Source organism: Microbacterium kyungheense (assembly GCF_006783905.1).
Classification (GTDB): Bacteria; Actinomycetota; Actinomycetes; order Actinomycetales; family Microbacteriaceae; genus Microbacterium; species Microbacterium kyungheense.
Genome location: NZ_VFPE01000004.1, coordinates 115,343 through 280,012, shown reverse-complemented (window position 1 = coordinate 280,012; position 164,670 = coordinate 115,343). Strand labels below are relative to the sequence as shown.

The following is a 164,670-nucleotide window of genomic DNA, read 5'->3' as shown; positions in this document are numbered from 1 at the left end:
CGAACGCGGCGTCGCCGACGCGCTCCATCGACAGCTTCTCGGGGTGGTACGACAGGCGGGGGCCGTCGGTGTCGAGGATCGTGTAGTCCTCGCCGCGGCGCAGGCGCAGCGTGACGGAGCCGGTGATGGTCGAACCCACCCACTTCTGGATCGACTCGCGCAGCATGAGCGACTGCGGCTCGAGCCAGCGGCCCTCGTACATGAGGCGGCCCAGGCGCCGGCCCTGCTCGTGGTAGGTCGCGAGGGTGTCCTCGTTGAGGATGCCGTTGACGAGGCGCTCGTACGCCGTGAACAGCAGGGCCATGCCGGGCGCCTCGTAGATGCCGCGCGACTTCGCCTCGATGATGCGATTCTCGATCTGGTCGCTCATGCCGAGGCCGTGGCGGCCGCCGATGCGGTTCGCCTCGAAGACGAGCTCGACCGGGTCGGTGAACTCGACGCCGTTGAGGGCGACGGGGCGGCCGGCCTCGAACGTGACGGTGACGTCCTCGGTCTCGATCTCGACCGACGGGTCCCAGAAGCGCACGCCCATGATGGGCTCGACGGTCTCGAGCGAGACGTCCAGGTGCTCCAGGGTCTTCGCCTCGTGCGTGGCACCCCAGATGTTCGCGTCGGTGGAGTAGGCCTTCTCAGCCGAGTCACGGTACGGGAAGCCGTGCTCGACGAGCCACTCGCTCATCTCTTTGCGGCCACCCAGCTGCGTGACGAAGTCGGCGTCGAGCCACGGCTTGTAGATGCGCAGCGCCGGGTTGGCGAGCAGGCCGTAGCGGTAGAACCGCTCGATGTCGTTGCCCTTGTAGGTGGAGCCGTCGCCCCAGATGTCGACGCCGTCCTCTTTCATGGCGCGCACGAGCAGCGTGCCGGTGACGGCGCGGCCGATGGGCGTCGTGTTGAAGTAGGTGCGGCCGCCCGAGCGGATGTGGAACGCGCCGCAGGCGAGGGCGCCGAAGCCCTCCTCGACGAGCGCGGGCTTGCAGTCCACGAGCCGCGACAGCTCGGCACCGTACTCGAGCGCCCGGTTCGGGATCGCGTCGATGTCGTCCTCGTCCGGCTGGCCCAGGTCGCCGGTGTACGTGCAGGGGATCGCGCCCTTGTCGCGCATCCACGCGACGGCCACGGAGGTGTCAAGGCCCCCCGAGAAGGCGATGCCGACGCGCTCGCCGACGGGCAGGGACTGGAGGACCTTCGACATAGTCCCCCAGCTTACCGAGGGGCGAGTGGATGCCGTGGGCCGAGGCATCCGGTCGGTCACAGCAATCACTCCTTTCACTCGCGAAGCCTAGAAATGGCCTGTGAACAGGTCCTAGGCTGAGGCCCGTTACGTGCGGAATCGGGGGGTCGACGAGTATGGGACGCCGGAGAGGCTTCATCGCAGGGCTGACAGCGGTGGTGCTGGCGGCGGCCACCGTCTTCGTCGGAGCAGCACCCGCGGCCTTCGCCGTGGCGGCGTTCTCGATCCAGAAATCCGTCGTGGAGCCGGGACCGTTCAGCCCCGGCGACACGGTCACCTACCAGATCGTGGTCAACTGCTCGTCGACGAACGACGCCGGATGCTTCAACACGGTGCTCACCGACACCCTGCCTGAACCGCTCGAGCTGAACCCGTCCAACCCTGACCCCGTGACCGTCGTGCTCACCGCTCCCGGCGGTGCCGACCCCGGTGTGTTCGACCTTCAGGTCGACCCGGCGACGAACAGCTTCACGGTCGAGCCGGGCAACGACCTCACGGCGGATCCGGTGCTCTGGCCGGCCGGCAACAGCATGACGATCACCGTCAATGCGATCGTCAGCCCGGATGCGCCGGGCACGTGGGACGGCCAGACGGTGACCAACACCGCCACCGTGGCCGCCGACAACGCGACCACGGCGAACGGCACGGCCGACGTCACGCTCTCGGTGGACACGACGCTGCTGCCCGGTATCGACAAGTCCGTCACGCCGACGACCACGATTCCCGCCGTGCCCGGCCAGCCCGTGGACTGGACCGTGACACCCGGGAACGGATCGAACCAGAACGTCGACACGATCGTCGTCCAGGACCCGATCGAGCCGCCCGCCGACTACGGCTACCTCGACGTGACGGGATACGACGTCACCGCTCCACCCGGGACGACCGGCACCACGACCGAGTACTACGTCGACGGCGACTGGACCACGGTCGCGCCCGATCCGATCAGCGAGTCCGGTGGCATCCGCGTCACCTTCGCCGGGACGTTCGCGCCCGGTGCGACAGGCAACGTCGTCGTGCACACCGTCACGAACGACACCGTGACGACCATTCCCGACCAGACGGACGTTACCGTCACGAACGACGCGTCGTCCACCGTCACCAAGGGCACGGACACCAGCGACCCCGTCACCGACGACGCGAGCATCACGATCGCCCAGCGCGATCCCGACGTCTCGGTCGAGAAGACGTTCGGCGACGACACCCTCGTGAGCGGCCAGAGCACGACGGCGAACATCACGGCCACCGTCGGCCAGCAGAACGTCCAGACGCTCACCATCACCGAGCCCTCGGCAGGGACCTCCACGTTCACCGAGCAGGGCCTGACCTTCGACGGCTTCGCAGACGGCGTCGCATGGCCGATCGCGGCGACCGCCGCCGAGATCACCTACACCTACAGCGACTGCGCCGACAGCACGGCGTCGACGACAACGATCGACACGCTTCCCGATCCCACCGCGGGCTGCACCGTCGAAGGCTTCACCGTGGTGTTCTCCGCGGACGGCGACGACATCGTGTCGGGCGCCTACGCGACGCTGCCCCTCGATGTCACGGCGATCTCGACCGACACCGCCGTGTCGAGCACGAACGCCGTCGACACCCAGGTCGAGAACAGCAACGGCCAGACCGGTCAGGACGACGCCGAGGCGCCGTTCACGATCGACCCGCTGCTGCTGGACACGACGGTGACCAAGGCCATCAGCCCCGACACGATCTGGGGCGTGCCCGGCACCTCGGCCAACGTGACGCTCACCGGCAACGTCACGCCCGAGTCCAACACCGGCTCCGACAGGCTTGTCATCTCGGACCCGCAGTTCCCCGGTGTCCAGACCGAGTTCTGGGACAGCTTCACCGCCACCGAGATCAACAACACCGACATTCCCGAGTGCACGACACTCACCGTCCGGTACTGGCCGAAGTCCACCAACGGCGACTGGACCGACCTGCCCGGCGCGACCGGCATCGCGGGCCCGCAGGAGCTGTGGTCCTACCAGATCCCGGCGGATCTGCAGGACGACATCGGCGGCATCCAGCTGGAGTACGACCCCACCGACGCGGCAGGGTGCCCCGGCCAGCTGCAGCCCGGATTCACGGTGGCGACCAACATCGCCGTCGAGCTGACGGACGAGCAGGACGAACCCGTCACGTTCACCAACTTCGCCGAATCGCTCGTCGACAACCCCGACGCGGGCGGCGAGCACACCGACGACACGTCCGACACGATCGACGTCAACCCGATCGACGGCGGCGAAGGCGCGGACTTCCTGGACAAGACATGGCTGCAGGACACCGTGCCCGCCATGTCGGGTGAGACCCGCACCGCGCGCCCTGCTGTGGTCGACGGACGGGCTCAACATCAGCCAGATGACGCTCACCGACATCTCCGAGACGGCAGACCCGGCCGACACCGCGGCCTCGGTGTACGACGCGTGGGACCTCGTGCGCATCGACCCGATCACGACCGCGACCGATCCGCTCATCTCCGACGCCGTGATCACCGAGGTGTCGCTCTACTCCGACGACGCCGACGACTGGGTCGACATCACCGCCCAGGCGTGCGCGAGCGGCTGCGACGGCCAGTTCGGCGGATACACCCTGACGGACGAGCAGGCATCCGACACCCTGTCGGTGCGCGTCGTGCTCACTGAACGCGTGGCGGGCGCCGGCATCGGCAACTCGTACGAGCGCCGGCCGTTCGACCTCGACTTCCAGGTGCGCGACACCCTGCGCAGCAACCCCGGGCAGTACGTGCTCGGCAACTTCCACACCTACACCTACAACACGGACGAACCGGGCCTGGTCGACAACACCGCCAGTGCGCACGGCGTCAACACCACCACGGGCGTCGACAGCACGGACGTCGCCGACGACACGATCCTCATCGTCGACCAGCCGATCAACGCCGACATCACCAAGACGTTCGATCAGGATGCGCTCGGCCTGCCCGACCCGACCCTCGGCGTCGATCCGGCCGACTACCCGCTGATCAGCGCGACCATCGTGGCGACGAACCTCTCGGCGGCCCGCGTGACCGGCATGGTGATCGATGATCCGACCGATGGCGAAGCCCTGCCCGACACCGTGTTCGACTCGCTCAACCTGTACGACATCGACGCGATCCAGGTGCCCCAGGGCATCACCACCGACGAGGTGGCGGTCACGCTGACCGTGGGCGGCGGCCCGGTCGCGTACACGTACGACGAGGCGCTGGCCCTCGGACCGGACGACCTGATCGCGGCGACCGGCATCGAGGTCGCCTTCCGCTCTGCGGACGGCAGCGCCGTGATCCCCTCGCAGGCGCAGGGCGGGGTGACCCTCACGTGGCAGCTGCGCGAGACGCTCCGGTCGGACGAGAGCCCCGTCACGGTCACCCCCGCAGGGGAGTCTCTGGTCAACGACACGCACGTCCAGCTCGAGAGCCCCGTCCTCGTCGAGTGCGCCGACAACCAGTGCGGCACCGGCGCCGACGACGCGAACGACAGCTTCGTGATCGTGGCCGCGAACTACGCGATCACGACGACCAAGTCGATCACGCCTGAATCGGTCTACGAGGACCAGTCCAACAGCTACGTCACCCAGCTCGGCGGCCGGCCCAACGGCACGGCCCGCACGACGTTCTTCAGCCTGACCGACACGACGCCCACGTTCTGGAACACCATGGACTACCTCGGGGCGCAGATCAACGTCCCCGCGCCGGTCAACCAGGTCGCGATGGACGTGCTGGTCGATGACGACGCCGGCAGCGACGTCGAGTACACCGTCAACGGAGGCGTGCTCGAGGCCACGTGCAACGGCGCACCGATCACCGACACCTCGCCCTGCTGGGTCGACGGCGAGTGGGAGGATGCGCCCGCCGGCGGCATCCACAGCTTCACGCTGCCCGCGGGCGTCCCCGCGGAGACGGTGGTCGGCGTGCGTTTCCGCGCGCAGGAGGTCGACGGCGACGGGAACGTGCTGCAGTGGGAGCGTCCCTACAACCCGCAGCTGACGTTCTCGATGACCACAGAACGCCGCGACTACCTGCGCAGCGACCCGACGGTGCTGGTCGGCACGACCCGGCCGGATCTGCAGCCGAACCCGGGCGAGACCGACCTCGGCGTGATCAGCGACGACGTGCAGTCCTACAGCACCGCCCAGTTCGGCGCCCAGACGTTCGAACAGTCGGGCTCCGCCGCCGACACCACCATCGTGCTGCACCGGCCCAACTCGGTGAAGGTCACCAAGACCCGCGGCACTGCGGCTCTCATCGGGCAGACCGCGACCATCCCGTACGTGATCACCGCGACCAACACCGGCCAGTGGAACATGACCGGGTTCACGATCGTCGACCAGGTGGCGACCGACGCGAACGGCTCGCTGCTGGTCGAGCCCACTCCACCCGCCTACACCTTCGAGTTGAGCGGCAGCGGGGGCCAGACGGGCGACCCGGGTTTCTCGGCATCCCTCGATCCGGCGACAGGGCTGCTCACGATCACTCCGCCGGACGGCTTCGTCTTCAATGCGGGATCCATCCTCACCGTGCACGCCCCGCTGAAGTTCCGCAGCGACGTGACCCCCGACACGATCGTCACCAACGAGGTGACGGTGAGCTCGGACCGCCTGTTCGAGACGTGCGAGGGCACCACGACCGACCTCGTGCCCAAGCCGGTCGAGAACACTCCACCCGGCGTGCCCGACTGCTCGGCCGACACGTCGATCGCTCCGCTCGCGATCGCCACCATCGCCTCCAAGAAGTACGTGAAGGGCACCGAGGCCGGTGACCCCAACGTCGCGGGAGACGACGACCTCGGCGTGCTCAACGTCGACGGCGATGCCGCCGGATGCGACCCGAGTGTGCCGGGGGTGACGAACAACGGGTTCTACTCCTACCCCTGCACCCCGATCACGCGTCCGGGCGGTCTCGAGACGTGGCGCGTGGACTTCACCAACACCGGGAACACCAGCGCGCGTGTCGTCGCGTCCCTCGACACCCTTCCGACGGTCGGCGATCAGGGCGTCATCGTCGAGGGTGACCGCGACTCTCAGTTCCCGGTCACGCTCATCGGCAATCTGACGGCGAACTTCGGCGAGCTCACCTCCGGTGAAGCCGGCGCCAGCTACGGCATCTACCTTTCGAAGGTCCAGCTGAGCCAGTCCTGCAACACCAACGCGATCAAGGTCTGGACCGAGGGTGAGACGCCCGATCCGAGCTGCCCCTTCGACTGGCAGCTCGTGGATGCATCGACGACGCAGGCCGACCGGGAGGCGGCGCGCAGCATCCTGCTGGCCCTGCAGTACGGAGCGGGCGACGGTGAAGGCCCCGCGCCCGGCCTGGAGCCCGGCGAGACGCTGACGATGACGTACGACACGCAGACGCCGTACATCCTGCCGGCCAACTCCGCCGTGCCGGACGGACTGCCGGTCGCGTGGAACTCGTTCGCGACGGCATCCCGCTCCGCTGCGACCGTGACGCAGCCGGAGCGCGCCTCTCTCGTCGTCGAGCCGCAGAAGGTCGGCGTCGCCGGCGCGACCGGTCAGCTCGAGATGCAGAAGGAGGTCACCGCGCCCGACTTCGCGGTGCCGATCGACCTGCCCGACAGCTATCCGCTGCTGGTGACCTGCTTCTCGGGCGACGAGCAGAGCACGCTGCTGCATGCCGACGGCTCCGACGCGAGCCGGCCGTCGGTGCCCGCCGACGGCACGGTGTTCGTCTACGACAGCGCCACCGGCCCGGTGAACCTGCCGCTGTTCTCGGACTGCTCGGTCATCGAAGACCCGGTGACGCCGGGCGTCGAGTGGAGCGTCGATCCCGAGTCGGTGATCGCGGATCGCGACTACAGCGAGGACCCGCGGGTGTGGGATCCGTACTCGGGCGACACCGCGAGCACGCTCTTCCAGATCTCGAACGAGTACTTCGCCGGCGGCTTCACGGTTGAGAAGTCCGTCGACAACGGCGGGGCAGTGGATCAGGACGGCGGCGACATCGTCTACGACCGGACCTACTCGTTCACCGCGAGCTGCATCTACCTCGAGCAGGAGACGATCCCCGAGGCCGACCGCACCTTCACGCTCGCGGACGGCGAGTCGAAGACGTTCGACAGCATCCCCGCCGGCGCCGAGTGCACCGTGACCGAGACGGACTCCGGTGGTGCCGCGAGCACCGACATCACCCTCACCGAGGGCGATGCCGATCCGGTGACCGTGGACGAGGCATCCTTCACGATCCTCCCGTACGCCGACGGAACAACCACCGCCCTGACGACCGTCGCGTTCGAGAACGTCTACACGGTGGGCTCGGTGTCGGTTGTGAAGACGATCGTCGATCCCGGCGGGTGGGCGACCGCCCCGTTCACGGTCGAGATGACCTGCACACTCGAGGGCGCGACCCCCGACCCGGTGTTCCAGGACACGCACACGCTGACGCCGCCCGACGACCTGACCTGGACGGTCGATGACCTGCCGACCGGCGCGTCGTGCACCGTGACCGAGCCCGACACGGGCGGCGCGAACGACTCGACGCCCAGCGTGACCGTGACGGTCGGCGACGACCCCGAGGTGCCGGTCGAGGCCGACATCACGAACACCTTCACGGTCGGCGCGCTCGAGGTGCAGAAGGAGCTCGACGGCACCCCGGCGAACGCGCTCGACCCGGCGACCACCGATACCTACACCGTGAGCCTGGCGTGCACGCGCGAGGTCAACGGCGAGACGGTCGACGTGACGATCCCCGGCGGCGCGACCCGCACGATCACGGGTGCGGGCACGGCGCTCTATCAAGGCCTGCCCACGGGCGCCGAGTGCACCGTGACCGAGACCGATCAGGGCTTCGCGACGGGCACGCCGGTGATCACCCCCACCCCCGTGACGGTCGGCGAGGGCGATACACCGGTCGTCGTGACGGTGACCAACGTGTTCGAGAACGGCTTGATCTCGGTCGAGAAGACCGTGGACGCCCCCGAGGGCTTCCCGGTGCCGGAGTCGTTCACCGCCACCGTTTCGTGCACCTGGCAGGGCGCCGACGTGCCGCTCGCGGACGGCGGCGTCGTGACGATCGTCCCGGGTGAGGATCCGGTCGTGATCCCCGACGTGCCGGTCGGCTCCATCTGCACCGTCGCGGAGGACGACGCGGGCCAGACCGGCACCACGGTATCGCCGGAGTCGATCACGGTCACGGATGCCGACCAGACGTTCGGGTTCGAGGTGGAGAACACGTATGAGTGGGCCTCGCTCCAGGTCGGCAAGCTCGTCGAGTCCGAGAGCCCGAACGTTCCGACGCAGTTCGAGTTCCACGTCGTCTGCACGTACCAGGGTGCGACCGTCGTCGATGAGACCTTCACGCTGGATGCGGGAGAGACCGAGACGATCACCGAGATTCCCGCACGGTCCGAGTGCACCGTGACCGAGACGGACGACCGTGAGGCCGACAGCACGATCACCGAGGCGGATGTGCCGGGCGCCGAGGGCGATCTCGCCCCGGTCATCGATCAGGACACCCGCACGGTGGTCATCCCCGAGCTGCAGCCCGACAGCACCGCGGTGGTGAACACCGTGACCTACACGAACCTGTATGACGCGACCGCCATGGTGCTCGTGAAGGAGTTCGAGGGTGCAGGCGCCGACCAGTTCGGCCTCGACCAGACGTTCACCTTCACCGTCACCTGCACGTTCGCGGGCGAGACCGTGCTCGACACGCAGGTGGAGCTGAACGCCGAGAACGGCTTCACCACGTCGATCCACCAGGTCGTTCCCGGTTCGGTCTGCACGGTGGTGGAGGACGACCTCAACGGCGCCGACGCCGTCGTCATCACCCCGAACGACGGCGAGGACACCTCCATCGGCACCGGGACGGTCCCCGAACAGGGCGGCCTCGTCACGGTGACCGCCACGAACTGGTACCTCACCGGCTCACTCGAGGTGACCAAGACGTTCGCGGGCGACGGCGCCGAGAAGTTCGGCACCTCCGCCTACGAGTTGAGCCTCACCTGTGTGCGCGACGGAGAGATCGTCGACATCCCCGAGGGCCGCATCCGCGTCGTGAGCGCCGATTCGCCCACCGCGCTGTGGGAGAACCTGCCGACCGGCGCGGAGTGCCGTCTCATCGAGGTGGATGCCGGCGGCGCGAACTCGACCGAGATCCTCGACGCCGACGGCAACGTGGTCGCGGGCGACGGTGAGGGCTACACGTTCACGGTCGAGACCGACCCGACGATCCTGAGCGTGGACGATCAGCCGCAGCCGTCGTTGACGGTGCAGAACACGTTCAACCTCGCGCAGGTGTCTGTGACCAAGACCGTCGACAACGGCGGCGCCATCGACATCAACGGCGATCCCGTCGAGTACGGTCCGTTCGAGGTGCAGCTCGCCTGCATCTGGGACGAGCAGCAGGTCACTGCGGCCGAGCCCATGACGCAGACGATCGCCGACGGCGAGACCTTCACGTGGACGGAGCTGCCCGAGGGCGCCGAATGCACCATCACCGAGACCGACACCATGGATGCGCTTGCCACGACGGTGACGATCACCGAGGGCGGCACGACCGGCGATCCGGTCGCCGGACCTGTCGCCGAGCTTCAACCGCTGCCGAACGTGGACGCCGAGGATCAGACGTCGGTGGCGCTGTTCAACCAGTACGGCGATCCGCCGATCACCGTGAGGAAGGTCGTCGACGGCGGGGCGGCCGCCGACTTCGCGGGCCGCTCGTTCAGCTTCGCGGTGCGGTGCGTGCTCATCGACGCGTCGCATCCCGCACCGGGTCTGCTGCTGCGTGACGCGACGTACCAGGTCGGCGGTCCGATCGGTCCGCTCGTGACGACCCTGCCCACGGGTGCGCAGTGCTCGATCACCGAGGTCGACACGGGCGGCGCCGATCAGACGACGATCACGATCGACGGCGTCCCGCTGACCGGCACCACCACCGTCGCGGTCATCGGCACGGTCGCCATGGACATCGTCGTCACGAACACGTTCAACCCGCCGTTGCCGGCAACCGGCCTGGACGGCCGTGCGACGGTGCTCGCGCTGTTGGCCGGGTTCGCCGTCCTGGCCGGGGGCGTGGCGCTCATACTGGTCGCCCGCCGCCGCCGCCGTCAGCTGAGCTGAGCTGAGCCGCACGACAGAGAGGGGACGGGATGCCGAGCCACCGGCATCCCGTCCCCTCGCGGTCGCTCAAGGCGGCACTGCTCAGACCGGCAGGGCGCCGCGGGCAGCCGGCGAGCCGTGGCGGGTCGCGCGGCGGTCGCGGTAGCGCCCGATGATGATGATCATCGTGCCGATCGCCAGGAACGCCGCCATGATCGCGCCGATGTAGACGAATGCCGCGCTGTACCCGCCCGCACCGTGCGGGTCGAGGAAGGGGTACGGGTACCACCACGGCGTCGTCCCGTCGGGGTTCGCGACGCGCTCGCCGCGGACCATCGTGTAGCCCGTCCAGGCCAGCGGGTAGCCGACGAACACGGCGAGCGACCACCACGGCAGTCCGCGACGTCGCGGGGCCAGCAGCAGGTCGAGGATGAAGTACAGCGGCAGCGCGACATGCAGCACCTCGACCGCGTACTGGTCGAGCATCGCGATGCCCGCCGTGTCGCCGAGCGCGACGGGCGAGGGGAGGTCGCGCAGCAGCGCGTTGTAGACGACCCCCAGCAGCAGCACCGGTCCGGTGACCGCTCCCATGGCGAGCGCGATGCCGAGCGGCTCGCGCGTGGAACCCGGGTGCCGCATCGTCCATGACGCGGCCGCGACCAGGGTGCCGATGCTCAGGAGCGTCGACACGATCGTGAAGAGGCTGAAGTAGTTGGCGAGCACGTCGCCCAGCCCCTGGCCCTGCCGTGCGGCGCGATCGACGTTCACGATGAAGCCGGCGACGACTCCCGAGAACCCGGCGATCGCGGCCGCGATCCGAAACCATGCCCAGTACATGACACCACCCCCAGATATGCGGCGACCCGCGGAGTGCGAGTCGGTGTTCACGAGGTCGAGGGTGCTCTCGGCAATACGCGGTGATGCGAAAAGTTGGCACGCGACGGATCGGAAAGCGCGCGTCGGATGCCGCACCTTGTGTGTGATCTACAACGTGTCGGCCGTTTGGGGGACAGATGCCACAACCGCTCGATCGGCGGTGCGACGACCCCACCAGACGACGAAGGAACCGACGGCGATGATGGCGATGGCGATGCCGACGACGTAGAGGATGACCGACGGCCACCCGCCCGGGTTGTTCGGGTTCATGAACGGATACGGGTACCAGAACGGGTCGCCGCTGACCGGGTTGATCACGAGCGGACCGCGCACCATCGTGTACACGACCCACACGATCGGGAACGCCACGATCGTCCAGAGCGATCGCCACGACAGCGCGCGGCGCAGCGGCGCGAAGAGCACGTCCGCGAGGAGGAAGAGCGGGCCCACGAGGTGCAGCACCTCGTTCGACCACCACACCGGCTCGCTGCCCTGGGGAAGCTCGATGCCCCGCAGCAGGGTGTTGTAGACGATGCCGGTGATGATCATGTACGTGCTGACGGACGCCAGCGCGACGGCGAGACCGGCCGGTTCGACGTCGGCGCGGCGGCCGCGTGTCCAGAACCACACCGCAGCCCACAGCAGCACCACGGCCGCCGCCGCGTTGGAGAGGATCGTGAAGAAGCTGAAGAAGTTCGCGACCGTCGTGGCGACGTCGCGTCCGAGCTCGATCGACGTCCCGACCGACTTCACGAGTTGCGCGACGATCGCCGCCACCGTCAGTGCGGCCATGGCCGCCCGCGCGATCGTCCAGCCCTGTGCCCACCCCGGCGTACGCGTCATGGCCACACGATATCGGCCGGTCACGGGTCCCTTGGATAGGATGGGGTGTAACCGTCCAATAAACGGGGGAGTAGCCCATGCCAGGCATCGTGATCGTCGGAGTCCAGTGGGGGGACGAGGGCAAGGGCAAGGCCACCGACCTCCTCGGTGAGCGCACCGACTGGGTGGTCAAGTTCAACGGCGGCAACAACGCCGGTCACACGGTCGTGATCGGCGACGAGAAGTACGCCCTGCACCTGCTGCCCTCGGGCATCCTGTCTCCGGGCGTCAACCCCGTGATCGGCAACGGCGTCGTCGTCGACCTGGAGGTGCTCTTCGCAGAGCTCGAGGCGCTGAAGTCCCGCGGTGTCGACACGTCGCGTCTGAAGGTGAGCGCCAACGCGCACATCATCACGCAGTACCACCGGACGCTCGACAAGGTCACCGAGCGGTTCCTCGGCAAGCGCATGATCGGCACGACCGGCCGGGGCATCGGTCCCGCGTACGCCGACAAGATCAACCGCGTCGGCATCCGCGTGCAGGACCTGTTCGACGAGAACATCCTGCGTCAGAAGGTCGAGGGCGCCCTCGACCAGAAGAACCACCTGCTGGTCAAGGTCTTCAACCGCCGCGCCATCACGTGCGACGAGATCGTCGACGACCTGCTGTCGTACGCCGACCGGCTGCGGCCCATGGTCGACGACACCGCGCTGCTGCTGAACCAGGCGCTCGACGCCGGCGACGTCGTGGTGTTCGAAGGCGGCCAGGCGACGATGCTCGACGTCGACCACGGCACCTACCCGTTCGTGACGTCCTCGTCGGCGACGGCGGGCGGCGCGGCGACCGGCTCAGGCGTCGGACCCAACCGGCTGGACCGCATCGTGGGCATCGTGAAGGCGTACACGACGCGCGTCGGCTCGGGCCCGTTCCCGACCGAGCTGTTCGACGAGAGTGGCGACTTCCTCCGCTCGCGCGGCTTCGAGTTCGGCACCACGACCGGGCGTCCGCGCCGCGTGGGCTGGTACGACGCGCCCATCACCCGGTACGCCACGCGCATCAACGGCATCACAGACCTCGTGCTCACCAAGCTCGACATCCTCACGGGGCTCGACGAGATCCCGGTGTGCGTCGCCTACGACGTCGACGGCACCCGTTTCGAAGAGGTGCCGGTGAACCAGTCCGACTTCCACCACGCGAAGCCGATCTTCGAGTACTTCCCGGGCTGGAAGGATGACATCTCGGGGGCCCGCACCTTCGACGACCTCCCGGTCCAGGCGCAGGAGTACGTCCTCGCGCTCGAGGCGATGAGCGGCACCCGCATCTCGGTGATCGGCGTGGGCCCCGCCCGCGACGCCGTGATCGTCCGCCACGACCTCGTCGACTGACGCCGCAGAGGCGCGACCGCGCGGGCCGGTCGCGTCCGTTCGCCAGAACAGGTGTTCTGGCGAGGACAGGACGGTTTCGGTCCAGAACGCCCTGCATGTGCCGAAACACCTGTTTTGGAGAAGGGGACACCATGAAGTTCTGGCTGGGCGGGTACACCGCCGACATGGGCGGCAATGCGACCGGGATCGGGATGCTGCTCGCCGGCGCCGCCGATGACGCCTCGGCCGGTGGCCCGCTGGCGTACACGGGCGACGTGGCCGCGGCCGACTCCCCCTCGTGGCTCGCACCGCACCCCGGGTCGCCGAGCCTGTCGAGAGGCGACGTGGTGTACGCGGCGCTGGAGGACCGGCAGCAGGTGCAGGCCTTCCGCCGCACGGGCGAGACCACCTTCGCGCCGCTCGGCGACCCCGTCGCCGCCGGCGAGGCCGTGTGCCACGTGGCCGTCGCGCCCGACGGCGGTTCTCTGATCGCGAGCTGCTGGGGCGATGGCCGGGTGGTCCGGATGTCGCTGGATGCCGCGGGCCGGCCTTCCTCGCCGGTCCTGGCGCCGGCGGCCGTGGACCCCTACGGTCCGGAAGCGCCGGCCGCCGAGGCGGGTGACCTCGACCTGGCCGCCGCCGCACGCGCCCTGCGCGAGGCCGCCGGCGACGAGTACGCGCACCTGGTGCCCGACCACGACCGCCCCGACGCCGAGCCCGCCGCGGCCGAGGACGCGGCATCCGCTCGTCCCTCTCGCGCGCACGAGGCGGTGTTCCTGCCCGGCGGTCTGGTCGCGACGACCGATCTCGGGTACGACGTGGTGCGCTTCTGGCGTGCCGGCCAGAGCGGGCTGCGCCCGCTGCAGCAGGTGACGCTGCCGAAGGGCAGCGGGCCGCGGCACATGGTGTGGCATCCGAGCGGGCATCTGTACGTCGTGACCGAGCTGTCGTGCGAGCTGTTCGTGCTCGCGCCTGCAGCCCCTTCGAGAGGCTCGGGGCCCGAGGTGTGGCACGTGGTGGGCGGTTCGCCGCTCGGCGCGGGCACGCTGCCGGGTGACAGCACCGCCGAGCTCGCCGCCTCGCGCGACGGCGAGTTCCTGTACGCCGGAGTGCGCGGCAGCAACACGATCGCGACCCTGCGGGTGCGCGGCGCGGGCGAGTCGGTCGCGCCGGTCGCGCTGGTGGATGCCGGAGTGGATTGGCCGCGCCATCATGTCGTCGTGCGCGACACGCTGCTGGTGGCCGGTCAGTTCTCGGACGAGGTCGCCTCGCTGACGCTGGACCTGCGGACCGGCGTGCCCGGTCGCGTGCGTCACCGCACCCCGGTGCCGTCGCCGACCTGCCTGCTGCCCGTCCTCTGATCCACAGCCGGTCGGGCCGGTGCGCCGGCCCTTGTTAGCCTGGTCGACGGACGAAAGGCGGCGATGAGCGCGAACACGACGCTGAGCGGTGCAGCGCGCAACCGCCTGTTCGCGTTCAACGGGACGGCGTGGATCGCCGGCCTCATCCTCATCGCCGTCATCTCGGTCTTCCTGATCTCGGACGCCGTCGGCGAGACCGCCTCATCGGGCGACGACTATTACGGCGAGCCGTGGATGAACCCCGATCCGCCGATCGCCACGGATGAGGGCGACGGCGTCTTCAACGGAGCGGACGGCGCGAAGATCGAGCTCCACGGCCTCGACCCCTCACAGCCGCTGCTGATCACCGAGGTCGACGACACGTACGTCAGCGGCGTGTGGGTGACCGGCCCGGACGGCGAGATCCTCACCCCCGGCGAGTACGGCGATGCTCCCTCGTTCGACGCGTACAGCCTGTCGGGCGAGCAGTGGGTCCTGGTGCCGCAGGCCGACGTCGCGCTGTGGGTGGACGGCTTCAGCGACGAGCGGTTCCGGCTGAAGATCACCACGCCCGCGCTCGAGAAGCGCACGGGCGTGGTCAGCGGGGTCGGCGGCAGCACCTTCTTCGTGGACGAGGGCGTCACGACGGCGCGCGTGAGCATGCGCGGCGAGGGCTACATGTACGTCACGGCGGTCACCGTCTCGGGTCAGGAGGAGGTGTTCTCGTCGAACGACGCCACCGACAAGTCGATCGCGTGGGCCGACAGCGACATCGCGCTATTCGTGGTCGACGCATCCGACGGCACCGCCTGGACCATCGACTTCCCCACGCCGGCGGCCGCACCGACGCCGACCCCCACGGCGAGCGAAGGGAGCGGGGAGTGAACGGCTTCCGGAGGATCCGCCTGTTCTCGGCGGCGGCGTGGGCGGTGGGCACCGTGGTGGTCGTGGCTCTGGCGTTCCTCACCTTCCCCTCGATGGCGATCAACCCCCGCACCGGCGAACTGCTCGTCGGTGAGGACGCCGACGGGGAGGACTACGACTACCCCTGGGACACCGCCGGCGCACCCGAGCTCGAGATCGTCGACGGAGTCGTGCACGGCACCCGGGCGGGCGGATACCTGCGCCTGCCCGGAGGGTCACCGCTGCTGACGCTCACCCCGGCGACGGGGAACGATCAGGACGAATGGGTGCGCGTCTACCAGCAGAAGGGCACCGAGCTCGACACCGAGGCGAGCAACTGGGAGTGGCCCGGTTACCTCGGCGCCCTGTACCCCGACAGCGACGTCGTCATCCTCCCCGGCAGCGAGGACGGCCTGCTGTGGTTCGGGGAGTCGCTCGGCGACTGGACGGCCACGGTCACCTACCCCGAGGCGACGCCGATGACCGACTCGGCCTCCGGCAAGGGCAACGCACTGCTGCTGTACGAGGGAGATGCGCTCAGCGGTCGGTTCCAGCACACCGGCACCGGCATCTTCCTGGTCGGCGCCGTCACCGTGGGCGACTGGAACAGCCTCGTCAACGAGGTGGACGAGGTCGACGCGCGCGCCTCATGGGAGCCGACCGACCGGGTCGTGTTCCAGGTCGAGTCCGACACCGGCGACGGAAGCTGGACCATCACGCTCGACACCCCGGCCGGGACCGCCCCCGATCCTGCGCCGACGCCGGCACCGTGACCTCCGGCATCCTTTCGATCACCCACCCACCGAGGAGCTGACGTGACCTTCGCCGACACTCTCACCGAGGCGTTCAAGGCGCGCCTGCCGCTGCTGTACATCGAGACCGGCGAAGAGGTGCGCGCCATCGCCGCGATCTCGGACGCCGCCGAGACCCAGCGCCACCCGCGCGCCCTGTGGACGTGGAGCGCCGCGCTCGGTCTCGTCGGCCCCGACGGCAAGTCGGTGGGCAACACCGTCAACCCCGCTCGCGCGCTGCAGCACATCGCCGGCGTCGACACGCCGAGCGTCTTCGTGTTCTGCGACCTGCACGCCTACCTCGGCGGCGAGCACCGCCCGGGCGACCCGGTGCTGGTGCGCACGGTGCGCGAGACGGCGCTGGAGTTCCGCCACGGCGACGTGTCGCGCACGCTCGTCATCACCGCGCCGGTGCGCATCATCCCGCCCGAGCTCGAAGAGGTCACGCACCTGCTGGACTTCCCGCTGCCGACGGCGGCCGAGATCCGCGACCTGCTCGAGACGATGATCGAGAACAACGCGTCGGGTGACGGCCGGATCCGGGTGGATGCCGACGACGCGGCGCGTGAGCAGCTCGTGCATGCCGCACTCGGCCTGTCGATGGCCGAGGCCGAGAACGCCTTCGCGCGCGCCATGGTCAACGACGGCAGCCTGTCGGCGCAGGACGTGCCGATCGTGCTCGACGAGAAGCGCCAGGTGGTGCGCAAGTCGGGCGTGCTGGAGTTCGTGCAGGCCGACATCGACCTCGACGACGTCGGCGGCCTCAACAACCTCAAGCGCTGGCTGTCGCGCCGCGACGGCTCGTGGCTGGGCAGCGCCCGCGACTACGGGCTGCCGGCGCCGAAGGGCGTGCTCATCACCGGCATCCCGGGCTGTGGAAAGTCGCTCACGGCCAAGGCCACGGCGGCGTCGTGGGGGCTGCCGCTGCTGCGCCTCGACATCGGCCGCATCTTCTCGGGCCTCGTCGGGTCCAGTGAGCAGAACCTGCGCACGGCGATCGCGACGGCCGAGGCCGTGGCTCCGTGCGTGCTGTGGGTCGACGAGATCGAGAAGGGCTTTTCGAACACGACGGGCCAGGGGGACTCCGGCACCACCGCCCGAGTGTTCGGCACGTTCCTGACGTGGATGCAGGAGAAGCGGCATCCCGTGTTCGTCGTCGCCACGGCGAACAACATCGACTCGCTGCCGCCCGAGTTCCTGCGCAAGGGCCGCTTCGATGAGATCTTCTTCGTCGACCTGCCGACCGCCCACGAGCGCGAGGCGATCTGGCGTCTGCAGCTGCGCTCGCGCGCGTCCGAGGCCAACGGCCTCGAGGCGATCGCGTCGGACGACGCCGCGCTGGCCGAGCTCGCCCTGGCCAGCGAGAACCACTCCGGCGCCGAGATCGAGCAGTCGGTCGTCTCGGCGCTGTACGAGGGCTTCGGCGGGCGCTCGAAGATCGGGCTCGACACCGTGCGCGAGGTCGTCGACACGATGATCCCGCTCGCGGTGACGCAGGCCGAGCAGGTGCAGCGCATCCGCGCCTGGGCGACCGAGCGGGCGGTCCGTGCGACCGGGACCGAAGACCTGGATGCCGCCGAACTGACCGGCGCCGGCACCGAGGGCGCGCTGTCGTCGCGTCGCGGCGGCCGCACCGTGGACTACTGAGGACGGGAACATGGCCAAGCAGCTCGTGGTGAGACTCCGCGCCGACGGAACAGTGGATGCCGAGACGATCGGCATGAAGGGGCCGGAATGCCTCGACCACATCGAGGCGCTCGAGGCGCTGCTCGACGCCGAGACGGTGTCGTCGAGCTTCACCGAGGACTACACGACGGCCTCGACCGCGGCGGTCTCGTCCATCGACGACGAGCAGCGGGACGCGACGAGATGACCGCCGTCACCGCCCAGTCGCCCGGCCGAGGAGGGCACGGGTCCCTCCTCGGCACGGTCCCGCCCGCCGCGGGACCGGCCGACGCCGTGCGCTGGTCGCGGTTCCTGCCCGCGACCGCGGCCGAGGGCCCGGGCGTGCGCGCTGCGGTGTGGCTGCAGGGATGCGCGGTCCACTGCCCCGAGTGCTTCAACCCGCAGCTGTGGGCGCCCCGCGGCGGCGTCCTCTCATCCCCCGACGAACTCGCGCGCGCGTGGGTCGCCGAGGCCGTCGCCGCCGGTGCCGAAGGCCTGACGCTCCTCGGCGGCGAGCCGTTCGAGCAGGCGCGGGGTGCGGCATCCCTCGCCCGCGCGTTCCAGGACGCGGGCCTCGGCGTCATGACGTTCAGCGGCCACCCGCTCGGGCTGCTGCAGGAGTGGGCCGCGGGCGGCCGTGACGACATCGCGGAGCTGCTCGACGCGACCGACCTGCTGTGCGACGGGCCGTACCTGCGCGAGCTGCCCGACACCGAGCGGCCGTGGGTCGGGTCGCGCAACCAGGGCATCCGGGCGCTGACCGAGCGGTACGCCGCCGAGGTCCGCGCGATCGACGCCGACGGCGGCCGCGATCGCGTCGAGGTGCGCATCGCCAGAGACGGGACGATCGGCGTCAACGGCTGGGCGACGGATGCCGCCCTCGCGGCGCTCTTCGACGACCTCGGCGTGCGCGCCGACAGCCCCGCGCAGATGGCCGCGGCAGCAAGACGAACACGAGTGGAGGCCGTGCGATGAGCGTGACCCTGATCCTGATCCCCGCGGCGCTCGCCGCCGCCACCGCGATCTCCGCCGCCGGCGGCATCGGCGCGCTCAGCCAGCTCGGGCGTGAGCAGGAGGCCGACGAGACCGCCGGTGCCCTGACCGAGAGCGGCCCGCGCCCCATCGAGGTGCGCACGCGCATGAAGGACCCCGACTTGCTCGGCGACGCCCTCCGCGACATCGGCGCGACCGGTGTGACGTACGCCGGCGATGAGCTCAGCGCGTCGATCGAGGGCGTCGAACTCGCGATGACGCGGTCCGAGGACGGCGTGTGGGCGGCGCACTTCCAGCGTGCCGACGGACGCGAGCTCGCCGAGGCCGAGGCCGCGGAGCTCGTCGCGCGCCTCGACGCGGCCTACGCGCTGCGGGTGCAGCAGGCCGTGGCGGCACGGATCCGCGACCGTGCGGCATCCGCCGGCTTCGAACTGGTCTCGGAGTCGCGCGACGACGACGACACCGTCACGATGGTGCTCGACGTGAAGGATTACGCATGAGCACGGCGCGCGCCACACCGGCCAACGACGTCCCGAGCATCGGATGGCTGCTCGGGATGAGCTCGTGGATGCTGCTCACCCTGGTTCCCGGCCCCCTGTTCGCGTGGCTCGGCTTCGGCATCATCGGCGTCGTCTCGCGCAGCAGGCGGCTCATCATCATCGGCGTGGTGTGGGCGGCCGTGGCCATCCTCGTGAACCTGGAGCTGTGGGGTCAGGCGCAGCCGATCGTCCGCGCGGTCGCGTACCTCGCCGGGATGGTGTGCGCGCTCGCGGTGAATCCCGGGTGGCTGCGCACGATGTGGCAGCGGCGCCTCGACAAGTCGGGCATGGGCGTGACGTCGGCGCGCGCCGCGGCGACGGGCACCGCTGCGGGTGGTGCGGCGGCCTCCGGCGGCAACCGGGCCAGTCGCCGCGCCGCGGCCAGGCGCAAGCGGGCGGCCCAGCAGCAGGCGAAGGCGGCGACCCTCAGCAAGGCCTCTGCGGCCGAGACGGCGCCGAAGCCCGCGTCTGACGCTGCCGCCGAGCTCGCGTCGGAGGTCGGCGCGTCCGCGGACGACCTGCTCGAGCCCCGGGCATCCGCGGTGACGTCGGCGGCTCCTGCCGCACCGGACGCGCCTGCCGAGCCCGTCGATGTCAACACCGCCACGGCGAAGGAGCTCGAGGGGCTTCCCGGGGTGAGCCGCGCCCGCGCCCGCAAGGCGGTCGCCGAGCGCGACGAGCAGGGCGGGTTCAGCTCGCTCGAGGACTTCGGCGAGACGCTCGGCCTGCAGCCGCACGAGATCGTGCGGCTGCGCAAGGTCGCGGTGTGCTCCCCGCGCCCACGAGGCGAACGCCGCTTCGGCCGTCGCGTCGACTTCTGATCCGGAGGATCCGGGTGCGGCGGCGCCAGGTCACGCCGCTCGCACCGACGCCGCGGGCTGCGGCGTGACCGCCGCGTACAGCCGATCGACCACGTACTCGGCATCGCGGCCCATCCCCATGAGGGTGGGTGAGGCGACGGAGTACTGGAACGGCAGCCCCATGAACGCCAGCCCGGGCACGCGCGACGCGATGCCGCGCACGTGATCGGGCCACCGGTCGGGTCCGAACGCGTCGGGGATGTCGACGAAGGCCAGGTCGGGCCGCGAGCCGGTGCACCAGACGACGGTGGCGGCATCCATCACCTCCCCGTCGACGACGGGGCGTCCGCCGGTCACGCCGGTGACGCGCCCGGCGCGGCGCACGCCGGCACGGTCGAGGTCCGACAGGTGGTTGCGCACGAGGTTGACGCCATGACCGCGGTTCTCGGCCATGAAGCGCCGGCCGCGTTCGGTGTCGAGCGTGAGGCCGCGCAGCCGGCGGATCGCGATGCCCGCGATGAGGTTGCCGAGCGGCGTGTCGATGCGTCCCGGCACCTGGCCCGGATGCCGACCGGCGAGCGTCGTGGCGTGGCCGGCGGCGGCGGCCTCCAGGGCGATGTCGGTGCCGGAGTTGCCGGCGCCCACAACCAGCACCGGGCCGCGCGCGAAGTCCTCGGGGCCCTGGTAGTCGAGCGAGTGCACGGTGCGGATCGCCGGATCGAGATCGCGGGCGGCCGCCGGCACGATCGGCACGTGGTGCGCGCCGGCGGCGACCACCACGCGCGCCGCGACCAGCTCCTGGCCCGTCGACAGCGCGAGCCGGAAGCGCCCGTCGTCGCGCGACAGCCGCGACACCCGGGTCGACAGCCGCAGCGGCGAGCCGATGGCGGTCGCGCAGCGTTCCAGGTAGTCGCCGAACTCGGCGCCGGTCGGGTAGGCGAAGTACCCGATGCCGAGCCGCACGCCCGGCAGCTCGGCCCACCGTCGCGGCGTGAACAGCCGCAGCGAGCGGTACCGGTGACGCCAGGTGTCGCCCACGCGGGCGTCCGCGTCGATGAGCAGGTGGTTGATGCCGCGCTCGGCGAGCAGGCGTGCGGTGTGAAGGCCGGCGGCGCCCGCGCCGATGACGACGGTGTCGAGTTCTGTCGTGTCCATGTCGTCCTCCTGCGCTCACGGTAGGCGGGCGGCGCGGGCCGCGGCATCGGCAGAAATGACCAATTCGCGGGCGTGGACGGCGCCTCGATCGAGGGCAGGTGCCCAGCTGCGGAGGTTCTGCGCCGATCCCGTCCGCATCCTGGCCCTGGTCCTCAGTTGAGGAACGGGATGCCGCCGGCCCGTGCCGCTACGCGGTCAGCGCGAGGCCGTGCTCGAACGCGTACGCGGTGGCGGCGGACCGGCTCGGCACGGCCAGCTTCGCGAGGATGCTGCCCACATGACGGGCGACCGTGCGCTCGCTGAGGAACAGGTGCTCGGCGATACGCCGGTTCGACCAGCCGCGAGCCACCAGGGCCAGCACCTCGCGTTCACGGCGGCTGAGCCCGGGATCGGATGCCGCCGCCTCTGCGGTGGCCGCGCGCTCCAGGCGCGCGAGATCGGGGATGGCGCCGAGGCCCTCCAGCACGCCGCGGGCGGCGTCGAACTCCAGCTCAGCGCCTTCGGCGTCCCCCAGCGCCCGCACCGCCTGGCCGATCGACACGCGGGTGAGGGCGGCGTCGTAGGGCGCGTCCAGCCGGCGCCATGCCGCCCACGCGGCGCGCAGCTGCGGCAGTGCCTCGAGCGGGCGTCCGGCCGACACCGCCACCTCGCCGTCGGCGCGCGCCGACAGGGCCCGCAGGTACAGCGTGTCGAAGGCCTCGGCGCAGGCGGTCAGCTCGGCCGCGGCATCCTTCGCCTCGCCGACGTGCCCGCGGTCGAGCGCGATGCGCACCGCCGCGGCGAGCACCTCGCCGCGCGTGGCGGGGTCGACGGCCGTCGCGCGCGCCGTCGCCAGTCCCGCCCAGGCGCCCGCGAGATCGCCGGAGTCCCGGTGCAGCAGCGCCAGCGCGGGCTGCACATCGCGTCCGAGCGCGGCGGCCCGGCGCAGGGCGTCGCGGCTCGCGTCGGCACGCCCCGCCATGCGGTGCAGGTCGGCCGCGCGGTACCAGGCGTTGGCGAGCGTCTCGGTGCGCTTCTCGGTCTCGCACACCTGCGCGGCCGCTGCGGCGGCGCCCGACCACTCGCCGCCGAGCTGCATGACGCTCGCGCGGTGGAGCGTGCACTCGCCGCGGAACGGCTCGAGGCCGCGCTGTGCGTCGCACCAGTCGCCGAGCTCGCGGGTCCACACGCGGGCACGTTCGATGTCGCCGCGCGCGAGCAGACTGGCGATGACCGCGCAGTACGCCGGCCCCGCCGCGCGGTCGCTGACGCGGCCGTCGGCGATCCGCAGCATCACACCGTCGAACGTCTCGAACGCCTCCGTGACGCGGCCGTCGGCCAGCAGGGCCCTGCCGAGCCCCATCGTCGCCAGCGTCGCCGTGTCGGCGTCCTCCGCGACATCCGCTCGGTCGATCGCTTCGCGGTACAGCGGGACGGATGCCGCAGCCTCGCCGTGCGCGAACGCTCCGAACGCGGCGCAGAGGGCGCGCACACCGTCGACCTGCGTCGTCGCTGCGGGTCGCGCGCAGAGCTCCATGAGCCGGCCCATCCATGCGCCGGCGCGCACGCCGTCGCCGTGCTCGCTCAGCGTGAAGCCGAGCCAGAACACGCAGCGGACCGCCGCCGCGAGGTCGCCGTCGTCGAGGTAGCGCAGGTGTGCGCGTTCCCACGCGCGCTGCGACACGTCGTCGCGTCCGACGAACCACGCCGCCTGGCCGAGCTCGTCCAGCTCGTCGCCGGCCAGCGTGGCCTCGTGAGCGGCGAGCTGCTCGAACCGTCCGGTCCAGTCCACGACGGCGGCGCCCCGGATCGCCATGCGCAAAGTATGGGCGCGCGGCGACCCGCGGGCAAGGCCGCGGCCGTCAGATCTTGGCGTCCTGCTTCGGGATGAAGACCTGCTTGATGATGAGCAGGATCGACGCCGTCACGGGGATCGCGACGAGCGCGCCGAGCAGGCCGAGCAGCGTGCCGCCGACCATCGCGCCGATGACGACGAGCGCTCCCGGTACCGAGATCGCCTTGTTCATCACCTTGGGCGTCAGCACGTACGCCTCGATCTGCATGTAGACGAGGTAGATGATCGCGAAGATCAGGGCCGGGAGCCAGCCGGTGAACAGGGCGATGACGGTCGCCGTGATCCAGTACAGCACCGAGCCGACGAGCGGGATGAGCGTGATCGCGAACGCCAGCACGGCCATCAGCGCCGGGAAGGGCAGCCCCAGGAACAGGTGCAGGAAGAACGCGACGACCGAGTTGCAGAACGCCAGGACCACCATGCCCATGAGGTAGCTGCCGATCGAGTCGGTGATCTGCTCGGTGAGGGCGGTGGCCTTCGGACGGTTGCGGGCCGGCGCGAAGCGCATGAAGGCCACCTTCATCGCCGGCAGGCCGGCGAGGAAGTACAGGCTGAGCACCAGCACGATGATGAGCCCCGAGATCGTGGTGCCGACGTTGATCGCGAAGTTGAGCACGCCGCCGCCGATCGCCGCGATGTTCTTCGGGTCGGTGAGGAAGCTCTCGATCTGGTCGGTGATCGCCCCCACCTGCGAACCGAACGTGTCGCGCAGCCACCCGTAGAAGTCGGACTTCTGGAAGTCGTCGATCGTCTGCGGCAGATCCTTGAAGAATTGGCTGATCTGCGTCACCAGCGCGGGCACCACCAGCAGCAGGATGCCCGCCAGCACGATCGCGAACGCGGTGTAGACGATGACGATGCCCCACGGCCGCGTGACGCGATGCCGCTCGAACCACCGGACGACGGGGTCGAGACCCAGGGCTGCGAACAGCGCGAACACGACGTAGATGATGATGGTCGACAGATTCCAGAACGCCAGGCCCAGCGCGAGCGCGACGAGCCCGCCGAGGGTGACGAACAGGCCGACGCCGAACGGCTGGTTGAGGTTGGCCCAGAAGGTGCGCGACGCCGGCGCTTCGCCGGAACGGGCCGCGACGCCGTCGGGGACCGCCGTGCCCTCCGCGTGGGCGGCGTCCGTCCCGGCGGCGGCGTCGACGGATAGGGGCTCTGCAACCTCAGCGCCGGTGGCGCCGATCGCGGGCGAGGGATCGGTCATGCGACACACTCTAGGGGTGCGCTCCGCAGCGCACGAGAGAACGGCCGCAACATCACCCGGATGACATGACGTCGTCGCACCCGCCCTCCGCGCGACGGCCCGCGACGCTCGGCGACGGTCCGCCACACCCGCTCGGGTAGGGTCGAGGGGCGAAGGAGGCCCCCATGACCGAAGACCCCACGGCGACGCTCACCCGGCTGCGCAGCAGCATCGACAACATCGACGCCGCCCTGGTGTATCTGCTCGCCGAGCGCTTCAAGGCGACCAAGCAGGTGGGTCACCTCAAGGCCGACCACGGCATGCCGGCGTCCGACCCCGCGCGCGAGGAGCAGCAGGTCGCCCGGCTGCGCAGCCTCGCCGAGCAGGCCGACCTCGACCCGGCCTTCGCCGAGAAGTGGTTCAACTTCGTGGTGGCCGAGGTCATCCGCCACCACACCGAGGCCGCCGACTCCCGCTGAGCGTCGTTCCCCTGGAACGTGGATGCCGCCACCCCGCGCATGCGCCGGGTGGCGGCATCCTTCTCTGCCCGGGATCAGGGCACGGTGCGCCGCAGCGTCAGATACGACACCGCGCCGAGCACGACCGTCAGGACGAGACCCCATGCGGCGAGCCCCACCGCGCCGAGCTGCACCAGCGCCGTGATCACGTCGCCCCACACCTCGAAGCGGGTGATCGCCCAGATCGCGATGAGGAGGATCACGCCGACCCCGACCCAGATCAGGGTGAGCAGCAGGGCGCCGAAGCGCTTGTAGACCGTGGCCGACCAGAACCCCAGCATGAAGATGAGCATCGCCATCACGAAGTAGAAGAACGCCGCGCCGAGCGCCCCGTCCTCGACGACCCAGTCCAGCGCGAAGAAGTAGCCGTTGATGCCCCAGCCGTTCGTCGCATCCTCGATGAGCCCGCCGATCGCGAACACCGCGGCGAGCAGCACCGCGCACATCGCCGCGGCGAGCATCGTGCCCAGGAAGAACTCCCGGCGGGTCACGCTCATCGCTTGCGAGAACGGGAAGGTCAGGGTCAGCGACGAGATGCCGACGAACATCAGCACCCACAGCGGAGCCTGCGAGCCGCCGCCGTAGAACGGGCCGGGAACCCCTGACGAGTTGAGGATCGCGTAGATCGCGAGCGACATGGCGAATGAGGCGCCGAGCACGAGCAGCGGAACCCAGACGAAGGTCTGCTTGTTGATCAGCTGCATGCGGACGACGTTGACGGTGCGGTTCATCGCAGTGCTCCTTCCTCGGCGGTGGCGGCTTCGGCCGCGGCTCGCTGCGTGGTGCGGACGATCAGCTGCTGCAGCGAGACGGGGGTGACATCCAGACCCGCCGCGGCGAGCTCGGCGCGGTCGGGCGCCGTCAGGTGCCCGAGCACCGTCACTGACGCGACGCGGCCCAGGGACTCGCGGTGGATGACCTCGCGGCCGGCGACGAAGGCGTCGACCGCCGCGACGTCGCCGACGATGTTCGCGGCGCGGTCGCGGATGGCGTCGGTGGCCTCGTCGATCAGGATGCGCCCGCGGTCGATGACCAGCACGCGCTCGATGAGGTTCGAGACCTCGTCGATCAGGTGGCTCGACAGGATGATCGTGCGCGGATGGGTGACGTAGTCCTCGAGCAGCCGGTCGTAGAAGATCTGCCGCGCGACAGCGTCGAGACCGAGATAGGGCTCGTCGAAGAAGGTGATCTCGGCCCGCGAGGCGATGCCGATGATCACGCCGACGGCCGACAGCTGACCTCGCGACATCTTCTTGATGCGCGTCTTCATGGGCAACTGGAAGTCCTCGATGAGCTGCGCGGCGAGTTCGTCGTCCCAGTGGGGGAAGAAGAGCTTCGCGGTCGCGAACGCGTGCCTCGGCAGGGCGTCGTCGGGATACTTCTGGCTCTCGCGCACGAAGCACATGCGTGAGAGCACCTTGGCGTTCTCGTACGGCTGCATGCCGAACACGCGCACGTCCCCCGACGTCGCGAAGTTCTGCGCCGTCAGGATCGACATGACCGTCGTCTTGCCGGCGCCGTTGCGGCCGAGCAGGCCGTAGATGGTGTCTTTCTCGATGGTGAAGCTCACGTCGTCTACCGCGACGATGTCGCGGTAGCGCTTGGTGAGATTGTTCACCTCGATGACGTGCGTCCCGGTCGTCATCGTGCCTTCCCTTCCGTGATGGCGGCCGACGCCGAGGCGCGGTCGCGGATGAGCTGTTCCAGGTCTTCGGGCCCGAGCCCGAGCTTGCGGGCCTCGACGAGCAGCGGCTCGACGAAGCGGTCGGCGAAGGCGTTCCGCCGTTCGGCGAGCAGCAGCTCGCGCGCCCCCGCGGCGACGAACATGCCGATGCCGCGGCGCTTGTGGAGCACGCCCTTGTCGGCGAGCATGGCCACTCCCTTCGCGGCAGTGGCAGGGTTGATCCGGTAGAAGGCGGCGAGCTCGTTGGTGGACGGCGCCTGCGCCTCTTCGGCGAGGCTGCCCTCGATGATCGCGTCCTCCACGTTCTCGGCGATCTGGAGGAACAGCGCCCGGCCTTCTTCGATCACATCCCACTCCGCTTGGTTGGTTACTTACTTGACCAACTAACCATGCAACGAGGATCGCGTCGATGTCAACACCCCGCTGAACCCTGAGGCAGGCTGGAAGACGTCGGAAGGGATGACATGCCACGCAGATTCAGACAGGTCGACGTCTTCGGAGCCGCGGCGTGCACGGGCAATCCGGTCGCGGTCGTCCTCGACGCCGAAGGCCTGAGCGAAGAGGAGCTGGTCGCCTTCTCGGTGTGGACGAACCTCTCGGAGTGCACGTTCGTGCTCCCGCCCACGACGCCGGAGGCGGACTACCGGGTGCGGATCTTCAGCCTGCGCACCGAGCTCCCGTTCGCGGGGCACCCGACGCTCGGCACCGCCCACGCCTGGCTCGACGCCGGTGGCACACCCGTATCGCCAGGGGTGGTCGTCCAGGAGTGCGCGGCCGGCCTCGTGCGCGTGCGCCAGGAAGAGGGCCGGCTCGCGTTCGCCGCCCCCGCGCTGCTCCGCTCCGGCGACGTCGACCCGGCGCTCGTCGACGAGCTTGTGGACATCCTCGGCGTCCCGCGTGAGCAGGTCGTCGACACCGCATGGCTCGACAACGGCCCCGGGTGGGTGGGGCTGCTGCTGGACTCCGCCGCGTCGGTGCTCGCTCTGCATCCCGACGCGACCGACCACCCCGGACGGTGGGACATCGGTGTCATCGGCCCGCACCCGTCCGGCGCCGAGGCCGCCTTCGAGCTCCGCGCGTTCTTCACCGAAGGCGGCGAACCGCTCCGCGAGGACCCGGTGACGGGCAGCCTGAACGCCGCGGCGGCCGGATGGCTGATCGACTCCGGTCGCGCCGCCGCGCCGTTCGTCGCCGCGCAGGGCACCGCGATGGGGCGTCAGGGGCGCATCCACATCTCGGTCGACCCCGAGGGCACGCTCTGGGTCGGGGGCAACGCGCGGACCGTCGTCTCGGGCGAAGCGGCCCTCTGAGCCCCAGGGCGTCCGGGGCCTCCGCGCCACCTGCGCGGGGTCGTGGTATCGCGCGTGCGCGGAGTAGCGAAACGGCCGATCGGTGTCGAATTTGCGACCCATGCGGCCGCATGAAACGGTGGTTGAGGTCCTTCACGGGCCCACACCGACCAGTCCGCGGTCTCTGGTGACGTTCACCCGAGCGTCAGACCGGTGAGCGTATGGTCGGCGGCCGCGGCGCGGATCCGACATCCGCAGCGTGAGCGGCCGCCACCCGGGCGCGACCGATGCAGCTCCTGCACCGGAGCTGCCGAGGTGCACAGTGACGCTTCCGCCTGCCATCGAGGCGAAGAACCTGTTCAAGGTCTTCGGACGCAATCCCAAGGACGCCGTCAAGCGGCTCCGCACCGGCGCGACGCGCGCCGACGTCGCCGACGCCGGCTCCGCCGCCGTCATCGACGCGAGCTTCACCGTCCAGCCCGGCGAGATCTTCGTCATCATGGGCCTGTCCGGCTCCGGCAAATCGACGGTGCTGCGCATGCTCAACGGCCTGCTCCCGCCCACCGCGGGCGACGTGCGCGTGCAGGGGAAGAGCGTGGTGGATGCCTCGCCCAAGGCCCTGCGCGGCATCCGGCGTCGTTCGATCTCGATGGTGTTCCAGCACTTCGCACTGCTGCCGCACCTCTCGGTGCTCGACAACGCGGCGTACGCGCTCGAGATCCAGGGTGTCGGACGCGACGAGCGCCGGGAGCGCGCGCGAGAGATCCTCGACAAGGTCGGACTGGGCGACCGCGCCGACGCGATGCCCGATGAGCTGTCGGGCGGCATGCGCCAGCGGGTCGGCCTGGCCAGGGCGCTGACGGCAGGCACCGACATCCTGCTGATGGACGAGGCCTTCTCGGCGCTGGATCCGCTCATCCGCCGCGAAATGCAGGAGCAGCTCATCGAGCTGCAGCGCGAGCTGGGCCGCACCATCGTGTTCATCACCCACGACCTGAACGAGGCGATGTTCCTCGGCGATCGCATCGCGGTGATGCGCGACGGGCGCATCGTGCAGACGGGCACGCCCGAAGAGATCCTGACCGACCCGGCCAACGACTACGTCGCGCAGTTCGTGCAGGACGTCGACCGCGCCCGCGTGCTGACGGCGGGCTCGGTCATGGCGCCGCCCGCGGCGACCACGCCCGTGAGCGCAGGGGTGCGCGGCGCGCTGCGCGTGATGCGCGACCTGCAGGTCGGCTCGGTGTCGGTGATCGAGAACCGGCGGTTCGTCGGAACCGTCTCGGACCGCGCCGTCATCCGCGCCGTCAAGGCCGGCAACACCGACCTGCGCTCGCTCGTGCGCAGCGGCAGGCCTGCCGTCCACGTCGACGACCCGCTCACCGATGTGGTCGAGCGCGCGGTCGAGAGCCCCGTGCCGGTGGCCGTGATCGACGACGCCGGCCGTCTGGTCGGCACCATCCCGCGTGTCACGCTGCTCGCGGCGCTCGGCGACGTGCCGGCGATCACACGTGAGAACCCCGTCATCGAGGTGCCGGCCAGTGTTCCCGCGAGCGAGATCACGCAGACACTGGCGGTCGTCGAGGCCCCGTCGGCCGCGGGCACGCTCGGCGGGCGCGCGGCGCCGCCCACGACGGTCGGCGCTCCGAGGATCGCCGACGATGCACAAGCCACGACGAAGGGAGCTGCACGATGAACGAGTTCTTCCGCCTTCCGCTCGGCGACGTCGTCGAGGCGGCCGTGCGCTGGGTCATCGACGCGCTCGGGGGCTTCTTCGACGTGGTCGCCGTCATCTTCGGCGGCCTGTACGACTGGCTCGACGCGTCGCTGTCGACGCCGCCCTTCTGGGCGGTGATCCTCGTGATCGCCGCGTTCGCCTACTGGTCGAGGGGACTCGTGCTGGCCGTCGGCAGTGCCCTCGGTCTGCTCGTGATCGTCGCGGTCGGCCAGTGGTCGAACGCGATGGACTCGCTGGCCCTCGTGATCCTCGCCGCCGTCGTGGCCATCGCGATCGCCGTGCCGTTGGGCATCTGGGCCGCGCGCAGCGACCGGGTGTCGGCGGTGCTGCGTCCGGTGCTGGACTTCCTGCAGACGATGCCCGCGTTCGTGTACCTCATCCCCGCGATGCTGATCTTCGGGGTGGGTCCGGTGCCCGGCATGGTCGCGACGATCGTGTTCGCGCTCGCCCCCGGCGTGCGCCTCACCGAGCTCGGCATCCGCGGCGTCGACGCCGAGATCGTCGAGGCGGGGCACGCGTTCGGCGCGTCGCCCGGACGCATCCTGCGTCAGATCCAGCTGCCGCTCGCGATGCCCAGCATCATGGCCGGCGTCAACCAGGTGATCATGCTGAGCCTGTCGATGGTCGTCATCGCCGGCATGGTCGGCGCCGGCGGCCTGGGCGGGGCCGTCGTGCAGAGCCTCAGCCGCATCGACATCGCCCTGGGCGTCGAGGCGGGCCTGTCGGTCGTCATCCTCGCGATGATCCTCGACCGCGTGACGTCGGGATTCGCGGTGCCGCGCGAGCGCAGGCCGCAGACCTCGCGGGATGCCGCCACCGCCGAGTCCCCGGCCGTCGAGCAGCCGCAGCCGGCGGCATCCATCCCCGACCTCGCCGACGACCGCCAGCCGGTCACCGTCTGAACCGAGAGGACACGCACATGACGAAGCGACGCATGATCGCCGCCGGCCTCGCCCTCGCGGGGACCGCCGCGCTGCTCGTGAACGGCGCCGGCGCCCAGACCGGAGTCGGCGGCGACGACACGAAGGGCCGCATCACCGTGGCCGTCTTCAACGGCTGGGACGAGGGCATCGCCGCGTCCGAGCTGTGGAAGGCGGTGCTCGAGGACGAGGGATACGCCGTCGACCTCGTGTACGCCGACCCGGCTGCCGCCTACACCGGCATCGCCAAGGGCGACTACGACCTGACGCTCGACACGTGGCTGCCGCTGACGCACGCCGAGTACATGGAGACGTACGGCGACGACCTCGTCGACCTCGGGGCGTGGAACGACGAGGCCAAGCTCACCATCGCGGTGAACGAGGACGCCCCCATCGACTCGCTCACCGAGCTGGCCGCCAACGCCGACCTGTTCGGCAACCGCCTGGTGGGCATCGAGTCGGGCTCGGGCCTGGTGACCGTCACGCAGAACGACGTGATCCCCGGCTACGGGCTGGAGGGCATGCAGTTCGTGACCTCGTCGACGCCGGCGATGCTCACCGAGCTGCAGGCGGCGATGGATGCCGGGCGCGACGTCGCGGTGACGCTGTGGCGCCCGCACTGGGCGTACAACGCGTTCCCGATCAAGGACCTCGAAGACCCCGACGGTCTGCTCGGCGACGCCGAGGGGATCCACACGGTGACCTCGACGGGCTTCGCGGACGAGTTCCCCGAGGTCGCGGCGTGGCTGGAGGCGTTCCGGATGGACAACGAGCTGCTGTACTCGCTCGAGGACGCCATGTTCGGCGCCTACGACGGCGACGACTACGGCCCCGTCGTCGCCGAGTGGGTCGCCGACAACCAGGACTACGTCGACAGCCTCACACGCTGACACGATCGACTGCCGCGGCCGTCGTGCCCCCGCCCCGTAGGGTGTGGGCATGACGGTCGCGTTCGTGCTGGGCGGCGGCGGTGTCCGCGGCGCAGTGGAGATCGGGATGCTGCGCGCCCTGCTCGAACGCGGCATCCGCCCCGACCTCGTGGTGGGCACGTCGATCGGCGCGATCAACGGCGCGCTCGTCGCCTCCGATCCGACACCCGCCGTCATCGACCGGCTGCTCGACGCCTGGACGTCACCGGAGGCGAACGCCGTCTACGGCGAGTCGCTGTTCACCCAGTTCGGGCGGCTGATCAAGACCCGCACGCACCTCAACTCGCCGGCGCCGCTGCGGCACCTGCTCGAACGTGCGCTCGGCGCCGGCACCCGGTTCGAGGACCTCGCGGTGCCGCTGCGCGTCGTCGCCGCCAGCATCGAGCGGGCCGCCGAGCACGTGTTCGACTCGGGGCCGCTCATCGACGCAGTGCTGGCGTCGGCCTCGGTCCCGGGGCTGCTGCCGCCCACGCGCATCGGCGACGAGCACTTCATCGACGGCGGGATCGTCAACTCCATCCCCATCGCACAGGCGGTGGCTGCCGGAGCGCGCACGGTGTTCGTGCTGCAGGTGGGGCGCATCGAGACGCCGCTCGAGGCGCCCCGGTCAGCGGTCGACACGGCGCGCGTCGCGTTCGAGATCGCCCGGCGCCACCGCTACGCGCACGACATGGCGAACCTGCCCGCGGGCGTCGCCATCCACGTGCTTCCCTCCGGCGGGGCGCTCGACGGCGACGACTCGCTGATGTCGTACCGGCGCATGACCACGGTGCGGCGCCGCATCGACGCCGCCTACGACGCGAGCCGGCACTTCCTCGACGAGCGGGGCGTCGGGCGGGGCGAGGGCGGATGACCTGGCTGCCGCCCACGTGGCTGCGCCGCCTCGTGCTCGCCCCGCTGGTGATCGTGGCCGCCATCGTGATGTTCGACCTCACGCCGCTGTGGCTGCTGATCGCGCTGGCGCTGACCTCTCTCGTGCCCGGACGGTTCCGGCTCGTCCGCGTCCTGTGGCTCGTCACGGTCTACCTGCTGTGGGACGCGATGCTGGTGATCGCGATGTTCGGCCTCTGGATCGGCTCGGGCTTCGGGTACGCGCTCCGGCGTCCGGCGTTCGTCGCCGCGCACTACCGGCTGGGCGGATGGGCTCTGCGGGTGCTGTTCCGCATCTTCGGCAGCGTGCTGCGCCTGACGATCACGACATCGGGATCGGACTCCCGGGATGCCGCGACCGCCCGCGCGGCCTTCGACGGCCTGTTCGCCGCCGACGAGCCTCTCATCGTCGCGAGTCGCCACGGTGGTCCCGGAGACTCGTTCATCCTGATCCACACGCTCTGGAACGAAGCCGCCCGCCGCCCGCGCATCGTGCTGAAGTACACGCTGCAGTGGGATCCCGCGATCGACATCCTGCTGCACCGCATTCCGGCCGAGTTCATCGTGCCGTCGGGGTTCGGCCGCGTGCCGAGGGGCGGCGGAGTGCGCGTCGAAGAGGCGCTCGCGGGGCTCGCGACGGGTCTCGGCCCCGAGGACGCGTTCGTCATCTTCCCCGAGGGCGGCAACGTGAGCGTCGCCCGCCGTGCGTCACGCATCAGACGGCTGCGCGACGCCGGGCGCGAGGACATGGCGAAGCGCGCTGAGGCGATGCGGCACGTCATGGCGCCGCAGCCGGGCGGCATGCATGCCGCGCTGAACGCCGCGCCGGATGCCGACGTCGTGTTCATCGCCCACACCGGGCTGGACCGCCTGCAGACCCTGCGCGACATCTGGCGCGAGCTGCCGATGGACAAGGGGATCACGATGCGGGCGTGGCGGGTGCCGCGATCCGAGATCCCGGCCGGCGCCGAGGCGCAGGCGCGGTGGCTGTTCGACTGGTTCGCGCGCATCGACGCCTGGATCGACGCCCGCGCCGACGATCCCGCTCGCTGAGCGCAGCAGAAGGTCAGCGCGGAGGCTTGGGGTGGATCACGCGGCCCGGAGCGTCGCCGTTGCCCCGCGCCGGAATCGGCCATTGAGCGGGCGGCGGTGTCGTGGCCGGACGCGTGGGAGCGTGCAGCGGCTCGGGCGCGGGAGCCGCGGCGGACGGCTCCGCGGGGGCGGCGGCATCCACCGACGGAGCCGTGGTCGGACCGAGCTCGAGCATCACCTTGTTCTCGAGCACCTCGATGGCCTCGTCCGAGATCGAGATGAGCCCGTCGAGCTCCTCGCGCACCCGCCGGTAGGCGAGCTGTCGCTCCGCCGGCGTCGCCGCTTCGTCGATCGCGACGGTGAGCAGCTTCTTGGCGGTGTCGAGGCGCTTGCGCTCGACTTCGGTGAACCCGGAGTCGCGCAGGCGCCGCGCATCGCGCTCGGCGACGTCGAAGGCGACTTCGAAGTCGGCGACCGCGTTGCGGTACTCGGCGAGCTGCTCCTTGGTGAGCTTGGCCTTCGATGACGCGGGCCGCAGCCCGTCGGCGACGCGCTTGGCGCGCAGGAACGCCGCCGTCAGCGGCTGCCGCCCATCGCTCATGGCGGGGAACGCGATGATCTTGGCGACGTCGAGCTCGTACTCCAGCCAGCGGGCGGTCACGGCGTCGTGAGTGGCGAACAGCCGCTCCAGCTGCGTGGCCTGCGTCTCGCGGGCCGGCGCCTCCGGCGTGCCCACTGTCGCGGTGGGTGACGTGAAGGCGGGGAGGGATGCCGCCGGCACCGCCTTGCCGCGGGCCGCCGCCTGCGCGGACTTGAGCTCGGCCTTGGCATGGAGCACCTCGAGGCGACGCTGGTGACGGCGCCGCGCACCGATCTCCCAGCGTCGGCCGATCGTCCCGACCACACCCAAGGCCACGAAGCCGACCCACCAGTTGTTGCCGATCCATGTGAAGACCGACTGGAGGACCTCATCCACCCTGTCATGCTAACGGCCGACACCGGCCCTGTGTCGGGTCCGGAGCAGGCTGTCAGGTGGGCGGCGTCTGGCGCGACGGCGGCATCCGCGGGATCATCGACGGCAGTCGGTCGGCCAGTTCGGCGATCATCGCCGCCGCCGCGCCGATGGTGGCGGCGGTCGTGGCCGCCGCGCTTGGCGGTGCCGCGCCGGGCACACCCGCCTGGCGCTCCGCTTCGGCGAGGGCCGCCTGCATCACGCGGACGGCGTCGCGGTACTCGACGTACTGCGCGGGCGTGACCCGGTCGCGCAGCGTGGGTCGCTTGGCGAGAGCCTCGCGCTGCGCGCGGAGGAAGACGACGGTCGACGGATGCCGTGAGTCGGTCACCTGCGAGTACTTCAGAGCCTTGTCGACGTCGGTCTCGTACGACAGCCAGCGCGTGTTGAGCGCGTCGTGCTCCGCCCACAGCCGCTCGATCGGCAGCGGATCGGCTGCGGACGCGGTGCGGTACTGCGAGTACCCGGCCTTCACACGGGAGCGGCTCGCACGCAGGGCGAGCGAGGCGGACTTCTCGGACTGCCGGGCGATCTGCAGCTCGCGCCGGGCCTCGGCCGCCTGCGGCGCCGCGGCCCGTGCCTTCGCGGTCATGGCGTCGGCCTGCGCGATGCGCACCTGTGCCTTGGCGGCGACGAGCGCGCGGTACGCCTGGGATTCCTCATGGCGGGCAGCATCGAGCTCGAGTCGCCGCGCACGGCGCCCGCGTGTCGTCAGGCCGACGTAGGTCGCCGTTCCGGCGCCGGCGGCGGCCGGAACGATCCACCACCAGCCCGCCACGATGAGGAGGATCGGCTCCACAGTGTCATGCTACCCGCGGTGCGCGACGGCGCGGCCGGGAGTGTGCTGAGCAGTGGGTCAGTGGCCGCCGAGCTGCATGGTGCCGCCGTGACGGCGCCCGTCGGTCGCCTCGTACACCGGGCTGTCGGGCCCCGCCCCGGGCTCGCCCGGACGCGCGGTCCGCGTGTCGTAGCTCTCGCGCGGCGGCGAGACGAAGTTGCGGATGCGGGTCCACAAGGACGGTGTGCCGGTCATGGATGACCTCCTTGCGTGGAGGCTACCGGCTCACCGGCGTCCGCGAAAGCCGCAGTCGCCTGGGGTTTCCGGCTTCGACAGGCTCAGGCTTCGACCGGCTCAGCCGAACAGGAGGGCGAACACCGTCGCCCCGCCGCCGACGAGGATGAGGGCGACGATCGTCACCCACGCGACGATCTTGACGCGCCGCTGCCGGGCGTCGTTGTAGTCGCTGTACTCGTCGTCGTCCGCCGCCATGGCTCAATCCTAGTGTTCGGGTATGGGGCGCGTTTCGCGCGTTTGGGGCGCGCCACGTGCGCCCCAAACGGAACGAATCCGCCCCAAACCGAGAAGACGAGGGATGCCGGCGGCCGCGGCACCCGCAGGCTCAGGCCGCGGGCTCGACGACCGTCGCGCCGAAGGCGTCCGGCAGCGTCGACGTCGACAAGCCGCGCAGCTCGGCGAGCGGCACGGTGAACAGGCCCTGCACCTCGAGCGCCGGCTCGTCGCCGTCCGCCGCGGGGTCGGTCACGCCGATGCGCAGCACCGGGTAGCCCCGGCCCTCGCACAGGCCGCGGAACTTGACGTCGTCCTCACGGGGCACGCTCACGATGACGCGGCCGGTGGACTCCGAGAACAGGGCGGTGGCGGCATCCACTCCGTCGCGCTCCTGGATCTCGTCGAGCCAGACGCGCGCGCCGATGCCGAAGCGCATGACCGACTCGGCGAGGGCCTGCGCGAGACCGCCCGACGAGAGGTCGTGCGCGGACGACACGAGTGACTGCTGGCCGGCGGCATGCAGCAGCTCGGCGAGCTTCTTCTCGTTCGAGAGGTCCACCGCCGGCGGACGACCGCCGAGGTGGCCGTGGATCGTGCCGGCCCACTGCGAGCCCGACAACTCGGTCGAGGTGACGCCGAGCAGGTAGATGTTCTCGCCGGCGTCCTGCCAGCCCGACGGGATGCGGCGGGCGACGTCGTCGATGATGCCGAGGACGCCCACGACCGGGGTCGGGAAGATCGGCTGGTCGCCGGTCTGGTTGTAGAACGAGACGTTCCCGCCGGTGACGGGCACGCCGAGTTCGAGGCATCCGTCCGACAGGCCGTCGACGGCCTGTGAGAACTGCCACATGACCTCGGGGTTCTCGGGCGAGCCGAAGTTGAGGCAGTCGGTGACGGCGGTGGGCACCGCGCCCGAGACGGCGACGTTGCGGTACGCCTCGGCCAGCGCCAGCTTCGCGCCCTGGTACGGGTCGAGCTGGCAGTAGCGGCCGTTGCAGTCCGTCGCGATCGAGAAGCCCAGACCGGAGTGCTCGTCGACGCGGATCATGCCGGCGTCGTCCGGGAACGACAGCGCCGTGTTGCCCATGACGTAGTAGTCGTACTGGTTGGTGATCCACGACGTGTCGGCGAGGTTCGGGCTCGCGACCAGCCGGGTGAACTGCTCGCGCAGGGTTTCGGCGTCGGTGGCGCGGGGGAGCGCCGAGGCCGAGTCGTCGCGCAGTGCGTCGATCCAGGCCGGGTACGCCACCGGGCGCTCGTAGACCGGGCCGTCGACGGCGACCGTGGACGGGTCGACGTTTACGATCTCTTCGCCGTGCCAGAAGATCTGCAGGCGGCCGTCGCCGGTCACCTCGCCGAGCACGCTCGTCTCGACGTCCCACTTGTTCACGACGGCCAGGAACGCGTCGAGCTTCTCGGGCGCGACGATCGCCATCATGCGCTCCTGGCTCTCGCTCATGAGGATCTCCTCCGGCGTGAGCGTGGGGTCGCGCAGCAGCACGTTCTCGAGGTCGACGCGCATGCCCGAGCCGCCGTTGGCGGCCAGCTCGCTCGTCGCGCACGAGATGCCTGCGGCGCCGAGGTCCTGGATGGCCTCGACGAGCTCGTCCTTGTACAGCTCGAGGCAGCACTCGATGAGCACCTTCTCGGCGAACGGGTCGCCGACCTGCACGGCGGGGCGCTTGGTGGGACCGCCCTCCGAGAACGTGTCGGACGCGAGAATGGATGCGCCGCCGATGCCGTCGCCGCCGGTGCGGGCGCCGAACAGCACGACCTTGTTGCCGGCGCCGGTGGCGTTGGCGAGCTTGAGGTCCTCATGGCGCAGAACGCCCACGGCGAGGGCGTTGACGAGCGGATTGCCCTGGTAGACCGCGTCGAACACCGTCTCGCCGCCGATGTTGGGCAGGCCCAGGCAGTTGCCGTAGAAGCTGATGCCGCTCACGACGCCGTGCACGACGCGGGCGGTGTCGGGGTCGGCGATGTCGCCGAAGCGCAGCTGGTCCATGACGGCCACCGGACGCGCGCCCATCGAGATGATGTCGCGCACGATGCCGCCGACGCCGGTCGCGGCGCCCTGGAACGGCTCGATGTAGCTGGGGTGGTTGTGCGACTCGACCTTGAAGGTGACGGCCCAGCCCTCGCCGATGTCGACGACGCCGGCGTTCTGGCCCATGCCGACCATGAGCCGTTCCTTCATCTCGTCCGAGACCTTCTCGCCGAACTTGCGGAGATAGATCTTCGACGACTTGTACGAGCAGTGCTCCGACCACATGACGGAGTACATCGCCAGCTCGCCGGACGTGGGGCGGCGGCCGAGGATCTCGCGGATCTTCGCGTACTCGTCGTCCTTGAGACCGAGCGCCGCGTACGGCTGCTCCTTGTCGGGGGTGGCGACGGCGTTCTCGACGGTATCGGCGACTGAGGTGGGAGCGGGAGTGGTCACGCGGCTGAACTCCATGAATCGAGGGGCGCCGGACGCCTTCCATTCTAGGCGGGTGTATCGCGCGGTCGGTCCCCGGCCTCCTGTCCATCAGCGCGCACCGCGCGAAGGCGAAGGAGAGATCATGGCCGGGGAACGCAGTCCGCACCAGAACAGCCGACGCACCGGAGCGAGGCACCGCGCGCCGATCATCGCCGCGACCGTCGCGGGGCTCGCGATCGCGGGGGCGGTGGCCGCGCCCGCACGCGCCGAGGACGGCGAGAAGCTGGTGCTGCACCCGATGGTGTGCACGAGCGAGGGCGTCTGTCTCGCCTACACGGCGCTGCTGGCGGACAGCGACGGCGACGGCATCGCCGACATCGACGAGGAGGTCGCCGGCACGAGTCCGCAGGAGTGGTCGAGCGCCCCCGCGGTCGACGAGCTGACCGCGGTCATCGGCAAGGGCGCGCTCCCGAGCTTCGAGCTCGGGTTCTCGGAGGTGATCGTGCTGCCCGAGACGCTGCCCGACGGGACGCCGCTGATCCGGGATGCCGCAAGCGCCCTCGCGGGACGCACGTCGGCGCTCGAGCGCATGGGCGTGGCGGGCACGCTGCTCGAGCAGTACGGGCTCGACCTCGGCACGGGCGTCGTGCTCGACCAGGCCGCCGGCGCGGTGGGCATGCACCTCGACAAGGACGGCAGGCCGGTGCGCGACGGCGACCAGCCCGTGCAGAAGCGTGTCGGGGGCATCGCGCTGGGGTGGATCAGCGCGGGCGCCGACGGTGGGGTCGGCGAAGACGACGGCAAGCCCGTCGACACCCCCGCGTTCGGCACGGACCGCAACGGCGGCGCCGACACCATGAAGGCGCTGTGGCAGGGCGTGAAGGACATGTTCTCGCCCGAGAAGAAGCCCGATAAGCCCGACGGCGGCACGCCCACCTCGCTCACCACGGGAGACGAGGGGAGTGTCGTGGTGCCCCTCACGGCCGAGGACATGGAGCGCGTCATCGTCAGGCTGAACACGACGACGAAGCCCGTGAGCGGCGATCCCAAGGTCGGCCCCGATCTGACCGGAGTGGACCTCAACCCCCGCCGCACGATCATCCTCACCGACGACCCCGCCGGCAATCGGCTCACCGCGGAGATCCTCAAGATCGTGCTCACCGAGCCGGATCCGAAGGACCCGTCGGTCCGCGACACGAACTTCGGGCCGAACGGCGGCATCGTTCCGGCGGTCGAGGCCGGTTCGGGGTGGCCTCAGCCCTGAGCCGGCCCAGGGGGCGGCATCCATCAGTCCCTGAGAAGTGTCGGGAACGCGGTCAGATGACACTGAATGTCGCGAGGTTCGCCAAATCTCGCGGGAACGGCGCAACTTTGTCGTGACACTTTCCCGAGGCCTGTCGGACTCTTTGTCCACGTTGCGCTCGAGCGAGCAGGCAGCAGCTATCGCGATCGGGAATCGACGAGCGCTGTTTCTCTAGAGGTACCTTCATCGGGCGTCGGCACCATCGATGTCGCGATCCCGAAGCTCCGCCAGGGGACCTACTTCCCGGAATGGCTGCTCGAGCGCCGCAAACGGGCCGAGTCCGCGCTGATCACTGTGGTCGCGGACTGCTACCTCGCCGGCGTCTCCACCCGGCGCATGGACAAGCTCGTCAAGACCCTCGGGATCCATTCGTTGTCCAAGTCCCAGGTGTCGCGGATGGCGGCGGACCTCGACGAGCCCGTCGAACAGTTCCGGCACCGTCCGCTCGGTGACGCCGGCCCGTTCACGTTCGTCGCCGCCGACGCCTTGACGATCGGCATGGGTCTGGAACGCGCTGATGCTGCGCAAGGGCATCCCCGACATCCGCTACCTCCGCGCCGAGGATCCGCGCATCGCCTCGCAGATGCTCACCCTGGATCCGTGGCAGCACGTCTCTCCTCTGCCGGCCACCCGACGCGACATCTCCGTCGTGCTCGACGCCGCCGAAGACGAGGAGACTCTGGGCGACCGCATCCGCACCGCCCTCGGCGACGAGGCCGACGTCATCGAGTCGGTCGAGATGCTCGGCCGCACCGCTCACGAGGACCTTCCCGATGCCGCCAGGGCGAGGCTCGGAACACAGGAGGGCCAGGTCAATCTGCTGCTGCGGATCGTTCTGCGGCCGATCGATCGCACCCTCACGTCCGACCAGGCGAACGGCATCCGCAATGCGATCTACCGCGCGGTTCATGAAGGACCGGTAATGACGCCGCGGATCGGAGTATGCAGCATCAGCCGCGTAGCGCGGCGATGGCGTGCTCGATGCGTCGCCGCCGAGTCTCTGGTCTCTTCGCGCTCTCGACGGAGCGCACGACCTCGCGCCTGCGGCTGGACGTGAGAGCGTCGTAGGCCGCGCGGGCATCCTGATCGACATCGAGGGCGGCTGCGAGATCGTCCGGTTCAACGACGATGCGCGGTTCGGTGTCGAGCGTCAGTTCGACCTCGACCTGGTCGCCTATCGCCACGCCGACGGCCCGGCGGTTGGCGTTGCTGAGCCCGATCAGATGGCGGCCGCGCATGATCGCGACCCGGCTCCGCCACGAATGATCGTTGATCCTGATCGTCACGGCGGGGCGAGCTCCCCCGCCGAGCGCTTCGACCACACCGGGCGGCACCTCCAGTCCGCGCATGGGCTCGGGCGGCTCGACCACGGCCAGGAACTTCATGATCTCTCCCTGCTCGCGACCGGCATCCGGGGCGATGCCGCTGGCACGGTCTCGGATGCCGGTGCGCTGTCACTCGGCGTATGGCTGGTCCGGCGCGTGGTCGCTGTAACCCAGGCTCCAGATGTAGCCGTCCGGATCGGCGAATGTGGCGCCGTATCCGCCCCACGGCAGGGCGCCGGCGGGTGTCAGAACGGTCGCGCCTGCCGCCTGCGCCTCTGCCAGGATCTCATCGACGCGGTTCTGGCTGCGGACGACGTAGGTCAGTACGACGCCGCTGAATCCGCTGCCTTCCGGGCTCGTGCCCACCTGTGCGGCGAGTCCGTCGCGTCCGTAGAAGCCGACCGGTGAGGCGCCGTCGGATTCGAAGAACACCGAGATGCCGAAGTCGCTCTGGATCTTCCAGCCGAGTCCTTCGGTGTAGAACTTCTTGGCCCGATCCATGTCCTGGACGCCGAGAAGAATCGAGCTGACGTGTGCTTTCATGCTGTACTCCCTGTTTGTGTGAGGTGATCGATTCCAGCCTGCGAGAGCCGCGGCGCCTCATCAACGGGAGATGTCCCGACCGATCCATCAGTCATGCTTATGACAGGAGGGATAGGATCGGACGGCCAGCACGGAGGCAACGCAGTGGAGCTTCGAGACATCGAGATCTTCCTCACCCTCGCCGAGGAATTGCACTTCGGCCGCACCGCGGAGCGACTGCACGTCTCGCAGGCGCGGGTCAGTCAGGTGATCGCCCAGCTCGAGATGCAGATCGGCGGAAGCCTGTTCGATCGCTCGAACCGCCGAGATGTCCGCCTCACGCCCGTCGGCGCCCGGCTGCGTGACGACCTCATCCCTGTTCATGACGCGCTGCAGAACAGCCTGGAACGCGCGAAGCTGTCTGCTCGCGGCATCGACGCCCGACTGCGAGTCGGGCTGATGCCGTACAACATTCCCGCCCTGCACGGCTACTGGGACGAGTTCGCCCGGCGCCACCCGCGATACGACCTGCAGGTGCGTCACGCGTCGTTCAACGACCCGTTCGGCAGCCTTCGCAGAGGCGAGATCGACGTGCTGGTCACCTGGCTCCCCGTCGAAGAGGCCGATCTGACGATCGGTCCCGCCCTGTTCACCGACTCCCGGGTTCTCGCGGTGTCCGTCGACCACGAGCTTGCCGGCAGGCCGTCGGTTTCCGTCGAGGAGCTGGCGGACTTCGCCCATATCAAGGTGCCCGGCATGCCGGAGGCGTGGGAGAACGGCTACCTGCCCTTCCACACGCCGAGCGGAAGAGCGATAGAACGCGTCGAGTCCGTCACCAACGCTGACGAGCTGCTGCAACTCGTCAGCACGGGCGAGATCATCCATCCGTTCCCGGCTCACGTCGCCCACTACTGGTCCCTGCCCCAGATCCGATGGGTGCCGATCCCGGACCTGCCCCGGCTCACCTACGCGCTCGTCTGGCGCACAGCCGCCGAGAACAGCCTGATCCGCGCTTTCGCCCGGACTGTCGCAGATCTTGGGCCCACCCCCGAGGGGCGAGAACGACGTTGATTCAGCTCATGAGCTCGAGACGGCGCAACCACCACGCGTCGAGCTCGAGCTCGAGCGAGAGCTGGATGGGGCCGATCTCGCGCGCGATGCCGACGAGCTCGCGGGTCCAGCGGCCAGCCGGTCCGACACGTTGCACCATTCCCCATCTCAGCACGGGGCGCTCTTCGATCGGGATGTAGACGGCCGCGCCGCGGTCGTAGTACTTGAGTCCCTGACCGCAAGCAAAAGCCACGGCGCCGTCGTCCTCGGCGATGGACCAGAGAACCTCCTCACGAGTGCGCACTCGGCGCTTCGTCTGCGACGACGCATGACCGCCCGGAGACACGGCAGCCTCCCAATAGTCCGGCACGGGCAGACCGGAGGGCAGAACGTCGTACGCCGACAGCTCAGCCAGAGACACAGGCGCTCGGGCGGCGAGCTCGTGCGCCGGCGCGACCATCGCGACGACGGGTTCGATGAACGCCTCCACGGCGACCTCGAGGTCGGGCTCGTGGACCGGAAGCCACAGGAGTGCGATGTCCACATCGCCGTTCCGTATCGGTGTGAACGGATCGTCGATCCGGATCTCACGGAGGCGTATGTCGACGTGTGGGAAGCGACTTCGGAAGAGGGCGGTGATCGGTGCCAGATCCTGCCACATCGGCCCCATCACCCCGAACGTGAGCGCATCTGGCCCGCCGAGCGCGGAGCTCTTCGCCGCTTCAACACCGTCGAGGATGCGTCGATAGCCGGCTTCGAGGTCGTCCCGCAGCTGCACACCGAGTGGGGTCAGGGCCACCTTGCGGCTGGTGCGTTCGAACAGCGGAGCACCGATCCGCTTCTCCTGCTTCGCGATCGACTGGCTGACCCGCGGCGGCGAGATGAACAGCCTCTCCGCTGTGCGACCGAAATGCAGCTCCTCGGCGAGGGTCAGAAAGATCTCGATGTCGCGCAGCTCCATCCACAGCATCCTTCCGATCGTTAACTCCGGGCGCAAGGGGCGTTTCGCGCCTGGACATTGTTCGCGTTCGGGCGAATCGCGAGGCTGGGCACATGGAGAACAACCCCACCGCAAGGAGAGAAGAAATGACCACGACGACACTCCCGACGAGCCCGCGGATGACCAATCCGGTCGCCCTCCTCGACGGCGCCTCAGGTGCGATCTTCGCGCTCATGAAGGCCTCACGGCAGACGGACCTGGCGCACTCGACGCTCGAGCTGGTACACCTGCGGGTGAGCCAGATCAACGGCTGCAGCCCCTGCGTCGACTCCGGCGTGAAGTCGGCCAAGCAGGCAGGCGAGACCGACGAGCGCCTGCATGCGGTGGTCGCCTGGCGCGAGACACCGTACTTCACCGACGAGGAGCGCGCCGCACTGGCACTGGCCGAGAGCGCCACCCGGTTGGCCGATCGACCGGATGCCGTGTCCGACGAGGTCTGGAACGATGCAGCGAGTTTCTTCGACGAGCGTCAGCTGGCCGCATTGATCCTGTACATCGCGACGACCAACCTCTTCAACCGCCTCAACGCGACCACGCGCCAGCTGGCCGGCCGCTCCTGGAACTGAAAGGCACGACCATGGCAACTGTACGAACTCACCGATACACCGTCGAGACGGGCAGCCTGGCCACGATGCTCGAACACCGCACGAACCTGATCGACGGCATCCGGTCCGCGAATCCCACCTTCGCTGAGGCGACGCTGATCAAGCTGGACGACGGCTCCTACCTCGACATCTGGCGTTGGGAATCGGCGGAAGACATGCAGCGCGCCTCGCAGGTCGCAGCAAGCATCCCTCTGGTCGGAGCAACCCTGAGCCTGACCGCGGATCACTCTGTGCTCGACGGAGAGGTTCTCGACCGGCGGTGACGCGACACACCCGCGCCGGTGCCCCGAGCTGATCGGGGCATCGACGCGTTGTCGCGGATGCGGAAAGTACTTGAATGTTCGTCAAGTACATGCTTTGCTTGCAAGCAACAACATCGTCCGCAGACACCGTTCCCGATTAGGAGGCAACATGTCGACATCCGAAGACAACACCGGGCCCTCGCCATCGGCTGCGGCCGAGGCCCTCAGTTCAGCGGATGCGGCGGCCCGTCGCATCCGCTCGCGTCGCGGGTGGTACATCGCCGGCACGCTCGTGATGGCGGTGGCGCTGGCCGCATTCAGCATCGCCCTGGCTTCGTGGCCAGACCGCCTCGCCGACCTGATCATCCCGGGCCTCCTAGTTGTGGGCGCGATCCTCGCCCTCCTTGCGTGGAGCGGGCGCACCATCCCGACGGCGGCTGTCGCGGTGTCGAACCGCGTGGTGTTCATCAGCGCCGCACTCATGGTCGTGACTCTGTTGCTGAACCGCCTGCTTCCCGCGGGATTCTCTGGCTGGGTCGTGCTCACCGGGCTCCTGCCGGCGCTGCCCTTCCTGTACCTCGCGTGGCGGGTGGCCCGCGCATGACGCATCCGCGTCACCGCCTCGACGACCTGATCCACTCGCCGGTGCGCCTCTCGGTCATGTCGGCGCTGCGCCACGCGGATGCCGTCCACTTCGGGCTGCTGCGCGACACCGTGGAGGTTAGCGATTCCCTCCTGTCCAAACACCTCGCCGCGTTGGAGGCGGCCGGGTATGTGGAGGTGACGAAGGGGTATGCCGGACGTCGCCCCCGCACCTGGTACTCGCTCACGGAGGAGGGACGGGCAGCGTTCGACGCCTACATCGCGGCGCTGCGTGAGATCGTGGACGCGCCCGTGCTCCCGCTGGACTCTGGCGAATAGTCAGCGCTCGACCCGCGAGGCGCGCGACCCCGGCGGAGACCAGGTGCGCAGCGGCCGCCACGACCAGAGGCGCGGTCAGTCCGTCGTGCGAGAGCGGGCCCGCGGCCAGCGCGCCGAGTCCGGATGCGGTGATCTTCAGGCTGGCCCCGGTGGTGAAGATCTGCGTGCGCAGCCCGGCGGGCGCTTCGAGGTGGCGGATGTGCAGCAGAGCCGCGAGCTGCGGTCCGTCCCCCGCTCCGATGACCGCCGCCGCGAGCAGAGCTGCCACCGGGGACGGGATGAGGATCAGGAGGATGCCTGCGCCGACCGTCGCGGTGGCGCGCGTCAGCGCGGTGCCGGGGCGCTCGAGGCCCCGGCCGCGAGCCAGCACCGCGTTCGCGATGAGCGCGAATCCCGTAAGCACCGCGAGGATCGCACCGGCCGCCGCGGGTGTGCCGAACCGGGCGGTGCTGATCGCGGGGACCAGGACGAGGAACATCCCGAAGCCGAAGAAGGCGATGCACGACGACGCGGTGGCCCAGCGCAGGCGGGGTCGCTGCGTGATCGCGCCGAACCCACTCCGAAGGTCAGCCAGCGGACTGACGCGGATGCTTACGCCGCCACGACGCGGGGTGCGTGCCGGTGCCGGGCCGCGAGTCCAGGGTGCGCACGCACTGCCGACCAGAAGCAGGCCGACCGTGACGATCAGGGGGGCGGCCGGCCCGCCTGCAACGTAGGCCAGTCCTGCCAGGAGCGGACCTAGGAGTCCAGCGATGCTGTACGAGCTCGCGTCGAACAGCGCCAGCCTTCGTCGGCGCGTCGGGTCATCCGTGGTCAGCGATGCGGACCATCCGCCCGCCACGGCAGGAGCGAACAAACCGGCGAGCACCGCGATCACCATGGCCAGTGGGCCGCGCCCATGGAGCAGACAGAAGCCGATCGCCACCAGGCCGCCGGTGAACGCGATCAGCGACAGCGTCAGGGGCGCCGGCGAGTGGGCCCGGTCCATCCAGACGCCGAACACGGGACCGCCCACAGCGGCGGCGACGGAAAGCAAGCCGAACACGGTCGCACTGTCGCCCTGGGCCGAGCCGGCGTAAGCGAAGAGCAGGATCGCAGTGCCTGCCATGTCGTCGCCCACGCGCGACACGAGTGCCCCCACGGGAACCAGGATGGCGGAGTAACGGTATAGCATGTCTAATACGTTACTTAGGATGGTGGCTGTGCAGGGATTCAAGGCGGGAGCAGCGCATGCGGTGCGGCGTTGCGCGGCCGTGCTCAATGCGGTCGACGGCGGCCCGTCGGCGATCCGTGCCACGCTCGCCCAGTACGGAGAACGGACCGAGGAACTCTCGGAAGATCAGGTCGCGGCGCTGAGCCAGGCTGCGCAACGGCTGCGCGCCATCGCAGCGGAAGAATCGCTCGACCGGGTGTGCGACGTGCTGAACGACATCCTCGCGACATGCCGCCCTCCACGGCTCACCGCCCACGACGGCAGCCCGTGGCACCTGCACATCGATGCCGACGACGACGCCGACTGGGGTGAATGGTTCCTCGCCTCGTCGGCGATGGCGTTGGCCATCACCGTCTCCGACGCGCAGCAGCCGCCCCTGGGCGTCTGCCGCGCCCCGGGCTGCGCGAACGTGTATCCGGTTAGCAGTCCCGGCCGCCCTCGCAGGTACTGCTCGACGACGTGCTCCACACGAGCCCGCGTGCACGCGCATCGCACTCGCAGCTGATGCCTGTCCAGAGCGCAGATCATCGATGGCACAATGAGGTCGTGATCGCAGGCCTTCCCCCGGACCTGACCGCCCGCCACCCCGTGCCGGAGGATCACCCGCGGGTGCTGGCAGTTCTGGACAAGTGGTGGGCGAACCTCAAGGGCGACGACGGAGCGCGGGAGCGCGCGCTGCTCCTCCCACGGCTCTACTTCCAGCACTTCACGACCACCAGTTTCGTGGTCGAGGACGGGAAGGGGGAACTCGCCGCCTTCCTCGTGGGATTCCTGTCGCAGACCGATCCGCATGCCGCGTACATCCACTTCGTCGGCGTCGACCCCGTCCGGCAGGGGCAGGGTGTGGGGCGTGCGCTCTACCGTGCATTCCTCGACGTGGCCACGGCGAACGGGCGACACGTCGTGCGCAGCGTGACCAGCCCCGAGAACACCGGGTCGCAGGCGTTCCATCAGCGTCTCGGATTCTCCGCGAGCGAGGTCATTCACGACTACGACGGCCCGGGCCTTGCGCGGGTGGCGTTCAGCGCGACGACGACCGCAGCCCGCGTGCGAGGAGCGCGGCAGTTGCGGGTGCTCGACGGCGCACTGGTGCTGGAGCAGCACGCCGACGCCGACGTTCCCGGCGGGGATTGGGTCGCGCTCGTCCGTGCACCAGATGGACTCACTGCCATTCTCCCGGCACCGGACTCCGGGTCGAAGGAGCGGTGGATCGCACTGTACGACGCAGACCCGGATCACGGCCTGGACGAGCCGGGACTGCTCGTCGCCGCGCTGGCTCCACTGGCGCGAGCGGGCGTACCCGTCTTCGTCGCCTCGACCTACCTCGCCGACCTGGTTCTCGTCCCCGAGGAGCGAGTGCAGACCGCTCTCGCGGCGCTGCAATCGTCGGGGTTCGGGATCTCGCCGTGAACCGACCGCATCGTCGGCCGTCCGCAGAGGATCAGAGCTGAAGCTTCTCCAGGCACTCTGCCCCGACGGGGGTGATCCGTAGCGACCGGTCCTCGGATCGGCGCGTCACCCAGCCTGCGGTCAGCATCGACTCGAGCAGCGCCGCACCCAGGCGACCCGCGACATGCGGTCGGCGGGCCGTCCAGTCCAGGCACCCGCGAACAAGCGGGCGCGACGAATCCGCGACAGCGAGGGGCAGGCCGATGCCCGCCGCGATGTCATCGACCGTGCCGCGTGCCGAGCCGAGGCCCTCATCGAGCAGTCCCTGCTCCACCAGCCGGTCGGCGACGGCGATGCCGAGGTCGCCTGCCAGGTGGTCGTAACAGGAGCGGGCGCGGCGCATCGCCGCGCGGCGATCACTCGCCGCCCACGACGACACCGGCGGTTCGCCGGTCAGACGCAGAATGGCCTCCACCGCCTCTGCCACCGCCGGGTCGGCGATGCGGACCAGGCGCGTGCGCCCCTGCTGCTCGACCGCAAGCAGTTCCGCCTCGAGCAGCCTGGCCACGTGTGCGGTCGTCGTCGACGGGGCGATCCCGAGGCGAGCAGCGAGAGCGCCGACGGGGAGCGGGACGCCGCCGAGCAGCTCCTGCAGGATCTGCAACCGGCGGGGTTCTGCGAGCGCCTGCGCCAGCTGCTCGAGCGACGGGGCGCTCATCGCAGCACAGTCCGCGCCCGCTCGATGTCGTCGACCACGAACACCTTGCGATTGTCGTGATCGCTGTACTGCGCCTCGACGTGGATGCCGGCAGCCTGCAGCGCCGACATCATGCGTCCCATCTCTCCCGGTACGTCCGCGCGCAGCGGCACCACGAGCGCGGGTGCCGTTGTCGCATTGATGCCTGCGGCCTCCAGTGCGGCGACCGCGACGGCGCCCTCGGCGACAAGATAGTGAGCCTGACCGGCCCAGACGCCCCCACCTTCGAGGCCCACGCCGGCCGCTCCCAGAACAGCGCCGATCCGGCTGACGTCGCCGGCGACATCGCTGACGGTGATGGCGAGATCGTTCACGACAGCACCTCCACGGTCGGCGCGATGGTCCCCTCCGCTGTCAGCGAGTTGGCGATGTAGCACCCGGCGTGCGCCTCATGGAGCAGCTTGACCACGCGCGTCGCTTCGGCACCGCGCACCGTGATCTTCGGTGCCAGCTCGACGCGCGTGATGCGCGCGGGCTGCTCGTCCATCGGCATGAACGCGGTTGCGGCGTCGTCGTAGCGAACCACGTCGACGCCGGCCTGGGCTGCGACCGCGAGGAACGAGAGCAGCAGACACGAGCTCGCCGCAGCGAGCAGCAGCTGCTCGGGGTTGGGCAGTGATGCGTCGCCGCGGAACGCTGGGTCGGCGCTGAGCGTCAAGATCTCGTCGGCGACCTGCATGTCGTGCGCTCGCCCATATGCGCGGTACCCCGCGCCTGTGCTGCCCTCCCACGAGAGAGCGGTGCTGTACTGGTGAACGGTCATGCAGCCAGGCTAAAGGCGGAACGTTTCGGTCGGGGACGAAACATGCGGCATGATGCGACAGCTGGTCACGTGGACCCGGCGCCGACCCCAGGGCTTCTGAAGGCTGATGAGTTCAGCGGATGCCGCGCAGTACTGCGTCGACCGCGCAGGCGGGAACGATCGATGTGCTCGTCAACTGCGCCGGCTACGGCGAATTCGGCAGCGTCGAGGAGACGACGCTCGCCGAGGCGCGACAGCAGCTGGAGGTCAACGTGCTGGGCGCCGTCGGGCTCATCCAAGCCGTGCTCCCCGGCATGCGCGAAGCGCGATCCGGGCGCATCGTGAACGTGTCATCCTTGGCTGGCGAGTTCGCGTCGCCGCTGGGTGGCTGGTATCACGCCTCGAAGTTCGCGCTCGAGGCGATCTCGGACTCGCTGCGCGGCGAGGTCGGGCAGTTCGGCATCGACGTGACGCTCGTCCAGCCCACTTACGTGGCTACGGACTGGCACGAGACGGCGGTGGGACACCTGGAGGCGTCGTCGGCCACAGGACCGTACTCGGGGATGGCCGCCGCCATGCGTGCATACTTCGCCAGTCCCGCGCTGGCGCGACAGATGGCGTCTGTGGATGCTGTGGCCGCTTAGATCGTCAAGGCGGCGCTGACGCGTAAGCCCAGGACGCGGTATCGCATCGGCCCCGGTGCGAACGTCGCCGTGGCCCTGGCCACGCTCCTTCCCGATCGCGCTCTCGACGCGCTGACCCGCAAGCAGTTCGGCTATGCCGCGGTGGAGCTTGCGCAGGCTCGATGAGCGACTCCCCTCGCGACCCTTCTGCGCTCGCGCATCCGGCTTCGATTCGGGTGGGTGCCGTGGTGTCGACGCGCGTCGCCAAGTTCCGAATGTGAAGGTGAGGATATGACTGACGAGACCGGCCGTGCAGTGATCGCAGACCTCTGCCGCATCCCCAATCCCGAAGCGATCGATCGCACGGCGTTCGTCGAGTTGGGCGGCGTGGAGCAGTTCGTCTCGATTCGCGGGCGGAACGCGGACAATCCGATCCTCATCGTCTGCCACGGAGGCCCTGCGCTCCCCTCCCTGCCCTCATCGTGGATCTGGCAGCGAGGCGTCGAAGACTATTTCACTGTCGTCAACTACGACCAGCGTGCGAGCGGAAAGTCGGCGCGCACAGCATCCGACGATCTCGACCTCACGATCGACCGCTACGTCGACGACCTCGTCGAGCTGATCGAGTGGCTGCAGAAAGAGCTCGGCGTGGCGAAGGTCGGCGTGCTCGGCCACAGCTGGGGGACGATCATCGGGGTGACGCTGGCGCACCGCCGCCCGGACCTGCTCTGGGCCTATGCCGCCGCGAGTCAGGTGATCTGCGGGCGGAGAACGAGGTCGAGAGCTTTCAGTTCGCGCTGCGCAGCGCCTTGGCCGACGAGAACGAGGAGGCCATCGCGCAGCTGCGCGCGCTCGGCGACTACCCGGGTCCGAACCCGCTCACCATCGACCGGATCGTGACCTGCCGAAGGTGGGCGCAGTATTACGGCGGGCTGTCTGCGCACCGCTCCGACTTCGCGTACTTCACCGAATCGCAGGAACTCTCTCCCTATTACACGGCTGACGAGCTGCAGCTGATCGTCACGGGGCAGCAGGTGACCATGCCCCAGGTCGTTCCGCAGTTGCTCGGTTTCGACGGGCGCGAGATGACCTCGTTCGACGTGCCCATCGTGCAGTTCCTCGGCCGTCACGACTACACGACGCCCACAGCTCCGGTTGCGCGATGGATCGAGAGCGTGACTGCGCCGTCGAAGGATGTCGTGTGGTTCGAGAACTCCGCTCATCTGTGCATGTTCGAGGAGCAGGGCAAGTTCGTCGTGAGTCTTGCGGCCCTCCTGCTGCCGCACTCCGGGGCGTGAATCTGAGGGCGACCGCATGCTCTTGTGTGCAACGTAAAGAGCGTCGATGCAGCGACTAACCGTTCCCGACAAGAAGAGGAGGGGTTGACGGATGCCGCGCGCCGTCGTAACGTACAACCAAATGGTTGTACGAAATGAGCTCAGCGATGACGAGATCGACCGCGTGTTCCACGCGCTCGCCGCAGCGACCCGGCGCGACATCCTGCGACGGACCATCGCCGGCGAGCACTCGGTCTCGGCGCTCGCCCGCGACTACGACATGTCGTTTGCGGCCGTCCAGAAGCATGTCACCGTGCTCGAGGCCGCGGGGCTCATCATCAAGCGCGCCGAAGGACGCGAACGGCTCGTCCGGGCGGATCCGACGATGATCGCGCGCGCCCGCGCGCTGCTCTCGCGCTACGAGGAGCTGTGGCGCGCCCGCATCGACCGGCTCGATGCGCTGCTTTCCGAGCCGGCTCAGGATGCCGGCATCCACGACGACGACAACATCAGGAACGAAGGAGATTGAGATGCCCGTCACGGACGTCACCACCGACCCCGAAGCGCTCACCATGACGCTGACCGCCGACTTCGCCGCACCCGTGGAACGGCTGTGGCAGGCGTTCACAGATCCGCGCCAGCTGGAGCAGTTCTGGGGCCCTCCCGGCTGGCCCGCGACCTTCACGTCGTTCGACCTGGAACCGGGTGGCCGTGCGGTCTACCGCATGACCGGACCGCGGGGCGAGCGCTCGTACGGCTCGTGGGAGTTCCTCGGCGTCGACGCGCCGCGCAGCTTCGAGGTCCTCGACGCCTTCGCCGACGAGGACGGCACGCCGTTGGCCGACATGCCGCAGTCGCGCATGGTGTTCGGCTTCGAGACGACCGACGGCGGATCGCGACTGCGCAACGTCACGCACTTCGCGTCGGCCGAGGCGCTCGAGCAGGTCGTGGCGATGGGCGCGGTGCAGGGCGCCACCATGGCGATGAACCAGCTCGACCGCGTCCTGGAGGGGCTGCGCGCCTACGCGCAGGGCAAGGGCACGCGGACCGAGATCCTCGACGACCAGCACGTGCGCATCACGCGCCTCATCGAGGGTCCGATCGACCTCGTGTGGCGGGCTCACCACGAGTCCGAGCTGCTGCAGCAGTGGCTGCTCGGACCCGACGGCTGGCGCATGTCGGTGTGCGAGGTCGACCCCCGCGTCGGCGGGCATTACCGCTACCAGTGGCAGCCGCTGGAGGGCACCGAGGACGAGACGTTCGGCTTCGACGGCGAGACGCTCGTCATCGACGCCCCGCACCGGGCGGTGACCACCGAGCACATGACCGGCACCGACTACCCGGCGACGCTCAACGATCTGAGCCTCTACGAAGAGGACGGCGCCACGCTCATCACGCTCCTGATCGAGTACCCCGACGCGCAGACCCGCGACATCGTGCTCGCCACCGGCATGACCGACGGCATGGAGGCCAGCTACGCGCGCCTGGAGGGCGCGCTCGCCGGTGTCTGACCGGAGAGACGAAGACGACATGACCGAGAACATCACAGAACGCACCGTCACCCGCCATGTCGTGGGTGCCGACGACGACGCCATCGTCTACGACGTCCACGGCGACCTCGCCACGGCGACCGAGAACCGGCCCGCGCTGTTCCTCTTCGCCGCACCCATGGACGCCACCGGGCTGGCCCAGCTCGCCGGGTACTTCACGGATCGCCCCGTCGTGACCTACGACCCGCGCGGAGCCGGCCGCAACCCGGTCGGCACGAGCGACATCAGCGTCGAGCAGCACGCCGCCGACCTGCATCGTGTCATCGAGGCACTGGGCACCGGCCCGGTCGATGCCTTCGGCACGAGCGGCGGCGCCGTGAACCTGCTCGCGCTGCTCGCCACGCACCCGGAGGACGTGCGGATCGCCGTGGCGCACGAGCCGCCGCTCGCGGCCGGGCTGCCCGACCGCGAGGAGGTCATGGCGGTCGTGACCGACATGAAGCGCACCTACGCCGAAGAGGGCGACGGCGCCGCGATGGCGAAGTTCATCATGTTCGTGATGTTCGACGGGCCGGTGCCCGACGACTACCTCCAGCGGCCCGCTCCCGACCCCGCGATGTTCGGCATGTCGGCCGTCGACGACGGCAGCCGGACGAACCCGCTGCTGCGGAACATGCCGGCGACGATCGACTACCGGATCGACGTCGACGCGCTGCGCGCCTTCGGGGACCGCCTGGTCATCGCGGCCGGCGTCGAGTCCGGCGACACGTTCGCGGCACGGGGAGCCCGCTCGGTCGCCGCGGCGCTCGGCGTGCCGACGGCGGACTTCCCCAGCCATCACGGCGGATTCACCGAGCAGCCGGGGAGCCCCGGCGACCCGGCGGGGTTCGCCGCCCGGCTCCGCGACGTGCTGGGCTGAGACGCCGCACGACAGCACCACGAACGCCCCTTCGCTCCGCCGCCCGCGGGGTGGAGGGGCGTTCGTGCGCGTCGGCGCGTCGCACCCCGTCGCAGCGGGGGAGAGCCGGAGCCCGCCGCCTACGATGGCGGCGTGGACTTCTCCTTCGCTTTCACGCCCGATCTGATCGCCGTGTTCCTGACGCTGTTCGTGCTCGAGGTCGTGCTCGGCGTCGACAACGTCATCTTCATCTCGATCCTCGCGTCCAAGCTGCCCAAGGAGCAGCAGGCCAAAGCCCGCAACCTCGGCCTCACCCTGGCGATGCTGATGCGCGTCGTCCTCGTGCTCTTCGCGGGCTGGATCGTCACGCTGAAGGAGGACGTCTTCTTCATCGGGGAGATGGGCTTCTCATGGAAGGACATCATCCTCATCGCGGGCGGCCTGTTCCTCGTCTACAAGGCTGTGACCGAGATCCACCACAAGCTCGAGGGCTCCGAAGAGGAGCACGGCGGCGGCCGCAAGGCGGTGACGTTCGGCTCGGTGATCGCGCAGATCCTGGTGCTCGACCTGGTGTTCTCGCTCGACTCCGTCATCACTGCCGTCGGCATGACCGAGAACCTCGTCGTGATCATCACGGTCGTCGTGCTCTCGTTCGGGATCATGCTCTTCGCGTCGCGCTACATCTTCGCGTTCGTCAACAAGCACCCCACGGTGAAGATGCTGGCGCTGTCGTTCCTCCTGCTGATCGGCGTGTTCCTCATCGCCGAGGGCTTCGGCTTCCACATCGACAAGGCCTTCATCTACGGCCCGATGGCGTTCGCGATCTTCGTCGAGGCGCTGAACCTGTGGGCGGCGGCGGCGAAGGCGAAGCGCGAGCAGCGCCGCCGCAGCCCCGTCCAGCTGCGCCCGCAGTACCCGGGCGTGGACGAGTCGGTCGCGGTCACCGCCGCGCTGTCGAACGACCCGCACTCCGGTTCGGTCGGCCTGTCGTCGCGGCCTGTCGACGGGGATGCTGCACCCGCCACCGACGAGCGCCACGGCCTGGGCTGAGCATCCGGCGGGCGGATCCCGCGGCGACGCGGCGTCCGATTCCCGCCGGACCGGACGCGGGGTGCGTTCGAGACTGACAGGGAACCACGAAAGGCGGCTCCCATGGGCACTGTCACTCCGCTCGATCCCCACGTCGCGATCTCGCCCGCGATCCTGTACTTCGGCACGCCGGTGTCGCTGCTGTCGACGGTCGACGAGGACGGGCACCCGAACCTCGCGCCCAACTCGTCGGTGTGGTGGCTCGGCCAGACGGCGGTCATCGGCGTCGGCGCGCGGAGCCAGACCGGCCGCAACCTGATCGCGACCGGCGAGGTCGTGATCAACCTGCCTTCTGCCGCCGAAGTCGACATCGTCGACCGGCTCGCGCTCACGACGGGCAGGTCACCGGTGTCGCCGCGAAAGGCCGCCGCGGGCTACCGCCACGTCGCCGACAAGTTCGCCGAGGCGGGTGTGCGCCCGGCCGCCTCCGAGACCGTGACGCCGCCGCGCATCGCCGAGCTTCCGGTGCATCTGGAGGGCCGCGTCACGGCGCTTCACCCCCTGGGCGGCGCGCCGTCGGTGGCCGACGCGAGCATCCTCGCCGTCGAGGTGGGCATCACGCGCGTGCACGTGCGCGAGTCGCTGCGGCTCGCCGGTCACGCGAACCGGATCGACCCGCGGCGCTGGCGGCCGCTGCTGCTGAGCTTCCAGCGCTTCTTCGGGCTGGGCGATGAGGCCCACCCGTCGCGGCTGTCGACCATCGACGAGGAGTGGTACCGAGGGTGACGGGGATGCCGGGCATCGGCGAGACGCCGCGTCAGGCGCTCTCGGCACCGGCCCGGCGCGCCCGCCGGGCCTCCAGCCCGGATCCGATGTGGCGGCCGAGGTGCAGCTGCACGAACAGCGTGTCGATGCCGGCGACGAACAGGCCGGCGAGGTTGACGAGCAGCTGCAGCAGTGCGCTGTACGCCTCGTCCCATGCGCCGACGGCGAGCGTGAGGCCGATCGTCCCGACGGCGGGCACCGTCGTGATGGAGATGAACACGCCGACCAGCGCCGACGACTTCGAGGTCGTGAGCGACAGCACGCCGGCGATGCCGGCCAGCAGCGCGATCACGAACGACCACACGTCGGGCGCGATGATGAACTCGGTGAACGGGCCCGTCGTCGCCTGCTCGAACGTGAAGAGCCCGAACGCGTACACGATCGTCCAGACGCCCCACGCGATCGCCGCGCACAGCGCGAAGCCGCCGAAGAGCGTCACGGACGCCATACCCGCGATGCCGTGCTTGCGCCGCACCACGGCGTAGCAGATGGCGGCGAGAGGGGCGAACTCGGGGCCCACCACCATCGCCCCGATGATGAGGATCGGCTGGTCGAGCAGGCGTCCGATGCCCGCGATGAGCGTCGCCAGCAGCAGGAACGCGAAGAAGCTCCACGACGGTCTCGCGTCCTCGCGCGAGCGGTCGGCGAGCTGCGCCCACAGCACGCCGTCGGCGGGATGACCCGGTGCCGCCCGTTCGGCGGCGGCCGCGGCATCCGACACCACCGCGATCGGCTCGCTCACCACGATCGATCCGTGCGCGGGCACGCCCGCGTGCCGAAGCATGCGCATGACGTTGTTGGCGTTCTCGCGTGCGAGCTCGAACAGGATGACGTCGCCCTGGCCGCCGCCCGCGCCGGCCGTGGGCAGGTGGACGACATCGCTGACGGTGGGCTCGTCGCGGAGGCGCTCGCACAGCTGCGTGGCCAGTTCATGCGGCGCGGTGACGCGGACGGTGAGCATCAGGCGTCGACGACCAGGCGGTAGCCCATGCCCGACTCGGTCAGCAGATGCACGGGATGCCCGGGGTCGGCCTCGAGCTTCTTGCGCAGCTGCGACATGTACAGGCGCAGATACCCGGTGTCGGCGACCTGCTCGGTGCCCCAGATGTCTTTCAGCAGCGCCTGGCGGGTGACGAGCGACCCGGGGTTGCGTGCGAGGAACTCCAGGATGCGCCACTCGGTCGGCGTCAGGTGCACGCGGTCGCCGGCGCGCGTGACCGTCTTGGTCGACAGGTCGATCACGACGTCTGCGAAGCGCACCACGGGAGCGGTGGATGCCGCGCCCGTGCGCCGCGACAGCGCCCGCAGCCGCGCGAGCAGCTCGTCGATCTGGAACGGCTTGCTGACGTAGTCGTCGGCGCCGGCATCCAGCGCCTCGACCTTGTCGGCCGAGCCGGTGCGACCTGACACGACGATGATCGGCGCCGCGCTCCAGCCGCGGAGCGCCTCGATGACCTGGATGCCGTCGAGCCGCGGCATCCCGAGGTCGACCATCACGATGTCGGGGCTCTCTTTCGCCGCGAGGGCGACCGCGGCGACGCCGTCGGGGGCGGCGATCACCTCGTAGCCGTGCGCCGCGAGGGTGATGCGCAGCGCGCGGACCAGTTGGGGGTCGTCGTCGGCGATCAGGATCTTCACGCGACCGCCCCACCCGGAGGGGCGGACTCGGCCACCGGCAGCGCGACCACCATCGTGAGCCCTCCTCCAGGCGTGTCCTCGGGGGTGAGCGTACCGCCCATGCCCTCGGTGAACCCCTTCGACAACGCGAGTCCCAGCCCGAGCCCCGCGGTGTTGTCGGTGTCGCCCAGCCGCTGGAACGGCGTGAACATGTCATCGCGGCGCTCGGGCGAGACGCCTGCACCGTGATCGACCACGCGGATCTCGGCGGTGCGGCCGAGCCGGCTCGTCGACACCCGGACGCGCGCGCCGGCAGGGGAGTGGCGTGCGGCGTTGGCCATGACGTTGACCAGCACCCGCTGCAGCAGCACGGGGTCTGCGCGCAGCGGGGGCAGGTCGGGGTCGAGAGCCAGTTCGAACCGGTCGGGCCCGCCGCCGAGCTCGTCGAGGGCCGACAGCACGATGCCGGCGCCGTCGACGTCGGCGAGCGAGACGGCGAGAACTCCCGCCTCGACCCGGCTCACGTCGAGCAGGTCGGTGACGAGCGCCGACAGCGTCGTGAGGGACTCGTCGGCGGTCGTCACCAGCTCGGCGCGGTCCGCATCAGACAGCTGCGGGCCCGCCGCGCGCAGGCCGCCCACGGCCGCGACGGCCGCCGCGAGCGGGCGGCGCAGGTCGTGGCTCACCGCCGAAAGCAGGGCGCTGCGCACCTGATCGGTCTCGGCCAGCACCCCCGCGGTGCGCGCGGTCGCCGCGAGATCGGTGTGCTCCAGGGCAGCCGCGAGCTGGGCGGCCACGGCGTCGACGAGACGACGCTCGGAGGCATCCAGCGGGTGCCCGTGCAGTTCGAGCGTCGCCCGCGGGCTCCCGTCGATCGTGCGGCCGATCGCGACGGTCTCGTGCCGGCCGTCGCGCACCGGCTCGCCGTCCGTCGAGATCACGCCGCCGTCGGGAGCAATCAGGCGCACCCCGGCCAGGCCCAGCGACTCGCGGGTGCGGCTGACCATCGCGGGCACGGCCGACTCGCCGCGCAGAACGCTGCCGGCGACGTTCGCCAGCAGTTCTGCCTCGGCCTCGGAGCGCCGGGCGGCGCGTGCCGCCCGGGCGGCACGGTCGACGACGAAGCTCACCAGCACCGCGATGAGCACGTAGAGGATCAGCGCCCACACGTTGCGCGGGTCGGCGACCGAGACCGTGTAGTACGGGGCGACGAAGAAGTAGTTGAGCGTGAACGCCGACATCACGGCGGCGAACACCGCCGGCCAGATGCCGCCCACGAGCGCCACCAGCACCACGAGCAGCTGGTAGGCGAGCACGTCGCTGGTGATCGTCTCGTCGCTGCGCAGCGACACGAGCATCCACGTCAGCAGCGGACCGCCGACGAGGGCGAGCACGAAGCCCAGCACCCGGCGCTTGACGCTCAGCGCACCGCCGCTCACGCGCGGCAGCGTGAAGCGGTCGCCGGCCTCGGAGTGCGTCACGATGTGCACGTCGATGTCGCCCGATTCGCGCACCACCGTCGAGCCGATCCCGGGCCCCGTGAGCGCGGTCGCCAGCCGGCCGCGGCGGCTGACGCCGATGACGAGCTGGGTCGCGTTCGCCGACCGCGCGAACTCGACGAGCGCCCGGGGAACGTCGTCGCCGACGACCTGGTGGTAGGTGCCGCCCAGCGACTCGACGAGCGCCCGCTGGGCCGCCAGCGCGCTCGGGTTGCCCGAGCGCAGACCGTCCTGCGTCGACACATGCACGGCGAGCAGCTCGCCGCCGGCCGAGCGCGCGGCGATGCGCGCACCGCGGCGCAGCAGCGTCTCGCCCTCGGATCCGCCGGTGAGGGCGACCACGACGCGCTCGCGCGCCTGCCACGTGCCCTCGATGCCGTGCTCGGCGCGGTACGACTTCAGGGCGCTGTCGACCTCGTCGGCCAGCCACAGCAGGGCGAGCTCGCGCAGAGCCGTCAGGTTGCCGAGCCGGAAGTAGTTCGACAGCGCCGCGTCGATCCGCTCGGCCGGGTACACGAGCCCTGCGGACAGGCGGTCGCGCAGCGACTGCGGCGACAGGTCGACGACCTCGACCTGGTCGGCGGTCCGGACGACGGCATCCGGAACCGTCTCGCGCTGCGCGACGCCCGTGATCTGCTCGACCACCCCGCCCAGCGACTCGATGTGCTGGACGTTGACGGTCGTGATGACGTCGATGCCCGCCTCGAGCAGCGACTCCACGTCCTGCCAGCGCTTGGCGTGCCGCATGCCGGGCGCATTGGTGTGCGCGAGCTCGTCGACGAGCGCGATCTCGGGCGCGCGCTCGAGCACGGCGTCCAGGTCCATGTCGGTCAGCTCGACGCCGCGGTGGCTGACGGTCCTGCGCGGCACCACGGCGAGTCCCTCGGTGAGGGCGGCGGTGGCGGCGCGCCCGTGGGTCTCGACGACGGCGATCACCACGTCGCGTCCGTCCTCGACCAGGCGACGGCCCTCTTCGAGCATCTCGTACGTCTTCCCGACGCCTGGCGCGGCGCCCAGCAGCACCCGCAGCCTGCCGCGCTTCATGTGGTCACCTTAGTTCCTCGCCGTCGCCGCGCTCGCCTGTCACATCTGGTGCCCGACGGCCGCCATTCGCGACAGCGGAGCATGCTCCCCCGCCGCTCGCCTGTCACGATGCGTGCGATGGGCGCGTCGATCGTGACAGGGGAGCGGCGAAGAAGGGATGCCGCGACGTCGACCACTCTCATCGGCCGAGCTCGTCCAGCGCGAGGTTGAGCTTCAGCACGTTCACCCGGGGCTCGCCGAGGAAGCCGAGGTCGCGCTGCTGGATGTGCTCCTCGACGAGCGTCCGCACCGTGGATGCGTCGAGTCCGCGCGCCTCGGCGACCCGAGCGACCTGCAGCAGGGCGTAGGCGGGGCTGATGTGAGGGTCGAGGCCGGAGCCCGACGCCGTGACAGCGTCGGCGGGCACCTGCGACGGGTCGACGCCCTCGCGCTCGGCGATCGCCGCCCGGCGCTCTTCGATCGCCGACACGAGGTCGGGGTTCTCGGGTCCGAGGTTCGATCCGCTGGAGGCGCCCGCGTCGTAGCCGGCACCGGCGGCCGACGGGCGCGGCTGGAAGTAGTCGGGCAGCGCGTTGCCCTCTGCGTCCGCGAACGACTGCCCGATGAGGGCCGAGCCGACGGTGTCGCCGGCGCTGTCGTGAACGGCCGAGCCGTTGGCCTGCCACGGAAGCGCCAGCTGGCCGATGCCGGTGACGACCAGCGTGTAGCCGACGCCGAGCACGAGGGTGAAGACGATCATCGCGCGCAGGGCGACGCCGGCGGTGCGGACGGTGGTGCGGGTGGACGTGGACATTCTTGTCTCCTGTCGGGGTCGCTCAGAAGCCCGGGATGAGGCTCACGACGAGGTCGATGAGCTTGATGCCGATGAACGGCGCGATCACACCGCCCAGTCCGTAGACGAGCAGGTTGCGGCTGAGGATCTGCGACGCGCTCGCCGGGCGGTACTTGACGCCTCGCAGCGACAGCGGGATGAGCGCCACGATGATGATCGCGTTGAAGATGATCGCGCTGGTGACCGCGGATGCCGGCGAGCTGAGCTGCATGACGTTCAGCGCCGCGAGGCCCGGGAAGACACCCATGAACATCGCCGGGATGATCGCGAAGTACTTGGCGATGTCGTTCGCGAGCGAGAACGTCGTGAGCGCGCCGCGCGTGATGAGCAGCTGCTTGCCGATGCGGACGATGTCGATGAGCTTCGTCGGGTCCGAGTCGAGGTCGACCATGTTGCCCGCCTCTTTCGCCGCCGACGTGCCCGTGTTCATCGCCACGCCGACGTCGGCCTGCGCGAGCGCGGGGGCGTCGTTGGTGCCGTCGCCGGTCATCGCGACGAGGTTGCCGCCGTGCTGCTCGCGTCTGATGAGCGCCAGCTTGTCTTCGGGCGTGGCTTCGGCGAGGTATTCGTCGACTCCCGCCTCCTTCGCGATCGCGGCGGCCGTGAGCGGGTTGTCGCCGGTGATCATGACGGTGCGGATGCCCATCGCGCGCAGCTCGTCGAACCGCTCGCGCAGGCCGTCCTTCACGATGTCCTTGAGGTGCACGACGCCGAGGACGGCGCCGGCACCGTCGGCGGCGAGGGTCGCGACCACCAGCGGGGTGCCGCCGGACTGCGCGATGGCGTCGGTCTCGCTCGTCAGCAGCGCGCGCGTCGAGGTCGGGACGGGGGAGCCGGATGCCTCCAGCCAGGCCAGCACGGCCGACCCCGCGCCCTTGCGCACCTGGGTGCCGTCCGCGAGGTCGACGCCGCTCATGCGGGTCTGCGCGGTGAACGGGACGACCGCCGACCCCTGGGGCGCGTCGACCCGGATGCCGCGCACGGCGGCCAGCTCCACGACCGACACACCCTCGGGCGTGGGGTCGGCGAGCGATGAGAGCGCCGCCGCGTGAGCCAGTTCGGCGTCGTCGACACCGGGCATGGTCACGAAGTCGGACGCGCGCCGGTTGCCGTACGTGATGGTGCCGGTCTTGTCGAGGAGCAGCGTGGTCACGTCGCCCGCGGCCTCGACCGCGCGCCCCGACATCGCCAGCACGTTGCGCTGCACGAGGCGGTCCATGCCGGCGATGCCGATCGCCGACAGCAGGGCGCCGATCGTCGTCGGGATGAGGCACACCAGCAGCGCCACGAGCACGGGGATGCTCACCGTGGCCGCTGCGTACGACGCGATGGGGTTGAGTGTCAGCACGACCACGACGAACACGATCGACAGGCTCGCCAGCAGGATGCCGAGCGCGATCTCGTTCGGAGTCTTCTGCCGGCTCGCTCCCTCGACGAGCGCGATCATCCGGTCGACGAAGGTCTCGCCGGGCTTCGAGGTGATGCGCACCACTATGCGGTCCGACAGCACGCGCGTGCCGCCGGTGACCGCGGAGCGGTCGCCGCCGGACTCCCGTACGACGGGGGCGGACTCACCGGTGATGGCCGACTCGTCGACGGTCGCGATGCCGTTCACGATGTCGCCGTCGCCGGGGATCAGCTCGCCCGCCGTGACGACGACGACGTCGCCGAGCTTCAGGTCGGCGGAGGCGACGTCGACGGTCTCGGCGTGCTCGGCCGCGGCATCCCGATCCCGGTCGTAGGCGGTGACGCGGCGGGCCGTCGTCGAGGTCCGGGTCTTGCGCAGCGTCGCCGCCTGGGCCTTTCCGCGGCCTTCGGCGACCGACTCGGCGAGGTTCGCGAAGAGGACCGTCAGCCACAGCCAGATCGCGATGCCCCACGTGAATCCGAACGGCACGGCGGTGCCGCCGGAGGCCTCGGGGCCGCCGAGGAACGGCTCGGCGATCGCGATGACGGTGGTGAGCGCCGCGCCCACCCACACCAGGAACATGACGGGGTTGCGCCACAGCGCGGCCGGGTCGAGCTTGCGCAGCGCTCCGGGGAGCGCCGCCCACAGCTGCGCGGCGCTGAAGGCGCGGGGCGATCTCGGGGCCTTCGGGGGAACGCTGCCTGCGACGGGGCGGGCGTCCTCCTCGGTCGTTGAGCGCCCTTCGACGGGCTCAGGGACCGGGCGTGATGTGACAGTGGACATTTCAGACGAGACCTTCCGCCAGGGGACCCAGCGTGAGAACGGGGAAGTAGGTGAGGGCGGTGATGACCACGGCGACGACGGCGAGCAGGCCGACGAACTGCGGTCGGTGCGTGGGCAGCGTGCCGGCGGTCGACGGCACGGAGTCCTGTGCGGCCAGCGAGCCGGCGAGGGCCAGCACGAGCACGATCGGGATGAAGCGGCCGAGCAGCATCGCGACGCCGAGCGCCGTGTTGAGCCAGGGGGTGTTCGCGGTGAGTCCCGCGAACGCGGAGCCGTTGTTGTTGGCCGCCGAGGTGAAGGCGTAGAGCACCTCGCTCAGGCCGTGCACACCGGGATTCCAGATCGACGTCGACTCCATGTCGGACCGGATGGGCGGGATGGCGAAGCTCAGCGCGGTTCCCACGAGCACCAGCGTGGGCGTGACGAGGATGTACAGGCTCGCGAGCTTGATCTGCGTCGGTCCGATCTTCTTGCCCAGGTACTCGGGTGTGCGTCCGACGAGGAGTCCACCGACGAACACGGCGATGATCGCGAGCACGAGCATGCCGTACAGGCCCGATCCGACGCCGCCGGGCGCGATCTCGCCGAGCATCATGTTGACCATCGGGATCATGCCGCCCAGCGCCGTGTACGAGTCGTGCATCGAGTTCACCGCGCCCGTGCTCGTGAGCGTCGTGGCGCCGGCGAACAGCGTCGAGCCGAAGATGCCGAACCGGGCCTCTTTGCCCTCCATGGCCGAGCCGGCCAGCTGCGGCGCCGTGCCGAGCCCCAGCGACTCCAGCCACGTGACGGCGGTGATCGACACGATCGCGATGGAGCCCATCACGGCGAGGATCGCATAGCCCTGGCGATCGTCGCCGACCATGCGGCCGAAGGCCCGCGGCAGCGCGACCGGGATCGCGAGGATCAGGAGGATCTCGAACACGTTCGACCAGGGCGTGGGGTTCTCGAACGGGTGCGCCGAGTTGGCGTTGAAGAACCCGCCGCCGTTCGTGCCGAGCTCCTTGATCGCCTCCTGGCTCGCGACCGGGCCCCCCGGGATCGACTGGGTGCCGCCCGCGATCGTGCCGACGTCGACGAACCCGGTGAAGTTCTGCACGACGCCCGCGGCGATCAGCGCCACCGCCGCGACGAGGGCCAGCGGCAGCAGCAGGCGCGTGAGCCCTCGTGTCAGATCGACCCAGAAGTTGCCGATGGTCGAGGCGCCCCGCCGCGTGAAGCCGCGCACGAGCGCGACGGCCACGGCGATGCCGACGGCGGCCGAGACGAAGTTCTGCACGGCCAGGCCCGCGAGCTGGACGGTGTAGCCCATCGTCACCTCGGGCGAGTACGACTGCCAGTTCGTGTTGGCGACGAACGAGGCCGCCGTGTTGAAGGCCAGCCCCTCGGGAACCGCCGGAAGCCCCAGGGAGTACGGGAGCACGGCCTGGAACCGCTGCAGCGCGTAGACGAACAGCACGCCCATGAGCGAGAAGACGAGCACGCCGCGCGCGTACGCCTGCCAGGTCTGCTGCGAGCGGGGGTCCACGCCGACGAGGCGGTACATGCCGCGTTCGACGCGCCAGTCCTTCTCGGACGTGAAGACCCGGGCGATCCAGTCCCCGAGCGGCCGGTACAGCACCGCGAGGATCAGCAGGACGGTGAGGATCTGAAGGATGCCGGTGGTCACGGCCGCGGCATCCATCAGAACTTCTCCGGCTTCACGAGCGCCATCACGAGGTAGACGACAGCGGCGAGGCCGAGCGCGGCGGCGAGCAGCGAGAGAACCGTCACAGCTTCTCCGCCCCCTTCGCGATCAGCCCGACGAGCGCGAACAGGGCGAGTGTCAGGGCGAGGTAGATGACATCGAGCACGGATCCGATGCAACCGTCGCGCGGACGCCGCAGCTCACGTCCTCACGGAATCCGAACGCCCCGCGCGCCCATGCTCACGCGACGCTGACGGGCGACGGGGCCGTGCGCGGGCTCAGGCGCGGGCGAGAGCGTCCTCGAAGGCGACCCACGCGAGCATCGCGCACTTCACCCGCGCGGTGTACTTCGATACGCCGGAGAGGGCGGCGGCATCGCCGAACACCTCTTCGTCCAGCGGCAGCTCGCCGCGGGAGCGCAGCGCTTCGCGGAACCCGTCGACGAGAGTGGATGCCTCGGCGCGCGGCATCCCGTCCTCTTCTTCGATCAGCGCGGCGAGCATCGACGCGGACGCCTGCGAGATCGAGCAGCCGGCGCCGTCCCACGTGACCTCCGCCACCTCGGAGCCGTCGTCCGACACGCGCACGCGCACCGTGATCTCGTCGCCGCAGATGGGGTTGCGCTGGTACGACGAGGCGGTGTGCGGCGCCTCGTCGGCGAGCCCCTTGCCGTGGGGGCGCTTGGAATGGTCGAGGATGAGCTCCTGGTAGAGCGCGTCGAGGCCGCTCATGCGCTGGCTCCGAAGAACGAGCGGACGCCCGACAGCGCGTCGAGGAACACGTCGACGTCGTCCGCGGTGTTGTAGACCGACGTGGAGGCCCGCACCGTGGCGGTCAGACCGAACCGGCGGTGCAGCGGCTGGGCGCAGTGGTGCCCGACGCGGACCGCGACACCGCGCGCGTCGAGGAACTGTCCCACATCATGGGCGTGCACGCCGTCGACGTCGAACGCCCACAGGCCGACGCGGTCGGCGCCGGGCGCATCGCCGAGCAGCCGGATCCCGGGCAGGGCGCGCAGGCCCTCGCCCAGGCGCGCTTCGAGGGCCTTCTCGTGCGCGTGGACGGCCTCCATCCCGAGGCCGTCGAGATACCGGACGGCGGCCGCCAGCGCGATCGCCTGCGACACCGGCTGCGTGCCGGCCTCGAACCGCTGCGGCGGCGCCAGGTACTGCGCCTCGTCCAGCGTGACGGTGGTGATCATCGAGCCGCCGGTCAGGAACGGCGGCAGCGCCTCGAGCACGTCGGCGCGTCCGTACAGGCCGCCGACGCCGTACGGGCCGAGCATCTTGTGACCCGAGAACACCGCGAGATCGACGCCGAGTGCCGGCAGATCGAGGGGCAGATGGGGTGCGGACTGGCACGCGTCGAGCACGGTCACCGCTCCCACGGCCTGAGCGAGGGCCACGAGCTCGGACACCGGGTTCACGATGCCGAGCACGTTCGACACGTGCGTGAACGCGACGACGCGGGTGCGCTCGCCGATGAGGGCTGTCGCCGCCTCGAGGTCGAGGGTGCCGTCGTCACGGACCGGGATGTGGCGCAGCACGGCGCCGGTGCGCGCCGCGAGCTCCTGCCAGGGGATGAGGTTGGCGTGGTGCTCGGTCTCGGTCACCACGATCTCGTCACCGGGGCGCAGGGCGAAGCGGGCGCTGGCGGGCGCTCCGCGTCCGACGCTCGCGTTGCCGATCGCATACGCGACGAGGTTGATTCCCGCCGTCGCGCCGCTCGTCCACACCAGCTGTTCGGGCCGGGCGCCGACGAAGCCCGCAACGGTGGTGCGGGCGTCCTCGAACAGCTCTGTGGCCTCGGCCGCGAGCGTGTGGGCGCCGCGGTGGACCGCCGAGTTCGCCCGGGTCAGGAACGCCACCTCGGCGTCGATGACCGCCTGCGGCTTCTGGCTCGTCGCGCCCGAGTCGAGGTAGACCAGGCGTTCGCCGTTCACGCGCTCGCCGAGGATCGGGAAGTCGGCGCGCAGGGCCTCCGCGTCGAGCGCGGCCGGCGCGGTGGGAGGAACGGGTGCAGAGGTCACCCCTTAAGGCTACGCGGGATGCCGCCGCCCTGGGTCGGCCGTCGGCCGCGGCATCCCTCCACCGCCGGCATCCCTCCCCGCCGGCATCCCTCGACGCCGAAGGCGGGTCAGCCCTGGCGCGAGACCTCGGCGCTCTCGCTGGGCGCCGGAGGACCGGCAGGGCGCACGACGCGTCGGCCCCGTCGTTCGACGGCCGGCACGGCGTGCTGACCGGCGCGGCCGGCGCGCTCGTCGCCGGGCAGCACGCGGGAGCGGCGTCCGTAGATGAGCTCGGACGAGTCGAGCAGCCAGGGCACGAGCGTGATCGAGACGCCGTGCACCAGCATCAGCTGCTGCGCGATGCGGCGGGCGCGACGGTTGTGCAGCAGCCCCTCCCACCAGTGGCCGACGATGTACTGCGGCAGGTAGACGGTGACCACCGACGAGCCGTGCTCCTCACGGTACTTGCGCACCCACTCGGCGATGGGCCCCGCGTAGGTCCGGTACGGCGACTCGATGATCTTGAGCGGGATCGGCATGCGGTGGCGGCGCCATTCCGCCTCGATCGCCTCGGTGTCGTCCTTCGAGACGGCGATATGCACCGCGAAGGTCTTGTCGTGCTTGGCGGCGAGGGCGTAGTCGACGGCCTTGACCACCGGCTTCTGCAGCTTGTTGACGAGGATGATCGCCACGTCGCCCGACGAGCCGAAGTGCGTCTGGTCGTCCATCTCGATCTCATGCTCGACGTCGCGGTAGTACCGGTGCACGCCCACCATGAGGAACGACAGGATGGGGATCGCGAGGAACACGAGCCACGCGCCGTGCGTGAACTTCGTGATCGTCACGATCACGAGCACCGACGCCGTCATGGTGGCGCCGAGCGAGTTGATGAACAGGCCCTTGCGCAGGCCGAACAGCTCGCCGCGCACGCTCTGCGAGCTGCGCTGGTCCGTGGGCAGCCGGCCGATCTCGCGGATGCCGCGCGTCCAGTGCCGGATCATGCCGATCTGGCCGATCGTGAACGACACGAAGACGCCGATGATGTACAGCTGGATCAGGTTCGTGAGGTTGGCCTGGTAGACGATCAGCACCCCGATGGCGATGAGGCCGAGGATGATCATGCCGTTCGAGTACACGAGACGGTCGCCGCGGGTGTTGAGGGCCTTCGGCGCGTAGCCGTCGCGGGCGAGCACCGACCCGAGCAGCGGGAAGCCGTTGAACGCCGTGTTCGCCGCCAGCAGCAGCACGACCGCCGTCGCCGCCTGGATGATGAAGAACGGGATCGAGTTCATGCCGAACACGGCCGACGAGACCTGCGCCATGAGGCTCGGCTGCGGGTTGGAGCAGTCGAAGCCGATGAGGTCGCAGGGGTTCTCGGCGTAGTGGACGCCCGACACGAGGGCGATCGCGGTCAGGCCGGTGAACAGCAGGATCGCGATGCCACCCATCATGGCGAGCGTCGTCTGCGCGTTCTTGACCTTGGGGCGGCGGAACGCCTGTACGCCGTTCGAGACCGCCTCGACGCCCGTCAGGGCCGAACAGCCGCTGGAGAACGCGCGCAGCACGAGCAGGATGACGGCCGCTTGCGTGATGTCCTGCGTCTCGACCGCGTACTGGGCGCTCGAGGCGACGGGGGCGTTGCCCGTCGCGATCTCGATGAGGCCGACGACGATCATGACGCCCACCGACCCGATGAAGACGTAGGTCGGGATCGCGAACGCGCGGGATGCCTCCCGCACGCCGCGCAGGTTGATCACGACGATGAGGATGACGAACCCGACCGCCAGCTCCACGCGCCACGGGTTGAGGCCCGGGAGCGCCGAGATGATGTTGTCGACGCCCGACGCGACCGACACCGCCACCGTGAGGACGTAGTCCACGAGCAGGGCCGAGGCCACGATCACCCCGGGGATCTCGCCGAGGTTCTTGCGGGCGACCTCGTAGTCGCCGCCGCCCGAGGGGTAGGCCTTGATGAGCTGACGGTAGCTGATCACCACGACGACGAGCAGCACGACGACGGCGGCCGCGATCCACGGCGCGAAGGCGAGGAACGCCAGGCCACCCGTCATGAGGATGAGCAGCAGCTCCTGCGGCGCGTAGGCGACCGACGACAGCGCGTCGGACGCGAAGATCGGCAGCGCCAGTTTCTTCGGGAGCAGGTGCTCGTCGGAGTCCGTGGAGGCGAGCGGATCCCCCAGGATGAGGCGCTTGGCCATCGGCGCCTCATCGACCGACTGCTCGCGGCTTTCGTTCGTCACGGCGGGCGATATTACGCGCATGGATTCCGTGAGGACGCATCCGGACAGGCATCCTCACGGAATCCATACGGCGTGCTCCTCTGAGAGACTCAAACGGTGGATGAACAGGTGATTCTGGGGGTGCTCGCCATCGCCGCCGGCCTCGTCGTCGGCGTCTTCCTGTTCGTCCCGTTCGTGGCGCTCAGCTACCGCCGGCGCGGAGGATTCGGGATCGGCCGGTTCGTGCTGTGGGGCGCCGCACTGGTGTATCTCATGGCGATCTGGACGTACACCCTGCTGCCCCTTCCCGACCCCGGCACGATCCGGTGCGCGGGGGTCAACCTCGACGTGCTGGCCTTCGTCGGCGACATCCGCGGGGCGTTCGCCCGCCCCGGCCGCACCCTCACCGACCCGGCCGTGCTGCAGCTGCTGCTGAACGTGCTGCTGTTCGTGCCGCTCGGCTTCTTCGTGCGCGTGCTCGGCGGTCGTGGCATCCCCACCGCCCTTCTCGTGGGCCTCGGCGTCTCGGCCTTCATCGAGACCACGCAGCTCACCGGGGTGTGGGGCCTCTACCCGTGCGCGTACCGCGTGTTCGACGTCGACGACCTGCTGAGCAACACGCTCGGCGCGCTGATCGGCTCGGTGCTCGCGCTGGCGGTGCCGCGCCGCCACTGGGGAACGCCGAAGTTCCCGGACGCCGAGTCGCCGCGTCCGATCACGCGCCGCCGCCGGTTCCTCGCGATGCTGTGCGACGTGCTCGCGGCATGGGTGCTCGGCGTCGCCGTCGCCGTCGGCTTCCAGCTGCTGCTGTATGCGCTCGGCGCCGACCGGGCCGTGCGCGAGGGCACCGCGGCGAACGCCGTGGCCGGCGCCGTGCCGATCGCCCTGTGGCTCACGGTGACGCTCGCCACCGGACGCACGATCGGCGACCACGCCGTGCAGCTGCGCTACACCGGCGGCCAGCTGCCGCCGGCGCTCGCGCGGCCGCTGCGGTTTCTCGGCGGCATCGGCGGCTACCTGCTGCTGAGCGCCCTTCCCGGCGCCTGGGGCGTCGTGACCGGCGCCTTCGCGCTCGTCTCGGCGGTGCTCGTCCTCACCACCGATGACCGCCGCGGCCTGCCCGGCATCGTCTCGGGCCAGCGCCTGGTGGACGCCCGCGAGCCTGTCGAGCCCGTCGAGCGCTGACGCGGAAGGATGCCGGAACCCCCGGCTGCCGGCAGCCCCGGCCAGGGTTGCGTCTCGCCCCCGCGTCTCGCCTCCGCGTCTCGCCGCCGTCGGCTCACGCGGATCCGCTCACGCGGATCCGGCGCCCGACACGCGGGCGCGTGAGCCCCGTGCCCCGGCGTGTTGCGGGCGAGGTCCGCTCAAGCGGATCCGATTCTGCGAACACAGCGGCGGCGCGACTGGTGCCCGAACGTCGAGCCCGTCGAGCGCTGACGCGGAAGGATGCCGGCGGCCGGGGCCGCCGGCATCCACTCGACTACGCCGCCGGCGCGCCCAGGAACTCGCGCGCGGCGACCACGAGCGCGTCGACGCCGCGGCTGAGCGTCGGCTGGATCACCGGCGCGAAGAACGGCGAGTGGTTCGTGGGGATGTCGTGCTCGACCGTGCCCGCGGCGAACGCCTTCGCGAACGCCTCGGGATCGACGCCGCCCCAGAACCAGTAGACGAGCGGCACGCCCGCCTCGCGGGCGAACCACGACACGTCCTCGCTGCCGGTGAACATCCCGGGGTCGATGACGGTGCCCTCGCCGAACGCGGTGTCGAACGCAGCCGTCAGCCGCGTCGTCGCCGCGACGTCGTTGATCGTCGGGGGCAGCGTGTGGTCGGTGACGATGACCGGCGGCTCCTCGGCGCCCGACGCCTGCGCCTCGGCGCGCACGATGCGCTCGACCTTCTCGAGCACCGCCGCGCGGGCCTCGTCGTCGGGGTAGCGCAGGCTCAGCTCGAGCTTCGCCTCGGCGGGGATGATGTTGTTCTTGAGGCCGGCGTGGATGGAGCCGACCGTGACGACCGCGACGTCGCGCGGGTCGATCTCGCGCGACACGATCGTCTGCAGGCGCATGACGGTGGCCGCCGCCATGACGACGGGGTCGATCGTCGCCTGCGGCCGCGAGCCGTGCCCGCCGCGGCCCAGCAGGGTGACGGTGAGCCCGTCGGATGCCGCCATCTGGGTACCGCCGCGCACGCCGATCGTGCCCGCGGGCAGGGGGGTGACGTGCTGGCCGAGCACGATGTCGGGCTTCGGGAACCGGTCGAGCACGCCGTCGGCGATCATCGCCTGCGCGCCCGAGCCGTACTCCTCGGCGGGCTGGAACACGACGACCACGGTGCCCGACCACTCGTCGGTCGAGGCGACCAAGCGCTCCAGTGCGCCCAGCATCGCGGTGACGTGCATGTCGTGGCCGCACGCGTGCATGACGGGCACGTCATTGCCGGCCGGGTCGGTGCCGCGTGCGGTGCTGGCGTACTCGAGGCCCGTCTGCTCGGGCACCGGCAGGGCGTCCATGTCGGCGCGCAGCCACACGACGGGTCCGTCGCCGTTGCGGATCACGCCGGCGACGCCGGTCTTGCCGATCCCCTCCTCGAACTCGATGCCGAGGTCGGTGAGATGCTGCGCGATCACCCCCGCCGTCCGCGTTTCTTGGAACGACAGCTCCGGATGCCGGTGCAGATCGATGTACAGAGCTTCGAGGTCGATCGTCATGACCTGAGCCTAGCCGCGGGCGCGGCGGCGTCGTCAGCCGGGAAGGCGGGCCGTCGAGCCGCGCACGATGAGCTCGAACGGCAGCTCGCCGGGGCGGTGCGTGGGCGCCTCGTCGTCCGGTGCCTCCAGCGCGCCGAGGATCGCCTCGGCCGCCCGCTCGCCCTGGCCCATCGGGAACTGGTCCACCGTCGTCAGCCGGAAGAACTCGCCCAGCTCGTGGCCGTCGATGCCGATCACCGAGAGGTCCTCGGGCACGCGGTAGCCGAGGTCGCGGGCGGCCAGCAGCGCGCCGATCGCCATCTCGTCGGATGCCGCGAAGATCGCCGTGGGGCGGCCGCCGGGCTTCCCGAGCAGCTGCTTGGCGGCGCGGAAGCCGCCCTCGATCGTGAAGTCGGCCGGCTCGAACAGCGACGGGATGACCTCGATGCCCGCGTCGGCCAGCGCCTGCTCGAAGCCCTGGCGCCGCTGGGTGGGGATGTGGAAGTCGATGTCGAACTCGGGGCTGGCGCCGATGTGCGCGATCTCGCGGTGCCCGAGCGCCAAGAGATGCTCGGTGGCCAGGCGCGCGACTGCGACATCGTCGACGGTCAGCGTCGTCAGGCGCGGGTTCGGGCCGCCGATCGCGATCACCGGCAGGTCGAGCTCGACGAGCCGCTCGGTCTCTTCGTCGCCGAGCTCGAGCGAGATCGCTATCACGCCGTCGACGCGGCCGCGTCGCAGGAACGTGTCGAACACGTCGTGACGCTCGCCGCGGTCGGCGGTGAGGCTGTACAGCGTGATGTCGTAGCCGCGGCGCATGAGCGCGGAGGCGATGCCGCTCAGCACCGTCGAGAAGAACCAGCGGTCGAGGAACGGCACCAGCACGCCGATGTTGCGCGTGCGGCCCGAGGCGAGGCTCGACGCCGACGCCGACACCACGTATCCGAGGCTCTTCGCCGCCTCTTCGACCTTCGCCTTCGCGCCGGCCGAGACGTGGCCGCGCCCGCTCAGCGCGCGTGAGACGGTCGCCGTCGAGACGCCCGCCGCGCGGGCGACCTCGTCGATGCTGACCACGTCGTCTCCCTGTCCCCTTCGTTGACTTGGCTCATATGTACAACACGCCAGGCGTGTCGCGTGCATCTACGCCCACTCATCGTGTGTGTGTGTCTGTGTCGATGAGTGGATGCCGCACGCCGGCCGGGCGGGTCAGACCTGGTCGACCACCCAGACGGCCGTGTCGGCGGGGACCACGTCGGTGACGGGACCGCTCGATGCGATCACGATACCGCTCGGCAGCGCGGCAGGCTCGGAGCCGGTGTTCGCGACGACCGTGACATTCCCGTTGCGGAATGCGACGGCATCCACTCCGTACCCGTCGAGCCACTCGAGCGAGCCCGCCCCGAGACCACGGGCGCGCCGCTCGGCGAGGAGCGTCCGGTACAGCTCGAGCGTCGAGCCGGGGACGCCCGCCTGGGCGTCGCGAGCGAGCCGCGCCCACTCGGCCGGCTGCGGCAGCCACGAGGCGCCGGAGTCGTTGAAGCCGTAGGCGGGGGCATCCGCGTTCCAGGGGAGCGGGACGCGGCAGCCGTCGCGGCCGTAGCGCTCGCCGTTCGTGCGGAACCACGTCGGGTCCTGGCGTGCCTCGCCGGGGATGTCGATGACCTCGGGAAGCCCGAGCTCCTCGCCCTGGTACAGGTACGCCGAGCCGGGGAGCGCGAGCATGAGCGTCGTCGCCGCGCGGGCGCGGGCCAGGCCCACCTCGGGGATCGGCTGGCCGGGGGAGTCCGGGCCGATGCCGTGGCCCTGCGGGTTCTCAGCCGTCAGCGCGAGACGCGTCGCGTGCCGTACGACGTCGTGGTTCGACAGCACCCACGTCGACGGCGCGCCGACGCCGGGGAAGGCGCGCAGCGACAGGTCGATCACCGCGCGCAGGTCGGCGGCATCCCATTCGGTCTGCAGGTAGGGGAAGTTGAACGCCTGGTGCATCTCGTCCGGGCGGACCCATTCGGCGGTGCGCTCCGCCGTCGGCAGCCACGCCTCGGCGGCGAGGGCACGGTCGCCCGGGTACTCCTCGAGGATCTTGCGCCAGTCGCGGTACACCTCGTGCACGGCGTCCTGGCCCCAATAGGGCACGTTCTCGTCTTCGCCGCCCATCGAACCCGCCTCGGGGTTCGGGATGTAGTCGGGCAGGCCCTCGGCCTTCACGAGACCGTGGGCGACGTCGACGCGGAAGCCGTCCACACCGCGGTCGAGCCAGAAGCGCAGCACGCGGCGGAACTCCTCGCGCACCTCCTCGTTCGACCAGTCGAAGTCCGGCTGCGACGAGTCGAACAGGTGCAGGTACCACTGGCCCGACGTGCCGTCGGCCTCGACCACGCGGGTCCACGCCGGTCCGCCGAACACCGACTCCCAGTTGTTCGGGGGCAGTTCGCCGTGCTCGCCCTTGCCGTCGCGGAACATGTAGCGCGCGCGCTCGGCGCTGCCGGGGGCGGAGGCGAGAGCCTGCTGGAACCACTCGTGCTGGTCGGACGAGTGGTTCGGGACCAGGTCGACGATGACGCGGATGCCGCGAGCGTGCGCGGCGGCCAGCATGTCGTCGAAGTCGCCCAGCGTGCCGAACAGCGGGTCGACGTCGCAGTAGTCGCTGACGTCATAGCCGGCGTCCTTCTGCGGGGAGCGCTGGAACGGGCTCAGCCAGATCGCGTCGATGCCGAGGCTCTGCAGGTCGTCGAGGTGGGCGGTGATCCCCGGCAGGTCGCCGATGCCGTCGCCCGACGCGTCGGCGAACGAGCGCGGGTAGATCTGGTAGATCACAGCGGTGCGCCACCACTCGGAGCCGGCGGGCGTGGGCTCTGCGGACGGGAAGGGCGCAGCGGTGCGCTCGGCGGTCTCTGCGGAAGTCATTCGGCCAGTGTACTGCAAGCGCTTACACTCCCCGCTCGCGCGCGGGTGACGCGCCCGCAGGCGCGCGCGAGCCAGGCGGACGACGCCGGGACCGGCGTTCAGGACGCGGGCGTAGGGTGAAGCGCGTGTCCGAAGCCCTCACCCGCGCTGAATCGCTCATCCGCACCATCCCCGACTACCCCGAGCCCGGGGTGCTGTTCCGCGACATCACACCGCTGCTGGCCGATCCGCGGGCGCTGCGCACCGTGATCCACGCGATGATCGCGCCGTTCGAGGGCTCGTTCGACGTGGTCGCCGGCGTCGAGGCGCGCGGCTTCCTGCTGGCCGGCGCTGCCGCGATGGAAGCGGGCGCGGGACTGGTGCCGATCCGCAAGGCCGGCAAGCTCCCGCTGCCGGCGGCATCCGTCACATACGCCCTCGAGTACGGCACCGCGACCATCGAGGCGCACGACGACATCACGCCGGGCATGCGCGTCCTGCTCGTCGACGACGTGCTGGCCACCGGCGGCACGCTGGTCGCCGCGCACGAACTCGTCACCACGCTCGGCGGCACCGTCGTGGGCACCGCCGTGCTCATGGAGCTGACCGCGCTCGGCGGCCGCGGTGTCGTCGGCGACGTCCACACCGTCTTCACGGCCTGACGCCGCCGCCGCGTTCCGCGGGCCGGGCCGGCGTCATCGGGGCGACTCGTCCTCCGGCAGGACCGGGGTGGTCCCGGTCGGCGGCCCGAAATGCGGGATCGGCTCCGGTCGCTCGCCCCGCGAACGCGGCCGAGGCTCCGGGTCGGCGGGGGCCGCGGCATCCTCTTCGAAGGGGATGAGCCGATCGATGTGCGCCGCGTCACGGCGGAACCGGCGCCCGGTCACCGCGCTCGCGGTGACCTTCATCGCGAACAGCTTCGTCGTCGGGCTCGACGACGCGAGCTCGCGGACCCCGCTGTCGCGGATCTCGTCGTCGCGCGCCACCCGCTCGGCTCGGCCGCGCACGACGACGCTCCACCGCACATCGTCCGTCACGCCGTCTATCTCGTAGGCGACGAGGGGATGGTGCGCGATGTGCATCAGCTTCGGGTCGCGTGCCGTCCGGACGAACAGCGACCCCTCGTACGCGAGGTGGTTGACCGGAAAGATGTCAGGTGCGCCGTCGACGTGGATCACGGCGAGGCGTCCGAAGTCGGCCTGCTGCAGATAGTCCCAGCACTCGGCGGTCGAGAGCCGCTCGACCCCGGGTGTGCGTGCTTCGCGTGGATCCTTCATCGATCGGCCTCCGTCTCCTTCCCTTCCGTCCTACCTCAGCGTCATGGCGAAGAGAAGGGGTGTGGATGCCGGCGGCCCGGCGCCGCGCGGGGGCCGGTCAGATCACGAGCGTGACGATCAGCACGCCGGCGCCGAGGAAGGCGCACCAGCCGCGGATGTGGTTGCCCACGGTCCACTGGCGGCTGATCGCGCGCCACGCCTGCTGATCTGCGGCGGCATCGGGCGCGAGCCTGTCGACCACGGTGTTGCGGGGGATGTGGAACGCACCGGTGATGAAGAAGTGGGCGACGATCAGCACATCGCCGACGAGGCGCCACGCCGAGACCGCACCCTGCCAGGCGATGAGCTCGGCGACCGCGGAGGCCGCCGCCACGAGCGCCGAGCCGAGGAACAGCAGCAGGAACACCGGGCGGATGGACCGGTTGATCTGCTGCATCGCCCGCACGGCCGCGTCGGCGGGCGTCCGAGAGAGGCCCGGCATGACCAGCAGCGAGAAGCCGAAGTACAGGCCTCCCATCGCCGCACCGAGCAGCGCGGCCGCCGCCGCGAGGGTGTCCTGCACGTCCATGTGCGCTCCTTGTGGGGGTGGGGCGTCAGTCGCCGAGCACGACGTTGAGGGGCGGCTCACCCGCGGCGAGGCGCTCGATCTGCGTGCGCACGAGCTTGGCCACCCGTGGGCGCATGGCGCTGGACGCACCGCCGACGTGCGGCGTGATGAGCACGCCGGGCAGGCTCCACAGGGGGTGCCCTTCGGGCAGCGGCTCGGGCGCCGTGACGTCGAGCGCGGCCCGGATGCGGCCGCGACCGACGTGGTCCACGAGCGCGTCGGTGTCGACGAGCGAGCCGCGGCCCACGTTGATGACCAGCGCGCCGTCGGGCAGTGCGGCCAGGAAGGCGTCGTCGACGAGGTTCTGGGTGGCCGCGCCGCCGGGCAGTGTCAGGATCACGATCTCGGCGCGGGGGAGGAGGTCGGGCAGCTCGTCCACCCCGTGCACGGCGACGCCGTCCTCGTCGCGCGCGTGCGAGGCGACGGCGGTGAGCTCGACCTCGAACGGCGCGAGGCGCGCGGCGACGGCCTTGCCGACGCCCCCGTACCCGAGCAGCAGCACGCGGCGGTCGGCCAGGCTCTGCGCGAAGACCGGTGACCAGCGCCCGGACGCCGTGTCCACGGCGAACCGGTCGATGTGCCGCTGCGCCGCGATCGCGAGACCCACCGCGAGCTCGGCGGTCGACGTCTCGTGCACCGAAGCGGCATTGGCGAACGTGAGTCCCGCGGGCAGGATGTCGGCCACGCCGTCGTAGCCGATCGACTGCCCCTGCACGAGCCCGACCTCGACGCCCTCGAGGCGTTCCAGCACGCGCGCCATCGACATGTACGGCGGCACGACGATGTCGAACCGGTCGCGCGGGGCGGCGGCATCCATCGGCCACACGACGAGCTCGACGTTGTCGGGCAGCGCGCCGAGATCGGCGGCGAGCTGTTCGGTGGGGACGCTGACGACGAGATTCGGGATGCCGGTGCTCACCCGCTCCACGCTACCGGGGTCGTCATCCACCGAGATCAGGAGATCCGGCCGACACAGGACGATTCCGCGCAGATCATCCTGTCTGCGCGAGATCACCTGATCTGGAGAGCAGGGATGCCGGCGGTCAGGCGGCCTGCGCGACGACCGCGGCGATCGCCGACGAGAAGAAGCTCAGACCGTCCACGCCGGAGCGCATCGCGGCCGACGTGTCGGGCCCGAAGCCGGGCTCGACGGCGTGCTCGGGGTGCGGCATGAGGCCGACGACGTTGCCGCGCTCGTTCGCGATGCCGGCGATGTCGCGCAGCGATCCGTTCGGGTTGACGCCCACGTAGCGGAAGGCGACGAGCCCCTCGCCCTCGAGGCGGTCGAGCTCGGACTCCGAGGCGATGTAGCCGCCGTCGGCGTTCTTGAGCGGGATCACGATCTCTTGCCCGACCGACAGGTCGCTGGTCCACGCCGTGTCGGCGTTCTCGACGCGCAGCCGCTGGTCGCGGCGGATGAACTGCTGGTGGGCGTTGCGGATCAGGCCGCCCGGCAGCAGGTGCGCCTCGACGAGCATCTGGAAGCCGTTGCAGATCCCGAGGATCGGCATGCCCTTGGCGGCGGCATCCTTCACCTCGGACATGATCGGTGCGAGCGCCGCGATCGCTCCCGCGCGCAGGTAGTCGCCGTAGCTGAAGCCGCCCGGGAGCACGAGCGCGTCGACGCCTTCGAGGTCGTGCGAGCCGTGCCACAGGGCGACGGGCTCCGCGCCGGCGATCTGGATCGCGCGCTGCGCGTCGCGGTCGTCGAGCGAGCCGGGGAAGGTGATGACGCCGATACGGGTCATTCCACGACCTCGATGCCCACGACGTCCTCGATGACCGCATTCGACAGGATCTCGTCGGCGACGCGCTTGGCCTCGGCGAGGACCTCGTCGGTGACCTCGCCCTCGATCGCGAGCTCGAACCGCTTGCCGATGCGCACGCCGGCGAAGTCAGAGATTCCGAGCCGCGCGAACGCGCCGGCGACGGCCTTCCCCTGGGGGTCCAGCAGTTCGGCCTTGGGCATGACGTCGACGACGATGGTGGGCATGTGACAGCTCCGGATGTCGCGGGAAGGGGTCGCCTCCAGTCTACGGGCCCCGGCATCCCCTCGGTTCCCAGGCTCGCGACGGGGTCGGACGGGGGTCGTGATCAAACCGTGACCCGTCCATGGGAGCGCTCCCTTGACTTTCGTGGGAGCGATCCCATAACGTTGCCTCTCGGTTGGTGGGAACGCTCCCACGGCCAGCCGGCGCGGCACCCGTCCGAGTCGGTCCTGCAACACAGAGAACCCCTGAAAACACAAAGGAGTGACAGTGAACGCACGCGCCTTCCGCAGAAGCGCCGTGGCACTCGCCGCATTCTCGGCTTCGGCCATCGTCCTCGCCGGCTGCGCCAGCGGCAACGGTGACGACGCCGGCAGCTCGGACGAGAAGATCACGCTGACCGTCGCCACCTTCAACGACTTCGGCTACACCGATGAGCTCCTCAAGGAGTACATGGATGAGAACCCGAACGTGAAGGTCGTGCACAACCGGGCCGCGACGTCGAACGACGCCCGCGCCAACTACTTCCAGAAGCTCGGCAAGAAGGGTCTCGCCGACATCGAGGCCATCGAGGTCGACTGGCTTCCCGAGGTCATGAAGTACTCCGACCTGCTCGCGCCGGTCCCGGACGACCTGACCGACCGCTGGCTCGACTGGAAGACCGAGGCTGCGACCGACCCCGACGGCAACCTCATCGGCTACGGCACCGACATCGGCCCCGAGGCCGTCTGCTACCGCCAGGACCTCTTCGAGGCGGCCGGGCTCCCGTCCGACCCCGCTGACGTCGCCGCGGCGATCGACGGCGACTGGTCGAAGTACTTCGCGCTGGGCGACCAGTACACCGCCGCGACGGGCGAGGCGTTCTTCGACTCGGCCGGCAGCACGTACCAGGGCATGATCAACCAGGTCGAGGCTGCCTACGAGGACCCGGAGTCGGGCGACATCATCGCCACCGAGAACCCCGAGGTCAAGGACATCTACGACCAGGTGCTCGCCGCGAGCGCCACGCAGTCCGCTCACCTCGGACAGTGGTCGGACGACTGGTACGCCGGCATGTCGAACGGCGCCTTCGCGACGCTGCTCTGCCCCGGCTGGATGCTCGGCCAGATCACGGGCAACGCGCCCGACACGACCGGCTGGAACATCGCCAACGTGTTCCCCAACGGCGGCGGCAACTGGGGCGGCTCGTACCTGACCGTCCCCGCCAACGGCCCCCACGTCAAGGAGGCGCAGGCTCTCGCCGACTGGCTGACCGCTCCTGAGCAGCAGATCAAGGCGTTCGAGAACGCCGGCACGTTCCCGAGCCAGGTCGAGGCGCTCGAGTCCGACACGCTGCTGAGCTCGACGAACGAGTACTTCAACAACGCGCCGGTGGGCCAGATCTTCACCGACCGCGCCAACGCGGTCACGGTCTCGCCGTTCAAGGGCCAGTACTACTTCCAGATCAACGACGCGATGCAGCAGGCGCTGACCCGTGTCGAGGACGGAACGCAGGACGCGAAGACGTCGTGGGACCAGTGGGTCTCCGAGGTCGACACGATCGGCTGATGAATCCGGATGCCGGGGGCCGCTGCCGCAGCGGCGGCTCCCGGTGCCCCCTCTGACCCGGACGGGGCGGGTTCTGATTGCGACCCGCCTCGTCCGCACCATGTCACGCGCCGTGCCGCCGGCGCCCACCTGTCCGCTCCGGACCCGAACTGAGGAGCCCACGTGACCACCACCGTCCCGAGCTCGCGAACTCCCAAGCGCATCGGCTTCGGCCACCGGATGACGGCGTGGGATCTGAAGCTCTCGCCCTACCTGTACATCTCGCCGTTCTTCATCCTCTTCATCGTGATCGGGCTCTTCCCGATCGGCTACACCGCCGTCGTCTCGTTCATGGACTGGGACCTCGTCCGCAACTCCGGCGAGTTCATCGGGTGGGCCCAGTACGAGTGGATCCTGTCGAACCCCAAGTTCTGGACCGCGCTGCGCAACACCTTCAGCATCTTCCTGCTGTCGAGCATCCCGCAGCTCATCGCCGCCATCTTCATCGCCGCGATGCTCGACCAGAACATCCGCGCCAAGACGTTCTGGCGCATGGGCGTCCTCGTCCCCTACGTCATGGCCCCCGTCGCCGTCGCCCTCATCTTCAGCAACATGTTTGGCGACCAGTACGGCATCATCAACACCCTGCTCAACCGGATCGGCATCCCCGACATCCCGTGGCACTCCAACGCCTTCGCGAGCCACATCGCGATCGCCACGATGGTCAACTTCCGCTGGACCGGCTACAACACCCTCATCCTCCTCGCCGCGATGCAGGCCATCCCGCGCGACTACTACGAGGCGGCCACCGTCGACGGCGCGGGCAAGATCCGCCAGTTCTTCTCGATCACCGTCCCGAGCCTGCGCCCCACCCTCATCTTCGTGATCATCACGTCGACCATCGGCGGCCTGCAGATCTTCGACGAGCCGCGCATGTACGACCAGTTCGGCACCGGCGGCGCGAACTCGCAGTGGCTGACGATCAGCCTCTGGCTGTACAACATCGGCTGGGGCGAATGGAACTTCGGCCGGGCCGCGGCGCTCGCGTGGATCCTGTTCCTCATCATCCTGGCAATCGGCGTCGTCAACCTGTTCGTGTCGCAGAGCCTCATCCGCGACGAAGGCGGGCGCGGTCAGCTGACCCGCAAGCAGCGACGAGCGGCTGCCCGTGCGGCTCGCGCCTCCGTCGCCGCCGACGCCCACCGCGCCGTCGCCGACACCTCGTCCGCCAGCGCCCAGAAGGAGACCGTGCGATGAGCGCCACGACCGCGATGCCTCTGCACCTCGACGACACCGAGATCGCTCCCGAAGAGAACCGTCGCCGCCGCCGGCGGCGCGGCGGGGCCGGCGAGCGGCCCGGCTGGTTCGTCTACACCGCCCTCAGCTTCGTGCTGCTGGCCTCGCTGCTGCCGTACTACTGGTCCCTGCTGATCGGGTCGGGCGACTCCTCGACGATCCGCGACCCCAACATGTCGTGGATCCCCGGCGGCAACTTCCTGGCCAACGCCGCTGCGGTGGTGAACAACGACGCCGTCAACTTCTGGACCGCGCTGTGGAACTCCATCTGGAGCTCGACGGTCATCGCGCTGTCGGTCGTGTTCTTCTCGACCCTCGCCGGCTGGGCCTTCGCGAAGCTCCGCTTCAAGGGCGGCAACATCCTGCTGATCTTCGTGATCGCCACCATGGCCGTGCCCACCCAGCTCGGCGTCGTACCGCTGTACATCCTGTTCGCCGACCTCGGCTGGACCGGCCAGATCGGCGCGATCATCATCCCGGCGCTGGTCACCGCGTTCGGCGTGTTCTGGATGACCCAGTACCTGCGCCAGACCGTGCCCGACGAGCTCATCGAGGCGGCCCGCGTCGACGGCGCCAACTCGTTCCGCACGTTCATGACCGTCGGCCTGCCGGCCGCGCGTCCCGCGGCGGCGATGCTGGGCCTGTTCACGTTCGTGACGGCGTGGAACAACTTCTTCTGGCCGTTCATCGTCCTCGACCCGCAGAACCCGACCCTGCCGGTGGCCCTCCAGCTGCTGCAGTCGAACTACTTCGTCGACTACTCGGTCGTGCTCGCCGGTGTGCTCCTCGCGACCATCCCGCTGCTGATCCTGTTCGTCTTCACCGGCAAGCAGCTCGTCAGCGGCATCATGGCCGGGGCCGTCAAGGGCTAGGGCTACCGCCCTGCCCCGGCCCCCGGCATCCTGAATTCAGACTCTTCTTCGAGAGAGGACTCTCCCTCATGACGACCGCGATCTCGCGCGCCTTCCCGTCGGACTTCCTGTTCGGCGCCGCGACCGCCGCCTTCCAGATCGAGGGCGCCGCCCACGAGGACGGCCGCCGTGACTCCATCTGGGACGCGTTCTGCCGCGTGCCGGGTGCCGTCATCAACGCCGACAACGGTGACGTGGCCTGCGACCACTACCACCGCTACCGCGACGACGTCGCGCTGATGAAGGACCTCGGGCTGCAGACGTACCGCTTCTCGACCTCGTGGTCGCGGGTCCGTCCCGACGGGGGCGCGGTCAACGCGCAGGGCGTGGACTTCTACAAGCGGCTGGTGGACGAGCTGCTCGGCGCCGACATCCTGCCGTGGCTGACGCTGTACCACTGGGACCTGCCGCAGGCGCTGCAGGAGCAGGGCGGCTGGACCAACCGCGACACCGCCGACCGGTTCACCGAGTACGCGCTCACGATGCACGACGCCCTGGGCGACCGCGTGAACGTGTGGACGACGCTCAACGAGCCGTGGTGCTCGTCGTTCCTCAGCTACACCGCGGGCCTGCACGCGCCGGGCCACTACAGCGTCGAAGAGGGTGTGCTGGCCGCGCACCACCTGATGCTCGGGCACGGTCAGGCCGTCCGCGAGCTGCGCTCCCGCGACGCCTCACTCAACCTCGGCATCACGCTGAACCTGACGGTCGCCGAGCCCGTCGACGCCGCAGACCCCGCGGACGTGGACGCCGCGCGTCGCATCGACGGTCAGTTCAACCGGTGGTTCCTCGACCCGATCTTCCGCGGGCAGTACCCGGCCGACATCGTCGAGGACATCCGCGAGGTGGATGCCGCCGCCGTCGCCGCATGGGAGTCCGCGGTGCGTCCGGGCGACCTCGAGGTCATCTCGACGCCCATCGACACGCTCGGCGTGAACTACTACCACGGCGAGTACGTCGGCGGACACGAGCCCGAGAACCCGCCGATCGGCGGCGACGCGCCGACGGATCGCCCCGGCCGGTCGCCGTACCCGTCGCACGAGGGCATCTTCTGGCACGAGCGGGGCCTCCCGCGCACGCCGATGCAGTGGGAGGTGCAGCCCGAGGGGCTCACCGAGCTGCTGCAGCGCGTGTGGGGCGAGTACGCGCAGGCGGCCGGCACGGCGCTGTACGTCACCGAGAACGGCGCGGCCTACGACGACGAGCTCGTCGTCGACGGCGGCGAGAAGCGCGTGCACGACGCCGACCGCGTCGAGTTCCTGCGCGGGCACCTGGGGGCGATCCTGGATGCCGCCGACGCCGGCGTGGACGTGCGCGGCTACTTCTACTGGTCGCTGCTCGACAACTTCGAGTGGGCGTGGGGGTACGAGAAGCGGTTCGGCATCGTGCGGGTCGACTACGACACGCAGGAGCGCACGCCGAAGGACAGTGCGCTCGAGTACAGCCGCATCATCGGCGCGCGCGCACTCGATGTGGCCGGTGTCGGCGCCGCGGCGTCGGCGTAGCCTGTTCGGGCCGTAGATTCGGACGTGGTGTCGGGCAGGGAGGGACAGCGATGAGCTCGGATGTCGCGCGTCAGACGGTGACGATCGAAGAGGTCGCGGCCGCGGCGGGAGTCTCGCGGTCGACGGTGTCGCGCGTGGTCAACGGCTCGACCGCCGTCAGCCCGGAGGCGCTGGAGTCGGTCACGAAGGCGATCGCCGAGCTCAACTACGTGCCGAACCGTGCGGCGCGCTCGCTCGCGAGCCAGAAGACGCACGCGGTGGCCCTCATCGTCCCCGAAGACACCACGCGGTTCTTCGGCGACCCGTTCTTCGCGGCGATCGTGTCGGGCATCAACTCTCGGCTGAGCCGGTCGGACTACGTGCTGAACCTCTTCATCGCCAGCGACGACCCGGGTGACAAGACCACGTCGTACGTGCGCTCGGGTGCCGTGGACGGCGCGATCGTCGTGTCGCACCACACCAGCGACACGTTCATCGACCGCATCGCGAGCGCCGTGCCGGTGGTCTACGGCGGACGCCCGGTGCGCGAGCGCGAGCGCGACTACTACGTCGACGTCGACAACGCCCGCGGCGCGTACGACGCGACGGTGTTCCTGATCGAGAACGGCCGCAGCCGCATCGCGACGATCACCGGCCCGCACGACATGCCCGCGGGCGTCGACCGCCTGCGCGGCTACCAGGATGCGCTGAAGGCGTTCGGCCTCGACGAGATCGGCGTCGAGGACGGCAACTTCACCGCCGACGGCGGAGCCGAGGCGATGCGCCGCCTGCTGGAGTCGGGCGTCCGGCCGGACGCCGTGTTCGTCGCGAGCGACCTGATGGCCCGAGGGGTGCTGACCGCGCTGACCGCGGCGGGGCTCCGCGTCCCGCAGGACGTCGCCCTGGTCGGCTTCGACGACTCGCCGGTGGCGACGTCCGTCATCCCGCAGCTCACGACGGTGCGCCAGCCGTCCTTCGCGCAGGGCGAGCGCATGGCGACCGTGCTGCTCGACATCCTCGCCGGCCGCCACCCGCGCCACGTCACGATCCTCGAGACCGAGCTGGTCGTCCGCGACTCCGTCTGAGCGCCGCGGGTCGCCCGCTCACCGAGACCGGGGGTGCCGGACGAGACCGGGGGCGTCGTCCTGAAGCTCGGCCGAAGCCCTCGGTCTCGCGGGCGAAACGCCGGGGTTCGGGATGCCGCGGCTCGGCGGTCAGCCGCGGCCGGGCGCCGTCGCGTGCAGGAGGTTGCGCCAGGGGTCGTCGAACGACACCGTGCGGCCGTCGTCGCGCACCTCGAAGCCGTGGTGCCGCAGCCGCTCCGACAGCTCGCCGAGCGCGTCGGCGTCGGGCAGGTCGAGATCGACGCGGCCGAGACCCAGGGCGGGCATGCGCGGGCCCGCGCCGCGGGAGTTCCACACGTTCATGGCCATGTGATGGTGGTAGCCGCCCGCACTGACGAACAGCGCCTGGCCGCCCATCGCGGCGGTCTGGTCGAAGCCCAGCGCGTCGACGTAGAACGCGCGTGCCGTCTCGACATCGCCGACCGACAGGTGCACGTGCCCGACGGATGCCGCCTCCTGTGCGGTCCCGCCGCCCGCGGCGCTCTCGGTCAGGTGCTCGCGCAGGAAGCCGTTCGGGTCGAGGTACAGCGTGGCCATCTCGACGGTGCCGTGGGTCCACGACCACTCGGTGCGCGTGCGGTCCCAGTACAGCTCGACGCCGTTGCCCTCGGGGTCGGTCAGGTAGAACGCCTGGCTCACGAGGTGATCGGCGGAGCCGGTGAAGGTCTGCGGCGCTCGCGTGGCGACGCTGTAGAGCGCTGCAGCGAGGGCTTCCTGCGTCTCGAACAGGATCGCGGTGTGGAACAGCCCGGCGGCTCCGGCAACCGCGTGGCGCAGCGCCGGCTCGTGCTGCAGCACGACGATCGCGCGCCCGGCGCGGCCGAGGACGACCCGGTCGCCGTCGGCCGACAGCACCTGCAGCGTGATGACGTCGCGGTAGAACGCGGTCATCCCGTCCAGATCGCCGACGAGCAGCGTGACGGCCCCCATCGCGGTGTCGGGGGCGAGGCGATCGGCCTGTGCATTCACATGAATGAGAACCTCCGGCATCCGCCGATCATTCCCCCGAGGATGGCCGAACTAGTCTGGCAGGGGATCGATGAGAGGGGCGCGATGTCGGGGCTGGTGATGGTCGAAGGGCTGCCCGGGGCGGGCAAGAGCACGGTCGCCCACGGCCTGGCCGAGTGGCTGGCCTTGCACGGGCACGCCGCGGTGAGCTGGCCCGAGGGGCGCGCGGACCACCCGGTCGACTTCGAGCGGGTGGCCCTCCTCGAGGCGACAGCGTGGGATCGCCTTCGCGTGCGCTTCCCGGAGTGGGAGTCCCGCCTGCTCTCGGTGAGCCATGACGTCGGCGGGGTGCTCGTCGTCAAGCATGGGCTCCTTGGCGACCTTCCGCCGGCGCTCGGCGACGAGCTGCGCGGTCTCGATGCGTACGACGGCGCCATCACCGCCGGGCTCTACTCGCGCGCGCTCACCGACAGCTGGCGCCGCTTCGGCGCCGCCCCGCCGCCGGCTGAGGTGCAGGTGTGGGAGTGCGTGCTCATCCAGAACCCCGTGTGCGCGTTCATCGCCCGGCTCGACGAGTCGCCGCTGGCGCTGGAACGTCACGTGCGCGGTCTGGTCGAGGCGGTCCGCCCGCACGACCCGGCGCTCGTCTACCTCGACGTCGGAGACCCGCTTCCCGCGCTCGAGAGCGCCGCGCGCGAGCGCCCGGACGAGTGGCTGCAGTTCGTGATCGAGTACCACACGCAACAGGGCTACGGCCGCCGCCGCGGGCTCGACGGCTTCGACGGGTATGTCGAGTTCATGCGTCACCGACGTGCGCTCGAGCTCGATCTGGTCTCGCGACTGCCGCTGCCGACCCTCGTCGTCCCGGTCGATCCCGATCGGCGGGACGAGACCAGCGCCGAGATCCGGCGCTACGTCGCTGCGCACCTGGGCGTTCCGGCAGCGTAGGCGAGCGCGGGAGGGACGAGGATGCCGCGACCCCGGCGGGCCGGCGGGCCCGGGGCGGCGGCACCCCCGGGGGACTACTGCGGGTCGCCGCCGAGCTGGCCGACGGCCGGGATCGGGCCGCCGTCGTCGGCGCCGGTCTTGCGCCAGCGCGCGATGGCGTTGCCGAGGTGGTAGATCAGCAGGGCGGCGGCGGCGCCGATGACGATCGCGCCGAGCTGGAAGTCGCCCCACACCATCGTGAATCCGGCGATCGCGATCACGAGCGACACGGCCGCGGTGTACTGGTTGACCGGGCGTGAGAAGTCCACGCGGTTGTCGACCCAGATCTTGATGCCGATGATGCCGATGAGTCCGTACAGCGCCGTGGTGACGCCGCCGAGCACGCCCGCGGGGATCGAGTTGAACACGGCGCCGACCACGGGCGACAGTGACAGCAGGATCGCGAAGACGCCCGCGACCCAGTAGGCGGCCGTCGAGTACACGCGGGTCGCGGCCATGACGCCGATGTTCTCGCCGTACGTCGTGGTGCCCGATCCGCCGAAGGTTCCGGCGAGCACGGTCGCCGCGCCGTCGGCGATGAGCGCGCGTCCGGTGTACCTGTTGACCGACCCGTCGGTCATGGTGGCGACGCCGCGGACGTGACCGACGTTCTCGGCGATGAGCACGAGCACGACGGGCAGGAACATCGCGATGACGCTCCAGGTGCCGGGGTTGCCGAAGTCGGCGATGTGGAAGGTCGGCAGGCCGACCCACTGCCCGTTCGCGACGAGCTCGTTGACGGCGGTGAAGTCGATCTCGCCGGCGATGAGCGCCGCGATGTAGCCCACGATCACGCCGACGAAGATCGAGATGCGCCCGAGGAAGCCGCGGAACAGCACGCTGCACAGCACGACCGCGACGAGGGTGATCGTCGCGGTGACCGGCGCCTGCTGGTAGTTCTGCCACGCGACCGGCGCGAGGTTGAATCCGATCAGCGCCACGATCGCACCGGCGACGACCGGCGGCATGAGCTTCTCGATCCAGCCCAGCCCCGCGAACTGCACGATGAACCCGACGGCCGCGAGCAGCACGCCGACCGCGACGATGCCCGCGAGGGCGGACCCCATGCCCTGTGAGGCGGTGGCCGCCGTCACGGGTGCGATGAACGCGAACGACGAGCCGAGGTAGCTGGGCAGGCGGTTGCGTGTGACGAGCAGGAACAGCAGGGTCCCGATGCCCGAGAACAGCAGTGTCGTCGACACCGGGAACCCGGTGAGGATCGGCACGAGGAACGTCGCGCCGAACATGGCGATCACGTGCTGCGCGCCGATGGCGACCGTCGCCGGCCAGTTCAGTCGTTCCTCGGGTCTGACGACCTGGCCAGGTTCGACGGTCCGGCCGTTGCCGTGCAGGGTCCACAGGGGCATGTGCGCTCGCTCCTTCGCGCTCGGGTGTTGTGCTCGCCTCACCCTAGCGGCGCGGAACGGTGCCGCCCTGCGGCAGGCTCAACGAGCCGCTGACGAGGTCAGCAGCTCCAGCAGCTCGCGGTAGCGGGCGGCCGTGCGTTCCACGATGTCGGCGGGCAGCGCCGGCGGCTCGCCCTCGCGCGGCGGCGCCCAGTTGGCGGCCAGCCAGTTGCGCACGATCTGCTTGTCGAAGCTCGCCATGCGCTCGTCCTCGGTGGTTCCCGAAGCCCAGGCGGCGGCATCCCAGTACCGCGACGAGTCGCTCGTGAGCACCTCGTCGGCGAGGGTCAGCACGCCGTTCTCGTCGAGACCGAACTCGAACTTCGTGTCGGCGAGGATCACGCCGTGCGCCTCGGCGGTGCGTGACGCGCGCGTGTAGATCTCGAGCGACAGATCGCGCAGCTCGGCCGCGCGCTCGGCGCCGACCAGCTCGACGGTGCGCTCGTACGAGATGTTCTCGTCGTGCTCGCCCATCGGCGCCTTGTAGGCGGGCGTGTAGATCGGTTCGGGCAGCCGGTCGCCATTGCGCAGCCCCGCCGGAAGAGGGATGCCGCACACCGTGCCTCCGGCCTGGTACTCGGCCCAGCCCGACCCGGTGAGGTACCCGCGCACGACGCATTCGATGGGCAGCATGTCGAGGCTCTTGACGACCATCGCGCGTCCGACGACGGCATCCGGGATCAGGCTCTCGAGGTCGTCCGCGGTGTTCGCCTCGCCGTCGGCACCGAGCCCCAGGGTGTGCGAGGCGGTGAGGTGGTTCGGGATGCCGCGGCCCCCGTCGGCACCGGCCAGCTGGTCGAACCACCACAGGCTGAGCGTCGTGAGCAGCTCGCCCTTGCCGGGGATCCCGGGTGACAGGACGTGGTCGAACGCGCTCACGCGGTCGCTCGCGACGACGAGCATGCGTTCGGGTTCCGCCCCCTCGGGTGTGCCGGCAGGCACGTACAGGTCGCGGACCTTGCCGGAGTAGACGTGTCGCCAGCCGGTGAGTTCGGTCGAGGGAGTGGGGGATGCCGTCACCAGGCCATTATCCCCGGCTCGCGGCCGCCATTGCAGGCCTGGCGAATCGCGAACGGCGTGTGCGTGCCCGGGCGGGCACGCACACGCCGTTGAGCGGCTTACTTGACGGCGACGAAGACGTCGTCGGCCAGCAGCCCGGGCGTGACCACGAGGACGCCGGCATCGGCGGTCGCCGACGGCACCGCCAGCGCGACATTGCCCGTGGCCGATGCACCGGTGTACAGCTCAGACATGCCGTCGAGGGCGTCGGGTGCGACAGCGAGCGAGTCCAGCCCGTTGATCGTGACTCCGTCGGGGGTGACGTAGCCGATCTGGACGAGGGCGGGCATGCCCTTGTCTGCGCCGGTGTAGGTCGTCGTGACGTTGACCAGGATGTATTCGTAACCGGCCTCAGGCGCCTCGTTGAATTGGTTCGCTGCCGCCACCTGGTCGGTCGCGCCCAGCGTGACGCTGTTGACGGTGACATCCCACTCCGGACCGTGGATGACCGAGCCGATCGCCGCCGGGTTGTCGCGCGAGGACCCCGCGGCGGCCGCCGGTTCCTCGGCGGAGTCGTCTTCGGCGTCGGCCGTCTCTTCCGTCGGAGCAGTGACTGACGACCCGGTGGACTCCTCGATCGCGTCGCTGACGGCGGCGGCCGCCAGCGAGAAGAACACGACGAAGCCGACGATCGTCCCCACCACGCTCAGGATCAACGCCACGATCCCGGGCCACTTCTTCCCCTTGAGGATGAGGGCGACGATCGAGAGGACGAAGGCGATCGGCAGCAGGATCCAGCCGACGATGAGGGCACCCGGAATGCACGCGAAGATGAATCCGAGCGCAGCGAGGCCCAGCGCCACCCATGCGAGGGTGTGCACGCGCTGCGTTGCGGCCGGCGTCGCGGCGGCGGGCGCCTCTACGGGCGGAGCAGCTGCGGGGCCAGGAGGCGTCGGCGGCTGCGTGTTGTCGAAGGACATGAGATTTCCTCTCCCAGAGATGTGGAAGATGAGAACTCTCTCATCTTCCTTTGGAGCTTATATGTTGCGGAGTGCATGCTTTCGGCCGGAAGTCCGTGTGAACAGCCTGCGGCGGTGGGACTCGTCAGCGCCTCCCGCTTTCGGTCGTCGTGGCCCGGTCGATCGTCCGAAGATCTCCGATCGGACGCAGCGGGTGCACCGGGAGCCCGGTCTCTAAGCTCGGTCCATGACCGCGATCGCGCGCCCCGGGCATCGAGGGCTCACACAGGCGGTGCGAGTCGGCTCCTCTATCGCTCTCTTCGTGGTGGGTGTGTTCTTCGACGTTCTCGGGGTCATGAATGTCCCCGGCGCCGCTGTGCTGACCGGCGGCGATGATCCTCAGGCGAACGTCACACCGTTCGGCAGTCTGCTGGTCCTCCTGGTCCTGGCGTGCTGGGGCACGATCTTCTTCCGCGCTCGTGCGCCGCTCGTCGTGCTCGTCGCAGGCGGCCTGCTGCTGTTGATCGGCGTCTCGTACCTGCTTGCCCTCATCGGGGCGTACTGCGTCATCGTGCGATGGCCGTGGCGGACCAGGTTCATCGGCCCCCTCACAGCGGCAGCGGTGGTGCTGTTCGTCGCTCGCGAGGCGTTCACCGGGTGGGGTCACGCGTTCGCTTGGTTGGTCGGCAGCGACCCAACGGGGACCGATCCCGTCTGGAGCATCGCCGCGGCGATCGCCGCACTGCTGTCGCTCGGCCTGGTGGCCGCCCTCGTGGCGTACCGGCGCGCGCGGGACGAGGCATCCACGCAGCGGGTCGAAGCCGCGCAGCAGCATGAGCGGGCGGATGCGCTCGATCAGCAGGTGACGCGCCAGGCCGAGCGCGAGCGGATCGCGCGCGACCTGCACGACGGGCTCGGGCACCGGCTCTCGTCGGTGGCCCTGGCCGCGGGAGCGTTCGAGTCGCAGGCTGCCGCGGCGCCCGGGGACCCCGCGCTCGCGGAGTGGGCGCGCGTGCTCCGCCAGCAGGCACACGCGGCACTCGAAGACGTGCGCGGTGTGGTGGGCGGACTGCGCTCGGACACCGGCGAGACCGCCGACGCGCCGCCGCCGTCGATGCGCGGCATCAGCGGTCTCGTCGCCGATCTGCGCGCCGCCGGCCATCGCGTCGATGCCTACGTGTTCCTGGAGGGCATCGACCAGCTCGGTCCGGCGTTCGACGCGGCGGCCTTCCGCATCGTGCAGGAGAGCCTGACGAACGCGCTCAAGCATGCGCCGGGCACGCCGATCTCGGTGCTGGTCGATGCGGCGCCGGATCGCGGCATCCGGATCCGCACCGTGAACGCGCTGGCCGCCGGCTCGTCGCAGATCCCGGGCGGACGCCACGGGATCGAGGGCATGCGCGAGCGCGCCGTCGCCCTGGGGGGGACCGCCTGGATCGGGCCGTACCAGGGCCAGTTCATCGTCGACGTGAGCCTCCCCTGGGGGTGAGTCCGCGGGCGTCGGCGGTCGCCACTATCGTGGCGAAGTGCCCTCAGACACCGCGGATCGTCCCATCAAGGTGCTCGTCGTGGACGACGACTTCCTCGCCCGCGAGGCGATCACCGCGATGCTCCGGCACCATGTGGATCTCGAGGTCGTCGGCACCGCCGCCGGCGGCGTCGAGGCGATCGCCCTGGCCAGGGCGACCCGTCCCGATGTCGTGCTCATGGACGTGCAGATGCCGGGCATGGACGGCGTGGAGACGACCCGTGCCCTCCTCGGGCAGCAGGACACCGACGTCGTCGCGATGACGAGCCTGGCGACCAGCGAGACCGTGTGGCGGATGATCGACGCCGGCGCGTACGGCTACGTGCTCAAGGACGACGCGCCCGCGGATCTCGCCGCAGCGGTGCGGACGGTCGCGCGCGGTGACGCGTTCCTGTCGCCGAGGTACACGCGCGAGCTGCTCGAGCGCTCGGCGTCCGACGCCGGCGCGGACGCCCGGCGGACCGCGGCGGAGCTGTTCGCCACGCTCACCGACCGGGAGCGCGACGCCGCCCGTCTCGTGGCGGCGGGTGCCGGCGACGGCGAGATCGCGCGGGCGATGCATGTCGCGCTGTCGACCGCGAAGGCGCACGTGCAGCAGGCGCGCAACAAGCTCGGCGCCCGCAATCGCACCCAGATCGCCGTGCTGGTCGAGCGCGCCGGTCAGACACCCTCGGCCTGACGCCCGCTCGCCCGCGACCCCGCAGGGGTCTTCCCTTCCACGCGCATCGAGGTATAGTCCATGTGGACTAATCGAAATGGAGTGATCGTGAAGGACCCCGTCGCCCGCCTGACGCCTCTGGGGCTGGTCGTGCTCGCGCTGCTCGGCGAGGGCGACATGCACCCGTACGAGATGATCCGGCTGATGCGGATGCGCCGGGACGACCGTCTCGTCACGATCACCCACGGCACGGTCTACCACACGGTCGCGCGGCTGGAACGGCTCGGCTTCGTCGCAGAGGTCGGCGTGGACCGGGACGGCAACCGGCCCGAGCGCACCACGTACACGCAGACGGATGCCGGCGCCGCCGCCGTGCGCGAATGGATCCGGCGCGAGCTGCCCCTGGTCGACCGCCCGGCCGAGTACCGCGTCGCGCTCGCCGAGGCGCACGGACTCGACCGCGACGAGGCCGTCGCCCTCCTCAGCGAGCGCCGCATGGTGCTGGCCGAGACCCTGGACGAGACCGTCGCGGGCCGCGGGCGGGCTCTCGCCAAGAGCGTCCCCGAGCAGTACCTGCTCGAGCTCGACCGTGAGGCCGCGCTGCTGCGGGCAGACCTCCAGTGGCTCGATGCGACCCTCGACCGCATCCGCCTCCCCGAATACCCGTGGGGGCGCGACGCGCCGCCCACCGACCGTTATCTCGAACAGCGAAAGGCAGCACGCCAGTGACCAACCCCGCCTCCGACGCGGCACCGACGACCGCGCACCCGCCCACCGGCGCGTACGCCGCCGGGCACAAGCCGCGCAGCCCGTGGCCGGCCCTGTGGGCTCTCGTCATCGGGTTCTTCATGATCCTCGTCGACACCACGATCGTCTCGGTCGCCAACCCCGCCATCAAGGCGGCGCTCGACCCCGACACCAACAACCTCGACAACGTCGTGTGGGTGACCTCGGCCTACCTGCTCGCCTACGCGGTGCCGCTGCTGATCACCGGCCGCCTCGGCGACCGCTTCGGCCCGAAGTACATGTACCTCGGCGGCCTCGCGATCTTCACGCTCGCCTCGCTCGGCTGCGGCCTGTCGCCGACGCTCGGCGCGCTCATCGCGTTCCGCGCCGTCCAGGGCCTCGGCGCCTCGCTGATGACGCCTCAGACCATGGCGATCATCACGCGGACCTTCCCGCCGAACCAGCGCGGCGCGGCCATGGGCCTGTGGGGCGCCACCTCGGGCGTCGCGATGCTCGTCGGCCCGCTGGCCGGCGGTCTGCTCGTCGACGGCTTCGGCTGGGAGTGGATCTTCTTCGTCAACCTGCCTGTCGGTGTCGTCGGCTTCGTGCTCGCCTGGATCCTCGTGCCCAAGCTCGAGACCCACCCGCACCGCTTCGACCTCGTCGGCGTCTTCCTCAGCGCGGTGGGCCTGTTCCTCATCGTGTTCGGCCTGCAAGAGGGCGAGACGTACGACTGGGGCGTCATCTGGGGCCCGATCACGGTGTGGGGTCTCATCATCACCGGCGTGATCGTCATGGCTCTCTTCATCTGGCAGCAGGCGAAGACGAAGAGCGAGGCACTGGTGCCACTGGAGCTGTTCCGCGACCGCAACTTCTCGGTCGCGAACATCGGCATCGCCGCGGTCGGCTTCACGGTGACGAGCATGTCGCTGCCGCTGATGTTCTTCCTGCAGCTCGCACGCGGCTTGACTCCGACCGAGTCCGCACTGCTGCTCGTGCCGATGGCCGTGGCGGCGGGCGTGCTGTCGCCGCTGGCTGGCCGCTGGCTCGACCGCACCGACCCGCGGGTGCTGCTCGTGCCCGGTCTGCTGCTGGTCGCAGGCTCGCTCGTCCTCTATTCGACGCTGATGAACCTCGACACCCCGATCTGGGTGTTCCTCATCCCGTCGTTCATCATGGGCGTCGGCAACGCGGGGATGTGGGGACCGCTGGCCACCACCGCCACCCGCAACCTGACGCCTCGTCAGGCGGGCGCGGGCGCCGGCATCTACAACACGACGCGCACCATCGGATCGGTGCTCGGATCGGCGGCGATCGCCGTGTTCATGCAGAGCCGCATCGAGGCGAACATCCCGGGTTCGGCGGACGCCGCGGGCGGCAGCTTCAGCGCGGGGCAGCTCCCCGAGTTCGTCGCCGAGCCGTTCGCGACGGCGATGGCGCAGACGGTGCTGCTGTCGGCCGCCGCCATCCTGATCGGCGTCGTGGCGGTGCTGTTCCTGCGCCGGCCGCAGGCGACGTCGACCGAAGACTGGCACGCCGCGCACCTCGCCGACGTCGCCGACTGAGGCGAAGAGACAAAGTGGATGCCGGCGGCCGCGGCCGCCGGCATCCACCTTCCGCGGCCACGCGGACTACCGACGGGCCTCGCGTTTGTCAAGAGGATGCGACGGGGGCGGGTGTCGCCCCACTATGGGGTCATGTCCGCACTCGCAGTGATCCTGCTCATCATCGGAATCGTGCTGCTGCTGTTCGGCGTGTTCGTCGAGGCGGCCAAGTTCCTGCTGTGGGTCGGGATCGTGATCATCGTGATCGCGATCATCGCCTGGCTCATGCGCTTCATCCGCCGTCAGACCTGAGTCCCCCACCTCGGGTCCGGATGCCCGCGGCGAATCGATGATTCCCGAGGCATCGCGACGCCGGCGCTGTGAACCCCCAGACCACAGCGCCGGCGTCATTCTTGTGCGGCCGGCGGCTCGGCGGGGTGCCCTCTGGGGGCGGGGTCAGAGGCCTTCGGACACGCGGGCGGCGATGTCGGTGCGGTGCTGCCCGCCGTCCAGGCCGATCGCGTCGACGGCGCGGTAGACGCGCTCGCGGGCCTGGGCGAACGTCGTCGCGACGCCCACGACGTTGAGCACGCGCCCGCCGGTGGCCACCAGTCCGCCGTCGGTCTCGGCCGTGGCCGCGTGCGCGAGATGCACGCCTTCGATCGCCTCGGCGTCGCGCAGGCCGGTGAGGGCGCGGCCGGTGACCGGTGCCGCGGGGTATCCCTCGCTCGCCAGCACCACGGTGACGGCGACGTCGTCGGCGAACGCGGGACGGGGGAGGTCTTCGAGGTGGCCGGACGCCGCGGCCAGCAGCAGCTCCGACAGCGGGTCGACGAGCCGCGGCAGCACGACCTGCGTCTCGGGGTCGCCGAAGCGCGCGTTGAACTCGATGACCTTGACGCCCGACTCGGTGAGGATGAGCCCTGCGTACAGCAGACCGATGAACGGCGTGCCCTCGGCGTCGAGCTGGCGGATCACCGGCTCGGCGACGGTGCGCGTGACCTCGTCGACGAACGCCTCTTCACTGCCGAACGTGCCGTCGAGCCAGGGCAGCGGCGAGTACGCGCCCATGCCGCCGGTGTTGGGGCCCTCGTCGCCGTCGAGCAGGCGCTTGTAGTCCTGCGCGGGGCTGAGCGGCAGCACGTGGTCGCCGTCGCTCAGGAAGAACAGCGACACCTCGGGTCCGGCGAGGAACTCCTCGACGAGCACCGCGCCGGACGAGAGGTACTCGTCGGCGTGCGCGAGGGCGGCATCGCGGTCGGACGTCACGATGACGCCCTTGCCCGCGGCCAGGCCGTCGGCCTTGACCACGTGCGGGGCGCCGAGCTCGTCGAACGCCGCCTCGACCTCGGCCCGGGTCGCCGCGCGCACGGCGCGGCCCGTCGGCACGCCCGCAGCATCCATGATCCGCTTGGCGAACGCCTTGGAGCCCTCGAGCTGCGCCGCCATGCGGCTCGGTCCGAACACGGGGATGCCGCGCTCGTGGACCGCGTCGGCGACCCCGGCGACCAGCGGCGCCTCGGGCCCGACGATCACGAGGTCGACGTGGTTCTCGTTGGCGAAGTCCGTGACGGCTCCGGGGTCGTTGGCGTCGAGCGCGACGAGCTGCGCGTTCTGCCCGATGCCGGCGTTGCCGGGGGCCGCGAAGATCTCGTGCTCGGCCTCCTCCGACCGCAGCGCCAGGATGATGGCGTGCTCGCGCGCGCCCGAACCGAGGACCAGGATCTTCACCCGATCAGCCTACCGGCGGGGTCCGTGGGGTTTCGGGGCCACCCGGTCGCGTCAGGCCGATTCCTCTCGCCGGCGTCGTGCGTCTACACGGGTATGGGAATGGACACTGTCGCGGCCTCCGACGTCAACCGACGGCACTGGGAGGCGGTCGCCCGGGGCGGCGACGTGCCGCCGTGGCAGGACCTCGGCACCGAGCCCGAGGGGGTCGTCGCGACGCGCGTCGACGAGCCGCCCGGGCTGTGGCTGCAGCCTCCGGACGCCGACACCCGGGCGGCGATCCTCGGGATCCACGGCGGCGGCTTCGTCAGCGGGTCGTCGGCGACGCACGCCCGGCTCTTCGGGCATCTTGCGCTCGCCGCGCGCACGCCCGTGTTCGCGATGGACTACGGGCTCGTTCCCGCACACGTGTTCCCGAGCCAGGTGGAACAGGTGGCCATCGCACACCGCTGGCTGAGCGAGCGCGCCTCGCGGGTCGCCGTGGCGGGCGACTCGTGCGGCGCCCTGCTCGCGCTCGGACGCGCGCTGCAGCCGGACGCCGCTCCTCGCGGCCTTTTCCTGATGTCGCCGTGGACCGACCTCGCGGCAGGCGGCGCCTCGTACGACCGCGGCGCCGATCCGTTCTTCACGCGCGACGTCGTCCGCGGGCTCGCCGAGGCGTACCTCGCGGGTGCCTACCGTCACGACGTGCGCACGGCGCCGCTCGACGCCGACCTGAGAGACCTGCCGCCGACGCTCGTGCAGGTCGGCGGCGACGAGGCGCTCCTCGACGACGCCGTCGCCCTCGTCCGCCACGCGGGGGCGGCCGGGGTCGACGTGCGGCTCGACATCGCAGCGGGGCAGCTGCACACGTTCCAGATGGCGGCGGGCCGCTCGGATGCCGCCACCCGGGCGATCGCCGAGGCCGGGGCGTGGCTGCGGTCGATACTGGTGCCGTGAGCACGTTCGAGGCCGAGGCGGCCGCAGCGCGTCGCCCGCTGCTCGTCCACTGCTACCGCATGCTCGGCTCCGACGACGAGGCCGAGGACGCGGTGCAGGAGACGCTCGAGCGCGCGTGGCGGGCATGGGACGGGTTCGAAGGACGCTCCAGCGCCCGCACCTGGCTCTACGCCATCGCGACGCGCGCGTGCCTGGACCGGCTGCGTTCGCGGCGGTCGCACCCCGAGGTCGGGCTCGACGGCGTCCCGGAGTCCGCGCACCCCGCCACGGGCGTGCGGCCGTTCCCCGGTGGCGGCGACGACCTGCGCCTCGCGTTCGTCGTGGCGCTGCAGCACCTGCCGGCGTCGCAGCGTGCCGTCCTGCTGCTGCGCGACGTCCTGCGGTTCTCGGCGGCCGAGACCGCGGAGGTGCTCGACACGACCGTGGCGGCGGTCAAGAGCGCGCTGCAGCGGGCGCGTGCGCGGATCGCCCGCAGCGCGCCGCGCCCCGATGACGTGGCCGAACCGACGGATGCTGCCACCCGTCGTGCGCTCGACACCTACGTGTCGGCGTTCCTGACCGGCGACGTGTCGCGGCTCATCGGCCTGCTGCGCGACGACGCGGTGCTCGAGCTGCAGCCGCAGGCCGAGATCTTCGACGGCAAGGCGGCGTGCGGCGACGTGCTGCGTTCGGCGGTCGGACGGCCCGGCGACTGGTCGATGCGGCAGATCGTCGCCAACGGGCAGCCGGCCGTGGTGGCGTTCCGGGAAGGTGCGGCGTTCGGGGTCGGGGTGCTGGATGTGCGCCGCGACGGCATCGCCCGCATCACGGTGTTCGCCGATCCGGCGCTCGCGGCGCGGTTCGACGGGTCCGCATGAGTCCGGGCCCGCGTACGGTGGAGCAATGGCCACGCGCAGGATCTCGACCGACGACGGCCGCGCGGCGCTGAACGCCGTCGCGGCGGCGGTGGCGACATCCGCCCCTCCCGCCCGCACCGACAACGCCACCGCGGTGCGCTACCTGCTGCAGCTGCTCGCCGAGAAGGCGCCGGGCAACTCGGTCGAGGTGCGCGTGCCGCCGTTCGGCGCCGTGCAGGTCGTCGAAGGGCCGCGGCACACGCGCGGCACCCCGCCGAACGTCGTCGAGACCGACGCGGCGACCTGGATCGCCCTCGCGACGGGCGCCGAGCAGTGGACGGATGCCGCTGCCGCGGGCCGGATCAGCGCCTCAGGCACGCGCGCCGACATCTCGCACCTGCTGCCGCTGCGTCCCTGAGCGGGCGCGATGCCGCCGGGCGAGTGGGACAATGGAGGCATGCCCGAGCACAGCCAGGACCGCATCGAGACCGTGCGCGTGCGTCGCGCACCGAAGATCTCTGTGTTCCTGATCGTCGGGGCCGTCGTCGGCGTCTTCGTCGCGATGATCCTCACCTTCGCGTTCAACGGCACCGCCGAGGCCAGCCCCAACACCGGCGTGGAGTACTCGCAGGGCCAGGTCTTCGGCTTCCTCGTGCTGATCTGCGCACCCATCGGCATCGCGCTCGCCGGCATCCTCGCGCTCGTCCTCGACCGCCGCTCCCGCCGGCGCACGCACGAGATCGCGGTCGACCACGAGTCCGTGCACGTCGACCCCGAGCCCGGCACCAACGGCGACGGCCCGGGCCACTGAGACCGGGCGTGCGCTAGGCGAGCTCGGCGATGATCGGGTGGATCGCGGCATCGAACGCCGCGACGTCGCCCCGCAGCCCGTCGGTCACCGCGACCGTCAGCGCGCCGATCCACCACACGCCGCGCTGAGTGAGCGGCAGCACCTGCACGTTGAGCTCGAACGCGTGCGCGCGGCGCCCCACCTGCCGCTCGTGCTCGGCGATCGCGCCGGCATACGCCCGGTAGGTCGTGCCCGTGCTGTGCGACGCCTCTCTGCGGTACCGCTCGTGCGCCGACTGCGCGAACGCGAGCGCCTCGGCCGCGTGCGGCACGACGGCGCCGCGCAGCACGTCGGCGCCTTCGGTGGGGAGCGCGAGCGCGGTGCCGAACTCGTCGACCAGTTCCAGCGGCACCGCCGACGGATGCGCCTGCGGCTCGACCGTCATCGCCCAGTACGCGCGCCACTGCTCTTCGAGCGCATCCTGGGCGGCCGCACTGCGGTCGTTCGCCCGAGCCGGAATGCCGCGCAGGTGCGGCAGCTCCTCCGGTGAGCGGATGCCGAGCACCTGCCGCAGATAGAGGGCAAGAAGCACCGGCTGACCGGCGTCTTCGCGGATCAGCCACTCCGGAGCACCGGCGCCTCCCATGCCGTTCATTCTAGGTCCGCGGCGCGGGGCCGAGGCGGGAATGCCGCGTCGATCCGCCGGTCCTCGCGTCCCCGATCCGTCCGCGTGCACCGCACGCGCACGAGGTGCCGGCACAGGCGCGCGTTCGGCGTCAGTGAACCGATTCAGCGGTGGGGGCGGGGCGGTGCGACATCCGGCGTCCGCTCAGGCAGGCCGCCGGTAGGCTGGAGGCGTGGCCTCATCCGATCGCGATGCCCCCTCCCGCCCCCAACCGCCCGTGAACCCGTACGCGGCGGCCGGCGTCGACACCGCCGCCGGCGACCTCGCCGTCGAACTCATGAAGTCCGCGGTGCGTCGCACCCACGGTCCCGAGGTGCTCGGCGGCGTCGGCGGGTTCGCCGGACTCTTCGATGCGACCGCGTTCAAGGCGTACGACAAGCCGCTGCTGGCCACCAGCACCGACGGCGTGGGCACGAAGGTCGCGATCGCGCAGGCGATCGACAAGCACGACACGATCGGCCAGGACCTCGTCGGCATGGTCGTCGACGACATCGTCGTGGTCGGCGCGAAGCCGCTGTTCATGACCGACTACATCGCGTGCGGCAAGGTCTTCCCCGAGCGCATCGCCGACATCGTCCGCGGCATCGCCGACGGCTGCGCGGCGACCGGCACCGCCCTCGTGGGCGGCGAGACGGCCGAGCACCCGGGTCTGCTCGGAGTGAACGACTACGACGTCGCCGGCGCGGCGACCGGCGTGGTCGAGGCATCCCGCATCCTCGGGGCGGAGCGCGTGCGAGACGGCGACGTCGTCCTCGCGCTGGCCTCGAGCGGCCTCCACTCGAACGGGTACTCGCTGGTGCGCCACATCGTCGCCGGCGCCGGCATCCACTACGGCGACAACTCGGCCGACTTCGGCACCACGTGGGGCGAGGTCCTGCTCGAGCCGACGCGCCTCTACACGCTGCCGCTGCTGCGCCTGCTCACCGAGACCGGCGACGGCGTCCATTCGCTCAGCCACGTCACCGGTGGCGGGATCGCCGCGAACCTCGCGCGCGTGCTGCCCCAGGGCACCTGGGTGGAGGTCGACCGGTCGACGTGGTCGCCGTCCCCGGTGTTCCGCGTCCTCGCCGACCTCGGAGGCCTGGAGCTGGAGGCGACCGAAGGCACCTGGAACCTCGGCATCGGCTTCCTCGCGGTCGTGTCGCCCGAGAAGGCGGAGGCGGCGGCATCCGCGCTCTCCGGCGAGGGCATCGCGACCTGGCAGGTGGGGACCGTCCGCACCGGCTCGCGGCCGGACGACACGCACGGCCACTGGGAACAGGGCGCCAAGGGCGTCGACGGCGGCGCGGTGCGTCTCATCGGCACCTACGCAGACCACGCGGCTCGCTGAGCGCGCAGACACAGAACGAAGGCAAGCAACACCCATGTGCGGAATCGTCGGGATGGTGGGCCGCGGGTCCGTCAACCAGGAGATCTACGACTCCCTCCTCCTGCTGCAGCATCGGGGTCAGGACTCCACGGGCATCGCCACGGCCGAGAACAGCGGCGTCGTGCACATGCACAAGGCGAGCGGGCAGGTGCGCGAGGCGTTCCGCACGCGCGACATGCGTGCGCTCCTCGGCGAGATCGGCCTCGGCCACGTGCGCTACGCCACGAAGGGCACCGCGTCCAGCGAAGAGGAGGCGCAGCCGTTCTACGTCAACGCGCCCTACGGCATCGTGCTGGTGCACAACGGCAACCTCACCAACACGCGTGAGCTGACCGACGAGCTCTTCCACAAGGATCGTCGCCACCTCAACACCAGCTCCGACACCGAGCTGCTCGTGAACGTGCTGGCCAACGAGCTGCAGTCGTCGATCTCGGGCCTCGAGCTCGACCCCGAGCAGGTGTTCCACGCCGTGACGCGCGTGCACGAACGCGTTGAGGGCTCGTACGCCGCCATCTCGCTGATCGCCGGCTACGGTCTGCTGGCCTTCCGCGATCCGTTCGGCATCCGCCCGCTCATCCTCGGCACGCGCAAGAACCCCGACGGCCACTACGAGTGGGTTGTCACCAGCGAGTCGCTCGTGCTCGAGAACGGCGAGTTCGAGGTCGTCCGCGACGTCGAGCCCGGCGAGGCGGTGTTCATCGACCTCGACGGCAAGCTCCACACGCGCCAGTGCGCGTCCGACCCGAAGCTCGTGCCGTGCTCGTTCGAGTACGTGTACCTCGCGCGTCCGGACTCGGTCATGAACGGCATCTCGGTGTACGACGCCCGCCTGCGCATGGGCGAGCGCCTCGCCGACACGATCGCGAAGTACACGCCGAGAGAAGCGATCGACGTGGTCATGCCGATCCCGGACTCGTCGCGTCCGGCAGCGATGCAGGTGGCCCGCAAGCTCGGCGTCGAGTACCGCGAGGGCTTCTACAAGAACCGCTACATCGGCCGCACGTTCATCATGCCGGGCCAGGCCGTGCGCAAGAAGAGCGTGCGCCAGAAGCTCAACGCGATGTCGAGCGAGTTCAAGGGCAAGAACGTGCTGCTGATCGACGACTCGATCGTGCGCGGCACCACCTCGAAAGAGATCATCCAGATGGCTCGGGATGCCGGGGCCAAGAGCGTCACGTTCGCCTCGGCCGCGCCGCCCGTGCGCTACCCGCACGTGTACGGCATCAACATGCCCTCGCGGCACGAGCTCGTGGCCCACGGCCGGACGATCCCCGAGATCGCCGACGAGCTGGGCGCCGACTTCGTCGTGTACCAGGAGGTCGACGACCTCAAGGCCGCGATCCTGGAGGGCTCCGACGTCGAGGACCTCGACATGAGCTGCTTCGACGGCCGCTACGTCACGGGCACCGTCACCGACGAGTACCTGGCCTGGGTCGAGGGCTCGCAGGAGTCCTGACGCGAGCACCGGCCCGCGGCATCCCGTCCCACACCTCTCCTGCCGGCATCATGTGCTATCGCCGACCGCACACGTTGCGTGCGTCGACGACGTGTGCGTTCGACGAGAGCACATGATCGCGGCGGGTGGGCCGGAGCAGGGGATGCCGGAGCCGCGGCATCCGGCTCCCCGTAGGCTGGACGGGTGATGTCGACCCCGCGCCCGCTGTGGCAGGGGAGGACCCTCGCGGTGGTCGGGATCGTGCTCTTCGCGTTCTCGCTGCGCTCCGCGGTGGCCTCGCTCTCGCCGCTGTTCGATCACATCTCGGCCGAGTTCGACCTCCCTGCGGCGGTCATCGGGCTGATCGGCACCGCGCCGCCCGTGTGCTTCGCCGTCTTCGGCCTGCTCACACCCGCGCTCGAGCGCCGCTTCGGGCTCGAGCGCCTCGCCGTCGCGGCGATGGTCGTCGTCGCCCTCGGACTCGTCGCACGCAGCCTGGCGCCGGACGCGGGACTGCTGCTGGCGGGCACGGCTCTGGTGTTCGCCGCGGTCGGCACCGGCAACATCCTGCTGCCGCCGCTCGTGAAGCGCTACTTCCCCGACCGCATCGGCCTCATGACCACGGTCTACTCCACGACGATGGCCGTCTCGACGTCGCTGCCCGCGCTCATCGCGGTGCCGGTCGCGGACGCGGCCGACTGGCATCTGTCGCTCGGACTGTGGTCGGTGTTCGCGCTGGCCGGCACGATCCCGTGGATCGGGCTCGCCGTGCGCCGCCGTGCCGAGATCGTGGCCGAGGCCGCTGCGGCCGACCCGGTGCGGCCCGCGTCCGAGGATGTCGAGGGTCCGAGCCCGCGTGCGTTCGGGCGCATGTGGCGCGTGCCCCTGGCGTGGGGTCTGCTCGTGACCTTCGCGGCGTCGGCGACGATGGCCTACACCTCGTTCGCGTGGCTGCCGAAGATGCTGGTCGACATCGCCGGGGTGACGCCCGCCGCGGCCGGCGGGCTGCTGTCGCTGTTCGGGTTCATGGGGCTGCCGGCATCCCTCGCCGTTCCGCTCCTGGTGGCCCGCGCGAACGCGACACGTCTGCTCATCGGCATCGCGATCGCCAGCGGCTTCGTCGGCCTGGGCGGGCTGCTGCTCGCGCCCGCTGCGGCGCCGTGGCTGTGGGTGGCGCTGTTCGGCCTGGCGCCGCTGCTGTTCCCGCTCGTGCTGGTGCTGCTGGGACTGCGCACGCGCACGCACGAGGGAGCGGTCGCCCTGAGCGGGTTCGTGCAGAGCATCGGCTACGGCATCGCCGCGCTGTTCCCGCTCGGCATCGGCCTGCTCCACGATGCCACGGATTCGTGGACGGGGCCGCTCATCGTGCTCGTGCTCGTGGTCGCGGCGGTGATCCCGGCCGGTGCCATCGCCGCGCGTCCTCACACCGTCGAGGACGAGTGGGAGCGTCGGCACGGCGCCTGGTGACAGGCGCGCGTGACGGGCGCGCGCCTCGCGTCGAGGACGTGCGACGGGTCGCCGACGGCGGCCGCGGCGCGGCATCCCGGACGTCACGCATCGGGGAGATCGCGCAAGCGCGCCCCCGTCGCTGACGGCGGGGGCGGCGGCTTACGCCTGCGACGACGAGAGCGGCGAGGTCTCGTCCTCGTCTTCGTCGTTGTACTGGTCGGCCCACTTGTCGACGTACTCGTCTTCACTGTGGTGACCGAGCTCGCGCTCAAGCGCCGAGTAGTTCACGCTGTACGTGTCGTACTTCAGCTCTCGGGCGATCTTGGTGTGCTTCGCCTTCTGACGGCCACGCCCCATGCGAGACCCCCTCATTTAGAGTTGCGGGCTTTTGCGGGCTGTCAGCCTCGCAAACCCGGGCATTCACGAATCCGGCTTCGAACCGGTAAGAGTAGCATTCAGGATAACACGGAGCCCCCGCACCCCGGCGGTTCCGAGCCCACCGGTGCGGGAGGAGCACGGACGTATGACCGACGAGGCATCCGACGCCGTCAGCAACGAGGGGCTCGACGGGGCCGTGATCGTGGGAGTGGTGCCCGACCAGTCCGGGCGCGTCCTGAAAGAGGCGGCGCGGTACGCGAAGCTGTTCCAGGCTCCGCTCGTGGTGGCGCACGTCGACGTCACGCGGTTCGTCACGTACGAAGACCCCGACGGGTATGTGCACTCCGCCCCGATCGACCTCAACATCGCCGCCGGCGAGGGTGATCTCGCGAAGGTGACGGATGCCGCCACCGCCGCGCTCGAGGGGTCCGGCGTCGACTGGGTCGCACGCCAGCTCGTGGGCGACCCCGCGATGGCCATCAAGCATCTGGCCGACCAGCTCGACGCGCGGCTGCTCGTCGTGGGCACGCGCAAGCGCGGGTTCGGCGAGTCCGTGCGCGAGTTCTTCACCGGTTCGGTCGGCGCCCGTCTCGCGCACCGCCAGCACCGGCCGATCCTGATCGTGCCGCTGGGCGAGCCCGTCGCGGACGACGAGGAGATCTGGCCGGCGTCGTAGCCCGGCCCGATCGATCGGCCGTCGAGCGAGCGAAGCGAGACGAAACGCGGTGCCCGAGGTCGCCCGTGCGCCTGCGTCTCGTCTCGCTCCTTCGTCGCTCGCCCAACGACCCGGCCTGAGGTCAGCCGCGCAGGGCGCGGGTGACGTCACGGGCGATGCGGTCGAGTTCGCCGACCAGCTCGTCGACCACGGTCGCGGCCAGGTCGCCGCCACGCGCGACGTGGGTGCGCAGATCGCTGCGCACGCGTGCGCGGAACTCGTTCACCGACGCGTCCGCCCGCTGCAGCTGCTCGCGGGCGAGCACGCGCGGGTCGTCCTCGCGCGGATCCTGCGGCGTGGCGGCGCGCTCTTCGCGGGACGCCGCGGCGAGGTCGGCGCGCAGGCTCTTCATGGCCTCGCGCACACTCCCGCGCACCTCGTCGGCGATGAGCCGCACCGAGTCGGCGAGGCCGGCCTCGATGCCCTCGAGCTCGCCGGCGCGCGCCTGGACTTCGGCGTGACCCGCCTCGGTGATCGCGTACACGGTCTTGCGGCCGTCGACGGTCTTGGTGACCAGGCCCTCCTCCTCGAGCTTCGCGAGGCGGGGGTAGATCGTGCCGGCGCTGGGTGTGTAGGTGCCACCCGTGCGGTCCGACAGGGCCTGCATGATGTCGTAGCCGTGGCGCGGCCCCTCATCGAGCAGGTTCAGCAGGTACAGGCGCAGGTCGCCGTGCGAGAAGACGGGGGCCATCACTCCTGCTCCCACTCGGCCTCGGGGGCCGCCTCGGGCGATGCGGATGCCGGCGGTGCGGCATCCCCGAAGTACTCGGTGCGGCGCAGCACCGTGACGTCGCCCGACACGCTGTGCGCCCGGACGTCGGCGAAGCTGCCGCTGAGCTCGCCGACCGAGCCCGTGTAGTTGGTCGTCGGTCCCGAGCCGTTGCCCGAGCGCACGACGCCGTCGATCTGGACGCGGCCGCTGACGCTGCGCACGACGTAGTTGGCGGGGTAGCCCTCGTCCAGGCGCACGGTGGCGTTGCCGCTGACGGTGTTGACGCTCACGGTGAGGATGTCGCCGGCGGAGTCGACCAGGGCCGCCCCCGACACGGTGTCGATCGTGGCCTTGCGCAGCGCGCCGGTGGCCGCGACGTCGCCCGAGACGCTGTTGGCGTTCAGCGAGCCGACGAGCTCGCGCACCTGCACGTCGCCGGACACGGCGTTGACCGAGAGGTCGCCCGCGAGGCCGTCGACGATGATGTCGCCCGACACGGTGTTGAGCGAGGCGTTGCCGCGCAGACCCGACACGAGACCGCTGGCGCTGACGACGCCCAGGGTCAGCGCGACGTCACGGGGGACCGCGACGCTGACCTCGGCCCGGGGGCCGCCGGCGCCGAAGTTGCGGAACACTTCGAGGAAGTTGTCCCACCGCAGCTGCGGGTGGTCGATCTCGACGTGATCGTCGTCGACCTCGATGCGGAGGTCCTTCACGGTGACACCGTGCACCTCGATGCGGGCGCCGGGCTCATCGTGGGCGATGACGTCGATCTGGCCGCCCACGAGGCCGATCTTGAGCGTGCGCACGGTCTCGATGTCGATCACGCGCGTCTCGCCCGGGTGGATGATCCACTTCTCCAGGGTCATGACTGGTTCTCCTGCGGTTCTCTCGTTGGGGTGATCCGGCTCGCGATATATCGCGTATGGGAGAACGGTAACACGATATATCGCGAGCATGTCAAGCGTCCGGCGAAATCTCAGCTTGACCTTGACGCAACGTCAACCTTTACCGTGGTGGACATGAACGACGACGAGGAATGGTCGATCCAGCAGATCGCCCGGCTCGCCGGCACGACGAGCCGCACGCTCCGCCACTACGACGACATCGGGCTGCTCGCGCCGTCGAGCATCGGCCACAACGGCTACCGCTACTACGACCAGGCTGCGCTCGTGCGCCTGCAGCGCATCCTGCTGCTGCGCGAGCTCGGTCTGGGACTGCCGCAGATCGGCGACGTGCTCGGGCGCGAGGCATCCGAGGCGCACGCCCTCGAGAGCCATCTCGCCTGGTTGCGGCAGGAGCAGGACCGGCTGGCGCGCCAGGTCGCGTCGGTCGAGACCACCATCACGGCCTTGAAAGGAGGTGAACGACTGATGGCAGAGAACATGTTCGACGGGTTCGACCACACGCAGTACAAGGACGAGGTCGAACAGCGCTGGGGAAAGAAGGCGTACGCCGACAGCGACCGCTGGTGGCGCTCGATGAGCGCCGACGACAAGGCCGCGTGGGAGCAGCGCGCGGCAGACCTCGGACGCGACTGGATCGCGGCCGCGGAGTCCGGCGTCGCCCCCGACAGCGACGAGGCGCAGGCACTCGCGAAGCGGCACGTCGAGTGGCTGACCGGCATCCCGGGGACCCCCGCGGCCGCCCCGGGCGGCGACGTCAAGGCGTACGTGCTCGGGCTCGGCGAGATGTACGTCGCAGATCCGCGCTTCGCAGCCAACTACAACGGCACGAAGGGCGCCGAGTTCGTCCGCGACGCGCTCCGCGTCTACGCGGAGGCGCAGCTGTAGAACGCCCGATCACACGGAAAGAGCGGATGCCGCAGCCCTCGGGCCGCGGCATCCGCTCTCTCTCGTTCCCGGCGTCGTCAGGTGTTGCGGTTTCCGCTCAGTACGCGGAACAGGAACGCGATGAGTGCGATGACACCGACGATGATCGCGACCCACAGCAGCCAGTTCAGGGCAGAGCTCAGGCCGCCGACGATGGCGAGGATGATGGCGATGACGATGATGATGATGAGGGCGATGTTCACGGGGGTCCTCCTCCTTCTGGGTGCCGACGCAGGTGCGCCGGTTGCCTCGTGGGCACATCACGAGATTGGCACCGCACCCCCCGCGGCCGTAGTGGGTTGACGCGGTCGCCTCGCCGGTGATAGGCGAGGTCGATAGGTCCGACGGCCGTGGAAGTCAACCCCCGTGATCCGCGCCGCAGGCGCTCGTAGCGTCGCGGGTATGAGCACATCGACCGATCCGACGACGGCGCACCGCACCGAGGGCTTCCCTGCTCAGCAGCAGGAGCAGCCGGGCACCACCGACGAGACGCGTCCGGAGCCCGACCACGGCGAACGCACCTACCGCGGCTCGCTGCGCCTGAGCGGGCGTCGCGCACTGATCACCGGCGGCGACTCCGGCATCGGACGCGCCGTGGCCATCGCCTTCGCCCGCGAGGGGGCGGACGTCGCACTCACGCACATGCCCGAGGAGCAGGAGGACGCCGACGACACCGTGCGGTGGATCACCGAAGGCGGCACCAAGGCGCTGCCGCTCGCCGGCGACCTGCGCGACGAGGCGTTCTGCGCCGACATCGTCACGCGCACCGTCGACGAACTCGGCGGGCTGGACGTGCTGGTGCTGAACGCGGCGTACCAGAAGGACCGTGACGGCCTCGAGAACCTCGAGACCGAGGAGCTGGATCGCGTGTTCCGCACCAACCTGTACGCGCCCATGTTCACGGCGCGCGCCGCGATCCCGCACCTGAAGGCCGGCGCCTCGATCATCGTGACGACATCGATCCAGGCGTTCAACCCGTCGCCCGGGCTGATCGACTACGCCATGACGAAGGCCGCCCACGTCGCGTTCGTGAAGGCGCTCGCCGAAGAGCTCGGGCCGCGCGGGATCCGGGTCAACGGCGTCGCGCCGGGCCCCATCTGGACTCCGCTCATCCCCGCGACAGGCTGGGACGCGGAGCGCCTGGCCACGTTCGGCAAGGACACGCCGCTCGGCCGCGCGGGACAGCCCGCCGAGCTCGCGGGCGCCTACGTGTACCTCGCGAGCGACGACGCGACCTACACATCAGGAGCCATTCTGCCGGTGACCGGCGGCAAGGGACTGTGACGTCCGCACCGGCGCCCGATCGGGTGCCGGTGCGGTGAGGGAAGGAGGAGATCATGCCCGGAAAGCGCGGATCGAACCTGAAGGACCGCGAGATGTACGAGGAGCTCCGCAAGGACGGAGCATCGAAAGAGAAGGCCGCTCGCATCTCGAACGCGGCCGCCAGCCAGGGGCGCAAGAAGGTCGGCAGTCGCGGCGCGAACGCGAAGGACTACGACGAGCGCACCGTGCCCGAGCTGCGCAAGCGCGCGAAGGAGCTGGGCCTCAAGGGATACTCGGACAAGAAGAAGTCCGAGCTCATCTCGATGATCCGCAACCACTGACGCAGGGGCGCGAGCCGGCATCCGGACTCGCAGGAACGGAGGACGGATGCCGAAGCTCGTGCGCGTGCGGCCGTACCAGGACGCCGGTTTCCGTCGCATCCGCGCCGGGGCCGGCTTCCGCTATGTCGACGCGAAGGGCCGCACTCCCGCGACGCGCCACCACGAGCGCATCCGCGCCCTCGTCATCCCGCCGGCATGGCACGACGTCTGGATCAGCGCCCGCCCCGACGGACACATCCAGGCCGTCGGCGTCGACGACGCCGGTCGCACGCAGTACCTCTATCATCCGGACTGGACGGCGGGCCGCGACCGGGGCAAGTTCGCCCGGGCGCTCGCGCTCGCCGAGGCGCTGCCCCGTGCCCGCGCGCGCGTCACGACGTCGCTGCGCCGCGCCGACCTCGATCGCGAACGCGTCCTGGCCGTCGCGTTCCGGCTGCTCGACCAGGCTGCGCCGCGCATCGGCTCGGAGCGCTATCTCGCGGCGCACGGCAGTCGCGGGCTGACGACGCTGCAGAGACGGGATGCCGGGGTCGAGGCATCCATCATCACGCTCGCCTTCCCGGGCAAGAGCGGCAAGCGACAGCTGCTCGAGGTCGACGACGCCGATCTCGCCGCGGCGGTCGAGCTCCTGGCGGCGGGGCGACCCCGGTCCCCGCTGCTGGCGTGGGATCGCGCCGGTCGCCGCGTCGCGCTCACGCCGGCCGAGGTCAACGCCTACGTGCGCACGCTCACCGGCGGCCGCTTCACCGCGAAGGACTTCCGGACGCTGCGCGGCACGATCCTCGCCGCCGAGGCGCTGGCGCGCATCGGCGCGGTCGACACCAAGACCGACCTGAAGCGGGCCGAGGTGATCGCGGTCCGCGCCACCGCTGAGGCGTTGGGCAACACCCCGGCCGTGGCACGCGGCTCGTACATCGACCCGCGCGTGTTCACGCGCTATCGCGAGGGCAACCTGCTCGACCTGTCGATCACGCCCGAGTCGGCGATCCGCGGCCTGCTCCGGCCCGGGCGCTGAGCCCGCGTCGACGCGACGCTCCGGAGTAGCGTGAGGGGATGCCGCAGCCCGTCGACGCCCGTGTGCTCGGGCTGACCGTCGCGGGCGGAGCGGTGGGGGTGCTCGCCCGGGGCCTGATCCTCGCGCCGGTGACCGATCCGACGGCGGCTCCCTGGGTGACCCTCGCGATCAACGGCGTCGGGTCCCTGCTGCTCGGGGTCATCGTCGGCTGGCTCGACGACCGGCATCCGCTCGCGCGCGCCTTCCTCGGCACGGGGGTCATGGGAGGCTTCACGACCTACAGCGCGTTCGCCGTGGCGACGGCGCTGTGGGCGACGACCCCGGGGCTCGCGCTCGTGCTGGCGGCGGCATCCCTCGTCGCGGGCGTCGCCGGAGCCGTCGCCGGGCTGTTCATCGGACGCCGCATCGCCGACGTCCCCGGTGAGATCGAGCCGATCGAGGACGCCGAGTGAGCCCCTGGCTGCTGGTCGCCGCGCTCGCCGGCGGCGTCGGCGCGGGCTTGCGCTACCTCGTGGACCGGTGGGTCACGCCCGCGGGCGGCGCGCGGTTCCCGGTGGGGATCCTCGTCGTCAACGTGACCGGCTCGTTCGTGCTGGGCGTGATCACAGGACTCGGCACGGCGATCGCGCCCGAGCTGTCGCTGGTCCTCGGACTCGGGCTGCTCGGCGGCTACACGACGTTCAGCACGGTGTCGGTCGAGACGGTGCTGCTCGCCCAGCGGAGACGGTGGCGGGATGCCGCGCTGAACCTGTTCGGCACGCTCGTGCTCGCCGCGGCGGGCGCGGGGCTCGGGCTCTGGCTGGGAGCGGTCGCATCGGGCCTCTGACTGCATGAAATACTGAAAACCGATACACGTTCGTATCGTGCGGGCTCCCGCATCCATGCACCACCTCACCCAGCGAAGGCATTGCTGTGTCGAACCTCGCCGTCCTGAGTCTCAAGAACCGCGCACTGATCGCCCTCATCACGATCGTCGCCGCCATCTTCGGCGGTCTCGCGCTGACGAATCTCAAGCAGGAGCTGATCCCGTCGATCGAGTTCCCCGCGCTGATCGTCGTCTCGGCCTACCCGGGCGCATCGCCCGAGGTCGTGAGCAACGACGTGTCGACGCCCATTGAGACCGCCATCCAGGGCGTGCCCGGGCTCGAGGAGTCCACCGCCACCAGCACGACCAACGCGTCGATCGTGCAGGCGTCCTTCACGTACGGCACGGATCTCGCGACCGCCGAGCAGAAGATGACGCAGGCGATCAACCGCATCAAGTCGCAGCTGCCCGACGGCGTGGAGCCGAACGTCATCTCGGCGAGCATCGATGACTTCCCGGTGATCCAGCTGGCGGTGACGGGCTACGACGACGAGGCGACGGTCCAGTCTCAGCTGGAGGCATCCGTCGTCCCCGAGCTCGAGGACGTCGAAGGCGTCAACGCGGCACAGATCGTGGGCGGTGTCGGCCAGCGCGTGACGATCACGCCCGACCAGGCGAAGCTCGCCGAGTCCGGGTACACGCAGCAGGCGATCCGCGACGCGCTCGACCAGAACGGCGTGCTGTTCCCCGGCGGCCAGATCACCGAGGGCGACCAGACCCTCACCGTGCAGACAGGCTCGAAGGTCACGTCCGTCGACGAGATCGCCGCGCTGCCCCTCGTGCCGTCCACGGCCGACCAGTTCACGGCGGGCGAGACCACGATCGCCGACGTCGCCACCGTGGCGCAGGAAGCCGACCCGGTCACGACGATCTCGCGCGTGAACGGCGAGCCGGCGCTCACGATCGCCGTCACGAAGCTGCCGGCGGCGAACACCGTGGACGTGTCGCGCGGCGTGCTCGCCGTCCTCCCCGACCTCGAAGACAAGCTGGACGGCGCCGAGTTCACGGTCGTGTTCGACCAGGCCCCGTACATCCAGCAGTCGATCGAGTCGCTCGCGCAGGAGGGTCTGCTCGGCCTGGTCTTCGCGGTGCTCGTGATCTTCGTCTTCCTGCTGTCGGTGCGGTCGACGCTCGTCGCGGCGATCTCGATCCCGACCAGCGTGCTGATCACGTTCGTCGGCATCCAGGCGTTCGGCTACTCGCTCAACATCCTGACGCTCGGCGCGCTCACGATCGCGATCGGGCGTGTGGTCGACGACTCGATCGTCGTGATCGAGAACATCAAGCGCCACTACGTCGGTGACGCCGACAAGAAGACCGCGATCCTGCGCGGTGTGCGCGAGGTGGCCTCGGCCATCACGGCGTCGACGATCACCACCGTCGCCGTCTTCCTGCCGATCGCCTTCGTCGGCGACCTCACGGGCGAGCTGTTCCGTCCGTTCGCGCTGACCGTGACGATCGCGATGACGGCGTCGCTGCTGGTCGCGCTCACGATCGTCCCGGTGCTCGCGTACTGGTTCCTCAAGCCCGGCAAGCCGATCCTCGACGCCGACGGTGTCGCGATCGATCCGGAGGATGCCGCCGCGCCGCCCTCGCGCCTGCAGAAGGCCTATCTGCCGATCCTGCACTGGACGCTCAAGCACTCCTGGGTGACCCTGCTCATCGCGGTGCTGGTGCTCGGCGGCACGCTCGCCGCGGCGCCGTTCATGAAGGTGAACTTCCTCGGCGACTCGGGCCAGAACACGTTCACGATGACGCAGGACATCGGTCCGGCGCCGTCGCTCGAGGCCGAGAGCGCCGCCGCCGAACAGGTCGAGGACGCTCTGCAGGGCGTCGACGGCATCGAGACCGTGCAGGTGTCGATCGGCTCGTCCGGCTCGGCGCTGCGCGACGCCTTCGCGGGCGGCGGCAGCGGCATCACGTACTCCATCACGACCGACCCAGACGTCGACCAGGTGGCGCTGCGCGAGGACGTGCAGAACGCGATCGCCGACCTGGACGACGCGGGCGAGATCACGATCTCGGCGGGCGGCGGGTTCGGGTCGACCGACATCGCGATCGACGTGACCGCTCCCGACTCGGACACGCTCGCCACGGCGACGGATGCCGTCGTGGCGGCCGTCGACGGCAAGGAGGGCGTCGGCCAGGTGTCGAGCAACCTGTCGGCGTCGCTCCCGTACATCGCCGTCACGGTCGACCGCGACAAGGCCGCCCAGCTCGGCCTGTCGGAGGTCACCGTCGGCGCGCTCGTGTCCAACACGATGCAGCCGCAGTCGATCGGCTCGGTCGAGATCGACGACACCGCGCTGACCGTCTACCTCGCGGCATCCCAGACGCCGGCGTCGCTCGACGAGCTGCGTCAGCTGCAGGTGCCGAGCGCCACCGGCCCGATCGCCCTCGAAGAGGTCGCCACGGTCGAAGAGAGCGAGGGCCCGACCTCGATCACGACCGAAGGAGGCCAGCGCACCGCGACGGTCACGGTGACGCCGTCGACGGACGACCTGGCCACCGCCACCGCGTCGGTGACCGCTGCGCTCGAGGACGCCGACCTGCCGTCGGCGGCGGACGCCACCCTGGGCGGTGTCGCCACCCAGCAGACCGACGCGTTCTCGCAGCTGGGACTGGCGCTTCTCGCGGCGATCCTGATCGTCTACATCGTGATGGTCGCGACGTTCAAGTCGCTGCGTCAGCCGCTGCTGCTGCTGGTGTCGGTGCCGTTCGCAGCGACCGGCGCCATCCTGCTGCAGATCATCAGCGGCGTGCCGCTCGGCGTCGCCTCGCTCATCGGCGTGCTGATGCTCATCGGCATCGTGGTGACGAACGCGATCGTGCTCGTCGACCTGGTGAACCAGTATCGCGAGAAGGGTCTGACGACCCATGATGCGACCGTCGCCGGCGGCTCGCGCCGTCTGCGGCCCATCCTCATGACGGCGCTCGCGACGATCTTCGCTCTCACCCCGATGGCGCTCGGCATCACCGGCCACGGCGGGTTCATCTCGCAGCCGCTCGCCATCGTCGTGATCGGCGGCCTGGTGTCGTCGACCGTGCTGACGCTGCTCGTGCTGCCGACGCTGTACAACCTCGTCGAGGGCGCCAAGGAACGGCGTGCGGCCCGTCGCGCCGGCGGTGACGGCGACGGAGGCGGAGGCGGCGGCGAGGGGCCCGCTCCCGAGGGTGATGGCCCGGACGCCGGGTCGGATGCCGCGGCGGAAGGCGAGCTCGTCGCCGTAGGGGTCGTCGCGTCGGGCGCCGGGTCGAGCGCGGGCGGTGCCGCCGCAGGCGCAGATGCTGCAGGCGCTGCGGGTGCCGTCGCCGCGGGGGCGGCGTTCGAGACGCGTCGGGAGCGCCGTCAGCGCGAGGCGGCCCGCGGCCGCCGGGGCGCGGTCGCCGCCGAGACCGCCGCCGTGGACGTGCCGACGATCGAGGAAGGCCCCGACGTGGAGGTGCCCGAGTCCGAGCCGGCTCCCGCCGTGGTCTCGGCCGAGACCGAGACGGTGGATGCCGTCGAGCCCGCGCCCTCCGTCGACGGGCCCGCGCAGACCGAGGATGCGGTCGCCGACGCGGCCGAGGAGGCCGACGACGCCGGCTCCGAGATCGTCGACGCCGCGCCCGCGCCCGCTCCGGGCGAGCCGGAGGTCGCCGCCGAAAAGGGCGCGGTCGACGAGACCGCTGCCGACGAGCCCGCTGCCGACCAGCAGCTGACGGACGAGGGTGTGCGGGCCGAGGACGCCTCGGTCGAGGACGCCTCGGGTGAGGACGCGCCCGTCGAGGATGCCCCTGTTGGGGATGCCTCGGCCGAAGACGCCTCTGTCGAGGATGCCCTTGTCGAGAACCCCTCCGTCGAGGACGTCTCGGCCGGGGATGCCTCGGTTGAGGGTGCTGCGGTCGAAGATGCCCGGGTCGAGGACGCACCTGCTGCGGATCTGCCTGCGGACGAGGAGGCAACCGATGGTGCGCCGGTTGAGGGCGCGCTCGTGGACGACGCACACATCGAGGACGCGCCTGTCGATGATGCGCCCGTCGAGGACGCGCCCGTCGAGGAGGCTTCGGTGGATGAGGCGCCCATCGAGGCTGCGCCCGCGGAGCCAGCATCCGCGGACGAGACGCCGGCCGAGGGCTCACCGCAGGTGATCGACTCCGTGCCCGGGTTCGACCCCGCCGGCGCCGACGATTCATCCGCCGACGACGAAACTCAGGGGGAGTCCGCGTCCGCCGAGGCGACCGACGACTCCGCGCAGCCCGCAACGGACGACACCGGCAAGCCCGAGCGCCGCGGCGACGCCTGACGCCTGCAACAGGAGGGGGATGGATGCCCCAGACCCGCGGCATCCATCCCCCTCTCCGGTCTCGGCGCGAGACCGGGTGATCCGCCGTCGAGACCGGTGATCGAGGCCGGGATGCGGGGCGACGCCCTGGGTCTCGGCCCGAGTCCCCGGTCTCACTGGAACGGGGGCGGCAAGCCGGCGTCAGCGGGCGCGCTGCAGCCAGGGGCGCAGCAGGCGGGTCACGGCGGGGAGCACGGCGTAGGTCATGACCGGCGTCAGCAGCACGGTCGAGAGCAGCACGCGGGCGATCAGCGGCCACTCGGCGAAGCCGGGCACGTAGCCGAGCAGCCACGACGCGAGGAGGTTCGTGGGGAAGAAGCCGAGCCAGATCGTGACGGCCTGCTTGTAGCGCGGCGGGGCGGGCGGGATGGGCTGCTGGATCGGACCGGTCGCGGGTGCAGCGGGTCCCCGCGTCTCGACAGTGGTCGCGAACGGAGCATCGAACCAGCCCTCGATGCCGGTGCGCCGTTCCACCTTGACCTCGCGGGCGAAGGCACGGCCGGAGTCGAGCCACCACGCGCGCTGCGGCGAATCCTCCCAGCCCTCCAGGGTCGGGAGGTCGCGGAAGCGGTACAGCATGTACCAGAGGTCGCTGCTCTCGCCCGCACGGACCCAGCCCGAGCCGAGGAAGCCCTCGAAGCCCGCGGCCAGATCGGTGCCGGCCTGCATCCAGCTCGTGGCCTCGGCGGTGCGGGACGGGTCGATGCGACGTTCGATCGCGACGGTGACGGGGTGGGCCACGGGTTCTGCCATGGCATCCATTCTGAGACCGCCGCCGGGCGAGCGCGGCGCGCGCTGCGCGGCGCAGCGGGTGGGGCCGCCAGCACCCGCGGCAGGCACAGCAGCCAGATGCCCATCGTGACGAAGGCGACGAGCTCGAACATCGCCAGTGTCATGAAGCCGGCCGTCAGCACGACCATGCCGACGGCGAGCAGTGCGACGCAGAACGACGTCGTCCGCCGGAACCGCCGGCTGCGTCCCGGGATCGCCAGCCCGGTCGACACGGTCGACAGGAACGACAGCCCGAGTCCGGTGGCGATGAGGTTGTGCATGTCGGGGCTCACCGGGATCGGCACGAGACCGACGGCGGTGAGGTGCAGGCCCGCCGACACGACCGATCCGCGGAACGCGCGTGCGGACCGCAGCCGGATGCCGTCGGGCAGCGCCACCGCGACCAGCACGCCGTATGCGGCCAGGAAGAATCCGGCGAAGATCGTCGTGGCGTTGAAGGCGCGCCCCGAGAAGTCCGAGTGCGTCCCCAACTGCGAGAAGTGGTGGTGCCACCACGTCGCGTCGTGGGTGGTCAGCACCGCCAGCAGGACTCCCGCCGGCAGCGACAGCACGGCAAGGCGCCCGATGCGGTGCGCGACGGCAGCCGGAGCGGGTGTGGTGGCGGGCGCCACCGGCACCGCATTGTCCGGTACGGATGCCGTCAGCGGCGAGGCCGCGACGGCGAACAATGCGGCTGGACCGCTGGTGACGTCTGAAAGGGTCGTGGGAGGCATTCGACTCACGATCGGTTCGGGTGCGACGTGGTGTCCGGTGCCGGCCACCCCACATGAACCGACACGGAGACCGCGTCGGTCGGACGACAGATTCCCCAGTGCGACGGGGACGCCGAACTGCACAAAACCCCAGTTCAGCGGTGACCCCCCGGTCGGCGGCAAGCCGCTGAGGCAACAGTAGCCCGACCAGCCGGGGGAACGCTGGCCGTTGACAGGGCGTGAGCGCCTCAGCCGGCGCGAGGGAAGCGGGTCCGTGCCGGCGGTGACCCCGCCCAGCGGTGGTCGAACCCGCCCGGGTAACCTGGAGTGGCCGGCTCACGCAGGCGACGTGCTCGCGGCGCGAGAGGTGCCCGCGACCGCACCCAGAAGGAGCCGGATGCCCAAGAACAAGAAGCCCGGCGGCGGCCGCGCTCCGAAGAACTACGACCCGCGCTACAACCCCCGCGCCCGCGCCGCCGGAGGCGCCCGCGGCGCGGACGAGAGCGGCCGCGGCGAGGGGCAGCGGCGACGCCCAGGCGAGTCGTCGGCCGGCAAGGCCGGCAGCCGCAGCCCGGGTCATCGCGGGCACCGCCCGGAACCCGCCGAGGGTGCGCCGAAGCGTCGGTGGACCGAGCAGGAGCGCGCCGGCCGCGACGAGGCGCGCGCCATCCGCACGCACTCCCGCGACGACCGGCCGCGCCGTGACGACCGCCGGCGTGACGACACCCCGCGGCGCGATGACCGCGCGCGGCGCGACGAGGGCGTCCGCGCGGACGTCGTCCACGAGCGCCTGCGCGCCGATGCCGTCGTACCCGCGGACGTGGACGGCGCGACCTTCGGTGACCTCGGCCTCGGGCAGAACATCGTCAAGACCCTCGACGAGCTCGGGGCGCGGCATCCGTTCCCCATCCAGGCGGCGACGATCCCGGCGATCCTCGACGGGCGTGACGTGCTCGCGCGAGGACGCACCGGCTCGGGCAAGACCATCGCGTTCGGGGCGCCGCTCGTCGAGAGCGTCCTGCGGTCCCAGGCCGGGCAGAAGCGTGAGATCGGCCGCCCGCCGCGTGCCCTGATCCTCGCGCCGACGCGCGAGCTGGCGCTGCAGATCGACGCGACCATCCAGCCCATCGCGCGCAGCGTCGGCCTCTTCACGACGCAGATCTACGGCGGCGTGCCGAAGGCGCGGCAGCTCGGCGCGCTCAAGAAGGGCATCGATATCGTCATCGGCACGCCCGGGCGCATCGAGGACCTCGTCGAGTCCCGCGCGCTCGATCTGTCGCAGGTGCGCGTCGCGGTGCTCGACGAGGCCGACCACATGTGCGAGCTGGGGTTCCTGCAGCCTGTGCAGCGCATCATGCGGCGCACGCCGCGCGATGCGCAGCGGCTGCTGTTCTCGGCGACGCTCGACGGCGAGGTCTCGTCGCTCGTCAAGGAGTTCCTCACGAACCCGGCGGTGTACGAGGTGGCCGGCGAGACGCAGGGGTCGGGCACGATCGATCACCGCGTGCTCGTGGTCGACCACCGCGACAAGGCGGAGCTGCTGCGGTCGCTCGTCGACCGGGACGGCAAGACCCTCGTGTTCACCCGCACCCGCGCGTACGCCGAGATGCTCGTCGAACAGTTCGGCGCCGCCGGCATCCGCGCGCTGGCGCTGCACGGCGACCTCGATCAGGCCCGGCGCACCCGGAACCTCGAGAAGCTCACCTCGGGGCGGATCGACGTGCTGGTGGCGACGGATGTCGCCGCGCGCGGCATCCACGTCGACGACATCGACCTCGTGGTGCAGGCGGACCCGCCCGACGAGTACAAGACGTACCTGCATCGCTCCGGTCGCACCGGACGTGCCGGAGCGTCGGGCACCGTCGTGACGCTGGTGACGCGCGCGCGCCGCGCCCGCCTGCAGGAGCTGCTGGACCGCGCCGACATCGAGGCGCCCTTCACGGAGTTCCGTCCCGGCGACACGCTGACCCCCGGTCGTTGAGCGGAGCGACGCAGGAGCGCGGGCGCTCCGTCTCTCTCCGTTCGCTCAACGAGCCGGAGCCGGAGCGGGAGCGGCGCGGGCGGTGGCGCTGACGAGCGCGGCCACGGCGCCGACCAGCGCCCCGGGCACGATGGCGGTGAGGGCGGAGATCAGGATGCCGGCGGCCAGGGTGCCGAGATACGTGCCGAGATCTGCGTGCACCACGAAGCTCGAGAACACGGCACGCACGAGGTTGCCCGCGACGATCGCCACGATCGTCACCCAGAGCCCGCGCCAGAACGCCCGGCCGGCGCGCGGACGCAGCCGCTTGCGCGCCGCGGCCCGGAGCATCGCCCATGCGACGGCAAGCATGACGAGCACGCCGGCCGTGTCGGCGATCCAGAACGCCCACGTCGTCTCGCCGAGCGGTACGAGCCGCAGCGGCGGCCACAGATACGGCAGGCCTGCGGCGGCCGGGATCGCCAGGTACGGCACCCACGTGGTGAGCGACCCGGTGAGCGGCCAGATGCCGACCAGCACGGCGAGGAGCACGAGCATCGCGAGCGTCGCGATGTCGGCGCGTCCGAGAGCGGGGGGTGTCTTCGTCGGCACCGGTCGATGATAGCCTCCGAGGCGCGCGGGTCCATACCCCCCCCCCGGAGCCCGCGCCGGTTCCCGTCGGAGAGGACGGTCTGCCATGCTCGGTCCCCGTGGCGTGCTCGCGATCGCCGTCGGTGCCCTGGTCGTCGTCGGCGGTGCGGCCGCCGCACTGCGGACACCAGGCCCGGCATCCGCGTCCTCGTTCCTCCAGGACGACGACGGCAGGGCGATCGTGGCGAACGGGTTCAATACCGCGTCGAGCGCGAAGTCGGCGCGCGACGGGATGCCGCAGTTCACCGAGGACGACCTGGACGCCGAGTATGCCGACACCGGCACGGACTTCGTGCGGTTCCTCATCTCATGGCGCAAGGTCGAGCCGCAGCCGGGGGAGTACGACCAGGACTACCTCGACGACGTGGCGGAGCGGGTCGGCTGGTACGCGGACCGCGGCTACCACGTGATGCTCGACATGCACCAGGACCTGTGGAGCGGCGCGATCACCCCGGACGGCGGCACGGGCAACGGCGCACCGGAGTGGGCCACCCACATGGACGGCCTGCAGGTCCAGGACCACGACATGTGGGAGCTGTACTACCTCGAGCCGGGTGTGATCCGCGCGTTCGACAACTTCTGGAACACCACCGGCGCGCACCCCGAACTGGCAGAGCACTACGCGAAGGCGTGGCGGGCGGTGGCCGAGCGCTTCGCCGGCGATCCCGCGGTCGTGGCGTACGACCTCATGAATGAGCCCTACGGCGGCACACTGCAGGGGCCGGCGTTCGAGGCCGGTCCGCTGACGTCGCTGTACCAGCTGACCGCCGACGCGATCCGCGACGTGGATGCCGACACGTGGGTGTGCGTCGAGCCCCAGGCACTGGGCTTCAACTGGGGGCTGCCGACCGGGCTCGGCCCCATCGACGACGCCCGCGACGGCGACCCGCGCATCGCCTTCTGCCCGCACCTGTATCCGCTGCCGATGGACCTCGGCGACGGCTTCTCCGGGTCGAGTCGCGACCTCGTCGAAGGCACGGTGTCGGCATGGGCGTCGAACACCCTTCGTGCAGCCGAGGCGATGGGCGGCGTGCCGGTGATCCTCGGCGAGTTCGGTCTGGACACGACGCTGCCGGGTGCGCTCGACTACGTCGACCTCGTCTACCGCACCGCGGACGCCGCCGGCATGGGCGTCGTGTACTGGTCGCGCGACCCGGGCAGCTGGGGGCCGTACGAGCCCGACGGCACGCCCCGCAACCTCATCGGCGCGGTCGAACGCCCGTACCCGCGGGCCGTCTCGGGGCCGGTGTCGTCCTGGACGGTGCAGGACGGCCGACTCGTCCTGCACCTGGATGGCGACAGTGGGGAAGGTGGCGACAGCGGGCTCGTGAGCGAGGCGTATCTGCCGGCGGATCGATTCCCCCGGGGCGGAGTCGTCGACGGCGGCGAGGTCGTGGAGTGGGATGCCGGCGCCCGCGTGCTCGCCTTCACGATCGATCCGGGTGCCCGGACGGTGACGATCACGCCGGCGGGCTGACCCGGTCCGCCGGTTCCTCGCGTTCAGCCGGTGTGCTGCACCAGCCAGTCGTCGAAGCGCGTCGGCAGCAGCTGTGCATCGGCGGCCGGGAGGAGCGTGGTGCGGTCGATGCGCCCGCCGAAGTAGAGGGCGTCGGCGTCGATGTGCGCGGTCCGCGGATCACCCGTGGCGGCCAGGGCCCGGCGGACGAAGTCGGCCAGCGGCAGCACGTCGGGTCCCGCGACGTCGATGGCGCCGTCGAGCGGCAAGGCGGACGCGAGCTCGACCAGCCGCCTCGCGACGTCGGCGCCGGCGACCGGCTGGACGAGCGCGGCCGGCAGGCGCACCTCGCCGTCGACGGTGGCCGAGTCGGCGATGGCGAAGACGAACTCGAAGAACTGGGTCGCATGCACGAGCGTGTACGGCACTCCACCTGAGCGGATCAGCTCCGTGCCGGTCGCCTTCGCGCGGTAGAACGGGATGCGGGCGGCCTCCGTGCCGACGGCCGCGAGAGCGAGGTGGTGCCGGACGCCGGCTGCGCGTTCGGCGGCGACGAGGTTCGTGGCCGCAGCGCGGAAGAACTCCTCGACCGCGGCAGGGTCGTACCCGTGCGGCTTGGAGACGTCGATCACGGTGTCGGCCCCGTGGAGCGCGGCAGCGAGGCCACGACCGGTGGCGGCGTCGACTCCGGTCGAGGGCGAGGCCGGCACCGCCTCGTGGCCCGCCGCACGCAGCAGCGCGGTGACCTTTCCGCCGATCTGGCCGGTCCCTCCGATGACGACGACCCTCATGGCTGAGAGGTTAGTCGCGCGATCGGCTCTTCCGGACGACGGCCCTTCGATGCCAGAATTATGGACAGGGCATTTGTTAGGACGGTTACCTAATTCGTCCTGACCGGATGCCGTCCCCCACAACCGAAGGAGCTTGTGTGTCCAGACACCGAAAGCCGGCCCTCGCCGCCGGCCTCACCGCAGCAGTCACCGGCGCGCTCGCGCTCGGCCTGTTCGCCGCACCGCCGGCGCTCGCCGCGAGCGAGGACGCGACCCCGACCACGACGATCAACGGATACCGGAACGTCGGCTACTACGGGCAGTGGCGCGCCACCGGCGACGCCCAGGCCACGGTCAAGCGCGTGTTCGTCGACGGCGGCGTCGGCGCAGACCTCACCCACCTGAACTATTCGTTCGGCAACATCGCCGGCGACCAGGCCGCGCTCGACACCGCCCGCGCCGCCGGCGCGCAGGGGCTCGACGGCGTGCAGCCGTACACGTGCTTCATCTCAGACACCCCCGCTGCGGGCCCCGGCCAGACCGACACCGCCGGCGATGCCGGCAGCGACTTCGTGCACGCCTTCACCGCCGACCAGTCCGTGCTCGGGATCGCCGACACCGCCCGGCAGAAGCTCGCGGGCAACTTCAACCAGCTCGCGCAGCTGAAGCGCCTGTACCCCGACCTCAAGGTGAACGTGTCGCTGGGCGGGTGGTCGTGGTCGAAGTCGTTCTCCAAGGCCGTCGCGACGCCCGAGCTGCGAACGGCACTGGCGGCGTCCTGCATCGACCTGTACATCCGCGGCAACCTGCCGGTGATCGACGGCCGGGGCGGTGCAGGGGCGGCTGCGGGCGTGTTCGACGGGTTCGACCTCGACTGGGAGTGGCCGGGAGCCCCCGATTGGGCGCAGGAGGTCGGCAACTCGGTCGACCCGGTGAACGACAAGGCCAACTTCCTCGCGTTCGTGAAGGAACTGCGCGCGCAGCTGGACGCCGTCGAGGCGCAGACCGGTCGCGACTACGAGATCTCGGCGTTCCTCCCCGCCGGGCCGACGCAGATCGCCGCGGGCGGCTGGAACGACCCCGAGCTGTTCGAGTACCTCGACTTCGCCAATCTGCAGGGCTACGACCTGTGGGGATCGTGGACGCCGCAGACCGGCCACCAGGGCAACGTGTACGGCGACCCGGCCCACAACTGGGGTCTCGGCCTCGACACCGTCGTCGCGTCGTACGTGAACGCCGGCGTCGACCCGTCGCAGCTGAACCTCGGCCTGGCCGCGTACGGTCAGGGGTGGTCCGACGCCGAGCCGCAGCCGTGGACGTCGTCCGGCCCGGGGCTGACGCAGATCACGTGGGACCAGCTCAAGGCGCGCGACCTCGAGATCCACCACGAGTACACCGCTGACGGACGCTTCAACGCCACGTGGGGCTATGACGCCGCGCAGCGCGAGTTCTGGTCGTTCGACGACGAGACCGCCGTGGCCGAGAAGGCCGCGTGGGCGATCTCGAAGGGGCTCGGCGGCGTCGACTTCTGGGAGGTCGGCAATGACGTCGCCGGCGACCTGACGGCTGCCTCGGCGGCCGTGCAGCGCGGGGCGGCGCCCGGTCCGGTGGCGGGCGCGGCCAAGCTCGACTGCGCGGCGACCCCGGATGCCGCGGCGACTCCCTGGAACGCCCGCACGACGTACCGCGGAGGTGAACTCGTGTTCCTCGACGGGCGCGTGTTCGAGGCCCAGTGGTACGCCAAGGGCGACGTGCCTGGCGCCTCGGCGAGAGGGCCGTGGAGCACGCTGACGGCGTGCGGCATCGACCCCGCGACCGTCCAGGCCTGGTACGCCGATCGCATCTACGACAAGGGCGACCGGGTCGTGCACGACGGCGTGACCTATACCGCCCAGTGGTGGAGTCGCAACGACGTGCCCGGCGGCAAGCACAGCCCCTGGAAGCGCTGAGCGGCAGCGCACGCGGCGGGCGTCCCCTCGGGGACGCCCGCCGTCGCATGCGCGGGGCGTGCTTCGCGGGAGTCAGGCGGTCGGCGAGCCGATCGTCGCGACGAGCTCGGGGTCGCCGCCCAGTGCGATGAGGCGGGAGCGCAGCGCGGCTTCGGCGCGCTGATACGGCTCGACACTCTCGTGCAGCAGCGATCGGGTGTTCGCGGCCTCGAGGAACGACACCATCTCGAACGTCAGCTGCCGGGGATCGTCGAGGAGGGGCAGCTCGCCCGCGGTCATGGCGTGCTCGATGCTGCCGGAGAGGTAGTCCTCCCATTCGCTGGACGCGGCGACGACGGCGTCGCGCACCACGCCCGGCTTGGCGTCGAACTCGACCGACGTGGCGGCGAAGAAGCAGCCGCCGCGGAAGACCCGGTCGCGCGAGTACGCCAGCCACGACGACAGGATTGCGCACACGCGCACGAGGCCGCGCGGCGTGGACGCGCGTGCCGGCGCGATCACGGCCTCGATGAACACCTCGCGGGCGGCGGCGACGACGGCCAGCTGCAGCTGCTCCTTCGAGCCGAAGAGGGTCGCGATGCCGCTCTTACTGTGGCCCGAGGCATCCGCGAGCCGTCCGATCGTGAGGCCGTCGAGACCGTCGACCGTCGCGGTGTCGACCGCGTGCGCGAGGATCGCACGCCGCGACTCGTCGCCGCGGACGCGACGGCGGTCGATCGGGGCTTGTGTCACGGTGCAAGGTTACCGTACGATCGTTCGTATTCATAAGTACGATCGTTCGTATTCTTCGAATCGGAGCACCATGAGCACCGCACTCCGCCTTCCGGGTGCCGCCGTCCGCGCGGCCGGGACGTTCTCGCCGCGAGCGGGCGCAGCCGTCGCCATGCCGTTCTTCGCGCATGTCGCGAAGCCCCGGCCCGTGCACGCGGACGACGCGCCCACGATGTCGCTCGCGCGCCGCCGCACCCTGCGCATCCCCGGCGTCGATCGCCGTGGCGTGGACGTGGTGGTCTACGAATGGGGGCGCGGCCCGCGCACCGTCGTGCTCTCGCACGGCTGGCTCGGGCGCGCGAGCCAGCTCTCGGCCCTCGTGCGCGAGCTCACGGCGGAGGGGTATCGCGTCGTCGCCTTCGACGGTCCGGCCCACGGCGACACCGGCGGACGGCACACCTACCTCGTCGATTGGCTCGACGTGTTCGCCGAACTGCAGCAGCGGCACGGGCGGTTCGACGCGATCGTCGGCCACTCGTTCGGCGGCCTTGCAGCGCTCGTCGGGGTCGCCGGGGGAGTGGATGCCGCACGCGTCGTCACGATCTCGGCACTGGCCGACGCGGACCAGATCCTGCGCGGGTTCCAGCGCATGATCGGCTGCTCCGATGCTGTCATGGCGCAGCTGCGTCGGCGCTTCGCGGCCCGCTACTTCCCCGGCGACGCCGACCCGTTCGCATGGCTCTCAGCCGTGCGGCGGCCACTGCCCGACGGCATCCCTCTCCTCATCGCCCATGACGAGGGCGACCGCTTCGTGCCCTTCGGCGAGTCCGCGCGCATCGCCGCGGCGAACCCCGGGGCGCGGGTGATGGCGACCACGGGGTTCGGGCACAACCGCATCCTCGCGGCCGACGCCGTGCTGGACGCCGTGGTCGACTTCGTGACGGCGGATGCTGCCGACCTCGCCCCCGCGCCGGTCCGGGTGCTGCCGGCCGCAGAGGCTGTGCGTGCGAAGGACGCAGCCGTCGTGGGCTGATCCGTCGTGCGAATGGGGTCCCTCGTGTCGCCTTCCACATGACGAGCGACCGAACCGGCCCCTTCGGAGTCGGCGCGTCACCGCGGATGCCGCAGAATCAGAGGGTGTTGATCAGGCCGCGCAGAGAAGTCCTCACGAGGGGTGGCGTGATCGCGTCGGTGCTCGCGCTGCTGGCGGGTGTCGGGATGCTGTGGCTCGTGGGCGCGATGGTCGTGCAGACCGTGCGGGACGGCACCGGTCTCTTCGACATGGTCGGCATCGCGCGCCCGACACCGCTGTGGATGGGGATCATCGCGCTCTGCCTGCTCTCGTACGCGGGAGTGGCCTTCATCGTCGACAGCGCCGGATACCTGGTCCGTGCCGCGCGCGGTGAGCTGCCGCGTCCGGCCGGTGATCCGCGTGCTCGTCGTGAGCACGCCGCGCGCAAGGCATCGCGGCACCAACGGCAGGTGTGGGCGCGATCGGCCGAGGCGCGCAGGCAGCGCGACATCAGCGACTAGCTGTACCCGGCTGGGACGTTGGTGACGTTCTTGTGGGGTGAGGAGACCTCCTGGCTTAGTGGAGCTGTCTAGTTCTTCGCTGCCAGGAGGTCTCGTGTCTCACGCTAATGCCCGGCTCAATGTCCGGGGCAGAGTTCTGCTCGTCGAGCGGGTGCTGATGCAGCATCGCCCAGTCGCTCACGTCGCCAAAGAGCTCGGAGTGTCGCGTCAATGCGCGCACCGCTGGGTCAACCGGTTCCGGGCTGAGGGTGTCGCCGGTCTCAGCGACCGCTCCTCGCGTCCGCATTCCATGCCGCGACGAACACCACTGGAGGTAGAACTGCGGGTGGTCGCGGTGCGCCGTCAGCTGCGGCAAGGCCCCGACCGCCTCGCCATGGTGACCGGTGTCCCCGCACGCACTGTCACCGCGATCTTGCGCCGACATCACGTGCCACGTCTGGTCGAGTGCGACCCGCTGACCGGGGCCGTCATCCGGGCGTCGAAGACCACCGCCGTCCGCTACGAACGCGCCCGAGCGGGCGAGCTGGTCCACATGGACGTGAAGAAGCTGGGCCGCATCCCCGACGGCGGCGGTTGGCGGGCGCACGGCAGATCAGCCGGCGACACCGCCGCGCACAAGAAAGCGCGGATCGGGTTCGACTACGTCCACTCGCTCGTCGACGATCACTCCCGACTGGCGTACTCCGAGATCCACCCGGACGAGAAGGGCGCCACCTGCGCCGCGTTCCTCGCACGGGCCGCCGCCTACTTCCGCGACCACGGCATCGCTCGCATCGAGCGGGTGATGACCGACAACCACTTCAGCTACCGGCTCTCCACCGACGTCCGCGATGTGCTCACCTCGCTGGGCGCCAAACATGTCCTCATCCGCCCGCACTGTCCGTGGCAGAACGGCAAGGTCGAACGACTCAACCGCACCCTGCAGACCGAATGGGCCTACCGGCAGGTCTTCACCTCGAACGACCAACGCGCGGCCGCCCTTGCGCCCTGGATCGAGCAGTACAACACTCAGCGATACCACTCAGCCATCGGCGGCACCCCGCTCAGCAGGGTGTCACCAACCTGACTGCCGGGTACAACTAGCGCGTCAGAAGAGCCGGGTGGATGCCTCCGCCGCCGCGCTGCCCGCACCTCTCGCCGTCGCACGCGATGCGGTGGCGGCGCGCCCGCGCGAGGTGACGATGATCGACGGCGCGGCCCGCGCATCGGCCCGCGCGGCGAGCCCCGCCACCGGACCGCCGCGCACGTTCTCGTCCTCGGCGCGCCCGTCCAGCCCGTGGACGCGCAGCAGCGGGCGCACGCGCTTGGCCAGCCACGACCGGTACGCCTTGGGGGCGGTCGCCGTGGCCCCCGGGTAGAGCCCGCGATACGACGAGACGAGCTCGGGATGCCGCTCCGCAAGCCATTGCAGGAACCACTGCTTCGCCCCGGGGCGAAGGTGCAGCGCGCCGTAGACCACGCGCACCGCGCCGGCCGCCCTGATGCGGGTGAGGGCATGGTCGATCGCGGCGATCGAGTCGGTGAGGTGGGGGATGATCGGCATCAGGAACACCGTGACGCGGAACCCGGCCTCGGTCGCCGCGCGCACGGTCTCGAGGCGCGCCGTCGCGTTCGGCGTGCCGGGCTCGATGAGGTGCTGCAGCTCGTCGTCGAACACGGCGATCGACATCGCGATCGACACGTGCACGTCCTGCGCCGCGGCCGTCAGCAGCGGAAGGTCGCGTCGCAGCAGCGTGCCCTTGGTGAGGATCGAGAAGGGAGTCCCCGACTCGGTGAGCGCCGAGACGATCCCGGGCATCAGCTTGTACCGCCCCTCGGCCCGCTGGTACGGGTCGGTGTTGGTGCCGAGCATGACGGGCTCGTGCTGCCAGCTGCCGCGCCGCAGCTCTTTGCCCAGCACCTCCGCGACGTTGACCTTGACCACGACCTGCGTGTCGAAGTCGCGCCCCGCATCGAGCTCCAGGTACTCGTGCGTCCCCCGGGCGAAGCAGTTGTGGCTGACGACGCCGTTCGCGATGAAGTCGCCCGTCGAGGTGGTGATGTCGACCATGTCGATGGTCTCACCCAGGTCTTCGATCGAGATGACGCGCAGCGGCGCATCCGACTTGACCGCATCGCCGATCAGGCTCAGCTTGCGCGAGATCGCGGGCTGAGTGAGGTCGGAGAATCGGCGTCGCGCGGGCAGTCCACCGAGGAGGCGGATAGAGCTGACGCCGTTGGGACGCGCCGGCTCGCGCACGTACCGGAAGCCGTGCGCCGTGAGAGCGGCCGCGGTTGTCGCGAGCATCGTCTCATCGCCGTAGGTGATGCGGAGAATTCCCCGGCTGCAGCTTCCCTCAGCATCGAAGATTCCGGCCAGGAACCCTCGCGACCACTCGGACGACGGCAGGGAGGGCCATTCGACGAGCGCCGTGATCGACTCGCAATCGGCGCCGCGAGACGTGAAGATCGCGTTCATCTCTCGACGTCGGTCCGTGGCAGCGGTGAACCGCCGCCGGTTGGTGGACACGCCGAAGCGCTCGAGGAAGTCCTGCGACCGCTCCAGCGCCCCCGAATCCGCGAGAGCGAGCCGGAACCGATACGCGACGTAAGTACCGTCGCCTTTCGAGCGGGGGTACTCCCGTCTGAGCATGGACGCATCCCCGCGGATCATTCCGACGAGATAGCCGCGGCGATAATCGTCGCTCTCGACGAGGGTCGAGGCGAAGCCCCCCGTTCCGAAGCCCAGAAGCTTGTTGTTGGTCGTCAGGTAGGGCCGCTGCCCGGACTCGGCGGGTCGGACGTACTTCCAACCGCGTTCCGTGAGGAACCGGTGATCGGCGCTGGCGATGAGCTCTGTGCCGTCGGCAAGCGTCACGCGATACGCCCGCTTCCGCGTGCTCCACTGCGCCGACACGGTGGCTCGCACATAGCGACGGTACGAACCGTCGCGTCGCGTTCCGACCACCTCGTCGCCGGCGCGGACATCTGCGATCCGCTTGCTCCGCCCGTCCGCCATCAGCACCCGAGTGTCGGGATGCACGCAGTACACGCAGGCATGAGAGCAGCCGCGGTACGGGTTCACGGTCCAGTCGAAGGGCATGGCGGAGGCACTGGGCACGTGGTTCAGGGCGGACTTGCAGAGCACCTCGTGGAACGTGACGCCGGCGAACTCCGGCGTGGTCACCGACCGCACGAGGCCGTTGAGCTGCTCCATCCCGGGCAGGGCCGCGGCATCCGCCACTCCCAGCTCCTGTCCTTGCCACCGCATGCCATAATCAGAACAAAGGTTCGAACTTAAGTCAAGAAGCCACCTCGTCTTCATCGAACACCGAGCGACGGCGTGCCGCCCGCCTGGCCAAATCCGGCGACCGCGGCCAGAATGGCTGACGTGACGGAGCCTGGCGGGCTCGCTACCCCCCGAGCCGCCCCCGAGACTCGTCGCGCCGCCCGAGCGATGCGCGAAGAGGCGGAGCGGCGCGCCCGCGAGGCCGCCGGGGCCCGGACGGAAGAGGCCGTCCGCCGCGCCTCGTACGATGCCGAGGGTGCGACGGCCGAGGGCATCCCGGCCACCGACACGGTGCCCCTTTTCACGGTCGACACGGCGCCGGTGCTGACGATCGGCACCGGGCCGTCGGCATCCACGAGCCCGCCGAGCGTGCCCGCTGCCACGGGGATCGCGCACGGCGCCGCGGAGCCGCCGACGCTCGGCGACCTCGTCACCGAGGACGCGACGCCCGCACGTCACGTGCGGCCGCGGCGGCTGGCGCGCCGCATCGCGCTGGTGGCGGGACTCGCGACCGGGGCGGCGCTGCTGCTCGGCTCGTCGGCCGCCGTGACCGCGATGATCGCCGACACGCAGCTGAACGACGGATCGACGAGCGCGGCGGCGCTGAGCGTGGCGCCGCCGCCGATCGACCAGCTCCCCGTCCCCGACGTGCAGGAATCTCCCCCCGCCGCCGACCTGTGCACCCTGTCGAGCTTCACGAACGCACTGCAGGCGGGCGATGACGAGGCAGCCGTCGTCGCCGCCGGCGGGGGCGAGGCGTTCCGCGCCGCCGTCGTCGAAGGGCGCGCGCCGTGCGTGAACCTCGGCGACTCGTCGCGCATCTGGACCGTGCTCGACAAGCATCGTCCCGCGAACCCCGTGGACTACCGCCCGAGCAGCCTCGTGCTGCCCAGCGGCGTGCGAAACATCGAGGGGGGCGCGCTGCGGGCGGATGCCGCGGCCGCGCTCTCGGCGATGGTCACGGCCGCGCGTGACGCCGGTGCGGGCGAGCTCGCGCTGGAGAGCGGGTTCCGCTCGTACCAGACGCAGCAGGAGACGTACGGCCGCCACTTCGCCGAGCGGGGCGCGCGTGCCGACCTCGTGAGCGCCCGGCCGGGATACAGCGAGCACCAGCTCGGCCTCAGCGCCGACGTCGTCGCGTGCGCGGGCGCCTGCACGGGGCTGGATGAGCTGGCGGCATCCCCTCAGGGGCAGTGGGTCGCCGACCACGCGTGGGAGCACGGCTGGATCGTGCGGTACGTCGAGGGTGCGACGGACGTCACCGGGTACACGCCGGAACCGTGGCATCTGCGCTACGTGGGGCCGGAGCTCGCGAAGGCGTACCACGACGGCGGCTGGACCTCGCTGGAGGAGTTCTTCGGGCTCGAGGCCGCGCCGGGCTACCTGAACTGACCGGGGGTCGGCCGGCTTGCGGCATCCCTCCGGTGAAACTGAGTACCATTCCTCTTGGGATTCAATCTCTACCGCCTCAGCGAAGACGGCAGAGGAGAGAGGAAGGCGCACATGGAGCGCGACATCTACGACGAGGACCACGAGGCGTTCCGCGACGTCGTCAAGGAGTTCATCAAGCGTTACGGCACCGAAGACAAGCGCAAGCAGTGGGACGCCGACGGCGAGATCGACCGGGCGACCATGCTCGCTGCGGGCGAGGCCGGCATCATTGGCCTGAGCGTCCCCGAGGAGTTCGGCGGCGCCGGCATGCTGCAGGACTACCGCTTCCGCGCCATCGTGCTCGAAGAGACCATCGGCGCCGGCCTCGGCTCGCTCGCCGGCGCCCTGGGCATCCAGGACGACCTGGCTGTGCCGTACATCGTCCACATGGGCACGCAGGAGCAGAAGGAGAAGTGGCTCCCCGGCATGGCGACCGGCGAGATCCTCGGCGCCCTCGCGATGACCGAGCCCGGCGCGGGCTCGGACCTGCGCGGCATCAAGACGACCGCCAAGAAGGTCGACGGCGGCTACATCGTCAACGGCGCCAAGACGTTCATCTCGTCGGGCAAGACCGCCGACATCGTCGTAACCTTCGTCAAGACCGGTGAGGGCAACCGTCCCGACGCCTTCAGCCTGCTGATCCTCGAGAACGGCATGGAAGGCTTCGACCACGGCAAGAAGCTCGAGAAGATGGGCTTCCACGGCTGGGACACCGCGGAGCTCTCGTTCACCGACGTGTTCGTGCCCGACGCGAACCTCATCGGCGGCAAGGAGGGCCTCGGCTTCATCCAGCTCATGATGAACCTGCCGCTGGAGCGCCTGTCGATCGGCGTCGCGGCCGCCGCCGCGTGCGAGGCCGCGTTCCACTGGACGCGCGAGTACGTGCTGAGCCGCGAGGCGTTCGGCGAGCGGATCGCCGACTTCCAGAACACGCGGTTCAAGCTGGCCGACATGGCGACCACCGTCGACGTGACGTGGGTCTACAACGACCGCGCCATGATGCTCTACAAGGACCAGAAGCTGACGGCCGAAGAGGCTGCGAAGGTCAAGTTCTGGTCGACGGACCGCGAGGCCGAGGTGCTCGACATCGGCGTGCAGCTGCACGGCGGCTACGGCTACATCACCGAGTACCCGATCGCCCGTGCGTACCTCGACGCCCGCGTGCACCGCATCTACGGCGGCACGAACGAGATCATGCGCGACATCGTGTCGCGCCAGATCGTCGGCAAGCGCTGAGACCGACCGGTCCCTGAGCCTTTAGAAGGGCGGATGCCGCCGCCTGAGCCCCACGAGGGCCCGGGTGGCGGCATCCTTTGTTCTCTTCTGTTCTCTTCGCGTTCGGGGCGACTGGCGTTTCCGGCGAGTCGCCACGGACGACGCAGACACGCGCATCTCTCTGACGAGTCGCCAAGAACTGCAGCAGCGCGCCTCATGGACCGTAGCCAAGGATCGCGACCCGGCAGCGCCGATGCTGGCGACTCGCCGCAATCGGCACGCGCGCGGGGCACCCGGGTCAGTGCTGGCCGGCGGGTCCGCTGCCGCGTCCCATGCCGCGGCCGGCGAGGCCTCGGCGGCGTGCGAGCTTGGCCACTCCGGCCTTGCGCAGACGGTCGGCGATGACGATGCCCAGCGCGGTGCCGCCGACGCAGCTCGCGACCGACATGGCGAAGAAGCCGATCTGCGCGCCGACCGTCATCGACGCGAGGTCGAACGACACGGCCGCGAGGATCGGGTACAGCACGCCCACGACGACGGCGCCCGCGTAGTACTGCCACGTGCGCCAGCTGCGGTACGCCGCGAGGAGGAACGGCAGCTCGGCGAAGAACGCCCACCACAGGTTCGTGGCGAGGTACGGGAACACCACCAGTCCCGAGATCAGCCCGACGAGCAGGCCGGCGAGCGGACGCTCGATGAGGCGCAGCGCGACGACGGCCGGCAGCAGCCACAGGCCCGCGAGGGCGACCGAGACGAACGGCACGACGGCGAAGAGCACCGTCGACAGCGCCGTCGCGCCCCACAGCATGACGCCGCCGGCGACGCCGATCGCCGCGCACGTCAGCAGGTACGCCGTGGTCGCGCGGCTCACGGGTGCGCCTCGGCCGCCACGCGCTGGGACTTGGGTGCGGGCGAGGCGGCGCCGACGCGCCAGTACCCGATGAAGCTCACGTGGTCCTTCGACACCCCGCGCTCGCCGACGAGGTGGCGCCGGCCGTCGGTGGCGAGGGCCTGCTCGCCCGCGATGTAGGCGTGGAACGGGGATGCCGGCAGCTCGGCGTCGCGCAGCGCCTGCAGCGCGAGCGTGCCGGGCTTGACGGCATCCTCCCGGACGATGAACCGCACGCTCACCGCCGCGGGGTGCGCGAAGTCGAGCGCGTCGTCGGCGGAGGGGACCTCGACGATCGCGAGGCCCGACGCGTCGGCCGGCAGCGATGCGCAGATGCCGGCGACGGCCGGCAGCCCCGTCTCGTCCGACACGAGCACGACGCGGTCGGTGCCGCGGTCGGGGTTGAACGACAGGCCCTCGTCGATCACGACGACGCTCTCGCCCGCGTGGCACGACTGCGCCCACCGCGACGCCGGACCCGCCGTGCCGTCCTCGGCCGACCCGTGCACGACGAAGTCGACGTCGAGCTCGGCGCCCGCCGCCGCGGTCGCGGGGCGGAACGCGCGCACCGTGTAGTTGCGCATGACGGGGCGCACGCCGTCGGGGATGCGGAGGTACTTCAGGTACCCGAACAGCTTGTTGGCCTTGGCGGGGATGCGTTCCAGGCCCTCGTCGCCGCCGAGCGGCAGGAAGATGCGGAACCACTGGTCGTAGCCCAGCGGGCGGAAGCGCTCGATCTCGCCCCCGCCCAGGGTCACCCGGATCCAGTGCGGCGAGAGCTGCGCGGTGCGCAGCACCGTGAGGTGCACGAGACCGGCGGTCTCGGGCTTGACGAGGCGTGGGGCGGGGGCCATCAGGCTGCTCCGTTTCGATCGGGGCGGGGCGCGCGGATCATGCGAGCCCCCACGGGAAGAACACGGCGAACAGCGCCGCCGAGACGGCCCAGAACGCCAGGACGAACACCGTGTCGCGCACGCGCCACGGCACCAGGTGCCGCTCGGTGCGGTCGGGGTGGGCGCCGAAGGCGCGGGAGTCCATGGCCAGCGCCACCCGCTCGGCGTGCCGGATCGCGCCGGCCAGCAGCGGCACGATGTACCCGAACCAGCGCGCGACCGCCGCGAACGGGCCGTGCCCGCCGTGCGCGCCGCGCACGCGGTGCGCCTGACGGATGACGTCGAGCTCGTGCCCGAACCGGGGCACGAAGCGGAACGCCGCCAGCGCCGTGTAGCCGATCCGGTACGGCACGCGCAGCTGCTGCACGCTCGCCCGCACGAGGTCGGGTCCGGTGGTCGACAGGCCGGCGATCAGCGTCAGCGCGACGATCGCCGCCAGCCGCAGGCCTGTGGCGAAGCCGACCGCCAGCGCGCCGCCGTACATCGTCCAGCCGCCGATCTGCCACACCACGACCGACTGGTCCACGCGGGACGCATCGGTCCACAGCGCGAAGCCGAAGCCGATGACGACGGCGCTCAGCGGCACCGCGAGCAGCAGCACCGCCGCGAGCCGGCGGGTGAAGTTCACGCCCATCAGCAGCACCGCGTACGCCAGCAGCAGGAACGCCGCCGGGGTGGCGGCATCCCTCACGAACACCAGGAGCACCATCGCCGGGATCGGGGCGGCGAGCTTCGCCAGCGGATTCAGCGCGTAGAGGAAGCGGACGGGGGATGCCGCGACCCGGCGCGCGTACGGATCGACGGTGCTGTGCGCCGCCGTGGTGGCGGTGAGGGGCCCGGCGTCGGTCATGCCGCACCTCCTGCGACCGCCCCGACGGCGCCCGGCAGGTCGGCGAGGCGCGCGATGCGCGAGAGCTCGGGATGCCGCACCAGTCCCCGCAGGGCGCGCCGCAGCGGCGGCGGACGCAGGCCGGCGCGGCGGATCAGGTCGTCGTCGGCGAACACCTCGGCCGTCGCGCCGTCGGCGAGCACGCGGCCGTCGGCGAGCACCACGGTGCGGTCGGCGTGATCGGTCACCAGCTGCATGTCGTGGGTCACGACGACGATCGTCGTGCCCTCGGCATTGAGCTCCGACAGCAGTGTGAGCAGCTCGTCGGCGCGGGCGCGGTCCTGCCCGAACGTCGGCTCGTCGAGCACGAGCACCGGAGCTCCCGCCACGAGCGCGGTGCCGACCGACAATCGGCGCTTCTGCCCGCCCGACAGCAGGAACGGATGGCTCGCGGCCTTGTCGGTCAGACCGAAGCGCTGCAGCAGCGCCTCGGTGCGCGCGCGCACCTCGTCCTCGGGCAGGTGCTGCAGGCGCAGGCCGTGGGCGATCTCGTCGAACGCGGTGTGCGCGATGAACTGATGCTCGGGGTTCTGGAACACGAACCCGATGCGCGCGCTCAGCGTGCGTGCGTCGGCACGACCGACGTCGAGCCCGTCGACGTGCACGGCGCCCTTCGGCGGCCGCACGACCCCTGCCAGCGCCTGGATCAGCGAGGTCTTGCCGGCACCGTTGGCGCCGACGACGGCGACGAACGCCCCCCGCGGCACGTCGAGGTCGATGCCGTGCAGCACCTCGGTGCGTCCGCGGCGCAGGGTCAGGTCGCGCACCGAGATGAGCGGTTCCGGCAGCCTCGCGGAGGGCGCTCCGGCGCCCGAAGACGAGACGCCTGTGCCGTCGAGGTTGCTCGTGAGTCCGGGGCGTTTCGTCTCGCTCGTTCCTCGCTCGCTCAACGACCGGGGGGCCGCCTCGGCCTCCAGTGCGTCGTGCAGCTCGTCCGGGGTCAGCGGCAGCGGGTCGAGGGCGAAGCCGGCGCGGCGCAGGCGCAACGCGGCGATCGCCGACACCGGCAGCCACACGCCCATGTCGTGCAGGGCGGCGGCCCTGTCGCGCAGCACCTCGTCGACGCCCCCGTCGTACGCCAGGCGCCCGTCGTGGTCGAGCACCACGACGCGGTCCACGAAGCCGACCGCGGCGTCGAGGTTGTGCTCCACGAGCAGGATCGCGCGGTCGCGGTCGGCGACGAGCTCGGCCAGGGCCGCGTAGACGTCCTCGATGCCGGCGGGGTCGAGGTTGGCGGTCGGCTCGTCGAGCACGAGCAGAGGCGAGCCCATCGCGAGAGCGCAGGCGATGGCCAGCCGCTGGCGTCCGCCGCCCGACAGGCGGTCGGGGTTCTCGGCGCGACGCTCCCACAGTCCGACACGGCGCAGGGCGGCCTCGGCCCGCGCGAGCACCTCGGCCACCGGCATCCGCAGATTCTCGGCGCCGAAGGCCACCTCGTCCAGGAGGGTGCCGGTCACGAGCTGCGCGTCGGGATCCTGGAAGACCATGCCGACGCGCGTGCTGAGCTCCGCGACCGGGGTCGTCTGCGTGTCGAGGCCGTCGACCTCGACGGTGCCCCGCACGGTGGCGGGCACCGACTGCGGCAGCAGCCCGTTCAGGGTCAGCGTGAGCGTGGACTTGCCCGATCCGCTGGGCCCCAGCAGCAGCACCACCTCGCCCGGGGCGACCTCGAACGACACCGACGCGGGCGCCGGCGTCTCTTCGCCGTCGTGGGTGACGCCGAGCTCGTGCACCCGCAGCAGCGGCACGGCAGGGGGCACGGGCATCCGATCGTCGAAGGAAACTAAGCCTCCCCTAACTTACCCGGACCTAACTTCCCGAACCAATCACGATGACTTGGCGTATATGTACGCGACACACCGGTGTGTCGCGTACATATACGCCAAGTCATCGGAAAGGTAGCGGCGACGATGACGCGAGGGGGGATGCCGCGGCTCTCAGCCGCGGCTGCGTCGGGCGATCCCCGCCCGGCGCAGTGCGCGGCCGATCGCGAGGCCGACGGCCGTCCAGGCGACCGGTCCCACGACGAACAGCGCGACGTAGACGATCTGCCCCCACGGCGGGAACCGGGTCACGTCGGCGGCGAACCAGATCGCGGTCGCGATCACCGCGCCGACGATCACCGCCGACAGGAAGAAGCGCCAGGCGTTCCACCGGCGGTAGCGCGAGGTCGCGGCGATGAGCTCCTGCAATCCGCCGATGAGCAGGGCCGTGCCGATGTACCGGCCGATCCACAGCGGGACGACGGCGCTCGCCACGAGCGCCGCGATGAGGTGCGTGATGAGGGCGACCCACGGCCGGCGCAGCAGCTCCTGCGCCACGACGCCGGGCAGCACGTGGACCCCCAGGACGAGCCCGTAGAGGATGGGCGCCGCCGCCGAGACGGGTGCGCTCACCGCGCCGGCGGCGGCCTGCAATGCTCCCGTCGCGACGCCGATCGCGGCGCAGGTGAGCAGAACGCTCGTCGAAAGTCGGGTTCGGGGGACCACCTGCCCAGCGTACTGGCCCGAGGTCTTGCGATTCTCACGGGCTTCTCATTTACTGAGATTCCGCTGGGAGTTACGTTTGAGCGAGCTGCGCCCCAACGATGTGGCGCAGCGACTTCCTGCACGACAAATCTGGAGGGCCACAATGGGTCGAACCTCCCTGAGAGCAGCCGCGGTCGTCACACTCGCCGCCCTGTTCACGGGCACCGCATCAGCCAGTTTCGGCGCCGTACCCGAGGAGGTGAACCAACCCGTTCCGATCGATCTCTCCGCCGGCCGCTACATCGTCCTGCTGGATGAAGCACCTGTGGCGACCTACGACGGTGGAGAGCCCGGCCTCGCGCCCACGCAGCCCGAAGAGGGTGAGAAGCTCGACACGACCTCGCGCGACGTGCAGCGCTACTCCAACTTCCTCGAGGACCGGCAGCAGGACGTCGCCGCCGACGCGGGTGTCGAACCGGACGGCAGCCTGACCATCACCCTCAACGCCTTCACCGCGAACCTCACGGCGACCCAGGCCGCGAAGCTGGCGGGCACGCGAGGAGTCGCGTCGGTCGTCCCCGACGAGATCCTGCATCCGGACGCCGTCACATCGACGCAGTTCCTCGGTCTCGAAGGCGACACCGGGGTCTGGAACGCGGTCGGAGGCGTCGACCAGGCCGGCGCCGGCGTGGTGGTCGGTGTCGTCGACACCGGCATCGCTCCCGAGAACCCCTCGTTCGAAGGCGATGCGCTCGGCACGACGGCGGGCGCGGAGCCCTACCTCGACGGCAACACCGTCGTGTTCGACAAGGCGGACGGCAACCAGTTCCGCAGCGACCGCGTGACCGGGGAGGAGTGGAGCGTCGACGCCTACTCGACCAAGCTCGTCGGCGCGAAGTTCTTCAGCGCCGGTGCTGCCGCAGCCGGCTTCGACTTCGGTCCCGACTACCTGTCGCCGCGTGACGCCGACGGCCACGGTTCCCACACGGCCAGCACCGCTGCCGGCAACAACGGCATCGCCGCATCCGTCGAGGGTGTCGATTTCGGCACCATCTCGGGGGTTGCGCCGGCGGCCAAGGTCGCGATGTACAAGGCGTGCTACGTGGGCCCGGACGAGCTCGTGACCGACGACGACATCTGCGCACTCAGTGACCTCATGGCGGCGATCAACGCGGCCGCGGCCGACGGCGTCGACGTGATCAACTACTCGATCGGCGGCGGGGCCGCCACGACGACGTTCGCGACGGAGGACACGGCGTTCTTCAACGCCGCTGCCGCTGGGATCTTCGTCGCGGTCAGCGCCGGCAACGACGGTCCGGGCGCGTCGACCGCGGACCACGCTTCGCCGTGGTACACGACTGTCGCCGCATCCACGATTCCCACCTACGAGGGCACCGTGGAACTCGGTGACGGCACCCTCGCCGCCGGTGCGTCGGTGAGTGTGCCCTTCGGAGAGACGGTGTCGGGAGAGGTCGTCTACGCGGGGGATGCTGCTCTCCCGGGCGTGAACGTCGATGAGGCGAAGCTGTGCTTCCTCGATCGCCTGGACCCCTCGAAGGTCACCGGCAAGATCGTCGTCTGTGACCGAGGCACCAATGCCCGTGTCGAGAAGTCCCAGGCCGTCGACGAGGCCGGCGGAATCGGCATGATCCTGGTGAACGTCACGCCGGGCTCGCTCGACAACGACTTCCACTCCGTGCCGACGGTGCACATCCAGAACACCTACCGTGACGCACTTCTGGCCTATGTCCAGGGCACGCCGGGTGCGACGGCGACCCTCCACAGCGAGAACATCACGGGTGTCGTGACCCCGACTCCGGTCGTCGCCGGATTCTCGAGCCGCGGCCCGATGCTGGCCGACGGCAGCGACATCCTCAAGCCGGACATCTCCGCGCCCGGCGTCGCGATCCTCGCGGCGACCCACAACGCTGCAGGTGCAGACCCGACCTTCGGGTTCAAGTCCGGAACCTCGATGTCGTCGCCGCACATCGCCGGCCTTGCAGCGCTGTACCTGGGCGAGCGTCCGAACGCGACGCCCGGCGAGATCAAGTCGGCCATGATGACGACCGCGTACGACACGAAGAACGACGACGGATCGACGAACACCGACCCGTTCTCGCAGGGTGCCGGCCACGTCGACCCGACGCGGTTCTTCGAACCCGGCCTCGTCTACGACAACGGTCCGCTGCAGTGGGCGCAGTACCTGCAGGGCAAGAACCTGTACGACTTCGGCGTCGACCCGATCGACGGAAGCGATCTCAACCTCGCCTCCATCGCCATCGGTTCGCTGTCGGGCCCGCAGACGGTGACCCGCTCGGTGCGTGCGACCACCGCAGGCACCTACACCGCCTCCGCGGTGGTGGCGGGTGTCGACGCCGTCGTCCAGCCGGCATCCCTCACGCTCGCCGCGGGCGAGACCGGCTCGTTCACGGTGACCTTCACCAAGACCAACGCCGCGCCCGAGCAGTGGGCGACGGGATTCCTCACCTGGACGGGGCCGACCACTGTGCGCTCGCCGATCGCGATCTACCCGGTCACGGCGGACGCACCTGCCGCCGTCTCGGGTGCCGGGATCACCGGCAGCACGTCGGTGGAGATCACGCCGGGCATCACGGGCGAGCTGCCGCTGAACCTCAGCGGGCTCGCGCCGGCGGTGCTGCAGACGGAGGAGATCTTCGGCAACGGCGTCGATGTGCCCGGCCACTCGGGCAACGAGACATCGGGCGACGAGGACGGGTACTCGTACTACCTGGTCGACGTTCCCGACGGGTCGTCGCTGGCGCGGTTCGACCTCGACTCGTCCGACGATGAGAACACCGATCTCGATCTGTTCGTCTACCGCGTGGTCAGCCCGACGGATCTGCGCTACTACGAGAAGTGGCAGTCCGCGAGCGGCTCGGCCGACGAATCGGTCTCGCTGAACGACCCGACCGCGGGCACGTACATGATCGAGGCTCACGTCTACTCGTTCACCGATCCGTTCACGTGGGATCTCACGACCGCGGTCGTGGGCGCCGGCGGCGAAGGCTCGCTCACGGCGACGCCCAACCCGCTGCCCGTGACCGAGAGCACCCCGACGACCTACTCGCTCTCGTGGAGCGGTCTGGCTGCCGAGACGCGCTACTTCGGTGTCGTGCGGTACGGCGAGTCGGATGTCCGCACCGTCCTCACAGTGGACTCGGGCCCCGCGGCTCCGGTCGCGAAGTCCGCGCCCGTGATCACCGGGTCGGCGAAGGTCGGAAAGACGCTCAAGGTGAACCCCGGCAAGTGGGACCCGAAGGACGTCGCGCTGACGTACCAGTGGCTGCGCGACGGCGCTCCGATCGAGGGGGCGACCGCCAAGACCTATAGGGTCACGTCGGACGACATCGGGCACGCTCTCTCTGTCCGCGAGACGGCGACGCAGCAGGGCAACATCAACGCCGGAGTCGCCGACAGCGCCTCGGTCTTCGTGAAGTTCTCGTCGAAGACGACCGTCAAGATGAACCGCTACGCCGGCACGTCGTCGCAGACCTGGACGGTGACGGTGACCGTCAAGTCGTCCGGCGGGCCGGCGGCCACCGGAACGGTGACGCTGCTGGTGAACGACAAGAAGTACACAGGCACCTTGACCGATGGTGTGGTGTCCGTGGACCTGCCGAAGCAGAAGCGCGGGCTCTACGGCGTAGGTGTCGCCTACTCCGGCAGCGACACCGTGGAGGCATCCGTCGGCGGAACGGCCTTCGTCGTCCTGAAGTGATCGCCTGAGTTCCAGCACGAAGGGGCGCTCGAGTCACGGCTCGGGCGCCCCTTCACCTCGTGACGCGTCGGAAGGTGGATGCCGGCGCCCCGGCATCCACGAATCACACGCGCCGGCGGCGACGGGTGAGGCGCACGGCGGGCAGCGGGGGCGCGGGGATGCGCTCGTCGCCGTGATCGACGACATGGCCGAAGCGGGGGCTGTCGGACTCCCAGGCGTCGCGGGCCTCGACGATCTCTTCGTGGGTGCGGCCGACGAAGTTCCACCACATGACGATGTCGTCCTCGAAAGGCTCGCCGCCCATGAGGAACACCGTCGCGCCGGTGGCGCTGGTGAGCTCCACCGAGGTGCGTCGCATGCCGAGGTACAGCAGGTGCGCCGTGTCGAGCGGGACGGCTTCCGCGTCGGCGAGTCCCGGCACGGCGAGCCCGCCGTGCACGGCCACGAGGGCGTGCTCCCAGTCCGGGTTCAGCGGCACGCGAACGGTCGAGCCCGCGGGGATGCGCAGCTCGGCGCCGACGATCGGCGTGTACACGGTGGCCGGCGATACGACGCCGGCGAGTTCGCCCAGCACGACGGTGGCGGCGCCCGGTGCGCCGGCGATCGCCGGCAGGGCCACCTCGGGCAGCACCGCGTGCTGCTCGAACGCGGGGGCACCGTGGCGACGCGACTCGGGGAGCGCGACCCAGAGCTGCAGCGCGTCGAGCGGGGTGGCGTCCTCGCCCACCGAGTACTCGGAATGGGCGATCCCTGCCCCGCTGGTCATGAGGTTCAGCGCTCCCCGACGCACGACGACATCGCTGCCGACGGTGTCGCGGTGCCGCACCTCGCCGAGGTAGGGCCAGGTGACGGTCTGCAGCCCGATGTGCGGATGCGGCTCGACGCGCATGCGCGTGGATTGCGGCCCGAAGCGGTCGAGGAAGCACCAGGCGCCGACCAGCGGCAGCTCGCGCTGTGGCAGAGAGCGGTGCACCGACATCGCACGCACGCCGCCGAGCGGCACCTCGCGGGCCTCGAGCAGCAGCGTGCGCGGACCGTCGCACTCGACGGCGGTCTCGAGGTCGACGGTGTCGGAGCTGCCGAGGCGGGTCATGTGCGGAACGCTACCGCGATCAGCCGACGCGTGAGGGCCAGTGGACGTCGAGACCGGGCACCTCGTTCTGCTCCAGGTATTTCACGACCACGGGGCACAGCGGCACGACGGTCTCGCCGCGACGCGCCTCGTCGGCCATCGCCTCGGCCACGACGGTCTGCGCGAGACCGCGACCGCGGAACGCCGGGTCGACCTCGGTGTGCGGGAACCGCTGGCGCCCACGGGCGTCGGGGGTGAACTCGGTGAACCCGGCGAGCACGTCGCCGACCCAGACCTCGTAGCGGCCGGCGTCGTCGTTGCGGCGGACGGTGACCTCGTCATCGGTGGCAGGCATGGCGATCCTTTCGACGTCTGGTCCAACGTACGGGCGCGCACATCGATTCCGCCACCCGCGCACCCCTGGCGCGACGGCATCCACAGGTCTATCGTCGGCCTCGTCAGCGGCATCCGTTCCGCGGCCGGTTCATGGGGGTAACCGTTTCGGTCCGTTCGAGGATTCGAGGGGGAATCATGAGACGACGGGTTCTGGCCGGGCTCGCTGCCCTGGCACTGGGGATCGGGATGCTGGCTGCCGGTGCGGCAGGCCCCGCGGCGGCCGCGCGGCAGTCGGTCGCCAAGTACGTCGCTCTGGGCGACTCCATCGCGGCGGGGCAGGGCGGCGGAGCGCCGCTGGACGCGTGTGTCCGAACAGACGGAGGCTATGCCGCCCAGCTGGACGCGTCGCCGAAGTTCAACCTGCTGCGCAACGCGGCGTGCAGCGGAGCCACGGTCGCCGACGTGCAGGGGCAGCTGACGCAGGTGAACCGTGGGACGACGGTCGTGACACTCACCGTCGGGGCGAACGACCTCGGTCTTGCCGAGCTCTACGCGCAGTGCGCCGCGATCCGCACCGGGGGCGATCCGGTGGCGTGCCTGGCAGAGGTCCAGGGGGTGGTCGACGACGCGCCCGGCCTCGTGGCGCCCCTGGCGACGCTGATCGGCCAGATCGCGCTGCGCGCCCCGAGCGCGGCCATCGTCGTCACGGGGTACCCGCACCTCCTTGAGCCGGTCGACCTCGGTGCGTGCGTGCAGACCGCACCGATCCAGCACTGCCTGGCGCTGAGCAGCCTCGCCTTCACCGTCAACGGTGCCACCGACGCGCTCGACGCCGCCGTCCAGCAAGCCGTGGCGGCGGCCGCAGCGCAGGGCGCGCAGGCCGCGTACGCCGACGTCGTGCCCGCGTTCCTCGGGCACGGTGTGCAGCTGCTACCCACCCAGTGGAGCGATCGGTGGTTCGGGGTCGACCCGGTGAACGACCCGTCCGGCTTCCTGCACCCGACCTACGCCGGGTACACGGCCTACACGGGCGTCATCCTCGAGGCGCTCGGGCGCTGAGCCGGCGGCGCGTCAGGGCACGTGGCACCGGCGCGAAGGAGGGGTGGATGCCGCGACCTGGCAGACTCGGACGGTGACGCTACTCGAGACGATCGCCGCCGCCGCGCAGGCGTCGGGTGCTCCCGGCGCCGCCCCGGGCGCCGACGAGCTGTACGACGCGTTCGTCGAGTGGGCCGGCGAGCAGGGGTTCGCGCTGTACCCCGCGCAGGACGAGGCGGTCATCGAGATCGTGTCGGGGTCGCATGTGATCCTGTCGACGCCGACCGGCACGGGCAAGTCGCTCGTCGCCGTCGCGGCCCACGCGGCCGCGGTCGCCGCGGGCGGGCGCACCTACTACACGGCGCCGATCAAGGCGCTCGTGAGCGAGAAGTTCTTCGCGCTCGTCGACATCTTCGGGGCCGCGAACGTCGGCATGGTCACCGGTGACTCGTCGGTCAACCCGGATGCGCAGATCGTGTGCTGCACCGCCGAGATCCTCGCGAACCTCGCGCTCCGGCAGGGCGCCGACGCGGCCGTCGACCAGGTCGTGATGGACGAGTTCCACTACTACGGCGACCCCGAGCGCGGGTGGGCGTGGCAGGTGCCGCTGCTGCTCCTGCCGCGCGCGCAGTTCGTGCTGATGTCGGCCACGCTCGGCGACGTCGCCACGATCGCCGAAGACCTCGAGCGCCGCACCGGCCGCACGGTGTCGCGCATCACGGGCGTCGAGCGTCCCGTGCCGCTGCATTTCTCGTACGCGCGCACGCCCGTGCACGAGACCGTCGAAGAACTGCTGCAGACCGGCCAGTCGCCGGTGTACATCGTGCACTTCTCGCAGGCCGCCGCCATGGAGCGGGCGCAGGCGCTGTCGTCCATCCGCGTCGTGAGCCGCGAGCAGCGGGATGCGATCGCGGAGGCCATCGGCGGCTTCCGGTTCACGACGGCGTTCGGCCGCACGCTGTCGCGGTATGTGCGCGCCGGCATCGGCGTCCATCACGCCGGCATGCTGCCGAGGTATCGCCGGCTCGTCGAGACGCTCGCCCAGCGGGGCCTGCTGCGCGTCATCTGCGGCACCGACACGCTCGGCGTCGGCATCAACGTGCCCATCCGCACGGTGCTGATCACGGCGCTGTCGAAGTTCGACGGCACGAAGATGCGCCAGCTGTCGGCGCGCGAGTTCCACCAGATCTCGGGGCGCGCCGGCCGTGCCGGCTACGACACGTCGGGCACCGTCGTCGTGATGGCGCCAGAGTGGGAGATCGAGAACGAGGCAGCGCTGCGCAAGGCCGGCGACGACCCCGCCAAGCGCAAGAAGATCGTCCGCAAGAAGGCGCCCGCCGGCGTCGTCAACTGGGGCATCGGGTCGTTCGAACGCCTGGTCGAGGCTGAGCCCGAGCCGCTGGTGCCGCAGATGCAGCTCACCGCGGCCATGCTCATCAACGTCATCGCCCGGGGCGGCGACGTGTTCTCGAACGTCCGCAGCCTGGTGTTCGACAACCACGAGCCGCGCGCTCGGCGGTACGAGCTCGCGCGTCGCGCGATCGCGATCTTCCGCACGCTGGTCGCCGCGCAGGTGGTCGAGATCGACCGACGGGATGCCGGGGCCTCCGGCATCCACCTGACCGTCGATCTGCAGCCCAACTTCGCCCTCAACCAGCCGCTCTCGCCGTTCGCGCTCGCCGCGATCGAGCTGCTGGACCCTGAGGACGCTTCGACGGGCTCGGCGACCGGAGTGGGCACGGGGCACTACGCGCTGGACGTCGTGAGCGTCATCGAGTCGACGCTCGACGACCCGCGGCCGATCCTGTCGCAGCAGGAGTTCAAGGCGCGCGGCGAGGCGGTCGCCGCGATGAAGGCCGACGGCATCGAGTACGACGAGCGGATGGCGCTGCTCGAGCAGGTGACCTACCCCAAGCCGCTCGAAGAGCTGCTGGCGCAGGCCTACGAGGTGTTCGCGTCCAGCCAGCCGTGGGTGCGGGACTTCGAGCTGTCGCCCAAGTCGGTCGTGCGCGACATGTTCGAGCGCGCGCTGTCGTTCTCGGAGCTGATCTCGCTGTACCAGCTGGCCCGCAGCGAGGGTCTCGTGCTGCGGTACCTGTCGGACGCCTACCGGGCCATCCGACAGACGGTCCCCTCCGAGGCGCAGACCGAGGACCTGCACGACCTCGTCGCGTGGCTCGGCGAGCTCGTGCGCCAGGTGGACTCCAGCCTCGTCGACGAGTGGGAGGCGCTGATCAACCCCGCCGACGATCCCTCGGCCCCCGTGGTGCCGCCGGCACCGCCGTCGGTGCTCACCAACCGCCGCGCGTTCGGCGTGCTGGTGCGCAACGAGCTGTTCCGCCGCGTGCAGCTCGCGGCGCTGCAGCGCGACGACGAGCTCGTCGAGCTCGATCCCGACATCGACTGGCCCGCGGCGCTCGACGCGTACTTCGACGACCACGACGAGATCCTCACCGGCGGGGCGGCCCGTTCGCCGCGCCTGGTAACTGTCGACGAATCGGATGCCGCCTCCGGCGTGTGGCGCGTCGAGCAGACGATCGACGACCCCGCCGGCGACCACGACTGGCGCATCCGCGGCGTGATCGATCTTGCCGCATCCGAAGAGGCCGGCACCGCCGTGCTGCGGGTCACCGAGGTCGTGCGGCTGTAGGGAGGAGACCGCGATGACGGTCATGGATTCGTTCGCGCTGACGGGCAAGGTCGCGCTCGTGACCGGCGGCAGCCGCGGCATCGGCCGCGCGATCGCGCAGGCGCTGGGCGAAGCGGGTGCCGCGGTCGCGGTCACCGCCCGCACCGACGAGGCGGCGCAGCGCGCCGCCGAGGAGCTTCGGGCCGCCGGCATCCACTCCTTCGGGGTCCGCCTCGAGGTCTCGGATGCCGCCGACGTGGAACGTGCGGTCGCCGAGGTGAGCGACCGGTTCGGCGAGATCGACGTGCTGGTGAACAACGCCGGCATCAGTGTCGGCGGCGCGGCCCTCGACGTCGGCGACGACGTGTGGCGCGACGTGCTGGCGACCAACGTCGACGGCGTCTGGTACTGCTCCCGCGCCGTCGGCCGCCGCATGGCCGCGCGCGGCGGCGGCACGATCGTCAACATCGGCTCGATGTCGGCCGAGATCGTCAACCAGCCGCGCCGGCAGATCTCGTACCTCACCTCGAAGGCCGCGGTGCATCAGATGACGAGGGGGCTCGCCGCCGAGTGGGCGCCGCTCGGCATCCGCGTCAACGCGATCGCGCCCGGGTACATCCACACCGAGATGTCTCCGGTGTACGAGCCCGAGTACAAGCCGTGGTGCGTCGATCCCGCGCCGATGAAGCGCGCCGGCGAACCGCACGAGCTCGGTCCGGCCGCCGTGTTCCTCGCGAGCGAGGCGTCGTCGTTCATGACCGGCTCGATCGTGACGATCGACGGCGGCTTCACGCTGTACTGAGCCCGCATCCCGTTCGCCAGAACAGGTGTTCCGGCGAACGGAGGACCGTTGTCGCAGGATCCGTCCTGTACTCGCCAGAACACCTGTTCTGAGGATTGGATGCCGGCGGCCGGGTGCCGGCGGCCGGGCGCCGGCGGTCGGGCCAGGCGAGCCGCGCTCAGGCGAGGCGCATGCCGCCGTCGGTCGAGAGCACCTGGCCGACGACCCAGGCACCGGCGTCCGTCGACAGCCACGCGATGAGTCGCGCCGGATCGGCGGGCTCGCCGAATCGTCCGAACGGCGTGCTGCGCACGAACGCCTGGATCTCGTCGAGCGGGCGGTCGGCGGTCTCGGGATCGAGGTACCCGGTGTTGACCGGGCCCGGGTCGATCGTGTTGAGGATGATCCCGAGATCGAGCAGCTCGGCGGCGACCGTCGGGGTGACCCCGGCCAGCGCCGCCTTGCTGGCGGCGTACGCGACCTCGCCGCGCATCGGCCCGTGCAGCTGCCCCGACGTCATCCAGAACACGCGCCCGGTCGGCTCGGCGAACGGCTCGGAGCGGCCGATGCGCTCGCCCGGCAGGCGCTCGGCACCCTTCGCGCCGGCGTGCAGGGTGGCGAACTCGCGTGTCAGCAGCAGCGTCGAGCGCGCGTTGGTCTGCCAGTGCGCATCGAGCCGCTCGGCGGTCATGTCGAGGATCGAGCCGTCGCCGCCTGACAGCGCCTGGTTGCAGACGAGGATGTCCAGGCGCCCGGTCAGCCCGCGTGCGGACGCGATGACGCGGGGGATGGATGCCGCGTCGCGCAGGTCCGCAGCGATGTCGCCGAGCTGCGCACCCGGTGCCAGCTGCGTGCGCAGACCGTCGCGCACGGCGTCGAGAGAATCCGTGCCCCACGGCTGGTCGGCGTCGTGCGGCGAGTAGTGGTGGACGAACACGTCGGCGCCGAGCCGGGCGAACTCGGAGGCGACGGCGAAGCCGATGCCCTTCCGGCGCGAGACGCCGGTGACGAGGGCGGTCTTGCCGCGCAGCGGCAGGGAGGTCCGGGGGTACATGCGTGTGCCTTTCAGGGACGCCGGGGTGCGGCATCCACCTTCTTCGTTTCGGTGAGGACGAAGTCACAGGCATTGCATGAGCACGACCATAGCGGATGATGGCGGTATGCCGACCTACGTGGCCTTCCTGCGCGCGATCAACCTCGGGGCGAACCGCAAGTTCGCGAAGGACGACATCAGGCGCGTCGTCGAGGCCGCCGGGTTCGACGACGTCGAGACGCACATCAACACCGGCAACGTGCGGTTCACCACGCCGATGCGCTCGCGGGCGAAGATCGAGGCGCTGCTCGAGGGCGCCTTCGCCGAGGACCGCGGGTTCGAGGTGCCCACGATGGTGTTCACAGCGGCCGAGGTGGCGGCGATCGCGGCGGAGGCGGCGACGCTCGGCGACGAGCATCCCGAGCTCGCACGGCACTACATCTACCTCATGAAGGACGAGCTGCCGGCCGCGACCGTCGCGAAGATCGAGGGCCTGGCATCGGAGGCGGGCGGGATGGTCGTGCGCGGACGCACCGCCCACGCGCTGCTCGGCCCCGCGTACCAGGCAGGACAGGTCGATCCGCTGGGGGCGGCGAAGCTGCTCGGCGTGGCGACGAACCGCAACCGCACCGTCATCGACGCGATCGTCGCGAAGTGGTGCTGATCGGTTCCTCCACAGTGGTGCTGCGCAGGAGCCGGCGCCCGGGTTCTGCACCGGGACGGCGGCGGCGGGTGTCGCGTCGGATGCCGCGGCTACCCTGGGACAGGTGACCACTGCGCAAGGCGACCCGTACGCCGATCTCGCGTGGGAGGCCGACCAGTTCGCGCCCCCGCCCGACGACTCGTGGGCGCCGCCCGAGGACGCCTGGGCGCCGCCGGCAGAAGCAGCCTGGGCGCCGCCGGCAGATCCGGCGGGCTGGTCCGACGCCGGTGCGGCTGCGGGCTTCGACCCGTTCGCGGGGGCCGGTCCGCGCCGCGACTTCACGGGCGCCGATCCGCGCACGGTGCTGCGCGAGGTGTACGGCTACGATGCGTTCCGCGGCGAGCAGGGCGCGATCGTCGAGCACGTGATCGCCGGTGGGGATGCCGTCGTGCTGATGCCGACCGGGGGCGGCAAGAGCGTCTGCTACCAGGTGCCGGCGCTGGTGCGGCCGGGAACCGGGCTCGTCGTGAGTCCGCTCATCGCGCTCATGCACGACCAGGTCGACGCGCTCGTCGCGAACGGCGTGCGGGCCGCGTATCTCAACTCCACGCAGGCGCCGCCGGAGCGCGCGGCCGTCGAGCGTGCGTACCTCGCGGGCGAGCTCGATCTGCTGTACGTCGCCCCCGAGCGGCTCAACACCGAGACGACGCTGCGGTTCCTCGGTCGCGGAAGGCTCAGCGTCATCGCGATCGACGAGGCGCACTGCGTGTCGCAGTGGGGCCACGACTTCCGGCCCGACTACCTCGCGCTCGGCGCGCTCGCCGAGCGCTTCCCCGGGGTGCCGCGTCTCGCGCTGACCGCCACGGCGACGCCGGCCACGCATCGCGAGATGACCGAGCGGCTGCACCTGCCCGACGCGCGGCACTTCGTGTCGAGCTTCGACCGGCCCAACATCCAGTACCGCATCGAGGCCAAGTCCGATCCGCGCCGCCAGCTGGTCGCGTTCATCCGGTCGCAGGGGGCCGGCGCGGCGGGGATCGTGTACGCGCTCAGCCGCAAGTCGGTCGAGCAGACGGCCGAGTTCCTGTCGGCGCAGGGCGTGGACGCCCTGCCCTACCACGCGGGCCTTCCGGCCGAGACGCGGGCGGCCAACCAGTCCCGCTTCCTGCGCGAGGACGGCGTGGTCATGGTCGCGACCATCGCGTTCGGCATGGGTATCGACAAACCCGACGTGCGCTTCGTCGCCCACATCGACCTGCCGAAGTCGGTCGAGGGGTACTACCAAGAGACCGGCCGTGCCGGGCGCGACGGCGAGGCATCGGTCGCCTGGATGGCGTACGGCCTGGGCGACGTCGTCCAGCAGCGCCGCCTCATCGACCAGTCGCCGGGCGACCGGTCGTTCAAGACCCGCCTCGGCCAGCACCTCGACGCGATGCTCGGCCTGTGCGAGACGGTCGGATGCCGTCGTCAGAACCTCCTCGCCTACTTCGGCGAGGCGTCCGAGCCGTGCGGCAACTGCGACACGTGCCTCGAGGCGCCCGACACGTGGGACGGGCTCGTCCCCGCGCAGAAGCTCCTGTCGACGATCGTGCGGCTGCAGCGTGAGCGCAATCAGGCGTTCGGCGCCGGCCACCTGATCGACATCCTGCGGGGCGCGTCGACCGACCGCATCCGTCAGCAGGGTCACGACCAGCTGTCGACGTACGGCCTCGGTGCCGATCTCGGCGAGCAGGACTGGCGCAGCGTCATCCGTCAGCTCCTGGCTCGCGGCATCCTCGTCGCCCGCGGCGAGTACGGCACGCTGGCCCTCGGCGAACCCGCGGCCGGCGTGCTGCGCGGCGAGACCCCCGTGCCGCTGCGGCGCGATGTCATGAGGCGGTCCGGAGGCGTCGCCCGGGTGCGCAAGTCGACGGCGCCCGAGAACCTCGACCCGGCGAACGTCGGCGTGTTCGAGGCGCTGCGGGCGTGGCGCGCCGGCGTCGCGAGAGAGCTCGGGGTCCCCGCCTACATCGTGTTCGGCGACGCGACGCTGCGCGCGCTCGCCGAGCGCCGCCCCGAGAGCCTCGCCGACCTCGACGGCGTCTCGGGCATCGGCGCCAAGAAGCGCGAGGCATACGGCGACGCCGTGCTGGAGGTCATCGCCGCCGCGTGATCTCGCCGCCGGGCCGGCCGGCGGCGTCAGCGACGCGGCAGCACGTCGTCGAGGTGCGCGGTCAGCTGGGCCGCCACGTCGACTGACGAACGGTCGTACAGCCACTGGTACTGCAGTCCGTCCCACAGCGCGGTGAGCCACACGGCCTCGAACTCGGGGTCGCGGTGCGACGGCAGGTCGCCGTCCTGCTGGGCCGCGCGGAACAGCGCGGCGAAGTGGTCGATCACGTCGCCGAAGCGCTGCTCGAAGTAGGCGTGGGCGGGATGGTCGGCCGGCACCGCCTCGCACGACAGCACGGCGTACACCTCGATGAGACCCGGCGCGGATGCCGTGTTCTCGGCGGCCCCGAGCGGGAGGTTTCGCAGCTCGTCCGCCGCGCGCGCGGCCCGCACGTACGACCCTCGCGACTCGATGAGGCGGTCGCGGTCGCTGAGCACCGCGCTCAGCAGCTCCTCCTTCGAGCCGTAGTGGTGCAGCAGGGTCGACTTCGACACCCCGACCCGGGCGGCGATGTCGCGCAGGCTCGTGTCTCCGTAGCCCTCCTGGGCGAACAGCGCGGTCGCACCGTCGAGGATCTTGGCGCGTCGCTCACGACCGACCTTGTAGCCGAGCCGGTCGCCGTCGTCGGGTGAAGCGAACGACGGCATCGACGGGACGGCCACGGCGACATCGGACGGTACCGGATCGTCGGCCTCGCGCCAGCCGACCGGCAGCGCCAGCGCGTCTTCGTACACCTGCAGCGCCGAGACGACGTCGACGCGGTCGGGCAGGTACTGGCCCAGCAGCTGCAGGCCGTCCCACGCGGCGGCGATGCGGACGGCCTCGCCGGCGGCATCGCGCCCCTGCGACACGGTGTCCTGCGCCATGGCCTCTTCGATGGCGTCCACCGACAGCTCGCGCAGCCGCGCGTACCGGTCGCGCACGATCGCGTGCGCGGGATGACGGGGACTGGATGCCTCGCCGGTGAGCGCGGCGAACAGCGGCAGGTAGCCGGGCACGGTGGCATTGCGCTCGGCGATCACGCTGTACCCGAGTGTTCCCGGTTCGTCGGCGGCCAGCTGCTCGAGGAGGACGAGCTCGTTGTCGCGCTCGAACGAGTCGACGACCTCGGCGAGCAGCGCGTCCTTCGTGGCGAAGTGCCGCAGCAGGCCGGGATGGCTGATCCCCGCGGCGGCGGCGACGTCGCGCAGCGACGACGCGCGGTACCCGTGCGCCACGAAGAGGTCGTGAGCGGCGGCGACGATGGCCGCGCGCGTGCGCTCGGCCTGTGCACTGCGAGCCGTTCCCGGCACCGAGATCGTCGTCACGCGTCCAGTGTAGCGAGCCCGATTACCGATCGGTCAGACTTCAGTTACCAAACGGTCGGGTTTCATGTATTCTCGTGAATCGACGCCCGGCACAGCCGCCGCGCGTCGCACCTGAGAGAGGACTCCGATGACAGAGCTGTCTTCCGCCGCGACGGCCGCGGCCGCCGGCACCACCGGCTTCAAGGCGCCGGGAACCACACCCGGCAGGACCCCGCGCGGCTACACGCCCGGGCTCGCCGCGGTGAACTTCGGCGTCTATCTCGCATTGCTCACGCCGGTCATGGTGTCGATGGCGTTCAAGATCCAGCACATCTCGCCGTCCACCGAGGCGGCCACCGGCAGCCTCGGCCTGGTGCTCGGCGTCGGCGCGCTGTTCGCCCTCATCGCGAACCCGCTCGCCGGCCGCCTTTCTGACCGCACCACCTCGCGCTTCGGCATGCGCCGGCCGTGGATCCTCGGCGGTGCGATCGTCGGTCTCGGCGGCTTCCTCCTGATCGGCGTCGCGACGTCGGTGTGGGTCGTCCTCATCGCGTGGTGCATCGTTCAGGCCGCGATGAACGCGGTGCTCGCAGCCGCCAACGCCACGCTCCCCGACCAGGTGCCGGTGGCCAGCCGCGGCAAGGTGTCGGGCATCGTCGGGATCACCACGCCGCTGGGCATCCTGGGCGGCACGTTCCTCACCAACTTCCTGTCCGAGGACTTCGCCCGCTTCGTCGTCCCGTCGGCGATCGCGACCGTCCTCGCGGTGCTGTTCGTCCTGGTCCTCAAGGACCGCGTCCGCACCGACAAGCCCGCCGACCGGTTCACCGTCGGTCAGTTCTTCGGCTCGTTCGTCTTCAACCCGGCCAAGCACCCCGACTTCGGCTGGACGTGGCTGACGAAGTTCTTCGTGATGTTCGGCTACGCCGGCATCGCGACCTTCCTGCCGTTCTACCTGACCGAGAAGTTCCAGCTCGACGAGCAGACCGCCATCACGACGATCCTCCTCGCGAACCTCGCGTCGATGGCCGCCATGATGATCTCGTCGCCGCTCGGCGGGTTCCTCTCCGACAGAGTCGGCAAGCGCCGCCCGTTCGTCGCCGTCGCCGGCGGCGTCATGGTGGTCGGCCTCGTGCTGCTCGCGTTCGCGCCCGACGTGCCGACGCTGATCGTCGCGCAGGCGATCATCGGCTTCGGCGCCGGCTCGTTCTTCTCGGTCGACCTGGCCCTCGCGACCGAGGTGCTGCCCAACCCCGAAGACACCGCGAAGGACCTCGGCGTGCTCAACATCGCCAACGCGCTGCCGCAGTCGATCGCGCCGGCGATCGCTCCCGGCATCATCGCGCTGGGCGCCGCAACGCCGCTCGGTGGCTACACCGTCTACTACCTCTTCGGCGCGCTCGTGGCCCTCGCGGGCGCCGTGCTCGTCTACCGCATCAAGGGAGTGAAGTGATGACCGACGCTTCGACTGCGCTCAGCGCAAGCACGACGGATCTGGATGCCGCACCCGCCGCATCCGAGCGCCCCTGGCTCGACGCGAGCCTTCCCGTCGCAGAGCGCGTCGAGCTGCTGCTGGCGGAGATGACGCTGGAAGAGAAGGCCGGTCTGTTCTTCCAGACCATGATCACGATGGGCCCCGACGGCGAGCTCGCCGACGCCGACCCCGTGTTCGGCCTGCCGTCCAACCGCGAGTACGTGCTCGAGCGCCGCATGAACCACTTCAACCTGCTGGGTGTGGCGCCCACCGCCGGTGCGATCGCACGCTGGCACAACGCGCTGCAGGAGCTGGCGGCATCCACTCGTCTCGGCATCCCCGTGACGATCTCGACTGACCCGCGGCACTCTTTCACCGACAACCCCGGTGCGGCGATGCTGTCGGGGCCGTTCTCGCAGTGGCCCGACACGCTGGGCCTCGCCGCCACCCGCGACGCGGCGCTCGTGGAGCGCTTCGGCGACATCGCCCGACAGGAGTACACGGCGGTCGGCATCCGCGTGGCGCTGCACCCGCAGGTCGACCTCGCCACCGAGCCGCGCTGGTCGCGGCAGCTGCAGACGTTCGGCGAGGACGCGGAGGTGTCGGGCGAGCTCGGCGCCGCGTACATCCGCGGCTTCCAGAACGGCGCGTCGTTCGGCCCGGGCGCGGTGTCGGCGATGGTCAAGCACTTCCCGGGCGGCGGCCCGCAGCAGGACGGCGAGGACCCGCACTTCGAATACGGACGCGAGCAGGTCTATCCGGGCAGAAAGTTCGAGCTGCACCTGAAGCCCTTCGAGGACGCCTTCGCCGCCGGCGTCCGCCAGGTCATGCCGTACTACGGCATGCCGGTCGGCACCGAGTACGAAGAGGTCGGCTTCGGCTTCAACAAGTCGGTGCTGACGGGTCTGCTGCGTGAGCGCTACGGCTTCGACGGCGTCGTCTGCACCGACTGGGGCCTTGTCACCGACGCCGAGATCATGGGCCAGCCCTTCCCGGCGCGGGCATGGGGCGTGGAGCACCTCAGCCGCGAAGAGCGCATGGTGAAGATCATCGACGCGGGCGCCGACCAGTTCGGCGGCGAGGCGTGCCCCGAACTGCTCGTGGCGCTCGTCGAGGACGGCCGCATCGCCGAGGAGCGCGTGGATGCCTCGGCCCGGCGCCTGCTGCGCGAGAAGTTCGAGCTCGGCCTGTTCGAGGACCCATACGTCGACGCCGACGCGGCCGACGTCATCGTGGGCTCGCCGGAATTCCGTGCGGAGGGGGATGCCGCGCAGCGCGCCGCGCTCACGATCCTCGCGAACCGCGACGCGGTGCTGCCCTTCGCGACGGGCGTCAAGCTCTACGTCGAGGGCATCGACGCCGAGACGGCGGCCGCGTACGGCACCGTCGTCGCGACGCCGGCCGAGGCCGACCTCGCGGTGCTGCGCCTGCAGGCGCCGTACGAGCAGCGCGGCAACGGCTTCGAGTCGTTCTTCCACGCCGGCTCGCTCGACTTCGCGCCCGAGACCGTCGCGCATGTCGCCGAGGTCGCCGCCGCCGTCCCGACGGTCGTCGACGTCTTCCTCGACCGGCCCGCGATCCTCGGGCCGATCGTCGAGGTCGCGCACGCCGTCGTCGGCAACTGGGGTGCGAGTTCGGCCGCCCTGCTCGACGTCCTGTCGGGCGCGGCCGCGGCCAAGGGGCGTCTGCCGTTCGACCTCCCCCGCTCGATGGCGGCCGTCGAGGCCTCGCGCCCCGACGTCCCGTTCGACACCGAGGACCCGCTGTTCCGCTTCGGGCACGGCCTCACCCTGTAGGTCCCCTCGTTCCAGCCGAACGGATGCCGCACCGCGACCCGCGGTGCGGCATCCTTCGTCACTGCCGCCGTGATTTGCGCGGGGGCCGTCCCGCCGCGCCCGCCCGGCCGCCCCGCCGCGCCCGCCCGGCCGCGCCCGCCCGGCCGCGCCCGCCCGGCCGCCCCGCCGCGCCCGCCCGGCGGTGCGCAGAATCGGATCCGCTGGAGCGGAGATCGGCGGTGGCACGCCGTCTCGGGATGCCGGGGGTCGGCGTGTCGCCGGCCCGGTCCGCAGATGCGGATCCGATTCTGCGAGCGCAGCGGGGCGAGCGCAGCGCTGCGGGGCGGGCGCAGCGGGGCGGGCGGGGCGGGGCGGGGGACGGGGAGAGAGGCAACCGACGCCCGAGGTCAGGCGCCGGCGCCGGGCACCACCACGACGGGCACGGGGGCGTTGCGCAGGATCTTCGATGCGCTCGAGCCGAGGAACACCTGGGCCAGGCGATGCGTGGACGACGACCCGACGACCAGGATGTCGCCCTCGGCCCACCCGACCGATGCCACCGCGGCGTGCCACTGCGGACCGGCCGAGATGCCGTGCTCGATCTCGTCGTCGGCGAACCCCAGCGTCCGCAAGTGGGCGACGGCCTCGGCCTGCGCCGCGACGGCCCGCGTCATCCACGCGTCGATGACCTGGGCCTGTGCATGGCTGACGTCGGTCGTGACCGGACGACGAGCCGGGTCCACGAGGAACGTGACCAGGCGCACGCGGGCCGCCGACGCGCGGGCGATCCCGGCCACGCGGTCCAGCAGCGACCAGCTGCCGTCGTCGTCACGGAAGCCGACCGTCACGCGGGTGACCCGGCTCGTGGTGCGGTAGCTCCGCGGTGCGATCGCTACCGGCAGCGGCGAGGAGTGGACGAGGCGGTCCGTCTTGGACGTCAGGCGCACCCTGCCGGGTTCGGCCTCTTCGGCGGAGCCGACCACGATGAGCGCGGCATCCCTCGCCATCGCCTGGTCGATGAGCGCCGCGGGCACCGAGCGACCTGCGACCCACACCGCCTCGGCGGCGAGGCCGGGGTGATGCGCGAAGTCGGCGGTCGCGAGCTGCGCGCTCTGCCGCCCCTCGGCGGCGGCCCACTGCTCGTACTCGCGGTCGACCCCCGCCGCCACCGGTGTGCCCCACCCCTGCGGCACGACTGACACGGCGACGACCGGCGCGGGCCGAGACCGCGCGAACTGGAACGCCAGGTCGACGGCGCTGCGGTCGTCGCCCCGTGGGCCGTAGCCGACGACGTACGTCACCGCTCCTCCTCGGGGCGGATCGGCTCGGCGATCTGCTCATCGGACGTGTAGTCGTTGAGGGTCGCGTGCCGGCGCCCGTAGAACCAGTAGTAGAGCAGCACGATCGCGATCCATACGCCGAAGATCACCCACGTGATGGCGGCGAGGCCCGACAGGATGTACACGCGCGCGGCGATCGTGAGGATCGGCACGACCGGGTACAGGGGGACGCGGAACGGGCGTTCGAGTTCCGGCTTCGTGCGCCGCAGCACGATGACCGCCAACGCGACCACGATGAACGCCATCAGGGTGCCGATCGACACGGTGTCCCACAGATAGTCCGACGGCACGAAGCCCGCGACGATCGCGACGATGACCGACACGACGACCGTGTTGTGGATCGGCGTCAGCGTCTTGGCGTTGACCCGGACGAAGCTGCGCGGCACGAACCCGTCGCGCGAGATCGAGAACAGGATCCGCGTCTGGCCGTACAGGGTGACGAGCGTCACCGAGAAGATCGAGATGACGGCTCCGGCGGCCAGGATCGTGCCCCAGATCGGCGTGCCGGTGACGTTCTCCAGGATCTTCGCGAGCCCCGCCTCGCCCGCCTCCTCGGTGGAGAAGAACGCGACCGGCTCTGCGGCCAGGCCCGCGACGGCCACCAGGATGTACACCGTCGAGACGATGATCAGCGCGCCGATGATCGCCCGCGGCAGCGCCTTCTGCGGGTTGCGCACCTCCTCTCCGGCGGTCGCGACGGCGTCCAGGCCGATGAACGAGAAGAAGATGGTGCCCGCGGCAGCGCTGATGCCCGCCGCGCCGAACCGGAAGAAGTCCTCGAAGTGGTCGGCGTTGAACGCGGTCAGCCCGAGCACGATGAACAGCGCCAGCACACCGAGCTTGATGAGCACCATGATCGCGTTCACCGTCGCGGACTCGGCGACTCCGCGGATCAGCAGCAGGCAGCACAGTCCCACGAGCACCACGGCCGGGAGGTTGATGATCCCGCCTGTCGCCGCGCCGTCCGCACCGGAGATGAACGAGACGGACAGCGCCTCCGGCAGCCGGAACCCCAGCGTGTTCTCGAGCAGCTCGTTGAAGTAGCCGCTCCAGCCGACCGCCACCGCCGACACCGCGACGCCGTACTCGAGCAGCACACAGCCGGCGATGACGATCGCCCACACCTCGCCGAGCGCGTGATACGTGTACGAGTACGTCGATCCGCTGACCGGGATCGCCGCGGCCAGCTCGGCATAGCAGAGCGCTGACAGCCCGGCGCAGATCGCCGCGACGACGAACGAGATGATCACGGCGGGCCCGGCCTTCGGGACCGACTCGCTCAGCACGAAGAAGATGCCCGTGCCGACCGTCGCGCCGACCCCGAACATCATCAGCTGGAACGTGCTGAGGTTGCGTGCCAGCTCCTCGCCCTGGTGATGCCGGTGCTGGACGACGATGGGCTTGCGCCGAAAGAGCTGCGCGCCGACTGTGCCCATGGCTGACTCCCACCCGTCGCCCGGGCCGCGATGCCCGGGGCGACCAAGTCTCGCGGGCGGAACCGGCCGCGTACAGACCCCCGCGCCCACTCGGTGTCTGGGAAACAGACGGATCAGCGGTCGGTGATGAGCAGCGTGTTGCCGTCCGGGTCGACGGCGGTGAAGAAGAGGCATCGTGCCGGATCCCCGAGCACCTCGCTCGGTGCGGCACCGAGGCCGGTGAACCGCTCGCGCGCCGACGTGACGTCATCCACCCGGAAGTTGCAGGTGGCCCAGCCCAGACCCGGTTCGACCCTGATGCCGCTGGCGGGGCCCATCAGGGTCACCTGACCCTGCGATCCGGCGAGCACGCTGGAGAATTCCGTCGCCTCGGTCACGTCGAGTCCGAATGCGTCGGTGTACCAGCGTGCGGCTGCGAGCGGATCGCGGACGGGGATGAAGGCGGTGGTGATGGCGGCGGACGCTGACGTCATGCGCCGAGCATAGGGCCGCCTCTCGACAGTGGTCGGCGGCATCCCCCGATCGGGGCGTGCTGTGCGTCCCGCACAATCCACCGGCCACCCGTCTCGCGTCCAGGTTGTGGGAACCCGCCAGTCACTTTGAGTCGGCATTGTGGGAGTCCTACGGTCGAAAGGACCTTCCCCTGTCCCTCGTCTCGAGAGGTGATGACATGGCTGACGCCGCCGTCCGCTCCAAGAAGCCCGCCGTCCACAAGCACACGCCTGCCGGCGGGGCTCCGACCGCCCCGCACACGGCGGCCGAGGCATCCGAACCTCGCATCCACATCGACGCGGTCACCGACCTGCTGCTGGGCACGTGGGCCGAGACCCGCCGCGAGGCGCGCGAGATGATCAAGGACCCGGCGTTCTGGCGGATCGACGGCCAGCCGATGCCCGAGCACCGTGAGCGCGTGCTGAGCCAGCTGCACCTGCTCGTCGAGCACGGCGGATCGCGTCGCGCCTTCCCGAAGGAGTACGGCGGCCTCGAGAACAACGGCGCCAATCTCGCCGGGTTCATGGAGCTCGTGCTCGCCGACCCCAGCCTGCAGATCAAGTCCGGTGTGCAGTGGGGCCTGTTCGGCTCGGCCATCCACCAGCTCGGCACGAAGAAGCACCACGACCAGTGGCTGCCCGGCGTGATCGACCTGTCGATCCCCGGCGCGTTCGCGATGACCGAGATGGGGCACGGCTCCGATGTCGCCGCCATCGGCACGACCGCCACGTACGACCCCGACACCGAGGAGTTCGTCATCCACACGCCGTTCCGTGCGGCGACGAAGGACTACCTCGGCAACGCGGCGCTGCACGGCAAGGCCGCCACCGTGTTCGCGCAGCTCATCACGGGCGGCGTCAACTACGGCGTGCACTGCTTCTACGTCCCGATCCGCGACGACGAGGGCAACATGCTGGACGGCGTCACGAGCGAGGACGACGGCGTCAAGGGCGGTCTCAACGGCATCGACAACGGCCGCCTGGCCTTCGACCACGTGCGCGTGCCGCGCTTCAACCTGCTCGACCGCTACGGGCAGGTCGCCCCCGACGGCTCCTACACGTCCGACATCGCGAGCCCGGGCCGCCGCTTCTTCACGATGCTCGGCGCGCTCGTCCAGGGCCGCGTGTCGCTCGACGGTGCGGCGACCACCGGCACGGCCCTCGCGCTGTACATCGCCCTGACGTACGCCGGCCAGCGCCGCCAGTTCGACTCGGGCGCCGGCACCGAAGAGGTCGTGCTGCTCGACTACGGCAAGCACCAGCGGCGTCTGCTGCCGCTCCTCGCCCAGAACTACGCGCAGTTCTTCGCCAACGACGAGCTGCTGAAGAAGTTCGACGGCGTGTTCTCGGGCCGCACCGACACCCCCGACGAGCGCGAAGACCTCGAGACCCTCGCCGCGTCGCTCAAGCCCCTCAGCACCTGGAACGCCCTGAGCACCATCCAGGAGGCGCGCGAGGCGTGCGGCGGCTCGGGCTTCATCGCCGAGAACCGCTTCGTCGGGCTGCACCAGGACCTCGACGTGTATGCGACCTTCGAGGGCGACAACAACATCCTGCTGCAGCTGGTCGGCAAGCGGCTCCTCGCCGACTACGCCAGGCAGTTCAAGGGCAAGGATGCCGCAGCCCTGGCCCGATTCGCGGTCGGGCAGACAGCGGGCAAGCTCTTCCACGGCGCGGGGCTCCGTCAGCTCGGCCAGGCCGTCGCCGACTTCGGCTCGACGGCACGGTCGGTGGAGCTGGGGCTGCGCGAGGACCAGCAGCACGAGCTGCTCGCCGGCCGCGTCCAGCAGATGGTCGCCGACGTCGCCGGTGCGCTGCGCCCCGCGGCCAAGCTGTCGCCCGCCGAGGCGGCGGCACTGTTCAACAGCCACCAGGCCGAGCTCATCGAGGCCGCTCGTGCGCACGGCGAGCTGCTGCAGTGGGAGGCGTTCACCGACGGCATCCACCGGATCTCGGACGAGGGCACCGCTCAGGTGCTGACGTGGCTGCGCGACCTGTTCGGCATGCATCTCATCGAGAAGCACCTCGCCTGGTACCTGATCAACGGGCGTCTGTCGACGCAGCGCGCGGCATCGGTGTCGCGCTACATCGACCGCCTGGCCGCTCGTCTGCGCCCGCACGCGCAGGATCTGGTCGATGCCTACGGCTTCGCGCCGGAGCACGTGCGCGCACCGATCGCGTCGGGCGCCGAGCGTGAACGGCAGGACGAGGCCCGCGAGTACTACCGCGCGCTCGCCGCGTCCGGAGAGGCGCCGGTGTCGGAGAAGTCGCTCAAGAAGAAGTGAGCCGACGAGCCTGGGACACCCCAAAGGTCACGGAAAGGTAACGATGGCCCGAGGGGTGTCCCATATCACCCGACGGCGGACATATCCCTTTTGAAGGCAGCCTTCAACCGACTGCGCATACGGGCTTCGTGCGTCGGCAGCGTCTTCATGGGGACCGCGAATCGGGAACGCGGTCCCCTTTCTCTTGCCCGCAGACGCCGAGGACCGGGATGCCGCGGCCTGCGGCATCCACCGGTGTCAGCTCAGTTCTCGGACCAGCCGCACATGCCGCACTCGCCGGTGGCCGAGACCTCGACGAAGCAGTTCGGGCACATCGTGCGGATCCGCTCGGGGACGACCGGCTTGGGCGCTCGCCGCTCGGCGGCGGGACGCGACGCCTTCGCACGGGCGGCCGGAGCGGGAGCCGCGACCTGCGGCTTCGGGGGGGCCTCCGGCACATGGAACGCGCAGTAGAAGCGCACGTAGCCGTCGTGGTTCTTGGGATGGCGGTGCTTGTACGCCCACAGCTCGGTGCGGGGGAGCAGCTCGGAGTCCGGGCCGCAGGCGAAGCACCGCGTCGGCTCGCCGGGGACCACGTCGGCCACCAGAACGGGGTTCTCGAACGGGACGGCATCCCGCCAATCCGCCGACGCGACGATCTTCATGGTCCTGCCTCCCAGCTGCGCGGGCGTGAACAGCCCGACATTCCAAGGTAAGCGACGCGCGCGGCATCCGGGAATCGGGCCGGTGACGCGCGACTTGACGGGGCGCGGGAGCGACCGCGCGGCGCACGCGAGACGCATCTTGACGGCGGCCCGGGACGGGTCCACAATCCGAGCATGGGGAGGGGAGCACGAGGTGCTCTGGGGGCCGCCGTGGCAGCGACCGTGCTGCTGTGCGGCTGCGCGCCGGTGCGCATCGTCGGTCCGGCCGAAGCGGCGACGCCGACGCCCGCAGCGACGACGGGCACCGCAGGGTGGCGCAGCTCGTCCGAGCTGCCCGACGTCGTGACGTTCGAGCACGGTGACGGACTGCGCTCCGGATCATGGCACGTCGGGTGGAACCACGCGGGGCTGTGGGGCGGCGACTACACCTACGTCCTGTCGGCCGGGCCCCAGGATGACGGGCTGTGGGAGTACACGCAGAACGCGACGGGATGCGACATCGTCCTCGTCCAGTCGCGCAACGCCGACGGGACCGACGACCTGGCAGCGACCGATGCCGCGCTCGCGGAGTCCAGTGAGGTGGATGCCGCCGCCTTCGACGATCTCGTCTTCGAGACCACGGCGACCATCACGGGCACGCCCGCCCGTCTGCTGTTCCACGCCGTCGCAGGCAAGCGCGCGGGTGCGAGCGAGCACGCGCAGGTCGTGTCGACGCGGGTCCTCACGACGGTCGGCACCGAGCTGTCGCTGCAGATCGAGTGCCCGGAGGGCTCGGACGCCATTGCCGCAGGCAACCTGCTGCTGGACGACCTGACGGTCGACGTCCGGCGGTCCGGCGAGCCGCTCGACTTCGAGGCGACCGCGACGCTCGTCCCGGACGAATCCGTGTGGCAGGACTCGGCCCTGGTCAGCGGAGGCGGATGGACGCTGACCACACCCGACGACGGCGGCTCGTGGGGCTACACGTCGGCGGACGGGGACTGCACGGCGGACTTCCAGCAGAGCCGCCTCGACGAGAGCCAGCGCGGCGCAGGCGACGACCGCGTCGCGACGGACCGGCTGATGGCCTGGTACTACAGCTGGAGCGAGAGCGATGTGTCGTCGGACGCGGGTGAGCAGACGCTGGGCTTCGGTCCTGCGGGCAATCGCATCCTCGCCGCCCGGACGGTCGAGGCGGTCGACGACAGCGGGAGGAACGGGATCCTCGCCGCCCGCGCGTTCCGCCAGTCCGACCTCGGGTTCCTCATCGACGTGTGGTGCACCGAGGGCGATCCGGCCGACTCCCTGGAAGAGATCCTCGGGAACGCCTCGGTCGTCCCGCCCGGGTGGTAGCGCGCGCAGCACGGACCCTCGCGCGGCGAGCGCGGTGTCCGTCGCCGACCCTAGGCTGGCGCGGTGAGCATGGACGTCCGCACCGGAGCCGATGGCCGCGCGCGCTGCGCGTGGGTCGGCGACGACCCCGAGTACGCGCGCTACCACGACGAGGAGTGGGGGGTGGCGCTGCACGGCGACCGCGCGCTGTTCGAGAAGCTGAGCCTGGAGGGCTTCCAGGCCGGGCTGTCGTGGATCACGATCCTGCGCAAGCGGCCGCACTTCCGCGACGTGTTCGCGGGGTTCGATCCGGCGGCGGTCGCCGCGTTCGGCCCGGACGACGTCGAGCGGCTGATGGCGGACGCGGGCATCATCCGCAACCGCGCCAAGATCGAGGCGACGATCTCGAACGCCCGCCTCGTGCAGGACCTCGAGCCCGGCGAGCTGGACGCTCTGATGTGGTCGTTCGCGCCGGCATCCCATCGTCGCCCGTCGACGTTCGCCGACGTGCCGGCGACCACTCCGGCATCGGAGGCGATGAGCAAGGCGCTGCGCACGCGCGGATTCCGGTTCGTCGGCCCGACCACGATGTACGCCCTCATGCAGTCGGCGGGCATGGTCGACGACCACGTCGACGGCTGCTGGCGCACCGCGTCGACGATGGACGCGTCATGACGATCGACCCCGGTCCGCCGGTGCACATCCGCCCCGAGGCGAGCGGCGACGAGGACGCCGTGCGCGCGGTGACCACCGTCGCGTTCGCCCCGATGCCCTTCAGCGACGGGAGTGAGCCGCATGTCATCGACCGTCTCAGGGCCGACGGTGAGCTGACGCTGTCGCTCGTCGCCGAGGATCGCCACGGGCGCATCATCGGCCATATCGCGTTCTCTCCCGTCGTCGCCGGCGGCAGCACCGTCGGCTGGTACGGGCTCGGCCCGGTCTCGGTCGACCCGGCTCACCAGGGCACGGGCGTCGGGCGGGCGCTGATCGAGGCAGGTCTCGCAGAGATGGCGCGACGCGGAGCGGCCGGCTGCGCCCTCATCGGCGACCCGCGGCTCTACTCGCGGTTCGGATTCGTCAGTGGAGCGCTCTCTCACGAAGAGCTGCCTCCCTCGCTCGTGCAGCACCTTCTGCTGCGAGAGGATGCGGCGGTCCCGGTCGGCGAGCTCCGATTCGCTTCAGCGTTCGACCACGCCGACCAGTCCTGAGCCGGCAAGACGATCGCCGAGCGGAACGTTCCGAGGGGCGAGACCCCGGTGGACTAGCATGCGGCCATGGTCGCCCGCGCGAACAGGGCCGCGGTGCCCGACGAGGGCATGGCGCGCGCGGCCGCGCTCGACGCCGCCGTCGTCCCGATCGACTGGAGCGTGCTGCCCGAGGACGCCGTGCGCGATGCGGTCGACGCGCCCAGCGGCCGGCTCGCCCGCGTCACGATGGGCCCCGCCGACGGGCCGAGGGTCGTGCTCGTGCCGGGCATGACCGGCTCGAAGGAGGACTTCACGCTCATGATGCCGCTGTTCGCGGCGGCCGGGTTCCGGGTCGAGTCGTTCGACCTCGCCGGGCAGTTCGAGTCGGCGGGTGCCGGTCCCGAGAATCTCGATCCACCGCAGCGGCGGTACACGCGGGAGCTGTTCGTCGACGACCTGCTGGCCGTGCTGGCGACCGGGGCGGTCCCGGCGCACGTGCTCGGCTACTCGTTCGCCGGCACGGTGGCGGCTGTGGCGGCATCCCTCCATCCCGAGCTGTTCGCGAGCCTCACGCTGCTGTCGGCCCCGCCGCTCACCGGCCGGGCGCTGCGCGGCTTCAAGGTGATGGGCCCGTTCAGCTACGTGGTGCCCGCGCGCTGGATCGGCCCGCTCTTCATCGCCGCGCTGCGCCACAACGTGCATCGGGCGCCGCGCGAGCGGGCGGTGTTCGTGACGGCGCGCTTCGAGCTGACGCGGGCGTCGAGCGTCGCCGACATCATGGCGCTCATGCAGCGCACGCCCGAGGTGTCACGCGGACTGCGGGCTGCCGGCATCCCGATCCTCGTCGTGACCGGGACGGGCGACGTGTGGCGCACCTCGGCGCATCGCGCGTTCGCGGAGCGGCTCGGCGCACGCGTGCTCGTGCTGCCCACCGGCCACAGCCCGTGCGAGACGGCCCCGCATCAGCTGACCGAGGCGATGCGCGAGCTCATGCGGGGTTGACGGGTCGCGTCTGGTCGTCGGCGATCGCGCGCCGCGCCCGCCGGCGGCGGAGCGGGCCGGCGAGATGCGGATGCCGCAGCCCCAGCTCGCGCTGCCGCCGGCGCCGATCGCGCCGGCCCTGGGCGCACCTCCACACCCGGCGCAGCCACGGCACCTCGCGCAGGTTGACGCCCACGATGTGGAACGCCCACGACGCGCGCCGCGCGAAGCCCGCCCAGTTCTGGAACGGCCGTGCCGAGACCTGCACGTGCAGCCACGGGTCGAACTCGATGCCGGCATCCGGGGGCAGCACGAGGCTGATGTCGAGGTCGTCGTGCGCGTGCGGATCGTCGAGGTGCACGCGGGGACGGATGCCGCGCCAGGCGTCGCGGCGGATCGCGAAGTTCGACCCGAACAGCGGGATGTGCCCGATGACCGCGCGGAACACGAACAGGTAGCCGCCGAGGTACACGTGATGTCCGACGAAGTGCCAGAACCGGCTGCCGCCGTAGAAGGTGCCGGTGCCGGTCAGCGCCGTGAGCGTGGGGTCGGCGCTGAAGCGGCGGTCCAGCCGTGCGGCCCAATCCGGGGCGGGGCGCGAGTCCGCGTCGAGCCGGCCGATGATCTCGCCCCGCGCGGCGTCGAACCCGGCCGACGTTGCC

150 protein-coding genes and 3 pseudogenes (1 of these 153 running past the window's edge) are annotated in these 164,670 nt (G+C 70.7%); 84 read left to right on the top strand and 69 right to left on the bottom strand.

Going from position 1 to position 164,670, the window contains the following annotated elements; genetic code table 11:
- The coding region (gene argG / locus FB391_RS14960; protein ID WP_141895654.1) for an argininosuccinate synthase at window positions 1-1,192 on the bottom strand (1,192 nt) is incomplete at its 3' end.
- Window positions 1,193-1,347: 155 nt separating this feature from the next.
- Here argG and FB391_RS19980 point away from each other — a divergent pair.
- Both FB391_RS19980 and FB391_RS20160 read left to right on the top strand, forming a co-directional pair.
- A complete protein-coding gene (locus FB391_RS19980; protein ID WP_141895652.1) occupies window positions 1,348-3,876 on the top strand; it encodes a COG1361 family protein in 2,529 nt (842 codons plus the stop codon).
- A 388-nt stretch (window positions 3,877-4,264) separates the two neighbouring features.
- Window positions 4,265-10,306 carry a DUF5979 domain-containing protein gene (locus tag FB391_RS20160; protein ID WP_342778206.1) on the top strand — a complete coding sequence of 2,014 codons (6,042 nt, stop codon included), beginning with the start codon at window positions 4,265-4,267 and terminating at the stop codon, window positions 10,304-10,306.
- A gap of 81 nt (window positions 10,307-10,387) precedes the next feature.
- Here the strand turns inward: FB391_RS20160 and FB391_RS14945 are convergent, their stop codons facing one another.
- Together FB391_RS14945 and FB391_RS14940 are read right to left on the bottom strand one after the other, a co-directional pair.
- A complete protein-coding gene (locus FB391_RS14945) occupies window positions 10,388-11,122 on the bottom strand; it encodes a Pr6Pr family membrane protein (protein WP_141895650.1) in 735 nt (244 codons plus the stop codon).
- A 147-nt stretch (window positions 11,123-11,269) separates the two neighbouring features.
- Entirely contained in the window at window positions 11,270-12,004 is a 735-nt protein-coding gene (locus FB391_RS14940) for a Pr6Pr family membrane protein (protein ID WP_246093537.1), read from the bottom strand.
- Between the two features lie 77 nt (window positions 12,005-12,081).
- Between FB391_RS14940 and FB391_RS14935 the strand changes: the two genes are divergently transcribed.
- The 9 genes from FB391_RS14935 to FB391_RS14895 all read left to right on the top strand — a co-directional run bounded on the left by FB391_RS14935 (window position 12,082) and on the right by FB391_RS14895 (window position 20,399).
- Window positions 12,082-13,368 carry an adenylosuccinate synthase gene (locus FB391_RS14935; protein ID WP_141895647.1) on the top strand — a complete coding sequence of 429 codons (1,287 nt, stop codon included), beginning with the start codon at window positions 12,082-12,084 and terminating at the stop codon, window positions 13,366-13,368.
- 131 nt (window positions 13,369-13,499) lie between these two features.
- Window positions 13,500-14,708 (top strand): lactonase family protein, encoded by a 1,209-nt coding sequence (locus tag FB391_RS14930; RefSeq protein WP_141895645.1) that lies wholly within the window; start codon window positions 13,500-13,502, stop codon window positions 14,706-14,708.
- Between the two features lie 63 nt (window positions 14,709-14,771).
- Complete coding sequence (locus FB391_RS14925) at window positions 14,772-15,572, top strand: hypothetical protein (protein WP_141895643.1); 801 nt, start codon at window positions 14,772-14,774, stop codon at window positions 15,570-15,572.
- Window positions 15,569-16,363, top strand: coding sequence for a hypothetical protein (locus tag FB391_RS14920; RefSeq protein ID WP_141895641.1), 795 nt, complete (start codon window positions 15,569-15,571; stop codon window positions 16,361-16,363). The genes FB391_RS14925 and FB391_RS14920 overlap by 4 nt, the downstream gene beginning before the upstream one ends.
- A 42-nt stretch (window positions 16,364-16,405) precedes the next feature.
- A complete protein-coding gene (locus tag FB391_RS14915; RefSeq protein WP_141895639.1) occupies window positions 16,406-18,028 on the top strand; it encodes an AAA family ATPase in 1,623 nt (540 codons plus the stop codon).
- A gap of 10 nt (window positions 18,029-18,038) precedes the next feature.
- A complete protein-coding gene (locus FB391_RS14910) occupies window positions 18,039-18,254 on the top strand; it encodes a DUF2997 domain-containing protein (RefSeq protein ID WP_141895637.1) in 216 nt (71 codons plus the stop codon).
- On the top strand, window positions 18,251-19,021 hold the full coding sequence (locus tag FB391_RS14905; protein ID WP_141895635.1) for a 4Fe-4S single cluster domain-containing protein: 771 nt from the start codon (window positions 18,251-18,253) through the stop codon (window positions 19,019-19,021). The genes FB391_RS14910 and FB391_RS14905 overlap by 4 nt, the downstream gene beginning before the upstream one ends.
- Window positions 19,018-19,539: a hypothetical protein gene (locus tag FB391_RS14900; protein WP_141895632.1), complete on the top strand. Its 522-nt coding sequence runs from the start codon at window positions 19,018-19,020 to the stop codon at window positions 19,537-19,539. The genes FB391_RS14905 and FB391_RS14900 overlap by 4 nt, the downstream gene beginning before the upstream one ends.
- A complete protein-coding gene (locus FB391_RS14895) occupies window positions 19,536-20,399 on the top strand; it encodes a ComEA family DNA-binding protein (protein WP_141895630.1) in 864 nt (287 codons plus the stop codon). Before FB391_RS14900 ends, FB391_RS14895 begins: the two co-directional genes overlap by 4 nt.
- 30 nt (window positions 20,400-20,429) lie before the next feature.
- On the opposite strand, the gene FB391_RS14890 is transcribed toward FB391_RS14895, so the two are convergent.
- From FB391_RS14890 to FB391_RS14880, 3 genes are all read right to left on the bottom strand, one after another.
- Window positions 20,430-21,533 carry a flavin-containing monooxygenase gene (locus FB391_RS14890; RefSeq protein ID WP_141895628.1) on the bottom strand — a complete coding sequence of 368 codons (1,104 nt, stop codon included), beginning with the start codon at window positions 21,531-21,533 and terminating at the stop codon, window positions 20,430-20,432.
- 187 nt (window positions 21,534-21,720) lie between these two features.
- Window positions 21,721-23,328 carry a response regulator transcription factor gene (locus FB391_RS14885; protein ID WP_141895626.1) on the bottom strand — a complete coding sequence of 536 codons (1,608 nt, stop codon included), beginning with the start codon at window positions 23,326-23,328 and terminating at the stop codon, window positions 21,721-21,723.
- 46 nt (window positions 23,329-23,374) lie between these two features.
- Window positions 23,375-24,583 (bottom strand): AI-2E family transporter, encoded by a 1,209-nt coding sequence (locus tag FB391_RS14880; protein ID WP_141895624.1) that lies wholly within the window; start codon window positions 24,581-24,583, stop codon window positions 23,375-23,377.
- Between the two features lie 164 nt (window positions 24,584-24,747).
- Between FB391_RS14880 and FB391_RS14875 the strand changes: the two genes are divergently transcribed.
- Window positions 24,748-25,041 carry a chorismate mutase gene (locus tag FB391_RS14875; protein WP_141895622.1) on the top strand — a complete coding sequence of 98 codons (294 nt, stop codon included), beginning with the start codon at window positions 24,748-24,750 and terminating at the stop codon, window positions 25,039-25,041.
- A 74-nt stretch (window positions 25,042-25,115) separates the two neighbouring features.
- On the opposite strand, the gene FB391_RS14870 is transcribed toward FB391_RS14875, so the two are convergent.
- From FB391_RS14870 to FB391_RS14860, 3 genes are read right to left on the bottom strand one after another with little or no spacing between them, the layout of a single operon-like run.
- Complete coding sequence (locus FB391_RS14870; RefSeq protein ID WP_141895620.1) at window positions 25,116-25,811, bottom strand: hypothetical protein; 696 nt, start codon at window positions 25,809-25,811, stop codon at window positions 25,116-25,118.
- Complete coding sequence (locus FB391_RS14865) at window positions 25,808-26,725, bottom strand: ABC transporter ATP-binding protein (RefSeq protein WP_141895618.1); 918 nt, start codon at window positions 26,723-26,725, stop codon at window positions 25,808-25,810. Before FB391_RS14865 ends, FB391_RS14870 begins: the two co-directional genes overlap by 4 nt.
- Window positions 26,722-27,111, bottom strand: coding sequence for a GntR family transcriptional regulator (locus FB391_RS14860; RefSeq protein ID WP_141895615.1), 390 nt, complete (start codon window positions 27,109-27,111; stop codon window positions 26,722-26,724). Before FB391_RS14860 ends, FB391_RS14865 begins: the two co-directional genes overlap by 4 nt.
- Window positions 27,112-27,228: 117 nt before the next feature.
- Here FB391_RS14860 and FB391_RS14855 point away from each other — a divergent pair, with 117 nt between their 5' ends.
- The 6 genes from FB391_RS14855 to FB391_RS14830 all read left to right on the top strand — a co-directional run bounded on the left by FB391_RS14855 (window position 27,229) and on the right by FB391_RS14830 (window position 33,563).
- On the top strand, window positions 27,229-28,074 hold the full coding sequence (locus FB391_RS14855) for a PhzF family phenazine biosynthesis protein (RefSeq protein WP_141895613.1): 846 nt from the start codon (window positions 27,229-27,231) through the stop codon (window positions 28,072-28,074).
- Window positions 28,075-28,375: 301 nt separating this feature from the next.
- Window positions 28,376-29,749: a quaternary amine ABC transporter ATP-binding protein gene (locus FB391_RS14850; protein ID WP_141895611.1), complete on the top strand. Its 1,374-nt coding sequence runs from the start codon at window positions 28,376-28,378 to the stop codon at window positions 29,747-29,749.
- Window positions 29,746-30,693, top strand: a complete 948-nt coding sequence (locus FB391_RS14845; protein WP_141895609.1) for an ABC transporter permease — start codon at window positions 29,746-29,748, stop codon at window positions 30,691-30,693. Before FB391_RS14850 ends, FB391_RS14845 begins: the two co-directional genes overlap by 4 nt.
- Before the next feature lie 17 nt (window positions 30,694-30,710).
- On the top strand, window positions 30,711-31,601 hold the full coding sequence (locus FB391_RS14840; RefSeq protein ID WP_141895606.1) for a glycine betaine ABC transporter substrate-binding protein: 891 nt from the start codon (window positions 30,711-30,713) through the stop codon (window positions 31,599-31,601).
- A 49-nt stretch (window positions 31,602-31,650) separates the two neighbouring features.
- Window positions 31,651-32,493 (top strand): patatin-like phospholipase family protein, encoded by an 843-nt coding sequence (locus FB391_RS14835; protein WP_141895604.1) that lies wholly within the window; start codon window positions 31,651-31,653, stop codon window positions 32,491-32,493.
- Entirely contained in the window at window positions 32,490-33,563 is a 1,074-nt protein-coding gene (locus FB391_RS14830; RefSeq protein ID WP_141895603.1) for a 1-acyl-sn-glycerol-3-phosphate acyltransferase, read from the top strand. The genes FB391_RS14835 and FB391_RS14830 overlap by 4 nt, the downstream gene beginning before the upstream one ends.
- A 13-nt stretch (window positions 33,564-33,576) precedes the next feature.
- Here FB391_RS14830 and FB391_RS14825 read toward each other — a convergent pair whose 3' ends face one another.
- The 5 genes from FB391_RS14825 to purL form a co-directional block, all read right to left on the bottom strand.
- A complete protein-coding gene (locus FB391_RS14825) occupies window positions 33,577-34,518 on the bottom strand; it encodes a hypothetical protein (protein WP_141895601.1) in 942 nt (313 codons plus the stop codon).
- A gap of 52 nt (window positions 34,519-34,570) precedes the next feature.
- The gene (locus FB391_RS14820; RefSeq protein WP_141895599.1) at window positions 34,571-35,353 is read right to left on the bottom strand and encodes a hypothetical protein; all 783 of its coding nucleotides are present in this window, start codon (window positions 35,351-35,353) and stop codon (window positions 34,571-34,573) included.
- A gap of 57 nt (window positions 35,354-35,410) precedes the next feature.
- Window positions 35,411-35,587 (bottom strand): hypothetical protein, encoded by a 177-nt coding sequence (locus FB391_RS19745; protein ID WP_185843120.1) that lies wholly within the window; start codon window positions 35,585-35,587, stop codon window positions 35,411-35,413.
- A gap of 99 nt (window positions 35,588-35,686) precedes the next feature.
- Window positions 35,687-35,824: a hypothetical protein gene (locus FB391_RS19740; RefSeq protein ID WP_185843119.1), complete on the bottom strand. Its 138-nt coding sequence runs from the start codon at window positions 35,822-35,824 to the stop codon at window positions 35,687-35,689.
- A 130-nt stretch (window positions 35,825-35,954) separates the two neighbouring features.
- The gene (gene purL / locus FB391_RS14815; RefSeq protein WP_185843118.1) at window positions 35,955-38,303 is read right to left on the bottom strand and encodes a phosphoribosylformylglycinamidine synthase subunit PurL; all 2,349 of its coding nucleotides are present in this window, start codon (window positions 38,301-38,303) and stop codon (window positions 35,955-35,957) included.
- A 106-nt stretch (window positions 38,304-38,409) separates the two neighbouring features.
- Between purL and FB391_RS14810 the strand changes: the two genes are divergently transcribed.
- Window positions 38,410-39,531: a hypothetical protein gene (locus FB391_RS14810; RefSeq protein WP_141895598.1), complete on the top strand. Its 1,122-nt coding sequence runs from the start codon at window positions 38,410-38,412 to the stop codon at window positions 39,529-39,531.
- Between the two features lie 153 nt (window positions 39,532-39,684).
- Window positions 39,685-40,627 (top strand): annotated as a pseudogene (locus FB391_RS20200) (transposase); the annotation flags it as partial.
- On the opposite strand, the gene FB391_RS14795 reads toward FB391_RS20200, so the two are convergent.
- Window positions 40,521-40,955, bottom strand: a complete 435-nt coding sequence (locus tag FB391_RS14795; RefSeq protein ID WP_141895596.1) for a YdeI/OmpD-associated family protein — start codon at window positions 40,953-40,955, stop codon at window positions 40,521-40,523. The pseudogene FB391_RS20200 and the gene FB391_RS14795 overlap by 107 nt on opposite strands.
- 69 nt (window positions 40,956-41,024) lie before the next feature.
- The gene (locus tag FB391_RS14790) at window positions 41,025-41,438 is read right to left on the bottom strand and encodes a VOC family protein (protein WP_116242439.1); all 414 of its coding nucleotides are present in this window, start codon (window positions 41,436-41,438) and stop codon (window positions 41,025-41,027) included.
- A gap of 144 nt (window positions 41,439-41,582) precedes the next feature.
- Here FB391_RS14790 and FB391_RS14785 point away from each other — a divergent pair, with 144 nt between their 5' ends.
- On the top strand, window positions 41,583-42,488 hold the full coding sequence (locus FB391_RS14785; RefSeq protein ID WP_141895594.1) for a LysR family transcriptional regulator: 906 nt from the start codon (window positions 41,583-41,585) through the stop codon (window positions 42,486-42,488).
- Window position 42,489: 1 nt separating this feature from the next.
- On the opposite strand, the gene FB391_RS14780 is transcribed toward FB391_RS14785, so the two are convergent.
- On the bottom strand, window positions 42,490-43,569 hold the full coding sequence (locus FB391_RS14780) for a LysR family transcriptional regulator (RefSeq protein WP_141895593.1): 1,080 nt from the start codon (window positions 43,567-43,569) through the stop codon (window positions 42,490-42,492).
- Between FB391_RS14780 and FB391_RS14775 the strand changes: the two genes are divergently transcribed.
- The 4 genes from FB391_RS14775 (at window position 43,554) to FB391_RS14760 (ending at window position 45,235) form a co-directional block, all read left to right on the top strand.
- On the top strand, window positions 43,554-44,033 hold the full coding sequence (locus tag FB391_RS14775) for a carboxymuconolactone decarboxylase family protein (RefSeq protein WP_221886311.1): 480 nt from the start codon (window positions 43,554-43,556) through the stop codon (window positions 44,031-44,033). The genes FB391_RS14780 and FB391_RS14775 overlap by 16 nt on opposite strands.
- Window positions 44,034-44,044: 11 nt before the next feature.
- Window positions 44,045-44,335, top strand: a complete 291-nt coding sequence (locus tag FB391_RS14770; RefSeq protein ID WP_141895591.1) for a hypothetical protein — start codon at window positions 44,045-44,047, stop codon at window positions 44,333-44,335.
- 148 nt (window positions 44,336-44,483) lie between these two features.
- Window positions 44,484-44,918 carry a hypothetical protein gene (locus FB391_RS14765; RefSeq protein ID WP_116242443.1) on the top strand — a complete coding sequence of 145 codons (435 nt, stop codon included), beginning with the start codon at window positions 44,484-44,486 and terminating at the stop codon, window positions 44,916-44,918.
- Window positions 44,915-45,235 carry a winged helix-turn-helix domain-containing protein gene (locus tag FB391_RS14760; protein ID WP_116242444.1) on the top strand — a complete coding sequence of 107 codons (321 nt, stop codon included), beginning with the start codon at window positions 44,915-44,917 and terminating at the stop codon, window positions 45,233-45,235. Before FB391_RS14765 ends, FB391_RS14760 begins: the two co-directional genes overlap by 4 nt.
- On the opposite strand, the gene FB391_RS14755 is transcribed toward FB391_RS14760, so the two are convergent.
- Window positions 45,141-46,409 carry an MFS transporter gene (locus tag FB391_RS14755; RefSeq protein ID WP_141895589.1) on the bottom strand — a complete coding sequence of 423 codons (1,269 nt, stop codon included), beginning with the start codon at window positions 46,407-46,409 and terminating at the stop codon, window positions 45,141-45,143. The two genes, FB391_RS14760 and FB391_RS14755, sit on opposite strands and share 95 nt — an antisense overlap.
- Before the next feature lie 19 nt (window positions 46,410-46,428).
- Here FB391_RS14755 and FB391_RS14750 point away from each other — a divergent pair, with 19 nt between their 5' ends.
- Window positions 46,429-46,953, top strand: coding sequence for a CGNR zinc finger domain-containing protein (locus FB391_RS14750; protein WP_185843117.1), 525 nt, complete (start codon window positions 46,429-46,431; stop codon window positions 46,951-46,953).
- 41 nt (window positions 46,954-46,994) lie between these two features.
- Window positions 46,995-47,858: a GNAT family N-acetyltransferase gene (locus FB391_RS14745; protein ID WP_141895586.1), complete on the top strand. Its 864-nt coding sequence runs from the start codon at window positions 46,995-46,997 to the stop codon at window positions 47,856-47,858.
- A gap of 31 nt (window positions 47,859-47,889) precedes the next feature.
- Here FB391_RS14745 and FB391_RS14740 read toward each other — a convergent pair whose 3' ends face one another.
- The 3 genes from FB391_RS14740 to FB391_RS14735 are packed head-to-tail and all read right to left on the bottom strand — an operon-like array spanning window position 47,890 to window position 49,357.
- Window positions 47,890-48,555 carry an ArsR/SmtB family transcription factor gene (locus FB391_RS14740; protein WP_116242447.1) on the bottom strand — a complete coding sequence of 222 codons (666 nt, stop codon included), beginning with the start codon at window positions 48,553-48,555 and terminating at the stop codon, window positions 47,890-47,892.
- Window positions 48,552-48,908: an amino acid-binding ACT domain-containing protein gene (locus FB391_RS19735; RefSeq protein ID WP_181905825.1), complete on the bottom strand. Its 357-nt coding sequence runs from the start codon at window positions 48,906-48,908 to the stop codon at window positions 48,552-48,554. The genes FB391_RS14740 and FB391_RS19735 overlap by 4 nt, the downstream gene beginning before the upstream one ends.
- A complete protein-coding gene (locus FB391_RS14735) occupies window positions 48,905-49,357 on the bottom strand; it encodes an OsmC family protein (protein ID WP_141895584.1) in 453 nt (150 codons plus the stop codon). Before FB391_RS14735 ends, FB391_RS19735 begins: the two co-directional genes overlap by 4 nt.
- 119 nt (window positions 49,358-49,476) lie before the next feature.
- Between FB391_RS14735 and FB391_RS14730 the strand changes: the two genes are divergently transcribed.
- The 8 genes from FB391_RS14730 to FB391_RS14695 all read left to right on the top strand — a co-directional run bounded on the left by FB391_RS14730 (window position 49,477) and on the right by FB391_RS14695 (window position 55,439).
- The gene (locus FB391_RS14730; RefSeq protein ID WP_141895582.1) at window positions 49,477-49,980 is read left to right on the top strand and encodes an SDR family NAD(P)-dependent oxidoreductase; all 504 of its coding nucleotides are present in this window, start codon (window positions 49,477-49,479) and stop codon (window positions 49,978-49,980) included.
- 270 nt (window positions 49,981-50,250) lie between these two features.
- Complete coding sequence (locus FB391_RS14725) at window positions 50,251-50,859, top strand: alpha/beta fold hydrolase (protein WP_141895580.1); 609 nt, start codon at window positions 50,251-50,253, stop codon at window positions 50,857-50,859.
- Window positions 50,856-51,257 (top strand): hypothetical protein, encoded by a 402-nt coding sequence (locus FB391_RS14720; RefSeq protein WP_185843115.1) that lies wholly within the window; start codon window positions 50,856-50,858, stop codon window positions 51,255-51,257. Before FB391_RS14725 ends, FB391_RS14720 begins: the two co-directional genes overlap by 4 nt.
- Before the next feature lie 121 nt (window positions 51,258-51,378).
- Window positions 51,379-51,765 (top strand): ArsR/SmtB family transcription factor, encoded by a 387-nt coding sequence (locus FB391_RS14715; RefSeq protein ID WP_141895576.1) that lies wholly within the window; start codon window positions 51,379-51,381, stop codon window positions 51,763-51,765.
- A gap of 1 nt (window position 51,766) precedes the next feature.
- Window positions 51,767-52,747 carry an SRPBCC family protein gene (locus tag FB391_RS14710; RefSeq protein ID WP_141895574.1) on the top strand — a complete coding sequence of 327 codons (981 nt, stop codon included), beginning with the start codon at window positions 51,767-51,769 and terminating at the stop codon, window positions 52,745-52,747.
- Between the two features lie 19 nt (window positions 52,748-52,766).
- On the top strand, window positions 52,767-53,645 hold the full coding sequence (locus tag FB391_RS14705) for an alpha/beta fold hydrolase (protein ID WP_141895573.1): 879 nt from the start codon (window positions 52,767-52,769) through the stop codon (window positions 53,643-53,645).
- 132 nt (window positions 53,646-53,777) lie between these two features.
- Window positions 53,778-54,674 carry a TerC family protein gene (locus FB391_RS14700; RefSeq protein ID WP_141895571.1) on the top strand — a complete coding sequence of 299 codons (897 nt, stop codon included), beginning with the start codon at window positions 53,778-53,780 and terminating at the stop codon, window positions 54,672-54,674.
- Between the two features lie 102 nt (window positions 54,675-54,776).
- Window positions 54,777-55,439 carry a flavin reductase family protein gene (locus FB391_RS14695; RefSeq protein ID WP_141895569.1) on the top strand — a complete coding sequence of 221 codons (663 nt, stop codon included), beginning with the start codon at window positions 54,777-54,779 and terminating at the stop codon, window positions 55,437-55,439.
- A 31-nt stretch (window positions 55,440-55,470) separates the two neighbouring features.
- Here the strand turns inward: FB391_RS14695 and FB391_RS14690 are convergent, their stop codons facing one another.
- The 10 genes from FB391_RS14690 to FB391_RS14645 all read right to left on the bottom strand — a co-directional run bounded on the left by FB391_RS14690 (window position 55,471) and on the right by FB391_RS14645 (window position 68,635).
- Window positions 55,471-56,439, bottom strand: a complete 969-nt coding sequence (locus FB391_RS14690; RefSeq protein ID WP_141895567.1) for a DUF389 domain-containing protein — start codon at window positions 56,437-56,439, stop codon at window positions 55,471-55,473.
- Window positions 56,439-57,116 (bottom strand): response regulator, encoded by a 678-nt coding sequence (locus FB391_RS14685; RefSeq protein WP_141895566.1) that lies wholly within the window; start codon window positions 57,114-57,116, stop codon window positions 56,439-56,441. Before FB391_RS14685 ends, FB391_RS14690 begins: the two co-directional genes overlap by 1 nt.
- Window positions 57,113-59,638 carry a sensor histidine kinase gene (locus FB391_RS14680; protein WP_141895564.1) on the bottom strand — a complete coding sequence of 842 codons (2,526 nt, stop codon included), beginning with the start codon at window positions 59,636-59,638 and terminating at the stop codon, window positions 57,113-57,115. The genes FB391_RS14685 and FB391_RS14680 overlap by 4 nt, the downstream gene beginning before the upstream one ends.
- A gap of 178 nt (window positions 59,639-59,816) precedes the next feature.
- Window positions 59,817-60,431, bottom strand: a complete 615-nt coding sequence (gene kdpC, locus FB391_RS14675) for a potassium-transporting ATPase subunit KdpC (protein WP_141895562.1) — start codon at window positions 60,429-60,431, stop codon at window positions 59,817-59,819.
- A 22-nt stretch (window positions 60,432-60,453) separates the two neighbouring features.
- Entirely contained in the window at window positions 60,454-62,661 is a 2,208-nt protein-coding gene (gene kdpB / locus FB391_RS14670) for a potassium-transporting ATPase subunit KdpB (protein WP_141895560.1), read from the bottom strand.
- A gap of 1 nt (window position 62,662) precedes the next feature.
- Complete coding sequence (gene kdpA, locus FB391_RS14665) at window positions 62,663-64,345, bottom strand: potassium-transporting ATPase subunit KdpA (RefSeq protein WP_141895558.1); 1,683 nt, start codon at window positions 64,343-64,345, stop codon at window positions 62,663-62,665.
- Window positions 64,345-64,434 carry a potassium-transporting ATPase subunit F gene (locus tag FB391_RS14660; protein ID WP_141895557.1) on the bottom strand — a complete coding sequence of 30 codons (90 nt, stop codon included), beginning with the start codon at window positions 64,432-64,434 and terminating at the stop codon, window positions 64,345-64,347. Before FB391_RS14660 ends, kdpA begins: the two co-directional genes overlap by 1 nt.
- A gap of 192 nt (window positions 64,435-64,626) precedes the next feature.
- Window positions 64,627-65,079, bottom strand: coding sequence for a Fe-S cluster assembly sulfur transfer protein SufU (sufU, locus tag FB391_RS14655; protein ID WP_141895555.1), 453 nt, complete (start codon window positions 65,077-65,079; stop codon window positions 64,627-64,629).
- Complete coding sequence (locus FB391_RS14650) at window positions 65,076-66,377, bottom strand: cysteine desulfurase (protein ID WP_141895554.1); 1,302 nt, start codon at window positions 66,375-66,377, stop codon at window positions 65,076-65,078. The genes sufU and FB391_RS14650 overlap by 4 nt, the downstream gene beginning before the upstream one ends.
- Window positions 66,378-66,484: 107 nt before the next feature.
- Window positions 66,485-68,635, bottom strand: a complete 2,151-nt coding sequence (locus tag FB391_RS14645) for an APC family permease (RefSeq protein ID WP_141895552.1) — start codon at window positions 68,633-68,635, stop codon at window positions 66,485-66,487.
- 75 nt (window positions 68,636-68,710) lie between these two features.
- Here FB391_RS14645 and FB391_RS14640 point away from each other — a divergent pair, with 75 nt between their 5' ends.
- The gene (locus FB391_RS14640; RefSeq protein ID WP_246093536.1) at window positions 68,711-69,778 is read left to right on the top strand and encodes a VanZ family protein; all 1,068 of its coding nucleotides are present in this window, start codon (window positions 68,711-68,713) and stop codon (window positions 69,776-69,778) included.
- A 295-nt stretch (window positions 69,779-70,073) separates the two neighbouring features.
- On the opposite strand, the gene FB391_RS14635 is transcribed toward FB391_RS14640, so the two are convergent.
- The 3 genes from FB391_RS14635 to FB391_RS14625 all read right to left on the bottom strand — a co-directional run bounded on the left by FB391_RS14635 (window position 70,074) and on the right by FB391_RS14625 (window position 74,183).
- Window positions 70,074-71,300, bottom strand: coding sequence for an amidohydrolase (locus FB391_RS14635; protein ID WP_141895550.1), 1,227 nt, complete (start codon window positions 71,298-71,300; stop codon window positions 70,074-70,076).
- Between the two features lie 33 nt (window positions 71,301-71,333).
- A complete protein-coding gene (locus FB391_RS14630) occupies window positions 71,334-72,353 on the bottom strand; it encodes a LacI family DNA-binding transcriptional regulator (protein ID WP_141895549.1) in 1,020 nt (339 codons plus the stop codon).
- Between the two features lie 132 nt (window positions 72,354-72,485).
- Window positions 72,486-74,183, bottom strand: a complete 1,698-nt coding sequence (locus FB391_RS14625; protein ID WP_141895547.1) for a glycoside hydrolase family 13 protein — start codon at window positions 74,181-74,183, stop codon at window positions 72,486-72,488.
- Between the two features lie 125 nt (window positions 74,184-74,308).
- On the opposite strand from FB391_RS14625, the gene FB391_RS14620 reads away from it, so the two are divergent.
- Window positions 74,309-74,824, top strand: coding sequence for an adenine phosphoribosyltransferase (locus FB391_RS14620; protein ID WP_141895546.1), 516 nt, complete (start codon window positions 74,309-74,311; stop codon window positions 74,822-74,824).
- Window positions 74,825-74,857: 33 nt separating this feature from the next.
- Here the strand turns inward: FB391_RS14620 and FB391_RS14615 are convergent, their stop codons facing one another.
- The 5 genes from FB391_RS14615 to purS all read right to left on the bottom strand — a co-directional run bounded on the left by FB391_RS14615 (window position 74,858) and on the right by purS (window position 78,039).
- Window positions 74,858-75,439, bottom strand: a complete 582-nt coding sequence (locus FB391_RS14615) for a pyridoxamine 5'-phosphate oxidase family protein (protein WP_141895544.1) — start codon at window positions 75,437-75,439, stop codon at window positions 74,858-74,860.
- A 97-nt stretch (window positions 75,440-75,536) separates the two neighbouring features.
- Window positions 75,537-76,007, bottom strand: coding sequence for an anthrone oxygenase family protein (locus FB391_RS14610; protein WP_141895542.1), 471 nt, complete (start codon window positions 76,005-76,007; stop codon window positions 75,537-75,539).
- 25 nt (window positions 76,008-76,032) lie between these two features.
- On the bottom strand, window positions 76,033-76,965 hold the full coding sequence (locus FB391_RS14605) for a 2-hydroxyacid dehydrogenase (protein ID WP_185843114.1): 933 nt from the start codon (window positions 76,963-76,965) through the stop codon (window positions 76,033-76,035).
- A gap of 124 nt (window positions 76,966-77,089) precedes the next feature.
- Complete coding sequence (gene purQ / locus FB391_RS14600; protein ID WP_141895540.1) at window positions 77,090-77,794, bottom strand: phosphoribosylformylglycinamidine synthase subunit PurQ; 705 nt, start codon at window positions 77,792-77,794, stop codon at window positions 77,090-77,092.
- On the bottom strand, window positions 77,791-78,039 hold the full coding sequence (purS, locus tag FB391_RS14595) for a phosphoribosylformylglycinamidine synthase subunit PurS (protein WP_141895538.1): 249 nt from the start codon (window positions 78,037-78,039) through the stop codon (window positions 77,791-77,793). The genes purQ and purS overlap by 4 nt, the downstream gene beginning before the upstream one ends.
- Before the next feature lie 265 nt (window positions 78,040-78,304).
- Here purS and FB391_RS14590 point away from each other — a divergent pair, with 265 nt between their 5' ends.
- From FB391_RS14590 to FB391_RS14570, 5 genes are all read left to right on the top strand, one after another.
- Window positions 78,305-79,582: an ABC transporter substrate-binding protein gene (locus FB391_RS14590; protein ID WP_141895536.1), complete on the top strand. Its 1,278-nt coding sequence runs from the start codon at window positions 78,305-78,307 to the stop codon at window positions 79,580-79,582.
- Between the two features lie 219 nt (window positions 79,583-79,801).
- On the top strand, window positions 79,802-80,818 hold the full coding sequence (locus FB391_RS14585) for a carbohydrate ABC transporter permease (protein WP_246093542.1): 1,017 nt from the start codon (window positions 79,802-79,804) through the stop codon (window positions 80,816-80,818).
- Entirely contained in the window at window positions 80,815-81,729 is a 915-nt protein-coding gene (locus tag FB391_RS14580) for a carbohydrate ABC transporter permease (protein ID WP_141895532.1), read from the top strand. Before FB391_RS14585 ends, FB391_RS14580 begins: the two co-directional genes overlap by 4 nt.
- A gap of 68 nt (window positions 81,730-81,797) precedes the next feature.
- A complete protein-coding gene (locus tag FB391_RS14575; RefSeq protein ID WP_141895530.1) occupies window positions 81,798-83,273 on the top strand; it encodes a glycoside hydrolase family 1 protein in 1,476 nt (491 codons plus the stop codon).
- A gap of 50 nt (window positions 83,274-83,323) precedes the next feature.
- A complete protein-coding gene (locus FB391_RS14570; protein WP_141895528.1) occupies window positions 83,324-84,337 on the top strand; it encodes a LacI family DNA-binding transcriptional regulator in 1,014 nt (337 codons plus the stop codon).
- Between the two features lie 129 nt (window positions 84,338-84,466).
- On the opposite strand, the gene FB391_RS14565 is transcribed toward FB391_RS14570, so the two are convergent.
- Complete coding sequence (locus tag FB391_RS14565; protein ID WP_185843124.1) at window positions 84,467-85,306, bottom strand: VOC family protein; 840 nt, start codon at window positions 85,304-85,306, stop codon at window positions 84,467-84,469.
- An 81-nt stretch (window positions 85,307-85,387) separates the two neighbouring features.
- Here FB391_RS14565 and FB391_RS14560 point away from each other — a divergent pair, with 81 nt between their 5' ends.
- Complete coding sequence (locus tag FB391_RS14560) at window positions 85,388-86,272, top strand: P-loop NTPase family protein (protein ID WP_185843113.1); 885 nt, start codon at window positions 85,388-85,390, stop codon at window positions 86,270-86,272.
- Window positions 86,273-86,346: 74 nt separating this feature from the next.
- Here FB391_RS14560 and FB391_RS14555 read toward each other — a convergent pair whose 3' ends face one another.
- The 3 genes from FB391_RS14555 to FB391_RS14545 form a co-directional block, all read right to left on the bottom strand.
- Window positions 86,347-87,678 carry a uracil-xanthine permease family protein gene (locus tag FB391_RS14555; RefSeq protein WP_141895523.1) on the bottom strand — a complete coding sequence of 444 codons (1,332 nt, stop codon included), beginning with the start codon at window positions 87,676-87,678 and terminating at the stop codon, window positions 86,347-86,349.
- 78 nt (window positions 87,679-87,756) lie between these two features.
- Window positions 87,757-88,740: a phosphoribosylaminoimidazolesuccinocarboxamide synthase gene (locus tag FB391_RS14550; RefSeq protein WP_425462962.1), complete on the bottom strand. Its 984-nt coding sequence runs from the start codon at window positions 88,738-88,740 to the stop codon at window positions 87,757-87,759.
- A 95-nt stretch (window positions 88,741-88,835) separates the two neighbouring features.
- Window positions 88,836-89,696 (bottom strand): hypothetical protein, encoded by an 861-nt coding sequence (locus tag FB391_RS14545; RefSeq protein WP_246093535.1) that lies wholly within the window; start codon window positions 89,694-89,696, stop codon window positions 88,836-88,838.
- A 226-nt stretch (window positions 89,697-89,922) separates the two neighbouring features.
- Between FB391_RS14545 and FB391_RS14540 the strand changes: the two genes are divergently transcribed.
- From FB391_RS14540 to FB391_RS19730, 5 genes are all read left to right on the top strand, one after another.
- Window positions 89,923-91,164: a sensor histidine kinase gene (locus FB391_RS14540; RefSeq protein ID WP_141895519.1), complete on the top strand. Its 1,242-nt coding sequence runs from the start codon at window positions 89,923-89,925 to the stop codon at window positions 91,162-91,164.
- A gap of 37 nt (window positions 91,165-91,201) precedes the next feature.
- Window positions 91,202-91,882 carry a response regulator transcription factor gene (locus FB391_RS14535; protein WP_141895518.1) on the top strand — a complete coding sequence of 227 codons (681 nt, stop codon included), beginning with the start codon at window positions 91,202-91,204 and terminating at the stop codon, window positions 91,880-91,882.
- Window positions 91,883-91,969: 87 nt separating this feature from the next.
- Window positions 91,970-92,590, top strand: a complete 621-nt coding sequence (locus FB391_RS14530) for a PadR family transcriptional regulator (protein ID WP_141895516.1) — start codon at window positions 91,970-91,972, stop codon at window positions 92,588-92,590.
- On the top strand, window positions 92,587-94,152 hold the full coding sequence (locus FB391_RS14525; protein ID WP_141895514.1) for a DHA2 family efflux MFS transporter permease subunit: 1,566 nt from the start codon (window positions 92,587-92,589) through the stop codon (window positions 94,150-94,152). Before FB391_RS14530 ends, FB391_RS14525 begins: the two co-directional genes overlap by 4 nt.
- A gap of 132 nt (window positions 94,153-94,284) precedes the next feature.
- Window positions 94,285-94,443, top strand: coding sequence for a hypothetical protein (locus FB391_RS19730; RefSeq protein ID WP_185843111.1), 159 nt, complete (start codon window positions 94,285-94,287; stop codon window positions 94,441-94,443).
- Between the two features lie 144 nt (window positions 94,444-94,587).
- On the opposite strand, the gene purD is transcribed toward FB391_RS19730, so the two are convergent.
- Entirely contained in the window at window positions 94,588-95,862 is a 1,275-nt protein-coding gene (purD, locus tag FB391_RS14520; protein ID WP_141895513.1) for a phosphoribosylamine--glycine ligase, read from the bottom strand.
- Window positions 95,863-95,961: 99 nt separating this feature from the next.
- Here purD and FB391_RS14515 point away from each other — a divergent pair, with 99 nt between their 5' ends.
- The 4 genes from FB391_RS14515 to FB391_RS14500 are packed head-to-tail and all read left to right on the top strand — an operon-like array spanning window position 95,962 to window position 98,445.
- On the top strand, window positions 95,962-96,798 hold the full coding sequence (locus FB391_RS14515; protein ID WP_185843110.1) for an alpha/beta hydrolase: 837 nt from the start codon (window positions 95,962-95,964) through the stop codon (window positions 96,796-96,798).
- Window positions 96,795-97,655 (top strand): sigma-70 family RNA polymerase sigma factor, encoded by an 861-nt coding sequence (locus tag FB391_RS14510; protein WP_141895494.1) that lies wholly within the window; start codon window positions 96,795-96,797, stop codon window positions 97,653-97,655. The genes FB391_RS14515 and FB391_RS14510 overlap by 4 nt, the downstream gene beginning before the upstream one ends.
- A gap of 25 nt (window positions 97,656-97,680) precedes the next feature.
- A complete protein-coding gene (locus FB391_RS14505; RefSeq protein WP_141895493.1) occupies window positions 97,681-98,052 on the top strand; it encodes a sterol carrier family protein in 372 nt (123 codons plus the stop codon).
- A gap of 39 nt (window positions 98,053-98,091) precedes the next feature.
- On the top strand, window positions 98,092-98,445 hold the full coding sequence (locus FB391_RS14500; protein WP_141895491.1) for a potassium transporter Trk: 354 nt from the start codon (window positions 98,092-98,094) through the stop codon (window positions 98,443-98,445).
- Window positions 98,446-98,458: 13 nt separating this feature from the next.
- Here FB391_RS14500 and FB391_RS14495 read toward each other — a convergent pair whose 3' ends face one another.
- Complete coding sequence (locus FB391_RS14495) at window positions 98,459-99,070, bottom strand: zinc-binding alcohol dehydrogenase (RefSeq protein ID WP_141895489.1); 612 nt, start codon at window positions 99,068-99,070, stop codon at window positions 98,459-98,461.
- Between the two features lie 211 nt (window positions 99,071-99,281).
- On the opposite strand from FB391_RS14495, the gene purM reads away from it, so the two are divergent.
- The 3 genes from purM (at window position 99,282) to FB391_RS14480 (ending at window position 103,380) form a co-directional block, all read left to right on the top strand.
- On the top strand, window positions 99,282-100,439 hold the full coding sequence (gene purM, locus FB391_RS14490; protein ID WP_281286437.1) for a phosphoribosylformylglycinamidine cyclo-ligase: 1,158 nt from the start codon (window positions 99,282-99,284) through the stop codon (window positions 100,437-100,439).
- Window positions 100,440-100,473: 34 nt separating this feature from the next.
- Complete coding sequence (gene purF / locus FB391_RS14485; protein WP_141895487.1) at window positions 100,474-101,934, top strand: amidophosphoribosyltransferase; 1,461 nt, start codon at window positions 100,474-100,476, stop codon at window positions 101,932-101,934.
- A gap of 186 nt (window positions 101,935-102,120) precedes the next feature.
- Window positions 102,121-103,380, top strand: coding sequence for an MFS transporter (locus tag FB391_RS14480; RefSeq protein ID WP_141895485.1), 1,260 nt, complete (start codon window positions 102,121-102,123; stop codon window positions 103,378-103,380).
- A gap of 141 nt (window positions 103,381-103,521) precedes the next feature.
- On the opposite strand, the gene FB391_RS14475 is transcribed toward FB391_RS14480, so the two are convergent.
- Complete coding sequence (locus FB391_RS14475) at window positions 103,522-103,719, bottom strand: DUF3073 domain-containing protein (protein ID WP_141895483.1); 198 nt, start codon at window positions 103,717-103,719, stop codon at window positions 103,522-103,524.
- A gap of 166 nt (window positions 103,720-103,885) precedes the next feature.
- Between FB391_RS14475 and FB391_RS14470 the strand changes: the two genes are divergently transcribed.
- Window positions 103,886-104,416, top strand: a complete 531-nt coding sequence (locus FB391_RS14470) for a universal stress protein (RefSeq protein WP_141895482.1) — start codon at window positions 103,886-103,888, stop codon at window positions 104,414-104,416.
- 121 nt (window positions 104,417-104,537) lie between these two features.
- On the opposite strand, the gene FB391_RS14465 is transcribed toward FB391_RS14470, so the two are convergent.
- Complete coding sequence (locus FB391_RS14465) at window positions 104,538-105,146, bottom strand: PadR family transcriptional regulator (RefSeq protein WP_141895480.1); 609 nt, start codon at window positions 105,144-105,146, stop codon at window positions 104,538-104,540.
- A complete protein-coding gene (locus FB391_RS14460) occupies window positions 105,146-106,036 on the bottom strand; it encodes a DUF4097 family beta strand repeat-containing protein (RefSeq protein ID WP_141895478.1) in 891 nt (296 codons plus the stop codon). The genes FB391_RS14465 and FB391_RS14460 overlap by 1 nt, the downstream gene beginning before the upstream one ends.
- A 153-nt stretch (window positions 106,037-106,189) precedes the next feature.
- Between FB391_RS14460 and FB391_RS14455 the strand changes: the two genes are divergently transcribed.
- Entirely contained in the window at window positions 106,190-106,960 is a 771-nt protein-coding gene (locus FB391_RS14455; RefSeq protein WP_141895476.1) for a MerR family transcriptional regulator, read from the top strand.
- 77 nt (window positions 106,961-107,037) lie between these two features.
- On the opposite strand, the gene FB391_RS19725 is transcribed toward FB391_RS14455, so the two are convergent.
- A complete protein-coding gene (locus tag FB391_RS19725; RefSeq protein ID WP_185843108.1) occupies window positions 107,038-107,202 on the bottom strand; it encodes a hypothetical protein in 165 nt (54 codons plus the stop codon).
- Window positions 107,203-107,401: 199 nt separating this feature from the next.
- On the opposite strand from FB391_RS19725, the gene FB391_RS14450 reads away from it, so the two are divergent.
- The 6 genes and pseudogenes from FB391_RS14450 to FB391_RS14425 form a co-directional block, all read left to right on the top strand.
- Window positions 107,402-108,283, top strand: coding sequence for an SDR family oxidoreductase (locus FB391_RS14450; protein ID WP_141895474.1), 882 nt, complete (start codon window positions 107,402-107,404; stop codon window positions 108,281-108,283).
- 53 nt (window positions 108,284-108,336) lie between these two features.
- Window positions 108,337-108,603 (top strand): DUF7218 family protein, encoded by a 267-nt coding sequence (locus tag FB391_RS14445; protein WP_141895472.1) that lies wholly within the window; start codon window positions 108,337-108,339, stop codon window positions 108,601-108,603.
- 46 nt (window positions 108,604-108,649) lie between these two features.
- Window positions 108,650-109,618, top strand: coding sequence for a DNA topoisomerase IB (locus tag FB391_RS14440; protein WP_141895470.1), 969 nt, complete (start codon window positions 108,650-108,652; stop codon window positions 109,616-109,618).
- Between the two features lie 38 nt (window positions 109,619-109,656).
- Window positions 109,657-110,070, top strand: a complete 414-nt coding sequence (locus FB391_RS14435) for a fluoride efflux transporter FluC (RefSeq protein WP_141895468.1) — start codon at window positions 109,657-109,659, stop codon at window positions 110,068-110,070.
- Entirely contained in the window at window positions 110,067-110,444 is a 378-nt protein-coding gene (gene crcB, locus FB391_RS14430; protein ID WP_141895465.1) for a fluoride efflux transporter CrcB, read from the top strand. The genes FB391_RS14435 and crcB overlap by 4 nt, the downstream gene beginning before the upstream one ends.
- Before the next feature lie 86 nt (window positions 110,445-110,530).
- Window positions 110,531-113,692, top strand: a pseudogene (locus FB391_RS14425) (efflux RND transporter permease subunit); the annotation flags it as partial.
- A gap of 1,257 nt (window positions 113,693-114,949) precedes the next feature.
- Here FB391_RS14425 and FB391_RS14420 read toward each other — a convergent pair.
- On the bottom strand, window positions 114,950-115,561 hold the full coding sequence (locus tag FB391_RS14420) for a putative antibiotic biosynthesis monooxygenase (protein WP_425462961.1): 612 nt from the start codon (window positions 115,559-115,561) through the stop codon (window positions 114,950-114,952).
- A gap of 140 nt (window positions 115,562-115,701) precedes the next feature.
- Window positions 115,702-116,313, bottom strand: a pseudogene (locus FB391_RS20195) (DUF998 domain-containing protein); the annotation flags it as partial.
- Window positions 116,314-116,689: 376 nt separating this feature from the next.
- On the opposite strand from FB391_RS20195, the gene FB391_RS14410 reads away from it, so the two are divergent.
- On the top strand, window positions 116,690-118,273 hold the full coding sequence (locus FB391_RS14410; RefSeq protein ID WP_141895460.1) for a DEAD/DEAH box helicase: 1,584 nt from the start codon (window positions 116,690-116,692) through the stop codon (window positions 118,271-118,273).
- Window positions 118,274-118,318: 45 nt separating this feature from the next.
- Here FB391_RS14410 and FB391_RS14405 read toward each other — a convergent pair whose 3' ends face one another.
- Window positions 118,319-118,864, bottom strand: coding sequence for a hypothetical protein (locus FB391_RS14405; RefSeq protein WP_141895458.1), 546 nt, complete (start codon window positions 118,862-118,864; stop codon window positions 118,319-118,321).
- Between the two features lie 85 nt (window positions 118,865-118,949).
- Here FB391_RS14405 and FB391_RS14400 point away from each other — a divergent pair, with 85 nt between their 5' ends.
- Window positions 118,950-120,380 carry a glycoside hydrolase family 5 protein gene (locus FB391_RS14400; RefSeq protein ID WP_141895456.1) on the top strand — a complete coding sequence of 477 codons (1,431 nt, stop codon included), beginning with the start codon at window positions 118,950-118,952 and terminating at the stop codon, window positions 120,378-120,380.
- 23 nt (window positions 120,381-120,403) lie between these two features.
- Here FB391_RS14400 and FB391_RS14395 read toward each other — a convergent pair whose 3' ends face one another.
- Window positions 120,404-121,150, bottom strand: coding sequence for an SDR family oxidoreductase (locus FB391_RS14395; protein ID WP_141895455.1), 747 nt, complete (start codon window positions 121,148-121,150; stop codon window positions 120,404-120,406).
- Between the two features lie 137 nt (window positions 121,151-121,287).
- Here FB391_RS14395 and FB391_RS14390 point away from each other — a divergent pair, with 137 nt between their 5' ends.
- Window positions 121,288-123,078: a glycosyl hydrolase family 18 protein gene (locus tag FB391_RS14390; RefSeq protein WP_185843107.1), complete on the top strand. Its 1,791-nt coding sequence runs from the start codon at window positions 121,288-121,290 to the stop codon at window positions 123,076-123,078.
- 72 nt (window positions 123,079-123,150) lie between these two features.
- On the opposite strand, the gene FB391_RS14385 is transcribed toward FB391_RS14390, so the two are convergent.
- Window positions 123,151-123,810 carry a TetR/AcrR family transcriptional regulator gene (locus FB391_RS14385; RefSeq protein ID WP_141895451.1) on the bottom strand — a complete coding sequence of 220 codons (660 nt, stop codon included), beginning with the start codon at window positions 123,808-123,810 and terminating at the stop codon, window positions 123,151-123,153.
- Between the two features lie 70 nt (window positions 123,811-123,880).
- On the opposite strand from FB391_RS14385, the gene FB391_RS14380 reads away from it, so the two are divergent.
- From FB391_RS14380 to FB391_RS14370, 3 genes are all read left to right on the top strand, one after another.
- On the top strand, window positions 123,881-124,822 hold the full coding sequence (locus tag FB391_RS14380; protein WP_141895449.1) for an alpha/beta fold hydrolase: 942 nt from the start codon (window positions 123,881-123,883) through the stop codon (window positions 124,820-124,822).
- 104 nt (window positions 124,823-124,926) lie between these two features.
- Window positions 124,927-125,322: a hypothetical protein gene (locus FB391_RS14375; protein ID WP_141895448.1), complete on the top strand. Its 396-nt coding sequence runs from the start codon at window positions 124,927-124,929 to the stop codon at window positions 125,320-125,322.
- A 94-nt stretch (window positions 125,323-125,416) separates the two neighbouring features.
- Window positions 125,417-126,388 (top strand): IS481 family transposase, encoded by a 972-nt coding sequence (locus FB391_RS14370; RefSeq protein ID WP_141892304.1) that lies wholly within the window; start codon window positions 125,417-125,419, stop codon window positions 126,386-126,388.
- A gap of 21 nt (window positions 126,389-126,409) precedes the next feature.
- On the opposite strand, the gene FB391_RS14365 is transcribed toward FB391_RS14370, so the two are convergent.
- Window positions 126,410-128,572 (bottom strand): intein-containing Rv2578c family radical SAM protein, encoded by a 2,163-nt coding sequence (locus tag FB391_RS14365; RefSeq protein WP_141895446.1) that lies wholly within the window; start codon window positions 128,570-128,572, stop codon window positions 126,410-126,412.
- A 120-nt stretch (window positions 128,573-128,692) separates the two neighbouring features.
- Here FB391_RS14365 and FB391_RS14360 point away from each other — a divergent pair, with 120 nt between their 5' ends.
- The gene (locus tag FB391_RS14360) at window positions 128,693-129,982 is read left to right on the top strand and encodes a M15 family metallopeptidase (RefSeq protein ID WP_185843106.1); all 1,290 of its coding nucleotides are present in this window, start codon (window positions 128,693-128,695) and stop codon (window positions 129,980-129,982) included.
- 111 nt (window positions 129,983-130,093) lie between these two features.
- Window positions 130,094-131,257 (top strand): acyl-CoA dehydrogenase family protein, encoded by a 1,164-nt coding sequence (locus tag FB391_RS14355; RefSeq protein WP_141895443.1) that lies wholly within the window; start codon window positions 130,094-130,096, stop codon window positions 131,255-131,257.
- A gap of 277 nt (window positions 131,258-131,534) precedes the next feature.
- Here the strand turns inward: FB391_RS14355 and FB391_RS14350 are convergent, their stop codons facing one another.
- The 5 genes from FB391_RS14350 to FB391_RS14330 all read right to left on the bottom strand — a co-directional run bounded on the left by FB391_RS14350 (window position 131,535) and on the right by FB391_RS14330 (window position 136,396).
- On the bottom strand, window positions 131,535-132,107 hold the full coding sequence (locus FB391_RS14350; protein WP_141895441.1) for an ECF transporter S component: 573 nt from the start codon (window positions 132,105-132,107) through the stop codon (window positions 131,535-131,537).
- A complete protein-coding gene (locus tag FB391_RS14345) occupies window positions 132,104-132,979 on the bottom strand; it encodes a siderophore-interacting protein (protein WP_141895439.1) in 876 nt (291 codons plus the stop codon). Before FB391_RS14345 ends, FB391_RS14350 begins: the two co-directional genes overlap by 4 nt.
- Before the next feature lie 37 nt (window positions 132,980-133,016).
- Window positions 133,017-133,868, bottom strand: coding sequence for an energy-coupling factor transporter transmembrane component T (locus FB391_RS14340; protein WP_141895437.1), 852 nt, complete (start codon window positions 133,866-133,868; stop codon window positions 133,017-133,019).
- Complete coding sequence (locus tag FB391_RS14335; RefSeq protein WP_141895435.1) at window positions 133,865-135,673, bottom strand: ABC transporter ATP-binding protein; 1,809 nt, start codon at window positions 135,671-135,673, stop codon at window positions 133,865-133,867. The genes FB391_RS14340 and FB391_RS14335 overlap by 4 nt, the downstream gene beginning before the upstream one ends.
- 171 nt (window positions 135,674-135,844) lie before the next feature.
- On the bottom strand, window positions 135,845-136,396 hold the full coding sequence (locus FB391_RS14330) for an ECF transporter S component (RefSeq protein WP_141895434.1): 552 nt from the start codon (window positions 136,394-136,396) through the stop codon (window positions 135,845-135,847).
- 238 nt (window positions 136,397-136,634) lie between these two features.
- Between FB391_RS14330 and FB391_RS14325 the strand changes: the two genes are divergently transcribed.
- Window positions 136,635-140,114 carry a S8 family serine peptidase gene (locus FB391_RS14325; protein ID WP_185843105.1) on the top strand — a complete coding sequence of 1,160 codons (3,480 nt, stop codon included), beginning with the start codon at window positions 136,635-136,637 and terminating at the stop codon, window positions 140,112-140,114.
- Between the two features lie 103 nt (window positions 140,115-140,217).
- Here the strand turns inward: FB391_RS14325 and FB391_RS14320 are convergent, their stop codons facing one another.
- Both FB391_RS14320 and FB391_RS14315 read right to left on the bottom strand, forming a co-directional pair.
- The gene (locus FB391_RS14320) at window positions 140,218-141,207 is read right to left on the bottom strand and encodes a pirin family protein (protein ID WP_141895430.1); all 990 of its coding nucleotides are present in this window, start codon (window positions 141,205-141,207) and stop codon (window positions 140,218-140,220) included.
- A 19-nt stretch (window positions 141,208-141,226) separates the two neighbouring features.
- The gene (locus tag FB391_RS14315) at window positions 141,227-141,541 is read right to left on the bottom strand and encodes a GNAT family N-acetyltransferase (RefSeq protein WP_141895428.1); all 315 of its coding nucleotides are present in this window, start codon (window positions 141,539-141,541) and stop codon (window positions 141,227-141,229) included.
- A 176-nt stretch (window positions 141,542-141,717) separates the two neighbouring features.
- Between FB391_RS14315 and FB391_RS14310 the strand changes: the two genes are divergently transcribed.
- The 3 genes from FB391_RS14310 to FB391_RS14300 all read left to right on the top strand — a co-directional run bounded on the left by FB391_RS14310 (window position 141,718) and on the right by FB391_RS14300 (window position 145,991).
- Complete coding sequence (locus FB391_RS14310; protein ID WP_185843104.1) at window positions 141,718-142,581, top strand: SGNH/GDSL hydrolase family protein; 864 nt, start codon at window positions 141,718-141,720, stop codon at window positions 142,579-142,581.
- A 73-nt stretch (window positions 142,582-142,654) separates the two neighbouring features.
- Window positions 142,655-145,210: a DEAD/DEAH box helicase gene (locus FB391_RS14305; protein WP_141895424.1), complete on the top strand. Its 2,556-nt coding sequence runs from the start codon at window positions 142,655-142,657 to the stop codon at window positions 145,208-145,210.
- Between the two features lie 13 nt (window positions 145,211-145,223).
- Entirely contained in the window at window positions 145,224-145,991 is a 768-nt protein-coding gene (locus FB391_RS14300; protein ID WP_141895423.1) for an SDR family NAD(P)-dependent oxidoreductase, read from the top strand.
- Window positions 145,992-146,148: 157 nt separating this feature from the next.
- Here FB391_RS14300 and FB391_RS14295 read toward each other — a convergent pair whose 3' ends face one another.
- Window positions 146,149-147,024, bottom strand: coding sequence for an SDR family oxidoreductase (locus FB391_RS14295; protein ID WP_141895421.1), 876 nt, complete (start codon window positions 147,022-147,024; stop codon window positions 146,149-146,151).
- Between the two features lie 106 nt (window positions 147,025-147,130).
- On the opposite strand from FB391_RS14295, the gene FB391_RS14290 reads away from it, so the two are divergent.
- Together FB391_RS14290 and recQ are read left to right on the top strand one after the other, a co-directional pair.
- Entirely contained in the window at window positions 147,131-147,667 is a 537-nt protein-coding gene (locus FB391_RS14290; protein WP_141895419.1) for a DUF1697 domain-containing protein, read from the top strand.
- A gap of 103 nt (window positions 147,668-147,770) precedes the next feature.
- Window positions 147,771-149,798 carry a DNA helicase RecQ gene (recQ, locus tag FB391_RS14285; protein ID WP_141895417.1) on the top strand — a complete coding sequence of 676 codons (2,028 nt, stop codon included), beginning with the start codon at window positions 147,771-147,773 and terminating at the stop codon, window positions 149,796-149,798.
- A 26-nt stretch (window positions 149,799-149,824) separates the two neighbouring features.
- Here the strand turns inward: recQ and FB391_RS14280 are convergent, their stop codons facing one another.
- Window positions 149,825-151,105 (bottom strand): TetR/AcrR family transcriptional regulator, encoded by a 1,281-nt coding sequence (locus FB391_RS14280; RefSeq protein WP_141895415.1) that lies wholly within the window; start codon window positions 151,103-151,105, stop codon window positions 149,825-149,827.
- Between the two features lie 127 nt (window positions 151,106-151,232).
- Here FB391_RS14280 and FB391_RS14275 point away from each other — a divergent pair, with 127 nt between their 5' ends.
- Entirely contained in the window at window positions 151,233-152,537 is a 1,305-nt protein-coding gene (locus tag FB391_RS14275) for an MFS transporter (protein WP_141895413.1), read from the top strand.
- A complete protein-coding gene (locus tag FB391_RS14270) occupies window positions 152,537-154,354 on the top strand; it encodes a glycoside hydrolase family 3 protein (RefSeq protein WP_141895411.1) in 1,818 nt (605 codons plus the stop codon). Before FB391_RS14275 ends, FB391_RS14270 begins: the two co-directional genes overlap by 1 nt.
- Window positions 154,355-154,740: 386 nt before the next feature.
- Here the strand turns inward: FB391_RS14270 and FB391_RS14265 are convergent, their stop codons facing one another.
- The 3 genes from FB391_RS14265 to FB391_RS14255 all read right to left on the bottom strand — a co-directional run bounded on the left by FB391_RS14265 (window position 154,741) and on the right by FB391_RS14255 (window position 157,582).
- Window positions 154,741-155,634, bottom strand: a complete 894-nt coding sequence (locus tag FB391_RS14265; protein ID WP_141895409.1) for a universal stress protein — start codon at window positions 155,632-155,634, stop codon at window positions 154,741-154,743.
- Window positions 155,631-157,109 carry an APC family permease gene (locus FB391_RS14260; RefSeq protein ID WP_141895407.1) on the bottom strand — a complete coding sequence of 493 codons (1,479 nt, stop codon included), beginning with the start codon at window positions 157,107-157,109 and terminating at the stop codon, window positions 155,631-155,633. Before FB391_RS14260 ends, FB391_RS14265 begins: the two co-directional genes overlap by 4 nt.
- A gap of 113 nt (window positions 157,110-157,222) precedes the next feature.
- Complete coding sequence (locus tag FB391_RS14255; protein ID WP_141895406.1) at window positions 157,223-157,582, bottom strand: VOC family protein; 360 nt, start codon at window positions 157,580-157,582, stop codon at window positions 157,223-157,225.
- 197 nt (window positions 157,583-157,779) lie between these two features.
- On the opposite strand from FB391_RS14255, the gene FB391_RS14250 reads away from it, so the two are divergent.
- Complete coding sequence (locus FB391_RS14250) at window positions 157,780-159,885, top strand: acyl-CoA dehydrogenase family protein (protein ID WP_141895404.1); 2,106 nt, start codon at window positions 157,780-157,782, stop codon at window positions 159,883-159,885.
- A gap of 242 nt (window positions 159,886-160,127) precedes the next feature.
- On the opposite strand, the gene FB391_RS14245 is transcribed toward FB391_RS14250, so the two are convergent.
- The gene (locus FB391_RS14245; protein ID WP_141895402.1) at window positions 160,128-160,529 is read right to left on the bottom strand and encodes a glucose-6-phosphate dehydrogenase; all 402 of its coding nucleotides are present in this window, start codon (window positions 160,527-160,529) and stop codon (window positions 160,128-160,130) included.
- A gap of 174 nt (window positions 160,530-160,703) precedes the next feature.
- Between FB391_RS14245 and FB391_RS14240 the strand changes: the two genes are divergently transcribed.
- The 4 genes from FB391_RS14240 (at window position 160,704) to FB391_RS14225 (ending at window position 164,029) form a co-directional block, all read left to right on the top strand.
- Window positions 160,704-161,861: a hypothetical protein gene (locus FB391_RS14240; RefSeq protein ID WP_141895401.1), complete on the top strand. Its 1,158-nt coding sequence runs from the start codon at window positions 160,704-160,706 to the stop codon at window positions 161,859-161,861.
- Window positions 161,862-161,930: 69 nt separating this feature from the next.
- A complete protein-coding gene (locus FB391_RS14235; protein WP_141895675.1) occupies window positions 161,931-162,515 on the top strand; it encodes a DNA-3-methyladenine glycosylase I in 585 nt (194 codons plus the stop codon).
- Window positions 162,512-163,048, top strand: a complete 537-nt coding sequence (locus FB391_RS14230) for a GNAT family N-acetyltransferase (protein ID WP_141895399.1) — start codon at window positions 162,512-162,514, stop codon at window positions 163,046-163,048. The genes FB391_RS14235 and FB391_RS14230 overlap by 4 nt, the downstream gene beginning before the upstream one ends.
- Before the next feature lie 66 nt (window positions 163,049-163,114).
- Window positions 163,115-164,029, top strand: a complete 915-nt coding sequence (locus tag FB391_RS14225; protein ID WP_246093533.1) for an alpha/beta fold hydrolase — start codon at window positions 163,115-163,117, stop codon at window positions 164,027-164,029.
- On the opposite strand, the gene FB391_RS14220 is transcribed toward FB391_RS14225, so the two are convergent.
- A protein-coding gene (locus tag FB391_RS14220) for a glycosyltransferase family 2 protein (protein ID WP_141895397.1) crosses the window boundary here: on the bottom strand, window positions 164,016-164,670 show its 3' portion. Its footprint extends 197 nt past the window's final position; only the last 655 of its 852 coding nucleotides appear in the window; its start codon lies off the right edge, out of view; it ends in the stop codon at window positions 164,016-164,018. The genes FB391_RS14225 and FB391_RS14220 overlap by 14 nt on opposite strands.

Coding starts and splice junctions, on each gene's coding strand:
- FB391_RS19980 (WP_141895652.1), top strand. CDS start 1,348: ATGGGACGCCGGAGAGGCTTCATCGCAGGGCTGACAGCGGTGGTGCTG.
- FB391_RS20160 (WP_342778206.1), top strand. CDS start 4,265: ATGGTGATCGATGATCCGACCGATGGCGAAGCCCTGCCCGACACCGTG.
- FB391_RS14945 (WP_141895650.1), bottom strand. CDS start 11,122: ATGTACTGGGCATGGTTTCGGATCGCGGCCGCGATCGCCGGGTTCTCG.
- FB391_RS14940 (WP_246093537.1), bottom strand. CDS start 12,004: ATGACGCGTACGCCGGGGTGGGCACAGGGCTGGACGATCGCGCGGGCG.
- FB391_RS14935 (WP_141895647.1), top strand. CDS start 12,082: ATGCCAGGCATCGTGATCGTCGGAGTCCAGTGGGGGGACGAGGGCAAG.
- FB391_RS14930 (WP_141895645.1), top strand. CDS start 13,500: ATGAAGTTCTGGCTGGGCGGGTACACCGCCGACATGGGCGGCAATGCG.
- FB391_RS14925 (WP_141895643.1), top strand. CDS start 14,772: ATGAGCGCGAACACGACGCTGAGCGGTGCAGCGCGCAACCGCCTGTTC.
- FB391_RS14910 (WP_141895637.1), top strand. CDS start 18,039: ATGGCCAAGCAGCTCGTGGTGAGACTCCGCGCCGACGGAACAGTGGAT.
- FB391_RS14905 (WP_141895635.1), top strand. CDS start 18,251: ATGACCGCCGTCACCGCCCAGTCGCCCGGCCGAGGAGGGCACGGGTCC.
- FB391_RS14900 (WP_141895632.1), top strand. CDS start 19,018: ATGAGCGTGACCCTGATCCTGATCCCCGCGGCGCTCGCCGCCGCCACC.
- FB391_RS14895 (WP_141895630.1), top strand. CDS start 19,536: ATGAGCACGGCGCGCGCCACACCGGCCAACGACGTCCCGAGCATCGGA.
- FB391_RS14890 (WP_141895628.1), bottom strand. CDS start 21,533: ATGGACACGACAGAACTCGACACCGTCGTCATCGGCGCGGGCGCCGCC.
- FB391_RS14885 (WP_141895626.1), bottom strand. CDS start 23,328: ATGGCGATCCGGGGCGCCGCCGTCGTGGACTGGACCGGACGGTTCGAG.
- FB391_RS14880 (WP_141895624.1), bottom strand. CDS start 24,583: ATGACCGATCCCTCGCCCGCGATCGGCGCCACCGGCGCTGAGGTTGCA.
- FB391_RS14875 (WP_141895622.1), top strand. CDS start 24,748: ATGACCGAAGACCCCACGGCGACGCTCACCCGGCTGCGCAGCAGCATC.
- FB391_RS14870 (WP_141895620.1), bottom strand. CDS start 25,811: ATGAACCGCACCGTCAACGTCGTCCGCATGCAGCTGATCAACAAGCAG.
- FB391_RS14865 (WP_141895618.1), bottom strand. CDS start 26,725: ATGACGACCGGGACGCACGTCATCGAGGTGAACAATCTCACCAAGCGC.
- FB391_RS14855 (WP_141895613.1), top strand. CDS start 27,229: ATGCCACGCAGATTCAGACAGGTCGACGTCTTCGGAGCCGCGGCGTGC.
- FB391_RS14845 (WP_141895609.1), top strand. CDS start 29,746: ATGAACGAGTTCTTCCGCCTTCCGCTCGGCGACGTCGTCGAGGCGGCC.
- FB391_RS14840 (WP_141895606.1), top strand. CDS start 30,711: ATGACGAAGCGACGCATGATCGCCGCCGGCCTCGCCCTCGCGGGGACC.
- FB391_RS14835 (WP_141895604.1), top strand. CDS start 31,651: ATGACGGTCGCGTTCGTGCTGGGCGGCGGCGGTGTCCGCGGCGCAGTG.
- FB391_RS14830 (WP_141895603.1), top strand. CDS start 32,490: ATGACCTGGCTGCCGCCCACGTGGCTGCGCCGCCTCGTGCTCGCCCCG.
- FB391_RS19745 (WP_185843120.1), bottom strand. CDS start 35,587: ATGACCGGCACACCGTCCTTGTGGACCCGCATCCGCAACTTCGTCTCG.
- FB391_RS19740 (WP_185843119.1), bottom strand. CDS start 35,824: ATGGCGGCGGACGACGACGAGTACAGCGACTACAACGACGCCCGGCAG.
- purL (WP_185843118.1), bottom strand. CDS start 38,303: ATGGAGTTCAGCCGCGTGACCACTCCCGCTCCCACCTCAGTCGCCGAT.
- FB391_RS14810 (WP_141895598.1), top strand. CDS start 38,410: ATGGCCGGGGAACGCAGTCCGCACCAGAACAGCCGACGCACCGGAGCG.
- FB391_RS14795 (WP_141895596.1), bottom strand. CDS start 40,955: ATGAAGTTCCTGGCCGTGGTCGAGCCGCCCGAGCCCATGCGCGGACTG.
- FB391_RS14790 (WP_116242439.1), bottom strand. CDS start 41,438: ATGAAAGCACACGTCAGCTCGATTCTTCTCGGCGTCCAGGACATGGAT.
- FB391_RS14775 (WP_221886311.1), top strand. CDS start 43,554: ATGACCACGACGACACTCCCGACGAGCCCGCGGATGACCAATCCGGTC.
- FB391_RS14770 (WP_141895591.1), top strand. CDS start 44,045: ATGGCAACTGTACGAACTCACCGATACACCGTCGAGACGGGCAGCCTG.
- FB391_RS14765 (WP_116242443.1), top strand. CDS start 44,484: ATGTCGACATCCGAAGACAACACCGGGCCCTCGCCATCGGCTGCGGCC.
- FB391_RS14760 (WP_116242444.1), top strand. CDS start 44,915: ATGACGCATCCGCGTCACCGCCTCGACGACCTGATCCACTCGCCGGTG.
- FB391_RS14755 (WP_141895589.1), bottom strand. CDS start 46,409: ATGCTATACCGTTACTCCGCCATCCTGGTTCCCGTGGGGGCACTCGTG.
- FB391_RS14750 (WP_185843117.1), top strand. CDS start 46,429: ATGGTGGCTGTGCAGGGATTCAAGGCGGGAGCAGCGCATGCGGTGCGG.
- FB391_RS14740 (WP_116242447.1), bottom strand. CDS start 48,555: ATGAGCGCCCCGTCGCTCGAGCAGCTGGCGCAGGCGCTCGCAGAACCC.
- FB391_RS14735 (WP_141895584.1), bottom strand. CDS start 49,357: ATGACCGTTCACCAGTACAGCACCGCTCTCTCGTGGGAGGGCAGCACA.
- FB391_RS14730 (WP_141895582.1), top strand. CDS start 49,477: ATGCCGCGCAGTACTGCGTCGACCGCGCAGGCGGGAACGATCGATGTG.
- FB391_RS14725 (WP_141895580.1), top strand. CDS start 50,251: ATGACTGACGAGACCGGCCGTGCAGTGATCGCAGACCTCTGCCGCATC.
- FB391_RS14715 (WP_141895576.1), top strand. CDS start 51,379: ATGGTTGTACGAAATGAGCTCAGCGATGACGAGATCGACCGCGTGTTC.
- FB391_RS14710 (WP_141895574.1), top strand. CDS start 51,767: ATGCCCGTCACGGACGTCACCACCGACCCCGAAGCGCTCACCATGACG.
- FB391_RS14705 (WP_141895573.1), top strand. CDS start 52,767: ATGACCGAGAACATCACAGAACGCACCGTCACCCGCCATGTCGTGGGT.
- FB391_RS14695 (WP_141895569.1), top strand. CDS start 54,777: ATGGGCACTGTCACTCCGCTCGATCCCCACGTCGCGATCTCGCCCGCG.
- FB391_RS14690 (WP_141895567.1), bottom strand. CDS start 56,439: ATGCTCACCGTCCGCGTCACCGCGCCGCATGAACTGGCCACGCAGCTG.
- FB391_RS14680 (WP_141895564.1), bottom strand. CDS start 59,638: ATGAAGCGCGGCAGGCTGCGGGTGCTGCTGGGCGCCGCGCCAGGCGTC.
- kdpC (WP_141895562.1), bottom strand. CDS start 60,431: ATGTCCACGTCCACCCGCACCACCGTCCGCACCGCCGGCGTCGCCCTG.
- kdpB (WP_141895560.1), bottom strand. CDS start 62,661: ATGTCCACTGTCACATCACGCCCGGTCCCTGAGCCCGTCGAAGGGCGC.
- kdpA (WP_141895558.1), bottom strand. CDS start 64,345: ATGGATGCCGCGGCCGTGACCACCGGCATCCTTCAGATCCTCACCGTC.
- sufU (WP_141895555.1), bottom strand. CDS start 65,079: ATGAGCGGCCTCGACGCGCTCTACCAGGAGCTCATCCTCGACCATTCC.
- FB391_RS14645 (WP_141895552.1), bottom strand. CDS start 68,635: ATGCGCGTAATATCGCCCGCCGTGACGAACGAAAGCCGCGAGCAGTCG.
- FB391_RS14635 (WP_141895550.1), bottom strand. CDS start 71,300: ATGACGATCGACCTCGAAGCTCTGTACATCGATCTGCACCGGCATCCG.
- FB391_RS14625 (WP_141895547.1), bottom strand. CDS start 74,183: ATGACTTCCGCAGAGACCGCCGAGCGCACCGCTGCGCCCTTCCCGTCC.
- FB391_RS14615 (WP_141895544.1), bottom strand. CDS start 75,439: ATGAAGGATCCACGCGAAGCACGCACACCCGGGGTCGAGCGGCTCTCG.
- FB391_RS14610 (WP_141895542.1), bottom strand. CDS start 76,007: ATGGACGTGCAGGACACCCTCGCGGCGGCGGCCGCGCTGCTCGGTGCG.
- purQ (WP_141895540.1), bottom strand. CDS start 77,794: ATGACCCGTATCGGCGTCATCACCTTCCCCGGCTCGCTCGACGACCGC.
- purS (WP_141895538.1), bottom strand. CDS start 78,039: ATGCCCACCATCGTCGTCGACGTCATGCCCAAGGCCGAACTGCTGGAC.
- FB391_RS14585 (WP_246093542.1), top strand. CDS start 79,802: ATGACGGCGTGGGATCTGAAGCTCTCGCCCTACCTGTACATCTCGCCG.
- FB391_RS14580 (WP_141895532.1), top strand. CDS start 80,815: ATGAGCGCCACGACCGCGATGCCTCTGCACCTCGACGACACCGAGATC.
- FB391_RS14575 (WP_141895530.1), top strand. CDS start 81,798: ATGACGACCGCGATCTCGCGCGCCTTCCCGTCGGACTTCCTGTTCGGC.
- FB391_RS14570 (WP_141895528.1), top strand. CDS start 83,324: ATGAGCTCGGATGTCGCGCGTCAGACGGTGACGATCGAAGAGGTCGCG.
- FB391_RS14565 (WP_185843124.1), bottom strand. CDS start 85,306: ATGGGGGCCGTCACGCTGCTCGTCGGCGATCTGGACGGGATGACCGCG.
- FB391_RS14560 (WP_185843113.1), top strand. CDS start 85,388: ATGGCCGAACTAGTCTGGCAGGGGATCGATGAGAGGGGCGCGATGTCG.
- FB391_RS14555 (WP_141895523.1), bottom strand. CDS start 87,678: ATGCCCCTGTGGACCCTGCACGGCAACGGCCGGACCGTCGAACCTGGC.
- FB391_RS14545 (WP_246093535.1), bottom strand. CDS start 89,696: ATGTCCTTCGACAACACGCAGCCGCCGACGCCTCCTGGCCCCGCAGCT.
- FB391_RS14540 (WP_141895519.1), top strand. CDS start 89,923: ATGACCGCGATCGCGCGCCCCGGGCATCGAGGGCTCACACAGGCGGTG.
- FB391_RS19730 (WP_185843111.1), top strand. CDS start 94,285: ATGTCCGCACTCGCAGTGATCCTGCTCATCATCGGAATCGTGCTGCTG.
- FB391_RS14515 (WP_185843110.1), top strand. CDS start 95,962: ATGGACACTGTCGCGGCCTCCGACGTCAACCGACGGCACTGGGAGGCG.
- FB391_RS14505 (WP_141895493.1), top strand. CDS start 97,681: ATGGCCACGCGCAGGATCTCGACCGACGACGGCCGCGCGGCGCTGAAC.
- FB391_RS14500 (WP_141895491.1), top strand. CDS start 98,092: ATGCCCGAGCACAGCCAGGACCGCATCGAGACCGTGCGCGTGCGTCGC.
- FB391_RS14495 (WP_141895489.1), bottom strand. CDS start 99,070: ATGGGAGGCGCCGGTGCTCCGGAGTGGCTGATCCGCGAAGACGCCGGT.
- purF (WP_141895487.1), top strand. CDS start 100,474: ATGTGCGGAATCGTCGGGATGGTGGGCCGCGGGTCCGTCAACCAGGAG.
- FB391_RS14480 (WP_141895485.1), top strand. CDS start 102,121: ATGTCGACCCCGCGCCCGCTGTGGCAGGGGAGGACCCTCGCGGTGGTC.
- FB391_RS14475 (WP_141895483.1), bottom strand. CDS start 103,719: ATGGGGCGTGGCCGTCAGAAGGCGAAGCACACCAAGATCGCCCGAGAG.
- FB391_RS14470 (WP_141895482.1), top strand. CDS start 103,886: ATGACCGACGAGGCATCCGACGCCGTCAGCAACGAGGGGCTCGACGGG.
- FB391_RS14465 (WP_141895480.1), bottom strand. CDS start 105,146: ATGGCCCCCGTCTTCTCGCACGGCGACCTGCGCCTGTACCTGCTGAAC.
- FB391_RS14460 (WP_141895478.1), bottom strand. CDS start 106,036: ATGACCCTGGAGAAGTGGATCATCCACCCGGGCGAGACGCGCGTGATC.
- FB391_RS14455 (WP_141895476.1), top strand. CDS start 106,190: ATGAACGACGACGAGGAATGGTCGATCCAGCAGATCGCCCGGCTCGCC.
- FB391_RS14450 (WP_141895474.1), top strand. CDS start 107,402: ATGAGCACATCGACCGATCCGACGACGGCGCACCGCACCGAGGGCTTC.
- FB391_RS14445 (WP_141895472.1), top strand. CDS start 108,337: ATGCCCGGAAAGCGCGGATCGAACCTGAAGGACCGCGAGATGTACGAG.
- FB391_RS14440 (WP_141895470.1), top strand. CDS start 108,650: ATGCCGAAGCTCGTGCGCGTGCGGCCGTACCAGGACGCCGGTTTCCGT.
- FB391_RS14435 (WP_141895468.1), top strand. CDS start 109,657: ATGCCGCAGCCCGTCGACGCCCGTGTGCTCGGGCTGACCGTCGCGGGC.
- FB391_RS14420 (WP_425462961.1), bottom strand. CDS start 115,561: ATGGCAGAACCCGTGGCCCACCCCGTCACCGTCGCGATCGAACGTCGC.
- FB391_RS14410 (WP_141895460.1), top strand. CDS start 116,690: ATGCCCAAGAACAAGAAGCCCGGCGGCGGCCGCGCTCCGAAGAACTAC.
- FB391_RS14400 (WP_141895456.1), top strand. CDS start 118,950: ATGCTCGGTCCCCGTGGCGTGCTCGCGATCGCCGTCGGTGCCCTGGTC.
- FB391_RS14395 (WP_141895455.1), bottom strand. CDS start 121,150: ATGAGGGTCGTCGTCATCGGAGGGACCGGCCAGATCGGCGGAAAGGTC.
- FB391_RS14380 (WP_141895449.1), top strand. CDS start 123,881: ATGAGCACCGCACTCCGCCTTCCGGGTGCCGCCGTCCGCGCGGCCGGG.
- FB391_RS14365 (WP_141895446.1), bottom strand. CDS start 128,572: ATGCGGTGGCAAGGACAGGAGCTGGGAGTGGCGGATGCCGCGGCCCTG.
- FB391_RS14355 (WP_141895443.1), top strand. CDS start 130,094: ATGGAGCGCGACATCTACGACGAGGACCACGAGGCGTTCCGCGACGTC.
- FB391_RS14345 (WP_141895439.1), bottom strand. CDS start 132,979: ATGGCCCCCGCCCCACGCCTCGTCAAGCCCGAGACCGCCGGTCTCGTG.
- FB391_RS14340 (WP_141895437.1), bottom strand. CDS start 133,868: ATGACCGACGCCGGGCCCCTCACCGCCACCACGGCGGCGCACAGCACC.
- FB391_RS14335 (WP_141895435.1), bottom strand. CDS start 135,673: ATGCCCGTGCCCCCTGCCGTGCCGCTGCTGCGGGTGCACGAGCTCGGC.
- FB391_RS14320 (WP_141895430.1), bottom strand. CDS start 141,207: ATGACCCGCCTCGGCAGCTCCGACACCGTCGACCTCGAGACCGCCGTC.
- FB391_RS14315 (WP_141895428.1), bottom strand. CDS start 141,541: ATGCCTGCCACCGATGACGAGGTCACCGTCCGCCGCAACGACGACGCC.
- FB391_RS14310 (WP_185843104.1), top strand. CDS start 141,718: ATGAGACGACGGGTTCTGGCCGGGCTCGCTGCCCTGGCACTGGGGATC.
- FB391_RS14300 (WP_141895423.1), top strand. CDS start 145,224: ATGACGGTCATGGATTCGTTCGCGCTGACGGGCAAGGTCGCGCTCGTG.
- FB391_RS14295 (WP_141895421.1), bottom strand. CDS start 147,024: ATGTACCCCCGGACCTCCCTGCCGCTGCGCGGCAAGACCGCCCTCGTC.
- FB391_RS14290 (WP_141895419.1), top strand. CDS start 147,131: ATGCCGACCTACGTGGCCTTCCTGCGCGCGATCAACCTCGGGGCGAAC.
- FB391_RS14275 (WP_141895413.1), top strand. CDS start 151,233: ATGACAGAGCTGTCTTCCGCCGCGACGGCCGCGGCCGCCGGCACCACC.
- FB391_RS14270 (WP_141895411.1), top strand. CDS start 152,537: ATGACCGACGCTTCGACTGCGCTCAGCGCAAGCACGACGGATCTGGAT.
- FB391_RS14260 (WP_141895407.1), bottom strand. CDS start 157,109: ATGGGCACAGTCGGCGCGCAGCTCTTTCGGCGCAAGCCCATCGTCGTC.
- FB391_RS14255 (WP_141895406.1), bottom strand. CDS start 157,582: ATGACGTCAGCGTCCGCCGCCATCACCACCGCCTTCATCCCCGTCCGC.
- FB391_RS14250 (WP_141895404.1), top strand. CDS start 157,780: ATGGCTGACGCCGCCGTCCGCTCCAAGAAGCCCGCCGTCCACAAGCAC.
- FB391_RS14245 (WP_141895402.1), bottom strand. CDS start 160,529: ATGAAGATCGTCGCGTCGGCGGATTGGCGGGATGCCGTCCCGTTCGAG.
- FB391_RS14240 (WP_141895401.1), top strand. CDS start 160,704: ATGGGGAGGGGAGCACGAGGTGCTCTGGGGGCCGCCGTGGCAGCGACC.
- FB391_RS14235 (WP_141895675.1), top strand. CDS start 161,931: ATGGACGTCCGCACCGGAGCCGATGGCCGCGCGCGCTGCGCGTGGGTC.
- FB391_RS14230 (WP_141895399.1), top strand. CDS start 162,512: ATGACGATCGACCCCGGTCCGCCGGTGCACATCCGCCCCGAGGCGAGC.
- FB391_RS14225 (WP_246093533.1), top strand. CDS start 163,115: ATGGTCGCCCGCGCGAACAGGGCCGCGGTGCCCGACGAGGGCATGGCG.